The sequence below is a fragment of the Rhodovulum sp. BSW8 genome (genome assembly GCF_003314725.1).
Classification (GTDB): domain Bacteria; phylum Pseudomonadota; class Alphaproteobacteria; order Rhodobacterales; family Rhodobacteraceae; genus Rhodovulum; species Rhodovulum visakhapatnamense.
Genome location: NZ_QNVX01000014.1, coordinates 1 through 195,260, shown reverse-complemented (window position 1 = coordinate 195,260; position 195,260 = coordinate 1). Strand labels below are relative to the sequence as shown.

General features: G+C 67.7%; 183 protein-coding genes, 1 tRNA gene and 5 pseudogenes. 107 read left to right on the top strand and 82 right to left on the bottom strand.

The genetic code is table 11. From position 1 onward, the window contains the following. A partial coding sequence (locus DSD19_RS10500; RefSeq protein ID WP_133260397.1) for a type I polyketide synthase occupies window positions 1–2,243 on the top strand: 2,243 nt, incomplete at its 5' end. 1 nt (window position 2,244) lies between these two features. Further along, window positions 2,245–3,555, top strand: a complete 1,311-nt coding sequence (locus DSD19_RS10495) for an aminotransferase class I/II-fold pyridoxal phosphate-dependent enzyme (RefSeq protein ID WP_113669542.1) — start codon at window positions 2,245–2,247, stop codon at window positions 3,553–3,555. A 7-nt stretch (window positions 3,556–3,562) separates the two neighbouring features. Here DSD19_RS10495 and DSD19_RS10490 read toward each other — a convergent pair whose 3' ends face one another. Both DSD19_RS10490 and DSD19_RS10485 read right to left on the bottom strand, forming a co-directional pair. Next, on the bottom strand, window positions 3,563–4,357 hold the full coding sequence (locus DSD19_RS10490; RefSeq protein ID WP_113669541.1) for an SDR family oxidoreductase: 795 nt from the start codon (window positions 4,355–4,357) through the stop codon (window positions 3,563–3,565). Further along, window positions 4,354–5,475 (bottom strand): capsular biosynthesis protein, encoded by a 1,122-nt coding sequence (locus tag DSD19_RS10485; protein WP_165828104.1) that lies wholly within the window; start codon window positions 5,473–5,475, stop codon window positions 4,354–4,356. Before DSD19_RS10485 ends, DSD19_RS10490 begins: the two co-directional genes overlap by 4 nt. Window positions 5,476–5,651: 176 nt before the next feature. On the opposite strand from DSD19_RS10485, the gene DSD19_RS10480 reads away from it, so the two are divergent. Beyond that, a complete protein-coding gene (locus DSD19_RS10480; RefSeq protein ID WP_133260396.1) occupies window positions 5,652–6,869 on the top strand; it encodes a capsule biosynthesis protein in 1,218 nt (405 codons plus the stop codon). Window positions 6,870–6,926: 57 nt separating this feature from the next. Here DSD19_RS10480 and DSD19_RS10475 read toward each other — a convergent pair whose 3' ends face one another. After that, window positions 6,927–11,708, bottom strand: coding sequence for a PAS domain-containing protein (locus DSD19_RS10475; protein WP_165828103.1), 4,782 nt, complete (start codon window positions 11,706–11,708; stop codon window positions 6,927–6,929). 771 nt (window positions 11,709–12,479) lie between these two features. Between DSD19_RS10475 and DSD19_RS10470 the strand changes: the two genes are divergently transcribed. Continuing rightward, the gene (locus DSD19_RS10470; protein WP_113669537.1) at window positions 12,480–13,097 is read left to right on the top strand and encodes an exopolysaccharide biosynthesis protein; all 618 of its coding nucleotides are present in this window, start codon (window positions 12,480–12,482) and stop codon (window positions 13,095–13,097) included. Window positions 13,098–13,162: 65 nt separating this feature from the next. Here DSD19_RS10470 and DSD19_RS10465 read toward each other — a convergent pair whose 3' ends face one another. From DSD19_RS10465 to DSD19_RS10450, 4 genes are all read right to left on the bottom strand, one after another. Next, window positions 13,163–13,303: an entericidin A/B family lipoprotein gene (locus tag DSD19_RS10465; RefSeq protein ID WP_075784054.1), complete on the bottom strand. Its 141-nt coding sequence runs from the start codon at window positions 13,301–13,303 to the stop codon at window positions 13,163–13,165. Window positions 13,304–13,369: 66 nt separating this feature from the next. Next, window positions 13,370–15,199, bottom strand: a complete 1,830-nt coding sequence (locus tag DSD19_RS10460) for a histidine kinase dimerization/phosphoacceptor domain -containing protein (RefSeq protein ID WP_113669536.1) — start codon at window positions 15,197–15,199, stop codon at window positions 13,370–13,372. Further along, entirely contained in the window at window positions 15,196–15,699 is a 504-nt protein-coding gene (locus DSD19_RS10455; RefSeq protein WP_237399920.1) for an RNA polymerase sigma factor, read from the bottom strand. The genes DSD19_RS10460 and DSD19_RS10455 overlap by 4 nt, the downstream gene beginning before the upstream one ends. Before the next feature lie 47 nt (window positions 15,700–15,746). After that, entirely contained in the window at window positions 15,747–15,893 is a 147-nt protein-coding gene (locus tag DSD19_RS10450) for a NepR family anti-sigma factor (protein ID WP_337248276.1), read from the bottom strand. Between the two features lie 120 nt (window positions 15,894–16,013). Here DSD19_RS10450 and DSD19_RS10445 point away from each other — a divergent pair, with 120 nt between their 5' ends. Then, window positions 16,014–16,832, top strand: a complete 819-nt coding sequence (locus DSD19_RS10445) for a response regulator (RefSeq protein ID WP_075784057.1) — start codon at window positions 16,014–16,016, stop codon at window positions 16,830–16,832. Between the two features lie 142 nt (window positions 16,833–16,974). Here DSD19_RS10445 and DSD19_RS10440 read toward each other — a convergent pair whose 3' ends face one another. Continuing rightward, complete coding sequence (locus tag DSD19_RS10440) at window positions 16,975–17,145, bottom strand: DUF1328 domain-containing protein (protein ID WP_075784058.1); 171 nt, start codon at window positions 17,143–17,145, stop codon at window positions 16,975–16,977. Between the two features lie 177 nt (window positions 17,146–17,322). Between DSD19_RS10440 and DSD19_RS10435 the strand changes: the two genes are divergently transcribed. Further along, window positions 17,323–17,649, top strand: a complete 327-nt coding sequence (locus DSD19_RS10435; protein ID WP_075784059.1) for a YqjD family protein — start codon at window positions 17,323–17,325, stop codon at window positions 17,647–17,649. Next, window positions 17,649–18,005 (top strand): hypothetical protein, encoded by a 357-nt coding sequence (locus DSD19_RS10430; RefSeq protein ID WP_075784060.1) that lies wholly within the window; start codon window positions 17,649–17,651, stop codon window positions 18,003–18,005. The genes DSD19_RS10435 and DSD19_RS10430 overlap by 1 nt, the downstream gene beginning before the upstream one ends. Before the next feature lie 12 nt (window positions 18,006–18,017). Here the strand turns inward: DSD19_RS10430 and DSD19_RS10425 are convergent, their stop codons facing one another. The 3 genes from DSD19_RS10425 to DSD19_RS10415 all read right to left on the bottom strand — a co-directional run bounded on the left by DSD19_RS10425 (window position 18,018) and on the right by DSD19_RS10415 (window position 19,873). Then, window positions 18,018–19,109 carry a 5-(carboxyamino)imidazole ribonucleotide synthase gene (locus DSD19_RS10425; RefSeq protein ID WP_113669535.1) on the bottom strand — a complete coding sequence of 364 codons (1,092 nt, stop codon included), beginning with the start codon at window positions 19,107–19,109 and terminating at the stop codon, window positions 18,018–18,020. Continuing rightward, entirely contained in the window at window positions 19,102–19,590 is a 489-nt protein-coding gene (gene purE / locus DSD19_RS10420; protein WP_113669534.1) for a 5-(carboxyamino)imidazole ribonucleotide mutase, read from the bottom strand. The genes DSD19_RS10425 and purE overlap by 8 nt, the downstream gene beginning before the upstream one ends. 64 nt (window positions 19,591–19,654) lie before the next feature. Continuing rightward, window positions 19,655–19,873, bottom strand: coding sequence for a YdcH family protein (locus DSD19_RS10415; RefSeq protein WP_075784063.1), 219 nt, complete (start codon window positions 19,871–19,873; stop codon window positions 19,655–19,657). Window positions 19,874–20,029: 156 nt separating this feature from the next. Between DSD19_RS10415 and DSD19_RS10410 the strand changes: the two genes are divergently transcribed. Continuing rightward, the gene (locus tag DSD19_RS10410; RefSeq protein WP_075784064.1) at window positions 20,030–20,443 is read left to right on the top strand and encodes an Hsp20 family protein; all 414 of its coding nucleotides are present in this window, start codon (window positions 20,030–20,032) and stop codon (window positions 20,441–20,443) included. A gap of 11 nt (window positions 20,444–20,454) precedes the next feature. Further along, the gene (locus DSD19_RS10405) at window positions 20,455–20,682 is read left to right on the top strand and encodes a DUF1150 family protein (protein ID WP_113669533.1); all 228 of its coding nucleotides are present in this window, start codon (window positions 20,455–20,457) and stop codon (window positions 20,680–20,682) included. 30 nt (window positions 20,683–20,712) lie between these two features. On the opposite strand, the gene DSD19_RS10400 is transcribed toward DSD19_RS10405, so the two are convergent. Together DSD19_RS10400 and DSD19_RS10395 are read right to left on the bottom strand one after the other, a co-directional pair. Further along, window positions 20,713–21,651, bottom strand: coding sequence for an alpha/beta fold hydrolase (locus DSD19_RS10400; protein WP_113669532.1), 939 nt, complete (start codon window positions 21,649–21,651; stop codon window positions 20,713–20,715). Between the two features lie 5 nt (window positions 21,652–21,656). After that, window positions 21,657–21,944 carry an SCP2 sterol-binding domain-containing protein gene (locus DSD19_RS10395; protein WP_075784067.1) on the bottom strand — a complete coding sequence of 96 codons (288 nt, stop codon included), beginning with the start codon at window positions 21,942–21,944 and terminating at the stop codon, window positions 21,657–21,659. 126 nt (window positions 21,945–22,070) lie between these two features. On the opposite strand from DSD19_RS10395, the gene DSD19_RS10390 reads away from it, so the two are divergent. From DSD19_RS10390 to DSD19_RS10360, 7 genes are all read left to right on the top strand, one after another. Next, window positions 22,071–22,577 (top strand): tetratricopeptide repeat protein, encoded by a 507-nt coding sequence (locus DSD19_RS10390; protein WP_243627881.1) that lies wholly within the window; start codon window positions 22,071–22,073, stop codon window positions 22,575–22,577. Between the two features lie 23 nt (window positions 22,578–22,600). Next, on the top strand, window positions 22,601–25,543 hold the full coding sequence (locus tag DSD19_RS10385; RefSeq protein ID WP_113669531.1) for a helicase-related protein: 2,943 nt from the start codon (window positions 22,601–22,603) through the stop codon (window positions 25,541–25,543). 6 nt (window positions 25,544–25,549) lie between these two features. Next, window positions 25,550–25,927, top strand: coding sequence for an RNA-binding S4 domain-containing protein (locus DSD19_RS10380; protein ID WP_075784069.1), 378 nt, complete (start codon window positions 25,550–25,552; stop codon window positions 25,925–25,927). A 51-nt stretch (window positions 25,928–25,978) separates the two neighbouring features. Continuing rightward, window positions 25,979–26,317: a ferredoxin FdxA gene (gene fdxA / locus DSD19_RS10375; protein WP_075784070.1), complete on the top strand. Its 339-nt coding sequence runs from the start codon at window positions 25,979–25,981 to the stop codon at window positions 26,315–26,317. 274 nt (window positions 26,318–26,591) lie between these two features. Further along, complete coding sequence (locus tag DSD19_RS10370) at window positions 26,592–27,101, top strand: CarD family transcriptional regulator (protein WP_075784071.1); 510 nt, start codon at window positions 26,592–26,594, stop codon at window positions 27,099–27,101. A gap of 381 nt (window positions 27,102–27,482) precedes the next feature. Beyond that, window positions 27,483–30,506, top strand: a complete 3,024-nt coding sequence (locus DSD19_RS10365) for a CheR family methyltransferase (RefSeq protein ID WP_113669530.1) — start codon at window positions 27,483–27,485, stop codon at window positions 30,504–30,506. Between the two features lie 309 nt (window positions 30,507–30,815). Further along, window positions 30,816–32,963: a bifunctional diguanylate cyclase/phosphodiesterase gene (locus tag DSD19_RS10360; protein ID WP_165828102.1), complete on the top strand. Its 2,148-nt coding sequence runs from the start codon at window positions 30,816–30,818 to the stop codon at window positions 32,961–32,963. A gap of 121 nt (window positions 32,964–33,084) precedes the next feature. On the opposite strand, the gene DSD19_RS10355 is transcribed toward DSD19_RS10360, so the two are convergent. The 9 genes from DSD19_RS10355 to DSD19_RS10315 form a co-directional block, all read right to left on the bottom strand. Continuing rightward, entirely contained in the window at window positions 33,085–34,182 is a 1,098-nt protein-coding gene (locus DSD19_RS10355) for a transglutaminase-like domain-containing protein (protein ID WP_113669528.1), read from the bottom strand. A 116-nt stretch (window positions 34,183–34,298) separates the two neighbouring features. Continuing rightward, window positions 34,299–35,471 carry a M20 aminoacylase family protein gene (locus DSD19_RS10350; RefSeq protein ID WP_113669527.1) on the bottom strand — a complete coding sequence of 391 codons (1,173 nt, stop codon included), beginning with the start codon at window positions 35,469–35,471 and terminating at the stop codon, window positions 34,299–34,301. A 3-nt stretch (window positions 35,472–35,474) separates the two neighbouring features. Then, window positions 35,475–35,945 (bottom strand): L-2-amino-thiazoline-4-carboxylic acid hydrolase, encoded by a 471-nt coding sequence (locus DSD19_RS10345; protein ID WP_113669526.1) that lies wholly within the window; start codon window positions 35,943–35,945, stop codon window positions 35,475–35,477. A 16-nt stretch (window positions 35,946–35,961) separates the two neighbouring features. Further along, window positions 35,962–37,266: an FAD-binding oxidoreductase gene (locus tag DSD19_RS10340; RefSeq protein WP_113669525.1), complete on the bottom strand. Its 1,305-nt coding sequence runs from the start codon at window positions 37,264–37,266 to the stop codon at window positions 35,962–35,964. Further along, window positions 37,263–38,909, bottom strand: a complete 1,647-nt coding sequence (locus tag DSD19_RS10335) for an aminotransferase class V-fold PLP-dependent enzyme (RefSeq protein WP_113669524.1) — start codon at window positions 38,907–38,909, stop codon at window positions 37,263–37,265. The genes DSD19_RS10340 and DSD19_RS10335 overlap by 4 nt, the downstream gene beginning before the upstream one ends. 11 nt (window positions 38,910–38,920) lie before the next feature. After that, window positions 38,921–40,558, bottom strand: coding sequence for an ABC transporter ATP-binding protein (locus DSD19_RS10330; RefSeq protein ID WP_113669523.1), 1,638 nt, complete (start codon window positions 40,556–40,558; stop codon window positions 38,921–38,923). Further along, window positions 40,555–41,433 (bottom strand): ABC transporter permease, encoded by an 879-nt coding sequence (locus DSD19_RS10325; RefSeq protein ID WP_075784079.1) that lies wholly within the window; start codon window positions 41,431–41,433, stop codon window positions 40,555–40,557. Before DSD19_RS10325 ends, DSD19_RS10330 begins: the two co-directional genes overlap by 4 nt. Next, on the bottom strand, window positions 41,430–42,413 hold the full coding sequence (locus tag DSD19_RS10320) for an ABC transporter permease (RefSeq protein WP_113669522.1): 984 nt from the start codon (window positions 42,411–42,413) through the stop codon (window positions 41,430–41,432). Before DSD19_RS10320 ends, DSD19_RS10325 begins: the two co-directional genes overlap by 4 nt. 66 nt (window positions 42,414–42,479) lie before the next feature. Beyond that, window positions 42,480–44,087, bottom strand: a complete 1,608-nt coding sequence (locus tag DSD19_RS10315; RefSeq protein WP_113669549.1) for an ABC transporter substrate-binding protein — start codon at window positions 44,085–44,087, stop codon at window positions 42,480–42,482. A gap of 196 nt (window positions 44,088–44,283) precedes the next feature. Between DSD19_RS10315 and DSD19_RS10310 the strand changes: the two genes are divergently transcribed. Genes DSD19_RS10310 through DSD19_RS10300 form a run of 3 tightly spaced genes read left to right on the top strand, consistent with a single transcriptional unit; the run spans window position 44,284 to window position 46,407 of the window. Continuing rightward, window positions 44,284–45,006: an SDR family oxidoreductase gene (locus tag DSD19_RS10310; RefSeq protein WP_113669521.1), complete on the top strand. Its 723-nt coding sequence runs from the start codon at window positions 44,284–44,286 to the stop codon at window positions 45,004–45,006. Between the two features lie 28 nt (window positions 45,007–45,034). Next, window positions 45,035–45,895, top strand: a complete 861-nt coding sequence (locus tag DSD19_RS10305) for a VOC family protein (protein ID WP_113669520.1) — start codon at window positions 45,035–45,037, stop codon at window positions 45,893–45,895. Continuing rightward, entirely contained in the window at window positions 45,892–46,407 is a 516-nt protein-coding gene (locus DSD19_RS10300; RefSeq protein WP_113669519.1) for an Lrp/AsnC family transcriptional regulator, read from the top strand. Before DSD19_RS10305 ends, DSD19_RS10300 begins: the two co-directional genes overlap by 4 nt. Before the next feature lie 3 nt (window positions 46,408–46,410). On the opposite strand, the gene selD is transcribed toward DSD19_RS10300, so the two are convergent. Then, complete coding sequence (gene selD / locus DSD19_RS10295) at window positions 46,411–47,463, bottom strand: selenide, water dikinase SelD (RefSeq protein WP_113669518.1); 1,053 nt, start codon at window positions 47,461–47,463, stop codon at window positions 46,411–46,413. Window positions 47,464–47,660: 197 nt separating this feature from the next. On the opposite strand from selD, the gene DSD19_RS10290 reads away from it, so the two are divergent. Genes DSD19_RS10290 through DSD19_RS10280 form a run of 3 tightly spaced genes read left to right on the top strand, consistent with a single transcriptional unit; the run spans window position 47,661 to window position 51,936 of the window. Then, on the top strand, window positions 47,661–48,947 hold the full coding sequence (locus DSD19_RS10290; RefSeq protein ID WP_113669517.1) for an FAD-binding oxidoreductase: 1,287 nt from the start codon (window positions 47,661–47,663) through the stop codon (window positions 48,945–48,947). A gap of 12 nt (window positions 48,948–48,959) precedes the next feature. Then, window positions 48,960–50,381 carry a hypothetical protein gene (locus DSD19_RS10285; protein WP_113669516.1) on the top strand — a complete coding sequence of 474 codons (1,422 nt, stop codon included), beginning with the start codon at window positions 48,960–48,962 and terminating at the stop codon, window positions 50,379–50,381. 46 nt (window positions 50,382–50,427) lie between these two features. Then, window positions 50,428–51,936, top strand: coding sequence for an aldehyde dehydrogenase family protein (locus DSD19_RS10280; protein WP_113669515.1), 1,509 nt, complete (start codon window positions 50,428–50,430; stop codon window positions 51,934–51,936). Between the two features lie 6 nt (window positions 51,937–51,942). Here the strand turns inward: DSD19_RS10280 and DSD19_RS10275 are convergent, their stop codons facing one another. Next, window positions 51,943–52,842 (bottom strand): MurR/RpiR family transcriptional regulator, encoded by a 900-nt coding sequence (locus DSD19_RS10275; protein ID WP_113669514.1) that lies wholly within the window; start codon window positions 52,840–52,842, stop codon window positions 51,943–51,945. A 255-nt stretch (window positions 52,843–53,097) separates the two neighbouring features. Here DSD19_RS10275 and DSD19_RS10270 point away from each other — a divergent pair, with 255 nt between their 5' ends. The 7 genes from DSD19_RS10270 to DSD19_RS10240 are packed head-to-tail and all read left to right on the top strand — an operon-like array spanning window position 53,098 to window position 60,361. Continuing rightward, on the top strand, window positions 53,098–54,165 hold the full coding sequence (locus DSD19_RS10270) for a substrate-binding domain-containing protein (RefSeq protein ID WP_113669513.1): 1,068 nt from the start codon (window positions 53,098–53,100) through the stop codon (window positions 54,163–54,165). 2 nt (window positions 54,166–54,167) lie between these two features. Next, the gene (locus tag DSD19_RS10265; RefSeq protein ID WP_113669512.1) at window positions 54,168–55,250 is read left to right on the top strand and encodes an ABC transporter ATP-binding protein; all 1,083 of its coding nucleotides are present in this window, start codon (window positions 54,168–54,170) and stop codon (window positions 55,248–55,250) included. Continuing rightward, window positions 55,250–56,107 (top strand): ABC transporter permease, encoded by an 858-nt coding sequence (locus tag DSD19_RS10260; RefSeq protein WP_113669511.1) that lies wholly within the window; start codon window positions 55,250–55,252, stop codon window positions 56,105–56,107. Before DSD19_RS10265 ends, DSD19_RS10260 begins: the two co-directional genes overlap by 1 nt. Further along, window positions 56,108–56,881 carry an ABC transporter permease gene (locus tag DSD19_RS10255; RefSeq protein ID WP_113669510.1) on the top strand — a complete coding sequence of 258 codons (774 nt, stop codon included), beginning with the start codon at window positions 56,108–56,110 and terminating at the stop codon, window positions 56,879–56,881. It abuts the gene before it with no gap. 14 nt (window positions 56,882–56,895) lie between these two features. Next, window positions 56,896–58,137: a diaminopropionate ammonia-lyase gene (locus DSD19_RS10250; protein WP_113669548.1), complete on the top strand. Its 1,242-nt coding sequence runs from the start codon at window positions 56,896–56,898 to the stop codon at window positions 58,135–58,137. Next, complete coding sequence (locus tag DSD19_RS10245) at window positions 58,134–59,390, top strand: Zn-dependent hydrolase (protein WP_113669509.1); 1,257 nt, start codon at window positions 58,134–58,136, stop codon at window positions 59,388–59,390. Before DSD19_RS10250 ends, DSD19_RS10245 begins: the two co-directional genes overlap by 4 nt. Beyond that, entirely contained in the window at window positions 59,387–60,361 is a 975-nt protein-coding gene (locus DSD19_RS10240; RefSeq protein WP_113669508.1) for an N-carbamoyl-D-amino-acid hydrolase, read from the top strand. The genes DSD19_RS10245 and DSD19_RS10240 overlap by 4 nt, the downstream gene beginning before the upstream one ends. A 27-nt stretch (window positions 60,362–60,388) precedes the next feature. On the opposite strand, the gene DSD19_RS10235 is transcribed toward DSD19_RS10240, so the two are convergent. The 8 genes and pseudogenes from DSD19_RS10235 to DSD19_RS10200 form a co-directional block, all read right to left on the bottom strand. Continuing rightward, a complete protein-coding gene (locus DSD19_RS10235) occupies window positions 60,389–61,429 on the bottom strand; it encodes an HlyD family secretion protein (RefSeq protein ID WP_113669507.1) in 1,041 nt (346 codons plus the stop codon). Between the two features lie 10 nt (window positions 61,430–61,439). Next, entirely contained in the window at window positions 61,440–63,011 is a 1,572-nt protein-coding gene (locus DSD19_RS10230; RefSeq protein WP_243627880.1) for an MFS transporter, read from the bottom strand. A gap of 47 nt (window positions 63,012–63,058) precedes the next feature. After that, on the bottom strand, window positions 63,059–63,496 hold the full coding sequence (locus tag DSD19_RS10225; protein WP_113669505.1) for a MarR family winged helix-turn-helix transcriptional regulator: 438 nt from the start codon (window positions 63,494–63,496) through the stop codon (window positions 63,059–63,061). 104 nt (window positions 63,497–63,600) lie between these two features. Next, the gene (locus tag DSD19_RS10220) at window positions 63,601–63,849 is read right to left on the bottom strand and encodes a DUF6525 family protein (protein WP_256359752.1); all 249 of its coding nucleotides are present in this window, start codon (window positions 63,847–63,849) and stop codon (window positions 63,601–63,603) included. A 113-nt stretch (window positions 63,850–63,962) separates the two neighbouring features. Then, a pseudogene (locus DSD19_RS10215) lies at window positions 63,963–64,070 on the bottom strand (GTP-binding protein); the annotation flags it as partial. A gap of 156 nt (window positions 64,071–64,226) precedes the next feature. Next, a complete protein-coding gene (locus DSD19_RS10210; RefSeq protein ID WP_113669504.1) occupies window positions 64,227–64,880 on the bottom strand; it encodes a YggS family pyridoxal phosphate-dependent enzyme in 654 nt (217 codons plus the stop codon). Then, the gene (locus DSD19_RS10205; protein ID WP_113669503.1) at window positions 64,870–67,044 is read right to left on the bottom strand and encodes a tetratricopeptide repeat-containing sulfotransferase family protein; all 2,175 of its coding nucleotides are present in this window, start codon (window positions 67,042–67,044) and stop codon (window positions 64,870–64,872) included. The genes DSD19_RS10210 and DSD19_RS10205 overlap by 11 nt, the downstream gene beginning before the upstream one ends. Before the next feature lie 147 nt (window positions 67,045–67,191). Further along, the gene (locus DSD19_RS10200; protein ID WP_113669502.1) at window positions 67,192–68,298 is read right to left on the bottom strand and encodes a porin; all 1,107 of its coding nucleotides are present in this window, start codon (window positions 68,296–68,298) and stop codon (window positions 67,192–67,194) included. Window positions 68,299–68,603: 305 nt separating this feature from the next. Here DSD19_RS10200 and DSD19_RS10195 point away from each other — a divergent pair, with 305 nt between their 5' ends. The 5 genes from DSD19_RS10195 to DSD19_RS10175 all read left to right on the top strand — a co-directional run bounded on the left by DSD19_RS10195 (window position 68,604) and on the right by DSD19_RS10175 (window position 74,042). Then, entirely contained in the window at window positions 68,604–69,119 is a 516-nt protein-coding gene (locus DSD19_RS10195; protein ID WP_075784099.1) for a DUF3576 domain-containing protein, read from the top strand. A 145-nt stretch (window positions 69,120–69,264) separates the two neighbouring features. Beyond that, window positions 69,265–71,886 (top strand): leucine--tRNA ligase, encoded by a 2,622-nt coding sequence (leuS, locus tag DSD19_RS10190; protein WP_113669501.1) that lies wholly within the window; start codon window positions 69,265–69,267, stop codon window positions 71,884–71,886. Then, entirely contained in the window at window positions 71,873–72,376 is a 504-nt protein-coding gene (gene lptE / locus DSD19_RS10185; protein WP_075784101.1) for an LPS assembly lipoprotein LptE, read from the top strand. Before leuS ends, lptE begins: the two co-directional genes overlap by 14 nt. Continuing rightward, on the top strand, window positions 72,373–73,401 hold the full coding sequence (gene holA, locus DSD19_RS10180; protein ID WP_113669500.1) for a DNA polymerase III subunit delta: 1,029 nt from the start codon (window positions 72,373–72,375) through the stop codon (window positions 73,399–73,401). The genes lptE and holA overlap by 4 nt, the downstream gene beginning before the upstream one ends. A 53-nt stretch (window positions 73,402–73,454) precedes the next feature. Continuing rightward, window positions 73,455–74,042 (top strand): glutathione S-transferase family protein, encoded by a 588-nt coding sequence (locus tag DSD19_RS10175; RefSeq protein WP_113669499.1) that lies wholly within the window; start codon window positions 73,455–73,457, stop codon window positions 74,040–74,042. A 3-nt stretch (window positions 74,043–74,045) separates the two neighbouring features. Here DSD19_RS10175 and DSD19_RS10170 read toward each other — a convergent pair whose 3' ends face one another. The 5 genes from DSD19_RS10170 to DSD19_RS10150 all read right to left on the bottom strand — a co-directional run bounded on the left by DSD19_RS10170 (window position 74,046) and on the right by DSD19_RS10150 (window position 79,011). After that, window positions 74,046–75,275: a TIGR03862 family flavoprotein gene (locus tag DSD19_RS10170; protein ID WP_113669498.1), complete on the bottom strand. Its 1,230-nt coding sequence runs from the start codon at window positions 75,273–75,275 to the stop codon at window positions 74,046–74,048. A 182-nt stretch (window positions 75,276–75,457) separates the two neighbouring features. Next, a tRNA-Thr gene (locus DSD19_RS10165) sits at window positions 75,458–75,533 on the bottom strand. Between the two features lie 54 nt (window positions 75,534–75,587). After that, on the bottom strand, window positions 75,588–76,985 hold the full coding sequence (locus DSD19_RS10160) for a heme biosynthesis protein HemY (RefSeq protein ID WP_113669497.1): 1,398 nt from the start codon (window positions 76,983–76,985) through the stop codon (window positions 75,588–75,590). 13 nt (window positions 76,986–76,998) lie between these two features. Then, window positions 76,999–78,234 (bottom strand): COG4223 family protein, encoded by a 1,236-nt coding sequence (locus DSD19_RS10155; RefSeq protein ID WP_113669496.1) that lies wholly within the window; start codon window positions 78,232–78,234, stop codon window positions 76,999–77,001. 81 nt (window positions 78,235–78,315) lie between these two features. Then, window positions 78,316–79,011, bottom strand: coding sequence for a uroporphyrinogen-III synthase (locus DSD19_RS10150; RefSeq protein WP_133260395.1), 696 nt, complete (start codon window positions 79,009–79,011; stop codon window positions 78,316–78,318). A 105-nt stretch (window positions 79,012–79,116) separates the two neighbouring features. On the opposite strand from DSD19_RS10150, the gene tsaD reads away from it, so the two are divergent. From tsaD to DSD19_RS10130, 4 genes are read left to right on the top strand one after another with little or no spacing between them, the layout of a single operon-like run. Continuing rightward, window positions 79,117–80,202, top strand: a complete 1,086-nt coding sequence (gene tsaD, locus DSD19_RS10145; protein WP_113669494.1) for a tRNA (adenosine(37)-N6)-threonylcarbamoyltransferase complex transferase subunit TsaD — start codon at window positions 79,117–79,119, stop codon at window positions 80,200–80,202. Beyond that, on the top strand, window positions 80,199–81,164 hold the full coding sequence (locus DSD19_RS10140) for an NAD(P)H-dependent glycerol-3-phosphate dehydrogenase (protein WP_075784108.1): 966 nt from the start codon (window positions 80,199–80,201) through the stop codon (window positions 81,162–81,164). Before tsaD ends, DSD19_RS10140 begins: the two co-directional genes overlap by 4 nt. A gap of 2 nt (window positions 81,165–81,166) precedes the next feature. Continuing rightward, window positions 81,167–81,439 (top strand): YciI family protein, encoded by a 273-nt coding sequence (locus tag DSD19_RS10135; protein ID WP_113669493.1) that lies wholly within the window; start codon window positions 81,167–81,169, stop codon window positions 81,437–81,439. Next, entirely contained in the window at window positions 81,439–81,852 is a 414-nt protein-coding gene (locus DSD19_RS10130; protein WP_113669492.1) for an EVE domain-containing protein, read from the top strand. The genes DSD19_RS10135 and DSD19_RS10130 overlap by 1 nt, the downstream gene beginning before the upstream one ends. A gap of 15 nt (window positions 81,853–81,867) precedes the next feature. Here the strand turns inward: DSD19_RS10130 and DSD19_RS10125 are convergent, their stop codons facing one another. Together DSD19_RS10125 and DSD19_RS10120 are read right to left on the bottom strand one after the other, a co-directional pair. After that, entirely contained in the window at window positions 81,868–82,728 is an 861-nt protein-coding gene (locus tag DSD19_RS10125; RefSeq protein WP_113669491.1) for an MBL fold metallo-hydrolase, read from the bottom strand. 336 nt (window positions 82,729–83,064) lie between these two features. After that, window positions 83,065–83,406, bottom strand: coding sequence for a DUF2853 family protein (locus DSD19_RS10120; protein WP_075784112.1), 342 nt, complete (start codon window positions 83,404–83,406; stop codon window positions 83,065–83,067). A 175-nt stretch (window positions 83,407–83,581) separates the two neighbouring features. Between DSD19_RS10120 and trpB the strand changes: the two genes are divergently transcribed. Continuing rightward, window positions 83,582–84,784 carry a tryptophan synthase subunit beta gene (trpB, locus tag DSD19_RS10115; RefSeq protein ID WP_075787422.1) on the top strand — a complete coding sequence of 401 codons (1,203 nt, stop codon included), beginning with the start codon at window positions 83,582–83,584 and terminating at the stop codon, window positions 84,782–84,784. An 80-nt stretch (window positions 84,785–84,864) separates the two neighbouring features. On the opposite strand, the gene ahcY is transcribed toward trpB, so the two are convergent. Further along, window positions 84,865–86,259, bottom strand: coding sequence for an adenosylhomocysteinase (gene ahcY / locus DSD19_RS10110; RefSeq protein ID WP_075784113.1), 1,395 nt, complete (start codon window positions 86,257–86,259; stop codon window positions 84,865–84,867). 138 nt (window positions 86,260–86,397) lie between these two features. Here ahcY and DSD19_RS10105 point away from each other — a divergent pair, with 138 nt between their 5' ends. Together DSD19_RS10105 and DSD19_RS22750 are read left to right on the top strand one after the other, a co-directional pair. Next, window positions 86,398–86,961, top strand: a complete 564-nt coding sequence (locus DSD19_RS10105) for an HD domain-containing protein (protein WP_371412572.1) — start codon at window positions 86,398–86,400, stop codon at window positions 86,959–86,961. Further along, a pseudogene (locus tag DSD19_RS22750) lies at window positions 86,958–87,152 on the top strand (hypothetical protein); the annotation flags it as partial. The gene DSD19_RS10105 and the pseudogene DSD19_RS22750, both read left to right, overlap by 4 nt. A gap of 52 nt (window positions 87,153–87,204) precedes the next feature. Here DSD19_RS22750 and DSD19_RS10095 read toward each other — a convergent pair. Next, the gene (locus tag DSD19_RS10095) at window positions 87,205–87,756 is read right to left on the bottom strand and encodes an ActR/PrrA/RegA family redox response regulator transcription factor (RefSeq protein ID WP_075784115.1); all 552 of its coding nucleotides are present in this window, start codon (window positions 87,754–87,756) and stop codon (window positions 87,205–87,207) included. Between the two features lie 79 nt (window positions 87,757–87,835). Next, window positions 87,836–88,471, bottom strand: a complete 636-nt coding sequence (locus DSD19_RS10090; RefSeq protein WP_113669489.1) for an SCO family protein — start codon at window positions 88,469–88,471, stop codon at window positions 87,836–87,838. A gap of 97 nt (window positions 88,472–88,568) precedes the next feature. On the opposite strand from DSD19_RS10090, the gene regB reads away from it, so the two are divergent. The 10 genes from regB (at window position 88,569) to hslU (ending at window position 102,504) form a co-directional block, all read left to right on the top strand. Beyond that, on the top strand, window positions 88,569–89,963 hold the full coding sequence (regB, locus tag DSD19_RS10085; protein WP_075784117.1) for a sensor histidine kinase RegB: 1,395 nt from the start codon (window positions 88,569–88,571) through the stop codon (window positions 89,961–89,963). Window positions 89,964–90,195: 232 nt separating this feature from the next. Beyond that, window positions 90,196–91,629 carry a PAS-domain containing protein gene (locus DSD19_RS10080; protein ID WP_165828100.1) on the top strand — a complete coding sequence of 478 codons (1,434 nt, stop codon included), beginning with the start codon at window positions 90,196–90,198 and terminating at the stop codon, window positions 91,627–91,629. 41 nt (window positions 91,630–91,670) lie between these two features. Further along, the gene (gene tsaE / locus DSD19_RS10075; RefSeq protein ID WP_075784119.1) at window positions 91,671–92,174 is read left to right on the top strand and encodes a tRNA (adenosine(37)-N6)-threonylcarbamoyltransferase complex ATPase subunit type 1 TsaE; all 504 of its coding nucleotides are present in this window, start codon (window positions 91,671–91,673) and stop codon (window positions 92,172–92,174) included. Next, the gene (locus tag DSD19_RS10070) at window positions 92,167–93,174 is read left to right on the top strand and encodes an aminoglycoside phosphotransferase family protein (RefSeq protein WP_113669487.1); all 1,008 of its coding nucleotides are present in this window, start codon (window positions 92,167–92,169) and stop codon (window positions 93,172–93,174) included. Before tsaE ends, DSD19_RS10070 begins: the two co-directional genes overlap by 8 nt. Further along, window positions 93,156–93,848, top strand: a complete 693-nt coding sequence (locus DSD19_RS10065) for a nucleotidyltransferase family protein (RefSeq protein WP_113669486.1) — start codon at window positions 93,156–93,158, stop codon at window positions 93,846–93,848. The genes DSD19_RS10070 and DSD19_RS10065 overlap by 19 nt, the downstream gene beginning before the upstream one ends. Then, on the top strand, window positions 93,841–96,777 hold the full coding sequence (gene addB, locus DSD19_RS10060) for a double-strand break repair protein AddB (RefSeq protein WP_113669485.1): 2,937 nt from the start codon (window positions 93,841–93,843) through the stop codon (window positions 96,775–96,777). The genes DSD19_RS10065 and addB overlap by 8 nt, the downstream gene beginning before the upstream one ends. Beyond that, entirely contained in the window at window positions 96,774–100,142 is a 3,369-nt protein-coding gene (gene addA / locus DSD19_RS10055; RefSeq protein ID WP_113669484.1) for a double-strand break repair helicase AddA, read from the top strand. Before addB ends, addA begins: the two co-directional genes overlap by 4 nt. A 60-nt stretch (window positions 100,143–100,202) precedes the next feature. Continuing rightward, the gene (gene trxA, locus DSD19_RS10050) at window positions 100,203–100,523 is read left to right on the top strand and encodes a thioredoxin (protein WP_075784124.1); all 321 of its coding nucleotides are present in this window, start codon (window positions 100,203–100,205) and stop codon (window positions 100,521–100,523) included. A gap of 110 nt (window positions 100,524–100,633) precedes the next feature. Continuing rightward, window positions 100,634–101,194, top strand: coding sequence for an ATP-dependent protease subunit HslV (gene hslV, locus DSD19_RS10045; RefSeq protein WP_075784125.1), 561 nt, complete (start codon window positions 100,634–100,636; stop codon window positions 101,192–101,194). Then, window positions 101,191–102,504 carry an ATP-dependent protease ATPase subunit HslU gene (hslU, locus tag DSD19_RS10040; protein WP_113669483.1) on the top strand — a complete coding sequence of 438 codons (1,314 nt, stop codon included), beginning with the start codon at window positions 101,191–101,193 and terminating at the stop codon, window positions 102,502–102,504. The genes hslV and hslU overlap by 4 nt, the downstream gene beginning before the upstream one ends. A gap of 6 nt (window positions 102,505–102,510) precedes the next feature. Here hslU and DSD19_RS10035 read toward each other — a convergent pair whose 3' ends face one another. The 4 genes from DSD19_RS10035 to epmA all read right to left on the bottom strand — a co-directional run bounded on the left by DSD19_RS10035 (window position 102,511) and on the right by epmA (window position 105,895). Further along, the gene (locus DSD19_RS10035; RefSeq protein WP_113669482.1) at window positions 102,511–103,083 is read right to left on the bottom strand and encodes a Smr/MutS family protein; all 573 of its coding nucleotides are present in this window, start codon (window positions 103,081–103,083) and stop codon (window positions 102,511–102,513) included. 3 nt (window positions 103,084–103,086) lie between these two features. Then, window positions 103,087–104,085, bottom strand: coding sequence for a murein transglycosylase A (locus tag DSD19_RS10030; protein ID WP_113669547.1), 999 nt, complete (start codon window positions 104,083–104,085; stop codon window positions 103,087–103,089). 309 nt (window positions 104,086–104,394) lie between these two features. Further along, window positions 104,395–104,730, bottom strand: coding sequence for a hypothetical protein (locus DSD19_RS10025; RefSeq protein WP_075784128.1), 336 nt, complete (start codon window positions 104,728–104,730; stop codon window positions 104,395–104,397). 127 nt (window positions 104,731–104,857) lie between these two features. Further along, the gene (gene epmA, locus DSD19_RS10020) at window positions 104,858–105,895 is read right to left on the bottom strand and encodes an EF-P lysine aminoacylase EpmA (protein ID WP_113669481.1); all 1,038 of its coding nucleotides are present in this window, start codon (window positions 105,893–105,895) and stop codon (window positions 104,858–104,860) included. A gap of 103 nt (window positions 105,896–105,998) precedes the next feature. On the opposite strand from epmA, the gene efp reads away from it, so the two are divergent. After that, window positions 105,999–106,565, top strand: coding sequence for an elongation factor P (efp, locus tag DSD19_RS10015; RefSeq protein WP_075784130.1), 567 nt, complete (start codon window positions 105,999–106,001; stop codon window positions 106,563–106,565). A gap of 49 nt (window positions 106,566–106,614) precedes the next feature. Here the strand turns inward: efp and bla are convergent, their stop codons facing one another. Next, window positions 106,615–107,511: a class A beta-lactamase gene (bla, locus tag DSD19_RS10010; protein WP_113669480.1), complete on the bottom strand. Its 897-nt coding sequence runs from the start codon at window positions 107,509–107,511 to the stop codon at window positions 106,615–106,617. Between the two features lie 157 nt (window positions 107,512–107,668). Between bla and DSD19_RS22325 the strand changes: the two are divergent. After that, window positions 107,669–107,812, top strand: a pseudogene (locus DSD19_RS22325) (LysR family transcriptional regulator); the annotation flags it as partial. Window positions 107,813–108,040: 228 nt separating this feature from the next. On the opposite strand, the gene DSD19_RS10000 reads toward DSD19_RS22325, so the two are convergent. Next, window positions 108,041–108,709: a Tim44/TimA family putative adaptor protein gene (locus DSD19_RS10000; protein ID WP_075784131.1), complete on the bottom strand. Its 669-nt coding sequence runs from the start codon at window positions 108,707–108,709 to the stop codon at window positions 108,041–108,043. A 111-nt stretch (window positions 108,710–108,820) separates the two neighbouring features. On the opposite strand from DSD19_RS10000, the gene DSD19_RS09995 reads away from it, so the two are divergent. Together DSD19_RS09995 and secB are read left to right on the top strand one after the other, a co-directional pair. Beyond that, window positions 108,821–109,330: an FxsA family protein gene (locus DSD19_RS09995; RefSeq protein WP_113669479.1), complete on the top strand. Its 510-nt coding sequence runs from the start codon at window positions 108,821–108,823 to the stop codon at window positions 109,328–109,330. A 58-nt stretch (window positions 109,331–109,388) separates the two neighbouring features. Then, window positions 109,389–109,895 (top strand): protein-export chaperone SecB, encoded by a 507-nt coding sequence (secB, locus tag DSD19_RS09990; RefSeq protein WP_075784133.1) that lies wholly within the window; start codon window positions 109,389–109,391, stop codon window positions 109,893–109,895. A 6-nt stretch (window positions 109,896–109,901) separates the two neighbouring features. Here secB and dnaQ read toward each other — a convergent pair whose 3' ends face one another. From dnaQ to DSD19_RS09970, 4 genes are read right to left on the bottom strand one after another with little or no spacing between them, the layout of a single operon-like run. Beyond that, entirely contained in the window at window positions 109,902–110,639 is a 738-nt protein-coding gene (gene dnaQ, locus DSD19_RS09985; RefSeq protein ID WP_113669478.1) for a DNA polymerase III subunit epsilon, read from the bottom strand. After that, on the bottom strand, window positions 110,632–111,228 hold the full coding sequence (gene coaE, locus DSD19_RS09980) for a dephospho-CoA kinase (RefSeq protein ID WP_113669477.1): 597 nt from the start codon (window positions 111,226–111,228) through the stop codon (window positions 110,632–110,634). The genes dnaQ and coaE overlap by 8 nt, the downstream gene beginning before the upstream one ends. After that, on the bottom strand, window positions 111,225–112,058 hold the full coding sequence (locus DSD19_RS09975; RefSeq protein ID WP_075784136.1) for a shikimate dehydrogenase: 834 nt from the start codon (window positions 112,056–112,058) through the stop codon (window positions 111,225–111,227). Before DSD19_RS09975 ends, coaE begins: the two co-directional genes overlap by 4 nt. Beyond that, window positions 112,055–112,654 (bottom strand): nucleoside triphosphate pyrophosphatase, encoded by a 600-nt coding sequence (locus DSD19_RS09970; protein WP_075787424.1) that lies wholly within the window; start codon window positions 112,652–112,654, stop codon window positions 112,055–112,057. The genes DSD19_RS09975 and DSD19_RS09970 overlap by 4 nt, the downstream gene beginning before the upstream one ends. 440 nt (window positions 112,655–113,094) lie before the next feature. Here DSD19_RS09970 and DSD19_RS09965 point away from each other — a divergent pair, with 440 nt between their 5' ends. The 7 genes from DSD19_RS09965 to DSD19_RS09935 all read left to right on the top strand — a co-directional run bounded on the left by DSD19_RS09965 (window position 113,095) and on the right by DSD19_RS09935 (window position 120,471). Continuing rightward, window positions 113,095–113,544, top strand: a complete 450-nt coding sequence (locus DSD19_RS09965; protein ID WP_075784137.1) for a CopD family protein — start codon at window positions 113,095–113,097, stop codon at window positions 113,542–113,544. A 132-nt stretch (window positions 113,545–113,676) separates the two neighbouring features. Beyond that, window positions 113,677–114,948, top strand: coding sequence for a transcription termination factor Rho (gene rho, locus DSD19_RS09960; protein WP_075784138.1), 1,272 nt, complete (start codon window positions 113,677–113,679; stop codon window positions 114,946–114,948). Between the two features lie 24 nt (window positions 114,949–114,972). Continuing rightward, entirely contained in the window at window positions 114,973–116,259 is a 1,287-nt protein-coding gene (gene mnmE, locus DSD19_RS09955; RefSeq protein ID WP_113669476.1) for a tRNA uridine-5-carboxymethylaminomethyl(34) synthesis GTPase MnmE, read from the top strand. A 12-nt stretch (window positions 116,260–116,271) separates the two neighbouring features. Further along, on the top strand, window positions 116,272–118,137 hold the full coding sequence (gene mnmG, locus DSD19_RS09950; RefSeq protein ID WP_113669475.1) for a tRNA uridine-5-carboxymethylaminomethyl(34) synthesis enzyme MnmG: 1,866 nt from the start codon (window positions 116,272–116,274) through the stop codon (window positions 118,135–118,137). Continuing rightward, window positions 118,134–118,754, top strand: coding sequence for a 16S rRNA (guanine(527)-N(7))-methyltransferase RsmG (gene rsmG, locus DSD19_RS09945; RefSeq protein WP_113669474.1), 621 nt, complete (start codon window positions 118,134–118,136; stop codon window positions 118,752–118,754). Before mnmG ends, rsmG begins: the two co-directional genes overlap by 4 nt. Then, window positions 118,747–119,556: a ParA family protein gene (locus DSD19_RS09940; RefSeq protein ID WP_113669473.1), complete on the top strand. Its 810-nt coding sequence runs from the start codon at window positions 118,747–118,749 to the stop codon at window positions 119,554–119,556. The genes rsmG and DSD19_RS09940 overlap by 8 nt, the downstream gene beginning before the upstream one ends. Window positions 119,557–119,571: 15 nt before the next feature. Further along, a complete protein-coding gene (locus DSD19_RS09935; RefSeq protein WP_113669472.1) occupies window positions 119,572–120,471 on the top strand; it encodes a ParB/RepB/Spo0J family partition protein in 900 nt (299 codons plus the stop codon). Between the two features lie 3 nt (window positions 120,472–120,474). On the opposite strand, the gene hemW is transcribed toward DSD19_RS09935, so the two are convergent. From hemW to rph, 3 genes are read right to left on the bottom strand one after another with little or no spacing between them, the layout of a single operon-like run. Further along, window positions 120,475–121,638: a radical SAM family heme chaperone HemW gene (gene hemW / locus DSD19_RS09930; RefSeq protein ID WP_113669471.1), complete on the bottom strand. Its 1,164-nt coding sequence runs from the start codon at window positions 121,636–121,638 to the stop codon at window positions 120,475–120,477. Beyond that, complete coding sequence (rdgB, locus tag DSD19_RS09925) at window positions 121,628–122,236, bottom strand: RdgB/HAM1 family non-canonical purine NTP pyrophosphatase (protein WP_113669470.1); 609 nt, start codon at window positions 122,234–122,236, stop codon at window positions 121,628–121,630. The genes hemW and rdgB overlap by 11 nt, the downstream gene beginning before the upstream one ends. A 4-nt stretch (window positions 122,237–122,240) precedes the next feature. Next, a complete protein-coding gene (gene rph, locus DSD19_RS09920; RefSeq protein WP_113669469.1) occupies window positions 122,241–122,957 on the bottom strand; it encodes a ribonuclease PH in 717 nt (238 codons plus the stop codon). 158 nt (window positions 122,958–123,115) lie between these two features. On the opposite strand from rph, the gene hrcA reads away from it, so the two are divergent. Both hrcA and DSD19_RS09910 read left to right on the top strand, forming a co-directional pair. Further along, complete coding sequence (gene hrcA, locus DSD19_RS09915) at window positions 123,116–124,156, top strand: heat-inducible transcriptional repressor HrcA (protein WP_243627885.1); 1,041 nt, start codon at window positions 123,116–123,118, stop codon at window positions 124,154–124,156. Window positions 124,157–124,159: 3 nt separating this feature from the next. Then, window positions 124,160–124,708 carry a nucleotide exchange factor GrpE gene (locus DSD19_RS09910; RefSeq protein ID WP_075784148.1) on the top strand — a complete coding sequence of 183 codons (549 nt, stop codon included), beginning with the start codon at window positions 124,160–124,162 and terminating at the stop codon, window positions 124,706–124,708. 58 nt (window positions 124,709–124,766) lie between these two features. On the opposite strand, the gene mutS is transcribed toward DSD19_RS09910, so the two are convergent. Then, window positions 124,767–127,397 carry a DNA mismatch repair protein MutS gene (mutS, locus tag DSD19_RS09905; protein ID WP_113669467.1) on the bottom strand — a complete coding sequence of 877 codons (2,631 nt, stop codon included), beginning with the start codon at window positions 127,395–127,397 and terminating at the stop codon, window positions 124,767–124,769. A gap of 173 nt (window positions 127,398–127,570) precedes the next feature. On the opposite strand from mutS, the gene DSD19_RS09900 reads away from it, so the two are divergent. Continuing rightward, complete coding sequence (locus DSD19_RS09900; protein ID WP_075784150.1) at window positions 127,571–129,829, top strand: NADP-dependent malic enzyme; 2,259 nt, start codon at window positions 127,571–127,573, stop codon at window positions 129,827–129,829. Window positions 129,830–129,836: 7 nt separating this feature from the next. On the opposite strand, the gene msrA is transcribed toward DSD19_RS09900, so the two are convergent. Together msrA and DSD19_RS09890 are read right to left on the bottom strand one after the other, a co-directional pair. Continuing rightward, on the bottom strand, window positions 129,837–130,505 hold the full coding sequence (msrA, locus tag DSD19_RS09895; protein WP_113669466.1) for a peptide-methionine (S)-S-oxide reductase MsrA: 669 nt from the start codon (window positions 130,503–130,505) through the stop codon (window positions 129,837–129,839). Window positions 130,506–130,631: 126 nt separating this feature from the next. Then, window positions 130,632–131,864, bottom strand: coding sequence for an argininosuccinate synthase (locus tag DSD19_RS09890; RefSeq protein ID WP_113669465.1), 1,233 nt, complete (start codon window positions 131,862–131,864; stop codon window positions 130,632–130,634). A gap of 121 nt (window positions 131,865–131,985) precedes the next feature. Here DSD19_RS09890 and ilvA point away from each other — a divergent pair, with 121 nt between their 5' ends. Further along, window positions 131,986–133,233 carry a threonine ammonia-lyase IlvA gene (ilvA, locus tag DSD19_RS09885; RefSeq protein ID WP_113669464.1) on the top strand — a complete coding sequence of 416 codons (1,248 nt, stop codon included), beginning with the start codon at window positions 131,986–131,988 and terminating at the stop codon, window positions 133,231–133,233. Between the two features lie 14 nt (window positions 133,234–133,247). Here ilvA and DSD19_RS09880 read toward each other — a convergent pair whose 3' ends face one another. Continuing rightward, window positions 133,248–133,577, bottom strand: coding sequence for an Hpt domain-containing protein (locus tag DSD19_RS09880; RefSeq protein WP_113669463.1), 330 nt, complete (start codon window positions 133,575–133,577; stop codon window positions 133,248–133,250). 163 nt (window positions 133,578–133,740) lie between these two features. Here DSD19_RS09880 and DSD19_RS09875 point away from each other — a divergent pair, with 163 nt between their 5' ends. After that, on the top strand, window positions 133,741–135,003 hold the full coding sequence (locus tag DSD19_RS09875) for a PP2C family protein-serine/threonine phosphatase (protein ID WP_243627877.1): 1,263 nt from the start codon (window positions 133,741–133,743) through the stop codon (window positions 135,001–135,003). Here DSD19_RS09875 and DSD19_RS09870 read toward each other — a convergent pair. After that, on the bottom strand, window positions 135,000–135,446 hold the full coding sequence (locus DSD19_RS09870) for an NUDIX hydrolase (RefSeq protein ID WP_075784155.1): 447 nt from the start codon (window positions 135,444–135,446) through the stop codon (window positions 135,000–135,002). The two genes, DSD19_RS09875 and DSD19_RS09870, sit on opposite strands and share 4 nt — an antisense overlap. A gap of 75 nt (window positions 135,447–135,521) precedes the next feature. Here DSD19_RS09870 and DSD19_RS09865 point away from each other — a divergent pair, with 75 nt between their 5' ends. The 6 genes from DSD19_RS09865 to DSD19_RS09840 all read left to right on the top strand — a co-directional run bounded on the left by DSD19_RS09865 (window position 135,522) and on the right by DSD19_RS09840 (window position 141,975). Continuing rightward, entirely contained in the window at window positions 135,522–136,526 is a 1,005-nt protein-coding gene (locus DSD19_RS09865; protein WP_113669462.1) for an Hsp33 family molecular chaperone HslO, read from the top strand. Next, window positions 136,516–137,112 carry a CoA pyrophosphatase gene (locus DSD19_RS09860; RefSeq protein WP_113669461.1) on the top strand — a complete coding sequence of 199 codons (597 nt, stop codon included), beginning with the start codon at window positions 136,516–136,518 and terminating at the stop codon, window positions 137,110–137,112. The genes DSD19_RS09865 and DSD19_RS09860 overlap by 11 nt, the downstream gene beginning before the upstream one ends. Next, window positions 137,109–138,275 (top strand): CCA tRNA nucleotidyltransferase, encoded by a 1,167-nt coding sequence (locus tag DSD19_RS09855; protein ID WP_113669460.1) that lies wholly within the window; start codon window positions 137,109–137,111, stop codon window positions 138,273–138,275. Before DSD19_RS09860 ends, DSD19_RS09855 begins: the two co-directional genes overlap by 4 nt. A gap of 87 nt (window positions 138,276–138,362) precedes the next feature. Beyond that, on the top strand, window positions 138,363–140,204 hold the full coding sequence (locus DSD19_RS09850; protein ID WP_113669459.1) for an ABC transporter ATP-binding protein: 1,842 nt from the start codon (window positions 138,363–138,365) through the stop codon (window positions 140,202–140,204). Next, window positions 140,201–141,412 carry a class I SAM-dependent RNA methyltransferase gene (locus DSD19_RS09845; protein ID WP_113669458.1) on the top strand — a complete coding sequence of 404 codons (1,212 nt, stop codon included), beginning with the start codon at window positions 140,201–140,203 and terminating at the stop codon, window positions 141,410–141,412. The genes DSD19_RS09850 and DSD19_RS09845 overlap by 4 nt, the downstream gene beginning before the upstream one ends. A gap of 68 nt (window positions 141,413–141,480) precedes the next feature. Further along, the gene (locus DSD19_RS09840) at window positions 141,481–141,975 is read left to right on the top strand and encodes a murein L,D-transpeptidase family protein (RefSeq protein WP_113669457.1); all 495 of its coding nucleotides are present in this window, start codon (window positions 141,481–141,483) and stop codon (window positions 141,973–141,975) included. Between the two features lie 46 nt (window positions 141,976–142,021). Here DSD19_RS09840 and DSD19_RS09835 read toward each other — a convergent pair whose 3' ends face one another. After that, window positions 142,022–142,558, bottom strand: a complete 537-nt coding sequence (locus DSD19_RS09835) for a CAP domain-containing protein (RefSeq protein WP_113669456.1) — start codon at window positions 142,556–142,558, stop codon at window positions 142,022–142,024. A 171-nt stretch (window positions 142,559–142,729) separates the two neighbouring features. Between DSD19_RS09835 and DSD19_RS09830 the strand changes: the two genes are divergently transcribed. Together DSD19_RS09830 and DSD19_RS09825 are read left to right on the top strand one after the other, a co-directional pair. After that, window positions 142,730–143,317 carry a L,D-transpeptidase gene (locus DSD19_RS09830; RefSeq protein ID WP_075784162.1) on the top strand — a complete coding sequence of 196 codons (588 nt, stop codon included), beginning with the start codon at window positions 142,730–142,732 and terminating at the stop codon, window positions 143,315–143,317. A gap of 134 nt (window positions 143,318–143,451) precedes the next feature. Further along, a complete protein-coding gene (locus DSD19_RS09825; RefSeq protein ID WP_075784163.1) occupies window positions 143,452–143,631 on the top strand; it encodes a hypothetical protein in 180 nt (59 codons plus the stop codon). 103 nt (window positions 143,632–143,734) lie between these two features. Here DSD19_RS09825 and hemH read toward each other — a convergent pair whose 3' ends face one another. Together hemH and DSD19_RS09815 are read right to left on the bottom strand one after the other, a co-directional pair. Beyond that, window positions 143,735–144,826: a ferrochelatase gene (gene hemH, locus DSD19_RS09820; RefSeq protein WP_207802443.1), complete on the bottom strand. Its 1,092-nt coding sequence runs from the start codon at window positions 144,824–144,826 to the stop codon at window positions 143,735–143,737. A 76-nt stretch (window positions 144,827–144,902) separates the two neighbouring features. Next, on the bottom strand, window positions 144,903–145,748 hold the full coding sequence (locus DSD19_RS09815; RefSeq protein WP_113669455.1) for a methyltransferase domain-containing protein: 846 nt from the start codon (window positions 145,746–145,748) through the stop codon (window positions 144,903–144,905). Window positions 145,749–145,793: 45 nt separating this feature from the next. Here DSD19_RS09815 and DSD19_RS09810 point away from each other — a divergent pair, with 45 nt between their 5' ends. Genes DSD19_RS09810 through DSD19_RS09795 form a run of 4 tightly spaced genes read left to right on the top strand, consistent with a single transcriptional unit; the run spans window position 145,794 to window position 148,075 of the window. Then, a complete protein-coding gene (locus DSD19_RS09810) occupies window positions 145,794–146,513 on the top strand; it encodes a double zinc ribbon domain-containing protein (protein WP_075784165.1) in 720 nt (239 codons plus the stop codon). A gap of 35 nt (window positions 146,514–146,548) precedes the next feature. Next, window positions 146,549–146,806 (top strand): glutaredoxin 3, encoded by a 258-nt coding sequence (gene grxC, locus DSD19_RS09805; RefSeq protein WP_113669454.1) that lies wholly within the window; start codon window positions 146,549–146,551, stop codon window positions 146,804–146,806. A gap of 4 nt (window positions 146,807–146,810) precedes the next feature. Further along, window positions 146,811–147,641, top strand: coding sequence for a carbon-nitrogen hydrolase family protein (locus DSD19_RS09800; RefSeq protein WP_113669453.1), 831 nt, complete (start codon window positions 146,811–146,813; stop codon window positions 147,639–147,641). A 47-nt stretch (window positions 147,642–147,688) separates the two neighbouring features. Next, the gene (locus tag DSD19_RS09795; protein ID WP_237399701.1) at window positions 147,689–148,075 is read left to right on the top strand and encodes a MarR family winged helix-turn-helix transcriptional regulator; all 387 of its coding nucleotides are present in this window, start codon (window positions 147,689–147,691) and stop codon (window positions 148,073–148,075) included. A 27-nt stretch (window positions 148,076–148,102) separates the two neighbouring features. Here the strand turns inward: DSD19_RS09795 and ubiG are convergent, their stop codons facing one another. Continuing rightward, entirely contained in the window at window positions 148,103–148,849 is a 747-nt protein-coding gene (ubiG, locus tag DSD19_RS09790; RefSeq protein ID WP_075784169.1) for a bifunctional 2-polyprenyl-6-hydroxyphenol methylase/3-demethylubiquinol 3-O-methyltransferase UbiG, read from the bottom strand. Between the two features lie 71 nt (window positions 148,850–148,920). Here ubiG and pip point away from each other — a divergent pair, with 71 nt between their 5' ends. The 6 genes from pip to infB all read left to right on the top strand — a co-directional run bounded on the left by pip (window position 148,921) and on the right by infB (window position 156,115). After that, entirely contained in the window at window positions 148,921–149,910 is a 990-nt protein-coding gene (gene pip, locus DSD19_RS09785) for a prolyl aminopeptidase (RefSeq protein WP_113669452.1), read from the top strand. Between the two features lie 3 nt (window positions 149,911–149,913). Beyond that, window positions 149,914–150,543 (top strand): class I SAM-dependent methyltransferase, encoded by a 630-nt coding sequence (locus tag DSD19_RS09780; protein ID WP_113669451.1) that lies wholly within the window; start codon window positions 149,914–149,916, stop codon window positions 150,541–150,543. A gap of 161 nt (window positions 150,544–150,704) precedes the next feature. Then, entirely contained in the window at window positions 150,705–151,298 is a 594-nt protein-coding gene (gene rimP, locus DSD19_RS09775; protein WP_113669450.1) for a ribosome maturation factor RimP, read from the top strand. Between the two features lie 3 nt (window positions 151,299–151,301). Then, window positions 151,302–152,918: a transcription termination factor NusA gene (gene nusA, locus DSD19_RS09770; RefSeq protein WP_075784173.1), complete on the top strand. Its 1,617-nt coding sequence runs from the start codon at window positions 151,302–151,304 to the stop codon at window positions 152,916–152,918. A 22-nt stretch (window positions 152,919–152,940) separates the two neighbouring features. Further along, window positions 152,941–153,561 carry an RNA-binding protein gene (locus DSD19_RS09765; protein WP_113669449.1) on the top strand — a complete coding sequence of 207 codons (621 nt, stop codon included), beginning with the start codon at window positions 152,941–152,943 and terminating at the stop codon, window positions 153,559–153,561. 7 nt (window positions 153,562–153,568) lie between these two features. Next, window positions 153,569–156,115 carry a translation initiation factor IF-2 gene (gene infB, locus DSD19_RS09760; RefSeq protein ID WP_113669448.1) on the top strand — a complete coding sequence of 849 codons (2,547 nt, stop codon included), beginning with the start codon at window positions 153,569–153,571 and terminating at the stop codon, window positions 156,113–156,115. 90 nt (window positions 156,116–156,205) lie between these two features. Here the strand turns inward: infB and DSD19_RS22580 are convergent, their stop codons facing one another. Continuing rightward, a complete protein-coding gene (locus tag DSD19_RS22580; protein WP_256359749.1) occupies window positions 156,206–156,340 on the bottom strand; it encodes a hypothetical protein in 135 nt (44 codons plus the stop codon). A gap of 267 nt (window positions 156,341–156,607) precedes the next feature. Beyond that, entirely contained in the window at window positions 156,608–157,414 is an 807-nt protein-coding gene (locus tag DSD19_RS09755) for an ABC transporter permease (RefSeq protein WP_075784176.1), read from the bottom strand. A gap of 84 nt (window positions 157,415–157,498) precedes the next feature. Here DSD19_RS09755 and DSD19_RS09750 point away from each other — a divergent pair, with 84 nt between their 5' ends. From DSD19_RS09750 to DSD19_RS09740, 3 genes are read left to right on the top strand one after another with little or no spacing between them, the layout of a single operon-like run. Then, a complete protein-coding gene (locus tag DSD19_RS09750) occupies window positions 157,499–158,677 on the top strand; it encodes a sugar transporter (RefSeq protein ID WP_113669447.1) in 1,179 nt (392 codons plus the stop codon). A 3-nt stretch (window positions 158,678–158,680) separates the two neighbouring features. Then, window positions 158,681–159,340, top strand: coding sequence for an ABC transporter ATP-binding protein (locus DSD19_RS09745; protein ID WP_075784177.1), 660 nt, complete (start codon window positions 158,681–158,683; stop codon window positions 159,338–159,340). Then, a complete protein-coding gene (locus tag DSD19_RS09740) occupies window positions 159,337–160,341 on the top strand; it encodes a hypothetical protein (RefSeq protein WP_113669446.1) in 1,005 nt (334 codons plus the stop codon). Before DSD19_RS09745 ends, DSD19_RS09740 begins: the two co-directional genes overlap by 4 nt. On the opposite strand, the gene DSD19_RS09735 is transcribed toward DSD19_RS09740, so the two are convergent. Beyond that, the gene (locus DSD19_RS09735) at window positions 160,296–161,837 is read right to left on the bottom strand and encodes a glycosyltransferase (protein ID WP_113669445.1); all 1,542 of its coding nucleotides are present in this window, start codon (window positions 161,835–161,837) and stop codon (window positions 160,296–160,298) included. The genes DSD19_RS09740 and DSD19_RS09735 overlap by 46 nt on opposite strands. A 331-nt stretch (window positions 161,838–162,168) precedes the next feature. Here DSD19_RS09735 and DSD19_RS09730 point away from each other — a divergent pair, with 331 nt between their 5' ends. The 6 genes from DSD19_RS09730 to DSD19_RS09710 all read left to right on the top strand — a co-directional run bounded on the left by DSD19_RS09730 (window position 162,169) and on the right by DSD19_RS09710 (window position 170,405). After that, window positions 162,169–164,919 carry a glycosyltransferase gene (locus tag DSD19_RS09730; RefSeq protein ID WP_113669444.1) on the top strand — a complete coding sequence of 917 codons (2,751 nt, stop codon included), beginning with the start codon at window positions 162,169–162,171 and terminating at the stop codon, window positions 164,917–164,919. A 59-nt stretch (window positions 164,920–164,978) separates the two neighbouring features. Next, a complete protein-coding gene (locus tag DSD19_RS09725) occupies window positions 164,979–165,833 on the top strand; it encodes a Stf0 family sulfotransferase (RefSeq protein WP_165828098.1) in 855 nt (284 codons plus the stop codon). 32 nt (window positions 165,834–165,865) lie between these two features. Continuing rightward, window positions 165,866–166,033: a hypothetical protein gene (locus DSD19_RS22060; RefSeq protein ID WP_166673650.1), complete on the top strand. Its 168-nt coding sequence runs from the start codon at window positions 165,866–165,868 to the stop codon at window positions 166,031–166,033. A gap of 742 nt (window positions 166,034–166,775) precedes the next feature. Next, a complete protein-coding gene (locus DSD19_RS09720) occupies window positions 166,776–167,780 on the top strand; it encodes a TAXI family TRAP transporter solute-binding subunit (RefSeq protein ID WP_113669442.1) in 1,005 nt (334 codons plus the stop codon). Between the two features lie 98 nt (window positions 167,781–167,878). Further along, entirely contained in the window at window positions 167,879–169,957 is a 2,079-nt protein-coding gene (locus DSD19_RS09715; RefSeq protein WP_075784183.1) for a TRAP transporter permease, read from the top strand. A gap of 22 nt (window positions 169,958–169,979) precedes the next feature. Further along, complete coding sequence (locus DSD19_RS09710; protein WP_113669441.1) at window positions 169,980–170,405, top strand: ArsC/Spx/MgsR family protein; 426 nt, start codon at window positions 169,980–169,982, stop codon at window positions 170,403–170,405. 19 nt (window positions 170,406–170,424) lie between these two features. On the opposite strand, the gene DSD19_RS09705 is transcribed toward DSD19_RS09710, so the two are convergent. From DSD19_RS09705 to DSD19_RS09690, 5 genes are all read right to left on the bottom strand, one after another. Beyond that, complete coding sequence (locus DSD19_RS09705) at window positions 170,425–170,820, bottom strand: cupin domain-containing protein (protein WP_113669440.1); 396 nt, start codon at window positions 170,818–170,820, stop codon at window positions 170,425–170,427. A gap of 29 nt (window positions 170,821–170,849) precedes the next feature. After that, window positions 170,850–171,080 carry a hypothetical protein gene (locus tag DSD19_RS09700; protein ID WP_113669439.1) on the bottom strand — a complete coding sequence of 77 codons (231 nt, stop codon included), beginning with the start codon at window positions 171,078–171,080 and terminating at the stop codon, window positions 170,850–170,852. 135 nt (window positions 171,081–171,215) lie between these two features. Beyond that, complete coding sequence (locus tag DSD19_RS22320) at window positions 171,216–171,443, bottom strand: carboxymuconolactone decarboxylase family protein (protein ID WP_243627874.1); 228 nt, start codon at window positions 171,441–171,443, stop codon at window positions 171,216–171,218. Next, on the bottom strand, window positions 171,367–171,975 hold the full coding sequence (locus DSD19_RS09695; protein ID WP_243627873.1) for a carboxymuconolactone decarboxylase family protein: 609 nt from the start codon (window positions 171,973–171,975) through the stop codon (window positions 171,367–171,369). The genes DSD19_RS22320 and DSD19_RS09695 overlap by 77 nt, the downstream gene beginning before the upstream one ends. A 170-nt stretch (window positions 171,976–172,145) precedes the next feature. Next, window positions 172,146–173,075, bottom strand: coding sequence for a LysR family transcriptional regulator (locus tag DSD19_RS09690; protein ID WP_243627871.1), 930 nt, complete (start codon window positions 173,073–173,075; stop codon window positions 172,146–172,148). Window positions 173,076–173,249: 174 nt separating this feature from the next. Between DSD19_RS09690 and DSD19_RS09685 the strand changes: the two genes are divergently transcribed. From DSD19_RS09685 to DSD19_RS09650, 8 genes are all read left to right on the top strand, one after another. Beyond that, complete coding sequence (locus tag DSD19_RS09685; RefSeq protein ID WP_165828097.1) at window positions 173,250–173,774, top strand: zinc-binding dehydrogenase; 525 nt, start codon at window positions 173,250–173,252, stop codon at window positions 173,772–173,774. Window positions 173,775–173,786: 12 nt separating this feature from the next. Next, the gene (locus DSD19_RS09680; RefSeq protein ID WP_113669437.1) at window positions 173,787–173,993 is read left to right on the top strand and encodes a hypothetical protein; all 207 of its coding nucleotides are present in this window, start codon (window positions 173,787–173,789) and stop codon (window positions 173,991–173,993) included. A gap of 166 nt (window positions 173,994–174,159) precedes the next feature. Further along, complete coding sequence (locus DSD19_RS09675; RefSeq protein ID WP_113669436.1) at window positions 174,160–174,501, top strand: cyclophilin-like fold protein; 342 nt, start codon at window positions 174,160–174,162, stop codon at window positions 174,499–174,501. A gap of 256 nt (window positions 174,502–174,757) precedes the next feature. Beyond that, a complete protein-coding gene (locus DSD19_RS09670) occupies window positions 174,758–175,630 on the top strand; it encodes a flagellar motor protein MotB (RefSeq protein ID WP_075784190.1) in 873 nt (290 codons plus the stop codon). Between the two features lie 85 nt (window positions 175,631–175,715). Beyond that, window positions 175,716–177,029, top strand: coding sequence for a flagellar hook protein FlgE (locus DSD19_RS09665; RefSeq protein ID WP_075784191.1), 1,314 nt, complete (start codon window positions 175,716–175,718; stop codon window positions 177,027–177,029). A 32-nt stretch (window positions 177,030–177,061) separates the two neighbouring features. Continuing rightward, the gene (gene flgK / locus DSD19_RS09660) at window positions 177,062–178,531 is read left to right on the top strand and encodes a flagellar hook-associated protein FlgK (RefSeq protein WP_075784192.1); all 1,470 of its coding nucleotides are present in this window, start codon (window positions 177,062–177,064) and stop codon (window positions 178,529–178,531) included. A gap of 18 nt (window positions 178,532–178,549) precedes the next feature. Beyond that, window positions 178,550–179,545, top strand: coding sequence for a flagellin (locus DSD19_RS09655; protein ID WP_165828096.1), 996 nt, complete (start codon window positions 178,550–178,552; stop codon window positions 179,543–179,545). After that, window positions 179,542–180,645: a flagellar basal body P-ring protein FlgI gene (locus DSD19_RS09650; RefSeq protein WP_075784194.1), complete on the top strand. Its 1,104-nt coding sequence runs from the start codon at window positions 179,542–179,544 to the stop codon at window positions 180,643–180,645. The genes DSD19_RS09655 and DSD19_RS09650 overlap by 4 nt, the downstream gene beginning before the upstream one ends. Window positions 180,646–180,792: 147 nt before the next feature. Here DSD19_RS09650 and DSD19_RS22575 read toward each other — a convergent pair whose 3' ends face one another. From DSD19_RS22575 to DSD19_RS22570, 3 genes are read right to left on the bottom strand one after another with little or no spacing between them, the layout of a single operon-like run. Beyond that, a complete protein-coding gene (locus tag DSD19_RS22575) occupies window positions 180,793–181,035 on the bottom strand; it encodes a transposase (RefSeq protein WP_117434410.1) in 243 nt (80 codons plus the stop codon). After that, on the bottom strand, window positions 180,921–181,292 hold the full coding sequence (locus DSD19_RS22745) for a transposase (RefSeq protein WP_165828095.1): 372 nt from the start codon (window positions 181,290–181,292) through the stop codon (window positions 180,921–180,923). The genes DSD19_RS22575 and DSD19_RS22745 overlap by 115 nt, the downstream gene beginning before the upstream one ends. Then, complete coding sequence (locus tag DSD19_RS22570) at window positions 181,256–181,663, bottom strand: transposase (protein WP_371412575.1); 408 nt, start codon at window positions 181,661–181,663, stop codon at window positions 181,256–181,258. Before DSD19_RS22570 ends, DSD19_RS22745 begins: the two co-directional genes overlap by 37 nt. A gap of 120 nt (window positions 181,664–181,783) precedes the next feature. On the opposite strand from DSD19_RS22570, the gene DSD19_RS21785 reads away from it, so the two are divergent. Together DSD19_RS21785 and DSD19_RS21780 are read left to right on the top strand one after the other, a co-directional pair. Next, a complete protein-coding gene (locus DSD19_RS21785) occupies window positions 181,784–182,158 on the top strand; it encodes a transposase (RefSeq protein ID WP_207802442.1) in 375 nt (124 codons plus the stop codon). 62 nt (window positions 182,159–182,220) lie between these two features. Continuing rightward, complete coding sequence (locus tag DSD19_RS21780; protein ID WP_165828093.1) at window positions 182,221–182,772, top strand: transposase; 552 nt, start codon at window positions 182,221–182,223, stop codon at window positions 182,770–182,772. A gap of 105 nt (window positions 182,773–182,877) precedes the next feature. On the opposite strand, the pseudogene DSD19_RS22740 reads toward DSD19_RS21780, so the two are convergent. The 6 genes and pseudogenes from DSD19_RS22740 to secA form a co-directional block, all read right to left on the bottom strand. Further along, window positions 182,878–183,514, bottom strand: a pseudogene (locus DSD19_RS22740) (transposase); the annotation flags it as partial. Between the two features lie 632 nt (window positions 183,515–184,146). Then, window positions 184,147–184,800, bottom strand: a complete 654-nt coding sequence (locus DSD19_RS09620; RefSeq protein WP_075784198.1) for a class I SAM-dependent methyltransferase — start codon at window positions 184,798–184,800, stop codon at window positions 184,147–184,149. 4 nt (window positions 184,801–184,804) lie between these two features. Next, complete coding sequence (locus DSD19_RS09615; protein ID WP_113669431.1) at window positions 184,805–186,043, bottom strand: DUF3419 family protein; 1,239 nt, start codon at window positions 186,041–186,043, stop codon at window positions 184,805–184,807. Then, complete coding sequence (locus tag DSD19_RS09610) at window positions 186,040–186,849, bottom strand: UDP-2,3-diacylglucosamine diphosphatase (RefSeq protein ID WP_113669430.1); 810 nt, start codon at window positions 186,847–186,849, stop codon at window positions 186,040–186,042. The genes DSD19_RS09615 and DSD19_RS09610 overlap by 4 nt, the downstream gene beginning before the upstream one ends. A gap of 119 nt (window positions 186,850–186,968) precedes the next feature. Continuing rightward, a complete protein-coding gene (locus tag DSD19_RS09605) occupies window positions 186,969–188,549 on the bottom strand; it encodes a substrate-binding domain-containing protein (protein ID WP_113669429.1) in 1,581 nt (526 codons plus the stop codon). A gap of 103 nt (window positions 188,550–188,652) precedes the next feature. Next, on the bottom strand, window positions 188,653–191,388 hold the full coding sequence (secA, locus tag DSD19_RS09600) for a preprotein translocase subunit SecA (protein ID WP_113669428.1): 2,736 nt from the start codon (window positions 191,386–191,388) through the stop codon (window positions 188,653–188,655). 179 nt (window positions 191,389–191,567) lie between these two features. Between secA and DSD19_RS09595 the strand changes: the two genes are divergently transcribed. From DSD19_RS09595 to mutT, 3 genes are read left to right on the top strand one after another with little or no spacing between them, the layout of a single operon-like run. Next, entirely contained in the window at window positions 191,568–192,413 is an 846-nt protein-coding gene (locus DSD19_RS09595) for a peptidylprolyl isomerase (RefSeq protein WP_113669427.1), read from the top strand. Window positions 192,414–192,434: 21 nt separating this feature from the next. Beyond that, the gene (gene argJ, locus DSD19_RS09590; protein WP_113669426.1) at window positions 192,435–193,814 is read left to right on the top strand and encodes a bifunctional glutamate N-acetyltransferase/amino-acid acetyltransferase ArgJ; all 1,380 of its coding nucleotides are present in this window, start codon (window positions 192,435–192,437) and stop codon (window positions 193,812–193,814) included. Further along, window positions 193,811–194,209: an 8-oxo-dGTP diphosphatase MutT gene (gene mutT, locus DSD19_RS09585; RefSeq protein WP_075784204.1), complete on the top strand. Its 399-nt coding sequence runs from the start codon at window positions 193,811–193,813 to the stop codon at window positions 194,207–194,209. The genes argJ and mutT overlap by 4 nt, the downstream gene beginning before the upstream one ends. A 610-nt stretch (window positions 194,210–194,819) precedes the next feature. Here the strand turns inward: mutT and DSD19_RS09575 are convergent. Continuing rightward, window positions 194,820–195,188: pseudogene (locus tag DSD19_RS09575) on the bottom strand (IS5 family transposase); the annotation flags it as partial. Window positions 195,189–195,260 lie beyond the last annotated feature (72 nt).

The following is a 195,260-nucleotide window of genomic DNA, read 5'->3' as shown; positions in this document are numbered from 1 at the left end:
CCGCCGCGCCGCGCGTCGTGCCGGTGCGGCCGCTCGCCCCCGGGGCCGGCCCGCGCCGCCTGGTGGCCGAGCGCCGGGGCGTGGCGCTCGACGGTCTGGTCTGGGCCGGACTGCCCGACCGCCCGCTGCAGCCGACCGAGGTCGAGATCGAGGCGGTGGCCTCGGGGCTCAACTTCCGCGATGTGATGTGGGCCCAGGGCGTGCTGCCCCCCGAGGCGCTGGAGGCCGGGTTCTCGGGCCCCTGCCTTGGCATGGAATGCGCGGGCGTGGTGACCCGCGCGGGTGCCCGGGCCGGGCTGGCCCCCGGCGACCGGGTCATCGCGATGGCGCCCCATGCGATGGCCAACCGCGTGATCACCCGGGCCGAGGCGGTGATGCCGCTGCCCGAAACCGTCGATCTGGAAACCGCCGCCGGGCTGCCGGTGGTCTTCGTCACCGCCGATTACGCCCTGACCGAGGTGGCCCGGCTTGCCCCCGGCGAAACGGTTCTGGTGCATGGCGGCGCGGGCGGCGTCGGCCTTGCCGCGTTGCAGGTCGCCCGTAGGCTGGGCGCGCGGGTCTTCGCCACGGCAGGCAGCCCCGCCAAGCGGCGGCTGGTGACGGCGATGGGCGCCGAGGCCGTGTTCGACAGCCGCAGCCCCGGTTTCGAGGACGCGGTGATGGCCGCGACCGGCGGGCGCGGGGTCGATGTGGTGCTGAATTCGCTGGCGGGCGAGGCGATGGAACGTTCGCTGGCCTGCCTCGTGCCCTTCGGCCGCTTCGTCGAACTGGGCAAGCGCGATCTTTACGAAAACAACGTCATCGCGCTGCATGCCATGCGCAACAATATCGCCTTTCACGCCGTCGATGCCGACCAGCTGCTGCTGCACCGGCCCGATGCGGCGCGACGCACGCTTGAACGCCTGCGCGAGGCCTTCGCCGAGGGGGTCTATCAGCCGCTTCCGGTCACCGCCTTCCCGGCCGAGGATGTGGCAGAGGCGATCCGCACGATGCAGCGCGCGGCCCATGTCGGCAAGATCGTCCTGACCGCGCCGAAAGAGCGCGGAACCGCCCGGCCCGCGGCGGCCCCGATCCGGGGCGGCTGGCTGGTGGTGGGCGGCACCCGGGGCTTCGGGCTTGCCACCGCGCGCTGGCTGGCGGCGCAGGGGGCCGAACATCTCTGGCTGATGAGCCGGAGCGGCACGGTCGCGCCCGGCACGCTCGACGGGCTCGGCACAGCGGCCGAGGCGCTGACCTGTGACGTGGCCGATGCCGCCGCGCTCGACGCCGCGCTGACGCAGATCCGTGCCTCGGAGGTGCCGCTGCGCGGGGTGGTCCATGCCGCCGCGATCTTCGACGACGCGCTGGTGGCCGATCTCGACGAGACGCGGCTTTCGGCGGTTCTGAGGCCGAAGCTCGTCGGCGGGCAGACGCTCGACCGGCTGACGCGGACCGATGCGCTCGATCATTTCTGGGTCTTCAGTTCCATTGCGGCGCGCTTCGGCAACCCCGCTCAGGCGCCCTATGTGGCCGCCAACCGGGGGCTCGAAGGCCTGGCCCGGGCGCGGCGCGAGGCCGGTCTGCCGGGGCTTGCCATCGCCTGGGGGCCGATTGCCGATGCGGGCTATCTGGCCCGCGAAACCGGTCTGCGCGAGGCGCTGGCCAAGCGGCTTCCGCCGATGACGACAGAGGCCGCACTGGACCGGCTGGGTCGGGCTCTGGCCGCCGGGGCCTGCGGTCCGACCCTGACCGTCGCGCCGATGGACTGGTCGCGGATGGCCGGCACGCTGCCGGTGCTGGGCACGCCGCTGTTCGACCTGATCGACATCCGCGCCAGCGCCACCGGGCCCGGCACGTTCGACCTGGCCGCGCTGTTGCAGACCAAGGGACCGCAGGAGGCGCGCAAGCTCCTGACCCGGCTTCTTGTCGAGGAGGCGGCGCAGCTGATGCGCGCGGCGCCCGGCGATATCGACCCGCGCCAGCCGCTGGAGCTGATGGGCTTCGACAGCCTGATGGCGATCAATCTGAGGATGGCCGTCGAGGAACGGCTGGGCGTGACCGTGCCGGTCATGTCGATCGACGAGGGGCTGACGCTTGCCGGGCTCGTCAACCGGATCATCGAGGCCAGCGGCACCTCCGAGGCCGACGCCGGGGACGCCATGGTCGAGGAAATGGCCCGCCGCCATCTGGCCGACGGGACGCTCGACAGGGGCCAGCTCGACGAGATCCGCCAACGCGCCCAGGGCAGTTCGGGAGGCCGCTGAGATGACAGGCACACGCGACACGCTGAACCGTCTGCGCGCGCTTCATGCGGGAACGCCGCGCGCGGTCGCCGCGCCAACGGCGGCCAAGGCCGGGCCGGGCCGGGCCGATTTCACCACCCATCCGGGCTATCGTCAGGTCGCGGTGGCCCGCAGCGCGGCCGCCGCGCTCGATGTCGAAAACCCGTTCTTCCGCGAGACCGAAGCCGTCGACGGCACCCAAGTCCGCATCGGCGAGCGCTGGGTCGAGAATTTCTCGGGCTACGATTATCTTTCGATCAACGGCGATCCCAGACTCGCGGCAGCAGTCGGCGCGGCGGTGGCCGAATTCGGGGTCTCGGCCCGGGCCTCGCGGCTGGTCGGCGGCGATCTCAGCCTGCACCGGCGGCTGGAAACCGGGCTGGCCCGGTTTCTAGGCTCCGAGGCGGCGCTGGCGACGGTCTCGGGCCATGCCACCAACCTGGCTGCGATCCGCACCCTGACCGGCCCGGGCGATGTGGTCCTGGTCGACAGCTTTGCCCATAACTCGGTCTTCGAGGGGCTGCGCGCCTCGGGCGCCGATCATGTTTCCCTGCCCCATAACGACTGTGCCTGGCTGGAGGACTGGCTGTCGCGCAACCGCGAGCGCTATGACCGCGTGCTGATCGTGGTCGAGGGGCTCTACTCGATGGATGGCGACATTCCCGACCTGGCCGCGCTGGTCCGGATCAAGGACCGGTTCGAGGCCTGGCTGATGGTCGACGAGGCGCATTCGGTGGGCGTTCTGGGCGCCACGGGACGCGGCCTCTGCGAAGAGGCCGGGATCGCGCCCGGGCGGGTCGATCTGCTGATGGGCACGCTGTCGAAGACCTTCTGTTCCTGCGGCGGGTTCCTCGCCGGGTCGGAAGCCGCGATCGAGATCCTGCGCCATTCCGCGCCGGGCTTCGTCTATTCGGTGGGGTTGTCGGTGCCCAACACCGCCGCGGCGCTGACCGCGCTCGAGATCCTCGAGGCCGAACCCGAACGGGTGGCTCGGCTGAAGGCCCGCTCGGCACGGTTTCTGGCGGCATCCGAAGCGGAGGGGCTCGATTGCGGGCTCGGCCGGGGCTTTGCGGTGGCGCCGCTGATCGTCGGCGACAGCCTGAAGGCGACGCTGGCCTCGAACCGGGTCTTCGAGGACGGGTTCCAGGCCTTTCCGATCATCGCGCCCGCAGTGCCCAACCAGAAGGCGCGGCTTCGCTTCTTCATCAATGCCGACCATTCCGAGGCCGCCATCGACGCCGCCGTGGCCTCGGCCGCGGCCCGCATCCGGGAGGTCGGCGGTGCCCGCTTCTGAGCCCGGCCTAACCGCCCGCCGCCTCGTCGGAATCGGGCAGGATCTCGGCCCGGTAGCGGGCCATGATCCGGTCGGCCAGCGGCGCAGGCAGCCGTTCGCCCAGCCAGGCGCCGATAATCAGCGGCAGCGGAAAGGCGATGGTAGCCCGCCCGCGGTCAAGCCCGCGCGCCACGATCCGCGCCGCGCGCTCGGGCGGCATCAGCATCGGCGCGGGCCCTTTCTGGCGGTCGGTCATCGGCGTGTCCATGAAACCCGGAATGACGGTGGTGACCCGGACCCCGCTGCCCGCAAGGCTGCGTCTCAGCGCGGTGGCATAGGCCTGCAGCCCGGCCTTGGTGGCACTGTAGGACAAGAGATCGCCATGCGGCGCGATCGCGGCCAGCGAGCCCACGATGGCAATCCGGCCCCGGCGCCGCGCGCCCATGGCGGGCAGCAGCGCCTGCACCGCATGGATCGTCGCGGTCAGGTTGACGGCGATCACCCGTTCGGCCTGGGCCGCGGGCTCGATACCGCCGCGATTGCCGGTCTTCACCCCGGCATTGGCAATCAGCAGATCGACCGGATGGGCCGCGTCGAACGCCTGCAGGCAGCGGGTCAGCGCGGCGGTCTCGGTCAGGGCCACGGCGGCGGTCTGAACCTCGGCGCCAAGCGCGCGGGCGGCCTCGGCGGCCTCGGCCAGCCGCCCGGCGCCGCGCCCCATCAGCAGCATGTGGCGCCCCGGCGCGGCCAGTTCGGCGGCCAGCGCCCGGCCAAGCCCGCCGCTGGCCCCGGTCAGAACCACGGAACGGATCGGATCGGTCATTGCGGTCTCTCCCCGGCGATGAAGCGGGCCAGCGCCTCGGCGCCCCGCTGCGCGTCGGGCCCGTCGAAGGCGCCCGGCACATGGTAATCATGGCGCAGAAACCGGCGGAACCGGTCGGCCTCGGCCGGATCGGGCCTTTCGGGCGCGGTCCAGAAGGCGTCGAGCCCGGCGCGGGCGGTCAGCCCCGGCAGGTCGTAGACGGCGCGGCCCAGCACCTTGACCGGCACGCCCTCCAGCAGCGCCGACAGCCCGACCGTGCTGTTGATGGTGACGATGCCCGCAAGCGCGGGGAAAAGCGCCTCGACCCGCCCGCCGGGGAAGACCGCGACGCGGTCGTCGATTCCGGCCTCCCGGGCCAGCCGCTCCGCGCGCCGGTCCCAGCGCCTGAGCCCGTTATCGAGCGGGTGTTCCTTGACCGCCAGCAGCGCATCGGAGGGCGCATGGACCGCGAAAGAGGCCATGACCGCCGCCAGATCCTGCTCCTGCGTCCGTCCGGTGCCGTGGTCGCGGATCTGGAAATCGGTATCGAGCTGCAAGGGCACCAGGAAGACCGGCCCGGCATGGGCCGCGATCCGCGCCAGCGCCGCCTCGGTCTGGCGGGCACGGGCGGGCGCGCGCAGCGCCTTGAGGATCCAGCCGCGCCATTCGGCCCAGGGGCTGTCCAGCGCGTAATGCCGGTAGCGCGGATAGAAGACCGGCCCGAAAAGCACATTGGCCAGATGATAGGCCACATCGAAGGCGGCATAGCGCAGGAAGGACCCCGGCGCGGGCTCCGGCACCGGCAGATCGGGGCGTGTGTCTGTCGTGGCTGCGAACCGGGCCGGGATCGCCGAGCGGCCGCCGGTGCCCCAGGGCTCGACCGAGATCAGCCCGGGACGCAGATAGCCCTGCTCGATCACCCATGGCGTGATTCCGCCGGCAACCTTTGCCGCCGAAACAGCGTTGGCGTGATATTCACGTCCGTCGCCAAGCATCACGAGGTCCGTCAGGTTTTCGCCCCGGATGAGGTCGGCAAGGACCGCGCCGAAGCGCTCTGCCGACCCGCGATAGGCGATGTAGCGACCGCAGCCGGACGCCCAGTACAGGCGGTCGCCCGGTGCAAAGCCAACCCGCAGCACCTCTGCCCCCAAGCGGGCGCAGGCCGTTGCGACGTCACGAAAGAACGGCGACGAGGGTCCCTGCAGGAAAACGATCCTCCGGCCAGCCAGCGGAAAACGGGACAGAGACATTGACGGAGTTCCAAAGCCAGTTTGTCGCACGCAGAGGCCTTCTGCCGCACAAGCACGCGCAGGTTGTGGCACTCGATCCCGAGGCATGCAAGGGTCGCGTGTTCCTGATGCTGCAAGGCCACCCGTCCGGGTTCTGGCGCGATCTGGCCGCCGGGCTCGAGGCGGACGGCCACCGGGTGGTCAAGGTCAATTTCTGCCTCGCCGACCGGATCTTCTGGGGCCGCCGCCCGGCCATCGAGTTTCAGGGCGGGCTGAAGCGCTGGCGCCGCTTCGTCTTTCGCCTGATCGAACGCGAGGGCGTGACCGACATCCTTTATTACGCCGACCGCCTGCCCTATCACGCCATCGCGCTGGAACAGGGCCGCAGGCTGCGCCGCCGCTGCTGGGCGATCGAGTTCGGCTATCTGCGCCCCGACTGGCTGACGCTGGAGCGCGAGGGGATGGGCGCGCTCTCGACCTTTCCGAAGACCCGCAGCGAGATCGAGGCGCTGGCCGAGGGCGTCGAAACCCCCGACATGCGCAACCTCTATCCCTTCGGCTTCGGGGTCGAGGCCTTCAACGAGGTCAGTTTTGCGCTGCTGCAAAGCTTCGGGCGACCGTTCTACCCGCTGCACGTGTCCGACCGGCCGCACTGGCCGGTGATCGAATATCTCAGCTGGCTGCCCGGGCTGGTGCGCGGCCGCCACCGCGAACGTGCGGCCGTGGCCCTGACCGAACGGCTTGCCGCCTGGGGCACACCGTTCAACCTGGTCGCGATGCAGCTGGAGGTCGACTACCAGATCCGCGCCTCGTCAGATTATCCCGACCTGATCTCGTTCCTCGACGAGACCCTGCAATCCTTCGCCGCGACCGCGCCCGCGGACCGGCATCTGGTGGTCAAGCTGCATCCGCTGGACAGCGAGCTTGGGCGCTGGTTCTCGCGCATTCCGCGGCTGGCCCGGCGGCACGGCATCGCCGAGCGGGTGCATGTGATCCGCGGCGGCGATCTGGGAGCGCTGATCGGCGGCTCGCGCGGGGTGGTTCTGGTCAATTCGACGGTCGGCATCCATGCGCTGCGGATGGGCGTGCCGGTCTGCGCCATGGGCCGTGCGGTCTATGACCTGCCGGGCCTGACCCATCGCCGCGGACTCGACCGGTTCTGGACCGCGCCCGACCCGGTCGACACCGACTATTTCCAGAGCTTCCAGCGGGCGCTGTCGACGATTCAGGTCAAGGGCTCGTTCTACAACCTTGAAGGCCGTGCCGCCGCCATCGCCGAGATGCGCCGCCGCCTCGCGGTCTAGCGGGCCGCGCCGCACGCCCGAGACAATGGCCCGGGCGCGTGCGGACCTGGCCGATCGTCAGGCCCGCTTTTCCGGATGCGCCAGAGCGTAGGCAAGAAAATCGTCCTCGGACAGAGGCTTGGCGAAAAGATATCCCTGGAAGATGTTGCAGCCGATGCCGCGCAGGACTGTGGCCTGTTCGGCCGTTTCGACGCCTTCGACCACGGTGGCGATGCCCAGCGTCTCGGCGATTTCGATGATGGCGCGCACCAGATTGCGCGCGCGCATGTCGGTGGCCACCGGACGCACGATCCGCCGATCCACCTTCAGCGCCTGAGGCGCGATCTCCATCAATCCGATGATCGAGGCATGACCCGACCCGAAATCGTCGATCTCGATGTCGATCCCGGCCTCGCGGATCTGGGCGAGGTGGAAGCGGAACGCGTCGCTTTCCTCCTCGACAAGGATCGATTCCAAAAGCTCGAAGGTCACCTTGGTGCCGCTGCCGACCATCGAGCGCGCCAGCGACACCACATCCGGGTCGTGCATCCGGCCCGAACTGACATTGAAGCTGATCTTGGGCAACACCAGCCCCTGCGCCCGCCAGCGTTCCAGCGCGCCGCGCGCCTTCTGCATCATGATCCGGTCGATCTCGGCCACGATCCGCAGCTGTTCGGCCACATGCATGAAGGCATCGGGTGCCAGCAAGCCCTTTTCGGGATGGCGCCAGCGCAACAACGTCTCGGCCCCCACCAGATGCCCGTCCTCGGCCGAGACTTGCGGCTGGAAGAAGGGCACGAATTCGTCGCGCTCCAGCGCCTCGTGCAATTCGGCGCCGATCTCGCGGTCGTTGAGGATGTTCCGGTGCAGGTCGGCGGTGAAGAACTCCATCCGGTTCCGCCCGCCCTCCTTGGCGCGGTAAAGTGCGGCATCGGCGAACAGCTGCAGCTCGGCCCCCATCGCGTCGATGTCTTCGGTATGGGCAATGCCGAAGCTGGCGCCGAACCGGCAAAGCCGCCCCTCATAGGTCAACGGGCGGGCCAGCGCGACCTGCACCCGTTCGACCACCTCGCGGGCGTTTTCGGCGCTCATGCCCGGCCCGAGCAGGATCGAGAATTCGTCGCCGCCGATGCGCGCCGCGAAATCGGCGGCGCGCAGGGCCCCGCGCAGCTCTTCGGCGACCCGGATCAGCACCCGGTCGCCCGCCTCGTGGCCCAGCGTGTCATTGACGTATTTGAAATGATCCAGATCGACCCGGATCAGCACCGCATCGCGGGGCCCGTCCCCGGTGCGCGCCGCCTCGATGCGGTCGGCGAGGACCTGGTCGTAGTAGCGGCGGTTCGGCAACCCGGTCAGCCCGTCATGCAGCGCCTGGCGTTCGTTTTCGGCCCGCATCGTCTCGGCCAGCTGATGCGCCTGGCGCAGTTCCGCCTCGCGCCGCACATCGGCGGTGACGTCATGCAGCGCCCCGGCCCAGACAATGGTGCCGTCGTCCTGGCGGCGGGGGGCCGCGGCCCCCGACAGCCAGACCTGCCCGCGTTCGGGGTGACGGATCCGGAACCGCTCGCTCCAGAGGCTGAGATCGCGGGCGCTTGCATCGGTGCTGTCGGCCACCCGCTGCAGATCCACCGGATCGACCCGCTTCATGACGTTGCGGTCCCGCGCCTCGATCTCGGCCCGGGTCAGGCCCATGATGTCTTCGAATTGCGGGCTGGTATAGGGAAAGTCGCTGCTGCCATCGGGCTTGCGACGGAATTCATAGAGTCCGACCGGGGCGATCAGGGCCACCGAGCGAAGCCGTTCGTGGGCCCGGCGCACCTCTTCCGCAGCCTCGGCGGCGCGGCGCTCGACGGCCAGTTTTTCGGTGATGTCGAAGACGTTGCCGAACCAGACAACGACCCCGCCCTCGCGACGGAACGGCAGCGACGCGACCAGTACCCACCGGAAGTCGCCCTCGGGCATCCTGACCCGCAACCGCATCTCGAACGGGGTCAGCCCGCGCCGCGACTTCGAGATCGCCAGGCGCAGGTCCTGGATATGATCGGGATCGACCCGTCTGAGAAGCGCCTCTGAATCGGCCTCGATCTCGGCCCGGGTGAGGCCCATCAGCGCGGGCAGCTTGGCGCTGAAATAGGGCAGGTCGAATTGCCCGGCAGGCGTCACGCGAAAGACGAAAAGCGCGCCCGGCGCGTTGTCGGCAAGAGTGTTCAGCCGTTCCCCCGCCAGACGCGCGGCTTCGGCGGCCTCGGCGAGGCGACGTTCGTTCTCCTTGACGTGGTCGATGCTGACGAGCGCTCCGGCGATCAGGTCGGGCTGGTCGGTCGCGCTGCGGTCGACCCGGCGTGCCACCGTCCGGTACCAGTGATAACTGCCATCGGCATGTTGCAGCCGGTGTTCGTGGGTATAGCCATCCGCGCGGTAGTCCAGCAGGTCGCGCATCCCCGCGACGGCCGAGTCGCTGTCTTCGGGATGGATCAGACCGCGCCAGCAGCGGTTTTCGGGCGGGAAGGCGTCGGGCGCGTAGCCCAGAAGCCCATAGGTGCCTTCCGGTATCCAGCCTTCGCCGGTGTCGGGGCAGACGACCCAATGGGCGATGCCGCTGCACAGCGCCGAGGTGCGCAGCATCTCTTCGCGGGTCTGCGATTCGGCCCGCGCGGCCTCGGCCTCTGCCAGCGCCTCGGAAAGCCGGGCCTCGTTCTGTTTCTGGCGGTCGGTGCAGGTATGGGCCCCCGCCAGCAGCGGCGGCAGCCCCTCGGCCCGGCGGTCGATCAGCCGCGCGACCGTCCGGTACCAGTGATAGGACCCGTCCTTGTGGCGGATGCGGTGATCGTAATCGTAAACCTCGGCCTCGCCCCGGATCACCGCGTCCATCGCGGTGGCGGTCGCCGGAAGGTCGTCGGGATGGATCAGGTCGCGCCAGCCCGCGTCGTCGGGCACGAAATCGCCCGGCTCGTAGCCCAGTTGCCGGAAGCCCTCGGCGGTCATCCAGGCCTCGCCGCGCTCGGCGCAGATCGACCAGGCGCCCATGTTGCCGCAGATCGCGGCGGTGCGCAGCATCTGTTCGCTGGCCCGGGCCTCCTTCCGGGCGATCTCGGCGGCAGCAAGCGCCTCGGCCAGCCGCGCCTCGTTGGCCTTGCTTGCCGTGATCTCGGTCAGGGTGCCGCAGACCATGTCGGGCAGGCCGGACCCCGCGCCGTCCAGCCAGCGCGCCTTGGACGCGACCCAGCACCAGCCGTCATCGCCGCGGCGCACCCGGAACTCGGCCGAGATCGCCTCGGTCTCGCGGCGGTAAAGCGCGTCGACGAGGCCCAGCGCCTCGCGCGCGTCGTCGGGATGGATCATGTCGCGAAATTCGGCCGACCCGATCCGGTGTCCCGGCGGATAGCCCAGCATCGCCGCCAGATGCGCATCGGCCCGCACCAGGCCCAGCGCGGGGATCGCATGCCAGGGGACGACATTGCTGTATTCGGTGGAAACCCTGAGGATCGTGGCCTGAAGATGAAGCTTGCCGCGCGCCGCCTCGGCCTCGTCGCGGGCCCGCCGCGCGGCCTCGAGTGCGCGGGCCAGATCCTGTTCATGGGTCTTGCGGGCGGTGATGTCCCGGCTGATGCCGCAGACCAGCGGCGGCAGGCCGACCTCGGCCAGCGGCACCAGCCGGGCGGTCGTTTCGTGCCAGCGCCAGCTGCCATCGGCGGTGCGCAACCGTGAATCGATGTGCAGAAGCTCGCTTTCCCCCGCCAGAAGTGCCTCGAGCGCGGCGCGCGCGGCCCCCGCATCGTCGGGGTGGATCACCTCGCGGAACCCGATCCGGCTGGTGTCGATGCTGCCCGGCCGATACCCCAGCGACCGGAAACAGGCATCGCTGAGCCAGTAGGTCCCGGTGGCCGGATCGAATGTCCAGTGCCCGAACCCCGCCCCCTCGGTCGCGATCCGCATCAGGCCTTCGGTCTTGGCGGCCTCGGTGCGGGCGCGGCGCGCGTCGAAGAGGGCCTGCTGAAGCCTGGCCTCGTGGTCCTTGAAATGGGTCACATCCGACAGGCTGCCGCACAGGATCGTCCGCCGTCCCGGCGTGGCGACGATCCGGCGGGCGGTCGCCTCGACCCAGAGATAGCTGCCATCGCGATGGCGCAGGCGGCAGTCGATGCGCATGCTTTCGCTGCCGCCCCGGATCAGTTGCGCCGCCACCGCGCGCATTGCCGGGCGGTCCTCGGGATGCAGCCGCGCCCGCAGCCACGACGAGTCGAGGGCAACCTCGCCCGGCGCAAAGCCCAACAGCGCCGGGACCCCGTCCGCGACCCAGATCCGGCGCCGGGCGGGATCGAGATACCATTGCGCAAAGCCCGCCGCCTCGGCCGCGCGCTGCAAAACCTCATGGTGACGCGACATGCCTGGCGGAAGCCAGGCGGCAGCCTCGACGCCGGACCCGATCTCGCCCTGGCACGTCTCGGCGGCCCGCGGATCGGCACTGGCGCCGCAAAGCCCGACCGGTTCGGCCTGAACCAGTACGGCACCGGCGATCCCCGCAAGCCGGGTCAGCGAACAGTCGAGCAGCCGGTGGCGCCCGGTCCCGGTCAGGAACCCGCCCCGATAGCGGACCCGGGCGCGCGCCCCGTGCAAAAGCGTGGCGCGCGCGCCCTGCAGGCGCCGGGCGCAGCGCTCAGGCAGCAGCGCGCCGTCGCCCAGCCCGGCCCAGTCCGCCGATGCACGCTCAAGCAGCGTCGCGGCGGCAGCATTCGCCGCCAGAACCTTTCCATCGGACCCGGTGGCCCAGGCGGGTACGGCCAGCGCCGCCAGCAAATCGGCCAGCCGGGCACGGAGCGCCGCCGGCCCCACCGGGGCACCGGCGCGGCGCAAGGTCATGCGGGGATCGCGCTCCTTGCTCATGCGGCCTGCCACCGGCGCGGCCGGACGGGGCCGGGCCGGGCGAAGTCACCCGCTTGCGCACCGCGCGCGGTCCCGTCGGCGGTGAAATCGAGACCCGCGGCCCGAGGCCCGAGACCGACGGGATCGGCCAGCATGACGGGCTTCCCGGGGCCCCGGTCCGCCGCTTCGGCGGAGAGGCCCGCGCAGGGGAGGTTGTGCCCCCCGCAGGCCGCGCGCCGATCGCGCGGACCAACCCGGCCCCGGGGGACGAGGCTGGAAGCGGCGGGCCGATGCCCCGGCAAAGCGGCTGCAAAGGTCGAGGCGATCCTTGGACAAGCCGGACCGGGCGTTCGCCCCGCGTCGCCCCCTTTCGGCGCGGTCCGAGGCACCAGGCCGGACCGGGCCGGCGCGCAGGGGTCCGGTGCCGCGCAGCGCGGCGATCGGCCAACCGGAACGGAGCTTGGCATGGCACTCTCCAACGGCGTGACTCCGGTGCTTTCCCTTGCGTAATCCAGTCGTGCGACTCTGGCGTCGACGCCTAAATGTGCCGTTAAGCGGAACGGTGTCGTGCCGGTGTCGATCTCTGTTCAATATCAAGACTTTCGCTCAAAGACCGGTGATCTATGGTCTGGAACAGAAAAAGAACATCATGCCGCCCTCTTGGCGCCAGATCCGCTGCGGCGAACGAAACCGGCGCCACGGCGTTGTGAGACCGGGCCCGGTGCGACTCGCGGCCCGTCAAGCGCAACGACAAGCCGGGAGGTGCCCATGGCCCGAACCGAAGACTACACCCATGACGGGCTCAAAGCGCTGCGCGAGGCGCCGGTCTCGACGATCCTCGATGCGGTCGAGCAGACCGCGCAGGGCGACCGGGTGACGGTCCGCGGGCTGTTCGAGGCGCTGGGGTCGGTGTCGTTCCTGCCGCTGATGATGGCGCCCGCGCTGGCAGTGGTGTCGCCGCTGAGCGGGATCCCGGGGTTTTCCAGCCTCTGCGGTCTGGCAATCGCGCTGGTCGCCGGGCAGATGCTGATCGGCAAACGCCATCTCTGGGCGCCGGGCTGGCTGATGCGGCGCGAGATCCGGGCCGAACGGACCCGCAACGCCGTCGACTGGCTGCGCCGCCCGGCGCGCTGGCTGGAATGGGCGGCGCGGCCGCGGCTGCGGTTTCTGGTGACGCCGCCGCTGGTCAAGATGCTGCAGGCGCTGTGCCTTCTGGCGGGACTGTCGATGCCGTTTCTGGAACTGGTGCCGTTCAGCTCGTCGCTGCTGGGGGCGGCGGTGGTGACCCTGTCGGTGGCCATGCTGGCGCGCGACGGCCTGCTGGCGCTGATCGGCCTCGCACCCTTCGTCGCGGCAGGGGCCGTGATCGCGGGTGTTCTGGGCTGAAACGCCGATCCGTTTCGAGACCGGGCGGAAAACGAAAAGGCGGGCCGAAGCCCGCCTTTCGCCAATCAGTTCTGAGCCTCGCGCGCCTCTTGCGAAATCGCGCCGCCGGCCTTCTCGATATCCTGGCCTGCGCCCTCGACGGTTTCGCAGGCAGCAACCCCGAGAAGCGCAGCCGCGGACAGGCAGAAAACAACGATACGGGTCATGGAACCTCCTGTTTCAATTACGGAATGCTAACGCCTCTCATCCCGTTCGGGTTCCCTGCGATCGGCTTATTCTGCCGCTTCTTCGGTCTCGGGCTCCTCCTCTTCCTCGGCCGAGGCCGGCAGCGGCCGGAAAGTCAGATGCAACTCATAGCGGTCGGGGTCGGAATGAGCCTCGAATTCGGCATCGAGCTGCGTCGCGAAGGACGATATCAGCTGCCGCCCCATGCCCGAGCTTTCCGGATCGCCGGGCTCGGCCTTCGGTTCGGGGTCCTCGTTGCGGGAATTGACCACGCTCAGGCACACCCTGCCATCGTCAAGCGTCTGCAATGCCATGGTGATCCAGGCGGGCCCGCCCGAGGGCGGCGGCCGACAATACTTGACGGCGTTGATCGCGGCCTCGGTCGCCAGCAGCGACAGCGGCACCGACTGGTCGGGATTGACCTCGACCGGGCTGAACTGGGTGGCGATCTTGACGCTTTTGTCGGTGCCGTCGATATCGCCCACCACGACCAGCTGGCGGATGATGTCGTCAAGCAGACGGTCGGCGCGGACCATCGACAGCTTGCGCGCCATGTAGAGATAGCGGTGGATCGCGGCCAGCGCCATCACCCGGTCCTGCACCCGTTTCAGCAACCGCCGCGCCTCGGCGCTGTGGGCATTGCGGATCTGCATGTTCATGATCGAGGTGATGAGCTGGAGGTTGTTCTTGACCCGGTGATGGACCTCCTTCAGCAGGATCGTCTTCTCGGCCAGGTCCTCTTCCAGCGCCCGGTCCTGTTCCGCAAGACGCCGTGTCATGCTGCGGAAGGCTTCGGCCACCACCTCAAGCTCGTGCGGGGCATGATCGAGCCGGGCATGGGCGAAGTCCGTATGGCCGCTGGCGTAAAGCCGCATCCAGCCTTGCAGCCGCTTGATATGCCGGATCACCAGCCGGTGGACCGCGAAATAGGCCACCACGATTCCCGCCCCCCACATCAGGATCGGGAAATACAGGGCCATGGTCCGGCCCGCCGTCGGCGCCAGGCTGTTGCGCCCGGGCGCCCAGCTGCCCATCACGAAGATACGGTCGTCGATCACCGGAACCACGGCGAAATCGCGGATCTCTCCCAGCCGGTTCGTGCCGCGGAACGACTGCCGCCCCTCGGCCGCAAGCCGGTCGAGCGTGCTGTCGCGCGGCAGAACCTCTTCGAAGGACTCGGGCGTCGCGCTGTCCTCCAGCCGCCCGACGTCAGTGCCGTCCTCCCGCTTGGCCGCTTCGGCGGTCAGAAACTCGCCCTCGCGGTCGAAGACCAGCAGATCGACCTCGGCCCCGCCATCGTCCAGCGTGTAATAGGCCGCCGCATAGGGGATCGAGATCACCACAAAGCCACGCAGTTCGGAGGCCTCGTAGACCGGCACGCTGACACGGACCACCCGCGCGCCCCGCAGCGCCACGCTCAGCCGGGTGTCGACGCGCGGCTGCGGATCGCGCAGCAGGTTCAGGAAATAGGATTCGTCGAGAATCCGCCGCCGCTCGCCGGTCGAGGAACAGGTGATCTGGCCCTCGGTATCGACGAAGCCCGCGAACAGGTAGGTCGGGCTGTCCTTGACCAGACGCGCCAGCACCGAGTCGCAGGAGACCCCCCCTCCCTCGAACAGCACATTCGCCGCCGCCACGGTGCGGGCGGCGCCGAACGCTTCCTGGATCAGCGCCTGGGTCCGCGAGGCGGCGCGCTGGGTCCGGTCCATCAGTGCCACCCCGGACAGCCGCTCGGTCTCGTGCAGAACATTCGAGGTCTGAGAGACAGAGATCAGCCCCAGCGGCAGCATGGCGACCGTCAGGGCGCCGATCAGCCAGAGCGCCAAGCTCTTGGTCAGGCGACGCGCAGAGATCCGCGCCTTGAGATTTTCGGTCATGCGAGCCGCTTGGACGACAGACCCGCCAGGGTCACCGGATCGGTCATCGACAGATCGTCGGTATCGTTCAGATGCATCAGCTCGGCCAGCCGCACCCGCGCCCGGTTCACCCGGCTCTTGATGGTGCCGACGGCGCAGCCGCAGGTGGCCGCCGCCTCCTCGTAGGAAAAGCCCTCGGCCCCCACCAGGATCAGCGCCTCGCGCTGTTCGTCGGTCAGCTTGGCGAAGGCGACCTTGAAGTCCTCCATCGCCAGACGGCCGTCATGATGCGGCTTTTCCGACAGATGCGCGGCCAGCGCGCCATCCGGGTCCTCGACCTCGCGGCGTCGCTTTCGGTGCATCGAATAATAGGTGTTGCGCAGGATGGTGAACAGCCAGGCCCGCAGGTTGGTACCGACCTCGAACTTGTCGAAATTGGCCCAGGCCTTGACGATGGCGTCCTGCACCAGGTCATCGGCCGTGGCGGCGTTGCGGGTCAGGCTGAGCGCGAAGGCCCGCATCGCCGGGAGGTGGGTCACCAGTTCTTCCCTGGGATCCGACACCGCACTCACTTAGTGTCACCGTTATTTGCCTTGGCCACGTCTTCGCCATCGCCGCGCAGCTGTTCCAGCAGCTTGAGAAACCGGTCGGGGACCTGTTCCTCGACGGCTTGCGCATAGACGCGCCGCAAGTTTTCGTCGATCTGCTCTTGCATATGACCCCTACGGTCCTTCTTTGCCATTCCGGTCGGCCCGCCCTAACTTTCAGACTGCGGAACCAAACGCGCCGTCGCGACGTTCGGTTCCCATGAACAACAGTTTTTTCGAGGTCGCGCATGACGCATCCAAATCCCTCTGAAGATCTTTCCCGGGTGATCGGGGCGGAACTTCCCTATCTCAGACGCTACGCGCGGGCGCTGACCGGCAGCCAGACCAGCGGCGACGCCTATGCGATCGCGACGCTCGAGGCGATCCTTGCAGATCGCGGGATCTTCGAACAGGGCCTGCCGCCGAAGGTCGCCCTGTTCAAGGCGTTCTACGGCATCTGGTCGTCGTCTGGCGGACGGATCGGCGAGCCCGAACCTGTCTCGGGCATCGAGGCGCGGGCGCAATCGCGGCTGGCGTCCCTGACGCGCAATACTCGCGAGGCGTTGTTGCTGCATTCCATCGAGGGCTTCACCTATGACGAGGTGGGCGCCGTGATGGGTCTTCCGGGCGACGAGGCTGCCAGCCTGATCGCCATCGCGCGGGACGAGATGGCCCGCAGCATCGCCGGACGCGTGCTGGTCATCGAGGACGAGGCAATCATCGCCATCGACATCTCGGCCATCGTCAAAGGCCTGGGCCACGAGGTGACCGGCATCGGACGCACCCGGCGCGGCGCGGTCGATCTGGCGAAACAGACGCCGCCGGACCTGATCCTCGCCGACATCCAGCTGGCCGACAAATCCTCGGGTATCGACGCGGTGAACGACATCCTCGCCGAGCTGGGCGACCGGCCGGTGGTGTTCATCACCGCCTTCCCCGAACGGCTGCTGACCGGCGAGAGGCCGGAACCCGCCTTCCTGATCTCGAAACCCTATACCGAGGATCAGGTGCGGTCGGCCGTCAGCCAGGCGATGTTCTTCTCGAGCACCGAAACGCTCGGCGCCTGACCGACCTCGCGGCGGAGCACCGGGTGCATCCGCTGCGACGGTCCTGAAACAATCGACCCCGCCGGGATCTCCGACGGGGTCTTTGTCTGACGTGCCGCCCGCGCGGGCCTGCGGACGGCGTGCAGTCTTCTTCGTCTTCATCTTAGGGCATGCGGCCCCGCAGCGCCCGCGCGACCAGCGCGATGACGAAGAGAACGAGGAAGACGAAGAACAGGATCTGTGCGATCCCGGCCGAGGCCGATGCGATGCCCCCGAACCCGAAGGCGGCGGCGATCAGGGCGACGACAAGAAAAACGAGTGCCCAATACAGCATTTCAAGGCTCCTTTCATGTCCGGTTGTGCTGACCCAACGTCGCCGGGGCCGAGTGGTTCCCGGCCTGTACAGGGGGTCTCTCGCAAGCGTGATCGCGCCGCGAGCGGGCGGAACCCTGTCCGGCACGGCGGCGTTTCCTCCGCGTATGCGATACCAAGCAACCGAAAGGAGGCCGTCATGGCACAATCGGCTCAGGCACGGAACGGCAGCGCCAGCGTTCAGGATCTCGAGGTCCAGATCGAGGCGCTGAAGGGCGACATCGCCCAGATCGCCCGCACGCTGGGGGATCTGAGCGAGGCGAAGAAGAACGACATGCGCGATTCGGTCCAGCGCCGCGCCGCCGAGATCCGCGAACGCGGCGAGGCAACGGTTGCGGGCATGCAGTCCCGCGGCGCCGAGCTTGGCGAACAGGCGGCCGATGCGGTCCGCCGCCAGCCCGCCGCCGCGATGGGCATTGCGGTGGGCCTGGGCTTTCTCGTCGGGCTGATGACGGGCCGCCGCTGATGTTCTCGCTGCCTCTCGACGAGGCCGAACGCCGGGCGCGCGCCTTTTCGCACCGGCTGGCGCTCGGCACCGCGGGCAGCCTCTGCGCGGGCGTCGGCGCCGCTTTCCTGACAGGGGCGGCCTGGCTTGTGCTTAGCGCCGGTCACGGAGCGGTCTTCGCCGCCACCGTGATCGGCGCGGCCTATCTGGGGGTGGGGCTGATCTTCTGGGGCCTGAGCCTGCGCCGGAGCCCGCCTGCGCGACCCGCGGCCCCGGCCGATCCTTACACGCCCTTCGTGCACATGGCGGAAGGCTTTGCCGCCGGGCTGGAAGCCGGCCGCGCCGCGCGTGCGCCCAACGGCGATGCGCGGCACTAAGCCCGGCTGCGTTCAGGACGCGGCCGGGCCGACCCAGCGATTGGCATGGCCCATCTTGCGGCCCGCGCGGGTTTCGGTCTTGCCGTAAAGATGCAGCGCGACCTTGGGATCGGCGGCCAGATCGGGCAGGCGGTCCATGTCGTCGCCGATCAGGTTCTCCATCACGATGTCGGAATGGCGCGCCCCGTCGCCCAGCGGCCAGCCCGCAACGGCGCGGATATGCTGTTCAAACTGGTCGATGACACAGCCGTTCTGGGTCCAGTGGCCGGAATTATGCACCCGGGGCGCGATCTCGTTGACGATCAGACCGGCTTTCGTCACGAAAAGCTCGACCCCCATTACCCCCACATAATCGAGCGCGTTCAGGATGCGCCCCGCCAGCAGCACCGCATCGGTCCGCTGCGCCACGGTCAGCGGCGCGGGTACGGTCGTCGTGCGCAGGATGCCGTCGCGATGCACGTTGGCGCCCGGGTCGAAACAGGCGACCTCGCCCGAGGCGCCCCGCGCCGCGATCACCGAGATCTCGGACGAAAACTCCACGAACCCCTCGAAGATCGCGGGGGCGCCCGCCAGTTCGGCCAGCGCCGCCGGTCCGTCCTCGGGCGCCATGATGCGGGCCTGCCCCTTGCCGTCATAGCCGAAGCGGCGGGTCTTCAGGATGCCGGGCACGCCGATCTCGTCCAGCGCCTCGGCCAGATCGACCTCGTCATCGACCGCGGCGAAGGGCGCGGTCGCCAGCCCCAGCCCGTTCAGGAAGGATTTCTCGACCAGCCGGTCCTGGCTGACCGCCAGCGCTTTCCGGCCCGGGCGGATCGGCACCACGGCCTCGATCGCGTCCAGCGCGGCGGTCGGGATGTTCTCGAATTCGTAGGTGACGACATCGACCGAGGCGGCGAACCGCGCCAGCGCCCCGGTATCCTCGTAGGGCGCGGTCGTCACATGGGCCGCGACATGACCGGCGGGCGGCTCGGGCGCGGGTTCGAAGACATGACAGCGAAACCCCAGCCGAGAGGCCGCGACCGACAGCATCCGGCCAAGCTGGCCGCCGCCGAGAATGCCGATGGTGGCGCCGGGGGCAAGGGCGTCGGCGCGGGGCTCACTCATCGGCCGGAACCTCGGGGATCGAGGCCGACAGATCGGCGCGCCAGCGGTCGAGCCGCTCGGCCAGCGCCGGATCGTTCAGTGCGAGGATACCCGCGGCCATCAGCCCGGCATTGGCGGCCCCCGCCGCGCCGATGGCCATGGTCGCGACCGGAAAGCCCTTGGGCATCTGCAGGATGGAATAAAGACTGTCGACGCCCGACAGCGCCCGGGTCTGGACCGGCACGCCGATCACCGGCACCCGCGTCTTCGAGGCCATCATGCCCGGCAGATGCGCCGCCCCGCCCGCGCCCGCGACGATGACCCGCAAGCCCCGCTCGACCGCCGTCTTGCCATAGGTCCAGAGCCGGTCGGGCGTCCGGTGGGCCGAGACGATGCGGGCCTCGTAGGGCACCTCCAGCGCGTCCAGGATGTCGGCTGCCTCTTTCATCGTGGACCAGTCCGACTGGCTGCCCATGATGATGCCCACTTTCACGTCGCCCATGCGGTTCGGCCCCCTCGTCTTGCGAGCGGGCACTATAGCCGCGCCGGACGGCGACGCAATGCGGCTAGGCGATGATGTCGGGCGTCAGCTGATCCTCGATCAGCGCGATGCGGTCCTTCAGGGCCAGCTTCTGCTTTTTCAGCCGCTTTAGGGTCAGGCTGTCGCCGGTCCCCTTCTCCTGAAGCGCGTGAATCGCGTCGTCGAGATCCCGGTGCTCGCGCCGCAGGACCTCCAGTTTGACGCGCAAGACCTCGTCCGAATTCATCTCGCTGGCGATGTTCATCTGGTTCCCGGGGCTGAGTCGATGCGGTTCCTTGAAGTGTTAACATAGCGATTTAATGCCCTTGCGGGAAGCCGCCCCGGTTCCCATATCCTGGGTCGGACCGCCGCGGACGCGGGGTCCCGGAACTTCCAGGTCGCTTGTTCAAGGACTTGACCAATGACGAAACTCACCCTCGGCTCGTATCCTTTCCTTCTGGGGTTCGAGCAGCTCGAACGCCTTGTCGAGCGGACCGCCAAATCCGGAAACGAAGGCTACCCGCCCTTCAACATCGAACAGACCTCCGAAACGGGTTACCGGATCACGCTTGCCGTGGCCGGTTTTCGCGACGAGGATATCGCGATCACCGTCGAAGACCGGCAACTGGTGATCCGCGGCCGTCAGGTCGAGGACTGCGCCGAACGCGTCTTCCTGCATCGCGGCATCGCGTCCCGGCAGTTTCAGCGCAGCTTCGTGCTGGCCGACGGGGTCGAGGTGACGGGGGCGACCATGGAAAACGGTCTTCTGCATGTCGATCTGAACCGGGCGGTGCCGGACAGCGTTGTCCAGACGATCCGGATTTCCAGAGCGTGAGGTAAACGGTCATGAACGAGAAATACGATCTTCTGCCCGAAGGCGGCGAGCGCATCGTCTATGTGCGGCCGGTCAAGGTCGCCGACCTGCCCGAAGAGGTGCAGCGTCAGGCCCTGGGGCTGGACGAGCTTTACGCCGTCCACGACGTCAATGGCGGCCGCCTCGCGCTGGTGCGGGACCGCAAGCTCGCCTTTCAGCTTGCACGCCAGAACGACCTGGCGCCGGTCAACGTGCACTGACGCCGCCGCGGCCCCCGGGGGCCGCCGCGCTCAGCCGGACTGGGCGCGGAAATGCGCCGCTGCCAGATCGAACAGCCGGTCGCGGATCGCGGGAGGTTCCATCATCATCTCGTGGCGCCCGTCCTCGATGACCTCGAGCCGTCCGCCCGGCCAGTCGGCCATGCGCCGCCGAATCGCCAGCGGATCGACGATCCGCTCGCGCCCGCCAAGGAAGGTCAGGGCCGGCACCGCCGGAGAGCGCTGCCGCGCCAGCCAGGCCGCCTCGGACAGCGCCTCGCCCAGCCAGCTCAGCGTCGGCCCCGCGATGGAAAGATCGGGATGCGCGGTCAGCTGTCGGCGCAGGATCTCGTACATCTCGCGGTCGCCGGTCAGATCGTTCGTCTCGAAGGGCGTGGCCAGCACATAGGTCGTGCCCCCGGTGCCGGGCACCCGGACCGGCCCGAACCCCAGCCGGGGCGCAAGCCCGGTCAGCGCCCAGGCCAGGGGCGCGATCGCGGCGCTGATGCGGATGCCCCACATCGGCGCGGAAAAGACCGCGGTCGCCACGTCGAGCCCCTCGATCAGCGCGCGCAATCCGATGGCGCCGCCCATCGAATGGGCCAGCATGTGATAGGGCCGGGGCAGACCCAGCGCCTCGGCGGCCTTGCGCACCGCCCGCACATCGGCCTGGAAATCGGCGAACCGCGCGACATGGCCCAGCGAGCGGTTTGCAAGCGTCCGGTCGGCCAGCCCCTGCCCGCGCCAGTCGATGGCCAGCGTGGCAAAGCCGCGGGCCTGAAGCGCGGCCGCCGCGGCGCCGTATTTCTCGGCATATTCGGTGCGCCCGGAAAACAGCAGAACGGTGCCCGCGGGCGCCTCGCGCCCCCAGACACCGATCCGTATCCGCACCCCGTCCTCGGTCCGCAGCCAATAGGCTCGGCCGCCTTCGGGGCCGTGGGCCACGTCCGCGTAAAGCGGCGCCTCGTCCATTGCGATCAGGTGAAGATCTGGGCCAGCTGCATCGCCTTGCCCATGTCGCCCTCGATCTTGAGCTTGCCGGTCATGAAGGCCGTGGTCGGGTTCAGATCGCCCTCCATCATCGCCCGGAACGTCTCGAGACTGGCAGACAGCGTGACGTCGGCCTCGGCATCGCCCGCATGGGCGCCGTCGGAATCGACGATGATGTCGCCGGTATCCTCGATGGCGAACTTGGCAACGCCATTGAAGCCGCCCGACAATTTGGCGTTCAGGGCCTCGACGGCCTTGTCCAGCGTGTCGCTCATTCGGGATCCTCCGATTTGTGAATGCGGGGCATGTCGCCTTTGTCCGCCTGTTGCGCTATTCTAAAGGACGTTATGGCCAAAACGCTGCGCATTCTCAATCTTGCCTTGGCGGTATTTTCCGCGTCCGTGTTCTTGGCTGAGCGGGGGCTTGCCGATTCCGCCCGGGCCGACGATCTTCTGGAAGAGTTGCAGCGGCCCGATCTGCCGAACTGGCAGCGGGTCGAGGACGCGCTTTGGACCGAATGGTCGAAATCGGGCTCGGCCTCGATGGACCTTCTGCTGAAGCGCGGGCGCGACGCCATCGAGGCCGAGGCCTTCGGCACCGCGATCGAGCATCTGACCGCGCTCGTCGATCATGCGCCCGATTTCGCCGAAGCCTACAATTCCCGGGCGCTGGCCTACTACCGGTCGGGGCTTTACGGACCCGCTCTGTCCGACCTGGCCCAGACGCTGGAGCTGAACCCCCGCCATTTCGGCGCACTGACCGGGCTTGGCACCATCCTCGAAGAGACCGGGCACGACACTGCGGCGCTAGGCGCCTATCGCGCCGCCCATGCTATACATCCCCACGATCCTGACCTAGAAGAGGCCGTGCACCGGCTCGAGGTCGTCACCTCCGGCCGGACCCTCTGAACGACGGGCGAAGGGGCTGAAGGATGACAGCGCAGTCGAGGATCACCGCGGTCCTCGGGCCCACCAATACCGGCAAGACCCATTACGCGATCGAGCGGATGCTGGCCCACCGTACCGGTGTGATCGGCCTGCCGCTGCGCCTGCTGGCGCGCGAGGTCTATGACCGGATCGTCGCGCTGCGGGGACCGTCGGTGGTGGCGCTTGTCACCGGCGAGGAACGGATCGTTCCCGACCGCACCCAGTACTGGGTGGCGACGGTCGAGGCGATGCCCGAGGCGACCGGCGCCGATTTCCTGGCCATCGACGAGATCCAGCTTTGTGCCGATCCCGAACGCGGCCATGTCTTCACCGACCGGCTGCTGCATGCCCGCGGCCAGCACGAGACGCTGTTTCTGGGCGCCGACACCATGCGCAACGCCATCGCCGCGATGGTGCCGAAGGTCCAGTTCATGCGGCGCGAGCGGTTCTCCGAACTGGTCTATGCCGGGTCCAGGAAGATCAGCCGGATGCCGCCCCGCTCGGCCATCGTCGGCTTTTCGGTCGAGAACGTCTATGCCATCGCCGAGCTGATACGGCGCCAGAAGGGGGGCTGCGCGGTGGTGATGGGCGCGCTTTCGCCCCGGACCCGCAACGCGCAGGTCGAGCTTTATCAGAACGGCGATGTCGATTATCTGGTCGCGACCGATGCCATCGGCATGGGGCTCAACCTCGACATCAAGCATGTGGCCTTCTCGGCGCTCGACAAGTTCGACGGCCGCCGGATGCGGCCGCTCTGGCCGAACGAGCTGGCACAAATCGCGGGCCGCGCCGGGCGACATACCCAGGCCGGCAGCTTCGGCGTCACCGGCGAGGCGCGGCCGCTGCCCGACGAGGTGGCCGAGGCCATCGTCGAGAACCGCTTCGACCCCGTCGCCCGGCTGCAGTGGCGCAATTCCAGGCTGGACTTCGGAACACCGGAGCGGCTGATTGCCGCGCTGGAGACACACGCACAGGGCGACTGGCTGACGCGGGTACGCGAATCCGACGACCTGCAGGCCCTGAAATCGCTCTCGGGGCTGCCCGATCTTCGCGCCCGGATCCGCGATTCGCGGGACGTGAAACTTCTTTGGGATGTCTGCCGGATACCGGATTTCCGGGGGATTTCGGCCGCCGAACATGCCGGTCTGCTGGAACGGATCTTCGGCTTCCTGCATGGGGCGGGCCGGGTCCCGGACGACTGGATGGCGCGACAGGTCAAGCGCATCGACCGGACAGATGGCGACATTGACACGTTGTCGAAACGTCTGGCCTATATCCGCACCTGGACGTATGTCGCCCAGCGCACGGGGTGGGTCGCCGACGAACCGCATTGGCGCGAACAGACGCGCGCGGTAGAGGACCGCCTGTCGGACGCGCTGCACGGCGCATTGACGCAAAGATTCGTAGACCGGCGGACCTCCGTTCTGCTCCGCCGGTTGAAACAGAAGGAGAGCCTTGTGGCCGAGGTGAACGACAAGGGTGAGGTGACGGTCGAGGGGCAATTCGTCGGCCGTCTGGAGGGCTTCCGCTTCCGCCAGGATGCGTCCGCCAGCCCCGATGAAGCCAAGACCCTGCGCCAGGCGGCGCTGGTGGCGCTGGCTCCCGAATTCCACCTGCGCGCCGACCGTTTCTACAACGCGCCCGATACCGAGCTCGATTTCACCGAGCAGGGCGGGCTGATGTGGGGCGCGCATGCGGTGGGCAAGCTGGTGGCGGGTGCCGATCCGCTGAAGCCGGGCATCGACGCCTTCGTCGACGAGGAGGCCGGGCCCGACGTGATCGAAAAGGTCCGCCGGCGGCTGCAGCATTTCATCGACCGCCGGGTCGCGACCCTGTTCGAGCCGCTGCTGAACCTGCAGCGCGACGAGACGCTGACCGGGCTGACGCGCGGCTTTGCCTTCCGCGTGGTCGAGGCGATGGGCCTGCTGTCGCGCGACGGCGTCGCCCAGGAGGTCAAGGATCTGGACCAGGAGGCCCGCGCGGCCCTGCGCAAGCACGGGATCCGCTTCGGCCAGTTCACGATCTTCATGCCGCTCTTGCTGAAGCCCGCGCCCACCCGTCTGCGGCTGGTGCTGTGGTCGCTGGCGCGCAATCTGGACGAATTCCCCGAAAGCCCGCCGCCCGGGCTGGTGACGATCCCGGTCGTGCCCGGCGTGACCGAAGAGGTCTACCGGCTGGCGGGCTATCGCCCGGCCGGAACCCGCGCGATCCGGATCGACATGCTGGAACGGCTGGCCGATCAGCTTCGGTCGGAAGACACCCGGGGCGGCTTCGAGGCCAAGGCAGACATGCTGTCGATCACCGGCACCACGCTGGAACAGTTCGCCGATCTGATGCAGGGCCTCGGCTACCGCGCCGAAAGGGGCGAGCGGCCCAAGGTCAAGGCGGCCCTCGCAGCAGAGGCGCCCGAAGCCGAGGCCCCGGCCCCGGATGCAACCGCCGAGCAGGCGGCGGATCAAGCCGTCGACGCGACGCCCGAGGCGCCCGCTGCCGAGGTCGCGCCCGAAACTGCACCCGAGACTGCGGAAGAGACTGCGGAAGAGACTGCGCCCGAAACCGGCGCTGAACCGGCTGCCGAATCCGAGGCCGCGCCCGCAGAGCCCCCGGAAGACGCCGAGATGGAGGTGTTCTACACCTTCACCTGGGCGCCGCCCCGGCGGCGGCAAGGCGGCGGCCGTCCGCGCGGCGATGGCGCGCAGGGCGGTCAGGACCGGGGACAAGACCGCGGGCAGGGCGACGGCCCGCGCGGCCGTGGCGGCAAGGGCGGCGGCAAGCATGGCGGCAAGGGCGGCAAGCATGGCGGCGGCGGTGGCAAGCCGGGCGGCAAGGGCGGCCCGCGCCATGACGGGCCCAAGACCTTCGAGGCCCGCCCGCCCCGCAAGGAAAAGCCCATCGACCCCGACAACCCCTTCGCCGCCGCGCTGATGGGGCTGAAGACCAAGAAGTAGCCCCGCGTGACCGAGGCCCCGCGTCCGACCCTCCGTCTGGACAAGTGGCTCTGGCAGGCCCGCTTCTTCAAGACGCGCACGCTGGCCACCAAACTGGTGGCCGGCGCCCATGTGCGCGTGAACGGCACCAAGACCGACAAGCCCGCGGCGCAGATCGGCCCCGGCGACACGCTGACCTTTCCCCAGGGCCACGAGATCCGCGTGGTCCGGGTTCTGGCGCTGGGCGACCGCCGCGGCCCCGCGACCGAGGCGCGCACCCTCTACGAGGACTTGACCCCGATCAAGGAAACGCCGCCTGCAAGCCCTAAATACGAAGGTGGAGGCCGTCCGACGAAGAAACAGCGCCGCGACCTTGACCGAACCCGCAAACCGCCGCTTGAATGATCGGCAGTCGTGGTTTAGGTCCACCCAGATCGGAAAATCGAGAGTTCGCCCATGACTTACGTCGTCACCGACAACTGCATTGCCTGCAAGTATACCGACTGTGTCGAGGTCTGCCCCGTGGATTGCTTCTACGAGGGCGAGAACATGCTGGTGATCCATCCCGACGAGTGCATCGACTGCGGCGTGTGCGAACCCGAATGCCCGGCCGACGCGATCCGGCCCGACACCGAGCCCGATATGGACGAATGGGTCGAATTCAACCGGAAATATGCCGAGGTCTGGCCCTGCATCATCACGCGCAAGGATCCGCTGCCCGAAGCGGAAGAGCGCGACGGCGAAGAAGGCAAGCGGGCCAAGTACTTCTCGGAAACGCCCGGGGTCGGCGGTTGACGGAGCGCCGTTAACCTCTGCCGCTCACGGCTTGGGCAGGAAATTGCCCGCACATTCATGCGCTTGCCCCAACGGAACCAGCATGCCGCTTTCCGTGGGGCATTTTTTGTGTTATGCTTCCTTTACAAATGGCTGACCGAATCTTCAAACCACACGCAGAATCCGCCTTCTGCGGGGTGGTTTTTCAGCGCCAAGGGAAATGGATAAGCCGGGCATCGCTTGATCCGGACGTTTTCTTGTCGCTGCCCCTGCGGTCCATGCGAGGAAGTGCTGTATGACCAAGACCAAGAAATCCGAGTTCCGCCCCAACGATTACGTGGTCTATCCCGCCCATGGCGTGGGCAAGATCGTGTCGATCGAGGAGCAGGAAATCGCCGGCATCCCGCTCGAACTTTTCGTCATCTCTTTCGAGAAGGACAAGATGACCCTGCGCGTGCCGACCAACAAGGCGACCGAGGTGGGCATGCGCTCGCTCTCGACGCCCGATGTCGTGTCGAAGGCAATGGCAACGCTGAAAGGCAAGGCCAAGGTCAAGCGGGCCATGTGGTCGCGCCGCGCCCAGGAATACGAACAGAAGATCAATTCGGGCGACCTGATCTCGATCGCCGAGGTCGTGCGCGACCTGCACCGCGCCGACGACCAGCGCGAGCAGAGCTATTCCGAACGCCAGCTGTACGAAGCCGCGCTGGAGCGGCTGACCCGCGAAGTCGCGGCCGTGTCCGGGATGGACGAGGTCGGCGCGCAGAAGCAGGTCGACGAGGTTCTGGTGTCGCGCGCGGCCTGACGCCGCCGCGCCCCTCAGGACAACACCCTATCCGAAGGCATCGGCCGCATCCCGGCCGGTGCCTTCCGGTTTTGGGGGCATCCTTTTCTCTTCCACGGCCGTCTTTTCCGTGGCTTGCGCACATTCGAACGGCGCGCGACCCGGGCGATCCGCGGGGCCTGACCCCACGTCACGCCCGTTTCCCGGAACCGGGCTTTCCGTTTCAAATCGGGACCATGACAGGTCCGTTCCGGATCGGCACTTCCGTGCCGCAAATCTCCGCGGCCAAAACCGGTTGATCAACTTCAAGTCGTATGCGAGAACGCGGGCGAGGATGAAGTTAACACTTCATTGAATGCGCAACCGCAAGCGCAGGCACGAAAAACGGGGCACACATTCCTGATGGGCACCGAAGCCGACCCCCGGCAGCTTCCCGACGAGATCCACTCCTGCACCGTACCTCCGATCGTCGGCATCGGTGCCTCGGCGGGTGGCCTGTCCGCCCTCGAGACCTTCTTCGAGAACTGTCCCTCGGATTCCGGTGCCGCCTTCGTCGTGATCCAGCATCTCTCGCCCAAGCACAAAAGCCTGATGGCAGGGCTTCTGGCGCGGCGCACGCCGATGCCCGTCAGCATGATCGAGACCGACACGCGGGTCGCGGCGAACCATGTCTACCTGATCCCGCCGGGTACGGTGATGCGCATCGATCGCGGCGTGCTGCGGCTGGCCCCCCGCAATGAGGGATTGTCGCTTCCCATCGACATCTTCTTTTCGTCCCTCGCGGAAGATTGCGGCGACCGGGCCAGCGGCATCGTGCTGTCGGGCACCGGCTCGGATGGCACGCGCGGCGCCATCGCGATCAATGCCGCGGGCGGTCTGGTCCTGATCCAGGACACCAAGGAGGCCAATTTCGACGGCATGCCGATGAGCGTGCGCCGCGCCGGGGTGGTCGATGCCGAACTGCCGGTCAGCGACCTGGCGCGGCGGGTGCTGGAACACCGCAGCCGCCCGCCTAAGATCCCGTTCGGCCCGGAACAGGATGCCGAGACCGGCCAGAGCGCCGCCGGATCCGACGGATCTTCGGGCGAGACCGACACGCTGGAGGTGATCTTCCAGGCGCTCGAGGATGCGACCGGCACCAATTACCGGCTCTACAAGGGCTCGACCATCCTGCGGCGGATCGGCCGCCGCATGCAGGTTCTGGGCCAGCCCGACCTGCAAAGCTATGTCGACCTGATGCTGTCCTCGCCGGGCGAGGTCACGGCGCTGAACCGTGAGCTGCTGATTTCGGTCACCCGCTTCTTCCGCGATGAAGACGCGTTCCGGGTGCTCGAGGAAACCGTCGTCCCGCGGATCGTCGAGTCTCTGGGGCCCGACCAGACCGCGCGCGCCTGGGTCGCGGGCTGCTCGACCGGCGAAGAGGCCTATTCGATCGCGATCCTGCTGCACGAGGCGTTCCACCGGGCCGGGCGCACGCCAATGGTCAAGGTGTTCGCCACCGATGTCAGCCAGGACAGCCTGCAATTCGCCTCGGCGGGCACCTATCCGGCCTCGGTCGGGGCCGAGATCAGCCCCGAACGGATGGAACGGTATTTCATCGCCAATGGCGACACGGTGCAGGTGTCGAGCGAGTTGCGGCAATCGCTGGTCTTTGCACGGCACGACCTGCTGTCGAACCCGCCCTTCACCCGGATGGACCTGGTCAGCTGCCGCAACACGCTGATCTATTTCCGCCAGGACGCCCAGAAGGACGCGCTGTTGCGGCTGCAATACGCGATCCGCAAGGCGGGGTTCCTGTTCCTCGGCAGCAGCGAGACGCTGTCCAGCCTGCAGAACGGGTTCCAGCCGGTCGACTCCAAGCACAAGGTCTTCGTCCGGGTCTCGGCGCGACCCTCGGCCCAGTTCGACCTGTCGGCGCTGAAATCCTCGACCCCGTTCGATCACGGCCTGAAGTCGCGTCAGTTCGCCGTCGACAGGGACAGCCGCCCGACGATGAGCGCCCGCGCCTTCGGCGCCCGCGGCCCGGTGCGGGAAAGCCTGACCGACATGGCAATCAATGCCCTGCTCGACGCCTGGGCTCCGCCGTCGATCCTGGTCAATGACAAGCTCGAGGCGATCCATTTCTTCGGCGACCTGCGGCCCTTTTTGCTGACCCGGTCGGGCGTGGCCAGTCTGGAACTGGTGCGGCTGCTGCCGAAGACGCTGGTGGCGATGGCCAGCGTCCTGATCCATCAGGCGATCGAGACCGCCCAAGCCCAGGCCTCGGAACAGATCGAGGTGCGGCTGGAAGAGAACGCCAGCGTGCTGCGGCTGCATGCCATTCCCTTCGCAGGCACCGAACTTGGCGCCTGCGTTCTGCTGAGCTTCGAGACAGTCGAGCGCGAGCCCCGGACGACGCCCGAGGGTGCGCAGCGGATCGACCTGACCGCCGTGGCGCAGGCGCGGATCGACATCCTCGAACGGCAGCTCGACTCGACCCGGGCCGATCTGCAGACCACGATTCAGGAACTCGAAACCTCGAACGAAGAGCTGCAATCGACCAACGAAGAGCTGATGGCCTCGAACGAAGAGCTGCAAAGCTCGAACGAGGAACTGCAATCGGTCAACGAAGAGATCAACACGGTCAACGCCGAATACCAGGAAAAGATGGCGATGCTGAACCGGCTGAACGCCGATCTGACCAGCATGATCCGCGCCGTCGGGGTGGCGACCGTGTTTCTCGACGAGGCGCTGCTGATCACCCGGTTCTCGCCCGATGCCTGTTCGGTCTTCAAGCTGCGCGAAAGCGATGTCGGCCGGCCGCTGGGCGACATCGCCCACAGGCTGAAATACCCAGCCCTGCTGGACGACATCCGCGACACCATCCGCACCGAGGTCAGCTTCGAGCGCGAGGCGACGGCCGAGGACGGCGCGCTTTACCGGGTGCGGATCATGCCCTATGCGGTGCAGTCGACGGGCCATCGCGGGGCGGTCGTCACCCTGACCAACGTGACCGTCTATCGCGATCTCGCCCGTCTGCAGGGGGTCATCGACGCCCTGCCCGAACATATAGCGGTGCTGGATTTCGACGGCACCATCGTCCTGACCAACAAGGCCTGGACCCGCTTTGCCCGCGCCAACGGCGATTCCGGGCTGGAACGCTGCGGCCCGGGCGCGAATTATCTCGAGGTCTGCCGGTCGCCCATGCCGGGCCAGCCGGTGCCGTGGGACCCCGAAGACCAGCGAATCGCCCTGCGCGCGCTTGAGGGGCTGAAGTCGATTCTCGAGGGCAGCCAGACTTATTTCGCGCTTGAATACCCCTGCCATTCGCCGAGCGAACAGCGCTGGTTCTACATGACCGCCGCGACCGTGGCCGGAAGCGAGTTCGGCGCCGTGGTCAGCCACATCGAAATCACCTCCTGGTTCCGGAATATGAAACAGGGTTGACGTCGCGTCCCCCCAAAGGACGCAACGTCACGACCGCTAACCCTCAAAAAACACTGCCGGATTTCCCTGTCGCGCTAAGGTTGTTTAATGGTTCGTTAGGTTTGTCGAACGACAGTCCGAACCGTTGGCGTGACTGCACCGAGGACTGTGCCAGAGATGGGACGACACGATGCGCCGGTTCCCCTGCCGGCTGCGGAAAGCGGTGGGACGAGTGACTTCGAGAGGGCTTCCCCCCAGCCCTCCGAGCCGTTGTCCGGCGTTCTGCGCCGGACGACGGCCGAAGGATGGAGCACTCTGGCACCGGGCAGCGTGCAAACCAGCACCGACCATCTGGAGCTGGTGCAGGCCGAACTTGAACTGCAAAATCAGGAGTTGCTCGAGGCGCATGCCGCCTCGGAGAGGGAGCGTCAGAAATACCTCGCTCTGTTCGAGCATCTGCCGCTGCCCGCGGTGGTGCTGGACCAGGCCGGGGTCGTGCGCGAAGCCAACGACTCGGCCGCCGCCGTCTTCGGCTTTCCCTCCGTCGATCACCTCTGCAACCGCTCGATCTACCGGATGCTGGACCAGGATTCCCGCAGCCGGGTCCATGCCTACCTGTCCGAGCTTCCGTCGCAGGACGAAACCGTCCCCCAGCCCGCGGCCATCGTGCCCGTGCATGTCGGGCGGCCCGGCGACGGGGTGCATCTGTCCTATCACGCCCATCTGGCGCGGCTCCCCTTCTGCGCCCATGACGGCGACCGGGTCCACATGCTGCTGGTCGACCGTCATGCCGATGACCGACAGGAACGCGACCAGCGCTGCCGGCAGATGCTGAGCGACGCGACCTCGACGCTCTTCCACGCCTTCGACCTGACCGGGAACCTGATCTTCAGCAACCGGGCGACGAGCGCATTGATCGGCAACGGCACGGGTCTGTCGGTTGAACAGCGGCGCGATTTCGACGGGCTTCTGGGCTCGCGCGCGCTCGATATCGAGGTGCTGATCTCGGGCAAACCGGCCAGCAACCACGGCAGTTTCGCCGCGACCCCGGAGGACCGGCGCAGCTTCCTGATCCAGAAATTCCCGCTGCGCGACGACAGCGGCAAGGTCTTCGCGGTCGGCGGCACCTCGACCGATGTCAGCGCGCTGATGGCCGACCATACCGAGCTTTTCGCGGCCTTCAGCATCGCCAACGACCTGGCCAATCGCGACCCGCTGACCGGGCTCAACAATCGCCAGTGCTTCCTCGAGCATCTGCGCTCGGCCATGGCGCGGCTTGACCCGACGAGCAAGGGGCTGGTGCTTGGCTTTCTTGATATCGACGCCTTCAAGGACATCAACGACGGCATGGGCCACGAGGTGGGCGATGCCATCCTGTCGGCCTTTGCCGGGCGCCTCGAAGAGGCGATGGGCGACCGGGCCTGCGTCGGCCGGTTCGGCGGCGACGAGTTCCTGCTGTTCATGTCCGACACCGCGCCGGAAGAGGCCGAACAGATCCTGCACCGGACGCTTGGCGAGATCCGCTCGCCCTATGAAGTCGCAGGCACCCGGGTGCTGCTGACCTGCAGCGTCGGGCTCAGCCACTACCCGCGCGACGCCGGCACCGCCGAGGATCTCTTGCGGGCCGCCGACATGGCGCTCTACTCGGCGAAATCGAACGGCCGCGACCGGGTCTTCCACTTCAAGGAAAGCCTGCGCTTCACCAGCGAACGCCGCCTGCGCGTGTTCAGCGCGCTCCGCAAGGCCCTGTGCGAGGACAGCTTCCGGCTGGTGTTCCAGCCCAAGTTCGACATTGCCGACCGCAGCCGGATCCTTGGCGCCGAGGCGCTGCTGCGCTGGCGCGATCCGCAGCTTGGCGACATCTCTCCGGGCGAATTCGTGCCTCTGGCCGAGGCCAACGGTCTTTACAATGCGCTCGACCTGCGGGTGCTCAAGCTGTTCGCCCGGCAACAGGGCGAGTGGATCAGGCGCGGGCTGCAGGTTCCGATTTCGGTCAACATCTCGGCGCGGTCGCTGCAGACCAGCGAACTTGTGCCGACGGTTCTGGCACTGCTCGACTACCACGACATTCCGCCCGAGCTGCTGCTGCTGGAGATCACCGAAACAGGGCTGATGAACTGCACCAGCGAGGCCTCCCAGAACCTCGCGGATCTGGCCGATGCCGGGGTGCGGATCTCGATCGACGATTTCGGCACCGGCTATTCGTCGCTGGCCTATCTGCAGAAGCTGCGCCCGAGCGAGCTGAAGATCGACCGCAGTTTCATCGCCCAGCTGAACGCCCGCGACGGCGCCTCGGACAGCATCGTGCGCGCCATGCTGGCGCTGGCCGAAAGCCTGCAGCTGACCACCGTCGCCGAAGGCATCGAGAACGAGGAACAACTGTCCTGGCTGGCCGAGAACGGCTGCGGCTGCGGCCAGGGGTTCCTGGTCAGCCCGGGGCTCGAGATCCCGGCCTTCGAATCCCTCGTCGCCGCGTAAGACGGCGCGAGGCGGGGAAGACCGCCCACCCGGACCCCGCGTCCGGGCCAAGACGGACAAGCCCACGGGGCGGTGCAACGCGCCGCCCCGTTTCGCATCGGCAATGCGGGTCCGTTGCGCCTCAGGCGCCAAGCTCCCGCACGGTGATGGTATAGGCAAAGCCCGACGGCTCCAGCTCGTCGCGCCGCCGCCCGTCGGATTCGGCCTGCGGGTACATCAGGAACGGCAGCGGCCCGTTCGCCGATCCGGGCAGCGTCACGTCATGGGCGGCGTTCAGGGCGATCCAGTTGCCCTCCCAGGCGCCGAACAGACCAGAACGCACCGCCTGCACCGCCGGATCGGCCAGGGTCAGGGTCTTCGGCGGTTCCTCAAGCACGACCTTGCGCACATCGGCCGGGTCGGCAGGCACCCAGCCGAAACCGTCCAGATAGACATCGGCCCGGCAATGCTGGGCCTTGGTCACATCGGACGAGCCCGCGCCGAGGCTTTTGTAGCCGAAGGCCGAGGGCGCGACGCGAAGGCCATAAAGATCGCGCGCGGGCAACCCGGCGGCCCGGGCGAGGCCCACGAAAAGCGCGTTGAGATCGGCGCATTTCCCGGTCAGGTCGCCGCTTTTCAGCATCGAGGCCACGTCGCCCAGCCCGCAGCCCCGGGTCCTGGGGTTGCGGTCGGTGCTGTCGACCACCCAGTCGTAGATCCGCCGCGCCTTTTCCAGATCGCTGCCCGCGTCGCCGACGATGTCCATCGCCGTCTCGTACACGATGCCGTCGGTCGGGATCAGCGCGGTCGGGGCGGTATGGCGGGCGCGCTCTGCCTCCGGCAAGGGCGGAAGATCCTGCGGGCGCGACAGATCGACGGCCCGGTCCTGCGCCGAGGCAACGGCCGTGACCACCAGGTCGGCGGGCGCATCGGCGGCGGGCCAGACCGCCTCGACGAACCGTGCCCCGGTGGCGCCGTCGGTCTTGAGGCCCGCACGCTGGGCATTGGTGGTCCAGCGCGCGGCGCCCGCCTGCATCCAGTTGCCCTCGGTCATCGCGGGCACCGGCACCCAGGCGCGGACCGGTTTTCCCACCCGCGGGATCGCCAGCCGCGTCGTTATCTCAAACCGGCGCCAGCCCGAGGGCTCGGGGGCGAACCGGGCCGCGGCCGGGCGCGGCAGCGCCATCCCAAGCGCCATCGCGGCCCCTGCGGCCAACACCGCCCGTCTCTTCATCGTCATGGCAAAGCTTCCTCCCTGCCGATCCGGGGCCCCGGCTCGGCCAGCGCGGGGGCCTATGCGGCGGGATTTAGCCCGGGCAGGGGAATTGCCCAGACGTCCCGCTGCCCGAAGGGAGATCAGCCCGCGACCGGCAGGCGCTGGCGGACCAGCGTGGTCCAGTAGGAACAGCCCCAGCCGATGGCCTCGTCGTTGAAATCGTAGCGCGGGTGGTGCAGGCCCTGGCTCGGCCCGTTGCCGATATTGATCAGCGCGCCCGGCACCTCGTTCAGCATGAACGAGAAATCCTCGCCCCCAAGGGTCGGCGGCATGTCGGTCGTGACCGCCTCGTCGCCCGCGACCGCACGCGCGGCGGCTGCGGCCAGATCGGTCTGGGCCGCGTGGTTCACGGTCACCGGATAATGGCGGATATACTCGACGCGGCCGGTCGCATCGCAGGCTGCGGCGATGCCCTCGACCATCTGCTTGAGCCGCGCCTCGATATGGTCGCGCACCTCCTCGCGCAGGGTGCGCACGGTGCCGGTGATCGAGATGTCCTGCGGGATCACGTTGAACGCATCGCCCCCGTGGATCGAACACAGCGACACCGCCGCGCTGTCGATCGGGTCGATGGTGCGCGAGGTCAGGGTCTGAACCGCCTGGATCACCGCCGCCGCGACCGGCATCGGGTCAATGGTGGTGTTCGGCCGCCCGGCATGGCCGCCCCGGCCGGAAATGGTGATCCGTACCTCGTCGACCGAGGCCATGATCGGTCCCGGCGCGATGGTGAACTGCCCGACCGGCAGGCCGGGCCGGTTGTGCATCCCGTAGACCTCGTCGCAGGGCCAGCGGGCGAACAGTCCGTCCTCGATCATCGCCTTCGCCCCGGCGCCGCCCTCTTCGGCGGGCTGGAAGATCACGATCACGGTGCCGTCGAAGGCCCGGCTGTCGGCCAGATGCCGCGCCGCGCCCAGGAGCATCGCGACATGCCCGTCATGGCCGCAGGCATGCATCTTGCCCGGCACGGTCGAGGCCCACTCGGCGTCGGTCTCCTCGCGGATCGGCAGCGCGTCCATGTCCGAACGCAGCCCGATCATGCGCCCCGAGGCATTGCTCTGGCCCCGGATCACGCCGACGACGCCGGTCCGGCCGATGCCCTCATGCACCTCGTCGACGCCCGCCGCGCGCAGCGCCTCGGCCACCTTCGCCGAGGTGCGCGGCAGATCGTACAGAAGCTCGGGATGGCGGTGCAGGTCGTGGCGGAATTCGACCAGTTCCGAGATATGCTTTGCGACCCAGTTCTCGACGGCCATCCTTCAGTCCTTCTTCTTCATGCGATACCGGAAATCGCAGTGGCTTGCGCCCTGCATGATGGTCTGGGTCCGGGTCATCTCGATCTCGGGATTGTAGCCGATGCAGAAATCGCCATCGCGGTTGCAGGACAGCAGATGCCCGATCTCGCCGATCCCCATCTCGCGATACATCTCGGCATAGCGGCAGCGGGTGACGTTGAAATCCATCTTTTCCGACGACATTTCCAGCGGCTCGATTTCCAGCGCGTCTTCCTTCGTCCAGTTCGGCAGGATCGCGGCGTAGTCCACCAGATCCGGGGCATGGTCGAGACCGGCGGCCAGCGCCCGGCCCTGCTCGATCGCCGAGCGCGAGCAGGTCTCGCCGATCACCGCCTCGGCCTCGGCCCGGCCCGCGCGTTCCGAGATCACGTCGAAGGCATGTTTCAGGATCATCGCCTCGATGCGGCGGCGTTCGAGGATCGGCAGGTCGTTCATTCTCTTGGCTCCTCGCTCAGAGATCGGGTTCGGTCAGGTCCTTGCGGCGCAGCCAGGCCAGATAGGCCGGGGCCATGCGGGTCAGCAGGGCGTGATAGGGGAAGGCCTGCGGCTCGGTCACCGGCAGCGCCAGCCCGCGCGGGTCCTCGCCCGCGACGGCGCGCGCCATCTCGCGGCCAAGCGCGGTGCCCAGCGCGACGCCACGCCCGTTGCACCCGGCCCAGGCCCAGCCGTCGGGGCCGAGCTTGTGAACACGGGGGAAGCGGTCCCAGTTCATCGACAGATAGCCGGACCAGACATGGGTCATCTTCGGCACGCCAAGCTCGGGGAAGGCCTCGGCCAGGTTCCGCGCGGCCTTGGCCTCGGCCCGCCCGGCATCCTTCCAGCCGGGAATGATCGCGGCGCCGGTGATCAGCCGGTTGCGCGCGTCATAGCGGAAGAAGCGCAGATCGCCCCGGGTGTCCGACACCGCCTGCCGGCCCGGCAGGATCCTGGCGCGAAGGTTCTCGCCCAGCGGTTCGGTCGCCATCTGCCAGGAATGGACGGGGATGAAGCTGCGCGCGATCTTCGGCGCAAGCCCTGCGGCCAGCTTGCCGGTATAGGCGTTGCTGGCCAGGATCAGGGCGCGCGCCCGGACCTTGCCCGCCGCGGTCGCCGCGACCCATTCGGCGCCCTGCCGCTCGAACCATTTCACCGGGCTTTGTTCGTGGATCACCGTGCCATGGCTTTCGGCCGCGCGGGCCAGTTCGCGCGCCAGCGCCAGCGGGTTGATATGCCCGCCGGTGGGCGCATACATCCCGCCGTGCCAGAAGTCGCTGCCCAGGATCTGGGCGGTTTCCCTGGCATCCTTCAGCGACACGTCGAAGCCGAAGCGGCGCCAGGCCGCGACCCGCTTTTCGCTCAGCTTTACGCGGCCCGGCGAATGGGCGGGCTGGAACCAGCCGGTCTGTTCGGCCTCGGCCTTCAGCCCCTCGCGGCGCACGATGTCGAAGAGAAGCCCGGCCGAACCGCCGATCAGCTCGGCAAAGCGCCGCCCGGTCTCGCCGAAGCGGGCGACCCAGGCGTCGGGCTCGGCGGCGGTCAGGGTCGGGATCACCTGGCCATTGTTGCGCCCCGAGGCGCCCCAGCCAACCGCCTGCCCTTCCAGAAGCACCACCCGCTTGCCCTCGCGCGCCAGATGCAGCGCCGCCGACAGCCCGGTAAACCCGCCGCCGATGACGACCGTGTCGGCCTCGACGGTACCCGCAAGCGGGGGCGCCGGGGTCCGGGGGGGCGCGGTATCGGCCCAGAGCGAGGGCGGAAAGGTCACGGGATCGGTCATGCCGGGGTCTCCTTGTCGGTCAGGGCGGCGGCGACCTCTTCGGGCAGCCAGAACCAGCGCAACGCCTCGTCATCGGCGTCAAGATCGGTCCCGGCGGCGGCCGAGGCCGCGGCCCGGCCGTTTTCGGCCAGACGGGCCGCCTCGGCAAGGCAGGTCTCGAAATCGGGGGCGGCCGCGTCGTCCTCGGGCATCGCCCAGAGATCCGAGAGGCGTTCGGGCGGCGGCGCTGGCTCGGCATCCAGTGCGCGCCAGACCCCATGCGCGACGTCCAGCCGGTACAGCGGCAGCAGCGCCAGCCCGTTTTGCGCGATGAAGACCAGCGCCCGGGCCAGCCGGTCGACATCCTCGTCCGAGAAGAAGTAGTTCACCCCCAGCCGCACCCAGCCGGGCCGGAAGGCGGTATGGCCCCGCGCGACCGCCTCGGAAAAGCGGTGGCTGCGGGCGTCGTCGATGTCCAGCAGATGGTGCCCATAGGGCCCGGCGCAGGAACAGCCGCCGCGCGCCTGGATACCGAACAGGTCGTTCAGAGCCGCCACGACGAAGCCGTGATGCAGATGCCGCGCGCCGATGCGGATGTTGAACGAGAAGATCCCCAGCCGGGGCGCGTTCCTCGGGCCCAGAAGCTCGATCCCCGGCTCGGCCGACAGCGCCGCCTCGAGCCGGGCGCGCAGCTCGCCCTCGCGCGCCTCGATGGCCTCGGCGCCAAGCTCGGTCTTCAGCGCCAGCACCATGCCCGCGCGGATATTGCCGACGATCGAGGGCGTGCCCGCCTCTTCCCGCGCCTCGACCGCCTCGACATAGCATTGTTCGGCCGCGCTGACGAAGCTGACCGTGCCGCCCCCGACCACCGTGGGCCGGGGCGTCGTCAGCAGTGCGCGATCGGCGATCAGCAGACCCGAAGCCTCCGGCCCGCCCGGAAACTTGTGCGGCGAGACCAGCGCCGCGTCGATCCGGTCGCCTGCGCCCGGCGCGCTTTCGGCCATCCGGACCGCGACATAGGGGGCGGCTGCGGCGAAATCGATCACGCACCAGCCGCCCGCCTCGTGCAGAAGCCGCGCGACCGCGCGGATATCGGTGCGGATGCCGGTCACGTTCGAGGCCGCCGAGAACGCCCCCACCATCAGGGCCGCATCCGCATGGGCCGCGATCTCGCGCCTCAGCGTCGGAAGGCAGATCGCGCCCGCCGCATCCAGCGGAATGCGCACCAGCCTCGCCCCGCTCTCGCGCCAGGGCAGGTCGTTCGAGTGATGCTCATAGGGGCCGACGAAGACCACCGCCTCGGGGCCAAGCTGCCCGGCGGGCCCGCCCATCTGCAGCGCCCGGACCAGCTTGTCGGCGGCGCCGGTACTGCCCGCGCCGCAGAAGATGACGGCATGGGCCTCGTCCGCGCCCATGCCCTCGCGCACCGCCGCCCGCGCCAGTTCGCGCAATTCGGTGGTCCGACGGCCGGTATAGGAGGTTTCGGTATGGGTGTTGCCATAGACCGGCAGCACATGGCGCCGGATCGCGTCCTCGACAAAGCCCAGCGCCCGGCCCGAGGCGACATAGTCGGCATAGATCAGGGCGCGCGGACCGAAGGGGCCGGGAATGGCGGCACCCTCCCCGATCAGGGCGCGGCGGATGTCTTCGAAATGCAGTGACATGGGAAGGTCCTTCAGGCGGCGTCCGTTGCCAGGTCGGGCGGCGTCCAGCCACGGCCCGGGATCGAGGCCAGAAGCTGTTGCGTATAGGGATGGCTCGGCGCGGCAAAAAGCTCGGCGGTGACGCCGGTCTCGACGATCCGGCCCTTCTGCATCACGATCACCCGGTCGCAAAGCTGGGCCGCGACCCTCAGGTCGTGGGTCACGAAAAGAACCGACAGGTCGAGCCGGTCGCGCAGGTCGGCCAGCAGCTTCAGCACCTGCGCCTGCACCGACACGTCAAGCGCCGAGACGGGTTCGTCGGCGACGATCACCTTCGGCTCCATTGCCAGCGCCCGGGCGATGCCGATCCGCTGGCGCTGCCCGCCCGAGAATTCGTGCGGATAGCGGGTGGCGGCGGCGGGCGACAGCTCGACCAGCTCCAGCAATTCGCGGGCACGCGCCCGGGCCACCTTCGGGTCGGCGCCATGGACGATGGGCCCCTGCGCGATCAGGTCCTCGACCCGCTTGCGCGGGTTCAGCGAGGCCATAGGATCCTGGAACACCATCTGGATATGGCGCCGCATCTCGCGCAGCTCGCGCGGCGAACAGGCCAGCAGGTCGGTGCCGTCGACCTCGACCGCGCCGCAATCGGATTCCAGCAGCCGGGTCACGATCCGCGACACCGTGGTCTTGCCCGAGCCGCTTTCGCCGACGACACCCAGCGTCTCGCCCCGGCGCAAGGTGAAGGACAGGTTGTCGACCGCCGTCACCGGCGCGCGCTTGCCCGAGATCAGGCTGCCGCGCGCGGCGAAGGTCTTGACCAGCCCCTCGGCCCTCAGAACCACCGGCGCATCCCGGAAATCGCGCGGGCGCGGCGGCACCAGTGCCGGGATCGCGCCGATCAGCGCGCGGGTATAGGGATGCCTGGGCCGGTTCAGCACCTCGGCGGCGGTGCCCTGTTCGACCATCTCGCCCTTGCTCAGCACCACCACCCGGTCGGCAATCTCGGCCACCACGCCGAAATCGTGGGTGATGAAGAGAATGCCCGCGCCTTCCTTTTCCTGCAGCTCGCGGATCAGCTTGAGGATCTGCAGCTGCGTGGTGACATCGAGCGCCGTGGTCGGCTCGTCGGCGATGATCAGTTTCGGCTCGCAGGCCAGCGCCATGGCGATCATCACCCGCTGCCGCTGCCCGCCCGAGACCTGATGCGGATAGGCATGATAGACCGACCGGGGGTCGGGGATATGCACCAGATCGAGCAGTTCCAGAACCCGCGCGCGCCGCGCCTTGCGGCCCAGCCCGGTGTGCAGCCGCAGCACCTCGTCGATCTGCCAGCCCACCGTCTTCTGCGGGTTCAGCGCGGTCATCGGCTCCTGGAAGATCTGGGCGATGCGGTCGCCGCGGATCTGCTTCATCTCGCGCTCGGACAGCGCCAGCAGATCCTGGCCCTCGAAGCGGATCGACCCTTCGGCGACGCGGACATGGGGTTCGGGCAGAAGCCGCATGATCGCGCCCGCGGTCAGCGACTTGCCGGACCCGCTTTCGCCGACCAGACAGACGATCTCGCCGGGGTTCACGCTCAGGTTCAGCCCGTCGAGCGCGAAGGGGCGGTCGGACCCCTTGGGCAAGGCGATCTTGAGGTCGCGGATGTCGAGAACAGGATCGGTCATTGTTTCTTCTGCCTCGGGTTGAGCGCGTCGTTCAGCCCCTCGCCCAGCAGCGAAAAGGACAGCACCGTCAGCACGATGGCGATGCCGGGAATGACGGCGCAGTACCAGTCGGTGCGCAGGACCGCGCGGCCCTGCCCGATCATGTTGCCCCAGCTGGCATGGTTGGGATCGCCCAGCCCCAGGAAGGCCAGCGCGCTTTCCAGAAGGATCGACAGCGCCATGATGACCGAGGCGTAGACGATTACCGGCGGCAGCGCGTTGGGCAGGATCTCGCGAAAGATCAGCGCCCCGTTCGAGACGCCCAGATTGCGCGCCGCATCGACGAATTCGCGGCTGCGCAGCGACAGGAACTCGGCCCGCACCATCCGCGCGGGCGCGGTCCAGGACACGATGGCGATGGCGAGTGTGATATATTCGATGGACGACCCCAGGATCGCCACCAGCGCCAGCAGCAGCACGAAATTGGGGATGGTCTGAAAGGCCTCGGTCACGCGCATCAGCACATCGTCAACCCAGCCGCCGAAGAAGCCCGCCAGGGCGCCCACGACGACCCCGATGGCAATCGACAGCAGCGTCGCCAGAACGCCGACCAGCAGCGAGATCCGCGCCCCGTGGAACAGCTGGGCCAGGATATCGCGGCCGAGCTGATCGGTGCCAAGCGGCACGGCCCAGTCGGTGAAGGGCTTCGTCAGCGGGTCGCCCGCCCGGCGCAGCGGATCTGTGGGCTCGATCAGCCCGGCCGTCGCGGCCATCACGAGCACGGCCCCGAACAGCACCAGCCCCAGCAGGGCGGCGCGGTTGCGGGCGAAGCGGCGCCAGAGCGCAACCGCGGGGGCGGCCTCGGCGCGCGGCAGGTCTGTGGTCGCGGCGGTCATTTCAGGGCGATCCTTGAATCGAGGCGGGCGTACAGCAGGTCGGTGAGGAAGTTCACGATGACGACGATGATCGCGCAGAGGAAGATGATCCCCATCAGCATGTTCATGTCGCGCTGGATCACCGACTGATAGGCCAGCTGGCCGAGCCCCGGCAGCGCGAAGATGGTCTCGACCACCACCGAGCCCCCCAGCACGGTCGAGAATTGCAGCCCCAGAAGCGTGACCACCGGCAACAGCGCGTTGCGCATGATGTGATGGATCATCAGCCGGGTCTCGCCCGCGCCCTTGGCCCGCGCGGTCCGCACGAAGTCGAGATCGGCGACCTCCAGCACGCTGGCCCGCATCAGCCGCAGATAGAAGGACAGGTAGATCAGCGACAGCGCCGCGGTCGGCATGATCAGGTGCAGCACGACGTCGATCACGTGATCCCAGCCGGTATAGAAGGCCGCGACATCGCTCAGCCCGCTGACCGGCAGCCAGCCCAGCTTGACCGAGAACAAGAGGATCATCATCAGCGACAGGAAGAAGCTGGGCGTCGCGTAGAAGATCAGCCCCAGCGTCGAGATCGCGTTGTCGGTCAGCGAATAGGCGCGCCGCGCGGCGATGGCGCCGAGGCCCACACCGATGGAAAAGGCAAGGCTCAGCGAGGTGCCCATCAGCATCAGCGTGGTGCCCAGCCGTTCCCACAGGATCGCCGCCACCGGCTGTTCGTAGACGAAGGACCAGCCGAAATCGAACTGGATCAGCTTGGCCATGTAGCGCCCGAGCTGGACCCAGACCGGCTGGTCGAGCCCGTATTCGGCGCGCAGCCGCGCGATATAGGCGGCATCGGCGCCGCCCATGTCGCCGACCAGCGCATCGACGGTATCGCCGGGCGCCAGCTTCAGCAGCAGGAAGGTGCCCACCATGATCAGGATCACCACCGGCACGGCCTGCAAGAGCCGCCGCAGCGCGTAGGTGAGGACTTGGGTCAGTTGCATGTCGGAGGTTCCGGAAGGGGGGGCCAGGCCCGGACGGTCGCGCCGCCCGGACCCGGGGTCATCGGATCACTTCTCGAGCCAGAGATCGTACCAGCTCGACGAGTTCCAGCGCGGGGTGTTGTGGTGGTTGTGGAGCTTCTGCGAGGTGACCGAGATGAAGGGGTGCTCGATCGCGAAGATCACCGGGATCTCTTCCATCGCGAGCTTCTGGATCGCGTGATAGTCCGCGGCCCGCTGGTCGGGATCAAGCTCGGCCTGGGCCTCGTCGATCATCCGGTCCATCTCGTCGGACTGCCAGCCGAACTGGTTCGACCAGGGGGTTCCCGCAGGCGAGCCCGAGCGCAGCCAGACCATGGTCGAGACCGCCGGGTCCGACCGGAACTGGTGCCAGCCGTTCGCGGTGTCGAAATCGTGGTCGCGATAAACCCCGTTCAGGAAACCCGGGGCATCGTTCGTGAGGATCTCGACCTCGATGCCGATCTCCTTCATCGCCTGGGCGAAATACTCGGCCCAGAGCTGGGTATACTCGCCCCAGGGCGCCGGCCGGTGGCGCAGCTTGAACCGGATGCCGTCGGGACCTTCGGGATAGCCGGCCTCGTCCAGCATCTTCTTGGCCAGCTCGGGATCGTAGGCATAGGTGGTCACGTCATCGGTGTAGTTCGTACCGCCCGCGGACGGGATCGGACCCCGGCCCGGCTTGGCATAGCCGCGCATGATGGTCTTGATCGCATAGTCGATATCGAGCCCGTGATAGATCGCCTGCCGCACCTTCAGATCGGCGAGGATCGGGTTGCGATGATTGAACTCGACGGTCGAGTGGGCGACGTTGTTCTCGTAGCCTTGGGTCCCGACATCGAAGCCGTCCATCTTCGAGAACCGCTCGATATCGGCCATCGAGACTCCGTTGAAGCCGGATTCGTGGATCTCGCCCGCCTCGATGGCCGCCGCCGCCGCCGACTTGTCGGGGATGAAGCGCCAGACGATGCGGTCGAGATAGGGGTATTCCTTGCCGCGCCAGTAATCGTCGTTGCGCCCCGCGATCACGTATTGCCCGCGCTTGTACTCGACGAACTTGAACGGCCCGGTGCCGACCGGCGCGGTATTGTGCTCGTTCCGCATGATGTCGGTGCCCTCGTAAAGATGCTTGGGCACCGGATGGCCGAGATCGGGCATCGCCGCGACGAACAGGTCCAGCGGCATCGGCTGCGAATAGTTGAACACGGCGGTATGGGGATCGGTGCAGTCGACCGACTCGAGGTATTGCTGCAGCGTCGAGGAATAGTTGAGCAGCGGCTTCCACAGCTCCATCGCCGAGAAGGCGACGTCGTCGCAGGTGAAGGGTTCGCCATCGTGCCAGTTGACGCCCTCGCGCAGCTTGACGGTGATGTGCAGCCCGTCATCGGTCGAGGACCAGTCCGTCGCCAGCACCCCCACGGGGCCGTCATAGGACTTGTCGATCAGCGGCTCCATGATCTTGCCGGTGATGTTGTAGACCCCGGTCGAGGCCCGCAGCGCGGGATTCAGGATGCGCTGTTCCGAGGGCATGTGGATGATGGCGGTGCCGCCGTGCCGGGGCTCCTGTGCCGCGGCGGGTCCCGCCAGGGCCGAGACGGCAGCCCCGGCCAGAAGCCAGCCCCATGCCGATCCGCAGGCCGATCTGCTGGTCGTGATCATGTCGAAATCCCTGTTGTTATGGTCTTGCCATCCGGGCATGCGCCCCGGAAGCGTCCGCCCGACCAAAAAGCGGCAACCCGACAGCAACGTCAATGCAAATTTTGCGCTTCGACGATGATTATCGGAAGGACATCCTACCCTTTTGGCTATACTGCGCGAAAACATTCCCTCATACTTGCGGAAAGGGTGAACAAATATGCAGAACTGTGTCTGGATCACGGGCGCCGGTTCCGGAATTGGCGCGGCCATGGCGCGGGCCTTCGCCGGGGCGGGCTACCGCATCGCGCTGACCGCGCGTTCGGAGGACCGCCTGACCGCGCTGGCCGAGGAGCTTGGCGGCCCCGGCGACCGGCTGCGGGTCTTTGCCGGCGATGTCACCGACCGGGCGCGCATTCTGGCAATTGCCGAAGAGATCGTCCAGTGGGCGGGGCGGATCGACGTGCTGTGCAACAATGCAGGGCTGAACGTGCCGCTCCGGCGCTGGGACGAGCTTGACTGGGACAGCTGGGACCGGGTGATCGCCACCAACCTGACCGGCGCGCTGAATGTCATCGCCGCGGCGCTGGGGCCGATGCGGCGGCAGAAATCCGGCGTGATGATCCATACCTCGTCCTGGGCCGGGCGGTTCCATGCGCCCGTGGCGGGCGTGCCCTATGGCGCCTCGAAACACGCGCTGACCGATCTCAGCGCCAGCCTCAACGCGCAGGAGGGCGAAAACGGCATCCGCTCGACCGCGCTTTGCCCGGGCGAGGTGGCGACGCCGCTGCTGAACGGACGGCCCGGTTTCGACCCGGCCCGCGCGGCCGAAGTGATCCAGCCCGAGGATGTGGCGGCACTGGCGTTGCAGGTCGCGGGCATGAACCCCAATGTCGCGATCCATGAAATCACCTTTGCGCCGGTGCTGCGCGCGCCCCGCTGACCCGCCCGTTGAACTGAAGGAGCTTCCGATGAGCCATCCCGTAAAAGGCGTCGACCACGTCTTCCTGCTGGTCGAGGATCTCGACCGGTCCGCCGAGGCCTACCGCCGCCTGGGCTTCACGCTGTCGCCCAAGGGCCTGCACAGCGCGGCCAAGGGCACGGCGAACTACACCCTCATGTTTCCCGCCGATTACATGGAGCTGCTGGGCATCGTGACGCCCACCGAGGGCAACGCGCCCCGGCGCGAGGCTCTGGCGCGCGAGGGCGAGGGGCTGCGCGCGGTCGCCTGCCGGATCGACGATGCCGACGCCGCGAAGACCGCGCTCGACGCGCTGGGGATCGCGACCGCCGAGGTCGGACATTTCGAGCGCCCGGTGCCGCTGCCGGGCGGCGGTACAGCGCCCGCGGCCTTCGCCACCCTGCCCTATGCCGAGGCCGAACTGCCCTTCGGGCTGGTCTTCATGTGTCAGCACAAGACCCGCGAGACGGTCTGGCTGCCCGAGCTTCTGACCCATCCGAACCGCGCCTGCGGCCTGGGCGCGATCTTTGCCCAAAGCGCCGATCCCGAGGCCGCGGCCGCCCGGCTGGCCCGGCTGTTCGCCGCCGGAACGGTCGTGCCCCTCGACGGCGGGGCCAGGGTCGAGACCGGCCCGGACTCGGCGCCGATCCTCTGCCTGACCGGGGCCGCGCTGGCCGCGCGCTTCCCCGGGCTCGACCTCTCGGCCCTGCCCGCCGAAGGGCTGGCGGGGCTCGCCATCCGGTCGGAGGACATGGCGGCGACGGCAGCCTGCCTGACCGGGGCCGGGGTCGCGCCGGTCGAGACCGCGGCGGGGCTGGCGCTGGCGCCCGCCGACTGCGCCGGGGCGGTGCTGGAGTTCGTTCCCGCATGAGCACCGGCCGCAAGACCCGCGGCGCGGACCGGAAATCGGGCGAAACGCCCGATTTCGACGAGATCGACCGCAAGATCCTCGAGATCCTGCAGCGCGACGCCGATCTGGCGGTGAACGCGCTGGCCGATATCGTGGGGCTCAGCCCCACCCCCTGCTGGCGGCGGATCAAGCGGCTGGAAGAGGCGGGCGTGATCAAGGGCCGGGTCGCGGTCGTCGATCATGCCCGCGCCAATGTCGGCATGACGGTCTTCATCGGCATCACCGCGCCCCGCCACGAGACGTCCTGGCTGAACAGCTTCCGCGCGCTGATCGACGACATCCCCGAGATTGTCGAGGCCTACCGGCTGACCGGGGCGACCGACTATATCCTGAAGGTCGTGGTGCCCGATATCTCGACCTATGACCGGGTCTACAAGACGATGATCGAGCGGCTCGACTTTTCGCAGATCAATTCCTCGATCTCGATGGAAGAGCTGAAATTCACCACCGCCGTGCCGACCAGCTATCTGTAACGCTCAGCCAAGCACGACCCCCGGCGCGGCGCCATCGGCCGCCTCGATCCGGCCGATCCGCGCGGCCGCCTCGAAGCCGTGCCGGGCAAAGACCTCCAGCACCGCCCCTGCCGTGTCGGGGGCCGCGCTGACCAGAAGCCCGCCGCTGGTCTGCGGATCGGTCAGAAGCGCGCGGTCGTCCTCGGCGAAGCCGTCGGGCAGCAAGACGCTCGCACCATAGCTTTCCCAGTTCCGGCCCGAGGCGCCGGTCGCGCAGCCCGCCGCCAGCAGCGCGCGCACGCCGTCCATCACCGGCACCGCGCCCCAGTCCAGCACCGCGCGGCATCCCGCACCCCGCGCCAGTTCCAGCGCATGGCCCGCCAGCCCGAAGCCGGTCACGTCGGTCAGCGCATGCACGCCGTCAAGCGCGGCCAGATCGGGGCCGGGCGTGTTCAGCCGGGTCGTGGTGTCGATCATCCGGGCATAACCGTCCGCATCCAGCAGCCCCTTCTTCAGCGCGGCCGACATTACGCCCGTGCCAAGCGGCTTGCCGAGGATCAGCAGATCGCCCGGCCGCGCGCCGGTATTGGCCCGCACCCGGTCGGGATGGACGAGGCCCAGCGCCACCAGCCCGTAGATCGGCTCGACCGAATCGATGCTGTGCCCGCCCGCGACCGGAATGCCCGCCGCCGCGCAGGCTGCGGCGCCGCCTTCAAGGATGCGGCCGATGGTGGCGGTCGAAAGCTTCGCGATGGGCATGCCCAACAGCGCCAACGCCAGGATCGGCCGCCCGCCCATGGCATAGACATCGCTTAAGGCATTGGTCGCGGCGATGCGGCCGAAATCATAGGGGTCGTTCACCACGGGCATGAAGAAATCCGTGGTCGCGACCAGCGCCTGGCTGTCGTTCAGCCGGTAGACCGCGGCATCGTCGGAACTGGCGGTGCCGATCAGCAGATCGGGCGGCACCGGCAGGCCGGGCATCTTCGCCAGCAGCTCGCTCAGCACCCCGGGCGCGATCTTGCAGCCGCAGCCGCCGCCATGGGCCAGGGACATCAACGCGGGCTCGTCGGTCATGCCGGGTCTCCTTTCGGGCAGTCCCCGCGATAGGACCGCCCGCAGGGCCCCACTGTCAACGGAAAGCCTGTGCGGCGCGTGCCATCCCCGATGGCAGAGGGCCGCCTTTGACGCATCCGGCACTGGCGGCGGGCGCGCGGCTGGGGCATGTCGGATGGGAGGCGGTTGCCCGCCGCGCCGGTCGACCGGAGCCCGAGATGCAGAACGACCCCCGATCCCATGGCCTGTGGGAAGAGACCGCGCCCGCGCTGGCCGTGGCGGACACGCCCCCGCTGACAAGTCCCGCCGAGGCCGATGCCGTCATCGTCGGCGCGGGCTATACCGGGCTGTCGGCCGCGCTGCATCTGGCCGTGGCCGGACGGCGGATCGTGGTGCTTGAGGCGGCCGAGGTCGGCTTTGGTGCCTCGGGCCGGAATGTCGGGCTGGTCAATGCCGGGATGTGGACCATGCCCGACGAGATGCCGAAGGCGCTGGGGCCCGGGCACGGACCCCGGCTGCTGGAGCTTCTGGGCTCGGCCCCGGCCGAGGTCTTTGCCCTGATCGCGCGGCACGGGATCGCCTGCGAGGCGGTGCGGAACGGCACGCTTCACTGCGGGGTCGGTGCTGCCGGGCTGGCCGAGCTGACCGAGCGCGCCCGGCAATGGCGCGCGCGCGGCGCCCCCGTCGAGCTGCTGGATGCCGCCGAGGCGCACCGCCGGATCGGCGGCGGGTCCTATGCCGGGGCGCTGTGGGACCGGCGCGCGGGCACCCTGCAGCCGCTGGCCTATGCGCGCGGGCTTGCCCGGGCCGCGATGGCCGCGGGCGCCACGATCCATGCCCGGAGCCCCGTGACCGGGATTGCCCGCGAGGGCGCCGACTGGGTGGCCCGGACCCCGGCCGGGCAGGTCCGCGCGAAATGGCTGGTACTGGCGACCGACGCCTATACCCGGCAGGTCGCGACCGGGTTGCGCCGCGAACAGATCCGCCTGCCCTATTTCAACATGGCGACGCCGCCCTTGCCGCCCGATATCCGCGCCACGATCCTGCCGGGCGGCGAGGGCTGCTGGGATACCAGACGGGTGCTGTCCTCGTTCCGGCTCGATGCCGACGGACGGCTGGTCTTCGGGTCGGTCGGGCAGCTGGCCGCGCCCGATTTCGCCGTCCATCGCGACTGGGCCCTGCGCGCCATGCACCGGATCTTTCCGCAGCTGAGGGGCATCGGCTTTGCAACGCACTGGTTCGGCTGGATCGGCATGACCGGCGATCACCTGCCGCGCCTGCACCTGCCGGGCGAAAACGCCCTCGCCATAGCGGGTTATAACGGCCGGGGCATCGCGCCCGGCACCGTCTTCGGCAAGGCCATCGCGGCCCATGTCGCGGGCGATCTGCCGCTTGAGGCGATGCCGCTGCCGGTCTCGAGGATCGCGCCCGCGCCGCTGCGCCGGGGGCGGGAGCTTTTCTTCCGCGCCGGGGCGGTGGCCACACATCTTGTCTTCGACCGCTGACGGAACCCGACCATGCCAAGCCTGCACCTGACCCGTCCGGTCCCGCCCCAACTCCTGTCCCGCGCCGCGGGCGGCCTGTCGATCCTCATGCTGTCGGCGCTGATCGCGGGGACGCTTGCCACCGGACGGCTGGCAGGGGCCGGGGCGGTTCTCGATATCGCGGCCGTCGCGGCGGTGGCGCTGGCGCTGTTGCGGCTCGACCGGGTGTCGCGGATCGCGCGGATATTCCTTGGCGCCGCCGCGCTGTCGGTCGCGCTGGTGGCCGCGACGCTGCCCGAGGCGATGCCCGCGATGCGGCAGGCGCTGATGCAGGGCACGGCCTTTTCGGCCTTCCTGACGGCGCTGGGGCTGATCCGGGCGCCGGTGCGCGGCTCGAAGGCCATCGCCCGGGCGGCCGAAGCGCTGTTCGCCCATACCGCCCGGGTGCGGATCGTCGCGGTCAGCCTCGGCGCGCAGGCGATTTCGGTTCTGTTCAACATCGGCACCATCGGCATGATCTCGGATATCGCCGCCGATCACGATGCCCGCCGCGCGACCGAGGGGCGGCGGCGGATCGACACCGGGGCGATGACGCTGGCCGCGCTGCGCGGCACGCTGATGATGACGGTCTGGTCACCGATCGGGCTCGGCTTTGCCATCGTCACCAGCGCGATCCCCACGCTCGACCCGGTGCTTTTCCTGGCGCTGGCCCTGGCCGCGGCCCTGACCATCGCGGTCGTCACGGCGCTTCTCGACGCGCGGAAGGCCCCCGCGCCGTCCGGGCAGGCGGCCGAGGCCGCGCCGCCGGGCTCGGCCGGGGCGCTGGTGGCGGTGCTGGCCGCCGTGGCCGGGCTTGTCGCGGTGACGATCCTTCTGCACCGGCTGCTGGACATCAGCTTCCTCATTGCCGCCTGCATCGTACTGCCGCTCCTGGCCGTGATCTGGCCCCGGATCGAGCGCGGCCTGCCCCGGTCCGGGGGCAGCGCGCTGGTCCGGGTCTCGGCCGCCTCCGAGGGCATGGCGACCGAAAGCACCATCTTCCTTGCCGCCGCCGTGATCGGGGCGGCCGTCGCCCAGGCGGCGCAGGCGATGGGCATCGACGCGCTGATCGAGCGCGGGTCCCTGCCGCCGCTTGCGGTGATCCTCGCCTGTCTGCTGGCGATCCCGGCCGCGGGCGCGCTGATGATCCCGCATTCCATCGTCATGGTGATGGCCGCGCAACTGTTCGGCGCCAGCCCGGTCGGCGCCCAGCATCCCTATGCGCTGGGGCTGGCGCTGTGCCTGGCCTGGGCGCTGGCGATCTCGGCCTCGCCGATCTCGGCCATGTCGATCATCACCGGTCGGCAATTGCACCGCCCGCCCCATCATGTGACCTTCAGGGTCAACCGGGGCTTCACGCTGATCGCCATGACACTGGCCGTGGCGATGACAGTCCTCGTCTATGTCGTCGAATAGGCTGCGCCCGGCACTCCCGGGCCGCGCCCAACAGGAAGGATCGCAGATGCCCCTCAGGACCGACACCGAAGCCCTTCTGGCAACTCTGGGCGTCGCGCGCGGCGCCTTTACCGGCGGCGGCATGGCCAGCTTCTCGCCCATCACCGGCGAAGAGATCGCCGATGTCGTGCCTGCCACCGCCGAAGAGGCCGCCGCCGCCATCGCCCGCGCCAGCGCGGCCTTCCGGGTCTGGCGCATGGTGCCCGCGCCGAAGCGGGGCGAGCTGATCCGGCTGTTCGGAGAAGAGCTGCGCGCGGCCAAGGCCGAACTTGGCCGGCTGGTGTCGATCGAGGCCGGCAAGAGCCCCTCGGAAGGCGCGGGCGAGGTGCAGGAGATGATCGACATCTGCGATTTCGCGGTGGGTCTGTCGCGCCAGCTTTACGGGCTGACCATCGCGACCGAGCGTCCCGGCCACCGGATGATGGAAACCTGGCACCCTCTGGGGGTCGTCGGCGTGATCTCGGCCTTCAACTTCCCCGTCGCGGTCTGGTCCTGGAACACGGCGCTGGCGCTGGTCTGCGGCGATCCGGTGATCTGGAAACCCTCGGAAAAGACGCCGCTGACGGCATTGGCCTCGATGGCGGTGCTGGCCCGCGCGCTCGAGCGGTTCGGCGAGGCGCCCGAGGGCCTGGCGCAGGTGCTGATCGGCGGCGCGGAGGTCGGCGCGGCGCTGGTCGACAGCCCCGATGTGGCGCTGGTCTCGGCCACCGGCTCGACCCGGATGGGGCGGATCGTCGGGCCGAAGGTGGCGGCGCGCTTCGGCCGTGCGATCCTGGAGCTTGGCGGCAACAACGCGGGCATCGTCTGCCCTTCGGCCGATCTCGACATGGCGCTGCGGGCCGTGGCCTTCGGGGCGATGGGCACGGCCGGGCAACGCTGCACCACCCTGCGCCGGCTTTTCGTGCATGAGGATGTCTATGACACGCTCGTACCCGGGCTGATCCGGGCCTATGGCTCGGTCACCGTCGGCAACCCGCTGGAAAGCTCGGCCCTGGTCGGGCCGCTGATCGACGGCGCCGCCTATCGGGCGATGCAGTCCGCGCTGGCCGCGGCCCGCGCGGCGGGCGGAACCGTTCATGGCGGCGAGCGCGTGGCCATCGGCCCCGACACCGCCTTCTACGCCCGCCCCGCGCTGGTCGAGATGCCCGAGCAGACCGGCCCGGTTCTGGAGGAAACCTTCGCGCCCATCCTCTACGTGATGAAATACAGCGACTTCGACGCGGCGATCGAGGCGCATAACGCGGTCGGCGCGGGGCTGTCGTCTTCGGTCTTCACCACCGACCTGCGCGAGATGGAGCTGTTCCTGTCGGCCCGCGGGTCCGATTGCGGCATCGCCAACGTGAATATCGGCACCTCGGGCGCCGAGATCGGCGGGGCCTTCGGTGGCGAGAAGGAAACCGGCGGCGGGCGCGAAAGCGGCTCGGATGCCTGGAAAGGCTACATGCGCCGCGCCACCAACACCATCAACTATTCGCGCGATCTGCCGCTGGCCCAAGGCGTCGTCTTCGACATCTGAGGCGGTTCAGGAGGCAGGGTCGGACAGTTCCAGTTCGTCGAGATCCTCGCGCAGGGTCTCGACCGCGTTCAGGTGCAGAAGGCCCGCCTCGCCCAGCGCGGCGGCGCACTCCGTCGCCAGAAGCCGCATCAGCGCCAGAGCCCCGGCATAGGAATCGCGCGGCGTGCGGGTTTCCACCGCGCAGGTGAAGGTCCAGGCGGCATGGGCCGGGGCGCCGCGCAGGCTGGCATCGCAGACCAGCAGCACCCGCGCGCCGCGCGCGGCCACCGCCTGCACCAGCCGCGAGAACCGCGCCGGGCGCCGCCTGAGCCCGACGATCACCGCCACATCCTCGGGGCCGAGCCCGGCGACGCCCTCGGCCGCGGTCTGTCCATCCAGCAGAAGCGGCGCGACATCGGGCCGGATCTGGGCCAGCTGGGCGGTCAGGTAATCGGCCAGGAACCGGCTGTTGCGAAATCCCAGGACCCGCACCCGCCGCGCCCGCCTCAGAGCCCCCGCCGCATCGCGCAGCACGCCCGGATCGACCCGCGCCAGCGTCGCCTCGATCAGGTCGGCCTCGGCCCGGATCAGCCGGGCGAAGGGCCGCCCCTCCTGCCCCGGTTCGGTCTCTTCGGTCATGAACAGGGGCGATCCGGTCTCGCGCAGCTTGCGGGCATCGAGCCGGGCGCTTTCGAAATTGCGATAGCCCAGCCGCTGCACGATCCGGCTGACCGTGGCGTTCGAGACGCCCGCCTGCGCCGCCAGTTCCGAGGCGCTCCAGACCGCCATTTCATGGGGCGCCGACAGGATCGCATCGGCCACCTTGCGCTCGCCGCCCGGCAGGCCGTCATAGGCGCGGTGGATCCGCTTGAGCAGCGATCCGGCCAGCTCGGCCCCGTCCTCGGTCTGTGCGCCCGGCTTGGTCATGGCCTATCGTTTTCACAGATCCGACTCTGGCGCAAATCGGTTTTCATGCCCCGCGCGCCGATCCTGTCCGGGCGGTCCGAGGGACATCCTGTGCCCGATTTCAAGGCATATCCGGGCGAGATGCGCCCATCCGCGCAGCAAATCCGATATGAAAATTTGCTTTCTCAGTTTTTGCTTTTACGAAAATTCATTTTCTCGTTCAGTCTCGCGTCAGGACGGCCTGCCCCTTCCCGTTCCGCTACGAAAGGACACCGCATGAACCGCAGAGACCTTCTGAAGACTGCCCTGGCCGGGACGGCGCTCGGCGCCTTCGGACCCGCTTTCCGGGCCGATGCCGCCACCGGCATCCTGTGGATGACCTGGGAGAACCTGGCCAAGGACGACTACCTTGCCCCGTTCCTCGCCGCCAACGACATCTCCCTGACCAAGACCTTCATCGGCACCGATGACGAACAGTTCGCCAAGCTGCGCGCCGGCGGCGCCGATTCCGTCGACCTGATCACGCCCGGGCTCGACAAGGTCGAATACTACACCGCCTCGGACCTGCTGCAGCCCATCGACTTTGGCAGGGTGCCGAACGCCGCGCTGTTGTACGACACCTTCAAGCAGACCCCGCTGGGCAAGGTCGACGGACAGACCTATGGCATCCCGTTCTACTGGGGCATCAACCCCATCGTCTACCGCGCCGACCTGATGGAGGCCGAACCCGACTGGTCGGTGTTCTTCGAGGGCGACGCGTATAACGGCAAGCTGGCCATGCGCGACTATGCGCTGGAGGGCATCATGATCGCCGCGATGTATCTGGGCATCCCCGAATCCGAGATGTTCACCATGGACGACCGGCAGCTGGCCGAGGTGAAGAAGGTTCTGAAGATCCAGAAATCGAAGCTGCGCACCTACTGGAACTCGATCGGCGACCTGACCAACCTCTTTGCCACCGGCGAGGTGGTCTGCGCCTTCTCCTGGGTGCCGCCCTATTACGAGCTTCGCGCCAAGGGCATCGACATGGGCATGGCCAAGCCCAAACAGGGCGTCATCGGCTGGTGCGATACCATCGCGGTGCCGAAGGGCGTCGAGGGCGCCCGGCTCGACGCGGCCTTCGCGCTGGTCGACTACCTGCTGGGCCCCGATTACGGCAAGATGCTGGCCGTTGGCGGGCCCTATGCGCAATCGACCTCGGCCGCGCGGGATCTTCTGACCGAGGAGCAGCAGGACAAGATCTTCATCAAGGACCTCTCGGTGATGGACAGCTTCGTCTGGAAGCAGAACCCGCCCCGCTATGGCGACTGGGTCGCGCTCTGGAACGAAGTGAAGGCCAGCTGAGAATGGCTGTTGCCGAGAATACCGCAGCCGGGCGCCGGACGCGCCCGCTGCTGGAGGCCATCGCGCTTTACAAGTCCTACGGGTCCGTTCAGGCGGTGCGGGGGATCGACCTTGCGCTGGCGCATGAAAGCTATGTGACCCTGCTGGGCCCCTCGGGCTGCGGCAAGACCACTCTCCTGCGCATGGTCGGCGGCTTCGAAGCCATCGGTTCGGGCACCCTGATGCTGGACGGAGCGCGGCTTGACGACCTGCCCGCGAACTTGCGGCCGATCAACACCGTCTTTCAAAGCTACGCGCTGTTCCCGCATCTGACGGTGCTGGAAAACGTGGCCTTCGGGCTCAGCTACCGGTCCCTGCCGAAAGACCGGATCAAGGCCCGCGCCCGCGAGGCGCTGGCGACCGTCCGGATGGAGGCCATGGCCGACCGTCGGCCGCGCCAGCTGTCGGGCGGCCAGCAACAGCGCGTGGCGCTGGCCCGCGCCATCGTCAACGAACCGCGCCTTCTGTTGCTGGACGAGCCGCTGTCCGCGCTCGACCGCCGGATGCGCAAGGACATGCAGATCGAGCTGAAGGACCTGCAACGGCGGCTGGGCATGACCTTCCTGCATGTGACCCACGACCAGGAAGAGGCCTTTGCGCTGTCGGACCGGATCGTCGTGATGCGCGATGGCCGGATCGAGCAGCAGGGCGCGCCGGGCGACATCTATGCCCGCCCCGCCACCGCCTATGTGGCCGATTTCATCGGTGGCGCCTCGTGCCTGCCGGGGCGCATCCTCGGTCAGGTCGGCAAGAGCTATGCCATCGAGACCGCACTGGGCCGCCATGTCGTGCCCGGGGTGAGCGGGCTGAGCGTGGGGGCGCGCGCGGTGCTGTGTCTTCGGTCCGAGAAGGTGGCGCTGGGGGAAACCGGCACGCCCGCCCATGTGACACACGCGGTCTATCGCGGCGCCGACTGGCTTCTCGAATGCGTGGCGGGCGGGCAGATCTTTCAGGTTACCCATGTCGGGCCGCCCCCCGCCCCGGGCGAGACGGTGCGGCTGTCCTTCGACCCCGACCGGGTCTGGATCGCGCGGGAGGCCGCCTGATGCGCCCGCAATCCGCCGGAACCTGGCTGGCCCTGCCCGTGGTCGCGGCGCTGGGCGCGCTTTGCCTCGCGCCGCTTGCGATCCTCTTTGCCTATTCCTTCTTCTCGGTCGATTTCGTCACCATCTCGCATGACCCGAGCCTGAAGAACTACGCCCGCATCCTTCAGTCCGAGACCTATCGCGGGCTGATCGCCCGGGCCTTCGGATCGGGGCTGCTGGTCGCCGCGATCACCGCCGTGATCGGCTATCCCGTCGCCTGGTTCCTGGCCAAGCGGGCGGGCGCGGCCAAGACCATGCTGCTGACGCTGCTGCTGGTGCCGCTTTATTCCGGAGACCTTCTGCGCATCTTCGCCTGGCGGGTGCTGCTGGGGGCCGAGGGCGCGATCAACCGCAGCCTGATCTGGCTTGGCGCCATCGACGCGCCGTTGCAGGGGCTGCTGTTCAGTCCGCTCGCCACCCATATCGCGCTGACCTACAATTACCTGCCCTTCATGGTGATCGGACTGTGGCTGGCCTTCGAAAGCCTCGACGACGCCTGGCTGGAGGCCGCGGCCGATCTGGGCGCCCCCGGACGGGACCGGTTCCGCCGGGTGACGCTGCCGCTGACCGCGCCCGGGCTGATCGCGGGCGGGCTGATGGTCTTCGTGATGGTGGTGGGCGACTATCTGACGCCGCAGCTTCTGGGCGGGGCCTCGGGGGTGACCGTCATCTCGGCCATCAACGACCTGTTCGGCACCGCCTTCGACTGGCCGCTGGGCTCGGCCATCGCCTGGACGATGCTGGCGATCCTGATGCTGTGCTTCGGCGCGGGCGCGGTCCTGATCCGGCGGTCGAGCCTCGTGGCGGAGGGCGCCTGAATGTCCCGTCTCGGTACGCTCTGGGTCTGCCTCGTCTTCGGCTTCATGTATCTGCCGATCGCCATGATCGCGCTGTTCTCGGTCAATGCCTCGGACGTCATGGCCTTTCCGCTGACCGGCGTCACCGGCCAATGGTTCGCCGAGATCCTCGGCGACGGCCGGCTTGGCGGCGGGTTTCTGACCACGCTGGCGGTGGCCTTTCCGGTGGCGCTTCTGACCACGCTCCTTGGGGCCGCCGCGGCGCTGGCGCTGAGCTTCTACGCCACCCGCTTCCGGGTGCTGTTCGCGGCGCTTCTGCTGCTGCCCTTCCTGGTGCCGCGGCTGATCCTTGCCGTGGCGCAACTGATCCTTTTCAAGGAACTGGGCGTGTCGCGGTCGCTGCTGACGGTGATCGCGGGGCAGTCGGTCATCATCCTGCCCTTCACCACGGTCATCGTCGCCTCGGTCCTGATCCGCATCGACCGCCGCCTGATCGAGGCCGCCGCCGATCTGGGCGCCTCGGGCTGGTCCAGCTTTTGCCGCGTGGTGCTGCCGCTGATGGGCAACGGGCTGATGGCCGCCTGGGTGATCGCCTTCGTGCTGTCCTCGTCGGAATACGTCCTGACCGCCTTCCTTTCGGGCCGCCAGCAAGCCCTGTCGGTGCTGGTCGCGTCGGATTTCCGCTTCGACCTTTCCCCCAGCCTCAACGCGCTCGCCGTGCTGATCGTGCTGGGCAACATCGCCCTCGTGGTGATCGCCGAGGCGATCCGCCACCGCTCGGGGCGGCTCAACTGACCATGCAGGGGACCATGACCCAGACGCTTTCCTTCACCAACACCCTGGGCCAGGGCGCCCGGACCGAGATCGTTTCGAACCCGCATTGCGCACCCGGCTACGGTCCCGCGCAAGAGGCCGTGCTGAACGACGCCGCCTTCGCCCGCGCCCGCGCCACCATCGCCGCCTGGCCCGGCTATGCGCCGACCCCGCTGCTGAGCCTGCCCGGGCTTGCGGCCGAGGCCGGGATTGCCGGGCTTCGCTACAAGGACGAGGCCGGGCGCTTCGGGCTGGGCAGCTTCAAGGCGCTGGGCGGGGCCTATGCGGTGCTGCGGCTTCTCGCGCGCGAGATCGCGGCCCGCGAGGGCATCGCCGAGCCCTCAGCACAGGCGATCCTCGCGGGCGATCATGCCGCAACCGTCGCCGCCATCACCGTCTGCTGCGCGACCGACGGCAATCACGGCCGGTCGGTCGCCTGGGGCGCGCGCACCTTCGGCTGCCGCTGTGCCATCTTCATCCACGCGACCGTGTCCGAGGGCCGCAAGGCCGCCATCGAGGCCTATGGCGCCGAGGTCCGCCGCTGTGCCGGAAATTACGACGACAGCGTCCGCGAGGCGCAACAGACCGCCACCCGCGAGGGCTGGTTCGTGGTCTCCGACACCTCCTATCCGGGCTATACCGAGGTCCCGAAGGACGTGATGCAGGGCTATGAACTGATGGCGGCCGAGGCCGCCGACCAGCTTGAGGCGCCCCCCACCCATATCTTCGTGCAAACCGGCGTCGGCGGCGTCGCGGCGGCAGCAGCGGCCCATTTCCGCCGCCGCCATGGCGCGGCCGCGCCGAAGGTGATCCTGGCCGATCCCGAGGCCTCCGCCTGCTGGGTCGAGACGATCCGCGCGGGAACGCCCACCGCCGTCACCGGCGATCTCGACACGCTGATGGCCGGGCTTGCCTGCGGCGAGGTCTCGCTTCTGGCCTGGGACGTGCTGAAACCGCTGGCCTTCGCCGCGGTCTCGGTCGCGGACGCGGATGCGGTGGCGATGATGCGGCGGCTGGCGCATCCGGTGCCGGGCGATCCGGCCATCGTCGCGGGCGAATCCGCCGTTGCGGGGTTGGTCGCGCTGATGGCGGCCGCCGCCAACCCCGAGGCCGCGGCGGCGCTGGGTCTTGGGCCGGACTCGCGGGTTCTGGTCTTCGGGACCGAGGGCGACACCGACCCCGCGCTTTACGAGAAACTGGCCGGTCGCCCGGCCGCCGAGGTAAGGGCCGAGGCATGACAGCGGACCTGACGATAAATCTCGACCGGCTGATGAACCGGATCGCCGAGCTGGGCCGGATCGGCGCCCTGCCCGGCGGCGGCTGCAAGCGGCTGGCGCTGAGCGTCGAGGATGCCGAGGGCCGCGCGCTGGTCACCGGCTGGTTCCGCGCGGCGGGGCTGGAGGTCCATACCGACGTGATCGGCAATTGCTGGGCGATCCGGCCGGGGCGGTCGGGCGGCGCGCCGGTGGTGATGGGATCGCATATCGACACGGTCGCGACCGGCGGGCTCTATGACGGGGTGCTGGGCGTGCTGGGCGGGCTCGAGGTCATCGAAAGCGCGATCGAGGCCGGAACAGAGACTGAAAAGCCCCTTGCCGTGGCCTTCTTCACCAATGAGGAAGGCGCCCGCTTCGCCCCCGACATGATGGGATCGGGCGTGGCGCAGGGCGGGCTCGATCTTGACGAGATGCTTGCCAAGGTCGGTATCGACGGGGTGAGCGTGGCCGAGGCGCTGGCCGCCATCGGCGCGGCCGGGCCCGACCCGGTGGGCGCGCTGGCACCCGATACCTATCTGGAGCTGCATATCGAGCAGGGCCCGGTGCTGGAGGCCGAAGGGCTCGACATCGGCGTCGTGACCGGGGTGCAGGGGATTTCCTGGACCGAGATCACGATCGAGGGGCAGGCCGCCCATGCGGGCACGACGCCGATGGCGCTGCGCCACGACGCGGGGCTTGTGGCGGCGCGGATCGCGACCGAGGCCCGCGCCATCGCCGACGCATTCGGCCCGCCGCAGGTCGCGACCGTCGGGCGGATCGCCCTGACGCCCGATCTGGTCAACGTGATCCCCGAACGCGCCGTGCTGACCGTCGATCTGCGCAACACCGACGAGGCCCGGCTGCAGGCGGCCGAGGCCCGGCTTTTCGAGCGCGCCGAGGCCTTCGCCGCCGCCGGGGGCTGCCGGCTATCGCGCCGGACGCTGGCCCGGTTCGAACCGGTGGCCTTCGACGCAACGCTGGTCGACGCGGTCGAGGCGGAGGCCCAGGCGCTGGGGCTGACGCACCGGCGCATGCCCTCGGGGGCGGGCCATGACGCGCAGATGTTCGCGCCGCGCTGCCCCTCGGCGATGATCTTCGTGCCCTCGCAGGACGGCATCAGCCACAACATCCGCGAATTCACCGCGCCCGGACAGATCGCGCCGGGCGTGCGCCTGCTGGCGCAGGTGGCGCTGGCCCGCGCGGGCCGGATCGACCAGAAAGGACAGACCGAATGAGCCGCAAGATCGTCGCCGCCGCCGCCCAGTTGGGCCCCATCGCCCGGACCGAGCCGCGCAGCTCGGCCGTCGCGCGCATGCTGGCGCTGATGGAAGAGGCCCACCGGCGCGGCGCCCGCCTTGTCGTCTTTCCCGAACTGGCGCTGACCAGCTTCTTTCCGCGCTGGCTGATCGAGGACGAGGCCGAGCTTGACGCCTTCTACGAAACCGGGATGCCGAACGCCGACACCCGGCCGCTGTTCGACGCGGCGGCGCGGCTGGGCATGGGCTTTTATCTGGGCTTCGCCGAACTGCTGACCGAGGGCGGTCTCAAGCGGCGCTTCAACGCCTCGATCCTCGTCGATCCCGAGGGCCGGATCGCGGGCCGCTACCGCAAGGTTCACCTGCCGGGGCATTACCATCCCGAGGACTGGCGCCGCTTCCAGCATCTGGAAAAGCGCTATTTCGAACATGGCGATCTGGGCTTTCCGGTCTACGACTTCATGGGCGGCAAGGCCGGCATGTGCCTGTGCAACGACCGCCGCTGGCCCGAGACCTTCCGGGTGCTGGCGCTGCGGGGCGCCGAGCTGGTCATGCTGGGCTACAACACCCCGCAACACTATCCGCAGGCGCCCGAACACGACCATCTGCAGGATTTCCACAACCATCTCAGCCTGCAGTCGGGGGCCTATGCCAATGGCTGCTGGGTGATCGGCACCGCCAAGGCCGGGTTCGAGGAGGGCTGCGAGCTGATCGGTGGCAGCTGCATCGTGGCCCCCACTGGCGAGATCGTGGCAATGACGCAGACCCGGGGCGACGAGGTTGTCACCGCCGAGATCGACCTCGACCGCTGCAGCGAGCTGCGCAAGAACATCTTCAACTTCGCGCTGCACCGCGAGCCCGGCGATTACGGCCCGATCTGCGAGGGCGCCGAGGCCCGGGCGGCCGAACGCGACGCGATCACGACAGCCAGCCGGTTCGCGCGCGACTGATGCGCCCGGCGCCCGCCCCGGCCGGGTTCAGGTGCCGTCCCGCCGGGCGTGAACGACGACCGACATGCCCGGCGCCAGACGGTCCTCGCCGGTCTGGCCGGGGTCGATCTCGATCCGGACCGGAAGCCGCTGGGCGATCTTGGTGAAATTGCCGGTCGCGGTCGAATTGCCGAGCACGCTGAATTCCGAGGCGGTGGCGGGCGACAGCAGGGACACGGTGCCCGTGAACCGCCTGTGGCCCAGCGCGTCGACCTCGAAGCGCACCGGCTGCCCCGGATGCAGGCCCGACAGGTCGGTTTCCTTGACGTTGGCGATCACCCAGATCCGGGCGGGAACCAGCGACATCATCGCGCTGCCCGCGGTCACGTATTGCCCGACCCGCACGTTGATCTGGCCAAGCCGGCCGTTTTCGGGCGCGCGGATCACGGTATGCTCGAGGTCGATCTTGGCCAGCTCGACCGCCGCCAGTTCGGCGGTCACGCGGGCGCTGAGGGTATCGGTGCGGACCTTGGCGGTGCCGACATCCTCGCGGGCAACATCCACGTCGCTCAGCGCCTCGGTCAGCGCCGCCTCGGCCTGGCGCAACCTCAGGTCGCTGTCTTCCGCATCGGCGGCCGAGATCACGCCCTTTGCGCGCAGCCGGTCCTGCCGGTTCCATTCGGCCCGGGCGGTATCGACCGCAGCGCGGGCGGCCTCGGCCGCGGCCTTGCGCGAGTCGAGCGTGGCGCGGGCAGAGTTGATGTCCTGGTCGTTGGCCTTCAGCGCGGCGCGGGCGCTGGCCAGTTCGGCCTCGGCCCGCGCCAGGGTCTGCCGGGCGGTCCGGTCGTCGAGCCGCACCAGCACGTCGCCGGTCGCCACCGTCTGAAAGTCCGACACAGGCACCTCGGTCACATAGCCCGCGATCTGGGGCGACAGTGTCGCCACATTGCCCCGCACATAGGCGTTCTCGGTCCGGATTTCGTCCCCGGCGAAGGGCGGCAGATGCCACGCGTAAAGAACGACGACGACGCCGAGAAGGCCGATCAGCACGATCAGAAAGGTGGGGATGTGGTGTTTCAGGATATGCACGTAAGAAACCTCATTTGGCGGCAGGGCCGGGTCCGGCCATCCGCGCCCGCAGCCAGTCGCGCGCTATTTGCCCCAGAAGCGCGGCAAGCGCGCAGAAAGCCAGCGTCGAGATCAAGGCAGAGACATCGTTATAGGCGGACACCGTCGCCTCGCGGGTAACATCCGAGGCCAGCCGGGCGACCGCCTGGATCTGCAACTGGCCCGGGTCGCTGACGCTGGGGGAAAGCTGCGCCCGGATCTCGGCCAGCCGCCCGGCCACAAGTGGGTCGCCGACCTGCAGCTGGGCGTCGATCCACTGCGCATGGGCGGTGGTCCGGGCAGCCACGAAGGTCCGGTAAAGCCCCGCACCGATCGTGCCGCCAAGAATCTGGCTCGACAGAAAGACGATGACGAAGCTCAGCAGATATTGCGGGCCCTTGCTGAACGCCTTGACCAGCCCGGCCGCCATCGCCGACGGCAGGAACAGCGCGGCGGCGAAGCCGACCATGCCCTGGCTCAGCATCCGCTGGGCCGAGCTGACATCGGAATTGGCATGGGCCTCCAGCGCCGAGCCGACCGCGATCAGCAGAAGCGCCACGACATGAATCGCGGGCACGCGCTCGATCTTCATCACCAGCGCGCAGGCGGCGCCGCCCGCCACGGTGGCCAGCGAGATCACCCAGAACAGCGGCGCGATCTGTTCGGGCGCGTAGCCCAGCGCCTGAAACAGGCCGGGCGCCCCGGCGGTCTGTTCGGACAGGATGATCCGGAAGACCAGCAGCGCCGCGCTGAGATGCAGGATCTCGGGCGTCGTCAGCCAGCGCACGTCCAGAAGCGGCGCCTTGCGATGCAGCTCGATCACCAGCGCCGCCACCACCCCGGCGATCGACAGCGCCAGCACCGGTCCGATCCAGGGCGCAGCGGTCCACCAATAGATGTAGCCGGTGGTAAAGCAGGAGACGAGCCCGCCGAACGCGGCGGCGATCAGTCCGAAGGAGATCAGGTCGAGCCCCCGGATCACCCGGACCCTGTCGCCATGCGGCAGCGGCAGGCGGAAGACGAGGAACAGGCAGACCATCGACATGCCGAGCTTGAGCAGCAGGATGCTGGTCCAGCTGCCATCGGTGAGGATCCCGGGGCTCAGCGCCCGCGCCAGCGGCATGCCGAGCGACATGAAGGTCAGCGCGCATGGCAGGCCCAGCCTCATCTTCAGCCGCTGCGGCAGCGGTTCCAGCGCATAGAGGATGGCCAGCGTCGACAAGGGCGCCGCCGAGATCCCCGACAGCAGCTCGACCGCCAGCGCCGAGCGCAGATCGACGGTCAGCAGGCTCAGAAGCGCCACCGCCGCATAAAGCGCGATGGACACTTCGGCAAAGCGGCGCAGCCCGTATTGCGCCCGGATCTTGATCAGCATCAGCGGCAACGAAGCGCGCGGGGCCATGAAGGCCACGATCAGCCAGGAAGTCTGGCTTTGGGTGGCGCCAAGCTCGCCGGCCAACGTCGGGATATTGGCCGCCAGAAAGCCCTGCCCCAGCGACTGCGAGACGCCGATGAAAAGCGAGGCGCCGATATAGGCCAGGGCCAGCGGCAGCGGTTTCGGCACGAAAGGCGTCGGTTCTGGCACGGGAGGGGCGGATGGCGGCGTCTTGCTCAACGGGCGCCCATCGCATCGAGGTTCCGCTGGATCTTGCGGATCGTCGCCAGCGCCTGGTCAAGCTCGTCGGGATCGATGCCGCGATAGACCTCGCGCCGCAGATCGTCGGTGAACTCCGTGACATCTCGCGCCTGCCGACGGGCGTCCGCCGTCAGATAGAGGCAGCGCACCCGCTTGTCCTCGGCCGAGAAGCGACGTTCGACCAGACCCGCCGCCTCGAGCGCATCGAGGGTGCGGTTCATCGAGGGCGTGCGGATATCCAGCCGCTCGGCCAGTTCGACCTGGGTCAGCCCCTCGCAACCGGCGATGGTGACCAACGCCTGTGCCCGCGCATAGGTCATGTCAAGCGCGGTGGCGCGCGCATTGAACCGCTTGCGGATCCCCCGCACCAGCCGGAACACCTCGGGCAGAAACGTCTTCTGAACGGCCTGCATCGCCGGATCGCCTTTAATTACCCTGCTAATGATTAGGAAGATAAGGTTTCGCCCGGCAGAGGCAAGCAGGTACGGTTCACGACGTCTCGACAGAGCGGGAAAGGTCAGCGCCTCAGGGCGCCCGCCTCGCGGTCGAGCGTCGCCCGCTCGGCCGCGTCGAGGCGGGCCAGCGCTTCGGCTTCCGACCCGGTCTCGGCCAGGGCGCGTGCCCAGATCCGCGCGACCGAGGCGGCGCTCCAAGGCAAAACCGCCCGGGCCACCCAGGCCCGGGCCGGGGCAGGCAGGCGATCATGCGCCGCCATCGGGCAAGGCCGCCGCCTACGCCGCAACGGACTGCTCGCGTTGCCGGTCACGCCCGACGGCCCCAGTGCGAGAACGGGTCGGGTGGCCGCGCCCAGGCTTCCGGGTAGAACCGCGTCTCGGGCACCATCCACAGGTCGAGCAGGGCCCTGATCCGGGCGCGGTTCACCGCCATCCGGCGGCCCTCACAGGTTTTTAGCACATGGTTGAGGAGCGTGGTCTTTCCGGCCCCGAGAAAACCGGAAAGGACGGTTACGGGAAGGCGGTCGGCCATTTGGTACTCGGATGTTACACTATATTATACGATATAGTATAACATACATGGTGGGGCAAGTGACCGTTCCATCGCCAGCGCCGAAGTCGGGATATGGTCGGCAGCGGCTCGGATCCGCGCCGGACGCGATTTTTCGCAGAAAAATCGGCCGCCCGTTCAGCTGTAGCTGCGGGCGCCGAAGATCGCGCTGCCCACGCGCACATGCGTCGCCCCCAGCGCGACAGCCTGTTCGAAATCGTCGCTCATGCCCATGGAAAGGCCCAAAAGCCCGTTCCGCGCCGCGATCTTCGCCAGAAGCGCGAAATGCAGGGATGGCGTCTCCTCGACCGGCGGAATGCACATCAGCCCCCGCACCGGCAGATCCATCCCCCGGCATTCGGCGACAAAGGCATCCGCCTCGGTGGGCAGCACCCCAGCCTTCTGCGCCTCCTCCCCGGTATTCACCTGGACGAAGAGATCCGGGCAGCCGCCCCGCTCCTGCGCGTGATCGGCCAGCCGCCGGGCCAGCCTGAGCCGGTCGAGCGAGTGGATCGCATCGAAAAGCTCAACCGCCTGCCGGGACTTGTTGCTTTGCAGCGGGCCGATCAGGTGCAATTCGACCCCTGCGAACCGCTCGCGAAAGGTCGGCCACTTGCCCGCGGCCTCCTGCACCTTGTTCTCGCCGAAGATGCGCTGGCCCTCCTCCAGCACCGCCTCGACCCGCTCCAGCGGCTGCACCTTCGAGACGGCGATCAACGTCACCGACCCGGGCGCGCGCCCGGCCGCCCGTTCCGCTTTTGCCAGCCGCGCGCGAATATCCTCAAGCCCCATTGTCGTCTCCGATTGCATCGCCCAGCGCCTCGGTCAGCTCGGCCAGCTCGTCGGCATGCCGCTGCCAGGCCTTCATCGAGGTGGCATAGATCGGCTGCCGCACCTGGGCGAGGCTCAGCGTCGCCACCCGGCGCTCGGTCTTGTGGAAATTCAGGCAATTTTCCTGCCAGTCCAGACCGCAGGCCGCGACCAGCGCCCGGGCCTGGGTTTCGGGATCGGCGATCAGGTCCTCATAGCGGATCTCGTAAAGTCCGCCGGGCAGCTTCCTGCGCCAGAATTCGATCATCTCGAGGAACATCCGGTAGTAAAGCCCCAGATCGCGCAGCTTGGTCGCGTAGCGGTGCGTGCCCTCGGCAAACATGTTCTTGTAGATCGACAGGCAGATGTCGCGCGGATCGCGATGCACGACCACGATCCGGGCGCGGGGCAGCGCCAGCCGGACCAGCCCGGCCACCATATAGGTCTGGATCGACTTGTCGCTGACCAGATCAGAGCCCGGGAACCGGCTCCGGAACTCCGTCTCGATGCGATGGCCCAGCGCCGCGATCTCGGCATCGCCGATCCGGTCGAGCGGCCGCAATCCGTCGGCCCCGTCCTGCAGCAGTTTCATCGCCTCGGCCGCCACATAGGCGATTTCGCCGCCGCCCGTGACCCGCGAATGGCTGGCCACGATCTGCTCGACCAGCGTGGTGCCCGAGCGGGGCATGCCGGTGACGAAGATCGGCGCGTATTCCGCGGCGCCCTCGATTTTTCGCCCAGAAAAATCGGTGCCCTCGAAGGCGGCCATCGCCGCGTCGATCTCGGCCCGGCGTTCGGCGATGTCATAAGGATGGCGCGCCCGCATCAGGTCGTTGGCGGGCCGAAGATAGGTGAAGACCCGGTCATGCGCCTTGATCTGCTCCATCGCCCGCGACAGCGCGAATCCCAGATGCATCCGGCTTTCGTCACCCAGCGCCGGATCCGCGAAAAGCGTCTCCATCCGGGCCAGCAGAGGATCCTCGGGCGTCACCTTGTAGGTGGCCAGCATGGTCCGGTAATGCTCGCCATTCCGGGGCTCCAGCGCGATGGCCTGCCGGAAATCGGCCTCTGCGGCGGCAAATTCGCCCAAGGTCTGCAGCAGCATGCCGCGCAGGCTGTAGGCAAGCGCCAGGCCCGGCTCGGCGGCGATCGCTCCGTCGAAACTAGCCCGCGCGGTCTCGGTGCGGCCCTGCTTGGCCTGCGCCTCGGCAAGGCGGACACGGACAATGGCGCGGTCATGCCCGGCCGCCATCGCGGCCTCGAGGACTTTCTCGGCCGCCTCCGGGTCTCCGGCCTCCATCAGCAGATGCGCCAGTGCCAGATGCCCGTCGAGATAACGGGGCTCGGCCGCCACCGCCCGGCGAAGCGCCGCCTCGGCCTCGGCCTTCCTCCCGAGCCGGGCGAGCCCCTCGCCCAGCGCGGCCAGCGTCAGCGGGTTCTTCGGCGCGCGCGCCAGTGCGGCCTCCAGGTGCCGCACGCCCGCCGCCACGTCGCCGGTCCGCACCAGAAGCCGACCGAGCCCACTGCGCAATTCGGGGTAGTCGGGCGCCAGCGCCAGCCCCGCCTCAAAGCTCGCGCGGGCCGCGGCGGTCTTGCCCTGATCGACCCGGGCAGCGGCCAGCAGGGCAAAGGCCACCGCCGAATCGGGATGCTCCCGGGTCAGGGCCTCGGCGCGCCGTTCGGCCTCGCCGGGGCGGCCCGCGCGCAACGCGGCCAGCACCGCCTCGGCTGCCTGCGGCGGCGCCGACCCAAGCGGGGCGCGGGGGCGGCCGCCTTTCGCGGGGGCAAGCCGGGCCTCGAGCGTCGAAAGCAGCGCCGTGGGCAGCCCTGCCTTGCGCGCGGCCTTCAGAAAGCGCGTGGTCCGGGCGGGATCGCCAAGCCGGGCCAGCGCCTCGGCCTCCATCTGCCAGATCGCGGCCTCGGCGGGCCGGGCCTTGCGCGCCGTTTCGAACCGGGCGGCGGCCTCGTCCGCGGCACCGCGTGCCAAAGCGATCCGGCCAAGCTGGACCGCGGCCTCGGCCAGTCCGGGCTGACCGTCGAGAAGCGCGCGATAGGCCGCTTCGGCCGCCTCGATCCGGCCCGTGCGCTGCAGCCGCTGCGCCTCGTCGAAGCGGCGCTTCGTCTCGGTCTGGCTCAGCGGCAGCATGGTCGAACTCCTTCCGGGGCGGTGTCGGGGCCGGGGTAGCACGCCGCCGCCGCCTTGTCGATTTCGCGCCGGGCGCCGAACGCCGCCCCGCAAATGAAAAGAGCGGACCCGAAGGCCCGCTCTTCCCAATTCGAAGTCCGGTTGGACTTAGAAGGACATCGCAACGCCGAGCGAGTAGGTCTCGTAGTCGCCGTCGTTGTTGTCGACGTCCGAGTCGCTGTAGCCGGCGACGATCGCGGCACCGCCGCCCAGATCGTAGGCCGCGGTCAGAGCCCAACCGTCAGCATCGTCGCCCGAGGTGTCGAACTTGCCATAGCTGGCGCCCACGGACAGCGCGTCCATGGTGTAGCCCAGGCCGATCGCGTAGTGATCGACGTCCGAGTTGCCAGCGCCGCTCGGATCGTAGTTCGAGTATTCGAACCCGGCTTTGAAGCCGTTGTTGAAGTCGGCCGACACGGTCGCGGCAATGATGTCGACTTCGGTACCAGCAGTCCACGGAGTGAAGCCGTAGTCGCGAAGGTTGCCCGGGGCCCAGCCGCTGAGGCCGGCTTCCAGGTATTGGTAGCCGAGGCCGAAGCCGAGGCCGACGCCGCCCATGTCAGCTTTGTAGCTGATCGCCAGAGCGTAGCCGTTGTCGGCGTCGTTGGCCGCACGGGTGGTCGTCGAGGTGAGCGGACCGCCACCGGCGGGAGCAGTCAACGTCGTCGTCGTAGCATTATCGTCGTTCAGTTCCATCGACGCCGAGAAGCCGAAGTCGCCGAAGCTGTAGTCGTAACGCAGGATCTGGTTGTCGTAGGCGGCGTCGCCATACGAGCCCTGGTAGCCGGCGTGGACGGTTTCGTCGTCGCCGATGCTGTACTGGCCGACCGCGTTGTGGGCTTCGGTCAGGCGCTTGTCGACGGCGCCGTCGATTTCACCCAGGGTCAGGGTGCCGAAGTCGCCCGAGATGAACACGGCTTCGTTGTCGAGCGACACGTTGCCGTTTTCGTTCGGCTCGGCGTCGGTCGAGAAGTCGACCGAGATCCCGAAGGACAGGCCGCTGTCGGTCTGGCCCGAGCCGACGACCGTCAGGGTGAAGTCGTTGTTGAATTCGGTGGTGGAGTCGGCGCCGTTACCGGCAAAGGAGCTGACGCCCGGGGCGTCTTTGCCGCCGCCGACGATACCCATTTCCGCCGAGCCCGAGAAGGTGATGTCAGCCGCAGCGAAGCCGGCCGAGGCAACCAGCGCGGTGGTCGCGAAGAGAACCTTTTTCATGGTTTTCCCTCATTCGTTTCTAGATGCACCTCAGGCCGGAGCCCCGAACTGAGTATGTTGGTGGTGTCGCTCCTCCCCCCCTGAATTGCAAGGAACACGGTCCGGGGCCGCGAACGCTCCGCCCGATTGATGCAGCGATGCCACACAGCGGGTCCTGTCCCGGCGGGCCTCGGGACAGCCTGCCGCACCCGCTGTCGGCCGTGCCGCGGGACGCGCGCGCAAACGAGCCTTTGAAAAGGGAAAAACCTTGTCGGCTTTCCGTGCCTCCGGTAAAGACCCGAAAAGGATCGAAGGGGATAGTGAGAATGACCGTTTCCAGCTTCTCGCGCGTGGCGCTGATCGCCGTGGCAACGGCCGGTCTTTCGGGCTGCGGCGGCGGATGGTTCGGCGGCAGTTCCAGCCCCGAGGCGCGGCAGGCCAATCTGGATGCGCAGTACGAGAACACGCCGATGGCCGAAGTCGAACGCGAGCGCAAGACGTCGTCGTCGGTCTGGGATCTGTTCAACAGTGACGACCCCAATGTGACCGTCGAGGTCAACAAATACCTCTGGCAGGCCTCGCTGGAAGTGTTGAACTTCCTGCCGATTCGGTCGGTCGATCCCTTTACCGGCGTGATCGCGACCGATTACGGCACGCCGCCCGGCGGCGGTCGGGCCTACCGCGCCACGGTCTATGTGCAGGACCCCGCGCTCGATGCGCGGTCGCTGAAGGTGTCGCTGCAATCGAAGGGCGGCGCCGTCAGCCAGGAAACCGTGCGCGCCGTCGAGGACGCGATCCTGACCCGCGCCCGCCAGCTTCGCGTCCGCGACAGCCGGCTCTAGCCTTCTTCCGAAGCCCGCCCGGACGTGCGGGCTTGATACGGCCACGTGGCGCAGGCGGCTCTGGACGCCTAGCGCCCGCGCGACTATTGACATCGCCGTACCCCGCACCGACCGCCCGCAAACGAAGCACCGAGGACCGCAAGACATGGCGCGCTACACCCCAGCCGAGATCGAGCCGAAATGGCAATCCGCATGGGAGGCGGGCGGCACCTTCGCCGCCACCCGCGACGAAGCCCGGCCGAAATACTACGTGCTCGAGATGTTCCCCTACCCCTCGGGGCGCATCCACATGGGCCATGTGCGCAACTACACGATGGGCGACGTGGTCGCGCGCTACAAGATGTCCTGCGGGTTCAGCGTGTTGCACCCGATGGGCTGGGACGCCTTCGGGATGCCCGCCGAGAACGCCGCGATGGAGCGGGGCGGCCATCCCAAGGACTGGACCTATGGCAACATCGCCGACATGCGCGCGCAGATGAAGCCGCTGGGCCTTAGCATCGACTGGTCGCGCGAATTCGCCACCTGCGATCCCGAATATTACGGCCAGCAGCAGGCGATGTTCATCGACATGCTGGGCGCGGGGCTGGTCTACCGCAAGAACGCGACCGTGAACTGGGACCCGGTCGACATGACCGTTCTGGCCAACGAGCAGGTGATCGAGGGCAAGGGCTGGCGGTCGGGCGCGCCGGTGGAACGGCGCGAGCTGACGCAATGGTTCTTCAAGATCTCGGATTTCGCCGAGGAGCTGCTGGAGGCGCTGGACGGGCTCGACAACTGGCCCGAGAAGGTCAAGCTGATGCAGCGCAACTGGATCGGCCGCAGCCGCGGGTTGCAGATGGGCTTCGATCTGGTCGACGCGCCTTCGGGCTTCGACCGGGTCGAGGTCTATACCACCCGGCCCGACACGCTGATGGGGGCGAGCTTTCTGGGCATCTCGCCCGATCACCCGCTGGCGAAGGCGCTGGAGGCCGAGAACCCCGAGGTCGCTGCCTTCTGCGCCGAGTGCCGCCGCATGGGCACCTCGGAAGAAGAGCTGGAAAAGGCCGAGAAGAAGGGCTTCGACACCGGGCTGACCGTGCGCCATCCCTTTGACGAGACGTGGGAACTGCCGGTCTATATCGCCAACTTCATCCTGATGGATTACGGCACCGGCGCCATCTTCGGCTGCCCGGCCCATGACCAGCGCGACCTCGATTTCGCGCGGAAATACGGGCTTCCGGTGATCGACACCTTCGTGGCGCTGGACGGTGGCACGCCGGTCGGCACCGAGGCTTTCGTACCGGCGAAGCCCGAAAAGGTCCGCTGGCTGAAAGCCTTCGCCTGGGACGAGATCGCCAGCGGCGAAGAGGCCATCGAGGCCGCGCTTCGCCATTGCGAAGGGAAAGGCATCGGCCAGGGCGTGACCAAGTTCCGCCTGCGCGACTGGGGCCTGTCGCGGCAACGCTACTGGGGCTGCCCGATTCCGGTGGTGCATTGCCCCGAGTGCGGCGTGGTGCCCGAGAAGAAGGAAAACCTGCCGGTCCGCCTGCCCGACGACGTGACCTTCGATCAGCCCGGCAACCCGCTGGACCGGCACCCGACCTGGCGCGACTGTGCCTGCCCGAGCTGCGGCAAGCCCGCGAAGCGCGAAACCGACACGATGGACACTTTCGTCGATTCGTCCTGGTATTTCGCGCGCTTCACGGCACCCCACGCGGCCACCCCGACCGAGATGGCCGAGGCCGACTACTGGATGAATGTCGACCAGTATATCGGCGGGATCGAACATGCGATCCTGCACCTGCTTTATTCGCGCTTCTTCGCCCGGGCGATGCAGATCACCGGCCATCTGCCGAAAAAGGCAATCGAGCCCTTCGATGCGCTGTTCACCCAGGGCATGGTGACGCACGAAATCTACATGACCCGCGACAACAAGGGCCGTCCAGTCTATCACCTGCCCGAAGAGGTCGAGAACGGCGCGCTGAAGGCGACCGGCGAAACGGTCGAGATCGTGCCCTCGGCCAAGATGTCGAAATCGAAGAAGAATGTCGTCGACCCGGTCAATATCATCCAGGCCTTCGGGGCCGATACCGCGCGCTGGTTCGTGCTGTCCGACAGCCCGCCCGAACGCGATGTCGAATGGACGGCGGCGGGCGCGGAAGCGGCGTTCCGGCATCTGGGCCGGGTCTGGCGCATCGCCGAAGGTCTTGTCGAGGAACTGAACGGCGGCGGGATCGCGGCCTATGAGGAAGAGGCGCCGGCGACCGCTTCGGCAGATGCGAGCGGTCCGGGCGCGGCCGAAAGGGGGGGAGACGACCTGGCCCTCCGCCGCGCCCTGCACAAAACCATCCACGATGTGACAATGGGTATCGAAAGTTTCGGCTTCAATACCTCGGTGGCAAAACTTTACGCCTTTACCAATACCCTGGCCAAATCCACGGCCTCCCTTGCCGCGCGACGAGAGGCCGCGACGGTCATGGCGCAGCTGATGGCGCCCATGACCCCGCACCTGGCCGAAGAGGTCTGGGAGGCGCTGGGCAATCCCGGGCTGGCGGCCGAGGCGCCCTGGCCCAAGGCCGATCCGGCGATGCTGGTCGAGGATACGGTGACGCTGCCGATCCAGATCAACGGCAAGCGCCGGTCCGAGATCCAGGTGGCCAGGGACATGCCCAAGGAAGAGGTTGAAAAGCTGGTGCTCGCCGACGATGCTGTGATCAAGGCGCTGAATGGCGGCGCCCCGAAAAAGCTGATCGTCGTCCCGGGCCGCATCGTCAATGTCGTCGTCTGACCGCCGCGCCTTTCTTGTATCAGGGCTGACCGCCGCGGGGCTCGCTCTGGCGGGCTGCGGCTTTCGCCCGGTCTACGGAACCGGCGGCCCGGCCGACGGGCTGCGCGGCAGGATCGCGGTCGATGCGCCCGACTCGGTGGTGGGCTTCCTGCTGGTCGAAGAGCTCGAGACCCGGCTTGGCCGGGCCGAGGCGCCCCGCTGGCGGCTGGCCTACAGCATCGACACCGAAAGCGAAGGCCTCGGCGTCACCGCCGAGCAGGACACCACCCGCTACAACATCACCGGGCGGGTCGGCTTCCAGCTGCGCGATCTCGACAGCGGGCAGGTGGTGCAATCGGGCGAGGTCGCGTCCTTCACCGCCTATTCCGCGACCGGCAGCACGGTCGCGACCCGCGCCGCCGAGCGGGACGCCTACCGGCGGCTGATGGTCATTCTCGCCGATGAAGTGGTGACGCGGCTTCTCGCTACCTCCGGCACCTGGGCGCAATGAAGCTTTCCCCGCGGGAGGCCACGGGGTATTTCGCCCGGCCCGAGCCGGATCGCGCGGGGCTTCTGATCTATGGCAATGACGCGATGCGCGTGGCGCTGAAGCGCCAGCAGGTGATCGCCGCCCTTCTGGGCCCGAATGCCGAGGAAGAGATGCGGCTGACCCGGTTGTCCGCCGCCGACCTGCGCGCCGACCCGGCGGCGCTGACCGATGCGGTCAAGGCGCGCGGCTTCTTTCCCGGGCCTCGCGTGGTCTTCCTGGACGAGGCGACCGATGCGCTGGCCGACCGGATCCTCGGGGCGCTGGCCGACTGGCAGAAGGGCGACGCGCAGATCGTGCTGACCGCGCGCCAACTGCCACCGAAATCGGCGCTTCGGAAAGCGTTCGAAGCCCATCCCGAGGCCTATGCCATCGGCATCTACGACGACCCGCCCGGCCGCCCCGAGATCGAGGCGATGCTGGCCGAAGCCGGGCTGGGGACGGTCGACCGCGCGGCGATGGGGACGCTTCTCGATCTGGCCACCGCGCTCGATCCCGGCGATTTCCGCCAGACCGTCGAGAAGGTCGCGCTTTACAAGCTGAACGATCCCGCGCCGCTGACGCCCGAGGACGTGGCCGCCTGTGCGCCGCGTTCGACCGAGGCCGAGGCCGATGCTCTGATCCATGCGGTGGCCGAGGCGAAGACCGCCGAGATCGGCCCGCTGCTGCGCCGGTTGCAGGCGCAGGGGATGGCGCCGGTCACGCTTTGCATCGCCGCGACCCGGCATTTCCGCCAGTTGCACGCCGCCGCCGCCGATCCCGACGGCGCAGCCTCGGGCATCAACCGGCTGCGCCCGCCGGTCCATTTCAAGGCGCGCGACCGGATGGTGCGGCAGGCGCAGGGCTGGGGCATGCACCGGCTGGAACAGGCGCTGGGGCTGCTGCTTGACACCGACCTGCAGCTCCGTTCGTCCCAGCGCGCCCCGCAGATGGCCCTGATCGAACGCAGCCTCGTCAAGCTGGCGGTTCTGGCGTCGCGGCGCGCTTGACCGCGCCGCGATTTGCTGGAACCCCTGAGGAACGTGCCAAGGGGGATGTGGCGATGTATCGGGTCATTGGCAGCGGCAACAGTCGCGCACGGCGGGTGCTGTGGCTGATGGAGGAACTGGGGCTCGACTACGAGCATGTGCCCGCGCTGCCCCGGTCCGAGGATGTGGTGGCGCTCAATCCCGCGGGCAAGGTGCCGGTGCTGATCGCCGACGGGGTGCCGATCCTCGATTCGACCGCGATTTTGACCTTTCTGGCCGACCGGCACGGGCAGATGACCCAGCAGGCGGGCACCATCGCGCGCGCCATTCAGGACAGCATGACCCAGTTCCTGCTGGACGAATTCGACTCGGCGCTGTGGATGGCGGCGCGGCACAGTTTCGTGCTGCCCGAAGAGCTGCGGCAATCGGCGATCAAGGACAGCCTGAAATGGGAATTCACCCGCAGCCAGGAAGTGCTGGTCGGGCGCATGGGCCCCGGGCCGTTCCTGCTGGGCCCCGATATGACCGTGCCCGACATCATCCTGACCCATTGCGGCGACTGGGCCGAGGCCGCGCATTTCCCGATCACCCAGCCCCGGCTGGCCGAGTATCTGGCCCGGATGCGCACCCGCCCCGCCTACCGGCGCGCCCAGGCCGCCTGAGGGCTAGCGCGCCAGCCGACGGGCCGCGGCCTGCCCGGCCCAGCGGCCTGTCGCCAGACAAGCGGTCAGAAGATAGCCGCCGGTCGGCGCCTCCCAGTCCAGCATCTCTCCGGCCGCGAAGGTCCCAGGCCGCTCGGTCAGCATCAGGTCGGGATCGAGCGCCTGCCACATCAGCCCGCCTGCGGTCGAGATCGCCTCGTCGATCGGGCGCGGCCCGGCATGGGCAATGGGCAGCGCCTTGATCCGCGCCGCCAGTGCGGGCCCTTCGGGCAGCGGGCGGCCGAATTCCATCAGCAGCGCCAGCCGCGCCGGGTCGAGCCCCAGCGCCTTGCGCAGATGGTTCGAGAGGCTCACCTTGCCGCGTGGCCGCGACAGCCGGTCCGCCACCCAGTCGGGCGTCCGATCAGGCAGCAGGTCGGCGACCAGCGGCGCCCCGTCGCGCAACGGCCGGGACAGCGCATAGATGCCCCCGCCCTCGAGCCCGCGCGCCGAGATCACGAACTCGCCCCGGTGCCAGGGCCCGGCGCCGGCCCGCAGCGCCACGCCCTTGACCGGCAGGCCGAAATGGCGGGCCATCGGCACCGACCAGTCGACCTTGAGCCCGACATTGGCGGGCGCGAAGGGCGCCAGCGGCAACCCTGCCTGTGCAAGCGGCCCGGCCCATGCGCCGGTCGACCCCAACCTGGCCCAACTCGCCCCGCCGAAGGCCAGGATCGTGACCCCGGCCGCCATCCGACGCGGCCCCTCGGGCGTCTCGAAGACCGAGGCGTCGCCGTCCCAGCCGCCCCAGTGCCAGCGCCGCCGGAGCTGCGCCCCCTGTCCCGCGAGCCGCCCGAGCCAGGCCCGCAGGAGCGGGGAGGCCTTCATCGCGGTCGGAAAGACCCGACCGGTGCTGCCCGCAAAGACCGGCTGGCCCAGTCCCTCGGCCCAGCGACAGACCTCGCCCGGGCCGAACGCCTCAAGCATAGGCCGAAGCCGCGGCGCGGCCTCGGCATAGGCCGCCAGAAAGGGCTCGAACGGTTCAGCTCTGGTCAGGTTCAATCCCGATTTTCCCGCCATCAGGAACTTGCGGGCGGGCGCGGCCAGTGCCTCGGCGATGACGACCGGCACGCCCGCCGCGCCCAGCGCCTCGGCGGCCATCAGGCCCGCCGGACCCGCGCCCACCACCAGCGCGGGAAGCCTTTCGGCCGCCTGCTCCGGCGCAGCCTCCTGCATTCCTGCCCTGTCGCTCATGGCCGCGCCTCCGTTCCGCTTGGCCGCGCGGCACAATGCCCGGCGGCCTCTGCATCCTCTGCCTCGGGAACCTCGAAGCAGCAAGGCCGAGCGGTTCCCCTGGACGGGGCAATTCACGGCGCGAGCGCGAAAACGAAAAGAGGGTCGGCGGGACCAAACCTGCCGACCCTCTTTGCGATCAGTGGTGCCGGTGAAGGGACTCGAACCCCCGACCCCATCATTACGAATGACGTGCTCTACCAGCTGAGCTACACCGGCACTGTGGCGGGGTCTTTAGCACCCTCGCGGGAGGGTGTGTAGACCCTTTTTGTCCTACTCCACCGACTTTTCCAGACCGCCGCCGACCAGCAGCGGCAGCATGTCCGACGCCCCGGCCAGCGCCGCCTGGTTCGCGGGCGCGGGCTTCCAGGCCAGCGTGTCGAACCCACCGCAATGGCCGCAGACCGGCGCCCAGGCCGGCTGGACCGTGGCGCAGCTGTCGCAAACCCATTGCGGGCCGCGCGGAGCGCCCAGCGCCTTGGCCAGGAAGCCGCGCACGACCTCGTCGTCAGAGCCCAGACCGCGCTCGACCGCCGCCATCAGGGTCAGGGCGCGCACCGTCGGCGCGGTGTCGACCAGATCGCCCAGCGCCTTGCGGGCGGCCGGGAAATCCTCGGCGGCGATGGCCAGTTCGGCCGTCAGCATCCGGGTTTCGGGATCGTCGGGCCGAACATCGGTCAGCTGGCCGAAACGCAAAATCCGGTCCTGCGGGGTCTCGTCGGGCACCAGTTCGGCGAAGGCCGCGGCGATGTCGGGATGGGGCTGAGCCTCCCAGGCGCGGCGCAGCACCCGCACCGCCTGCTTTTCGCGGCCCTGCGCGTGATAGGCCCGGGCCGCCATCACCGCGGCGGGCACCAGGTCGGGCGACAGCTTGTTGGCCTCGATCGACAGGTCGCGGGCGCGCGGCTCGTCGCCATCGACCATCAGATCGCGCGCCTCGCAAACCGCCAGCACCGCATCGCGGCGCCGGTGCAGGTCGCGCGGGATATTGCCGTGCCGGAGTTTCGCGTTCAGCGTCTTGCGCGCGCCCTTCCAGTCTTCGGCATTGGCCTGCAATTGCAACAGCGTGGTCTGGGTCTCGGCATGGCGCGGCTTCAGCACGAAGGCCTTTTCCGCCAGCTTGATCGCGGTTTCCGTGTCGCCCTCGGCAAGCTTCTGTTTCATCAGCCCGCGCACGCCCACGAAACGGGTGCGGTCGTCGCCCAGAAGCTTCTTGTAGATGTCGCGGGCCCGGCCCTTGTCGCCCAGCATCTCGGCCGCCTGGGCCGACAGCAGGTTGGTCAGGTCCGGCCGGCGCAGGAAGCGTTCGGCCTTGGCGGCGTTCGACATCGCCAGCCGCGCCTCGCCCGAAGCGAGTGCCAGCATGCCGTCGGCCAGCGCCTGAAACCCGCGACGCTCGCGCGAGCGGCTGAAATAGCGGCTGATCGCGGTTTCGTCGCCGTTCAGGAAGCGCACCAGCGCCACCAGGAACCCGGCGACGCGCAGCAGCAGCCAGACGCCGACCACGGTCAGCAGCGCCAGGATCACCGCCTGCAGCGGGCCCAGCACGAATTCCATGTCCGCGACCGCGACCCTGAGGCCCGGTCCCGTCTCCATCAGGATGCCGGCCCCATAGGCAAGCGCGGCGACGAGGATCACGAAGAAGAGGATCTTGAGAAGGGACCAGAGCATGTTTCGCGCGTCCTCAGTTGCTGTTCAGCGTTTGCTCGAGGCTCTGCGCGGCCTCCACGGCATTGGCGCGGGCACGGGCGGCACCGATCCAGTCCGACATCTCGGCCTTGGCCTCGGCATCAAGCCCGTCGAGTTCGGACAGCGCCGTTCCCAGATCGTCCTTGCGCAGTGCGGCCTCGGCCCGCGACAGGATCGCGTCGGCATCGTCGCCCTCCTTGGGCGTCAGCGAGCGCACGCCCAGCTGGCTGCGCACGAAGGCCTTGAACCTGTCCCCGACACCGCCCGCGGCCTGCTCCTTGAGCGAGGTTTCAAGCGCGGCACGGGCCGCCGCCGGAAATTCTGATTGCAGCTCGGGCAGGGTGGCGACGCCGCTGTCGGCCACCGCCGTCAGTGCCTCGGGCACCTCGATCGACCCGAACTGGCCCAGCGCGGGCGCAAAGGGCGAGCCGTCGGCCAGCGCCGCGTCGATCCGCATCAGGGCACCGCGCGCCTCGACCTGGGCGGCCCGGTCCATCGCCGCGCCGATATCGGCCTCGGCCTTCTCGGCCACCTGCTGCACAGAGGCGCTGAGCTCGGCATTCTGCTCGCGCATCTGCGCAATCTGATCCTCATAGGCCTTGAGCGCGGCCGCCGCCTCGCCGCTGGCCGCTGCGGCCGGAGAATTGGCAAGCTCGGTCACGCGCGCGTCGATCCCGGCGACCTGCTCGGCGATCTTGCCGATCTCGGTCTGAAGCGCGTCGATCTGCCCGGCCAGCGCCTCGCTGCCGCCGCCCGCAGACAGGCCGTTCAGCGCGGTCTCGATCCGGTCGAGCCGGTCGCCATTGGCGGTCAGGGCCGCCATGCCCGTCTCGCCCAGCCCGGCGCTGGTGCCCGGGAAGGACCAGCCCTCGGGCTGGATGTATTGCGCGGTGACGAAGCCGATGCCCGCGGCCAGAATGCCGCCCAGAACCGGGGAAACCGCTCCGATCAGGCCCGGCTTGGACGGAGCAGGGGCCGGTCCAGCGGCCGGGGCCTCGGGTTCCGGTGTCGTTTCGATTGGCTTTTCTTCCGGCGCCTCGTCCTGAACGGGCGCGGCCTCGGAGGGCGCGTCGGCGCGCTCGGGGCTGTCGGCGACCGGCTCGTCCGCCTCATCGCGGTCGCGCGCCGTGCGGATGGCCGCTTCCAGCCGGCCTTCGCCGGGCTCCTGTCCGCCTTCGGGATGCGACGGCTTGGTATCCAGGGAATCGGTTTCGTCTTCGGTTTTAGCCACGGGAACCCGCCTTTCGATTCGCTTCGTCTCAGACCGCGCGTCGCGCACCGCCTCACACATTAAAGACTCGCCGTTACGGCCTCAAGGCACCCCCACGGCGCCCATTACCGCAGCCAGACCGTCCATCATCGCCGGGCCGTCGGGCCGGTCGGCCTCGATCAGGGCCACCGGGTCCGGCCCGTCCCAGGAGGCCGTGACCGCGGCACTCATGCTCACCAGAGCCAGACGCCCCCCCGATCCGCGCAGCCGCTCGGCCACCAACCGGGCCGAGCGGGGCGAGAAAAGCGGCAGCAGGACCAGCGGCGCGGCCTCGATTTCGGCCAGGATCCCGGGCGGGAAGGGCAGGGCCTCCTGCGCGTAGACGATGCGTTCCTCGGTGGGGATGCCGATGGCACTGAGCGCCTCGGCCAGTTCGACCCGGGCATGTTCGCCGCGCAGGTGCAAAAGCCGCCCCTTCGGCGGCCGCGCGGTGAAATGCGCGATCATCGAGGCCGCGGTGCCCTCGGCCGCGGTGGCGCGGAACCCGGCGGCGCGGGCGGCATCGGCGGTGCGCTCGCCCACGCAATAGGCGGGCAGGCTCCGGTCGCCATTGACGGCCGCAAGCGCGGCGACCCCGTTCTCGGACGTGAACAGCACCCCCGCGAAACCGTCGAGCAAGACCGGATCGGTGCGCGGCACGATGTCAAGCACCGGCGCCGTGCGGATCGCGATGCCTGTGCCGAACCTCTGAACGAACGCGTCGGCAAAGCGGTCCGACTGGGCCCGGGGCCGGGTCATGAGAAGCAGCGGCGGATGCTGGGGCAAGGCGTACCTCCTCGCGGGATTGTGCCTGTGGTCCCCGTGGTGTTACCTGCCGACCGACGGGTACGCAACGGCAGAGCCATGGCCGACACACTGACGATCCTGGGGCTGGAGAGCAGCTGCGACGATACGGCCGCCGCCCTGGTGCGCCTGCGCGCGGGCGAAAGGCCGGAAATTCTGGCCTCGGTGGTCGAGGGCCAGACCGCGCTGCACGCGGCCTATGGCGGCGTGGTGCCCGAGATTGCCGCCCGCGCCCATGCCGAACGGCTGGATCTTTGCGTCGAACGCGCAATGGCCGAGGCCGGTCTGGGGTTCGGCGATCTCGACGCGGTGGCGGTCACCGCGGGGCCGGGGCTGATCGGCGGGGTCCTCTCGGGGGTGATGGTCGCCAAGGGGATCGCCGCCGCGACCGGGCTGCCGCTGGTCGGCGTCAACCATCTGGCCGGGCACGCGCTGACGCCCAGGCTGACCGACGGGCTGGACTTTCCCTATCTGATGCTGCTGGCTTCGGGCGGGCATTGCCAGTTCCTGGCGGTGTCGGGTCCCGAGGAGTTTGCCCGGATCGGCGGCACCATCGACGACGCGCCGGGCGAGGCCTTCGACAAGACCGCCAAGCTGCTGGCGCTGCCCCAGCCCGGCGGCCCTGCAGTCGAGCGCACCGCCGAAACCGGCGATCCGGCGCGTTTTGCCTTCCCGCGCCCGCTGATGGACCGGCCAGGCTGCGACATGTCGTTTTCCGGGCTGAAGACCGCGCTGCTGCGCGCCCGCGACCGCATCATCGCCGAAAAGGGCGGGATCACGGTACAGGACCGCGCCGATCTCTGCGCCGGGTTTCAGGCGGCGGTGCGCGACGTGCTGGCGGGCAAGGCCGCCCGGGCGCTGGCCGCCTGTCCCGAGGCGACCGCGCTGGCCGTCGCGGGCGGGGTCGCGGCGAACCGCGCGATCCGGGCCGCGCTGGAGGATCTGGCCGACAGGGCCGGGCTGCCCTTCGTGGCGCCGCCGCTGTCGCTTTGCACCGACAATGCCGCGATGATCGCCTGGGCCGGGCTTGAACGCTTTCGCCTCGGTGCCCGCGACGACATGGCGCTGGCCGCCCGGCCGCGCTGGCCGCTTGACAAAAGAAGCCCCGCGCTGATCGGGGCCGGCAAGAAAGGAGCCAAGGCATGACAAGGATCGGAATCGCGGGGGCAGGGGCCTTCGGCACGGCGCTGGGCGTCGTGCTGGCGCAATCCGGGCGCAAGGCGACCATCTGGGCGCATGAGGCCGCCTTTGCCGAAGAGATCCGCAGCCGCAACGAAAACCCGCGCCTGCCGGGGGTTCAGCTGCCTGAAAACGTTTCTGTCTCGGCCCGGATCGCGGATATCGCCGAGTGCGACCTGATCCTGCTGACGACGCCGATGCAGGTGCTGTCAAGCGTTCTCGACACTTACGGGCCGGTGCTGAAGGCGCGCCACATGGTCGCCTGCTGCAAGGGCGTCGATCTGGCCACCGGGCGGGGACCGAGCGCGATCATCGCCGAAACCTGCCCCGAGGTGGTCCCGGCCGTGCTGACGGGCCCCAGCTTCGCCGCCGACATCGCCCGCGGGCTGCCGACCGCGCTGACGCTGGCCTGCGCCGATCCCGAGGCGGGCCTCGCGTTGCAGGAACGGCTGTCGACGCCGACGCTCAGGCTGTACCGCAGCACCGATACCGTGGGCGCAGAGCTGGGCGGCGCGCTGAAGAACGTGATGGCCATCGCCGCGGGCATCGTCATCGGCACCGGGCTTGGCGAAAGCGCGCGGGCCGCGCTGATCACCCGGGGCTTCGCCGAAATGCAGCGCTTTGCCCAAAGCTATGGCGCCGAGCCCGAGACGCTGGCGGGCCTGTCTGGCTTCGGCGATCTGGTGCTGACCTGCACCTCGCAGCAATCGCGCAATTTCGGCTATGGCGTGGCGCTGGGGCAGAACGCCTGGTTCGACCCCGATGTGACCGTCGAGGGCGCGGCCACCGCCCGCGCCGTCGCCGCCATCGCCAAGGCGCGCGGCATCGACATGCCGGTGACCCAAAGCGTCGCCCAGGTCATCGACGGCCGCCGCAGCATCGAAGAGGCGGTCAAGATCCTGCTGAGCCGCCCCCTGAAGGAGGAATGACCATGTATTTCGCGCTGATCTGCCGGGACAAGCCCGGCCATCTGGAGATCCGCAAGGCCAATCGCGAGGCGCATCTGGCCTATGTCGCCGAGACCGGCGTCGTGGCGCAGGCCGGGCCCTTCCTCGACGACGCGGGCGACATGTGCGGGTCGCTGGTGATCCTCGATGTCGCGGACAAGGCGGCGGCCGAGGCCTGGGCCACGAACGATCCCTATGCCGGGGCGGGCCTGTTCGAAAGCGTCTCTGTGCAGGCCTGGAAGAAGGTCGTCGGCTGATGGCCTTCTGGCTGTTCAAATCCGAGCCCAACACCTGGAGTTGGGACGATCAAGTCGCGAAAGGCGCGACCGGCGAGGAATGGGACGGCGTGCGCAACTATCAGGCCCGCAACACCATGCGGGCCATGAAGATCGGCGATCGGGGCTTCTTCTACCATTCGCTCAGCGAAAAGGCCGTGGTCGGCATCGTCGAGGTGATCGCCGAGGCCCATCCCGACAGCAAGGCCGACGATCCGCGCTGGGAGTGCGTCGACATCAAGGCGGTCGCGCCCTTGCCCCGGCCGGTCACGCTGGACATGTGCAAGGCCGAGCCGCGGCTGGCGAACATGGTGCTGGTCAACAATTCGCGCCTCTCGGTGCAGCCGGTGACCGAGGAAGAATGGCGGATCGTCTGCGAGATGGGCGGTCTTTGACCGCCCGCCCGCTGCTCAGAACCGGTTCAACGGGATCTTGAGATAGGACCGCCCGTCATCCTCGGGGTCGGGCAGGCGGCCGCCGCGCAGGTTGACCTGCAACGCGGCCAGCATGCGGTCTGGCAAGGAAAGGGTCGCATCGCGCGCCTGCCGGGTCTTCAGAAAGTCCTCGCGCGTCGCGCCGTCGAGATGCACGTTCCGGCGCTGCTCGGCCACCGTCGCCATCGGCTGAACCGCCGCGCCCTCGTCGGGATAATCATGGCCGATGAACAGCCGCGTCTCGTCCGGAAGCGACAAGAGCCGCCCGAGCGAGTCGTAGAGGACCGAGGCGCTGCCGCCCGGAAAATCCGCCCGCGCGGTCCCGGCACCCGGCCGCAGGAAGGTATCGGCCACGAAGGCAGCATCGCCCACGAGATAGCTGACCGAGGCCAGCGTATGGCCCGGCGTCGTCAGCACCCGCAGCGTCATCTGCCCAAGCGCGATCTCGTCGCCCTCGCGAAACAGCCGGTCCCAGTCGCGGCCATCGGCGGGGAAAGCCTCGGGCAGGTTGTAAAGATCGCGCCAGAGCGCCTGCACCTCGGTCACCCGCGCGCCGATGCCCCGCCGCGCGCCCAGCGCGTAGCCGAGGTAATGCGCCGCCGAGAAATGGTCGGCATGGGGATGGGTATCGAGCACCCAGCCGATCCTCAGCCCCTCGGACCGGACATGGTCGAGAATCCTGTCGGCATTGGCGGTCGTGACGCGAGCCTCGGCCGGATCGAAATCGAGAACCGGGTCGATCACGACGCCCTCGCGGGTGGCGGGGTCGTGGACCACGTATTGCAGGCTGCCTGTGGCCTCATCGTGGAACGATGTCACTACGGGCGAAGCTTTCATGGGAAATTCTCCGGTCGTTTAAGCGTCCGGGGGATCGATATCCCCCAGGACGAGAACAACCGGCATGGCGGACAGTTCCGCCAGAGGCGATGCGGCAGAGCCGGAGCGGGAGGTTATGAATGGAGGGTTCCGCAAGTGCAGAACCCTCCATCACCCCACGTGCACCCTAGCGCACCACACGTGAATTCTATGAGGGCCCTGCCATCCTGGCGGGCATGAATTGACCATACGCCGACCACGTCCTTTGCACAAACCCAATGTCCCTGGCATTTTATACGACTTGCTGGAAACAGTTCCGGGACAGGGCGGACTCTGTTGCGGTTCGTCCGGCGGGAACTAGCCGTAAATGTGTTCCTTCCCGAATTGCAGGACCAGCATGTAGTACAGCACGGCACGGTACTTGTGCGGGTTCGAGACGCCATAGGTCTCGATCGCGGCCTGGATCGCCTCGTCCAGATCGGGGCCGTCGGGCAGGCCCAGCTTGCGGATCAGGAAATTGCGGCGCACGGTCTCGATCTCGCCCGGCTGGGTGGCCGCAACGACCTCGGCATCGGCATCGTAGATCGCCGGGCCGCAGCCGATGGTGACCTTGGTCAGCAGATCCATGTCGGGCTCCATCCCGTATCTGGTCCTGAGATCCTGCGCGTATTTCTCGATCAGCTGATCGCGCTTTCCCATCTTTCCTCCTCCTTTGTCCTGAGGCCTCCTCTCCGGGATCGAGCCTAGGCGCCCCGGACCGTCGAGCAAGGAAAATCCGGGCCCCGCGGCGCCCGATGTGTCGCTTTCGCGTCTTGAGACCGGCGGGCGCAGGGTGTCAGATCGCGCCCGGGCCTGGACAGAGGGAAAAAACGACGTGACCTACCTGAAGACCACACCGACGCGCGACGGCTTTTTCGGCAGCTATGGCGGCGCCACGCTGCCGCCGCCGCTGGAGCCGCATTTCGCCGAGATCCGCGAGGCCTATGACCGGATCTCGAAATCGGCCGATTTCATCCGCGAGCTGCGCTATATCCGCACCCATTTCCAGGGGCGGCCGACGCCGGTCTCGTACCTGAGGAACCTCAGCGATCTTTGCGGCGGTGCGCAGATCTATGCCAAGCGCGAGGATCTGAACCATACCGGCGCACACAAGCTGAACCATTGCATGGCCGAGGGCCTGCTGGCCAAGTTCATGGGCAAGACCAAGCTGATGGCCGAAACCGGCGCGGGCCAGCATGGCGTGGCGCTGGCCACCGCCGCGGCCTATTTCGGCATGGAGTGCGAAATCCACATGGGCGAGATCGACATCGCCAAGGAGGCGCCCAATGTCACCCGGATGAAGCTTCTGGGGGCCGAGGTGGTGCCGGTGGGTTTTGGCGGTCGCTCGCTGAAAGAGGCCGTGGACAGCTGTTTCCAAAGCTATATCGCCCAGGCCGATCATGCGCTTTTCGCCATCGGGTCGGTGGTGGGGCCGCATCCCTTCCCGATGATGGTGCGCAACTTCCAGCATGTGGTGGGGGTCGAGGCGCGCGAACAGTTCCTGGACATGACCGGCGAGCTGCCCGACATGGTCGCGGCCTGCGTCGGCGGCGGGTCGAACGCGATGGGGATCTTCTCGGGCTTCATCGAGGATGACGTGGCGCTTTACGGGGTCGAGCCCGCGGGCACCTCGTCCAACCTGGGCGATCACGCCGCCTCCATAGCCTTTGGTGAGGATGGCGACATCCACGGGTTCCGCACCATCGTGCTGAAGGACGAGAATGGCGAACCGGCACCGGTGCACACCGTGGCCTCGGGGCTGGACTATCCCGGCGTCGGGCCGGAGCACGCGCATCTGCACCGCAGCGGACGGGTCACCTACACCACCGCCAACGATGCCGAGGCGCTGAAAGCCTTCTTCGAGCTGTCGCGCCGCGAAGGCATCATTCCCGCGCTGGAAAGCGCCCATGCGGTGGCCTTCGCGATGCGCGAGGCCAAGGCGCATCCCGGCAAGTCGATCCTCGTCAACCTGTCGGGGCGCGGCGACAAGGATATCGACTATGTGACCGAAACCTTCGGCTTCGGCGAGGCTCTCTGAGCCGCTCGGCCGAACCTGCATAAAGCAAGGCGCCGCCCGGAAATCCGGACGGCGCCAGCCTCGCGCACGACGCGCGCAGATCAGTAGCGGTAATGCTCGGGCTTGAAGGGGCCTTCGGGCGTCACGCCGATATAGGCGGCCTGCTCGGGCGACAGGGTCGACAGCTTGACGCCGATCTTGGCAAGATGCAGCCGGGCGACCTTTTCATCCAGATGCTTGGGCAGGATGTAGACTCCGGGCGGATAGTCCCCCTCCTTGGTGAACAGCTCGATCTGCGCCAGCACCTGGTTGGTGAAGGAGGCAGACATCACGAAGGACGGGTGACCGGTGGCATTGCCGAGGTTCAGCAGGCGGCCTTCGGACAGCAGGATGATGCGGGCGCCCGAGGGCATCTCGATCATGTCCACCTGGTCCTTGATGTTGGTCCATTTGTGGTTCTTCAGCGCGGCCACCTGAATTTCATTGTCGAAGTGGCCGATATTGCCGACGATGGCCATGTCCTTCATCTCGCGCATATGCTCGATGCGGATCACGTCCTTGTTGCCGGTCGTGGTGATGAAGATGTCGGCCGAGGCGACCACGTCTTCCAGCACGACCACCTCGAAGCCGTCCATGGCGGCCTGCAGCGCGCAGATCGGGTCGACCTCGGTCACCTTCACCCGGGCGCCGGCACCGCGAAGCGACGCGGCCGAGCCCTTGCCGACATCGCCATAGCCGCAGACCACGGCGACCTTGCCCGCCATCATCACGTCGGTGGCGCGGCGGATGCCGTCGACCAGGCTTTCCTTGCAGCCATACTTGTTGTCGAATTTCGACTTGGTCACGCTGTCGTTCACGTTGAAGGCCGGGAAGGGCAGCAGGCCGTTCTTGTGCAGATCATAAAGCCGGTGCACGCCGGTCGTGGTCTCTTCCGAGACGCCCTTGATCGCGTCGCGCTGTTTCGTGAACCAGCCGGGGGTTTCGGCCAGCCGCTTGCGGATCTGGGCGAACAGCGCCTCTTCCTCTTCCGAGGTCGGGACGGCGATCAGGTCGTCTTCGCCATTCTCGACCCGCGCGCCCAGCAGCACGTAAAGCGTGGCGTCGCCGCCATCGTCGAGGATCATGTTGGCCGTGCCCTCGGCGAACTGGAAGATCTTGTCGGTATAGGCCCAGTAATCGGGCAGCGTCTCGCCCTTGATGGCGAAGACCGGCACCCCGGCCTCGGCGATCGCGGCGGCGGCATGGTCCTGGGTCGAGAAGATGTTGCACGACGCCCAGCGCACATCGGCGCCGAGCGCGACCAGCGTCTCGATCAGAACGGCGGTCTGCACCGTCATGTGCAGCGACCCGGCGATGCGCGCGCCCTTCAGCGGCTTGGCCTCACCGTATTCCTCGCGGAGCGCCATCAGGCCGGGCATTTCGGTTTCGGCGATGTCCAGTTCCTTGCGACCGAACCCGGCCAGCGCGATGTCCTTGACGATGTAGTCCGGCGCCATGGCGCAACTCTCCTCGTAATTGTCGGCTCGAACGGCACATACCATCACGCGCATGGCTCGACAATGCGGCTGCGCCGTGGCAATCGGGCGGCCCAAGGGAAACGGATCGCTATGAAACAAGCGCGCGCATGGCAGAGAATGCTGTCGGGACGCAGGCTCGACCTGCTGGACCCGACGCCGTTCGATATCGAGATCGAGGACATCGCCCATGGCCTTGCCTTCGTGGCGCGCTGGAACGGCCAGACCCGCGGCGACTATCCCTATTCGGTGGCCGAACATTCGCTGCTGGTCGAGGAAATCTTCGGCCGGATGCAGCCCGAGGCGCCGGTCCGCTGGCGGCTGGCTGCACTGCTGCACGATGCGCCCGAATACGTGATCGGCGACATGATCTCGCCGGTGAAAGCCGCCGTAGGCCCAAGCTATGGCGAGCTTGACAAGCGGCTGGCCTCGGCGATCCATATCCGCTTCGGTCTGCCCGCGGCGGTGCCCGAGCGGACCAAGAAGGCGATCAAGCGGGCCGACAGCCTGTCGGCCTGGCTTGAGGCGACCCAGATTGCCGGGTTCGACGCGATCGAGGCGAACCGGTTCTTCGGTCGCCCCCGACCCGAGTTGATCGAGGGGCTCGAGATCCGGTTGCGCCCGCCGGTCGAGGTACGCGCGGCCTATACCGCGCGTCATGCCGAGCTGATGGCGCGTCTATAACGCGACCGCCCGATGGGGCGGCGACGCGTGCCGGGTACGGGCTGTCGATCCAGCCGATCACCCCGGTCGAGGACGATCTGGCCGCAGGCAGGCAGTCCGCGCTGTTCGATCAGGACTGGCAGCGGATCGGCCATCACATCGTGACCCGGCCGGGGCAGCATTCCCCGCGGCTGCGCGCCTTCATCGACTGGTTGCGGCAGGCCTCACGTCAGGATCTGAGGCCTGCCCGGATCAGGTGCGGTCTTACCGCGGGCTGCGCTTGGCCAGGATCCGCTGCAACGTCCGGCGGTGCATGTTCAGCCGACGCGCGGTTTCCGAGACGTTTCGGTCGCATTGCTCGTAGACCCGCTGGATATGCTCCCAGCGCACGCGGTCGGCCGACATCGGGTTGTCGGGCGGCGGCGGCAGCGCCTCGCCATTCGACAGAAGTGCTGCGGTGACGTCATTGGCGTCGGCGGGCTTCGACAGATAGTCGGTCGCGCCGATCTTGACCGCGGCGACGGCGGTGGCGATGGCGCCATAGCCGGTCAGCACCACGATCTTGGCATCGGGACGCTTTTCACGCAGGGTTTCGACCACGTCGAGCCCGCTGCCATCCTCCAGCCTGAGGTCGACCACGGCATAGGCCGGGGGGCGCGCCGAGGCGATGGCCTTTCCGGCAGCGACCGTCTCGGCCATTTCGGGCTGGAACCCCCTCTTTTCCATTGCCCGCGCGAGACGCCGGAGAAACGGTTCGTCGTCGTCAACGATCAACAGCGACGGGTCGTCCCCGATTTCATACTCCTGCTCAGCCATGCGACACCCTCCTGGTGAGCGTAATATTCCGGACGTTCTAGAATGTTAACGGGGCAGGGTCAATTTAACTCGTTCCCGCTCAGGGCTTTCCCGCGCCGTTGTCGACAAGGCAGGCCACCCGCGCGGCCATGTCTTCGGGCGTGGTGTCGCGATCGAACACCTCGACCACGCCCGCGCCGGGAAAGGCGAGGTAGGTGAAGGTCGAATGGTCGATCAGGTAATAGGGGTCCTCGGGGTCGCGGATCCGAAAGAAGGTGCGGTAGGCGCGGCTGGCCGCCTGCACCTGGTCGGGCGTGCCGGTCAGCGCCAGCATCCGCGGATGCATCATCGAGGCGAAGGCCGCCAGGGCCTCGGGCGTGTCGCGGGCCGGATCGACCGAGATGAAGACCGGACGCACCTGATACCCCTGCCGTTCCAGAAGATCGACGGCATCGGCATTGCGGGCATTGTCGAACGGGCAGACATCGGGGCAGAAGGTGTAACCGAAATAGATCAGCGTCGGGCCGTCGATCACATCGGTTTCGGTCCGTACGGCGCCGGTCTGATCGGTCAGGGTAAAGGGCCCGCCCAGTTCGGACAGACCGGACCGGGAGCCGCCGCTGCGGCAGGCAGCAAACCTGTCCTCGGGCGCCCAGGGCCCCCAGATGAAAAGCGCGGGCACCGCGACCGCCGCCAGAAGCGCAAGGGCCGCGCCTGCCAGTATGTACCGTCTCATCCGCGCCTCCGCCGCCATCCGACACCCGATGTGCTTCCCACATTGATCGCCCCTCGTGCCGCGATTAACAAGGGGACAGCCTGAACCTGGGGGTCCGATGTCCGATATTGCAACCGGCCTGCTGCCGCCAACCGAGCGCAGCAACTGGATCCGCCTGCGGACCCTGATCCTTCTGCGATGGGCGGCCATCGCGGGACAGGTCGTCGCCATCGCGGTGGCCATCCTCTATTTCCAGATCCAGCTCGATCTGGGGCTGTGCCTGCTGGTGATCGGCGCCAGCGTCCTGGCCAATGTGATCGCGGTGGCGATCTATCCCGAAAACCGGCGCCTGTCGGAAAACGAGGCGATGCTGACGCTGCTGTTCGACGTGGTGCAGCTGTCGGCGCTTCTGTTCCTGACCGGCGGGCTCAACAACCCCTTCGCGCTGATGCTGCTGACGCCGGTCACCATCTCGGCGACGGCGCTGGGGCGGATGTCGACGCTGTTCATCGCCCATACCGCCTTCGCGCTGATCACGCTGATGACCTTCTATCATGTGCCTCTGGTCGATGCCGCTGGCGAGATCCAGGAATTGCCCCATCTGTTCCTGTTCGGCTTCTGGGCCGCGCTGGTGATCGGGATTTCCTTCCTGGGGCTTTACGCCGACCGCGTGACCTCGGAGATGAACAATATGTCCGACGCGCTGCTGGCGACCCAGATGGCGCTGGCCCGCGAACAGAAGCTGACCGATCTGGGCGGCGTGGTCGCCGCCGCAGCGCATGAGCTGGGCACACCGCTGGCGACGATCAAGCTGATCAGTTCGGAACTGCTGGACGAGGTAGAGGACAAGCCCGGCCTGCGCGAGGACATCGAGACGCTGCGCGAGCAGGCCGACCGCTGCCGCGATATCCTGCGCTCCATGGGCCGCGCCGGCAAGGACGACCTGCACATGCACACCGCGCCGCTGAAGGCGGTGATCGACGAGGCGGCCGAGCCGCATCTGGATCGCGGCAAGGAGATCGTCTTCAGCTTCGAGCCGATCCATGGCGGCAGCCCGCGGATGCCGGTGATCTACCGCCGCCCCGAGGTGATCCACGGGCTGAGAAACCTGATCCAGAACGCCGTCGATTTCGCCGAAAGCCGGGTCTGGGTCGTGGCGCAATGGACCCAGGACGAAATCAGCGTCCGGATCATGGATGACGGGCCGGGATATCCGTCGCACCTGCTGGGCCGCATCGGCGACCCGTTCGTGCGGATGCGCAAAAGCTCCGAACATCAGAAGAAGCGGCCGGAATACGAAGGCATGGGACTTGGGCTATTCATCGCCAAGACGCTGCTGGAACGCTCGGGCGCCACGCTGAGCTTTGCCAACGGGCGCGACCCGATGCTGACCTCGGAACGGTCCGATCAGCGCGGCGCGGTGGTCGAGGTCGAATGGTCCGCCTCCAAGATCGGCGTCAGTGCCGAGGCGCAACTGGCGGCACTGGGCGAGAACACCCCGATCGAGGCCTGAGACCGCCCCGGATCAATCACCACACGCATACGTTGAGTTAACTGGAATTTAACCAAGATGACGTTTTACTGAACAGACTGACCGAAGGAGCCTCGCCCGCACCATGGATATCGACTTGACCTCTGCGCTGGTTCTTGCGGGCGTATCCCTGATCAGCGCGTTGGTGGCGGTATTCCTTTTGCCCCTCATTCCCCGACGCTCCCCGTCCCCGGGCGCGGAATCCAGAAACAGCATGGTATTTCTCTTCGATGGAGAACATCTGGTGGATGCCACGCCGGACGGGCGCCGGTTTCTGGCAGGCGGCCCCAAGGGCCTGACCGACTGGCAGCGGTTCTGCGCCCTGATCGTGCCGCGTTTCCCCGGTTTTCCCGAACGAATGGAGCGGTTGCCCAAGGACGGCTCGGCCCTTCTGACCGAAGCCGGGGGCGAGGCGCAGCTGACCGCGACCTGGCTTGACGGGGTGATCCGCCTGACGCTGCAGATGCCGCGCTTCGACGAGGATGCGGGCCTGACCGACGCCCAGAGCCTGGCCGCGCTGACCGCGGAACTAGCCACGCTCCGCGATGTGGTCGAGGCGATGCCGACCCCGGCCTGGCAGCAGGACGACAAGGGGGGTGTGGCCTGGGCCAACAGCGCCTATCTCGACATCGTGCGCAGCCGCCATGACGAGGGCCAGATCGTCTGGCCGCTGCCGGTGCTGTTTTCACAACCCAAGGGGGAGCCGGGCTCGCCGCACCGTCAGGTCATCGACGCCGGCAGCGGCTCTGGGACTGGTACTGGCCGCGACCGCTGGTTCGACTGTGTGGCCGTCGAGGCCCATGGTGCCTCGCTGCATTTCGCGCTTCCGGCCGATGCCACCGTCCGGGCCGAGACCGCGCTTCGGAACTTCGTGCAGACCCTGACCAAGACCTTCGCCGAACTGCCCATCGGACTGGCCGTCTTCAACCGCAGGCGCGAACTGGTGCTGTTCAACCCCGCCATGTCCGAGCTTTTCAACCTCGAGCCCGAATTCCTGACCGGACGGCCCACGCTTCTGAACGTGCTAGACCGGCTGCGCGAAACCCGGATGATGCCCGAGCCGAAGAACTACCGGTCCTGGCGCGAACAGATCCTGCGGCTGGAACGCGATGCCAGCGACGGCGTCTATTCCGACACCTGGACCCTGCCCGGCGGACAGGTCTACCGGGTCACCGGGCGCCCGCATCCCGACGGCGCCGTGGCCTTCCTGTTCGAGGATATCAGCACCGAAATGTCGATGACCCGCCGGTTCCGCGGCGAGATCGAGACCGGGCAGGCCGTGATCGACTCGCTGCCCGAAGCCATCGTGGTGTTTTCCAGCGCCGGGGTCCTGACCCTGTCGAACAGCGCCTATGCCGAGCTTTGGGGCGAGGACCCGCGCCTGGTGATGGGTACCACCGATATCGCCGGGGCCACGGCGAAATGGCAGGCGCAATGCCTGCTGACCCAATCCGAGGCCGCCGCCGATCTGTCGCACCGCATCCGCCAGCGCGAAGCCTGGAGCTGCGAGTTGATCCGCCGCGACGGCAGACGGCTCGACTGCTTCCTCAAACCCGTCGCGGGCGGCTGCATGATGGTCGAGTTCCGCGACGCGACCCAGGCCGATGCGGCGGACGCCCACCCGGTGCCGCGCGCCTCGACGGGCTGATCCGACTTGCGGGGCCTCGGGCAGGCGTTAAACATGCGTCCATGTCCGGAACCCGTCTTTCCCTTTCGCTGGCCTCCGAGGCCCAGACCCGCGCCCTCGCCGACCGGCTGGCGGCGGTCCTCGGGGCTGGCGACACGCTGCTTCTCGACGGGCCGATCGGAGCGGGCAAGACTGCCTTCGCCCGCGCGCTGATTCAGGCCGCGCAGGCCCGCGCCGGGCTGCCGGTCGAAGACGTGCCCTCGCCGACCTTCACCCTGGTCCAGACCTACGAGGCGGGGCCGTTCGAGATCTGGCATGCCGATCTTTACCGGCTGGGCCATCCCCATGAGGTGCTCGAACTCGGGCTCGACGAGGCGTTCGAGCTGGCGCTTTGCCTGATCGAATGGCCCGACCGGCTGGGCGACCTGGCCCCGGCAGACGCCCTGCGCCTGACCTTCGGCCCCGGCCCATCCGACACCGCCCGGACGCTCGATCTCGTTTCGGCCGACCCGTCCTGGGCCGACCGCCTGTCCTTCCCTGCCGCAAAAGACGACCCCGATGCGTGACACTGCCTGCGCCGATATCCTCGCCCGCGCCGGATGGGCCGAGGCCCGCCGCGCGCCCCTGGCGGGCGATGCCTCGAACCGCCGTTACGAGCGTCTGGCCCGCGGGACCGAAACCGCCGTTTTGATGGATGCCGATCCGGCGCGGGGCGAGGATGTCGGCCCCTTCATCGCCATCGCCCGGCACCTGACCGGGCTTGGCCTCTCGGCCCCCGCGATCCTGGCCGAGGACGCGACGCAGGGCTTTTTGCTGCTTGAGGATCTGGGCGACGCCCTGTTCGCCCGGGTGCTTGCCGACGATCCCGGACCGGAAGACACGCTTTACGCCGCCGCCACTGACCTGCTGGCAGATCTGCACCGCACGGCCCCGCCCGCCGGGCTGGCCGCCTATGACGCCGAGACCATGGCCGATCTGGCCTGCCTGCCGTTCCAGTGGTACCTGACCGGGCTTGGCAGGCCCGCGCCCCAGGCAGAGATCGCGGCCTTTCGCGCCACGATCAGGACCCGACTGGAGTCCACCGCGCCGCCCTCGGTGCTGATCCTGCGCGATTATCACGCCGAAAACCTGATCTGGCTGCCCGACCGCAGCGGCGCCGCCCGGGTCGGGCTTCTCGATTTTCAGGACGCGCGCGTGGGCCATCCCGCCTACGATCTGGTGTCGCTTCTGGAAGACGCGCGCCGCAACGTGCCCCCGGCGCTGCAGGTCCGGATGCGCGCGCGCTATGTCGCCCGCACCGGCAGCGATCCCGACGCCTTCGCCCGCGCCTATGCCCTGACCGGCGCCCAGCGCAACCTGCGCATTCTGGGCGTTTTCGCCCGGCTGTGCCTGCGCGACGGCAAACCCGGCTATCTGCGGCTGATGCCCCGGGTCTGGGCGCATCTGATGACCGATCTCGACCACCCGGCGCTGGCCGACCTGCGCGATCAGGCGCTCCGCCTGCTGCCCCCGCCCGACCCCGACCGCCTTGCCAGGATCGAAAGCCGATGCGCCCGACGGCCCTGATGCTGTTCGCCGCCGGGTTCGGCACCCGGATGCGGCCGTTGACCGACGACCGGCCCAAGCCGCTGATCGAGGTGGCAGGGCGGCCGCTGATCGACCATGCGCTGGCGCTGGCCGAAGGCGCCGGGCTGAACCGCATCGTCGCGAACGCGCATTACCGCGCCGGGCAGATCGAGGCCCATCTGGCCGGACGCCACGGCATCGCGGTCTTGCGCGAGGACCCTCAGATCCTCGATACCGGCGGCGGGCTGCGCCATGCGCTGCCGCTGCTGGGCAGGGGCCCGGTCTTCACGCTGAACAGCGACGCGGTCTGGACCGGGCCGAACCCGCTGGCCACGCTGGCCGCCGCCTGGGACCCGGCCCGGATGGACGGGCTTTTGCTGCTGGTCCCGCGCGACCGCGCGACCGGTCACGCCGGGACGGGCGATTTCCGGTGCGATGCCGACGGACGCCTGACCCGTGGCCCGGGCGGGGTCTATTCGGGCGCCCAGATCCTCAGGACCGACGGGCTGGCCGAGATCCCCGAGCCGGTCTTTTCGCTCAACCGCCTCTGGGACCGGATGCTGACCGAGGGGCGGCTTTTCGGCGTTCTGCATCCCGGCGGATGGTGCGATGTGGGCCATCCGGGCGGGATCGCCGAGGCCGAGGCGTTGCTGGCGGAGCAGACTGATGTTTGAGGGAAGCACGCCCCGCCTCTATGGCCTGCCGCCCGGCGCCGATTTCCCGCGAGATCTGCTGATCGGGCTGGAACAGAGACTGTCCGGCGCCCCGCCCGAGGCCTGGGCCGAGGTCGAGATCTGGGTCAATACCGAACGCATGCGGCGGCGTCTGGTCGCCCTTTTCCAGGCCGGGCCGCCGCGCCTGCTGCCGCGCATCCGCCTGGTGGCAGAGCTGTCCCGCCATCCGATCCTCGCCGATCTGCCCGCGCCCGCCTCGCCGCTGCGGCGCCGGCTGGAACTGGCGCAACTGGTCCGCGCGCTGCTGGACCGCGCCCCTGATCTGGCCGCGCGCAGTTCGGCCTTCGATCTGGCCGACAGCCTCGCCGCGTTGCTGGACGAGATGCAGACCGAGGGCGTTCCGCCCCGCGTGCTACATCAGCTCGATGTCGGGAACCTCTCGGCGCATTGGGCGCGGGCGCGGCAATTCCTGACGCTGGTCGAGGACTGGCTTGGCGCCGACCTGTCCGACCGGCCCGGCACCGGCGCCCGCCAACGGCTGGCGGTCGAACGCCTGGCCGCGCGCTGGCGCGCCGATCCGCCCCGCCATCCCGTCATCGTCGCCGGCACGACCGGATCGCGTGGCGCGACCGCGCTGTTCCTGCGCACCGTCGCCGGTCTGCCCCGGGGGGCCGCCGTGCTGCCCGGCTTCGACTTCGACATGCCCACCGCGATCTGGGAAGGCCTTGACGACGCGCTGGCCGCCGAGGACCACCCCCAGTTCCGCTTTCGCCGAATTCTCGACGACATGGGGATGGCCCCCGAGGCAGTCGCGCCCTGGGTCGGCACGCCCGCCCCGTGCCCGCCGCGCAATCGTCTGGTCTCGCTCGCGCTCCGGCCCGCCCCCGTTACCGATCAGTGGATGGAGGACGGCCCCCGGCTGACCGGGCTCGACCGGGCCACAGAGGGGCTGACGCTGATCGAGGCGCCTTCGCCGCGCGCCGAGGCGCTGGCCATCGCGTTGCGGCTGCGCCGGGCCGCCGAGGACGGGCAAAGCGCCGCACTGGTCACACCCGACCGGACCCTGACCCGGCAGGTGACCGCTGCGCTCGACCGCTGGGGCATCCGGCCCGACGACAGTGCGGGCATGCCGCTGCCGCTGTCGCCGCCGGGGCGGTTCCTGCGCCAGGTCGCGGCGCTGTTCGGGCGGCCGCTGACGGTCGAGACGCTACTGGCGCTGCTCAAGCATCCGCTGACCGCCTCAAGCCCGGGCCTGCGCGCCGATCACCTGCGCTGGACCCGCGAGCTGGAACTGCATCTGCGCCGGAACGGTCCGGCCTTCCCCGATGGTCGCGCGCTGATCGGCTGGGCGAGCGATGCCGAAGATGGACGCAAGGCCTGGGCCGTGTGGCTTTCCGCAGCGCTGGATGGCGTCGATCGGGCGGGAACAGAGCCGCTTTCGGCCCATGTCGCGCGCCACCGTGCGGCCTGCGAGACCCTCGCCGCAGGTCCCGGCAGCACCGACCCCGGCGGGCTTTGGCTGGAGGAGGCGGGTGCGCAGTCCCGCGCGGCGCTGGACCTGCTGGCCGACGAAGCCGACGCGGGCGGCGAGATGACCCCCGGCGATTTTTCGGCGCTGCTCGACTCGGTCCTGCGCGACAGCACCGTGCGCAGCGCGGTCGAGCCGCATCCCGGGGTGATGATCTGGGGCACACTCGAGGCCCGCGTTCAGGGCGCCGATCTGGTAATCCTCGCCGGGTTGAACGAAGGCAGCTGGCCCGAAACCCCGGCGCCCGATCCCTGGCTGAACCGGCAGATGCGGGCCGAGGCGGGCCTGCTGCTGCCCGAACGCCAGATCGGGCTGGCCGCGCATGACTTCCAGCAGGCGATCTGCGCCCCCGAAGTGATGATCTCGCGCGCGATCCGCACGGCCGAGGCCCAGACCGTGCCCGCGCGCTGGCTAAACCGGCTGACCAACCTGATGGACGGGCTGGGCGGCACTGGCGGCCCCGAGGCGCTGGCCGCGATGCGGGCGCGGGGGCAAGGCTGGCTTGACATGGCGCAGGCGCTCGACCGGCCCGCCGAACCGCTGCCCGCCGCGCGTCGCCCCTCGCCCCGGCCGCCCGTCGACCGCCGCCCCGACCGGCTGTCGGTCACGGCTGTCGAGCGGCTGATCCGCGACCCCTATGCCGTCTATGCCCGCCATATCCTGCGGCTGAAGCGTCTCGATCCGCTGGTGCGCAGCGCCGATGCGCCGCTGCGGGGCACGGTCCTGCACAAGGTGATGGAGCGGTTCCTGTCACAGCCGCTCGACCCCGATCCGGACCGGGCCCAGGCCGATCTGATGGCCATCGCCGACGAGGTTCTGGCAACCGAGGCACCCTGGCCCGCGGCCCGCGCGCTTTGGCGGGCACGGCTCGGGCGCGCGGCCGAAAGCTTTCTGCGCGACGAGGCGGTGCGCCAGGCCGAGGCCGTCTGCATCGCCCGCGAACACCCGGGCGCGGCGCGGCTGGACAGCGGCTTCACCCTTACCGCGCAGGCCGACCGGATCGACCGCCGCCCCGACGGCCGCCTCATCCTCTACGATTACAAGACCGGCACGCCACCCAGCCTGAAGGCGATGGAGGCTTTCGACAAGCAGCTGCTGCTGGAGGCCTGCATCGCCGAACGCGGCGGCTTCGAGGACATCCCGGCCGCGCCCGTCGATCACGTCACCTATATCGGCCTCGGCCAGCCGCCGAAGACCGTGACCAATACGCTGGACGACGATCTGGTCGCGCGAACCTGGGCCGAGCTTGACCGGTTGATCGCCCGCTATGCCCGGCCGGAACAGGGCTATACCGCCCGCAACCGCATCCAGAAGCGCAGCGACATCACCGATTACGACCTGCTGTCGCGCTTTGGCGAATGGGATGAAACCGACCCGCCAGACCCGGAGGATGTGGGATGACCCGGAACGAGGCGACCGAACGGCAGATCCAGGCGGCCGACCCGTCGGGGTCTGTCTGGCTGTCGGCCAATGCGGGGTCGGGCAAGACCCGGGTTCTGACCGACCGGGTGGCACGGCTTCTGTTGGCAGGGGTGCCGCCGCAGCGCATCCTGTGCCTGACCTATACCAAGGCCGCCGCAGGCGAGATGCAGAACCGGCTGTTCGACCGGCTGGGTGGCTGGGCGATGCTGGCCGATGCCGATCTGCGCAAGGCGCTGCACGAGCTGGGCGTCGAGACCGCCATCGGCGAGGACACCCTGCGCGAGGCGCGGCGGCTCTTCGCGCGTGCCATCGAGGCGCCGGGCGGGTTGAAGATCCAGACCATCCATTCCTTCTGCGCGGGCATTCTCAGGCGGTTTCCGCTCGAGGCCGGGGTCTCGCCGCAATTCGTCGAGATGGACGACCGCAACGCCCGCCGCCTGCGGGCCGAGCTGGTCGATGCGCTGGCCGAAGGGCCTGAGGCCGATCGCTTTGCCGATCTGGCCCGGTTTCACACCGATGCCGAGCTGGATGCGCTGACCGCCGAGATCGCCAGCCATCGCGACCGGTTTCCGGCCACCGCCGACCCGGGCGCGATCTGGAAAAGCTTCGGCCTTTCCACCGATGAGGACAGCACGGTCCTGCTGCGCGGCGTCTTCACCGGGACCGAAGAGGCCCTGCTGACCCGTCTGAAATCCGCGCTGGCCGGAGGCGGCAAGACCGATCAGACCGCCGCCGCCAAGCTTGGCGCGCTGAATCTCGGCGGGGCCGACCGGGCCCTGTTGCTGGGGCTTGAAGACATCCTGTTGACCGGCTCAGCCGCCAAACAGCCGTTTTCGGCCAAGACAGGGTCTTTTCCCACCAAGGCGGTCCGGGCCGCGCTGGGGGCCGATCTGGTGCCGCTGGAAGACCTGATGATCCGGGTCGAAACCGCGCGGCCCCGGCGGCTGGCGCTGGATGCGGCCGAGCGGACGCTGGCCCTGCACCGCTTTGCCGAAGCCTTCCTGCCCGCCTATGCGGCGCGCAAACAGCTGCAGGGCTGGCTCGATTTCGACGACCTGATCCTGAAGGCGCGCGATCTGCTGACCGATCCGGGCGTCGCGCAATGGGTGCTGTTCCGGCTCGATGGCGGGCTCGACCATATCCTTGTCGACGAGGCGCAGGACACAAGCCCGGTGCAATGGCAGGTGATCGAGCTTCTGGCGCAGGAATTCACCGCGGGCGAGGGCGCGCGGAGCGGGGTCGAGCGCACGATCTTCGTCGTCGGCGACAAGAAGCAGTCGATCTATTCCTTCCAGGGCGCCGACCCCGAGGGCTTCGACCGGATGCGCGCGCTGTTCCGCGACCGGCTGGAAAATGTCGACCGCGGCCTGTTGAACCTGACGCTGGAGTATTCGTTCCGCTCCTCCGAGGCGATCCTCGGCGCCGTCGACCGGACCTTTCCGGAAGGCGCGCGGGCGGGGCTCGACCGCGAGATGCGGCACCGCGCCTTCCATTCCGATCTGCCCGGTCGGGTCGATATCTGGCCCGTGGTCGAGGATAGCGAGGCCGCCGATCCGGGGCATTGGGCCGATCCGGTCGACATGCTGGGCGCCTCGCATCACAGCGTGCGGCTGGCGCGTCAGGTGGCATCGGAAATCCGCGCCATGATCGACCGGGGCGAGACCGTTGCCGTCAAGGGCGGGGGGCGCCGCCCGATCCATGAGGGCGACATCCTGATCCTGGTGCAAAGCCGGACCGATCTGTTTCACGAGATCATCCGCGCCTGCAAGGCCGAGCGGCTGGAGGTGGCCGGCGCCGACCGGCTGAAGATCGGCGGCGAACTTGCGGTGCGCGACCTGACCGCGCTTCTGTCCTTCCTGGCGTTGCCCGAGGACGACCTGTCACTGGCCTCGGCCCTGCGCTCGCCGCTGTTCGGCTGGACCGAGGATGCCCTGTTCCGGCTGGCAGCACGCCGCAAGGGCTATCTCTGGCAGGCGCTCAGACACGCGGATCGGGCCGGAACAGAGACGGTTCCGGTGCTGCAGGCGCTGCTGGACGAGGCCGATTTCCTGCGCCCCTACGACCTGCTGGAACGCATCCTCACCCGCCATGACGGGCGCCGCAGGCTGGTGGCGCGGCTTGGTCAGGAGGCCGAGGACGGCATCGATGCGCTGCTGACCCAGGCGCTGTCCTATGAGACGACCGAGGTCCCTTCGCTGACAGGCTTCCTGGCCTGGCTGTCGAGTGGCGAGGTCGAGATCAAGCGCCAGCTCGATGCGGCGGGGCGGCGGATACGGGTGATGACGGTGCATGGCGCCAAGGGGCTTGAGGCGCCGGTGGTGATCCTGCCGCATACGGCGCAGCGCACTGTCACCATCCGCGACCAGATCTATACGCTGGAAAACGGCCTGCCCGCCTGGAAGACCGGATCGGACGAGCGCCCCGAGGCGCTGGCAGCCGCCCATGCGGCGCGTGTCCAGCGCGAGGAGGAGGAACGGTCGCGGCTGTTATACGTCGCCATGACCCGGGCCGAACAATGGCTGATCGTGGCGGCGGCCGGAAAGCTCGCGAAGGATGGCAGCGACTGGTACAGCCGCATCCGGCGGGGCATTGAGGCGCTTGGCCCCGTGCCACACGATTTCGGTTTCGGCGAGGGGCTGCGCTATGAACGCGGGCTCTGGCCGGAAGACCGCGTCCTGGCCGCGCCCGAGACGGCGCTGCCCGAAACCGCGCTTGCCGACTGGGCGCTGCGCGACGCGCCCCGCCCCGAACGGCCGCCGCAACCGCTGTCGCCGTCCGATCTGGGCGGCGCCAAGGCCCTGTCGGGCGACCCGCTTGGCACCGCCGAGACCGAGGATGTCCGGGCGGCGGGCACCTGGATGCACCTTCTGCTGGAACATCTGCCGGGCACCGATCCGGCCGACCGCCCGGCGCTGGCCCGCGCGCTTTTGGCCACGGCCGACCCGCCCGCGCCCGAGGCCGCGATCCCGGCCCTTGCCGCCGAGGCCGAGGCCCTGATGGCGCGGCCCGATCTGGCGCCGGTCTTCGCGCCCGGCACGCTGGCCGAGGTTCCGCTGACCGCGCCCCTGGGCCAGGGGCGGCTGAGCGGCACGGTCGACCGGCTGATCGTCTCGCCCGGCCGGATCACCGCCGTCGATTTCAAGACCAACGCGGTCGTGCCGTACCGGCCCGAAGACACACCCGAGGGCATCCTGCGCCAGCTGGGCGCCTATGCAGTGGCGCTGGCGCAGATCTATCCCGGCCGCGAGATCGAGACGGCCGTTCTGTGGACCCGGACGGCCAGGCTGATGACGATCCCGCGAGAGCTGGGCCAGGCGGCGCTGGCCCGGGCGGGGCTGGCTTGACGCTAAGGGTCGCGGTCCTTACTTTCCGGCCTCGATCCCAGGTTCCAAGGAGAGACCCAGATGCCCACCCATGCCGTCACGGACGACACCTTCGACGCCGAGGTGCGCCAGTCCGACATTCCCGTCGTCGTCGATTTCTGGGCCGAATGGTGCGGCCCCTGCAAGCAGATCGGCCCGGCCCTGGAAGAGCTGTCGGTCGAGCTGGAAGGCAAGGTGAAGATCGTCAAGGTCAATGTCGACGACAACCCGACCAGCCCGGCCCAGCTGGGCGTGCGCGGCATCCCGGCGCTCTTTCTGTTCAAGGATGGACAAGTCATTTCCAGCAAGATCGGCGCCGCGCCCAAGGCCGCGCTGCAGAACTGGATCCACGAATCCGTCTGACCCCAAGTTCAGGCTGAGACAAAGGGGCGCCCCGGCGCCCCTTTTTCGTGCCCGGCTTGTGGGGCAGCATCGCGCGCATATATCGGACCCGGAAATCGCAGGAGAACGGCATGTCGAAAACCGAGTTTCCCGGATGGCACGGGACCACCATCATCGGCGTCCGCCGCGGCGGGCAGGTAGTGATCGCGGGCGACGGACAGGTCAGCCTGGGCCAGACCGTCATCAAGGGCACCGCCCGCAAGGTGCGCAAGCTGTCGCCGGGCGGCTACGACGTCGTCGCGGGGTTCGCCGGATCGACGGCCGATGCCTTCACACTCCTCGAACGGCTGGAGGCCAAGCTGCAGGCAACCCCGGGCCAGCTGCAGCGCGCCGCGGTCGAGCTGGCCAAGGACTGGCGCACCGACAAGTATCTGCAAAAGCTCGAGGCCATGCTGATCGTCAGCGACGGGGCCGAGCTTTACGTGATCACCGGCGCGGGCGACGTGCTTGCCCCCGAATTCGACGTGGCCGCCATCGGATCGGGCGGCAACTACGCGCTGGCCGCGGCCCGGGGGCTGATGGAAAATACCGAGCTTTCGGCCGAAGACGTCGCCCGCAGGGCGATGGCGATCGCGGCCGATATCTGCGTCTACACGAACGGCAACCTGACGGTGGAGACCATTTCCCGATGACCGACCTGACCCCCCGCGAAATCGTCTCGGAACTCGACCGGTTCATCATCGGCCAGAGCGATGCCAAGCGCGCGGTCGCGGTCGCGCTGCGAAACCGCTGGCGGCGCAAGCAGCTGGCCGACGACCTCCGCGAAGAGGTCTATCCCAAGAACATCCTGATGATCGGCCCGACCGGCGTCGGCAAGACCGAGATTTCGCGCCGTCTGGCCAGGCTGGCCCGGGCGCCCTTCATCAAGGTCGAGGCGACCAAGTTCACCGAAGTGGGCTATGTCGGCCGCGACGTGGAACAGATCGTGCGCGATCTGGTCGATATCGCGCTGGTGCAGACCCGCGACTGGATGCGCGAGGACGTCAAGGCCGCCGCCTACAAGGCCGCCGAGGACCGGGTGATCGCCGCCATCGCCGGATCGGATGCGCGCGAGCAGACCCGCGAGATGTTCCGCACCAAGCTGAAGAAGGGCGAGCTTGACGACACGACGATCGAGCTCGAGATCACCGACACCTCGAACCCGCTGCAAGGGATGGAGCTTCCGGGCATGGCGCCGGGGCAGGGCCAGCAGGGGATGATGTCGCTGGGCGATCTCTTCGGCAAGGCCTTCGGCGGGCGCACCGTCAAGAAGCGGATGACCGTGGCCGAAAGCTACGAGATCCTGATTTCGGAAGAGGCCGACAAGCTTCTCGACGACGAGACGGTGAACCGGACCGCATTGGAGGCGGTGCAGGAAAACGGCATCGTCTTTCTCGACGAGATCGACAAGGTTTGCGCCCGGTCCGACATGCGCGGCGCCGATGTCAGCCGCGAGGGCGTACAGCGCGACCTGCTGCCGCTGATCGAGGGCACGACGGTCTCGACCAAGTACGGGCCGGTGAAGACCGACCATATCCTCTTCATCGCCTCGGGCGCGTTCCATATCGCCAAGCCCTCGGACCTGCTGCCCGAATTGCAGGGCCGGTTGCCGATCCGGGTGGAACTGCGCGCACTGACCGAGGGCGATTTCGTCCGCATCCTGACCGAGACCGACAACGCCCTGACCCGGCAATATACCGCGCTTATGGGCACCGAGGATGTCACCGTCGAATTCACCGAGGACGGTATCGCGGCGCTGGCCCGCGTCGCGGCCGAGGTCAATGAAAGCATCGAGAATATCGGCGCGCGGCGGCTTTACACGGTGATGGAACGGGTCTTCGAAGAGCTCAGCTTCACCGCGCCCGACCGGGGCGGCGACAGCGTCCGGGTCGATGCGGATTTCGTCGAGAAAAACCTGGGCGAGCTGACCAGATCGGCCGACATGACCCGCTATATCCTCTGATCCCGCCTAGCGGGGGCGCCGGAGATAGACGTAGAAGGCGCCCTCGCCGCCATGCTTGCGGTGGGCGGGGGTCACCTGCAGCACCGCGCCGGTCAGCGGCGCCTGTTGCAGCCAGTGCGGCACCTGCCGCCGCAGAACCCCGCGCCGGTCGGCGAAGGCCGGTTCCCATTCCGTGCCGCGCCCCTTGCCGGTGATCACCAGCACCAGCCGCCGCCCCTCGGCCTGACTGCGCAGGATGAACCCGATCAGCGCCGGATGCGCTTCGGCCAGGGTCATGCCGTGCAGGTCAATCCGTGCCTCGGGGTCGAGCTTGCCCCCCTTCATCCGCAGAAACGCCTTGCGGTCCATGCGGATCGAGGCCGGGGCCGGGTCGGGCGCGGCGGCCGGGGAGGGCGCCTTGGCGCCCAGCCGGAACGGTGCCAGCGGCGGCGCCGCTGCCTTGAGCGGCGGGGCGGGGACCGGCGCGGGCGGTGCCGTGTCGGGCACGGGGTCGGGGGCTGCCTCGCGCATCGGGCGAACCCGGCGCGCGACCTCGTCCCAAACTGCGCGGTCCTCGCGGCTGAGGCGGCGACGACGCAAGGCTCAGCCTCCGGGCAGAAGCGCAAGCGCCAGGTCGATCGGCAGCAGCACCACCATCCGGCCCGGATCGCGCACCTCGCCCGCCAGCCGCCCGGCCCCTGCGCCGGTGCCATAGAAAATGTCGGCCCGCTGCGCCCCCTTGATCGCCGAGCCGGTATCCTGCGCGACCATCAGCCGGTGCAAGGGATGCCGCCCGCCCTTCTCGATCCAGACCGGGGCGCCCAGCGGCACGTAGGCGGGATCGACCGCGAGACTGCGCATCGGCGTGACCGGGCGGTTCATCGCCCCGAGCGGCCCCTTGCCCGGCGGCAGCGCGTCGAGTTCGCGGAAGAAGACGAAGGACGGGTTGTGCAGCAAAAGCTCGGCCCCCGCTTCGGGATGGCGCCGGACCCAGGCGCGGATCACCCGGGCCGAGACCTGATGCGCCTCATAGACCCCGCGCCGGACCAGCTCTTTGCCGATCGACCGGTAGTCGTGGCCGTTCTTGCCGCCATAGCCGACGCGCAGCAGGGTGCCGTCGGGCAGGGTCAGTCGGCCCGATCCCTGCACCTGAAGAAAGAACACGTCGACCGGGTCTTCAAGCCAGGCGATTTCCAGCCCGCGCCCGTCAAGCACCCCGCCTTCGGTGATCTCGCGGCGCGAGAACCAGGGCCGGTCGGCGGGCAGGTCGGGCGGCAGGCGGTAGATCGGATAGCGAAAGCGGGCATCGGGGGCGCGGGCGGCCTTGAGCACGGGCTCGAAATAGCCGGTGAACAGCGCCGGGCTGTCGCCGCCGATCAGGACCGGCCGGAAGAACAGCTCGAAGAAGCTGCGGGCGCTCGACTGCCGTTCGGACAGGGCACAAAGCGAGGTCCAGGGCGGATCGGGCAGGTCGGGGCAGGTTTCGCGGAAGGTGGCCAGCGCCTGGGCATGATCGTCGGTGTCCCAGCCCTTGAGATCGGCAAAGGACAGCATCTCGACCGATGGCGCCGCCGTGCCCGGGCCGGCGCCGCCCAGGGCCATCGCCAGACAGACCGCCGCCCCGAAGCCGCGAAGCGCGCGCGAGGGCGCCTCGTCGCTGGTCGGGGAGGGTGCTGCGCTGCGCTTTTCCACGGGGCCCTGCTGTCGCGATCCGCTGCGCCGCGTTCCGCCCGACCCGGGTCCGGCCGGGCGCAGGCGCGCGCCCCGGGCGCAGGTCGGGGCCAAGCCCCGTGATAGCGCCAAACGCCGCCCGGTCCCAGACCGGATGTGCCGAAACCGGCCCGGATCGGCGGAATGATCGAAAGACAGGCTGACCCGGCAGGCCGCAGTCCCGCCGGGCCGGTCACCCGGTCAGCGGCAGTTTTCGAGCCGCGCTTCCAGCGCCAGTTTCCGGCCCTTGGCGGCCGCGAGATCGCCCGCCTTGTCGCCGCCCGAAAGGGTCGACATCGGCACCAGGATCAGGAAGACGCCGATCGCATCGGCGGTCGCGGCGCCCGATTGCTTGCGCGACAGCTCTTCGACCTCGGCATTGACCTTCATCAGCTCGTCACGGGCCTTTGTGCAGCTCATCTTGTCGTACATGCCGGCGGGCATCGGAGCGGGCGCGATGGCGTCGGGGCGTTTGGCACAGGCAGAAACCGACAGGACCAGGGCAACGGACAGCAGTCCGACGAAACGATATTTCACTGCAGCAACCTCAAAAAATGGAACTCATCACGAAAGGGTGAATACCTTCCCGGGATGAGAATGCCAGCCGTTTCGCGCCGGGAGAAATCTGACGCAGCGTTTGGAACCGCGGGGCCGGGTAGAGGGTTCAGGACACCGGAGCCCAGAGCACGTCTTCGATCCGCGGCGCGGCGGTGGCCAGCATCGCCAGCCGGTCGAAGCCGAGTGCGATGCCCGAGGCGGGCGGCATCAGCGCCAGCGCCGCAAGGAAATCCTCGTCCAGCGGATAGCGCTCGCCATAGACGCGCTCTTTCTCGTCCATCTCGGCCTCGAAGCGGCGGCGCTGTTCGGCGGGGTCGGTCAGCTCGCCGAAGCCGTTGGCCAGTTCGACCCCGCAGGCATAGACTTCGAACCGTTCGGCCTCGCGCGGGTCGTCGGGGCAGGCCCGCGCCAGTGCGGCTTCGGCGGCCGGATAGCGGTCGAGCACGGTGATCCGGCCGCGCCCCAGATGCGGCTCGATCCTCTCGACCAGAACCCGGCTGAAGATGTCCGACCAGCTGTCGCCCGCGCCGAAGGCGATCCCGGCGGCGCTGGCCTGGGCGGCAAGCCCGTCCCGGTCGGTGCCGCCCCCGGGCGCAAGCGTCGCCAGAAGGTCGATCCCGGCAAGATCGGCGAAGGCTTGCGCCACCGACAGCCGCTCGACCGGGGCGAAGGCATCGCACTCCTGCCCGCCATGGCAAAGCCGCCTTGTGCCCGCCGCCTCGCAGGCCAGTTGCAGCATGCGGGCGGTGTCCTCCATCAGCCGGGTGTAATCCTCGCCCGCGCGATACCATTCCAGCATGGTGAATTCGGCGCTGTGGCGCGGCCCGCTTTCGCGGTTGCGCCAGACATGGGCGAAGGCCGCGATCCGGGTCTCGCCCGCGGCCAGCAGCTTTTTCATCGCGAATTCGGGCGAGGTGTGCAGATACATCCGCCGCGTCCCCCCGTCCGTGCCGATGGCCTCGGTCGCGAAGGCATGCAGATGCGCCTCGTTGCCGGGGCTGATCGCCAGCGCGGACGGGTCGACCTCGACGAAATCCCGAGCCGCCAGCCAGCCCCGGATCGCGGCCTGAATCCGGTTGCGCGCCAATAGCGCCGGGCGGCGGTCGGCATGCCGGGTCGGGGTCCACCAGGGCGTGTCGGTCATGCGCTGCGCCTTTCTTTCTTCTGGAATTTCGCGCCAAGTTCGGCTACGGCCGTGTCCGATCAGCCGGATATACCGCAGCAAGACCGTCCACAAGGAAACCCCCGTGAAAGTCATCGCCTCCTCGCTCCGCAAGGGCAACGTCGTCGAAAAGGATGGCCAGCTCTACGTCGTTCTCAAGGCCGAGAACTTCCATCCCGGCAAGGGCACGCCCACCACCTCGGTCGACATGCGCCGGATTTCGGACGGCGTGAAGACCACCGAGCGCTGGAAGACCACCGAACAGGTGGAAAAGGCCAATGTCGACGAGCGCGAATACGACTTTCTCTATGACGACGCGGAAGGGTTCCACTTCATGAACCCGGAAAGCTTCGATCAGGTGGCGGCGCATCCCGACGTTGTCGGCGACTCGGCGGCCTATCTGCAGCCGGGGATGCGGGTCTTCCTGCAGACCTTCGAGGGCAACCCGATCTCGATCGAACTGCCGCAGAAGATGGTGGTCGAGGTGGCCGAGACCGAACCGGTGGTGAAGGGGCAGACCGCCTCGTCGAGCTACAAGCCCGCGATGACCGATATCGGCGTGCGGGTCATGGTGCCGCCGCATATCGACGTCGGCACCCGGATCGTGATCAACACCGCCGACAACACCTACGTCGAACGCTCAAAGGACTGATCCGGGCGGGATGTCCGGCCGCCTGCCGCGCGGCCGGACCCGAGGACGCCTAGCGCGTCTTCAGAAGCGCGATCACCGCCGCTCCGATCTCGGCCACGGCGGCGTTGCGCGTGGCCCAGTCGGCGGGACAATCGGACAGATAGATCGCCACGATGGCCGGCGCGCGGCCCGGGGACTGGATCATCGCCACCAGATTGCGGGTATAGTCCTTGCCGCCGCCCGACTTGTCCGAGACCGTCCAGTCCGGCGGCGCACTGGCACGGATCAGGGACGCAGTGACCGAGCCATGGCTCATCCAGTCCGCAAGGCGTGCCCGAGAGGCGGGCGACAGCACATCCCCCAGCAACAGCCTCTGCCAGGTCGCCGCCATCGCCGCGGGGCTGGTGGTGTCGCGCGGATCGGCCGGGTCCAACAGGTTCAGGTCGGGTTCGGTGCGGTCGAGCCGCGTCACCGGATCGCCGATCCGGCGCAGAAAGGCCGTCACCTCCTGCGGGCCGCCCAACCGCGCGATCAGCAGATTGGCGGCGGTGTTGTCGCTCATGTCGAGGGTGGCGAGGCAGAGATCGCCAAGCGTCATCGTCCCGCCGACATGGGTCTCGGCCACCGGGGCGTAGTCGAGGATCGCCTCGGGCGGGATCGCCACCGCATCGCCCAGCGACAGCAATTCCCGGTCGGCGCGATCGAGCACAGCGGCGCACAGCACCGACTTGAAGGTGCTCGCCATCAGGAACCGTTCTGAGTCGCGGTGGCCCCAACCCCAGTCGGACCCGCTGTCGCGGATTGCGACGCCGATCCGCGCGGGCAGGGCGCTTTCAAGCCGGGAGATGGTGTCGGTCAGGGCCTGGGCCGCGTCGTCCTCCGCGGTGCGGGCGAGGGCAGGGCCGCACAGCGCAAGGCCGAGGGCAAATCCCGCCAGAAGGCGAGGCAGTCGAAGGGCATGGGACATCGCGAAAGACACTCCTTGGCGGCGACCGGCCGACCGGGTCTGGGCCCGAAAGGGCCGGTCATGGGGATCGAGGGCGCGCGTGGTCCTGTAGATCTGATAGCGAGGCACCCCGTCCGGGACCAACGAGAAATCGTCACGCGCCGCATGAGCAGAGGTAATGGAGATGGACCGGCCCGACATTCCGCTGAACGGCCCGCGCGTCTTCGAGGTCGCGGCGCGGCAGGGCAGCTTTACCCTCGCGGCAGTCGAACTGCGGGTGGCACAGGCCTCAGTCAGCCATCAGATCTCGCGGCTGGAAGATCTGCCGGGCACCGCGCTTCGGCCGCGCACGCCCCGCGGACTGGTGCCGACCGACGAGGGCGGATGCTGTGTCCGGTGCTGGAACAGGGGCACGACGGAATGGCGGGGGCGCTCGACCGGATCGCGCGCCGACGCCGGAAATGGCCCGTCTTGCCGCCTGGCTGAAGGCCGAGGCACTGAAAGGGGACGAGGGGCCTTCAGGCGCGCCGCCGCATCGCGGCCTGGCGCGTCACTCGTCGGTCGCGACGAGCTGCCAGTTCGGATCGTCCGAGCCCATCACGCGGGCAAAGGTCCAGACATCGCGCTGACGCTTGATTTCGCTGGGGCTGCCCTCGACGATCTCGCCCGCCTCGTTGCGCACGACCGAGGTCAGTTCGCCCACGAACCGCACCATCAGTTCGGCCTCGCCCGTCTCGCGGTCATAGGTCGCATCCTTCAGCGACAGCTCGCGCACGCCGACGAAATTGGCATCGACCGACAGGCCCTGTTCCTCGCGAAGCCGGATCACTTCGGCAAAGCTGTCGCGGACATCGGGGGCCAGAAACGCCGCTACGTCCTCGATGGTGCCATGCTCGAAGGCCATCAGGATCATCTCGTAGGCGCCGCGCGCGCCATGCAGGAATTCGCCCACCGAAAAGCCCGGTTCGGCCAGTTTCATCGCTGCCAGCGCCTTCGCGGCCGGGCTGCCATCCTCGACATGGTCGGTGATGTCGGTATCGGGACCGCCCTCGATCACTTCGAAAGCCCGGCGGCTGTCGGCCCGGCGCGCCGCGGGATCGGGCATCTGCACGGGCGGTTTTTCAAACCCTTCGCGCGTGCCAAGGACGGATCGCAGCCGCAGGATCAGGAACACGGCGATCCCGGCGAGAACCAGAAGCTGGATGATGGCAGAGCTCATGAAAACCTCGCGGGTCGCGGGAAGCGTTTGTATCGAAGCGTTACCGCACATATGTAAGGTACGCCTTCGATCAAGTCCACCGGGCCGCACGAAGCAGAATGAGGTGATGCAATGTGGCTTTTCCTGCTGTTCCTGTCGATCCCGCTGATCGAGATCGCGCTTTTCATCCAGGTGGGCGGGCTGATCGGGCTGTGGCCGACGCTGGGCATCGTGCTGGCGACCGCCGTGGCGGGCACCTGGCTGATGCGCCAGCAGGGCGCGCTGGCGCTGTCGCAGGTGCGCAATTCGTTCAACGAGTTGCGCGACCCGACCGAGCCGCTGGCCCATGGCGCGATGATCCTCTTTGCCGGGGCGATGCTGCTGACGCCGGGCTTTTTCACCGACACGATGGGCCTTCTGCTGCTGATCCCGCCGGTCCGGTCGGCGGCCTATCGCTGGCTGTCCAAACGCGTGGTGGTGCAGTCGGTCGGCTTCGGCGCCCCGCCGCGCGGCGGCCCGGCCCATGCCCGGCCGCGCCCGGCCCGCGAGGACATCATCGACGGCGATTTCGAGGACCTGTCGTCGCAGGGCGCACCGGAAGACCGTGACTCGCTGCCGCCTTCGGGCTGGACGCGGCATTGAGCGGCGGGGACTGACCTGCTAAGCGAAAGCGCAACGCAACCCTTCGCAGGAGCACGCCATGAGCGAGACCGAAGGCAACGGCGCCGCCGCGCAACCGCCGCAAGTGAGACTGCAGATCCTGGGCCAGTACATCCGGGACATGTCCTTCGAAAACATTCTGGTCCAGAAGGGCGCCTCGGGCGAGGTGACGCCCGACGTGACGGTGCAGGTCGCACTCGACGCGCGCAAACGTCCGGCCGAGCACCAGTACGAGATCATCACCAAGTTCACCGTCTCGTCGAAGAACAAGGCCGACCAAAGCCAGCTTTTCCTGATGGAACTGGACTATGCCGGGCTCTTCCATATCGAGAACGTGCCCGAGGACCAGCTGCATCCCTTCCTGCTGATCGAATGTCCGCGCATGCTGTTCCCCTTCGTGCGGCGCATCGTGTCGGACGTGACGCGTGACGGCGGTTTCCCGTCGCTGAACCTCGAGCCCGTGGATTTCGTGGCACTGTACCGTCAGGAAATCGCGCGCCGCGCCGCCGCCGTTCAGAACGAACAGACGCCGAGCGGCACCGCCTGACCCCGCTCAGTCGTAGGTTTTCCAAAGCGCGCCGTCGCCCATCGCCTGAACAAAGGCCCGATGGGCGGCGGCTTCGTCATCCGTAAGTCGCGGGGGCAGGGGGGTCGGCCGCGGGCGCGGGCGCCAGGCAGCGGCGTCTCCCTCGGACCCGCCGCCCGTGGCCCGAGACCGGGTGGCCAGCATGAAATCGGGTTGTCGGCCGCCGATCAGTTCCAGATAGACCTCGGCCAGGATCTCGGAATCGAGCAAGGCGCCGTGCTTTTCGCGCATCGTGTTGTCGATGCCGAAGCGGCGGCAGAGCGCGTCCAGCGTCGCGGGCGAACCCGGAAACTTCTTGCGCGCCATGGCCAGCGTGTCGAGCGCCTGGCTCATCGGCAGCTTGGGCAGGCCGAGCCAGCCCAGTTCGGCGTTCAGGAACTTCATGTCGAAACTGGCATTGTGGATCACCAGTTTCGAATCCTGCACGAAATCGAGGAATTTCCGCCCGACCTCGGAAAAGGGCGGCTTGTCGCGCAGCGTGACCTCTCCGGGCTTCGCCGGTCGCGGATTGGCCAGAATATCCGGCCCGATCCCGTGCACGCCGAAAGCCTCGTCCGGCATGTCGCGGCCGGGGTTGATATAGACGTGAAACGTCTCGCCGGTCGGCAGATGGTTCCAGAGCACGACGGCGCCGATCTCGACGATCCGGTCGCCGGTCTCGGGCTCGAAACCCGTGGTCTCGGTGTCGAGAACGATCTCACGCATCGGCAGTCCCCAGCTTGTCGATCAGCGCCGCGACCCCGGCCCCGGCCTGGTCGAGCGTCAGCGTCTCGATCACATGATCGGCGCGGGCGCGTTTTTCGGCATCGGGCATCTGCCGGGCCAGGATCGCGTCCAGCTGCGCCTCGGTCATGCCCGGACGGTCCAGCACCCGGGCGCGCTGAACCTCGGGCGTCGCGGTCACCACCAGCACCGCGTCGAGCCATTTATCGGCCCCGGTCTCGAACAGAAGCGGGATGTCCAGCACCAGAAGCGGCGCCTCGCGGTGCCGGTCGATGAAGGCCTGCCGGTCGGCCGCGACCAGCGGGTGCACCACCGCCTCGATCCGCATCAGCGCCTCGGGCTCGCGCGCGATCCAGGCCTTCAGCGCGTCGCGGTCGACGGCCCCGTGACGGACCGCCTCGGGGCAGAGCGCGGCCAGCGGCCGGACCGCGCCGCCACCTTCGGCATAAAGCGCGTGCACGGCGGCATCGGCATCCCAGACAGGCACGCCCTTCTCGCGGAACAGCGCGGCTGTGGTCGATTTGCCCATGCCGATGGAGCCGGTCAGGCCCAGAAGAAACGGCCGGCTCATGCGTCCAGCAGCACTGCGCGCGCGGCCTCGTCGACCTCGGGGCGGCGACCGAACCAGCGCTCGAAGCCCGGCGCGGCCTGATGCAGCAACATCCCCAGCCCGTCGACCGCGACGCAGCCCCGCGCGCGCGCCTCGCGCAGGAAGGCGGTTTCCAGCGGCACATAGACCAGATCGCTGACCACCGCATCGGGCGAAAGCGCGTCGAGCGGCACCTTGAACTCGGCCTTGCCGACCATGCCCAGCGACGTGGTGTTCACCACCGTCGCGGCGCCGTCGATCATCGCGGCCGCCTGCACCCAGTCATGCACCACGATCTTGGGACCGAACTCGGCCCGCAGCGCCTCGGCGCGCGAGCGGGTGCGGTTGGAAACGCGGATCTCGCGCACGCCCTGTTCCGACAGCGCGGCGACGACGGCCCGCGCGGCGCCGCCCGCCCCCAGAACCGCGGCGGGCCCGGCGGTCGGATCCCAGCCCGGCGCGCCCTGGCGCAGGTTCTCGATGAACCCGATCCCGTCGGTATTGTCGGCATAGACCTTGCCGTCGGCGCGGAAGATCAGCGTGTTGGCCGACCCGATCAGGGCGGCGCGATCGGACACGGAATCGGCCAGGCTGAGGATGGTTTCCTTGTGCGGAATCGTGACGTTGATACCCACGAATCCCATGCGCGGCAGCGCCTCGAGCACCTGTTTCAGGTCGGCATGGGCCACGTCCATCGGAATGTAGAAGCCGCGAATGCCGTAGCGTTCCAGCCAGTGGCGGTGCAGCAGCGGCGATTTCGAATGCGCGATGGGAGAGCCGATGACACCGGCGAGGGGGATTCTGTCACTCATGCCATCAAGACTCCTCTGGTCGTCAGGAAGGTCAGCAGCGGTAGCAAGGGCAAACCCAGAACATCAAAATAGTCGCCCTCGATGGCGGAAAACAGACGCACGCCTTCTTCTTCCAGCTTGTAGCCGCCCACCGCATCGCGCACGGCGGGCCAGTTGCGGTCAAGATACTCGTCCAGGTAGCGGTCGGAAAACGGCCGCATCGTCAGCGAGACCTCGCCGACATGGCGCCAAAGCGGGCGCATGTCGTCATAGACCACCACCGCCGACAGAAGCTGATGCTTGCCGCCCCGCAGGCTGCGCAGCTGATCGCGCGCCGCCTCGCAGGTTTCGGCCTTGGCCAGCACCTTGCCACGATGGGCCAGCACCTGGTCGCAGCCGATCACCAGGGTACCGGGGTGCTTTTCGGCGACCCGCTTGGCCTTGAAGGCGGCCAGTTCCTCGGCGATGTCGCCCGGCCCCGCGGCCTCGGCCTCCATCGCGGCACGGATCGCGTCTTCGTCGACGCGCGCGGGCACGACGTCGAAGACAAGCCCCGCCCGGGTCAGAAGCTGGCGCCGGATGGCAGAGCCGGAGGCAAGGATCACAGGTTCGGGCATCGGTTCGGGCATTCTGGGCAACCCTGTGGAAAAACACAGGTGAGACGGTCGCACGGTTTCAGGATAAGAGGCCTCAGAGCCTTGGGGTGCCGTTCCGGGGTGGAAATGTCAAGAATCCGGGGACTCAAATCCACCGTGGATGGATGGGATCCCGACCTGTGAACGAATCGTCGCAGACCATTCATTCAAAAGTTATCCACAGATCGCAGACCGATCCATGAGGTGTATTTTCTTTTTACAATATAAGGTTACCGATTTTCCGCGCAGATCTCGACAAGTTATCTCCACTTTCTTCCACAAGGGCCCGAGCTGTGGATGAGAGCGTGGAGTGACCAGTAATCCACATCCTCCACAGGCCCTACAAAATCATCATCTTTTCTTTTCTTTTCCTATTGCTCTAGAAGAGGCGCGGTAGGCGACCAAGCGTAGCGAGGCAGACGATGTCCGAATTCCTGTCCAACCTGTATCCGTGGACCAAGTCGCTCCACATCATCGCAGTGCTGACCTGGATGGCCGGGTTGTTCTATCTGCCGAGGATCTTCGTCTATCACACCGAAAAGGTGACCCCGGGCCACGAGACGGACGCGCTGTTTCAGGTCATGGAGATGAAGCTGTACCGCTACATCATGAACCCTTCGATCATCGCGGTCTGGATCTTCGGGTTGGCCTTGGTGCTTACACCAAATGTGGTGTACTGGGACTCGATCTGGCCCTATACAAAGGGGGCCTGCGTGATCGCGATGACCTGGTTCCACATGTGGCTGGGGGCGCGGCGCAAGGATTTCGTGGCCGGGCGCAACACCCGGACCGGTCGGACCTTCCGCATGATGAACGAAGTGCCGACGCTTCTGATGCTGGTCATCGTGTTTTCGGTGGTCGTCAAGTTCTAGGCCGCGCTGCTCCGAGTTGACTCGGGGGCCGCACCGGGCTAAGCAGCTTTCTTAACTCGGATCGTCCGGTCCGGGGATTCCCGTATAACGTGTGCGCAGCCTGCCCGGCGCCGTCATCCGCAAAGCTTTCCCATGACCCAAGACTGTCTGAACCTTGCCGATCTCAAGGCCCAAAGCCCCAAGGATCTTCTTGCCATGGCGGAAGAACTTGAGATCGAGAACGCGTCGGCGATGCGCAAGGGCGAGATGATGTTCTCGATCCTGAAAGAGCGCGCCGAAGATGGCTGGGAAATCTCGGGCGATGGCGTCCTCGAGGTCCTGCAGGACGGCTTCGGCTTCCTGCGCTCGCCCGAAGCGAACTACCTGCCGGGTCCGGACGACATCTATGTCTCGCCCGACATGATCCGCATGCATTCCCTGCGCACCGGCGACACGGTCGAGGGCGTGATGCAGGCGCCGCGCGAGAATGAACGCTACTTCGCGATCACCAAGGTCACGAAGATCAACTTCCAGGATCCCGAGCAGGCCCGGCACAAGATCAACTTCGACAACCTGACGCCGCTTTACCCGGACGAGCGGCTGAAGATGGAAATCGAGGATCCGACGATCCGCGACCGGTCGGCCCGGATCATCGATCTGGTGGCGCCGATCGGGAAGGGCCAGCGCGCGCTAATCGTGGCGCCGCCGCGGACCGGCAAGACCGTCCTGCTGCAGAACATTGCCAATTCGATCGAGACCAACCACCCCGAGACCTATTTGATCGTCCTGCTGATCGACGAGCGGCCGGAAGAGGTCACCGACATGCAGCGGTCGGTGAAGGGCGAGGTCATTTCCTCGACCTTCGACGAACCGGCGACGCGCCACGTCGCCGTGGCCGAGATGGTCATCGAAAAGGCCAAGCGTCTGGTTGAACACAAACGAGATGTTGTGATCCTTCTCGATTCGATCACAAGACTTGGGCGGGCCTATAACACCGTCGTGCCGTCCTCGGGCAAGGTGCTGACCGGTGGTGTCGACGCCAATGCGTTGCAACGGCCGAAACGGTTCTTCGGGGCCGCGCGAAACATCGAAGAGGGCGGGTCGCTGACCATCATCGCGACCGCCCTGATCGACACCGGCTCGCGCATGGACGAGGTGATCTTCGAGGAATTCAAGGGCACCGGTAACTCCGAGATCGTGCTCGACCGGAAGGTCGCCGACAAGCGGGTCTTCCCGGCGATGGACATCCTCAAATCGGGCACGCGGAAAGAGGATCTTCTGGTCGACAAGTCCGATCTGCAGAAAACCTTCGTTCTGCGCCGGATCCTCAACCCGATGGGCACGACCGATGCCATCGAGTTCCTGATTTCCAAGCTCAAGCAAACCAAGACGAATTCGGAATTCTTCGATTCGATGAACACCTGAGGCGGCGTCGCCCGGAGGTGATCCCTGGACACGATCTTCGCCCAGGCGACGGCACGCGGAAAGGCGGGCGTCGCCGTGATCCGCGTTTCCGGCCCGCGGGCCATGACGGCTGCGCGCGCGCTGGCCGGATCGCTTCCCGCACCTCGACAGGCGGGCCTGCGTCGCTTGACTGATGCCGAGGGCGTGCTTCTGGACGAGGCTCTGGTGCTTTGCTTTGCGAAGGGGGCGAGCTTTACTGGCGAGGATGTTGTAGAATTTCAATGCCATGGCAGCCCTGCAACGGTCGCTGCAGTGTTGCGTGCCTTGGGCGAACAGGATGGGCTGCGGCTGGCCGAGCCCGGAGAGTTCACCCGGCGGGCGCTGGAAAATGGCGTGCTGGACTTGGCCCAGGTCGAGGGGCTGGCAGATCTGCTTGAGTCAGAGACAGAGGCTCAGCGGCGTCAGGCCATGCGCGTCCTGTCGGGAGCCCTTGGGGAAAAGGTCGCGTTGTGGCGCGAGTCTCTGGTCCGCGCTGCCGCGCTGCTGGAAGCCACCATCGATTTTGCTGACGAGGATGTACCGGTCGACGTGACCCCCGAGGTCGCCGGTCTTCTTTCCGGGGTCTCGACCGCGCTTGAGACAGAGATCGAGGGCGTCGCAATGGCCGAGCGCATCCGGGAAGGCTTTGAAATCGCCATCGTCGGACCGCCGAACGCCGGAAAATCCACGCTTTTGAACCACTTGGCGGGCCGAGAGGCGGCGATCACTTCAGAACACGCGGGCACGACGCGCGACGTGATCGAGGTTCGGTTGGATCTGCGCGGTCTTCCCGTGACATTTCTCGACACCGCCGGCCTGCGCGAGAGCACCGACGAGGTGGAAACCATCGGGATTGCGCGAGCCATCGACCGGGCAACCGCGGCGGATCTGCGCGTCTTCCTTCTTGACGAGACGGGCCGAACCGAGGGCATGGCGCCGGGGCCGGAGGACATCGTTTTGCGCGGCAAGGCCGATCTGGACAGCGGGGCGGCAGGTGTGTCGGGCAAAACGGGGCAGGGCGTGGCCGAGCTGGTCGAGCGAATTGCCGCGATCCTTGATGACCGCTCGACACGGGCGGTCACGGCGACGCGAGAACGGCATGCTGAAGCGATGAGGCGGGCGCGAGGCGCTATCGCCGAGGCGCAGAATCAGTTATCTCACGGCATGGAAACGGCGGAGCTGGCGGCTGAGGATATCCGCCGGGCAGCGCGGGCGCTCGAGTCGCTGCTTGGCAAGATCGATGTCGAAAACCTGCTCGATGAGATCTTTGCGCGCTTCTGTCTGGGAAAGTGAGGAGTGTTTCACGTGAAACATCGCAGCTTCGATGTCGTCGTGGTCGGCGGCGGCCATGCCGGGGCCGAAGCGGCGCATGCCGCTGCCCGGCTGGGCGCGCAGGTCGCCCTTGTGACACTGCGCCGCGACGGGATTGGCGTCATGTCCTGCAATCCGGCCATTGGCGGGCTTGGCAAGGGGCACCTGGTGCGGGAGGTCGATGCGCTTGACGGGCTGATGGGGCGGGCGGCCGACCGTGCCGGGATCCAGTTTCGGCTTCTGAATCGTCGTAAGGGGCCCGCCGTGCAAGGGCCACGCGCCCAAGCTGACCGAAAATTGTACCGCAACGCCGTGCAGACGATGCTGTCCGTCACGCCCGGCCTGGAGATCATAGAAGGTGAGGCCGCCGACCTGATCGAACGCGATGGTCGTGTGGCGGGGATTGTCCTCGCGGACGGGGGGGAGATCACGGCGGGCGCCGTGGTTCTGACGACCGGGACATTCTTGCGCGGCGTCATCCATATCGGCGACCAGCGTCGGCCCGGCGGCCGGATCGGGGACCGGCCCTCCGTGCGTCTGGCGGAGAGGATCGACGGCTTCGGTCTCCCGCTCGGTCGGCTCAAGACCGGCACACCGCCTCGCCTTGACGGAAGGACCATCGATTGGGATCGGCTTGACAGCCAGCCCGGCGATGAGGACCCGGTCTTGTTTTCATTTCTGTCGAAAGGGATCGAGGTTCGTCAAGTGGCCTGCGGAATTACGCACACGAACCCGCAGACGCATGAAATAATTCGGGAAAATCTGCCTCGCTCGGCGATGTACGGCGGTCATATCGAAGGGGTCGGCCCGCGCTACTGCCCCTCGATCGAGGACAAGGTCGTGCGCTTTGCCGACAAGGAATCGCATCAGGTCTTCCTTGAACCCGAGGGCCTCGACGACCCGACCGTCTATCCGAACGGCATTTCGACATCTCTGCCCGAGGACGTGCAGGAGGCTTACGTCCATTCCATAGTGGGGCTCGAGTCGGCACAGATCCTGCAACCCGGTTATGCCATCGAGTATGACTATGTCGATCCGCGCGCGTTGTGCTCGTCGCTGGAATTGCGCGACGTGCCGGGGTTGTTCCTTGCCGGGCAGATCAACGGCACGACGGGCTACGAGGAGGCGGCCGCCCAGGGGTTGGTCGCCGGGCTCAACGCCGCGCTGCAAGTGAAGGGCCAGGGGCCCGCGACCTTCACGCGGACGACAAGCTATATTGGCGTGATGATTGACGATCTGGTGACGCGCGGTGTCAGCGAGCCCTATCGCATGTTCACTTCGCGCGCTGAATTCCGTCTTTCGTTGCGCGCAGACAACGCGGATCAGCGCCTCACGCCCGCGGGGATCGAGGTTGGCTGCGTGGGTGAGACGCGCAAGCGCGCCTTTGGCGACAAGATGGAGCGGCTTACTGCGGCGCGTGGTCGGCTGGAATCCCTGTCTCTGACGCCAAAGCAGATAGCGGCTGCGGGGATCAAGGTCAACGCGGACGGGACCCGTCGAAACGGCGCCGATCTTCTTGCCTTCCCGGATGTCGTGTTCGACGACCTGATTCCGCTCGATCCCGCGCTTGAGAATGTCGATATCGAGATCCGAACCCAGTTGGCGCGCGACGCACTATATGCGCATTACATCGATAGACAGGCCCAAGATGTAGAAGCCATGCGCCGTGACGAGGCGCAAAGCCTCCCGGCGGACTTCCCTTACGATCAGTTGGAAGGTCTGTCGACCGAATTGAAGTGCAAGCTGTCACAAGCACGGCCAGAAACTCTGGCGCAGGCCGCGCGCATCGACGGCATGACCCCGGCGGCCGCGACGCTGATTCTGGCGCGGCTTCGGCAGATGGGGCGACGATCGGCATGAGCGGCTCCCTCCAGGTGCTCGGCGATGTTTCACGTGAAACATCCGAGCGACTGTCCGCCTATGCTGCGCTTCTGCGCAAGTGGAACCCGGCGATCAATCTTGTGGCGCGCTCGACGCTGGACGATCTGGAGACCCGACATTTCAAGGATTCCGCACAGCTTTTCGGGCTATGCCCGACAGACGCCCGCCATTTGGTCGATTTGGGAAGCGGCGGAGGCTTTCCGGGACTCGTGATTGCCATCCTGGCGCGCGAATTGGCCCCGGATCTGCATGTGACGCTGATTGAGAGCGATCAGCGGAAGGCCGCGTTTCTGCGGACGGTGTGCCGGGATCTCGGCCTTGCGGCGACAAACGTGATCGACTCCCGAATCGAGTCAGCGAAACCGCAGGGCGCGGATGTCCTGTCGGCCCGCGCCCTGGCCCCGTTGCCCCGGCTTTTGGACTACGCAGACAGGCATCTGGCGCCCGGAGGCGTCGCACTCTTCCCGAAGGGCGCGCGTTTCGCTGAAGAGCTCGACGCGGCACTTGCATCCTGGCGGTTCGACGTTCAAAACCATCCCAGTAAGACCGATCCGCAGGCCGTCGTTCTGAAACTCGGAGGCATCGCCCGTGTCTGATCCCACGCGCCCCAAAGGGCCGAAAATCATCGCGGTTGCAAACCAGAAGGGCGGGGTGGGCAAGACCACCACCGCCATCAATGTGGCCGCGGCGTTGGTCGAGCTTGGCAAGACCGTGCTGATTGTCGACATCGATCCACAGGGCAATGCCTCGACCGGACTGGGGGTCGACCCCGACGCGCGGACCCGGACCACCTACGATCTGATCCTCGGCGACGCCCCCTTGTCCGAAATTCTGATGAAAACGAAATCGGACCGGCTTTATATTGCGCCATCAACCACGGATCTGAGCTCGGCCGATATCGAAATGGTGGCAAACGAGCGGCGCAGCTTTCTGCTGCATGACGCCTTGCGCCAACCGGCGATTGACGCCTACGCGTTCGATTTCGTCTTGATCGACTGCCCACCGGCGCTGAGTCTTCTGACGGTCAACGCGATGGTGGCGGCTCATTCGGTGCTGGTGCCGCTGCAAAGCGAGTTTTTCGCGCTGGAAGGGCTGTCGCAGTTGATGCTCACGATCCGCGAATTGCGCCAGACCGCGAACCCGACGCTTCGGATCGAGGGCGTGGTGCTGACCATGGCCGACCGCCGGAACAACCTGTCTCAACAGGTCGAAAACGATGCGCGGGCCTATCTGGGCGATCTGGTGTTCCAGACCGTGATCCCGCGCAATGTACGGGTCAGCGAGGCGCCGTCCTATGCGATGCCAGTGCTCGACTACGATCCGAATTCACGCGGGGCCGAGGCTTATCGGGCTCTGGCGCAGGAAATGCTGGAGCCGAAGGTGCCGGTTGGCGCCTGAGGCGGGGAGATTGACATGAGACAACCGGAAAAACGCGGCCTCGGGCGCGGCCTGTCGGCGCTGATGGCGGACGTCAAGATCGAGCCCGCGGCCGAGCGGGGCGAGGCGACGCGCGGCAAGGCCGATCTGATGGTGGCCTTGGATCTGCTGGAGCCCAATCCGGATCAGCCGCGGCGGATGTTTGCCCAAGAGGCGCTTAAGGAGCTTTCCGACTCGATTCGTGAGAAGGGGGTCATCCAACCCCTGATCGTGCGGCCCAGCAAACGCAGCGAAGGGCGATTCGAGATCGTCGCGGGCGAACGCCGCTGGCGCGCCTCGCAACTGGCCCAGCAGCACGAGGTGCCGGTCATCGTCCGCGAGCTGGACGATATCGAGGTGCTGGAGATCGCCATCATCGAAAACATCCAGCGGGCCGATCTGAATCCGCTGGAAGAGGCGATGGGCTACCGCCAGTTGATGGATCGCTTTGGGCACACACAAGATAAGGTAGCCGAGGCGCTTGGGAAAAGCCGCAGCCACATCGCCAATCTGTTGCGTCTGCTGCAATTGCCGGAAGAGGTGCAGGGCCATCTGCGCGAAGGGCGGTTGAGCGCGGGCCACGCCCGCGCGCTGATTACGACTGAAGATCCGGCCAAACTGGCGCGGCAGGTGATCAAGGGTCAGCTCTCGGTGCGTGCGACAGAGAAACTGGCCAAAGCGGGCTCTGGGCCGAAGCCGCGCCGGGTTCCGCCACCACTTGCGAAAGATGCCGATACCCGCGCGCTCGAGCAGGATCTGGCGGCCAATCTTGGCGTTGGCGTCTCGATCGAGCATCGCACCGACGGATCTGGCGATCTTGTCCTGTCCTATGCCTCGCTTGAAGAGCTGGACCGGCTTTGTGCGGCGCTGAGCTCGCCCGGGGGCGGCTTCGACTGAGGGTTAATCGGGCAGCAGCGCGCGGATTACCGCATTCAGCACAGCGCGGCCCGCGGCCGTGGCGCGTAGGAAACCCGCCTCGGCCCGGACCAGGCCAAGTTCGGACAGCTCATTGATTTCTTTAGAATCCAACGGCACGCCCGCCAGCCTCTCGTAGCGCGTCAGCGACAGTCCACGGGCGAGGCGGAGCCCCATCATAAGATATTCGACACCCTGATCGGCAGGGGAAACCGGGCTTCGCGACAGCTCGCCCGTGCCGGTGCGGGCGACCCGGTCGAGCCAGGCGGCCGGGGCAAGCGGCGTGTCGGTTGCCAGCCGTGCGCCGTCCAAGGTCAACCGGCCATGGGCGCCGGGGCCGATTCCGGCATAGTCGCCCGCCTGCCAGTAAATCAGGTTGTGCCGCGACTCGGCACCGGGCCGGGCGTGGTTCGAGACCTCATAGGCGGGCATTCCGGCGGCGCCGCAGATTTCTTGCGTCAGGGCGTAAAGATCGGCGCCGAGATCTTCGTCGGGCAGGCCCTTCAGACCGCCGCGCGCCAGCCGGTCTCCAAAGGCGGTGCCGGGTTCGACGGTCAGCTGGTACATCGACAGGTGATCGGCGGCCATGGCCAGCGCTTCGGTCAATTCCTCGCGCCAGGCGGCGAGGGACTGGGCCTGCCGGGCATAGATCAGGTCGAAACTGACGCGGGGAAAGCGGGCGCGGGCGATCTCGAAGGCGGCGCGGGCCTCGGCTACGCTGTGCATCCGGCCGAGCCGCCTCAGGTCTGCATCGTTCAAGGCCTGGACGCCCAGCGAGACGCGGTTGACGCCGGCCTCGGCAAATCCCGTGAAACGTCCGGCCTCGACCGAGGTCGGATTGGCCTCGAGCGTGATTTCCATGTCATTCGCGGGGGTCCAGACAGACCGGGCGGTCTCGAGGATGGCGCCGACCAGGTCGGGGGCCATCAGGCTGGGGGTGCCGCCGCCGAAAAAGACGGTGTTCAGCACACGGGGGCCGGTTTCGGCGGCAAGGCGGCGGATTTCGGAAAGATAGGCGTCTTGCCAGCGTTTCGTGTCGATCTCGGCCGACACATGGCTGTTGAAGTCGCAATAGGGGCATTTCGACAGGCAGAACGGCCAGTGGACGTAAAGCCCGAACCCGCCTTCCTGCCAGTCTTCAGCGGTCAAACAGGCTCACCAGTTTCTCGAAGGCGCGGGCGCGGTGGCTGATCTTGTTCTTTTCCCAGCGGTCCATCTCGCCGAAGGTGATGTCGTAGCCTTCGGGCTGAAAGATCGGGTCGAAACCATGGCCCTGATCGCCGCGCATCGGCCAGACGATGCGGCCGGGCATGCGGCCCTCGAACACCTCGTCATGGCCGTCGGGCCAGGCCAGCACGAAGGTGCAGCAGAATTGCGCGGTCCGGGGCTCGGGGGCGTTGGCCTCCTCGAGCTTGGTCCAGACCTTTTCCATGGCCATCGGGAAGTCGCGACCAGAGCCTGTTTCGGCCCAATCGGCGGTATAGACGCCCGGCGCGCCCCCCAGCGCGTCGACCGCAAGGCCGCTATCGTCGGCCAAAGCGGGCAGGCCGGTCGCCTTCGCCGCCGCATGGGCCTTGATCCGCGCATTGCCGACGAATGTGTCCTCGGTTTCTTCGGGTTCGGGCAGGGCGTGGTCGGCGGCGCCGGTGACGGAAATGCCGAAAGGCTTCAGCAGATCGGCGATTTCTTCGAGCTTGCCGCTGTTATGGGTCGCCACCAGCAGCGTCTTTCCGTCAAACCGGCGCATGGGCTCAGGCCCCCACCGCAGCCTTCTGGGCGGCGACCAGTTCGGCCACGCCCTTTTCGGCCAGATCAAGCAGCGCATTCATCTGCGCGCGGGTATAGGTCGAGCCTTCGGCCGACATCTGCACCTCGATCAGCTTGCCTGACCCGGTCATCACGAAATTGCCGTCGACGCCCGCTTCGCTGTCTTCGGGATAGTCCAGATCCAGCACCGGCTGACCGGCATAGATGCCGCAAGAGACGGCGGCGACCGGATCGACCAGCGGGTCCGAAATGACCTCGCCGGTCTTCATCAGCTTGTTCACGGCCAGCCGCAGCGCGACCCAGCCGCCGGTGATCGAGGCGCAGCGGGTGCCGCCATCGGCCTGGATCACGTCGCAGTCGACGGTGATCTGGCGTTCGCCAAGCGCCACGCGATCGACGCCGGCGCGCAGGCTGCGGCCGATCAGGCGCTGGATCTCGACCGTGCGGCCGCCCTGCTTGCCCTGGGCGGCTTCGCGGCGCATCCGGGTGGTCGTGGCGCGCGGCAGCATGCCGTATTCGGCGGTGACCCATCCCAGACCGCTGTTCTTGAGGAAGGGCGGAACGCGCTCTTCCAGCGTCGCGGTACACAGGACATGGGTATCGCCCATACGGATGAGGCAGGAGCCTTCGGCATGCTTGGTCACGCCGGTCTCGATTGAAACCGGGCGGAGTTCGCTTACATCACGACCTGATGGGCGCATCGGACTGTCCTTTCTTGGCGTTGGCGCTTTGCTCCCATGAGCCGGACGCCGATGCAACCCCGATTGATCGGGCCGATTGACGTGATCGGGATCTTCCCTTTAATGGCACCGCTTCGATGGAGGCGCGGCAGGTGAGCACCCAAGGCATTCTCGAAGAAATGAACGACCGCTCGCGCGAAGTGTTTCGCCGCGTGGTCGAGGGCTATCTCGAGTCCGGCGACCCGGTCGGGTCGCGCACGCTGACCCGGACGATGAGCGAGAAGGTCAGCGCCGCCACGATCCGCAATGTGATGCAGGATCTGGAATTCCTGGGTCTTCTGAACAGCCCCCATGTGTCGGCCGGGCGGGTGCCGACGCAGCTGGGGCTGAGGATGTTCGTTGACGGGCTTCTGGAGGTGCGCGATCTCAAGGAGGAAGACCGCGAGAAGATCGATGCGACGCTGGGGTCGAATACGTCCGATGTGGGGACGCTGCTCGACCGGGTGGGCGCGGCACTGTCGGGCGTGACCCATGGCGCAAGCCTCGTCCTGGCGCCGAAGCACGAGGCGCCGATCAAGCATATCGAATTCGTCAGCCTCGGGGCCGACCGGGCGCTGACGGTTCTTGTCTTTGCCGACGGCCATGTCGAGAACCGTCTGTTCCAGCCCGCGCCGGGGCAGACACCGTCCTCGATGCGGGAGGCCGCCAATTTCCTCAATGCGCTGGCCGAGGGGCGCACGCTCAGCGAGTTGCGCGAGGCGATGAAGGTCGAGATCGCGCGGCGCAGGCAGGAACTGGACGAGCTTGCGCGCACCATGGTCGAGGCGGGGCTTGCGGTCTGGGAGAGCGAGGGTCAGGATCAGGCGCGGCTGATCGTGCGCGGCCGGGCGAACCTGCTGTCCGATCCGGCAGAAGCCGCCGATCTGGACCGGATCCGCAGCCTCTTCGACGATCTGGAACGCAAGCGCGACATTGCCGAATTCCTCGAACTGGCCGAAGAGGGCGAAGGTGTGCGCATCTTCATCGGCTCCGAGAACAAGCTTTTTTCACTTTCGGGTTCCTCTTTGGTGGTCTCTCCATATATGAACGCGGACCGTAAGATCATTGGCGCCGTGGGGGTGATCGGACCGACCCGGCTGAACTACGGGCGGATCGTGCCGATCGTGGACTATACCGCCCAGTTGGTGGGCAAGCTGATCGCCGACCGCGGCAAGGGATGAAAGATGGCAGAACCTGAAAAGACCGAACCCGAAGACCTTGCGACCGAGACCGCAGGCGAAACCGAAGCCCCCGAGATCACCCCGGCGGAGGTCGAGGCGCTGAGGGCCGAGCGGGACGAGCTTCGCGACCGGTTCATGCGGGCGCTGGCCGATGCCGAGAACGCCCGCAAGCGGGCCGACCGCGACCGCCGTGAGGCGGAGAATTACGGCGGCTCGAAACTCGCGCGCGACATGCTGCCGGTCTACGACAACCTCTCGCGGGCGCTGGAGGTCGTGACCGACGAACAGCGTGCGGCCAATGCGGCGCTGCTGGAAGGGGTCGAGCTGACCCTGCGCGAGCTTCTGAACGTCTTCTCCAAGCACGGGATCGTGCGGCTGGCGCCCGAAGTTGGCGACAAGTTCGATCCGCAGCATCATCAGGCGATGTTCGAGGCCCCGGTGCCCGGCACGAAGGCGGGCGACATCATCCAGGTGATGGCCTCGGGCTTCATGCTGCATGACCGGCTTTTGCGTCCGGCGCAGGTGGGCGTCTCGTCGACACCGGCCTCCTGAGACCTAACTGTTTCCTGTGAAACGCCCGGCCCATAGGCCGGGCGTTTTTCTTTCGGCGCTAGTCCGGCCGCGCCAGGGCCTTCAGCTCGTAAAGCAGCTCCAGCGCTTCGCGCGGGGTCAGTTCGTCGGGATGGATGGCCGACATCCGGTCTTCCAGCGGCGAGGGGCCGGCCGGCACCGGGGCAGGGCGCTGCGGGATCGCGGCGGCCGAGAACAGCGGCAGATCGTCGATCAGCGTGGCATGGGACCGCCCGCCCTCGCGCTCGCCGCGCTCCAGCGCGTCCAGCACCACCCGGGCCCGGTCCACGACGCTGTCGGGCAGGCCCGCCAGCCGCGCCACCTGCACCCCGTAGGACCGGTCGGCCGCGCCCTTGCGGACCTCGTGCAGGAAGATCACGTCGCCTTCCCATTCCTTGACCGCCACGGTCGCGTTCTCGACCCCCGCCAGCTTTTGCGCCAGCGCGGTCATCTCGTGGTAATGGGTGGCGAAGAGCGCGCGGCAGCGGTTCGTGTCGTGCAGGTGTTCCAGCGTCGCCCAGGCGATCGACAGCCCGTCATAGGTGGCGGTGCCGCGCCCGATCTCGTCAAGGATCACCAGCGCGCGGTCATCGGCCTGATTGAGGATCGCGGCGGTCTCGACCATCTCGACCATGAAGGTGGACCGGCCCCGCGCCAGATCGTCCGAGGCGCCGACCCGGCTGAACAGCTGCGACACCAGCCCGATATGGGCCGAGGCGGCGGGCACGAAGCTGCCCGCCTGCGCCAGCAGCGCGATCAGCGCGTTCTGCCGCAGGAAGGTTGACTTACCGGCCATGTTGGGCCCGGTCAGCAGCCAGATCGCGGCACCTTGCCCGCCTTGGGCCAGGTCGCAATCGTTGGCGATGAAGGGCGCGCCGCCCTGACGCCGCAGCGCCCGTTCGACCACCGGATGCCGTCCTGCGGTCACGGCAAAGGCGCGGCTGTCATCGACCAGAGGCTCGCACCAGTCCTCGCCCCGGGCCAGATCGGCAAGACCTGTCGCAAGGTCGATTTCGGCCAGCGCGGCGGCGGCCTGACCGACCGGCCCGGCCTCGTCGAGGATCGCGGCCCGGAGGGTCTCGAACAGACGCTTCTCGATTTCCAGCGCCCGGTTGCCCGCGTTCAGGATGCGGGTTTCAAGTTCCGACAGCTCGACCGTGGTAAAGCGCAGCGCATTGGCCGTGGTCTGGCGGTGGATGAAGGTTTCCGACAGCGGCGGCGACAGCATCCGGTCGGCATGGGTGGCCGTCACCTCGATGAAATAGCCCAGCACGTTGTTGTGCTTGATCTTCAGCGACGAGATGCCGGTCTCGTCGACAAAGCCCGCCTGCATCCGCGCGATCACGCCCCGGCCCTCGTCGCGGAGCGTCCGTGCCTCGTCGAGACCCTCGTCATAACCGGTGGCGATAAAGCCGCCATCCCGGGCCAGCAGCGGCGGTTCGGCCACCAGCGCCCGGTCGAGCAGATCGACCAGCGCGTCATGCCCGGTCAGCGCGCGCCGCGCCTCGGCGATCAGGGCTGGCAGATCGCAGCCCAGCCGGTCGGCCAGCACGCCCGCCTGGGTCAGCCCCGTGCGGATCGCGGCCAGATCGCGCGGCCCGCCCCGGTCGAGCCCAAGCCGCGACAGCGCCCGGTCCATGTCCGGGCATTTTCGCAACTCGTCGCGCAGCGCATTGCGCAGCCCGGAATCCTCGACCAGTGCGCGGACCGCATCGAGCCGCGCGCGGATCGTCGGCAGATCGCGCGAGGGGCTGGAAAGCCGCCGTTCCAGCAGCCGCGCGCCTGAGGCGGTGACGGTGCGGTCGATGGCGGCCAGCAGGCTGCCCTCGCGCCCGCCGGAAAGGCTGGCCGTCAGTTCCAGATTGCGCCGGGTCGCGGCGTCGATCTGCATGGTGCCGCCCATCGCCTCGCGCACCGGCGGGCGCAGGAGCGGCAGCTTGCCCTTCTGGGTGATCTCCAGATAGTCGACCAGCGCGCCCATCGCCGACAGCTCGGCCCGGCCGAAGCTGCCGAAGCCTTCGAGCGTGCCCACCGAGAACAGCGCGGTCAGCCGCTTTTCGGCCGAGGCGCTGTCGAAGCTCATGCGCGACAGCGGGGTCACGGCGGCGCCCGCATCAGAGACTGCCTCGGCCCAATCGCGTTCGGTGGCCTCGTTCAGCAGCACCTCGCGCGGGGCAAGCCGGGCCAGTTCGGCGCCCAGCCGCACGCCCGGGCAACCGATCACCCGGAACGCGCCGGTCGAGATGTCGACCCAGGCCAGGGCGGCTTCGCCCCGGACCTCGGCGAAGGCGGCCAGGAAGTTGTGGCGCCGGGCCTCCAGAAGGCTTTCCTCGGTCAGGGTGCCGGGCGTGACCAGCCGGACCACGTCGCGTTTCACGACCGATTTCGACCCGCGCTTCTTCGCCTCGGCCGGGTCTTCCATCTGTTCGCAGACCGCGACCCGGAACCCCTTGCGGATCAGCGTCAGCAGATAGCTTTCGGCGGCATGGACCGGCACGCCGCACATCGGGATGTCCTCGCCCAGATGCTTGCCGCGTTTGGTCAGCGCGATGTCCAGCGCCTCGGCCGCGGCCACGGCGTCGTCGAAGAACATCTCGTAGAAATCGCCCATTCGGTAGAACAGCAGCGCGCCGGGATGGGCGGCCTTGATGTCCAGATATTGCGCCATCATCGGTGTGACGGATGCGCCGGCTTCGGTCACGGAACCCCCCTGTCGCTGGTCCGCGGACCTTACAAATCCGACCCTGCGGCGAAAAGCGGGAAATCCATGTCGATTTTCAAGTCTATTGAGGCGCGGGCGCCGGAGGGTTAAGACGCTTTTCACCTAGGAGGAGACCCCCGACAATGGCCGAGAAGTCCAAGATCACACCGGAAGAAGCGCTGAGCTATCATATCGAGCCCGTGCCGGGGAAATACGAGATCGTGGCGACCAAGCCCATGACCACCCAGCGCGATCTCAGCCTGGCCTACAGCCCGGGGGTCGCGGTGCCGGTGCAGGCCATCGCCGACGCGCCCGAGACCGCCTATGACTACACCACCAAGGGCAACATGGTCGCCGTCATCTCGAACGGCACCGCGATCCTCGGCATGGGCAATCTGGGCGCGCTGGCCTCGAAGCCGGTGATGGAGGGCAAGTCGGTCCTGTTCAAGCGCTTTGCCGATGTGAACGCGGTCGATATCGAGCTGGACACCGAGGACCCGGAAGAGATCATCCGGGCGGTGCGGCTGATGGGGCCGACCTTCGGCGGGATCAATCTCGAGGACATCAAGGCGCCCGAGTGTTTCATCATCGAGCAGCGGCTCAAGGAAGAGATGGACATTCCGGTCTTCCATGACGACCAGCACGGCACGGCGGTGATCTGCGCGGCGGGGCTGATCAACGCGCTGCATCTGTCGGGCAAGAAGATCGAGGATTGCAAGATCGTCCTGAACGGTGCGGGTGCGGCCGGGATCGCCTGCCTGGAACTGATCAAGGCGATGGGGGCGAAGCATGACAACTGCATCGCCTGCGACACCAAGGGCGTGATCTACCAGGGCCGCACCGAGGGCATGAACCAGTGGAAATCGGCCCACGCCGCCAAGACCGACGCGCGCACGCTGGAAGACGCGATGGTGGGGGCGGATGTCTTCCTGGGCGTCAGCGCCAAGGGCGCGGTGACGCCCGAGATGGTGGCCTCGATGGCCGAGAACCCGGTGATCTTCGCGATGGCGAACCCCGATCCCGAGATCACGCCCGAAGAGGCGCAGGAGGTGCGGCCCGACGCCATCGTCGCGACCGGGCGGTCGGACTATCCGAACCAGGTCAACAACGTCCTGGGCTTTCCCTATCTCTTCCGCGGGGCGCTGGATATCCATGCCCGGGCGATCAATGACGAGATGAAGATCGCCTGCGCCGACGCGCTGGCCGCACTCGCCCGCGAGGACGTGCCCGACGAGGTCGCGATGGCCTATGGCACCAAGCTGACCTTCGGGCGCGACTATATCATCCCGACGCCCTTCGATCCTCGGCTGATCTACACCATTCCGCCGGCGGTGGCGCGTGCCGGGATGGATACCGGCGTGGCGCGGCGGCCAATCGTCGACATGGACGAATACGAACAGCGGCTGAAGGCGCGGATGGACCCGACGGCTTCGGTTCTGTCGGGGATCGCGGCGCGGGCCAAGGCGGCGCAGGCCCGGATGATCTTTGCCGAGGGCGATGACGAACGCGTGCTGCGCGCCGCCGTCAGCTATCACCGCGCGGGCTATGGCCAGGCCATCGTCGTCGGCCGCGAGGCCGAGGTGAGGGAAAAGCTGCAGCAGGCGGGGCTTGCCGATGCCTATCGCGAACTCGAGGTGGTGAACGCGGCCAATACCGGCCATCTCGAGGCCTATCGGTCGTTCCTGTACCAGCGCCTGCAGCGCAAGGGCTACGATACCCATGACATCAACCGGCTGGCCGCGCGCGACCGGCACGTCTTTTCGGCGCTGATGCTGGCCAATGGCCATGGCGATGCGCTGGTGACCGGGGCGACCCGGAAATCGGCCCATGTGCTGGAACTGATCAATCACGTCTTCGATGCCCGCGCCCAGGACGGCGCGGTCGGTGTCACCGCGTTGCTGCACAAGGGCAAGATCGTCTTCATCGCCGATACGCTGGTGCATGAATGGCCCGAGGAAGAGGATCTGGCCAATATCGCCGTGCACGCGGCCAATGTCGCACGCGGTTTGGGGATCGAGCCGCGCGTGGCCTTCCTCAGCTTCTCGACCTTCGGCTATCCGGTCAGCGAGCGCGCGACCAAGATGCATCGCGCCTCGGAGGTGCTGGCCAGACGCGGGGTCGATTTCGAATTCGACGGCGAGATGACCGTCGATGTGGCGCTGAACCCGGTGGCGATGGCGCGCTATCCGTTCTGCCGCCTGTCGGGGCCTGCAAACGTGCTGGTGGTTCCGGCCCGGCATTCGGCCTCGATCTCGGTCAAGCTGATGCAGGAGATGGCCGGGGCCACGGTGATCGGCCCGATCCTTGCCGGTGTCGACAAGCCGATCCAGATCTGTTCCACGGTCTCGACCGTCAACGACATCCTGAACATGGCGCTGCTTGCCGCCTGCGAGGTCGGGTAAGCGCGCGTCACGAGGCTCCGGCAAAGGGCGCGGCGTCGCCCCAAAGCGCCCGCACCCTTTCGTCGCGCCCGCAGCCCGCGCGATAAAGCTTGTAGGCCTCGGCCTTGGTCTTGGGCCCGAACCGGGTCAGGATCAGGTCGCGGCTCTTGTAATAGTCCTGGTGATAGGCCTCGGCTTTCCAGAAGGTCGCGGCGGGCAATATCTCGGTCGCGATCCCGGACCCGAGCGCCCGCCCGGCCTTGCCCTTTTCGGCCTCTGCCACGCGCCGTTCGGCCGGATCAGAGACGAAAATCGCGGTCCGGTAGGTTTCGCCCCGGTCGCAGAACTGACCGCCCGCATCGGTCGGATCGACCGAGCGGAAGAACAGCTCGACCAGCCTTTCATAGCTGACCACGTCCGGATCGTAGGTGATCTTTACCGCCTCGACATGGCCGGTGCCGCCGCGCGCCACCTGCCGGTAGGCGGGATGGTCGACATGACCGCCGGTATAGCCCGAGACGACGTCGCTCACGCCCCGGACCTTCTCGAAATCGGCCTCGACGCACCAGAAGCAGCCGCCTGCGAAGATCGCTGTCTGCGGCTCGGCGGCCTGGGCGCGATGGCCCTGTGCGATATGGCCCAGGGCGATGGCCGCGATCAGCAAGGCCGTTCTGATGGTTCCGAAGGACGTGCCCATGAAGGCCTCCCTTTCCCGATATCGTCGAGGAAAAGGATAGAGCCCCCGGGAAATCGCGTGAAACGCAAAAGCGCGTGAACTCGCGAAAGCGGGGCCGGCCCGCGCAGGGCCGGTCCCTGAAGCGGATCAGCCCTTCAACTTGCGGTTCCGCGTCGCCAGCAGGCGCAGGCGCAGGGCGTTCAGCTTGATGAAGCCCGCCGCATCCTTCTGGTCGTAGGCGCCGGCGTCGTCCTCGAAGGTGACGTGGCTTTCGGAATAAAGCGAGGCCTCGGACCAGCGGCCGACAGTGCGGACCGAGCCCTTGTAGAGCTTCAGCCGGACGGTGCCCGAGACGTGCTCCTGGCTCTTGTCGATCAGCGCCTGCAGCATCTCGCGTTCGGGGCTGAACCAGAAGCCGTTATAGATCAGCTCGGCATATTTCGGCATCAGCTCGTCTTTCAGATGCGCCGCCCCACGGTCGAGCGTGATCTGCTCGATCCCGCGATGGGCCTCCAGCAGGACGGTGCCGCCGGGGGTTTCGTAGATGCCGCGCGACTTCATGCCGACGAAGCGCCCCTCGACCAGATCGAGCCGACCGATGCCGTGCTTGCCGCCCAGCTCGTTCAGCTTGGTCAGGACCGTGGCGGGCGACATCGCCTCACCGTTGATCGCGACCGCGTCGCCCTTCTCGAAGGTGACCTCGATATATTCAGGCTCGTTCGGCGCCTTTTCGGGGTCGACGGTGCGCTGATAGACGTAATCGGGCGCCTCTTCGGCGGGGTTTTCCAGAACCTTGCCCTCGGACGAGGTGTGCAGAAGGTTCGCATCGACCGAGAAGGGGGCCTCGCCGCGCTTGTCCTTGGCGATCGGGATCTGGTTTTCCTCGGCGAAGGCCAGGAGCTTGGTCCGGCTGGTCAGCGACCATTCCCGCCAGGGGGCGATCACCTTGATTTCCGGGCTCAGCGCATAGGCCGACAGCTCGAACCGGACCTGGTCGTTGCCCTTGCCGGTGGCGCCATGGGCCACGGCATCGGCGCCGGTCGCCTCGGCGATCTCGATCAGGCGCTTGGAAATCAGCGGCCGGGCGATCGAGGTGCCCAGCAGGTACAGCCCCTCATAAACCGCATTGGCACGGAACATCGGGAAGACGAAGTCGCGCACGAATTCCTCGCGCAGATCCTCGATGAAGATCTCCTTGGCGCCCATCATCTCGGCCTTCTTGCGGGCGGGCTCGAGTTCCTCGCCCTGGCCCAGATCGGCGGTAAAGGTCACCACCTCGCAGCCGTATTCGGTTTGCAGCCATTTCAGGATGATCGAGGTGTCGAGACCCCCGGAATAGGCCAGGACGACTTTCTTGGGCGCGGACTTGGGCGCAGACATGGGGCGACCTTTCGTCATTCGGATATCGGGCGGCGGATAGCTCTTTTCCGGGGCCAGAGCAAGGGAACCCGCGCGCAACGGGACGCTTGCGCGCGCAGGGCGAACGCGCCATTGCTGCGGCATGACCGAGTTTGCCGAAAAGGCCCGCGCCGCCGAAAAGGCGATGCGCGCGCTGTTCCCGCCCACACCGCTGCAACGCAACGTGCACCTGTCCGAACGCTACAAGGCCGATATCTGGCTCAAGCGCGAGGATCTCAGCCCGGTGCGGTCCTACAAGCTGCGCGGCGCCTTCAACGCGATGCGCAAAGCGCTGGAAGGTGCCACCGAGGCACCGGTCTTTGTTTGCGCCAGCGCCGGGAACCACGCCCAAGGCGTGGCCTTCGCCTGTCGGCATTTCGGGGGCCGGGGCGTGATCTTCATGCCGGTGACGACGCCCGACCAGAAGATCGGCAAGACCCGGATCTTCGGCGGCGAGAATATCGAGATCCGCCTGACCGGCGACTATTTCGACAACACGCTGGCCTCGGCCCAGGCCTATTGCCGCGAAGTGGGCGGGCATTTTCTTGCGCCCTTCGACGACGAGGACGTGATCGAGGGGCAGGCCTCGGTCGCGGTCGAGATGATGTCTGTGCTGTATCACACCCCCGATCTGGTGATTCTGCCGGTGGGCGGCGGCGGTCTGGCCGCCGGGGTCGTGTCCTTCCTGCGCGAGACCGCGCCCGGGATCGGCTTCCGGTTCGTCGAGCCCGCGGGCGGCGCCTCGCTGACCGCGGCGCTGGCCGAAGGCGGGCCGGCGACCCTGCCCAAGGTCGATACCTTCGTCGACGGGGCGGCGGTGGCCCGGATCGGCGCGCGCACCTTCGAGCGGCTGCGCGGGATCGACCCGGCGCATGTGCTGCTGGCGCCCGAGGACCGGATCTGCACCACCATCCTCGATCTGTTGAATGTCGAGGGGATCGTTCTGGAACCCGCGGGCGCGATGTCGGTCGATGTGCTGCCGGGGCTGGCCGAGGAGATCGAGGGCAAGTCGGTGATCTGCGTCACCTCGGGCGGCAATTTCGATTTCGAGCGGCTGCCCGAAGTGAAGGAACGCGCCCAGCGGTTTTCGGGCGTGAAGAAGTATTTCATCCTGCGGATGCCGCAGCGGCCCGGTGCATTGCGCGATTTTCTCGATCTTCTGGGGCCCGAGGACGATATCGCGCGTTTCGAATATCTGAAGAAATCGGCGCGCAATTTCGGCACCGTCCTGATCGGGATCGAAACGACGGAGGCGCGCAATTTTGCAGCGCTTTTCGCCCGGATGGAGGCGCAGGGCCTGACCTATCGCGATATTACCGAGGACCCGACGCTCGCCGATTTCCTGATCTGACGGGCGCCTGCTCGTCAGGCGACGTCGCGGCGCGTGCGGACCCTGCCCAGAAGCTCGACCTTCGAACTGGCATAGGCCGCGGTCAAGGGCACCAGATCGACGTTCTGGCCCTGGGCCAGCTGGCGTTCGATGCCCTGACAGAGCACGCAGAAATCCTTGAACCCGAGATTGAGCGCAGAGCCGCGCACGAAATGCAGATCGGCGGCCAGATCGGCCGGGTCGCGCCCCGGCGCCACACGCTCGATCACCTCGTCGACCTCTTCGAGAAACAGATCGAGCACCTCGTCGAACGCGTCTTCGCCGACTTCGTCCCGCAACTCGTCAACGCGAGTCCAGTCGATCATCGCACATACTCCATCGCCTTGCCTCTCCGTCGGCCCGGAGGCTAGCCGAGACCGCTTAACGGGGTCTTAGCCCATATCTGGACAGATGGGTCTAATTCGCGCGTTCATGGGGCGTTAAGTCGGCGGCTTTATGAACTAAAGCCAGATCAGGACCGGGACTCCCGTGAACGCCCAGCCAGACCCGACGCATCTCGACCCTGCCAAGGCCAGTCTCGTGCGACTGGTTCTTCTGGTCGATGACAGCCGCCTGCAACGGCGGATCCTGCGCGCATCGCTGGAACGCTGGGGATATGAGGTCGCCGAATGCGGCTCGGCCGAAGAGGCTTTGGATATTTGCCGCGACCGGCCGGTCGACCTGATCATCAGCGACTGGATGATGCCGGGCATGAACGGCCCCGAGTTCTGCCAGGCCTTTCGCGATTTGCCGCGCGAAAGCTACGGCTATTTCATCCTGCTGACCTCGAAATCCGAAATGGTCGAGATGATCCACGGGCTCGATGTCGGGGCCGACGAATTCCTGACCAAGCCGGTCAATGCCAGCGAGTTGCGTGCCCGGATCGCCTCGGGCGAACGCATCCTCCGGATGGAACATCAGCTGCGCGACAAGAACCGCCTGCTGACCGATGCGCTGGCCGAATTGCGCACGCTTTACGACGCGCTCGACCGCGATCTGGTCGAGGCGCGCAAGCTTCAGCAATCGCTGGTGCCCGAACGCCACCGCCGGTTCGGCGGGTGCGAGGTGTCGCTTCTGCTGCGCCCTTGCGGCCATGTCGGCGGCGATCTGGTCGGGTTCTTTCCCGCCGGGCCGGGCGAGGTCGGGGTGTTCTCGGCCGATGTGTCGGGCCACGGGATCAGTTCGGCCATGCTGACCGCGCGTCTGGCGGGGCTTCTGGGCTCGCGCTCGCCCGATCAGAACATCGCGCTGGAACCCGCGCCCGGGGGCAGCTATCGCGCCCGCCCGCCCGCCGAGGTCGCCGCGCATCTCAACCGGCTGTTTCTCGAGGATATCGAGACCGAACATTATTTCACGCTGCTGCTGGCCTTCGTCACGCTGGACACCGGGCAGATGCGGTTCGTTCAGGCCGGGCATCCGCATCCGGTGGTGCAGCGCGCGGATGGGGCGCTTGACTATCTGGGCGAAGGCGGGCTGCCGCTGGGCCTGATCCCGGGCGCCAACTTCGAAAGCTGCGAAGTCCGGCTTGCGCCGGGCGACCGGGTTCTTCTGGTGTCGGACGGCATCACCGAATGCCCGGCGCCGGACGGCGCCCAACTGGGCGACGAAGGCCTGCGTCGGCTGATCGAGGCCAATGCCGGGGTGCGCGGCCCGGCCTTCCTCGATGCGATCCAGACCGGGCTGACCGCCTTTGCGGGCGGCCGCGGCGAATTCCCCGATGACGTTTCGGCCGTGCTGTTCGAGGTCGGCTAGCGCGCCAGCCCCAGCCACCGCCGCACCGCATGGCGGTCGCCGGCATTGCCAAGCTGTCGCGCGGCCACGTCGGCCGGCATCCACAGCGCGGTATGCCCGGGCTCGCTGGGCGGACCATAGGGGCGGACCGGACGGCCAAGATAGATGGTGCAGAGCTTCTCCGCCCAGATGTCGTATTCGGGCATGTAGGTGAAGCGCCGGAATGCGCCCAGCCGCCGACGCAGCTCGATCTTCCAGCCGGTTTCCTCGAACACCTCGCGATGCAGCGCCTGCAGGGGCGACTCGCCCGGGTCGATGCCGCCGCCGGGCAGCTGGTATTCGGGCACCGGCCTTTGCTGATGAGTGACCAGCAAGAGCCCGTCGCGTTCCAGAAGGGCGTAGGCGCCCTGTCTCAGCTTGTAGCTCTGGTCCGCCCTGACCGCCTCGCCGAATCGCCGGATCATTGCCGCCTCTTTGTGCTTTCGTTGCCGGGTCTATATAAGGCGGGTATGCCAAGGCCCAGAGCCCAAGGGAACCTCATGTCCATCGGATCGAAGATCGCCTGGGACGATACCGTCCTTCCTTTCCAGCTTGACCGCAGCGACGTTCGCGGGCGGGTCGCCCGACTGGACGGCGTGCTCGACCATGTGCTGGCGCAGCACGACTACCCGCCTTTGATCGAGGCACTGGTGGCCGAGATGGCGCTGCTGACCGCGCTGATCGGGCAGACCATCAAACTGCGCTGGAAGCTGAGCCTTCAGGTCCGCGGCGACGGCCCCGCGCGGCTGATCGCGACCGATTACTATGCGCCGTCCGAGGATGGCGCCCCGGCCCGCATCCGCGCCTATGCCAGCTTCGACAAGGACCGGCTGGACCCTTCGGCCGACCCGTTCTCGCAGATCGGGCAGGGTTATTTCGCCGTGCTGCTCGACCAGGGGCCGGGCACGGTGCCCTATCAGGGCATCACGCCCATTGCCGGGGGCTCGCTTTCGGCCTGTGCAGAGACGTATTTCGCCCAGTCCGAGCAGTTGCCGACCCGCTTCGCGCTCAGCTTCGGGCGGGCGATGCTGCCCGGGTCGGGCAAGGGCGAGCATTGGCGCGCGGGCGGGGTGATGCTGCAGCTGATGCCCAGGGCCTCGATCCCGCAAAGCCCCGAGGGCGGCAGCGGCGAGGAGGGTCTGCTGCAGGCCGAGGACATGCTGGAGGGCGCCCAGGCCGAACACTGGACCCGCGCCAACATCCTGCTCGACACCGTCGAGGAAATCGAACTGGTCGGGCCGCGCGTGCAGCCGACCGACCTGCTGGTGCGGCTCTTTCACGAGGAGCGCCCGCGGGTCTTCGACCCGCAGCCGGTGCAGTTCGGCTGCACCTGTTCCGAGGCGCGGGTCCGGCAGAGCCTGTCGATCTACTCGGCCAAGGATATCGGCCACATGACGACGCCCGAGGGTGTGGTGACCGCCGATTGCCAGTTCTGCGGGGCGCATTACGTGCTGGACCCGGCGACGCTGGGCTTCGAGGCGGAGAAGGACCCCGATGCCGAGTGACCCGTTCGAGGCGCTGGCTGCGGCGCTGGCCCGGCCGGGGCGCGAAACCTCGGACCACGACCTGAACCCGGGATTTGCATTGCCCGAGGGGCGGGTGCTGCGCCCGGCGGCGGTGCTGGTCGGCCTCGTGCCGGGGCCGGACGGGGTGCAGCTGGTCCTGACCAAACGGTCGTCGCGGCTGACCCACCATCCCGGCCAGATCGCCTTTCCCGGCGGCAAGCTGGAACCGGGCGAACAGCCGGTCGCGGCGGCGCTGCGCGAGGCGCGCGAGGAAATCGGCTTGCCCGAAAGCCATGTCGAGGTGCTGGGCACCATGCCGCCGCACGAGACGGTGACCGCCTTTACCGTGACGCCCGTGCTGGCCCGGCTGCGGCCGGATTTCCTGCGGGTGCCCGAGGCCGGAGAGGTCGACGAGGTCTTCGACGTGCCCTTCGACCATGTCCGCGACCCCGCCCGGTTTTCGATCCAGTACCGGATCTGGCGAGGCCAGCGGCGCTATTATTACACCGTGCCCTACGGCCCCTATTACATCTGGGGCGCGACCGCCCGCATCCTGCGCGCGCTGGCCGACCGAGTGGCGTCATGACGCGCGTCTTCGGCGACTGGTTCTTCGCCGACCACACCCAGACGGTCTGCGCAGTGCTGACCCGCGCCGGATACCGGGCGCTTTTCGTCGGCGGCTGCGTGCGCAACGCGCTTCTGGGCGTGCCGGTGACCGATATCGACATCGCCACCGATGCCCGGCCCGAAACCGTCATGGCGCTGGCCGAGGCCGCCGGGCTGAAGGCGGTGCCGACCGGGTTCGACCATGGCACGGTCACGGTCGTGGCGGGGCATCTGCCGCATGAGGTGACCACCTTCCGGCGCGATGTCGAAACCTTCGGCCGCCGCGCCGTCGTGGCCTTCGCCGACAGTCCCGAGGAAGACGCCCGCCGCCGCGACTTCACCATGAACGCGATCTATGCCACGCCCGAGGGCGCGGTGATCGATCCCCTTGGCGGTCTTGCGGATCTTGCGGCGCGACGGGTCCGGTTCATCGACGATGCCGATGCGCGGATCCGCGAGGACTTTCTGCGCATCCTGCGCTTTTTCCGGTTTCATGCCTGGTATGGCGATGCCGAGGCGGGGCTCGACCCTGACGGTCTGGCGGCCGCGGCCGCGAATTCGGCCGGAATAGAGACGCTTTCGAAGGAACGGATCGGCGCCGAGATCCGCAAGCTGCTGGCGGCGCCCGACCCCGCACCCAGCGTCGCGGCGATGGCGGCGGCGGGGGTTCTGGCGCGGACCCTGCCCGGGGCCGATCCGCGCGCCCTGCCGGTTCTGGTGGCTCTCGAACAGGCGCAAGGGCTGCCCCCCGATCCTGTCCGGCGGCTGGCGACGCTGGGCGGCGAGGCCCCGGCCAAACGGCTGCGCCTGAGCAAGGCCGAGGCCCGGCGCCTGGAGCGGTTGACGGGTGCTGCGGGGCAGATGGCGGGTGCCGCCGAGCTGGCCTACCGGCTGGGCCCGGACATGGCGCGCGATGCGGTGCTGTTGCGCTCTGCCGCGCTGGGCCAACCGCTGTCCGGCGATCTGGCATCCGAGCTTGCCCGGGGCACTGAGGCCCGGTTTCCGCTCAGCGCGGCCGATCTGATGCCCGGGTTCGACGGTCCGGCGCTGGGCGCGGCGCTCAAGCGGCTTGAGGCGGACTGGGTCGCCTCGGGCTTCCGGCTGAGCGCGGCCGAACTGATCGCCCGCGCCCGGCAGGGATAGGCGCGGGTCGCGCCCCCCCTGTTCGCGGGGTGTTCCTCTTGCCCGGCCGCCCCTGTAAGCTTTGCCCGTCCCGAACGAGATCCCGCCATGTTCCGCTATTTCGAAAACCTGATCGACCCCTATGCGCCCTATGCGCAGAGCGATACGCCGCCGAACCGGCTCTGGCCGTTTCTCGCGGCCTATATGTGGCCGTTCCGCAAGGTTTTTGCGGTGGCGGCGGTGCTGGCGCTGCTGGTGGCCATTGTCGAGATCTGGCTGATCGACGTCATGGGTCGGCTGGTCGACATGCTGTCCTCGGGCACGCCCGAGCAGGTCTGGCAGGAGCACGGCCTGTCGCTGATCGGGCTGGCACTGTTCATCCTGGTCCTCAGGCCCGCGCTGCAGGCGCTGGACGTGGCAGTGCTGAACAACGCGATCATGCCCAATTTCGGCACGCTGATCCGCTGGCGCGCCCATGCCCATGTGCTGCGCCAGTCCGTTGGCTGGTTCGAGAACGACTTTGCCGGGCGGATCGCCAACCGCCAGATGCAGACGCCCCCCGCTGCGGGCGAGGCGGTGTTCCAGATCTTCGATGCCATCGCCTTTGCCTTGGCCTATGTCGGCGGCGCGCTGGTGCTGCTGGGGCAGGCCGACCCGCGGCTGATGCTGCCGCTTCTGGCCTGGCTTGCGCTTTATGCGGTGCTGGTGCGCTGGACGATGAAGAACATCGCCGTGGCCTCGAAGGCCTCGTCCGATGCGCGCAGCACCGTCACCGGCCGGGTGGTCGATGCCTATACCAACATCCATTCGGTCAAGCTTTTCGCCCATCACGACAGCGAGCTTGGTTATGCCAAGGAGGCGATCGAGGATCTGCGCAAGGCCTTCGGCACCGAGATGCGGATCATCACCAAGATGGATGTGGCGCTGACCGCGCTGAACGGGTTCCTGATCGTCGGCGTCGTCGGCTGGGCCATCGCGCTGTGGATGCAGGGTCAGGCCAGTGTCGGCGTGGTGGCGGCGGCGACCGCGCTGACGCTGAGGCTGAACGCGATGACCGGCTGGATCATGTGGGCGCTGTCGAGCTTCTTCCGCTCGCTCGGGGTGATCTCGGAAGGGATGGAGACCATCGCCCAGCCGATCGAGCTGGTCGATGCGCCGGACGCGGCCGCGCTTGCGTTCCGCGAGGGCCGGATCGAGATGCGCGCGCTGACCCACCATTACGGGCGCGGCTCGGGCGGGCTCGACCGGATCGATCTGGTGCTGAAACCGGGCGAAAAGGTCGGGCTCGTGGGCCGTTCGGGCGCCGGGAAATCGACCCTCGTCAAGCTGCTTTTGCGGTTCTACGACCCCGAGGGCGGGCAGATCCTGATCGACGGGCAGGACATCACCCGTGTCACCCAGGAAAGCCTGCGCCGCCAGATCGGAATGGTCAGCCAGGATGCAAGCCTGATGCATCGGTCGGTGCGCGACAACATCCTTTACGGCCGCCCCGAAGCCAGCGAGGACGAGATGATCGCGGCCGCGAAGCACGCCGAGGCACATGACTTCATCCTCGATCTTCAGGACCCCGACGGGCGGCGCGGCTATGACGCCCACGTCGGCGAGCGCGGCGTCAAGCTGTCGGGCGGTCAGCGGCAGCGGGTGGCGCTGGCCCGGGTGATCCTCAAGGACGCGCCGATCCTGGTGCTGGACGAGGCGACCTCGGCGCTCGATTCCGAGGTCGAGGCGGTGATCCAGAAGACGCTTTACGGCGTGATGGAGGGCAAGACCGTGATCGCCATCGCGCACCGGCTGTCGACCATCGCCCATATGGACCGGATCGTGGTTCTGGACGGCGGCCACATCGCCGAGGACGGGACCCATGCCGCCTTGCTGGCGAAGGACGGGCTTTACGCCCGGTTCTGGGCGCGGCAGTCGGGCGGCTTCATCGGAACGGAGGCGGCCGAGTGAGCCATCGGATCGAGAGGCTGTCGCTGAAGGGCGAGGGGCTGACCGGCGACGGTCTGACCGTGGCCTTGGCGCTGCCCGGAGAAGAGGTCGAGGGCGAGGCCGAGAACGGCCGCATCGCCCGGCCGCGGATCGTGACGCCGGTCGCCGACCGGGTGCGGCCGCCCTGCCGCCATTTCGCGTCTTGCGGCGGTTGCGCGCTGCAGCACGGGTCCGACGCCTTCGTGGCGGGCTGGAAGACGCAGGTGGTCGAACGGGCGCTGGCGGGGCAGGGGCTCGAGGCGCCGGTGCGGCCGATCCTGACCTCGCCGCCTGCCAGCCGCCGCCGCGCGGTGCTGGCCGGGCGGCGCACGAAGAAGGGCGTGCTGGTGGGCTTTCACGCCCGTGCCTCGGACGTGGTGACCGAGATCCCGGATTGCAGGTTGCTGCATCCCGATCTGATGGCGGCGCTGCCCGCCGCTGCCGCCGCGACCCTTCTGGGCGCTTCGCGCAAGGGGGCGCTGGCGATCACGGTGACACGGTCGGAAGACGGGGTCGACATGGCGGTGGCCGAGGCGAAACCGCTGGACACCGCGCTGCGGACCGACCTGGCGGCCCTGGCCGAAACCCACGATCTGGCGCGGCTGAGCTGGAACGGCGAGCAGCTGGCCGAACGCCGTCCGCCCCGTCAGGCGATGGGCCGGGCCCATGTCGTGCCGCCTGCGGGTGCCTTCCTGCAGGCGACAGAGGCGGGACAGGCGGCGCTGACCCAGGCGGTGCGCGAGGCGCTGGACGGGGCGCGCAAGGTCGCCGACCTGTTCGCCGGGGCGGGCACCTTCGCGCTGCCGCTGGCCGAGACCGCCGAGGTGCAGGCGGTCGAGGGCTCGGCCGCGATGCTGGCCGCGCTCGACCGGGGCTGGCGCGGCGCGCCGGGGCTGAAACGGGTCACGACCGAGGCGCGCGATCTTTTCCGCCGCCCGCTTCTGCCCGTCGAACTGGCCCGGGTCGAGGCCGTGGTCATCGACCCGCCGCGCGCCGGGGCCGAGGCGCAATGCGCCGAGATCGCCCGGTCGGATCTGGCCCGGGTGGCGATGGTCTCGTGCAATCCGGTGACCTTCGCGCGCGATGCGAAGCGGCTCTGTTCCGGCGGATTCCGGCTGGACTGGGTGCAGCCGGTCGACCAGTTCCGCTGGTCGGGCCATGTCGAGCTGGCGGCGCAGTTCTCGCGCTGATCGCGCTTTTGGCCGTCCAACGCTTGCGCTAGACTGGTTCGAAACATCAAGGGCGCGAGCAGACCCCAATGATCGACCGACGCGCGTTTCTGACGCTGACCGCCATGGCGGCCCTTGCGGGCTGCAGTTCGAAGTTCAAGACCTATGACGGCCCCGAGGTCACCCGGGTCGTGGTGATGAAGGGGCAGCGGGCGCTGTACCTGCTGCACCACGATCAGGTGCTGAAGGCCTACCGTATTTCGCTGGGCTATGCCCCGGTCGGCGACAAGCAGATCGAGGGCGACGGCAAGACGCCGGAGGGGCGCTATCACATCGACCGCCGCAACCCCGACAGCGAATTCCACCTGTCGATCGGGATTTCCTATCCGAACGAGGCCGATATCGAAGAGGCCAAGGCGCTGGGCAGGAAACCCGGCGGCGACATCTTCATTCACGGGCGCGCCCGCAAGAACCGGCGCCGCAAGGGCGACTGGACGGCCGGGTGCATCTCGGTCACCGATGCCGAGATGGAGGACATCTATGCGATGGTGCGCGACGGCACGGTGATCGACATCTTCCCCTGATCGCCGCGCCGCGAGGCGGGACCTTGCGGCCCCGCCGACGCCGGGGTCAGGCGCCGGACCCGGCGGTGGTGCGCTGTCCGGTGACCAGCGTCCACCAGATCTTGCCGTTCATTTCCTGATAGAAGGCGAAGCCCAGATCGGTCGCCTGCGGATCGAGGATGATGTTCCGGGTATCGGATTCCTCCATCCAGGCGGCCAGCGTCTCGAGTTCGGTCTCGTAGGTCTCCGAGATGTCCTCGCCGCGCAACTGACCCTGGTAGCCCGCGCGGGCCACCCGGTCGAGCGGTGACGACCCGTCCGAGCCGAAATGCCAGGGCCGGTTTTGCACAGACATGTCGCGCGAATGGGTGGCGGCCGCCGCGTTCAGCCGCGAATCGAGCTCGAGCGGCGTGAGGCCCCGCGCCTGGCGCAGCGCATTGATCGAGTCGAGCATCCGGTACTGGATCTTGCCCTGGTCGGACCGCGAGATCCGGTAGACCGTCGGCAGAGGCTTGCCGTCGGGACCGATGCGAACCTCTCCCCCTGTCGAGCAGGCGGAGAGCGCGAAAAGTACGGCCACGAGGCCCAAAGCCGGTCGTATCATAAGAAAAACCCCAAGAGTCGGTCTTTTGGTCTTTAGCCGCTTGCGCAGGCGTGTTCAAACCCTTCGCGCGGCGATCTGCCAGGAGTGACGCCGGTTTGAATTGCTCCGCCCGATGGGTAACCTTATGGTCAGGCCGAACTTCCAGAAAAGACGCGACATTCGGAGCGCAAGATGACGACCCGTTCGACCCGCGGCCTTACCCGCCGCCATTTCCTCGCCGGCACGGCCCTTGCCGTGACCGCGGGACCTGCCCTCGCCAACACCACCGAGATAGAGCCCGATCTGACCGACATGGTGCGCCGCAACATCTCGAGCTTCCGGGCGCTCGACTGGCATCCCTATTTCTCGAACCTGAAGAACGGCGCGATCCTGGTGGACACCACATCGCGCGCGCTGCATTTCTGGTCGGAGGACGGCTCGATCTACAAGCTGTACCCGACCTCTGTGCCGCTGTCCGAAGACCTGACCCGGCGCGGCCGCACCAGCGTCGTGCGCAAGGTCGAGGGGCCGGACTGGCGGCCGACCCCTGCGATGAAGCAGCGCAACCCCGAATGGCCGGACTATGTGCCGCCGGGTCCGGACAACCCGCTGGGAACCCACGCGCTTTATCTGGGGTGGACCTATTACCGGATCCATGGCACCCATGACACGCGCAAAATCGGGCGCCGGTCCTCGAACGGCTGCATCGGTCTTTACAACGAGCACATCGCCGAGCTTTTCGGCCTCGCCAAGGTGGGGGCTCAGGTGTTGCTAATTTGACGACATCGCGGACGTCTTTGGGGCAGGCCGCTGCGGTCGATTGCAAGCATCCGGGCCCATCCCTTACAGAGAAAATACATGTGTAGGATGCCGCGAAGGGGAGAGTCCCTGCGCTGCTGTTACAGGAGAGACAGATGAAGAAAATCGCCCTTGCCGCCGCCTTCGCGGTTGCCGCCACCTCCGCCTTCGCCGGCGGCTACTCCGAGCCGATGATCGAGCCGGAAGTGATCGCTCAGGACACCTCGTCCTCGGCCCAAGGCATCCTGGTGCCGGTTCTGGCCCTGATCCTCATCGCCGCCGTCGCGTCGAACTGAGATCAGTCCGCAAGGACACGAAAAAGGCGGTGGCCGGGAGCCACCGCCTTTTTTGTTGTCCGCTGTCCGGGCGACAGCGGCGTGGCCGCGGAGGCGGGCCGACTCAGTCGACCCAGCCGCGCAGATTGGCCTTCACGATCTCGCCCAGCGCCCGGATATGGGCGTCGTCGTCGTTGAGGCAGGGAATGTAGGTGAACTTCTCGCCGCCCGCCTCCTCGAAGCTCTCGCAGATCTCCTCGTTGATCTCCTCAAGCGTCTCGATGCAATCGGCCGAGAAGGCGGGCGCGATCACCGCGATGCGCTTCTTGCCGGCCTGTGCCAGCCGGGCCACCTCTTCGACGGTATAGGGCTGCAGCCATTCCTCGGGGCCGAAGCGCGACTGGAAGGTCGTGGTGATGCGGCTGTCATCCCAGCCGAGCCGTTCCTTCAGCAGCCGCGTCGTCTTGAGGCAATGGCAGTGATAGGGGTCGCCCTCGGTCAGATAGCGCTGCGGCACCCCGTGATAGGAGCAGACCAGGATGTCGGGTTCGTGCTCGGCCGCGGCATAGGCCCGCTCGACCGAGGCGGCCAGCGCCGAGATGTAAAGCGGGTCGTCGAAATAGGTGCTGACGGTGCGCACGTCGGGCTGCCATTTCTCGTCCATCAACGCCTTGAAGAAGCTGTCGCAGGCGGTGGCCGAGGTGGTGCCGGAATATTGCGGGTACAGCGGGAAGAACAGGATCTTCTGACAGCCCTTTTCCAGCAGCGACCGGACCCGGGCCCGGGTCGAGGGGTTGCCGTAGCGCATGCAGAAATCGACCACGACGCGGTCGCCATAGGTCGCCTTCAGCTCGGCGGCCAGCTTGGCGGTCTGCGACTTGGTGATCGTCATCAGCGGGCTTTCGTCGGCCTCGTGATTCCAGATCGACCGGTAGTTCTCGCCGGACGCGAAGGGCCGCTTGGTCAGCACCACCAGCTGCAGAAGCGGCTGCCAGACCCAGGGCGAATAGTCGATCACCCGCTTGTCGGACAGGAATTCGTTCAGATACCGGCGCATCGACCAGTAGTCATAGCCGTCCGGTGTGCCCAGATTGGCCAGCAGCACACCCACGCGCGCCGGCGGCACCAGCGGGTGATCGTCGGGCCCGTGCAGGGGCCGTGTCTCGGTCAGACCGGAAGCCGCGGGTTTCCGCCCGTCTTGGTTGGAATCAAACATCGCCTTGGTCCCGGTATCGCGTCTGTCGAGCCTCAAACTCTCAATCCTCCCGGAAATATACAGATTGGAACGCAGGTCAATCGGAACTGCCGCTGTCGCCGGACCCCGGGCGCGGCGTGTACGCGCCCAGTGCGTCGGCCAGGCGCATGCGCGCCGAGCCGGGTTTCAATGCCTGCGGTTGGGTTTCCGCAGGCGCCCACCCGGCAAGGTAGATCATTTCGACCGTCGCGGGGATGCGGCCATCCGGCATGGTATGGATTTCCGCATAGCGCCGCGCGGCCTCGTCGAACAGTCGGCGCGGCGCGGGGCGGCGGTGGCGCGCGGCCAGAGAATTGGTCTCGCCCATCGCGCGCAGGTCGTGCATCAGGCGGCGGAGATCCTTGTAAGATACCGATATTTCGGCACAATCTGCGACGGGAAGGGCCAGCCCGGCGCGTTGCAGCAGCCCGCCCGCGTCGCGGATTTCGGCCATCGGCAGCACCCGGGGCGAAAGCCCGCCCAGAATGGCGGCCTCGGCTTCGGCCATCGCGCCGCGCAGCTCGTGCAGGCTGCGGCCGCCGAACAGGACCCCCAGGAACAGCCCGTCGGGTTTCAGGGCGCGGCGGCACTGGATCAGCTGGCCGACCGGGTCGTTCGACCAGTGCAGCGCCAGAGCGTGAATCACAAGATCGTGCGCGCCGGGGTCAAGCGTCAGGGTCTCGTCGGCGGCCACCAGCCGCGCCGATGGCAGGATTTCGGCCCAGGGCTTTTCGAACGGGGTCACGACGGCCGGGGCCGTAAAGGTTCTGTTAACCTCGTTCAGCCTCTCCTTGATCTCGGCGGCCGCTGCCTCGTGCAGGAACAGCGCGGGCCCCGCCCTGAGGGCCCGCGCGCGGTGCAGCGCCAGGGCATGGCGGTCGGTCAGGTCGGGCGGTCGGGTCATCTTGGCTCCGGCAGGTTGCCCGGCGCTATGTAGGGGACGAGGCCGATGTTGCAAAGCGCCCTGCGACTCATCTACCCGCCGCGCTGCATTGCCTGCGGCGAGCCGGTCGAAAGCGACCATGCGCTGTGCGCCCGCTGCTGGGGCGAGCTCGACTTCGTGACGGGTCTGGTCTGCGATGCCTGCGGGGTGCCCTTGCCCGGCGAGGATACCGGCGATCCGGTCTGGTGCGACGACTGTCTGGCCGGGCCCCGTCCCTGGAGCCGGGGGCGGGCGGCGCTGCTGTACCGCGGGCGGGCGCGCGGGCTGGTGCTGGCCTTCAAGCATGGCGACCGGACCGACCTGGCCCGGGCCGCGGCGGGCTGGATGCTGCGCGCCGGGCGGCCGATCCTCGGTCCGGGGCTGCTGGTCGCGCCGGTGCCGCTGCATCGCTGGCGGCTTCTGCGGCGGCGCTACAACCAGTCGGCGCTGCTGTCGCGGGTCGTGGCCGAGGGCACGGGGGCCGAGCATTGCCCCGATCTGCTGGTCCGCATTCGCGCCACCCGCCCGCAGGAAGGCATGACCGCCGAGGCCCGGGCCGCGAACCAGGCCGGGGCGATGGCGGTCGCGCCGCGCCATCGCGACCGGCTTCCGGGCCGGACGGTGTTGCTGATCGACGACGTGATGACCTCGGGCGCGACACTCGGCGCTGCGGCCGGAGCCTGTCTGGCGGCGGGGGCGGCCGAGGTCCGGGTGCTGGTCCTGGCCCGCGTTGCGAAAGCCGAGTAAAGACCTATAGTCTCGGCAAAACCTCAGGAGCCGCGATGCAACCGGTTGAAATCTACACGACGTCCAGCTGCGGGTACTGCCACGCCGCCAAGCGGCTGCTGGACAGCAAGGGCGTGTCCTACGCCGAGCTCGACGTGACCGCCGATCCGGGTCTCCGCCAGGAGATGATGGAACGCGCCAATGGCGGCTATACCGTGCCGCAGATCTTCGTCGGCGAGACCCATGTCGGCGGTTGCGACGATCTTTACGAGCTTGACCGCGCGGGCAAGCTCGACCCGCTGCTGGCAGGATAGGCCGATGCGCGCGGCACTGATCCAGCTGACCTCCTCGGACCTGCCGGACGAGAATATCGGTCTGGTGCGCGAGTCGATGCGCGAGGCGGTGGCGGGCGGCGCCGATCTGATCCTGACACCCGAAGTGACCAACTGCCTGTCGCCCAGCCGGGTCCGGCAGAACGAGGTGCTGAAAGAAGAGGCAGACGACCCGACGCTGGCGGCGCTGCGGCAAGAGGCCGCGTCGCTTGGGATCTGGCTGCTGATCGGGTCGCTCGGGCTGAAGACTTCGGACGCCGACGGACGCTTTGCCAACCGGTCCTTCCTGATCGGGCCGGGCGGCGCGATCGCGGCGCGCTATGACAAGATCCACATGTTCGATGTCGAGATCAGCGAGACCGAGACCTTCCGCGAATCCGACGGCTACCGGCCCGGGACGCGCGCGGTGGTGGCGCCGACGCCCTTCGGCACGATGGGGCTGGCGATCTGCTACGACCTGCGCTTTCCGCATCTGTTCCGCGCGCTGGCCCATGCCGGGGCCGAGATCCTGACCGTGCCCGCCGCCTTTTCGCCGGTGACCGGCGCCGCCCATTGGGAGCCGCTGTTGCGCGCCCGGGCCATCGAGAATGGCTGCTACGTGCTGGCACCCGCGCAATGCGGGCTGCACCCGGCGGCCGAAGGGCGGCCGCGGCGCACCCACGGGCACAGCCTGGCGGTGTCGCCCTGGGGCGAGGTGCTGGCCGATGGCGGCGAGGCGCCCGGCATCGTCTATGTCGATCTCGACCGCGAGGAGGTCGTCCGGGCCCGGGCCCGGGTGCCCTCGATCTTCCACGACCGGGACTTCGAGGGGCCGTGAGCGAGATCAGCGAGAGCCTGGTCGTGACGCTGTTCAGCGAGATTTTCATGGCCGATCAGCTGGCGCGGAACCGGATCTCGAAGGCCTTGCCCAAGGGCATGGAAATCAGCCATTTTTCGGTGCTGAACCATCTGGCACGGCTGAATGAGGAACGCAGCCCGGCACAGCTGGCCGCGGCGTTTCACGTCACCCGGGGGGCGATGACCAACACGCTGACCCGGCTGGAATGGGCCGGGCATGTGCATATCCGGCCCGACTGGGACGATGCGCGGCGCAAGATGGTGTCTATCAGCCCGTCCGGCCGGTCCGCGCGCGAGGCCGCGATCCAGGCGGTGGCGCCGGTTCTGGCCGAGGCTGTCGCCGATATCGGCGAGGACCGGCTGAAAGCGGCGCTGCCGGTCCTGAGGATGCTTCGGCAGAAGCTGGAAGGCTAGGGGCGGCCGGGCCGCCCCCGCAAGGCGTCAGGCCGGCTTGCGCGCGGCGGTGACGTAGTTCACCGACAGGTCGCGGCTTGAAATCGACCAGTCCCAGGTCAGCGGGTTGAAGACAAATCCGCTGCGGTCCAGCACCTTCAGTCCGGCCCGCTCCAGCAGCCCGCAAAGCTCGTCTGGGGTGATGAACTTCTGGTATTCATGGGTGCCTTTCGGCAGCCAGCGCATCACGTATTCGGCGCCCAGAATGGTCATCACGAAGGCCTTGGGGTTGCGGTTGATGGTCGAGCACAGATGCAGCCCGCCCGGTTTCAGAAGCTCGCGGCAGGCGGTCAGATAGGCCAGCGGATCGGCCACATGCTCGACCACTTCCATGTTCAGCACCACGTCGAAGCGTTCGCCCGCGGCGGCCAGCGCCTCGGCGGTGGTGTGGCGGTAATCGATGGTCAGCCCCGACTGTTCGGCATGAATCCGCGCGACCGGGATGTTGCGTTCGGCGGCATCCGCGCCCACGACCTCGGCGCCGAGGCGTGCCATCGGTTCGGACAGAAGCCCGCCGCCGCAGCCGATATCGAGCAGCCGGAGCCCCTTGAAGGGCGCCTCAGCGGCCAGATCGCGGTCGAATTCCGCGGCGATCTGGCGCGTGATGTAGTCCAGCCGGCAGGGGTTCAGCATGTGCAGCGGCTTGAATTTTCCGGCCGGGTCCCACCATTCGGCGGCCATGGCCTCGAATTTCGCGACTTCGGAAGGGTCGACGGTTGTCTCTGCAGCTTGCATCGCGGGCTCCGTTCCTGTCTTCTGTCTGCACCCCCTTGGGGGGTCGGTTCCCGGGGATATATAGACGGGTCATGGACAAATCCGCAGGCCAAAAGCGCGCATCGCAGCATCTTTTCCCGCCGATCGACCCGTTCGATCAGCGGATGCTGGAGGTTGGCGACGGCCACCGGATCTATGTGGAACAATGCGGGCACCCGAAGGGCATTCCCGTGATCGTGCTGCATGGCGGGCCCGGCGGCGGCTGCAGCCCGGCGATGCGGCGCTATTTCGATCCCGCCGAATTCCGGATCGTCCTGTTCGATCAGCGCGGCTGCGGCCGGTCGCGGCCCCATGCCAGCGTGACCTCGAACACCACCTGGCATCTGATCGCGGATATCGAGAAGATCCGCGCCGAGCTGGGGATCGAGCGCTGGGTGCTGTTCGGCGGCAGCTGGGGCGCGACACTGGCGCTGGCCTATGCCCAGACCCATCCCGAGCGGGTCGCCTACATGGCGCTGCGCGGCGTCTTCCTGATGACGCAGGCCGAGCTTGACTGGTTTTACGGCGGCGGCGCGGGTCAATTCTGGCCCGATCTCTGGGCGCGGTTTTCCGACCCGATCCCGGCCGATGAGCGGTCCGACATGATCGCCGCCTATCACCGGCGGCTGTTTTCCGGCGACATGATGATTGAAACCCGGCATTCGCGGGCCTGGGCCGCCTGGGAAAACGCGCTGGCCTCGATCGAGCATGAGGGCCCCGCCGGAGAGGCGCCCGCCGATTACGCCCGCGCCTTCGCCCGGCTCGAGAACCACTATTTCAGCAATCGCGGCTTTCTCGACCGCGACGGGCAGTTGCTGGACGACGTGCCGCTGATTTCGCATATCCCGGCGACCATCGTGCAGGGCCGCTATGACATGGTCTGCCCGCCTGCCTCGGCCTTCCGCCTGGCCGAACGCTGGAGCCGGGCCGATCTGAAGATGGTGCCGATGGCCGGACATGCCCTGTCCGAGCCGGGAATCAGTGCCGAGCTGGTGCGCACGATGCGCAACGTCCAGCGGCAGGCCGGACTTCTGGGACTGTAGCTCATGCATGTGAATGCCCGTTTCTGGGACCGTCTGGCGCCCCGCTATGCCCGGATGCAGGTCCGCGACCCCGATGCCTATGAGAAGAAGCTGGCGATGACGCGGGCCTATCTTGGCCCCGGGGGGCTGGTCTTCGAATTCGGCTGCGGCACCGGCACGACGGCCTTGAAGCACGCCCCTCATGCGGGCCATGTCACCGCCATCGACTGCGCCCCCGCGATGATCGGGATCGCACGGCAGAAGGCGGCCGAAGCCGGCATCGGCAATGTCGAGTTCCGGGTCGGCGATCTGGCGGACATGCCCGACAACCCCGGCGCCTACGACATGGTGATGGCGCATAACGTGTTGCATCTGCTGCCGGATCGGGCGGGCGCGCTGGTCCGCGTACACCGGATGCTGAAACCCGGCGGGGTGTTCGTGTCCTCGACCGCCTGCGCGGCCGGGGCACCGCGGCTGTTCCGCTGGATCGCGAAGGCGGGCCATGCTGTGGGGCTCTTGCCGCTCTTCAACCTGCTGACCGCCGACGCGCTGCGGGCCGAGATCGCCGCGGCGGGGTTCGAGATCGCCGAGGACTGGCGCCCGGAGGGCGGCCGCGCGCCGGTGCTGTTCCTGATCGCGCGGAAGCCCGCCTGACACGGCCGGACCAAGGGGCCGCGCGACAGTCTCTTGCCTTTCGGGCGCCGGAGGCGTATATCGCCACTCGACAACGGTGGTTCGGCGTCCAAACCCGAACCTCCTCCGGATGAGTTTGTGCGGGCCGTTGGCCCGCTTTTTTGTTTCTGGAACGCTGCCCCATGTCCGAACTCATTGCCAAGACTGCCATCGACCGGCGCCTGGCCGAGATCCTGACCCCGGTCATCGAGGGGATGGGCTTCGAGCTGGTGCGCGTCCGCCTGATGGGCGGCAAGACCAAGACCCTGCAGGTGATGGCCGAACGGCCCGATGGCGGGATCGAGGTCGACGACTGCGCCAAGATCTCGACCGCGATTTCGGCCGTGCTCGATGTCGAGGACCCGATCGAGGAAGCCTATACGCTGGAGGTGTCCTCGCCCGGCATCGACCGGCCCTTGACCCGGCTCAAGGACTTCGAGACCTGGGAGGGTTACGAAGCCAAGCTGGAGACCGCCGAGATGATCGACGGCCGCCGCCGCTTCAAGGGCATGCTGCAGGGCGTCGAGGACGGCGAGGTTCTGATCGAGATCGAAGGCCCCGAGGGAGAGCCGGTGATCATCGGCCTGCAATACGGCTGGCTGTCGGACGCCAAGCTGGTGCTGACCGACGAGCTGATCCGCGAGATGCTGAAGGCGCGCAAGGATGCGGGCCTCATCGACGAGAGCGACTTTGACGAGATCGAGACGGACGACGGGTCCGTCCCGCAGGAGGACTGAGACATGGCGATTACCTCTGCCAACCAGCTCGAACTGTTGCAGACCGCCGAGGCGGTGGCGCGCGAGAAGATGATCGACCCCGATCTGGTCGTGCAGGCGATGGAAGAGTCGCTCGCCCGGGCCGCCAAGTCGCGCTACGGCTCGGAAATGGACATTCGCGTGTCGATCGACCGCAAGACCGGCCGTGCCACCTTCACCCGCGTCCGCACCGTGGTCGAGGACGAGGCGCTGGAAAACTATCAGGCCGAGCTGACCGTCAAGCAGGCCAAGCAGTATCTGGCCGATCCGCAGATCGGCGACACGGTGGTCGACGAGGTGCCGCCGGTCGAGCTGGGGCGGATCGCCGCGCAGTCGGCCAAGCAGGTCATCCTGCAGAAGGTCCGCGAGGCCGAGCGCGACCGCCAGTACGAGGAATTCAAGGACCGCGCGGGCACCATCATCAACGGTCAGGTCAAGCGCGAGGAATACGGCAACGTCATCGTCGATATCGGCCGCGGCGAGGGCATCCTGCGCCGCAACGAGAAGATCGGCCGCGAAAGCTATCGCCCGAACGACCGCATCCGTTGCTATATCAAGGACGTGCGCCGCGAGACCCGCGGCCCGCAGGTCTTCCTCAGCCGGACCGCGCCGGAATTCATGGCCGAGCTGTTCAAGATGGAAGTGCCGGAAATCTACGACGGCATCATCGAGATCAAGGCCGTGGCCCGCGACCCGGGCTCGCGCGCGAAGATCGCGGTCATTTCCTATGACAACTCGATCGACCCGGTCGGCGCCTGCGTCGGGATGCGCGGCAGCCGCGTTCAGGCGGTGGTGAACGAACTGCAGGGTGAGAAGATCGACATCATTCCGTGGAATGAGGATCAGGCGACCTTCCTCGTGAACGCGCTGCAGCCGGCCGAGGTCTCGAAGGTCGTGATCGACGAAGAGGCCGGCAAGATCGAGGTGGTGGTGCCCGACGAACAGCTGAGCCTCGCCATCGGCCGCCGTGGCCAGAACGTGCGTCTGGCCTCGCAACTGACCGGGCTCGACATCGACATCATGACCGAGGCCGAGGAAAGCCAGCGCCGCCAGGCCGAGTTCGAGGAACGCACCCGGCTCTTCATGGACACGCTGGATCTGGACGAGTTCTTTGCCCAGTTGCTGGTGTCCGAGGGCTTCACCAATCTCGAAGAGGTCGCCTATGTCGATCTCGACGAGCTTCTGGTGATCGACGGGGTCGACGAGGATACCGCTGGCGAACTGCAGGCCCGGGCCCGCGACCATCTGGAAGAGATGAACCGCAAGGCGCTGGAACATGCCCGCGAGCTGGGTGTCGAGGACAGCCTTGTTGACTTCGAGGGCCTGACACCCCAGATGATCGAGGCCTTGGCTCTCGACGGCGTCAAGACGCTTGAGGATTTCGCGACCTGCGCCGACTGGGAACTTGCCGGTGGCTGGACCTCGGTCAATGGCGAGCGGGTCAAGGACGAGGGGATCCTCGAAAAGTTCGACATGTCTCTGGAAGAAGCCCAGACCCTGGTGATGACGGCGCGCGTCCAGCTTGGCTGGGTCGATCCGTCAGAGCTGGAGCCGGACGCCGACGCCGAAGAGGACGTCGGCGAGGAGGAGGCCGAGGCCTGAGGCCCGGCCCCGGAGACCGGACATGGCCCGAGGCGGTGCAGGCAGATCGGCCGACGAGCCGGAGCGGCGGTGCATCGCCACGGGCGAGGTGGCGCCGAAGGCCGGGCTGATCCGGTTCGTGGTCGGCCCCGAAGACGAGGCGGTGCCCGATTTGCTGGGCAAGCTTCCGGGCCGCGGCATGTGGGTCGCGGCCGACCGTGACGCATTGGAAAAGGCGGCGAAGAAGCGCCTGTTCTCGCGTGCGGCGAAACGGCAGGTGGCGGTGCCCGGGGATCTGCTGGAGCAGGTCGAGGCGGGATTGCTGCGCCGGGTGGTCGACAGCCTGTCGCTGGCCCGCAAGGCCGGGCTTGCGGTGGCAGGGTTCGAAAAGGCGAAAGGCTGGCTGGACAGCGGGCAGGCAGTTGTCCTGATCCAGGCCAGCGACGGGTCGGAACGGGGCAAGACCAAGCTTCGCCCGCCCCGCGAAGAAGGTGGATTCATTGGCTGTCTGACGGCCCGGGAATTGGGTTTGGCTTTCGGTCGGGAACATGTGATACATGGCGCGCTTGCGGCTGGCGGACTCACGGAACGTGTAGTAGAGGATGCCGCCAAGCTTTCGGGCGTACGCAAGAAAGACGGGGGAGGGACCCCCGGAAAGGGTTGAAGACCTTATGGACGATACTGACGGCAAGAAGACATTGGGTTTGCGCGGGAGTTCGCGGTCCGGCCAGGTGAAGCAGAGCTTCTCGCATGGCCGCACCAAGAACGTGGTCGTCGAGACCAAGCGCAAGCGCGTCGTCGTGCCCAAGCCGGGAGCCGCCAAGTCTGGCGGCGGGGCCGGGGGCGGACATGCCGGAGGCGATCCGTCCAGGCGCCCGGCCGGGATTTCCGACGCCGAGATGGAACGCCGGCTGAAGGCGCTTCAGGCCGCCAAGGCGCGCGAGGCCGACGAGGCCCGCCAGCGCGCGGAAGACGAGCGTCAGCGCGAGGAAGAGCGCCAGCGCCGCCGCGAGGAAGCCGAGGCGAAGGAGCGCGAACAGCGCGAGATCGAAGAGGCCGCGCGCCGCAAGGTCGAAGAGGAAGAGCGCCGGAAGCGCGAGGAAGAGGAAGCCGCCAAGGTCAAGGCGGCGGCCGCCGAACGCGCGGCCGCACCTGCGTCGGCCAAGCCCGCTGCAGCCGGTGCTGCGGCGCCCGCCGCCGATGGCGATGCACAGCGCACCGCGGCCAAGACCGCGTCGCCGCGCAAGGTCGACCGCGAGCGCGAAGGCGCCGACGACCGTCCGGGTCGCGGCAAGACCACGGCCGCCAAGGGCGACCGCCGCTCGGGCAAGCTGACTGTCAGCCAGGCGTTGACCGGCGGCGAAGGCGGGCGTCAACGCTCGCTTGCCGCGATGAAACGCAAGCAGGAGCGCATGCGCCAGAAGGCGATGGGCGGTGCCGACAAGCACGAGAAGGTCGTGCGCGACGTGCAGGTGCCGGAAACCATCGTGGTGCAGGAACTGGCCAACCGGATGGCGGAACGTGCCGCCGACGTGGTCAAGTCGCTCATGCAGATGGGCATGATGGTCACCCAGAATCAGTCGATCGACGCGGATACCGCCGAGTTGATCGTCGAGGAATTCGGCCACAAGGTCGTCCGTGTGTCGGATGCCGACGTGGAACAGGTGATCGACACGGTCGAGGACAAGGAAGAGGATCTTCAGCCGCGTCCGCCGGTCATCACCATCATGGGCCATGTCGACCACGGCAAGACCTCGCTTCTGGATGCGATCCGTGACGCCAAGGTGGTCGCGGGCGAGGCTGGCGGCATCACCCAGCATATCGGCGCCTATCAGGTGATGACCGATAGCGGGGCGCTCCTGACCTTCCTCGACACGCCCGGCCACGCCGCCTTCACCTCGATGCGGGCGCGCGGCGCCCAGGTGACGGATATCGTGGTTCTGGTGGTCGCGGCAGACGACGCGGTGATGCCGCAGACGGTCGAGGCGATCAACCACGCCAAGGCCGCGGGCGTTCCGATGATCGTCGCGATCAACAAATGCGACAAGCCCAGTGCCAACCCGCAAAAGGTGCGGACCGATCTTCTGCAGCACGAGGTCGTCGTCGAGGCGATGTCGGGCGAGGTGCAGGATGTCGAGGTTTCGGCGCTGACCGGCAAGGGGCTCGACGAGCTGCTTGAGGCCATCGCGCTGCAGGCCGAGATCCTCGAACTTCAGGCCAACCCCGAACGCCAGGCCATGGGCGCGGTGATCGAGGCGCAGCTTGACGTGGGCCGCGGTCCTGTCGCCACTGTTCTGGTGCAGAACGGCACGCTGAAGCAGGGCGACATCTTCGTCGCGGGCGAACAGTGGGGCAAGGTCCGCGCGCTGGTCAACGACAAGGGCGAGCGTGTGAAATCCGCCGGTCCGTCGGTTCCGGTCGAGGTGCTGGGCCTGAACGGCACGCCCGAAGCGGGCGACGTGCTGAACGTGGTCGAGACCGAGGCCCAGGCCCGCGAGATCGCCGAATACCGTCAGCAGGCCGCCAAGGACAAGCGCGCCGCTGCGGGGGCCGCGACCACGCTGGATCAGCTTCTGGCCAAGGCCAAGGAAGACGCCAACGTGGCCGAACTGCCGATCCTGGTGAAGGCCGACGTGCAGGGCTCTGCCGAGGCCATCGTCCAGGCGATGGAAAAGATCGGCAACGACGAGGTGCGCGTGCGCGTGCTGCATGCCGGTGTCGGTGCCATCACCGAAACCGATGTGGGTCTGGCCGAAGCCTCGGGCGCGCCGATCATCGGCTTCAACGTCCGGGCCAACGCTCCGGCGCGGAACGCGGCGAACCAGAAGGGCGTGGAACTGCGCTATTACAGCGTGATCTACGATCTGGTGGACGACGTGAAGGCGGCGGCCTCGGGCCTCTTGTCGAACGAGATCCGCGAGAACTTCATCGGCTACGCGCAGATCAAGGAAGTCTTCAAGGTCTCGGGCGTCGGCAAGGTCGCGGGCTGTCTGGTCACCGAGGGCGTTGCCCGACGGTCGGCCGGAGTGCGCCTGCTGCGCGACGACGTGGTGATCCACGAAGGTACGCTGAAGACCCTGAAACGCTTCAAGGACGAAGTCGCCGAGGTCCAGTCGGGCCAGGAATGCGGCATGGCCTTCGAGAATTACGACGACGTCCGCGCAGGCGATGTCATCGAGATCTTCGAACGTCATGAAGTCGTGCGCACGCTGTCCTGATCCGGGCGGACGTCACATCGCGAGAAAACGGAAGGGGCGCCGCGAGCGCCCCTTTTCGTTCTCGTGAGTGGGGTGGGGGAATGGGGCCGACTAGGCCGCCGCCTCGATCGGCATGCCCTCGAACAGGCGGGTTCCGACGCGGACCACGATCCGCCCATTCGCCCGGCAGAGCACGAAAGCGCCCTGCACCGAAACGCAACTTCCCAAGCGGATGGTTCGTATCATTGTGCTTTCCTCGATCAGCGGCAATTCCAAGCTTTGCGCGAATTCATTAACCAATAAACAGAAACTTGATGACCAGGCTCCGGTTTCCGCTTGGACGTGGGGTCATGCCGCCCGAGGGTTGCCGTGATCGGGCGGATCATGTCGACCGGAGTGCAGGGCCGGAGCCAGCAACGCCGACGGTCACGACGGGCAAGCCGGCCACCCGAATCGATTCGGGCCGTTAAGTCGATGGCCTCGATTGGTGCGCGCCTCGGGCGGAATACGCCGTCAGACCTCGATGATCGCACTACGGTTGCGCAACAAGAGAAACCCGCCGACCAGAAGGCAGAACCCGGCGATCCCCAGCGGATAGGCCAGCATTATATAGTCGCCGCGATAGATCGGATAGAAGGCGCGGCGGGCCTCTCCGACCAGATGGATGATCGGGTTCCACCACAGGACGTCACGGGCCTGGCGCGGCAGGCTCTCGAAGGTGAAGAACACCGCCGACAGGATGAAGAGCGGCCGGTTGATAATGCTCCAGACCCGTTGCCAGAGCGGGAAGAAGGTAAAGACCACCGCGTTCAAAGTGCCGATGCCCAGCCCCAGAAACGCCGCCGTCCCGAGCGCCAGGAAAAGCGGCCCCAGCGATAGCCGCACCGGGTCGTCGGTCACGACCAGAAGAGTCGTGAACACGAGGAAGCTGACCGCGATCACGGTCAGGAACGACAGAAAGAACCGCGCCAGAACCGAGTCGAGCGGCGTGACCATCGGGAAATGCATCAGTTGGCGGTTCACGAAGATCGACGAACTGACCACGCTCGCGATTTCGGAATAGGCATAGAAGGGGATGTACCCGGTTGCATAGAACAGGATGAAGCTCTCGCCCAGCGGTGGTGTGTGAATGAACTGCGAGAAGGCCAGCGCCAGGATCGCGATCATCCCGGCCGGGTCCAGCACCGCCCAGACATATCCGCCCGGGGACCGGCCGTAGCGGGTGATCATTTCGCGGATCACCAGCGCCCCGAAGACGCGCAACGCCCCCTGCAACGGATTGGTCCGGGACGGTTTTGCGGCGGGACTCTGAGATCTCATGTGATGTCCTGAGTTGCGGCGACTCAACCTCCGGCATTGCGCACGGGGCAGATATGCTTACCATTGCTTGCATATCTCCGACAGATGGAAGCCATCGTGCAAGTCGTGCCGAAAATTCAGGGTGGCCAATCCGTCACCCATGAGATCTCTGAAACCGACAAGGATCGCGCGCGCCTGCGCCACCGGCTGATGCGCCTGGGTCTTGCCGTGGTCGTGGTGCTGCCGACAGTGGTGGCGGCGCTTTATCTCTGGCTGATCGCCGCCGACCAATACCATTCCGACTCTGCCTTCTCGGTCCGGTCGGAGGACTATTCGAACCCGCTCGAGGCGCTCAGCGTCTTCACCCAGGTCGGGTCGTCCTCCGGGTCCGACTCGCAGATCCTTTACGATTTCATCCGCTCGCAGCCGCTGATGCAGCAGGTCGACGCCGATCTCGACCTTCGCGCGCTGTTCGGCAAGCAACCGTCGGATCTTGTCTTCTCGCTGGAGCGCGATGCCTCGCGCGAAGACATGCTGGACTACTGGCAGCGCATGGTGAAGGTCGCGGTCGATCCGCTGACGGGAGTTCTGTCGCTGCAGGTCCGGGCCTTCGCGCCCGAAGATGCAGAAGCGATTGCGCAGTCGATCCTGGCCCAGAGCGGGCGCATGGTCGACGATCTCAGCCGAATCGCGCGTCAGGATGCCATTCGCTTCGCGCTGGAAGACCTTGAGGAAGCCGAGGTCCGGCTGCGCGACGTGCGCCGCAAGGTCCGGGTGTTCCGGCTGGAAAACGACATCATCGACCCGACCGAGGCCGCGCAATCGCAGATGGGCGTGATCGCGGCGCTGGAGGGGGAACTGGCCAGCGCCCTGGTGGAACGCGAGACGATCACCAGTTTCGCGGGCGAAGAGGACCAGAGGGTCAAGCGGGTCGACCGGCGGATCGAGGCCGTGCGCAGTCAGATCGATCAGGAACGCCGCCGGATCGGCAGGCCGACTTCGGGGCCCTCCTCGCTGGTGGATGCCATTGGCTCCTACGAGGAATTGCTGGTCGATCTGGAATTCGCCCAGCGTGCCTATACGGCCGCGCTGGCCGCCTCGGAACAGGCCCGTGCCGAAGCCCGGCGGACCAACCGCTATCTGGCCGTGCATATCCCGCCGACCCTGGCCGAGGACAGTCTTTACCCGCAGCGGGGCCTGCTGATCCTGCTGGTTCTGATCTGCTCGCTGGCGGTCTATTTCACGGGTCTTTTGATCTATTACAACGTCCGCGACCGGGGCTGAGCGATGCTGGAATTTCGCGGTGTCGAAAAGTCCTTCCGCCTGCCGGGCGGCGGGCGGCGCCATATCCTGCGAGGCCTGACGCTGGACTTGCCGCGCAAGCACCGCGTCGCGATCATCGGGCGCAACGGGGCGGGCAAGTCGACCTTCCTGCGGATGATCGCGGGCACCCACCGGCCTGATCGGGGCGAAATCCGGCGGATCGGCCGGGTCAGCTGGCCGATGGGGTTTTCCGGCGGCTTCCATCCCGCGCTGACCGGCCGTCAGAACGCCCGCTTCGTGGCCCGGATCTATGGCGCCGATACCGATGCGCTGGTCGAGGAAGTGGCCGAGTTCTGCGAGCTCGGCCCCTATTTCGACGCACCGTTCGAAACCTATTCCTCGGGGATGAAGGCCCGGCTGGCGCTGGGGGTCAGCCTCGCCACGAATTTCGACTGTTATCTGGTCGATGAAATCACCGCCGTCGGCGACGCCGCCTTCCGCCGCAAGGCCGAAGCCGCCTTTGCCGAACGGCTCGACCGCGTGCAGATCATCATGGTCTCGCACTCCGACGACACGCTGCGCAAATACTGCAATGCCGCGCTGTTACTTCAGGACGGCCACGCCTGGTTCTTCGACGATCTCGAAGACGGGCTGGCGGCCTATCGCGCGACGCTGAGCGCATGACTCTCAGGCCGCCCGGTGCTGCGCCGCCCGCGTTTCTGGCCGGACGGTTCTCGCCGACGGCCGATCTTTATCTTGGCTTTTCCTGCCGGGACCGCATCGCCTGCGGCGCGCTTCGCCAGATTTCGCCGACCGTCTTCGCGACAGGCGAAACGCTGATCGTGATCCGCCATGCGGCCGGGCTCCGGGCGCTGCCGCCCCATCGTCGGCTGATCTACCTGATCGACGACGACATCCGCGCCGGGATCGGCGATCGGGCGCTGCCGCCGATCTATCGCGCCAAGCTCGCGCTGCTGGAATGGCCCGAAGCGCGCCGGTTCGAGCCCCTGGCCACCGCGATCCTGACCACAAGCCCCAAGCTGGCCGCGACGCTGCGTGTGCGCCGCCCGGGCGCCCGGGTGGAAGAGATCGCGCCCGCCTGGCCGGTCGCCGAGATGCCGGTGCTGGACCCCTCGGCGCCGATCCGGCGGATCGGGCTGCTGATGGGGCGAAGCCATGCGCGCGACGCGGCACCGCTTTGGGCACCGCTCCTGCGGTTGCTGGATCGCAGGCCGGGGCTCGCGCTGACGGTTTCGGGCAATCTCGCCCTGCCGCGCGCCGTCGTCCGGCACAGGGCGGTCGAGGTGCTGCCCGCGCTCGATTGGGCGGCTTATCTGGCCTGGCTGCGGCAGGCGCGGCTGGATCTGGGATTGGTACCGCATCTGGCCTCGCGGCGGTTCAACGCCGCGCGCTCGGCCAGCAAGCTTGGCGAATACGCGATGGCGGGCGCGGCGGTGATCGGGTCCGACAGCTGGCACGAAGCGGCGCGCGGTGCGATGTGCGGCCGCTGTCTGGCGCCGGGCGCCGATCCGGCGGCGTGGATCGCGGCCATCGACCGGCTGATCGACGACCCCGCCTCGGCCCGCGCGATGGCCGCCACGAACCGCCGGGCGCTGATCGCCGCCGATGCCGAGGGGCATCAGCGGAGGCTCTGGGCCTCATTGCTGGACGCGGCCGAAGACTGAGCGGTCCCGGCCAGGGCGGCGGCCAGCCGGTCGGCCAGATCCCGGGGGCTGGCGTCCAGCGGCAGCACCTGTCCGTTCGGGTGCGCGGCGGCGGTTTCGCCCTGGGCGCCGATGTCGAAGGTCAGCACCGGCAGCCCGGTCGCCAGACATTCATGCACCGTATAGGAAAAGGTCTCGGGCCAGATGGCGGGCACGAACCAGGCGCCGATGGTGTGGGACGCGGCCAGGGTCGCGATTTCGTCCCGGCGGTAGCGTCCGTGAACGGTCATCCCGGGATGGGCGAAGGCGGGGTCGAGCTCGCCCAGAACCACGATCTCAAATCCCCTGTCCGGCAGTGCGGCCAGCGCCTTAAGCACAGCGGCCCCCTTGGCATGCCCGATCCGCCCCAGAACCCCCAGCCGCGCAGGGCCCGAGGGCGGTGCCAGCCGCGGCGGCAGATGGCCGACATGGTGAGGGCGCAGCACCAGATGCGGGGCGAGATCGGGCCAGACCCGCGCCACGCGCCGCGCGCTGTCGGCGGAAAAGACGACGATCTCGTCGGCGCGGGTTGCCGCGCGGTGCCAGGCCTGTCGCCAGGTCTCGATCCGGGGCGGCCGTGCGCCCGAGGTCACCGCCAGTTTCCGGTAGCAGGCCTGACAGGGAACGGGGTCGGGCAGGCCGCAGAACCGGCCCGCCGACCCGATCAGCGTGTGGGACGGGCAGAGCGGCAGAAAGTCGTGGAAGATCAGCTCGAAACGGTCCTGCGGCCGCAGCCGGTCAAGCATGTCGTTCAGCAACCCAAGCGGGTCGGCCGCGCCCACCAGATTGGAATAGATCAGCCGGATGCGGGCGGGCCGTGACAGCAGGGCCGCGGCCCCGGTCCGCGACAGGCGCTGATGCAGGGGCGGGCCGCTGTCGTGAAGCTCGGCCAGCACCCCGGCAGGGTCGTCGCGCAGCACCAGAGCCACGTTGCCTTGCGCCCGCCCGGTCGCGATGCGGTCCGCCAGCCAGAATTCGGCCCCGCCGCCCAACCGGTGCCCCAGGAAGACCTGCACCGGCTTGGCGCTTCCCAGCCCGGCAAGGCGCGCCGCCAGCGAAGTTTCGGACCCGGCGGCGGGGGGGGCCTGTGACGCGGCCTCGGTTCCGGGGATCAGCGCGCGTTCCAGCCGCGTCCCGGCGCCGCTGTCGCCACGCAGGAAATAGGCCGCAATGTCGCCTGTATGCCGCAGGGGCAGAAACGCCAGCGCCGCCACCGCCGAGAGCGCTCCGCGGACACGTTGGTCGGGACGATAAAGCGAAATCGCGACCGCGGGCGCGCCCTCGATCTGCCAGACCAGATGCCGCCGTCCGGGCAGGGTGAGCCGCACCGGGCCGTCCCCGGGCTCGACGTGCCGCGTCGCGGCCTCGGTGCCGATGCGGGCCGGGCGCGTGGCCTGCGCCTCGAGGCTGACGACCCCGTCGCGGGCCAGCGTTGCGATCCGGATCGTTTCGGAAGGCGCGACCCGAATGCGGCGCATGCCTCGCCGGCCCTGCAGTCTGGACCAGAGAAGATGCAGCAATACCCGCCGCGCGGCGGCCATTCGCGAGGTAGCCATGCGGCCAATCTAGCTTATGCGATATGGACTTGGCCAGCGTGCCGCCAGAAACCGCAGGCCAGACCCATGCGTTCGGGGGGAACGCGTGACCGGCCCGCGCCACGCCGGACCCGTGGTTGACAGGGCCGATTTCGCAACAATAGAAATGTGCACCGGTCGCTAATCTTATGCGGGAAGGCGCGTGCATGGACTTGCGGGCTCGATCTGATCTGGAGTGCGTGGCCGTACTGCGTTTTCCTCGGCAGGATCTCCGGTGATCTCCTTGCGATGGCGTGTCGGTGGGACCGCCGATCAGATTGATTTCGCGATCGAGGCGGTGACGGTCAAACGGATCGCAGGTCGGGCGTGGCGGATGGCAGGCGGCGGCGAACCGCTGGACCTGGAGCTTGTGTCTGGCGGCCGGGTGCTGATGACCGCAACGGCGGACCGTCCGGCGCCATCGGGTCTTTCTGGCGCGTTCGAGTTCCGTCTGGATGGCGGAACCGCTGCAGCCATCGGCCACCGGGCGGTACATCTGCGCGTCGCGGGCGAAAAGCGGCCTTTCGCGAAGCTGCATCTGCCTGGTGGCAAGACGGTGCGGGCGGGGCGGCGGGTGACGCTTGTGTCGCGGACCATCCGCGCGGCCTATCTTTGCCGGTTGCGCACGGAATTTACGGTGAACCGTCCACTTGGGGGCGGCGAGGGCTTGATCGAGACGGTGGCGTTGCGCGACGGCGTGCTGCATGTGCGCGGCCGTTCCAGGGTGCCGGTCACGATCCGAAGCGAGACCGCCCGTGTCGACCTGGCCAAAAGCGGTACGGAAGATCAGGCGTTCGATCTGCGGCTGACAGGACACAGGCTGCTCTGGGTGGAGGGCGCGGGGCTGCCGCTTCTGACGGTCCGGCTGCCGCCGCCCCGGTTCTCGCCATTGGCAACGGTGCGCACCGTCGTCGACTTTTGCCGTGTCCCGTTTCTCTTTGGGGGTAACCTTGCCGGGTTTCTCTTCCGGGGCGATACCAAGGCGGGCGACCCGATCGAGGCGTTTTTGCTGCGTCTGCGCCCGGCCTCAGAGGCTGGGCCAGAGGTCGTGCCCGGGCTTTTCGCAGCGGCCGAGCCGCCCAGGCCTGCGCCGCCTGCCGACATCGTTCTGCCGGTCTTCAACGCCGCGGACGATCTGCGCGTCTGTCTGGAGCGTCTGGCGCGGAACACGCCGCCTGAGCATCGGGTGATCGCGATCGACGACGCCTCGACAGACCCGTCCATCGCGCCGATGCTGGACGCTTTCGCGCGCGCCCGGCCCGGCACCCTTTTGTTGCGCAACGCCGAGAATGGCGGTTTCATCGCCAGCGTGAACCGGGGCCTCGCGGAAAGCCGTGGCCATGTGGTGCTGCTGAACAGCGATGCCTTCGTCCCGCCGGGCTGGATCGACCGGCTGATGCGGCCGATCCTCGACGATGCGCTGATCGCCTCGGTCACGCCGATGAGCAACGAGGCCGAGATCGCGACCGCTCCGGTGATCTGCCGCCACGAGCCCTTGGCCGAGGGCCAGGCAGAGGCCATGGATGCCATCGCCCAGCGGCTGAACCCAGCGGCCGCCCGGGCCGAAAGCCCGACCGGGGTCGGGTTCTGCATGGCGATGTCCCGGCGCTGGCTGGACGAGGTGCCCCGGTTCGATACGGCCTTCGGGCGCGGCTATGGCGAAGAGGTCGACTGGTGCCGTCGGGTGGGCGAACGGGGGGCCCGCCACCTTCTGATCGGCGATCTTTTTGTCGAACATCGCGGTGGCGGCAGTTTCGGACCCGAGAAGGCGGTACGCATCGCGGCGGCATCGCGACTGATCAATGACCGGTATCCGGCCTATGATGCGTCCGTGGCGGATTTCATACGCAAGGACCCTTTGATCGGTCCGCGGCTTGCGCTGGGCCTTGCCCGTGCGGGGACCGAGGCGCCGCTGCCGGTCTATCTGGGTCATCGCCTGGGCGGGGGGGGCGAACACTGGCTGCAGGACCGGATCGCCCGCGATCTGGACGAGGGCGGTTCGGCGCTGGTGCTGCGGGACGGTCCCGAACCTGAAACCGTGGCGGTCGAGCTTTATCGTGCGGCGGGTCAGACCCGGGCCGTCCTTCCGCTGGCCGAACTGGGCGGCTATCTTGGCGCTGCGGGCCGCAAGACCCTGGTCTATTCCTGCCTTGTCGGCGCGCGCGCGCCGCTGGATCTGGCCGAGGCGGCTGCGATTTCTCTGGGCGCAGAGGACCGCTTCCGGATGGTGTTTCACGACTATTTTCCGCTGTGCCCATCCCGTAACCTCCTGGGCCATGACGGCCGGTTCTGCGACCTGCCCGGGGCCGATCGGTGCCAGGCCTGCTATGACCGGCTTGCCGCCATAGACGAGACGTGGCCTGCCCGCATTTCCGACTGGCGGGGCCGCTGGCACGCGCTGGCCGCGCGGGCCGAGACCATCGAGGTGTTCTCGCCGTCTTCCCGAACGCTGGTCGCCCGCGCCTGGCCTGACCTCGCCCCGAGACTTGCGCTTCGGTCGCACCCGCTCGCGTTCCTGCCCCGCCCGGTGCAGCCTGCGCCCCGCGCGCGCCCGGTTTTGGGCGTGCTTGGCAGCATCGGGTTCGAGAAGGGGGCCGCTGTCTTGCGCGACCTCGCGGCGGCACCGGGCGTGCGGATGGACATCGTTGTGATCGGAAAGCTGGACGAGGCCTACGCCCATCGCGGCATACGGGTCATTGGTCGCTACCGGCGCGAAGAGATTTCGGATCTGGCAGAAGCCTATGGGGTCGGGCGCTGGCTGATCCCGTCGGTTTGTCCCGAGACCTTTTCCTATGCGACCCACGAATGCCTTGCCACCGGGCTGCCGGTTTTTGCTTTTGACTTCGGCGGGCAGGCCGATGCGCTGCGCGGCGCCCCGAACGGACATCTTCTGCCGCGCGACATCGCCCCCACAGAGCTTGCCGCCCGACTTCTGGCGCCGCCGCCGAGCGACAGGCCCGCAGAGAGGAAAGAACTGACTGCATGACGATCGGCCGGACCGGAACGACGACCCACCCCGCCCCCGCGGGTCCCATGCCCATAACTGTGAAACCGGCCCTGTCGGACATCTTTGCGCCGGATGACGAGGAAAGTGCCAAACGCCGGATTGCGGGCGCCCGCCGGGAGAAGGCGGAACGCACGTTGCTGATCCATTTCACACCGCGGTCGGGGTCGAGCTGGCTGGCCTCGCTGCTCGAAGCGACCGGGTGCCTGGGGATTGGGCACGAGCTTTTCAATCCGAGCTTCATGCCGCAGAACGCGCGGTATTTCGGAGCCCGGACTCTGACCGAATATGTAGAGATGGCGCGGCGGTTTCCCGTACGGCAAGGCAGCCTCAGCTTCAAGATTACCTCGCACCAGCTGCATGCGGTCTTTGACGATCCCGATCAGTTCTTTGCAGCCTTCGCCGACGCCGCGAGCGTCTGGCTGATCCGAGAGGATATCGTGGCTCAGGCGGTGTCGCTGGCCAAGATGGTGCAGACGCAGGTGGGTCACACGGCGGATTCCGATGGCGAGACGCGGCGCAGGGCCGAGGCTGGCTTTGCCTATGACCGGAGTACGATAAAATACTGGTTGAGACACATTCTGGCTGCCGAACAGTGCACTGAGAACTGTCTCAGGACCTACCGGATCGCCCCCCTCAGGCTGTCCTACGAGCGGATCACCGCAATCCCGCCGCGCCAGCTGGTCGAGCTGATGGCCAACTGGTGCGGGTATCCGGGCCTGCCCGACGATGCACCGCCATCGTCCCGGCATGAAAAGATCGGGACCGCGCAGAACCTCGACTATGCGGAACGGTTCCGCAGGGAAAACCGCGGCTTCCTTGCCAAGGTCGAGGCAGAGCGGCGGTCATGGCTGGACCGGCTGGACGACCCGGGCCCGGGCTTGCCCAAAGGCTGAACGGCCATCGACCCGGGAAACAGACCCAAAGGATGGAAAGCCTTGGGGCCTGTCGGAACCGGACGGAAACCGCCGCGGAGGCCCTTGTCTTCCTGCGTCCGGTTCATCGTCAGGCGGCGAAGACGCCGAACCTGTTCATTGCCAACGAGCTGGCCAAAGCGATCCGGGAAGACTGGGCGAGGCGAGGCTTTTGGATCTGACCGCAGCCGTGGTGCCGACCCAAGCCGGATCCGGCACGGTCGCATCCCTTCTGCGTGCGCTGGGCACGGTCGAGGTGTTTGACGACGAGGCCGCGCTGACCGCCCCCTTGCCGACAGCGCCGTTGCCACCAGGGTGTGCGCCCACAGGGTCCTCTGGTAAAGGCCCTGTCCACAGCATGTCCGCGTGACGGCTCAAGTCTGCGCCAGCTTTTCCTGCAGCGACCTCAGGCTTTCTGCCGGTTCCGGGTCTTCCGGGTCCGGCTGGATTGTCAGATCGAGGCTCGGATCGGTTCGCCGGAGTTTTGGTTCCTGTCCGGAAGGCTCATTCGCGCGGTGCGCGGGTCCGCCCGGGCACCGCGTTGGTCCCGATCTGACGGTGCCTGTCGACGTCACTCGACAGAGAACCCGCGCACTGGCTGACCCGGTTTCGGGGCGGACGGCGCAGTCCGGCTATTTTGGGGCAAGCTGCGGGGATTTGCGCAAAATTCGGGCAAATTGGGCGAGTATCCTGCAAGAATTGCCATGGGTCTTGCCTGCCCGGGGCCATGAGTCGAAAAATGTGACTCCGAGGACGAGGCGGGCTTTCCGGCATCGGGTCAAGGCGGGCGAGCGCTGATTACGCTGACCGCATCGAGTCCCTGGCTGCCGGTTTTCGCGCGGATCGGCGGTTGCCAAAGACCCCGCGGCAGATAGAGTGCACTATGGCCAACGGAATGCCATCAGGGAAAGAAAGGGCCACATCATGAAATTCAGTACACTCCTTGCAGGTGCCTCGGTCGCGCTGACGGTGACGGCGGCGGCTGCCTCGGCGCAGGATATGTCGTTCTTCCGGATCGGCACCGGCGGCACGGCGGGCACCTACTATCCGATCGGCGGGCTGCTGGCGAATGCCATCTCGAACCCGCCCGGGTCGCGGTCGTGCGAAGAGGGCGGCTCGTGCGGCGTGCCGGGCCTGGTGGCCTCGGCGCTCTCCTCGAACGGCTCGGTCGCGAACATCAACGGCATCGCCGGGGGCACGCTGGAATCGGGCTTCGCCCAGTCCGACGTCGCCTCCTGGGCCCATTCCGGCACCGGGATCTGGGAGGGCAAGCCCGCGGTCGAAAGCCTGCGCGCCATCGCCAACCTCTATCCCGAAAGCATCCACCTGGTGGCCGACGCCGACTCGGGGATCAAGAGCGTCGCCGATCTGAAGGGCAAGCGGGTGTCGCTGGACGAGCCGGGCTCGGGTACGCTGGTCGATGCGCGGATCATCCTCGAAGGCTACGGCCTCTCGGAAAGCGACGTCACCGCCGAGTTCCTGAAGCCCGATCAGGCCGCGGACCGGATGCGCGACGGCGCGATGGACGCCTTCTTCTTCGTCGGCGGCTATCCGGCGGGCGCCATCGCCGAGCTGGCCAGCCAGCATGCGGTGACCCTGGTGCCGATCTCCTGCGAGGACGTGCCGACGATCTGCGAAACCTACAGCTTCTTCGCGTCCAATACGGTGCCGGGCGGCACCTATGAGGGCGTGGACGAAGACACGCAGACCCTGTCGGTGGGCGCGCAATGGGTGACCAGCGCCAGCCAGCCCGACGACCTGATCTACGGCATCACCAAGGCGCTGTGGAACGAGAATACCCGCAAGCTTCTGGATGCGGGTCATTCCAAGGGCAAGCTGATCACCGCGGAGACCGCTCTTGACGGTGTCGGCATCCCGCTGCATCCGGGTGCGGAACGCTTCTATCGCGAAGCGGGTCTGATCCAGTGATCGCGAACCGCGCGGCGCGATTTGCGCGGCGCATCTGATCGGGGTGGGGCCGCGGCACGCTCGCGGCCCTTTCCGTTTAAAAGACAGGGTGGGCAAGCATGACCGAGAACCGGACTGAAACGGCGCAAGGCACGGCAACCGAGACGCTCAGCGCCGAGGATCTGAAGGCGCTGGAAGAGAAGTTCGATCCCGAGATGCGGTTCCGGACAGTGGCGCGGCCGCTGGCGATGCTGGCCGCGGCGATCATGTTCCTGCTGTCCTGCTATCACTATTACACGGCCGGTTTCGGCATTCCCCCGGCGACGACCCATCGCGGGTTGCATATGGGGGTGACGTTGCTGCTGGTCTTTCTCAGCTTCTCGGCCTTCGGCCGACGAGAGGTGCGCCCCGGACCTCTGGCCCCCTGGGGCATGCCGCTGATCGACTGGATCCTGGCCGGTGCCGGTCTGGTCGCGGCGCTGTACGTGCCCTGGATCTATGCCGATCTGGCGTTCCGGGTGGGCAACCCTTTGCCCGTCGATATCGCGATGGGCACCATCCTGATCGTCGTGCTGCTGGAGGCCGTGCGCCGCTCGATGGGCTGGCCCTTGCCGGTGATCGCGATCCTGTTCATCGCCTATGCCTATTTCGGCCGCTCGATGCCCGGTATCCTGGTTCATCCCGGCGCAAGCTGGTCGAACATCGTCAACCACCTCTATCTGACCTCGCAGGGGATCTACGGCACCGCGCTGGGCGTAATCGCGACCTATGTGTTCCACTTCGTTCTGTTCGGGGTGATGGCTTCGCGGATCGGGCTGGGGCAGCTTTTCATCGATATCGCCTCGGCGCTGGCCGGGCGCTATGCTGGCGGTCCGGCCAAGGTCTCGGTTGTGTCTTCGGCCTTGTTGGGGTCGATCTCGGGCTCGTCCATCGCCAATACGGTGACCACCGGCGCGCTGACCATCCCGGCGATGATCCGGATCGGCTATCCCCGTCACTTCGCCGCCGCGGTCGAGGCGGCCTCGTCCACCGGCGGGCAGATCACGCCGCCGGTGATGGGCGCGGTCGCCTTCCTGATGATCGAATATCTGGGCGTGCCGCTGACCACGATCCTGACCGCGGCGCTGGTGCCTGCCTTCATGCATTTCTTCGGCGTGCTGGTGCAGGTTCATCTCGAGGCGCGCCGCCTCGGCCTGCGGGGCCTGCACCCGTCCGAGCTGCCCAACGCGTGGCGGGTGTTCCGCAAGGGCTGGCTGTCGGTGCTGCCGCTGATCCTGCTGATCGCGATCCTGCTGTCCGGGCGCACGCCCTTTGCCGCCGCCTTCTGGTCGATCACCGCCTGCATCGGCGTGCTTTTGATCCAGAAGGTTCTGGCATCCGGGCTGGTCGACGGGGTCCGGGCCGCCGCCTACGAGGTCTGGGAAGGCTTTGTGCTGGGCGCGCGCCAGTCGCTGGCGGTCACCGCCGCTGCGGCGCTGGTGGGCGTGGTGATCGGGGTCGTGACCCTGACAGGCGTCGGCTTCAAGATCGCCTATATGGTGACCGGCGTCGCCAGCGGCTGGGCCAATGACGTCCATGGCTGGCTGGCGGTGCTGCCGGTCGAGCTGATGACGGTGCCGACGCTGACGCTCTTGTTCACGCTGATGCTGACGGCGGTGGTCTGCATCCTGATGGGCTGCGGCATTCCCACGACGGCCAATTACATCATCATGGTGGCGGTGGCCGCGCCGATCCTCGGCCTGCTGGGAGTGCAGCCGCTGGTGGCGCATTTCTTTGTCTTCTATTACGGCGTTCTGGCCGACATCACGCCACCTGTGGCGATGGCCGCCTATGCCGCGTCCGGGATCGCCGGGGCAAACGCCTTCAAGGCCGGGAATACCGCGTTCCGGTTGGGGATGGGCAAGGTGCTGGTACCCTTCGTCTTTGCCTTCCAGCCCGCGCTGCTGCTGGTGACCGACGGCTTCACCTGGTCGGCCTTCTTCCTGGCCGCCTTCGGGGCGGTGATGGGGATCTGGGCGCTGGCGGCTGCGGTGTCGAACTGGCTGTTCGCGCCGCTGCACTGGGCCGAGAGGATCCTGCTGGTGATCGCGGCGCTGCTGCTGGTCGCACCCGATACCGGGGCGACCGTGGTCGGGCTGGCGCTGTTCCTGCCGCCGGCGCTGCGGCAGCTGGCCTTCCGGCGGCGGAGCATGGCGTGAGGCGAAGGGATCGGTGACGGCGATGGCCCAAGTGATCTTCTATGAGAAGCCTGGCTGTGTCGGCAACGCGCGGCAGCGGGCAGTTCTGACGGCCTCGGGCCACGCGCTTGACCGTCGCGACATCCTGAGCGCCGGATGGACGGCAGAAACCTTGCGCCCCTTCTTCGGCGACCGGCCGGTCGCCGAGTGGGTCAACGCCAGCGCGCCGCGCGTCAAGTCGGGCGAGATCCGGCCCGAGGCGCTGAGCGAGGCCGAGGCGATGGACCTGATGCTGGCCGATCCGCTGCTGATCCGTCGGCCGCTGATGCAGGTGGGCGAGGCGCGGATGGCGGGGTTCGATCAGGCGGCCGTGGCCGACTGGATCGGCCTTGCGCCCACTCGGACGCCGTTCACCGATGCGTGCCCGCGCCAGCCCGACGCGCCGTCCTGCCCGCCGCCTGAGGTCTAGACGCCCGGCCGCGGTCGGGTCAGCCGTTGTAGTCGGCGTCGGCGACTTTCTCCAACCAGGTGACGGGCGATCCGTCGATGCTTTGCTGGATGGCGATATGGCTCATCGCGGTTTCCGCCGCGGCCCCGTGCCAGTGCTTGTCGCCCGCCGGGAACCAGACGACATCGCCCTGGCTGACCTCTTCCACCGGGCCGCCCTCGCGCTGCACACGACCGCGGCCGAAGGTGATGATGAGGGTCTGCCCGGCGGGATGAGTGTGCCAGGCGGTCCGCGCGCCGGGTTCGAAGGTCACATGGCTGCCGCCGGTGCGGTCGGGCTCTTCGGCCTGGAACAGCATGTCGACGCGGACGGTGCCGGTGAACCAGTCCTCGGGGCCTTTCATCGAGGCATTGCTGCCCGAGCGGATGATTTTCATGGTCTTTCTCTTTTGATTGGGCGCGGGAATCAGCCGCGCAGACTGTCGAAACGGCAGATCAGGGCCGCGCCGCCGGGCTGAATGCAGGCGCGTGCTGCGGTCCCCAAGGCGAAGGGGGCCGCGAACCGGCCGGTCCGCAATCCGCCCGCATCGAGGGGCTTGAGGCCGATGGCGCGGATCAGGTCGGCGGCGATGTCCGTGGCCCCTGTATCGTCGCCCTGGACCGTCGGATGCGGGGCCGCATCCGGGCCAAACAGCATCGCGTTTTCGTCCCGGGCGAGAGGGGCCGAGCAGGTCCGGGTCGCGGGACCGTGCGAAAACGACCTCGTGACCGCAGGCGGCCCAGAGCCGCCCGCGCCCGCCGCTCATATGCCCCGGTTCGGGAATGCCGATCCTCATGGTCCGCTCCTGCAGTCGCGCAGGCGCTCCCGGTTGCGGCTTTCGAAGACGGCCTTCGCCACCGGCAGTGCCGACAAGACCCTGGGCCAGCCGGCATGGAAGGCAGGATGCGACAGGATCGCGCCGGCCTCGGCCTGGGTCAGGCCGTTATCCATCGCGCGGTCGAGATGGAAGGTTATCTGCTCGGGCCGGCCCGCCGCGATCAGCGCCGCGACGGTCACCATGCTGCGGTCCCGGGGCGCGAGGTCGGGGCGCGAGGTCGGGGCGCAGCCAGAGGTCGCGAAACAGAAGCTTGCGCGTGGTGTCGGCGCCGCCCGTGCTGACATTGCCGAAGGTGCCGCGCACCGGGGTCTCGCGCGCGGCTTCGGCCTCTTCGTCCAGCGGCAGCAGGTCGGGATCGACCGCGGGCAGGTCTGCGGGGGCGATACCGTGCGCGGCAAAGACCGGCGCGGCGGCCTCGGTTGCGGCGATGGCGTTGCCCCGGCCGGTATAGAGGGCCAGATGGGTGATCGTCTCGGACAGCTCGGCCGGGGTCACGCCCACGTCGAGTGCCAGCGTGACATGGCGTTGCAGGGTGTCGGTCTCGTGCCGGGTCATCAGCGCCGCGAAGGTGACAAGCGCGCGGTCGCGCAGCGAAAGCTCTGCGCCGGTCCAGACCGGCCCGAAGAGATCGGTCTTCGAATAGGCCTCGAGCGCGGGGGGAACGGAGCGCGGGGGGAACGCGGCCGACCGCCTCGGGCAGCCGGAGGCCTGCACCGTCGGTGGCCGCAGCGGACGAGATCACGGCAAGGGCCGCGGCGGCGATATGGAGGGGCATGAGGCGCTCCTGTCGGGAAAGTCCAGTTCACCCGGCAGATGTGGCGCCATCCGGGCCGGGCTTAATGCCCGGACTCGTCACGGTACTTATGCGGCATATTCATAGGCCCCTATCCGCGGTCCCTGAGGGCCTCCAGAACCGCATCGAACGCGGAGGACGGCCGTTGCCGGCTGGGGTAGTAGAGGTGGAAGCCGGGAAAACAAGGCGAGTAGTCTTCGAGACAGGTGACCAGCCGACCCGCCGCCAGATGATCGGCCGCCAGCCGTTCGGGGACGAGCGCCAGACCGTGCCCGTCCACCGCGGCGCGCAGCACCGGGTTGACGGTGTTGAAGCAGACCTGACCCTGGACCTTGACCCGGATCTCGGTGCCGTCGGCCTCTTCGAATTCCCAGGCATAAAGCGCGCCATGGGTCGAGAGGCGCAGGTTCACGCAACGATGCCCGGTCAGGTCCTGCGGAGTTTCCGGCACCCCGGCCCCGGCGAAGTAATCGGGCGCGCCGATGCAGACCATCCGTTCGTCGGGGCCGATCCGCATCGAGATCATGCCCTCGCTGACCTGCTCGCCATAGCGCACGCCCGCATCGCATTGCGAACTGGCGAGATCGGTATAGCCGTAATCCATCACCAGCTCGATATTGACCGAGGGGTATTTCTTCAGCATGGGCGACAGCTTGGGCCAAAGCAGCGACTCGATGGCATATTCGACCGCGACGATGCGCACGGTCCCGGTCGGCGTGTCGCGGGACTCGTTCAGCGCCATCAGCCGTGCCTCGATCTTCTCGAAGCACGGGGTCAGCGTCGCCAGCAGGTCTTCGCCCTCGAGCGTCGGCGCGACCGACCGGGTTGTGCGGGTCAGCAGCCGCAGGCCAAGCCGCGCCTCGAGCCCCTTGATGGTGTGGCTCAGCGCCGATTGCGACACGTTCAGCCGCGCAGCGGCCTTGGTGAAGCTGCGTTCTTCCGCGACGGCGGCAAGCGCGACGAGGTCGGTGATGTTTTCGCGAAGCATGTGAGAGGACCGGATCTGCGGATCGTCGATCATGACGGATGCGTTCGCGATATATGATCTGTGCTCATGAGGCCAATCATTATCCTGCCATCGGGGCCGCCAGAACGAGCGCCAACAGCCAGGGGCCGTTTCACTGCGGGGGCCTCCTTGCTCGGATCGGTGCAATCGGAGTCTCCGGCATGGGTCGGGCGGGGCGCGGGAAAACGCATGGCGGGCCGCAGGCATAACTGCCTGAACGGCACCACCTTTACCTACGGGTCCGAAGACAAGCTCCTGGGCGGGGTCACCTATGGCGGCTTTTCGAAGAGGATCGTCGTGAAGGAAGACTTGGCCCGACGCATTCCGCCGGGGGGCGACCTGCCGGGCGCCGCGCGGCTTCTGTGCGCCGGTATCACCACCTTCTCGCCGATCAACCTGTGGGATCTGAAACCCGGCGAGAGAATCGGCGTGATCGGCATGGGCGGGCTCGGCCATATGGCGGTGAAGCTTGCCGCCGCCAAGGGGTCCGAGGTCGTGGTCTTTTCCACTTCGGAAGACAAGATCGCCGATGAAAGGGGCTTTGGCGCGGTCGAGGCCTATCTGTGGTCGGACGAGGCCGCGATGGCGCGGAATACGGGCAGCTTCGATCTGATGGTGGCGACCGTGCCGGTCGCCTATCCGATGCAGCAGTTCCTCAACCTGCTGAATCTGGGCAAGACGCGGGTCAATATCGGTGCGCTGTTTCTGGTCTAGGGCGCGCCGGGCATGCCGATGGGCTTTGGCCGCCAGAGCCTTGCCGGCTCGATGATCGGCGGCATCGCCGAAACCCAGGCGGTGATCAACGTCGCCGCCCGTCCCGGCATCGCGGCCATCTGCGAGATGATCACGCCAGCCCAGATCGCCGATTCCTATGAGAAGCTGGTCAACCGGCAGGCGCGCTATCGCCATGTCATCGACATGACCGCCGCCTGACCGGCACGGTCCCCCGGCCGCATCCATGAGAGCCCGCCATGTGCGCAAGCAGCACGCAGGGGCTCATCCTCTGCGTATCTGCCCGCAGGTCCTTTCCCCAGGACCGCGACGCGCAAGATGCGGCCGGTCCTGGGTCCACATCCCGCAGGAAGGCAAGCCCCGAGACATGACCAGGATCACTTTAATTGCCGGAGACGCGGTGCTGCCCGCCACGCTGGACGACACGCCCTTCGCTGCGCCGCGGCCCAAGGAGGTGACACTGAGCGATTATCGCGGCCGCGAGAAGGTGTCGGATCTGCCGCGAAAGCTTCGGCCCCACGGGGCGCCTGCCCGCCTTGCCGCGCGCCCGGGCGATATCACGACCTATGCCCCGTGGGGCAATCTTGCGATTTTCGTCAAACCCTTCGGCGCCCCCTCGCGGCTTGTCCGGCTTGGCGCCTTCGACGGGGAGTTCGGCGCTCTTCTCAAGAGCGGACGCGTTCCGGTCCGCATCGAGATCGCCCGTTAGCCGGCACGGCCCTCCGTTCTGCGGCAGCGCGCGGCCAGCGGTGCGCAAGCAGGCCGGAAATTGGCCCGTAGTGTCCGAAGCGTGCCCCGGCACCCGCCATCCGGCCCTTTGGAGCCCGGACAGGAAATGCTGCTGCGGTTGTTTCGCAATTCCCGACGTCTCGGTTTTTCTCTCCCGATTTATGCCATTTTTGCGGGTTAAGTCCCTGTTCATGTCCGCGTTCTAAAGCTGGGGGCGGGTGAATCGAGGTGGTGCTATGGCCGTTGGAACCAACGCGCCGGTCATCATCAAACGAAAGAAGGTTGTCGGTGGCGGCGGGCATCATGGCGGTGCCTGGAAGGTCGCGTATGCGGATTTCGTCACGGCGATGATGGCTTTCTTTCTGCTGATGTGGCTGTTGAACGCGACGACAGAGAAACAGCGAAAGGGCATTGCGGATTACTTCAATCCGACAATTCCGGTGAACCGTGTGTCCGGGGGCGGCGAAGGCGCTTTCGGCGGCGAATCGATCTTTTCCGAGGAAACGCTGATCCAGCGGGGCACCGGGGCGACCCAGCCCAGCCCCTCGCCCGACCGTCAGGCGAAGGGCGAGATCGGCAGCGGCCCGGTCGAGCAGAAAGACGACAAGGGAACCAATTCCGCCGATGCCGAGGCCGAGACCCAGGCTCTCAAGAAGCTTGAGGACATGATCAACGGCAAAAGCGGCGAGACGATCCTGAGCGAGCAGATGATGCGGCACATCGTGACGCGACTCACCGATGAGGGGCTGATCATCGAGCTGTTCGATATCGAGGGGGTCCCGCTTTTCGATGCGAACGATCGTCCGACCGAGATCCTCGAACAGCTGACCGAGGTGATCGGCGGCGCCTTCGGCGTGGTGCGCAACAAGGTGTCGGTCGCCGGTCATGTCAGCGCCCGCCCCGTCGTTCTGCTGAACAATCCGGTCTGGGACATCTCGACTCTCCGTGCGCAGACGGTGCGCAAGATGCTGGAGGACCAAGGCGTGGCCCCGGCCCGGATCGAGCGTGTCACCGGCTTTGCCGACCGGAAACCCGCGGTTTCGCGGCCAATGGCGGTGCGCAACAACCGGATCGAACTGACGCTGCTGAGGTCGGATCTGAGAAACTAAAGAAAATTTTGAATGTTAGGGCCGCGTTAAAGACAAGGATCGTACCTCTGGCCTGACGGGAACAGCAGCAAAGAGGCGCCCCCAAATGACGATTTCTTCCTCGCTCAACGCAAGCGTCGCCGGTCTCGCGGCGAACGCCACTCGCTTGGCGACGATTTCCGACAACATCGCGAACTCCTCGACCTATGGCTACAAGACGGCAGAGGCCGATTTTCATTCTATGGTGATCAACGGGTCGCGCGGAAGCTACTCCGCGGGCGGCGTCCGGACCACGACCACCCGGATGATCGACCAGTCCGGGGCGCTTCTGACCACGGCCAACGCGACCGACCTCGCGGTGCGCGGCCGGGGCTTCCTGCCGGTGATGACCGAGTCCGAGCTGATCTCGAACGTCGGCAACTACACCATGTACATGACCACGACCGGGTCGTTCCGCACGGACGAGGATGGGTATCTGAAAACCTCGACCGGGCTCGTCCTGATGGGCTGGCCCGCCGATGCCAGCGGCACGATCCCGTCCTATTCCCGCGACACGACCGACGACCTGGTGCCGATCCAGATCCAGACCAACCAGTTCGCGACCGAACCGACGACGGAAATGACCCTCGGCGTCAACCTGCCCGCGACCGAGACGGCCTTCAACTCGGCCTCTGCGACGGGCGATCCGCTGACCCTGTCGGTCGAGTATTTCGACAACCTCGGCACCTCGCAAAGCATCGACATCGTCTATACGCCCGATACGTCGGTCGCGGGCCTGTCCAACACCTGGAACATGCAGCTGACCGACTCGGCCACCGGCGCGGTGGTGGGCGATTACGATCTCGTCTTCGACGACAGCCAGACCTATGGCGGCACGTTGTTGAGCGTGACCGACAATACTGGCGGCGCCTGGGATCCGGCGACCGGTATCCTGACGGTGCAGGTCGGCCCCAACGCGGACACGATGTCGATCAATATCGGCGCCTTCCAGAGCCGGTCGATCACGACCCAGCTGTCGGACAGCTTCGCGCCCACCAGCATCACCAAGAACGGTTTCCCGGTCGGCAACATGACCTCGATCGAGATCGACTCGAACGGGTTCGTCCGCGCCAACTTCGACACCGGGATTACCCGCACGCTGTATCAGGTTCCGATCGTCGACGTGTCGAACCCGAACGGCCTCTATACCCATGACAACCAATGCTACAGCCAGTCCGACACCAGCGGCTCGTTCTTCATGTGGGATGCCGGCGACGGCCCGACCGGCGATGTGGTGAGCTATGCGCTTGAGGAATCGGCGACCGATGTCGCCGGCGAACTGACCGAACTGATCCAGACCCAAAGGGCCTATTCGTCGAACGCGAAGGTGATCCAGACCGTCGACGAGATGCTCCAGGAAACGACCAACATCAAACGGTAATCTGTCCCGGCGGCGGGAAGAGGAGGTGACACATGAGCCTGAGCGCGAGCCTGGCCAACGCCCTATCCGGCCTCAATGCCGCTTCCCGCGGTGCCCAGGTCGTTTCGTCGAACGTATCGAACGCGCTGACCGAAGGCTATGGCCGGCGCGTTCTGGAAACCACGCCGAACACCGTCTCGACGTCGGGCAGCGGTGTGAAGGTCGTGGGGGTGCGCCGCGACGTGAACCAGCAGCTGATCGGCGACCGGCGCTTCGCAGATGCGGCCTCGGCCGAGGCCGAAACCCGCGCCGACGGTCTCTCGAAGCTTGAGGCCGCCTTTGGAACGGCAGACAGCGCCGATTCGATTTCCGGCAGCATTGCCGCCTTCGAATCCGCGCTTACCGCCGCGGCCAGCCGACCTGACAGCGATGCCCGGCTTGCAACCGTGCTTTCGGCAGCCCAAAGCCTCACCGGCAGGATCAACGATGCGGCCGATGCCATCCAGCAATCGCGGATGGATGCGGAATCCGGCATCGCTTCGACCGTGCAGACCCTGAACGATACGCTTCAGCAGATCGCCGAGCTCAACACCGAGATCTGCAAGCAATATTCCTACAACAACAACGCCAACGCGCTTGTCGATCAACGCCAGATCCTGATCGACAAGTTGGCCGAGATCGTCCCGATCCGGGAGATCCCGCGCGACAATGGCATGGTGGCTCTTTACACCGAGAACGGCGCTGCCCTGATTGACGGCCCTCCGGCCGAATTCTCCTTCTCAAGCGCTGGCGTGATCGTTCCCCAAATGACGGTCGAAGGCGGGGCCCTCAATGGCCTCTACATGAACGGCAAACCCGTCAAGGTGTCGGGCACCTACGCGGCGATGGGCGGCGGCAGTCTAGAAGCCCTGTTCGAACAGCGTGACGTCACCGCGGTCCAGGCGCAGACCGATCTCGACGCGCTCACGCGCGACCTGATCGAACGTTTTCAGGATCCGGCGGTCGACGCCTCGCTTGGGGCGACCGATGCGGGTCTCTTCACCAATTTCGGGGCCGCCTTCGACCTTGTTTCCGATCCCAATGCGGAGACCGGACTGTCCACGCGGATCGGCGTGAACGCCCTTGTCGACCCGGATCAGGGCGGTGCGCTCTGGCGGCTCCGCAGCGGGCTGATGGCCGGGTCGGCGGGCTCGGTTGGCGATGCGAGCCTGCTCAATTCGATGTCCGATGCCCTGACAGCCAGCCGCACCCCAAGCTCCGGTTCTTACACGACTCAGGCCTTCACCATGGCCGATCTCGCGTCCGAAGTGGTGTCCGGCATCTCGGTTCGCGCGCAATCGGCCATCGACCAGTCCACTTTCAGCACGGCCCGTGCCGCGACGCTTCGGGAAGCTGAACTCGCCGACGGTGTCGACACGGACCACGAACTGCAGATGCTGATGCTCTTCGAAGAGGCGTACGCCGCCAACGCGAAGGTCATGAAGACGATTGACGAACTGATCAACCTGTTGATGGAGCTTTGAGTCATGTCCTTAATCTCTATGGGAGATCTGGCGCAGAGCCTCGGGCTTCGCACGCGCAATGCCGAGGTCAAGGCGCAATTCACACGCCTGACAGAGGAAATGGTCAGCGGGGTAACCTCTGATCCGGCCGCTCGTGTGCGGGGCGATTTCCGCCCTCTCGGCGCGATCGAGCGCAGCTTGACGATGCTCGACGCCTATGACCTTGCGACATCCGAAACCAAATCGACGGCGGAGGTCATGCAAGCGGCGCTGGGCGTTCTCAGCGATACGGCGAAGGAGATAGGCTCGACCTTGGTCAGCAGTTCGTCGGGTCAGCACGAGAACATGATCGCCGCGGCAGGCCAGGAGGCAGACGAACAGTTCCGTCAGGTCATTGCCGCCCTGAACACGCGGTTTGCCGGACGATCTTTGTTTGCCGGCGATGCGACCGACGCGCCGGCGTTGGCCAGCGCCGATACGATCCTGTCTTCGATCGGGAGTGCGATCAGCGGCCTGATCAGTGTCACCGACATCGAAACCGCGATTGACAACTGGTTCAACTCCCCCGGCGGTTTCGACACAGTTGCTTATCAGGGGTCGACAACCGCCGTCGGGACCGTCCGCCTCAACGAGACAGAGACCGTCCGCCTTGACGTCACCGCCATGGACCCGGCCATCCGCGATGTGCTGAAGTCCTTGGCGACAGGTGCGCTTCTGGCAGACCCGGCGCTTCTTTCAGGGAGCCCGGTGCAGAGGTCGCTTCTGGCCGAATCTGCGGGCGAAGGTCTTCTGACCGCCGACAGCGCGCTGACCGACGTTCGGGCGCTGCTTGGGGTCCGCCAGGAAAAGATTGAGTCGATCGAAACCGAAAACAGTGCCAACCGGAAGACGCTTTTGCTTGCCCGCGATGGTGTGATTGGCCTCGATCCGTACGAAACCGCCACCCAGATGGAAGCCGTCGAATCCCAGATCGATACGCTCTACACGGTCACGGCACGCCTGGCGCGCCTCAGCTTCACGAACTACATGTCATGATCAGCCGCCTGACCCTTCTTCTCGCCATCCTTCTTCTTGCCTTTCCGGCCTTTTCGGCGCCGATCCGTATCAAGGATCTGGTGGAGTTCGATGGGGTTCGGGGCAACGATCTGGTCGGATACGGCCTCGTCGTCGGTCTCAACGGGACCGGCGACGGGATCCGAAATGCGCCTTTCACCGAAGAGATCATGTCCAACATTCTCGAACGGCTTGGCGTTAACGTTACCGGAGAGCAGTTCCGGCCCAAGAACGTCGCAGCGGTTCTGGTCACCGCCAGCCTGCCGCCCTTTGCCCGCGCCGGGTCTCAGATCGACGTGACCGTTTCGGCCATCGGCGATGCCAAAAGCCTTTTGGGCGGCACTTTGGTGATGACGCCGCTGAACGCGGCCGACGGTCAGATCTATGCGGTGTCGCAAGGGGCCGTGATCGCTGGCGGCGCTTCTGCGGAGGGCGACGGCGCGAAGGTCGTCGAAGGCGTTCCGACATCGGGCGTTATCCCTTCGGGTGCGCGGGTCGAGCGTGAAATCGATTTCGATTTCGGGTCGCTCAATCGCCTGCGCTTGGCGCTGCGCAACCCAGACTTTACCACGGCGGGGCGGATCGAAGCCGCGATCAACAATGATTACGGCCGCGGTGTTGCACGCATGGTCGATTCGGGCACCGTCGTGCTTGACATTGGTGCAACCCGCGCGGCGTCGCCTGCCCATGCTCTGCAACGCATCGAGGGGATCATGGTCGAGCCTCAGCAGAAGGCGACGGTCGTGGTCGACCAACGATCGGGGACCATCGTGATGGGGGAAGACGTACGCATTTCTCGCGTGGCGGTGTCTCAAGGGAATCTTACGTTGCGCGTGCAGGAAGAGCCACTGGTCATTCAGCCGAACCCCTTCGCGCAAGGGCAGACCGTGGTCGTCCCGCGGACCAGGGCGGAAATTGAAGAAGATCCGGGAACGGGTCTGGCCGAGATCAACGAAGGAACATCTTTGTCAGAAGTGGTCGCGGGGCTGAACGCCTTGGGGGTTTCTCCGCGCGACATGATCGACATTCTCAAGAGCATCAAGGCAGCTGGGGCTTTGCATGCGGATTTTGTCGTCCGGTGATCCCAGTATCGTGATCCTCTGTCCCGAGGCATTCTGTATTTCGCGCCGGTCCTGGCCGTGATGCTCGGTGCGGGCCTGCGTGATCGGGATGTCACGGCAGGCAGGCCGATGACGGAATGATCGCCTAAGGTGCGATCATTGCTGGCGTTACGGATCGGGTACGCTGGATGGCGCGTTATCATTCTGCCCCGGGGGCAGGGCGCCGACCAGGCGGACCACGGCTTGATAGTCGGAGAAGATACCGACAACCTGGGTGCGACGCTTGATCTCGGCGTTCAGTCTCTCGATCGGGTTTGTCGAGTCCAGCCGTGCCCGATGGGCCTTGGAGAAAGACATGCGGGCCAGGACGTCATGCTCGGCCTCGTCCATGATGGCGGCGAACTTGGGCACTTTGGGCTGGAGCTGATCGGCGACTGCGCGCCGCTGCGGGCTGACCGCGTCGTCAGTGTCCGGGCGAAGGCGGTGGCGATGAAAGCCGAGACGCCCGCTTTTTCCGGCAAGGGCAGAAAGGCTTTGCGCTGGAAATGGATGCGGCAGCGCCGCCAGGTGGCGCTGAGAACCTTGGAGATGGCGGTCTTGATGCCCGCATGGGCATCCAAGATCGCCAGCGTTACGCCGCGCAGACCACGCCTTGTGAGCTTGCGCAAGAATTCGGTCCAGATCGGTCGACCTCGGATATACCTGTTGGCAAGCCCGGAACCTCGATCTGTCGGTCGGTGCTCACCCCGATGACAATGATGCCGGCAACTGACACGATCCGCTCGCCCCGATGCGCCGTGAGGGAGGTGGCGTTGATCCAGGGACAAGGCCAGTCACCTTCGAGGGGGCGGTTCAGGCACGCCGTCATCTTGCCGTCGATCTTTTCGCAGAGCCGCGAGACCTGGTTTCTGCTTATCCTCGACATGCCCTTTGCCTTGCCGAGGCGATCGACGGACCGTGTCGCGATGCCCTGAGCATACGCCTCGTGAAGAGATCCATGCCCGCCATTGACCAAGAGGATGGCGCCCGCTCCCGGCATCGCAATGTGCCACATTGGGTGCTGTGAAAAGTCACCAATGAGGGGAGCTATCCACGAGCGGGCGTGGCACGATCGGGGTCGATCTGGCGAAGAGTGTTTTTCAGTTGCACGGTGTCGACGATGAAGGGAAGCGCGGTCCCGCGCCGTCAGCTTCGGCGCGGTCGGATGCTGGAGGTCTTTCACAACCTGCCGGACAGTTTGGTCGGCATGGAAGACTGTGCCGGCGCGCGGTGCTGGGCGCGGGAATTGACGAAGCTCGGGCACGGAGATCGGCTGATGCAGCCGTCCTGCGTCAAGGGCTATGTGAAGAGAGGAAAGACCGACAAGGCGGATGCGGAGTCGATCTGCGGGGCGGTGTCTTGGCTGTCGATGCACTTCGATCCGGTGAAAGCCGAGGAGAGGCGGGACCTTCTGATGAGCCACAAGGCGCGGGAGTTCCTCGTCCGCCAGCGGACCCTGACCGTGAACGCGATCCAAGCGGATCCGGGATTGTAGTGGCGAAGGGTATCTACAATGCCGACCGGCTGATTGCGGCCTGCGACCGGGCCGACCTTCCGGTGTCGGCGCGCGAGGCGCTGACACTGCCGGCCGACGGGTCGGTCGGAACACAGGAGAAGATCGCGCGGCTGATCGCAGATATCCACGCTGACGCCAAGGCGAACGACGCCGCGCAGCGCCCTCGGACGATCCCCGGCATCGACAGGATCACGGCCAGCGCGCTGGTGGCGGCGCTGCGGGAGGCGTCGGGCTTCAGGTCGGGTCGGGACCTGGCTGCCCGGATCGGCCTCACACCGAAACCGCATTCCACCGGTGGCAAGGGGCGGCTGGGCCGGATCTTGAAGACGGGCAACCGGGATTCGCGGCGCCTGCTTTTTCTCGGCACCATTGCCCCGGTCGGTGCGCGCCTCCGAGGAGAACCGGGCGAGGACTGGCTGTGGATGATCACAGAGCGCAAAAAGCCCGAACAGGCCGCCATCGCGCTGGCCAACCGCATCGGCCGACCGGACTGTGCGCTTCTGAAGAACGGACCCGAAAATCAGGCGACCCGTCCCGCGCGCCTGAAACCGGGGCATCTGCCTGAGAAGAAAGGCAAGTGCATCGTGAGATGATGGCAATTGGCGGAGATATCGCGAAGGGCACCCGCGCGGGTCGACCGGGTGCAAGTGGCGGGTCTCGATCAGCGACGCGATGGCCGCCCAGATCTGGGCCTCTGCGTCATGGCCGACAAAGAGGGCTGTCCTCGGGTTCAGACCGATGGGGCGTTCGACGGTGGTGTTGTCAAGCTCGATCCGGCCAACGGTCAGGAACAGGCGGAGGCCGTTGCAGTATCTCGCGATGCGGGTCGGCCTTGCGCCGAGGGGCGACTGCCTCGGGACAGGGGCGCGATGCTTGGAGGGTCCTTCCTCGAAGTCGCCGATGGACGGCACCGAACGCACGTGTCTTGCGGCGAGACGCGCAGTGGGATCGAGGCCGGGGATGCGATGCGATGCGATAGAGCCCACCAATGCGCTGTGTGCATTCTCGGCGATTGGTGCGGAGCCGGTCCCGGCGATCTTCACCAGCCTGCGCCTGGCACACACCCAAGGATAGCCAGCCTGATCTCGGGATCCAGGTGTAACCGGGATAGCTGTCCTCCTGCGGGGCGCCACCAGAACCTTGCAGGATGCGCTCGGCCTGTTGGCCACCGCGTCCCGCTGCAGAGCAGGAGGCTACACCGGGCGGTGCCCCGCCGCCTGATGGACGCTCGTCCCGTTCCAGGGTCCAGGAAGCACCGGTTTTCGCTCTCCGCCGCCCCGGGCCGAGCACCGGGGCGCGGGTCGCGTCCCTAAAGAGCTTGGACGAGCGCTTCAATCCGCCATCAGCGCATCAAAGACCGGCCGCAGCTCGAAAACCCGTTCTTCACCGGCACCGCCAGCCCGTCGTGCCCTTTGCGATAGTCCACAGGCTTGGTCGCGACCCATATTGCCGCGAACTCGACTTCGTCTTCCGGGGCTGCCAGCACGAGCTTGCCCGGCCGGGCCAGGGGCCGCCAAGTCGATCACCGGGCGCCTCGACGCCGTGCTGACGCGCCACAGCGGCCACGGTCACACCGGGCGCAGGGTTTTGGCCACGGATCCGCGCCTTCACGGCATCAGGCCATTTGCGGCCGCGCCGAGCGCTCCTCGGTCCACGAGACCCTTCAATAGGGCATCCATCGAGACACTCGCTCCGGATCCACTCCGAGCATCAGAAAGCCGCGCGGCAGCTGGGGCCAGACCACCGGGTACGGCGCGCTGCGGGAGGTCGACGAGAAACCGCGCGGTCGCCTTATGGGGCGGTATCGGTTCGAGCGGCAACTGGCGACGGCGCCCGGGATCGAGGCATCCGGAATCCGGCAAGGACGGATTCGGTTGTGGTCCGCCACACGGTTCCTTGCCTGCTGGCTTCCTGCGCCTTGACGCTGGCGTCGAGGGCACAGCGCGAAGAAGGCGCGGCGCCGATCCTCAGCGAAGGCCCCGGGACGTTTGCCGGATGACGGCGATCTGGGCATAGCCGCGGAAGAGCACGCGATGGGTTGCCTCGCCGCCGGTCTCGGCCGCGATGCGACCCACGACCCCGGCGAGGTCGGTGCGGGGCTCCACATGGAACCGCGCAAGCCAGGCCCGAAGCCCCTTTCCGAAAGCCTCTGGCAGTCCCGCCTGATCGTGAAAATCGACGATGTGCAGCGTACCGCCCGGGGCCAGATGGCGCACGGCTTCGCGGATCGCCTCGGGCCAGTCGGGTATCATCGAAAGCGCGTAGGAAATTGCGATCCGGTCGAATGCGCCGGTGCCGAACAGCGATTCGGGATCGAAGCGGCGCGCGTCGCCCTCGGCCAGCAGCGCCCGACCGTTCAGCCGGGCCGAGGCGGTGCGCAGCATCTCGCGCGAGATGTCGAGCCCGAACAGCCGCCGGCCGGGATAGCGCGCGCCGATCCGGGCGAGGTTCCGGCCGGTGCCGCAGGCAATCTCCAGCACCCGGCCCTTTGGGGGTGGGGCGAGATCGGCGATCAGCCGGTCGCGGCCCAGCAGGAACCAGGCCCGGGTCGCATCGTAGATCAGCCGCTGATGCCGGTAGGTCGCATCCATCAATGCCGCGTGCTCGGGCGTATCGGTCATCGGGTCAGCCCCGGAGCCGGTAAAGATGGACCGCCCCGTAGATCGCCGACCTGTCTTCAGCCGAGCCGCGGCGCGACGCCCCGGTGTCATAGGTCCAGCGCCCCAGGATCGCGTCGGGCACCCGGCCGGGCAGGATGTCGGGTTCGCCGCCGGTCCGGAACAGCACCCGCGCGCCCGGCGCCGCGGCCCGGGTCAGTTCGGTCCAGAGCGCGGTCAGCTGGGCATCGGTCATCCAGTCCTGCGCATCGAGCAGCACCGCGCAGTCGACCGACCCCGCGGGGCGTTCGGCCAGATAGTCGGTGACCGAGCGGTTCCTGACCGAGACGCGTCCGGCCATCGCGCGCACCGTTTCGAAGGCGGCGGGGTCGAGGTAAGGCGGTACCGCGCCTCCTGCGACCCCGCCATAGCGCCGTTTGCAGGCCTGCCAGATGAAGTAGTTTTCGGCCACGGGAAAGTCGCAGAAAAGCTTGCGCACGCGTTCGCGCAGCACCGGGATCACGTCGCCACCGCCATCGGCGGCCAGCTTGTCGTGCTGGGCGGGCGGAATGCCCAGCCCGAACAGCGCCGCCCGCCGCCGCGCCAGCGCGCGGACCAGCGGCCGGTCGAAAAGCGGGCCGACCTCGGTTTCGAAGAAGCGGCGCTGATCCTCCAGGCTTTGGGCCGCAAGAAGCCGGTCGAAATCGGCCCCGCCCAGCCGCGCCACCAGCCCGGCCGCGCCGAGGAACCGGCCCAGCAGGCCATGGCGATAGGCGCCGCGCGCGAAGATTTCGATCCGGCGGCGGCCGAACACCCGACCCTCCCACCAGGCCCGGGATGCCGCGTCCAGATGCGGTGCCAGATACCTGTCATAGGCCCGGACGTTCGACTGGCGGTCGGCCGCGCCGAAGAAGGTGAAGAACGCCGCCTGATCCGGCAGGTGCAGCGCCGCCGCGCGCTTGAGGCTCAAAAGCGCGACATGGGCGGGCGACAGATCGACCGCGGCCACTTCGGCCGGGCGCCGGGTGAGATAGGACATGACGTTGCAGCCGCCCGAGGCGATGCAGACCACCCGGTCGCCCTCTGCCAGATCCAGCGCCGCCATGTCGGCGACCGGGTCCTCCCAGATCTGAACATAGACCAGCCCCTGAAAAAGCCGCGAGAAGGCCCGTTCCAGCAGGCCCGTGGCGGAGAGGGCACGGTTCTGGTGGACGGCCGCGCCGAGCTGGGCTTCGACCGATGCGGGGGGAACAGAGATATCGCTCATGCCGCCTCGCGGTCCTGGCCGCGGCGACGCCCGCCCAGCAGGCGCAGACGGTCGCGGTGCAATGCCCGGGCCCGCATCTCGGCGGCCCAGTCGATCAGCTCGAACCGGCCGTCCGGATGCTCGATCACGGCGGTACAGCTTTCGACCCAGTCGCCGCAATTGACATAGGCGAGCCCGTCGACGGTCGACAGCTCGGCCTTGTGGATATGGCCGCAGACGATGCCGTCATACCCGCCCCGGCGGGCCTCGGCGGCCAGCACGTTTTCGTATTCGCTGATGTAGTTGACGGCCTGCTTGACCTGCTGCTTGGCCCAGTTCGACAGCGACCAGTAGGGCCCGCCCCAGATCCGCCGCGCCCGGTTCAGAAGGGTGTTCAGCCCCAGCGCCGCCCCGTAGGCCCGGTCGCCCAGATGCGCCAGCCACTTGGCGTGCATGACGATCGAATCGAACTGGTCGCCATGGGTGATCAGATAGCGCCGCCCGTCGGCCGCCACATGGACGGCCTGGCGCTTGACCTCGATGCCGCCGAAATGGGTGCCCAGATAGGCACGCAGCATCTCGTCATGGTTGCCCGGGATGTAGACGATCTCGACCCCGCTCCGGGCGCGGGCCAGGATTTCCTGCACCAGGTCGTTATGGGTCTGGGGCCAGTGCCAGGTGCGTTCGAGCCGCCAGCCATCGACAATGTCGCCCACCAGAAAGATCCGCTCGGCGCTGTGATGCGACAGGAAATCGAGAAGCATCCCGGCCTGACATCCGCGCGTTCCCAGATGGATGTCAGAAATAAATATGGTGCGACATTCCATAGCGGGACCCATGATGTAGACTCCATTCGGAACCGGATACCCGGTTCGTGCAACATCCATGTGACGCGGGCCCGCATCGGCCTGCGGCGGAATCGTCGCAATTCGGCCCGGGGGGAGCCCTAGCGCAGCCAGATCTCGACCCGGCGATTGAGCCGGTGTGCCATCGCTTCGGGCAGCCGGTCTTCGGGCAGCCCGCCCGTGCAGGCCAGCGGCAGCAGGGCGCCGAATGCCACAACTTCCAGCCGGACCCGGCCGAAATCGGCGGCCGTCGCCGCGGCACGCAGGGCGTCCCGCACGGCCTCGGCGTCCTTTCGGGCCAGCGCGCGGTCGGCATCGGGACCGTCCCCGCCATCGGCAAAGCCCGCAAGGATCAGGGTGTGGCCGTCGAAGGTTCCGGCTTCCAGCGCCCGCGCCAGAGCCTCGATCCCAGACTGCGACAGGGCTTCGTCCGTTTCGGGGCCGGGGCGGACGGTTTCGGTCAGGCGCACCGCGCCGCGCAGAACCGACATCATCCGCTGCAACTCTGCCAGACCGGACCCGGGCGCGGCCTCGGCGATGGCCAGGGCCAGCCGGTCGCCTTGCCGGGCAAGCGGGATTTCCTCGCGCATGAGATCGGCAAAGCCCGCCCGTCGCATCGCGATCTGGGCCGCGGGCGTGGCAAGATAGTCGAGGAAGGCCCCGGCAAGCGACGGCAGCTGCGGTGCGCCGAGGTAAAGGAAAAGCGGCACCACGAAAGGGTAGTCGCCGGTCTTGATGCCTTGGCGCGAGGCCAGAAGCCGGGTGCCGCATCCGGCGGCCAGCGGCACCTGAACCGCGCCGCCGAGCGCCGAGAGCCGGGTCAGTCCGACCCCCATCGGGTCGGCCGCCACCGCCCCCGAGACCGCCGCCGCATCGGCGTGCTGGCGCGCCGAAGAACCCGGCGCCTGTCCCTCCAGAAGCCGCGCCTCGGGGGTCCGGCCGAGCCCTGCGCCGGGCCGCGGCAGATGGGGCGTCACCGGGGCTTCCGCCCCGCCGATCCGGGACCAGTCGACGATCTCGCCGGTCAGCAGCCCGCGGAGGGTTTCAAGCGTAAGGCCGCGCCCGGGGTCCCCCATCCGGGTGTCTGGGGCCACCACCGGCACGATGGCGTCGAGCGCGATCAGCCGGCGGCGGTGGCTTGCGGAAAGGTCTCCAAGCCCGGCTTCGCGTCCATGGGCGACCTCTTCGGGCAGGATGGCGCGGTCGGCCATCGCGATATCGGCGCCGCCGGTCAGAAGATCGGCAAAGCCCTCGCCGGTGCTGCCGGTGGTCAGGGCGATTTCGGCACGCAGCGTCCCGTCGTCCGGGTCGCGCAGCCGGAACAGACCCCGCCGCCCGTCGGCAGCCCGCTCGACCGTCATCCCGCGTGCGGCAGCGAAGCCCTCGATCAGGGCGGGCATCGCGACAGCGCCAAGCACAGGCGTCCCCGAAAGCGAGAACCGGGCGACACGCGCCTCGGCGCCGGGACAGGCGGCGCCCTTGCAGGTCACGGCATCGGCGTTGACCGCGAGCGGGCCATAGATCGTGTCGAGCCGATAGGTCCCGCCGTCGAAGTCCAGCAGGTGGCCGCCGATCTCGACCGCGCCGTCGCGCGACATCAGCGTCACGTCCCCGGCCAGGGCGGGCCGGGCGGCCGGAAGGCACAGCGCCGCGCAAAGCAGGATGCCGGGCAGACAGCGCATGTTCAACCGGACCGCATTGCCTTTGTCGGGCCCGAGTGTCGGGTCTGGCGGCGCCGATTTCAACCGGTCGGGTTTCAATCGGCCGGGCGGACGGCCGCCGGTCCTAGACCAGCTGACCGTGGCAATGCTTGAACTTCTTGCCCGACCCGCAGGGGCAGGGATCGTTGCGGTTCGGGTTGCCCCAGGTCTCGGGGCGGCTCTCGTCGAAACCGGGGGCCGCAGAGGTCAGCGCCGCCGGGGCGGGTTCGGTCCCGTCCGCGGGCGCGTCGGCATGCGAGGGCTGGGCCTGTGCCGTCGCCTCGGCCAGCCGGGCCTGCTGTTCGGCCAGTTGGCGGATCATCTCGTTCCGCTCGTCTTCGGTCAGCGGCCGGATCTGTCCGAGTTTCTTGGTCACATCCTCGCGCAGGCTGTTCAGCATCGATTCGAACAGCGCGAAGCTTTCGGTCTTGTATTCGTTCAGCGGGTCGCGCTGGGCGTAGCCGCGGAAGCCGATGACCGAGCGCAGGTGTTCGAGCTTCAGCAGATGTTCGCGCCACTTGGTGTCGATGGTCTGCAGCAACATCTGTTTTTCGATGTTGCGCATCGCCTCGGGGCCGAACTGCGCCGCCTTCGAGGCCATCGCCTTGTCCGAGGCATCGGCGATCCGTTCGGCGATGGTCTCGTCGTCGACGCCCTCTTCGTCGGCCCAGTCCAGGATCGGCAGATCGAGGTTCAGCGACTCGGCCACCGCGCGCTGCAGGCCCTCGGCATCCCATTGATCGGCATAGGACCGCGGCGGGATATGGGTCTCGACCAGATCGTCGATCACCTCGTGGCGCATGTCCTGCACGATATCCGACAGGTCGTCCGCTTCCATGATCTCGCGGCGCTGGCCGAAGATGACCTTGCGCTGGTCGTTCATCACGTCGTCGAATTTCAGCAACTGCTTGCGGATATCGAAGTTGCGGCCCTCGACCTTGGCCTGGGCCTTCTCGAGCGACTTGTTCACCCAGGGGTGGATGATCGCCTCGCCATCCTTCATCCCCAGCGTCGACAGCACCTTGTCCAGCCGTTCCGACCCGAAGATCCGCATCAGGTCGTCTTCCAGCGACAGGAAGAAATAGGACCGGCCCGGATCGCCCTGACGGCCCGAGCGGCCGCGCAGCTGGTTGTCGATCCGGCGGGATTCGTGGCGTTCGGTGCCCAGCACGTAAAGACCGCCGGCCTCGAGCACCTTCTGTTTTTCTTCGGCATGCTCGGCCTCGATGCGCGCGCGCACCGCGTCGGGATGGGCGGTCGGGTCGGCGTCGAGCGCCTCCATGACCTTCATCTCGGCATTGCCGCCCAGCTGGATGTCGGTGCCGCGCCCGGCCATGTTGGTGGCGATGGTGACCGCGCCGAAGCGGCCCGCATCGGCCACGATCTGGGCTTCCTGTTCGTGGTGACGCGCGTTCAGCACGTTATGCGGGATGCCCTGTGTCTTGAGCATGTCCGACAGCATCTCGGATTTCTCGATCGAGGTGGTGCCGACCAGAACCGGCTGGCCGCGCCCGTGGGCGTCCTTGATCGACTCGACGATGGCCGCGTATTTCTCGGTTGCGGTGCGGTAGACGGCGTCATGCTCGTCGATCCGGGCGATGGGGCGGTTGGTCGGGATCTCGACCACGCCAAGCCCGTAGATCTGCATGAATTCCTCGGCCTCGGTCGCGGCCGTCCCGGTCATGCCCGCAAGCTTGTCGTACAGCCGGAAATAGTTCTGGAAGGTGACCGAGGCCAGGGTCACGTTCTCGGGCTGGATCTGGACGCCTTCCTTGGCCTCGATGGCCTGGTGCAGCCCGTCGGACAGCCGCCGCCCGCGCATCATCCTCCCGGTGAATTCGTCGATCAGCATCACCTCGCCGTCGCGCACGATGTATTCCTTGTCCTTCAGGAACATCTTGTGCGCCTTCAGCGCCTGCTGGGCGTGGTGGACGATGGTCGTGCTTTCGGGGTCGTACATCGACTGCCCCTCGGGCAGGATGCCCATTTCATGGAGCCGCTTCTCCATGAACTCGTTGCCTTCTTCGGTGAAGGTCACGTTGCGCATCTTTTCGTCGAGCTTGTAATGCTCGTCGGTCAGGTCGGGCACGACCTTGTCGAGGGTCATGTACAGCTCGGACCGGTCCTGGCTCGGCCCCGAGATGATCAGCGGCGTGCGCGCCTCGTCGATCAGGATCGAGTCGACCTCGTCGACGATGGCGTAATAATGCCCGCGCTGGGCCATGTCCTTCAGCTCGGACTTCATGTTGTCGCGCAGGTAGTCGAAGCCCAGCTCGTTGTTCGTGCCGTAGGTGATGTCGGCGCGGTAGGCCGCGCGCTTTTCGGGTTCGGGCTGCCACGGATAGACGACGCCCGTGGTCATGCCGAGCATGGCATAGACCTTGCCCATCCACTCGGCGTCGCGCTTGGCCAGATAGTCGTTGACGGTGACGATATGCACGCCCTCGCCGGTCAGCGCGTTCAGATAGGCCGGGAAGGTCGCGACCAGCGTCTTGCCCTCGCCGGTCTTCATCTCGGCGATATTGCCCCGGTGCAGGAAGATCCCGCCCACCAGCTGCACGTCGAAGGCCCGCAGCCCCAGCGCCCGGCGCGCGCCCTCGCGGCAGTTGGCGAAGGCCTCGGGCAGGATGTCGTCCAGCGCCTCGCCCTCGGCGACACGGCGGCGGAATTCCGCGGTCTTGGCCTTCAGCCCGTCGTCGTCCAGCGCCTGAAACTCGGGCTCCAGCGCGTTGATCCGGGCGACCAGCGGGCGCACCTTCTTGACCAGCCGGTCGTTCCGGGTCCCGAAGACCTTACGGGTGAGTGTTCCGATGCCCAGCATGTTCTCTCCGCGCGGATGCGTATCTGACAGGATCTTGTACGACGGACCGCTTGCCCGCCTGAGAATGCGGCAATAGAAGTGGCCAAGGAAATAAGGCCGACCCCGAGAACCAGTTGCGATGTAAGGGGAGGCCGGAATGGTGTCAACGCCGCCAAGTGCCCGGCGAGAAGGAGAGCCCCATGACATTTGCCCTCAAACCGCTTGCCGCGCTGACCCTCGCGGCGGGGATGGCGCTGCCCGCGCTGGCCGCGGATATCGGCCCCGACACGGTCGTCGCGCGGGTGGGCAATCAGGAGATCACCATCGGGCACATGATCGTGCTGCGCGCCCAGCTTCCGCCCGACTATCAGCAGCTTCCCGACGACGTGCTGTATCAGGCGGTGCTCGACCAGCTGATCCGCCAGACCGCGGTGGGCGAGGCCATCGGGACGGACCTCTCGAAGGGCGCGAGCCTCGCGCTTGAAAACGAACGCCGGTCCTTCGTGGCGGGCGAGGCGCTGTCGCGCGTCGCGGAAGAGGCCGTGACCGACGAGGCGGTGCAGGCCGCCTATGACGCGGCCTATGGAGCCGCGCATCCGATCAACGAATACCATGCCGCGCATATCCTGGTGGAAACCGAGGACGAGGCGAAGGCGATCGAGACCGAGCTGGCGAACGGTGCCGATTTCGCCGAACTCGCCAAGGAGAAATCCACCGGTCCCTCTGGTCCGAATGGCGGCGATCTGGGCTGGTTCTCGGAAGGGATGATGGTCCAGCCCTTCGAGGAGGCCGTGGTTGCGATGAATCCGGGCGAGGTTTCGGCCCCGGTGCAGACCCAGTTCGGGTGGCACGTCATCAAGCTTTACGAAAGCCGGTTGAAAGACGCCCCGGCGCTGGACGATGTCCGCGGCGATCTGGTGCAGAGGATCCAGCGCGAGGCGATGGAGCAGGCGCTTGAAAAATACACCGAAGAGGCAGACGTCACCCGGAACGAGATCGAGGTCGACCCGGCGATCCTGAAAGACCAGTCGCTGCTCGACCAATAGGTGCCAATCCAAGAGGGACAGATGGCCAAGGACAAGAAGAACAAGGTCGATACGGGCGAGACCAAGAAGAAAAAGGCCAAGATCAAGCCGCTGAAGCGCGAGATCGAACGCCTGCGGGCGCAGCTGGTGGCGGTTGCCGAAAAGGTTCCCGCCAAGACGCCGGTGATCTCGCCGCTCGCCCCCGAGGCCGGGTTCCCGGCGCTGCCGGTGATCGAGGGTGCCGAATTCGCGGCGGCCGAGGCCGGGGTGCGCTACAAGGGGCGGCTTGACGTGATGCTGGCCCGGCTGGCCCCCGGCACGGCCGTGGCCGGCGTCTTTACCCGGTCGGCGACGCGCTCGGCGCCGGTTCTGGACTGCGAGGCCAAGATCGCGGCCAAGCCCGGACAGAAACAGTGCGCGGCGATTCTGGTGAATTCGGGCAATTCCAACGCCTTCACCGGCGCCGCCGGGGCCGAGGCCGTCTCGGCGCTTTGTGCCGCCGCGGCCGAGGCCGCCGGTGTGCCAGAGGCGCGGGTCTTCACCGCCTCGACCGGCGTGATCGGCGAGCCGCTGCCGCATGAGCGGATCTCGGCGGTTCTGGGCGATCTGGCGGCGCGGCTGTCGCCCGAGGCGCTGCCGCTGGCCGCGCGGGCGATCATGACCACCGACACCTTCCCGAAGGGCGCGACCGCCACGGTCGAGATCGACGGACAGCAGATCCGCATCGCGGGCATCGCCAAGGGCTCCGGCATGATCGCGCCCGACATGGCGACGATGCTGGTCTACATCTTCACCGATGCGAAGATCGGCCAGCCGCTTCTGCAGAAGATGCTGGGCAAGCTGACCGACGAGACCTTCAACTGCATCACCGTCGATGGCGACACCTCGACCTCGGACACGCTGATCGTCGCGGCCACCGGCAAGTCGAAGGTGCCCGAGATCACCGATCTGCGCAGCTCGGCAGGGCGCGCCTTCCAGGAGGCGCTGAAGGGCGTGATGCTGGATCTGGCCCATCAGGTGGTGAAGGATGGCGAGGGCGCGACCAAGTTCGTCGAGGTCGCGGTGACCGGCGCGGCCAGCCCGGCCGATGCCCGCAAGGTGGCGATGTCGATCGCCAATTCGCCGCTGGTCAAGACCGCCATCGCGGGCGAGGACCCGAACTGGGGCCGGATCGTGATGGCCGTTGGCAAGTCGGGCGCCAGGGCCGACCGCGATCTTCTGTCGATCCGCTTTGGCGAGATCCTCGTCGCCGAAAAGGGCTGGGTCGCCGAAAGCTATGCAGAAGAGGTGGGTGCCGCCTACATGACCCGTGAGGAGCTGGTCATCGGGGTGGATCTGGGCCTTGGCAAGGGCGCCTCGACGGTCTGGACCTGCGACTTCACCAAGCGCTACATCGAGATCAACGCGGATTACCGGTCGTGAAGATTGTCCTCGTGGCCGCCGTGGCCCTGATCGATGCGGATGGGCGGGTTCTTCTCGCCCAACGCCCCGCGGGCAAGGCCATGGCGGGCCTTTGGGAATTTCCCGGCGGCAAGATCGAGCCGGGCGAGACCCCCGAGGCCGCGCTGAAGCGTGAGCTGAAGGAAGAGCTTGGCATCGACACCTGGGAAAGTTGCCTCGCGCCGCTGAGCTTCGCGAGCCATTCCTATGAAGATTTCCATCTGCTGATGCCGCTGTTCGCCTGCCGCAAATGGCAGGGCCAGCCCCAGCCCCGCGAGGGTCAGGTACTGAAATGGGCGCATGCGCGGGATCTGCGCGATTTCCCGATGCCGCCGGCCGATCTGCCGCTGATTCCGGTGCTGCAGGATTTGCTGTAGCAACGCACGGGGCCGCGCATCGGCCCGGCCGTTCTGGCCCTGTTGCCATGGCTCTTCGGAAAGAATGGCTTCAGGCGCTCCATTTGCGTCTCGGACAGCCAGTAGAGGTTGCTCATCGGTCAGGTCTCCTTGCGAGGCCTGAATCACGCGAACCGCCCGAAATCAATGGGTCTGGACCCTAAGCCGACGGATCGGCGTCGTAAGAACTGCGCTTCGCGGATGCCGGGCGCGGTGAAGGCTGCGGATTCGGCGATCGGAAGAGAAGTTCGCTCAGAAGACCTTCACACCTCGGAAATGCCGCACAATGCTTGAATGGCCGGTCTCGAGACGCCGCGGTGCGGCATCGGCGCCAGGAACGAATGTCGGCTTCGGGCCGGACTCGACGGGAGTTGCCAGGACGCCGCGGCCGTCCCGAAGCCGCGAACGGCATGGTCAAGGCGGTGGGACAACTGTTCAAATTTGCGGTTCGCTACGAATTCTGCGACCGGAATCCGGCGGCGGAGGTCGAATATCTTCACCCGAAGAACGCGGACGGTCTCCATTCTTGGAGCCTGGAGGAGATCGCGGCTTACGAAGCAAGGCATCCGGTCGGGACGATGGCCAGGCTAGGTCATGTTGACAAATGGCGGACCCAGAGACGGATCGACGTGATGTCAATGAAGCCGAGGAAGCTCTCAGCGGTCTTGTCGTAGCGGGTCGCGACACGCCTGGCGTTCTTGAGCTTGTTGAAGCAGCGTTCGACCAGATTACGCAGGCGATACAGCGAGCGATCGACACCAATGCGCTTCTTGCGGGACTTGCGCATCGGTATCACGGGCAGGACGTTGCGCGCCTCCATGCCGTTTCTGATCTTGTCTGCATCGTAGCCGCGATCTGCGATGAGCACGCTCGGGCGGGGCAGATTATCCGCCATCACCAGATCGAAGCCGAGACAGTCTGACGTTTGGCCAGGCGTGATCTCTGTCCTCATGGGAAATCCGGTACAGCTTCTTCTCGTTCATGATCATCCCCTTGCGCTCCAGCATGATGCCCACGCGCCGATAGCCGAAGC

What these genes read in the sequence shown, in the direction of transcription:
- DSD19_RS10495 (WP_113669542.1), top strand. Translation starts at nt 2,245, where the DNA reads ATGACAGGCACACGCGACACGCTGAACCGTCTGCGCGCGCTTCATGCG.
- DSD19_RS10490 (WP_113669541.1), bottom strand. Translation starts at nt 4,357, where the DNA reads ATGACCGATCCGATCCGTTCCGTGGTTCTGACCGGGGCCAGCGGCGGG.
- DSD19_RS10475 (WP_165828103.1), bottom strand. Translation starts at nt 11,708, where the DNA reads ATGACCTTGCGCCGCGCCGGTGCCCCGGTGGGGCCGGCGGCGCTCCGT.
- DSD19_RS10470 (WP_113669537.1), top strand. Translation starts at nt 12,480, where the DNA reads ATGGCCCGAACCGAAGACTACACCCATGACGGGCTCAAAGCGCTGCGC.
- DSD19_RS10465 (WP_075784054.1), bottom strand. Translation starts at nt 13,303, where the DNA reads ATGACCCGTATCGTTGTTTTCTGCCTGTCCGCGGCTGCGCTTCTCGGG.
- DSD19_RS10460 (WP_113669536.1), bottom strand. Translation starts at nt 15,199, where the DNA reads ATGACCGAAAATCTCAAGGCGCGGATCTCTGCGCGTCGCCTGACCAAG.
- DSD19_RS10455 (WP_237399920.1), bottom strand. Translation starts at nt 15,699, where the DNA reads ATGCGGGCCTTCGCGCTCAGCCTGACCCGCAACGCCGCCACGGCCGAT.
- DSD19_RS10450 (WP_337248276.1), bottom strand. Translation starts at nt 15,893, where the DNA reads ATGCAAGAGCAGATCGACGAAAACTTGCGGCGCGTCTATGCGCAAGCC.
- DSD19_RS10445 (WP_075784057.1), top strand. Translation starts at nt 16,014, where the DNA reads ATGACGCATCCAAATCCCTCTGAAGATCTTTCCCGGGTGATCGGGGCG.
- DSD19_RS10440 (WP_075784058.1), bottom strand. Translation starts at nt 17,145, where the DNA reads ATGCTGTATTGGGCACTCGTTTTTCTTGTCGTCGCCCTGATCGCCGCC.
- DSD19_RS10435 (WP_075784059.1), top strand. Translation starts at nt 17,323, where the DNA reads ATGGCACAATCGGCTCAGGCACGGAACGGCAGCGCCAGCGTTCAGGAT.
- DSD19_RS10430 (WP_075784060.1), top strand. Translation starts at nt 17,649, where the DNA reads ATGTTCTCGCTGCCTCTCGACGAGGCCGAACGCCGGGCGCGCGCCTTT.
- DSD19_RS10425 (WP_113669535.1), bottom strand. Translation starts at nt 19,109, where the DNA reads ATGAGTGAGCCCCGCGCCGACGCCCTTGCCCCCGGCGCCACCATCGGC.
- purE (WP_113669534.1), bottom strand. Translation starts at nt 19,590, where the DNA reads ATGGGCGACGTGAAAGTGGGCATCATCATGGGCAGCCAGTCGGACTGG.
- DSD19_RS10415 (WP_075784063.1), bottom strand. Translation starts at nt 19,873, where the DNA reads ATGAACATCGCCAGCGAGATGAATTCGGACGAGGTCTTGCGCGTCAAA.
- DSD19_RS10410 (WP_075784064.1), top strand. Translation starts at nt 20,030, where the DNA reads ATGACGAAACTCACCCTCGGCTCGTATCCTTTCCTTCTGGGGTTCGAG.
- DSD19_RS10405 (WP_113669533.1), top strand. Translation starts at nt 20,455, where the DNA reads ATGAACGAGAAATACGATCTTCTGCCCGAAGGCGGCGAGCGCATCGTC.
- DSD19_RS10400 (WP_113669532.1), bottom strand. Translation starts at nt 21,651, where the DNA reads ATGGACGAGGCGCCGCTTTACGCGGACGTGGCCCACGGCCCCGAAGGC.
- DSD19_RS10395 (WP_075784067.1), bottom strand. Translation starts at nt 21,944, where the DNA reads ATGAGCGACACGCTGGACAAGGCCGTCGAGGCCCTGAACGCCAAATTG.
- DSD19_RS10385 (WP_113669531.1), top strand. Translation starts at nt 22,601, where the DNA reads ATGACAGCGCAGTCGAGGATCACCGCGGTCCTCGGGCCCACCAATACC.
- fdxA (WP_075784070.1), top strand. Translation starts at nt 25,979, where the DNA reads ATGACTTACGTCGTCACCGACAACTGCATTGCCTGCAAGTATACCGAC.
- DSD19_RS10370 (WP_075784071.1), top strand. Translation starts at nt 26,592, where the DNA reads ATGACCAAGACCAAGAAATCCGAGTTCCGCCCCAACGATTACGTGGTC.
- DSD19_RS10365 (WP_113669530.1), top strand. Translation starts at nt 27,483, where the DNA reads ATGGGCACCGAAGCCGACCCCCGGCAGCTTCCCGACGAGATCCACTCC.
- DSD19_RS10355 (WP_113669528.1), bottom strand. Translation starts at nt 34,182, where the DNA reads ATGACGATGAAGAGACGGGCGGTGTTGGCCGCAGGGGCCGCGATGGCG.
- DSD19_RS10350 (WP_113669527.1), bottom strand. Translation starts at nt 35,471, where the DNA reads ATGGCCGTCGAGAACTGGGTCGCAAAGCATATCTCGGAACTGGTCGAA.
- DSD19_RS10345 (WP_113669526.1), bottom strand. Translation starts at nt 35,945, where the DNA reads ATGAACGACCTGCCGATCCTCGAACGCCGCCGCATCGAGGCGATGATC.
- DSD19_RS10340 (WP_113669525.1), bottom strand. Translation starts at nt 37,266, where the DNA reads ATGACCGATCCCGTGACCTTTCCGCCCTCGCTCTGGGCCGATACCGCG.
- DSD19_RS10335 (WP_113669524.1), bottom strand. Translation starts at nt 38,909, where the DNA reads ATGTCACTGCATTTCGAAGACATCCGCCGCGCCCTGATCGGGGAGGGT.
- DSD19_RS10330 (WP_113669523.1), bottom strand. Translation starts at nt 40,558, where the DNA reads ATGACCGATCCTGTTCTCGACATCCGCGACCTCAAGATCGCCTTGCCC.
- DSD19_RS10325 (WP_075784079.1), bottom strand. Translation starts at nt 41,433, where the DNA reads ATGACCGCCGCGACCACAGACCTGCCGCGCGCCGAGGCCGCCCCCGCG.
- DSD19_RS10320 (WP_113669522.1), bottom strand. Translation starts at nt 42,413, where the DNA reads ATGCAACTGACCCAAGTCCTCACCTACGCGCTGCGGCGGCTCTTGCAG.
- DSD19_RS10315 (WP_113669549.1), bottom strand. Translation starts at nt 44,087, where the DNA reads ATGATCACGACCAGCAGATCGGCCTGCGGATCGGCATGGGGCTGGCTT.
- DSD19_RS10310 (WP_113669521.1), top strand. Translation starts at nt 44,284, where the DNA reads ATGCAGAACTGTGTCTGGATCACGGGCGCCGGTTCCGGAATTGGCGCG.
- DSD19_RS10305 (WP_113669520.1), top strand. Translation starts at nt 45,035, where the DNA reads ATGAGCCATCCCGTAAAAGGCGTCGACCACGTCTTCCTGCTGGTCGAG.
- DSD19_RS10300 (WP_113669519.1), top strand. Translation starts at nt 45,892, where the DNA reads ATGAGCACCGGCCGCAAGACCCGCGGCGCGGACCGGAAATCGGGCGAA.
- selD (WP_113669518.1), bottom strand. Translation starts at nt 47,463, where the DNA reads ATGACCGACGAGCCCGCGTTGATGTCCCTGGCCCATGGCGGCGGCTGC.
- DSD19_RS10290 (WP_113669517.1), top strand. Translation starts at nt 47,661, where the DNA reads ATGCAGAACGACCCCCGATCCCATGGCCTGTGGGAAGAGACCGCGCCC.
- DSD19_RS10285 (WP_113669516.1), top strand. Translation starts at nt 48,960, where the DNA reads ATGCCAAGCCTGCACCTGACCCGTCCGGTCCCGCCCCAACTCCTGTCC.
- DSD19_RS10280 (WP_113669515.1), top strand. Translation starts at nt 50,428, where the DNA reads ATGCCCCTCAGGACCGACACCGAAGCCCTTCTGGCAACTCTGGGCGTC.
- DSD19_RS10275 (WP_113669514.1), bottom strand. Translation starts at nt 52,842, where the DNA reads ATGACCAAGCCGGGCGCACAGACCGAGGACGGGGCCGAGCTGGCCGGA.
- DSD19_RS10270 (WP_113669513.1), top strand. Translation starts at nt 53,098, where the DNA reads ATGAACCGCAGAGACCTTCTGAAGACTGCCCTGGCCGGGACGGCGCTC.
- DSD19_RS10265 (WP_113669512.1), top strand. Translation starts at nt 54,168, where the DNA reads ATGGCTGTTGCCGAGAATACCGCAGCCGGGCGCCGGACGCGCCCGCTG.
- DSD19_RS10260 (WP_113669511.1), top strand. Translation starts at nt 55,250, where the DNA reads ATGCGCCCGCAATCCGCCGGAACCTGGCTGGCCCTGCCCGTGGTCGCG.
- DSD19_RS10255 (WP_113669510.1), top strand. Translation starts at nt 56,108, where the DNA reads ATGTCCCGTCTCGGTACGCTCTGGGTCTGCCTCGTCTTCGGCTTCATG.
- DSD19_RS10250 (WP_113669548.1), top strand. Translation starts at nt 56,896, where the DNA reads ATGACCCAGACGCTTTCCTTCACCAACACCCTGGGCCAGGGCGCCCGG.
- DSD19_RS10245 (WP_113669509.1), top strand. Translation starts at nt 58,134, where the DNA reads ATGACAGCGGACCTGACGATAAATCTCGACCGGCTGATGAACCGGATC.
- DSD19_RS10240 (WP_113669508.1), top strand. Translation starts at nt 59,387, where the DNA reads ATGAGCCGCAAGATCGTCGCCGCCGCCGCCCAGTTGGGCCCCATCGCC.
- DSD19_RS10225 (WP_113669505.1), bottom strand. Translation starts at nt 63,496, where the DNA reads ATGCAGGCCGTTCAGAAGACGTTTCTGCCCGAGGTGTTCCGGCTGGTG.
- DSD19_RS10210 (WP_113669504.1), bottom strand. Translation starts at nt 64,880, where the DNA reads ATGGGGCTTGAGGATATTCGCGCGCGGCTGGCAAAAGCGGAACGGGCG.
- DSD19_RS10205 (WP_113669503.1), bottom strand. Translation starts at nt 67,044, where the DNA reads ATGCTGCCGCTGAGCCAGACCGAGACGAAGCGCCGCTTCGACGAGGCG.
- DSD19_RS10200 (WP_113669502.1), bottom strand. Translation starts at nt 68,298, where the DNA reads ATGAAAAAGGTTCTCTTCGCGACCACCGCGCTGGTTGCCTCGGCCGGC.
- DSD19_RS10195 (WP_075784099.1), top strand. Translation starts at nt 68,604, where the DNA reads ATGACCGTTTCCAGCTTCTCGCGCGTGGCGCTGATCGCCGTGGCAACG.
- leuS (WP_113669501.1), top strand. Translation starts at nt 69,265, where the DNA reads ATGGCGCGCTACACCCCAGCCGAGATCGAGCCGAAATGGCAATCCGCA.
- lptE (WP_075784101.1), top strand. Translation starts at nt 71,873, where the DNA reads ATGTCGTCGTCTGACCGCCGCGCCTTTCTTGTATCAGGGCTGACCGCC.
- holA (WP_113669500.1), top strand. Translation starts at nt 72,373, where the DNA reads ATGAAGCTTTCCCCGCGGGAGGCCACGGGGTATTTCGCCCGGCCCGAG.
- DSD19_RS10175 (WP_113669499.1), top strand. Translation starts at nt 73,455, where the DNA reads ATGTATCGGGTCATTGGCAGCGGCAACAGTCGCGCACGGCGGGTGCTG.
- DSD19_RS10170 (WP_113669498.1), bottom strand. Translation starts at nt 75,275, where the DNA reads ATGAGCGACAGGGCAGGAATGCAGGAGGCTGCGCCGGAGCAGGCGGCC.
- DSD19_RS10160 (WP_113669497.1), bottom strand. Translation starts at nt 76,985, where the DNA reads ATGCTCTGGTCCCTTCTCAAGATCCTCTTCTTCGTGATCCTCGTCGCC.
- DSD19_RS10150 (WP_133260395.1), bottom strand. Translation starts at nt 79,011, where the DNA reads ATGACCCGGCCCCGGGCCCAGTCGGACCGCTTTGCCGACGCGTTCGTT.
- tsaD (WP_113669494.1), top strand. Translation starts at nt 79,117, where the DNA reads ATGGCCGACACACTGACGATCCTGGGGCTGGAGAGCAGCTGCGACGAT.
- DSD19_RS10140 (WP_075784108.1), top strand. Translation starts at nt 80,199, where the DNA reads ATGACAAGGATCGGAATCGCGGGGGCAGGGGCCTTCGGCACGGCGCTG.
- DSD19_RS10135 (WP_113669493.1), top strand. Translation starts at nt 81,167, where the DNA reads ATGTATTTCGCGCTGATCTGCCGGGACAAGCCCGGCCATCTGGAGATC.
- DSD19_RS10130 (WP_113669492.1), top strand. Translation starts at nt 81,439, where the DNA reads ATGGCCTTCTGGCTGTTCAAATCCGAGCCCAACACCTGGAGTTGGGAC.
- DSD19_RS10125 (WP_113669491.1), bottom strand. Translation starts at nt 82,728, where the DNA reads ATGAAAGCTTCGCCCGTAGTGACATCGTTCCACGATGAGGCCACAGGC.
- DSD19_RS10120 (WP_075784112.1), bottom strand. Translation starts at nt 83,406, where the DNA reads ATGGGAAAGCGCGATCAGCTGATCGAGAAATACGCGCAGGATCTCAGG.
- ahcY (WP_075784113.1), bottom strand. Translation starts at nt 86,259, where the DNA reads ATGGCGCCGGACTACATCGTCAAGGACATCGCGCTGGCCGGGTTCGGT.
- DSD19_RS10105 (WP_371412572.1), top strand. Translation starts at nt 86,398, where the DNA reads ATGCTGTCGGGACGCAGGCTCGACCTGCTGGACCCGACGCCGTTCGAT.
- DSD19_RS10095 (WP_075784115.1), bottom strand. Translation starts at nt 87,756, where the DNA reads ATGGCTGAGCAGGAGTATGAAATCGGGGACGACCCGTCGCTGTTGATC.
- DSD19_RS10090 (WP_113669489.1), bottom strand. Translation starts at nt 88,471, where the DNA reads ATGAGACGGTACATACTGGCAGGCGCGGCCCTTGCGCTTCTGGCGGCG.
- regB (WP_075784117.1), top strand. Translation starts at nt 88,569, where the DNA reads ATGTCCGATATTGCAACCGGCCTGCTGCCGCCAACCGAGCGCAGCAAC.
- DSD19_RS10080 (WP_165828100.1), top strand. Translation starts at nt 90,196, where the DNA reads ATGGTATTTCTCTTCGATGGAGAACATCTGGTGGATGCCACGCCGGAC.
- tsaE (WP_075784119.1), top strand. Translation starts at nt 91,671, where the DNA reads ATGTCCGGAACCCGTCTTTCCCTTTCGCTGGCCTCCGAGGCCCAGACC.
- DSD19_RS10070 (WP_113669487.1), top strand. Translation starts at nt 92,167, where the DNA reads ATGCGTGACACTGCCTGCGCCGATATCCTCGCCCGCGCCGGATGGGCC.
- DSD19_RS10065 (WP_113669486.1), top strand. Translation starts at nt 93,156, where the DNA reads ATGCGCCCGACGGCCCTGATGCTGTTCGCCGCCGGGTTCGGCACCCGG.
- addB (WP_113669485.1), top strand. Translation starts at nt 93,841, where the DNA reads ATGTTTGAGGGAAGCACGCCCCGCCTCTATGGCCTGCCGCCCGGCGCC.
- addA (WP_113669484.1), top strand. Translation starts at nt 96,774, where the DNA reads ATGACCCGGAACGAGGCGACCGAACGGCAGATCCAGGCGGCCGACCCG.
- trxA (WP_075784124.1), top strand. Translation starts at nt 100,203, where the DNA reads ATGCCCACCCATGCCGTCACGGACGACACCTTCGACGCCGAGGTGCGC.
- hslV (WP_075784125.1), top strand. Translation starts at nt 100,634, where the DNA reads ATGTCGAAAACCGAGTTTCCCGGATGGCACGGGACCACCATCATCGGC.
- hslU (WP_113669483.1), top strand. Translation starts at nt 101,191, where the DNA reads ATGACCGACCTGACCCCCCGCGAAATCGTCTCGGAACTCGACCGGTTC.
- DSD19_RS10030 (WP_113669547.1), bottom strand. Translation starts at nt 104,085, where the DNA reads ATGGCCCTGGGCGGCGCCGGCCCGGGCACGGCGGCGCCATCGGTCGAG.
- epmA (WP_113669481.1), bottom strand. Translation starts at nt 105,895, where the DNA reads ATGACCGACACGCCCTGGTGGACCCCGACCCGGCATGCCGACCGCCGC.
- bla (WP_113669480.1), bottom strand. Translation starts at nt 107,511, where the DNA reads ATGTCCCATGCCCTTCGACTGCCTCGCCTTCTGGCGGGATTTGCCCTC.
- DSD19_RS10000 (WP_075784131.1), bottom strand. Translation starts at nt 108,709, where the DNA reads ATGAGCTCTGCCATCATCCAGCTTCTGGTTCTCGCCGGGATCGCCGTG.
- DSD19_RS09995 (WP_113669479.1), top strand. Translation starts at nt 108,821, where the DNA reads ATGTGGCTTTTCCTGCTGTTCCTGTCGATCCCGCTGATCGAGATCGCG.
- secB (WP_075784133.1), top strand. Translation starts at nt 109,389, where the DNA reads ATGAGCGAGACCGAAGGCAACGGCGCCGCCGCGCAACCGCCGCAAGTG.
- dnaQ (WP_113669478.1), bottom strand. Translation starts at nt 110,639, where the DNA reads ATGCGTGAGATCGTTCTCGACACCGAGACCACGGGTTTCGAGCCCGAG.
- coaE (WP_113669477.1), bottom strand. Translation starts at nt 111,228, where the DNA reads ATGAGCCGGCCGTTTCTTCTGGGCCTGACCGGCTCCATCGGCATGGGC.
- DSD19_RS09975 (WP_075784136.1), bottom strand. Translation starts at nt 112,058, where the DNA reads ATGAGTGACAGAATCCCCCTCGCCGGTGTCATCGGCTCTCCCATCGCG.
- DSD19_RS09970 (WP_075787424.1), bottom strand. Translation starts at nt 112,654, where the DNA reads ATGCCCGAACCTGTGATCCTTGCCTCCGGCTCTGCCATCCGGCGCCAG.
- DSD19_RS09965 (WP_075784137.1), top strand. Translation starts at nt 113,095, where the DNA reads ATGTCCGAATTCCTGTCCAACCTGTATCCGTGGACCAAGTCGCTCCAC.
- rho (WP_075784138.1), top strand. Translation starts at nt 113,677, where the DNA reads ATGACCCAAGACTGTCTGAACCTTGCCGATCTCAAGGCCCAAAGCCCC.
- rsmG (WP_113669474.1), top strand. Translation starts at nt 118,134, where the DNA reads ATGAGCGGCTCCCTCCAGGTGCTCGGCGATGTTTCACGTGAAACATCC.
- DSD19_RS09935 (WP_113669472.1), top strand. Translation starts at nt 119,572, where the DNA reads ATGAGACAACCGGAAAAACGCGGCCTCGGGCGCGGCCTGTCGGCGCTG.
- rdgB (WP_113669470.1), bottom strand. Translation starts at nt 122,236, where the DNA reads ATGCGCCGGTTTGACGGAAAGACGCTGCTGGTGGCGACCCATAACAGC.
- rph (WP_113669469.1), bottom strand. Translation starts at nt 122,957, where the DNA reads ATGCGCCCATCAGGTCGTGATGTAAGCGAACTCCGCCCGGTTTCAATC.
- hrcA (WP_243627885.1), top strand. Translation starts at nt 123,116, where the DNA reads ATGAACGACCGCTCGCGCGAAGTGTTTCGCCGCGTGGTCGAGGGCTAT.
- DSD19_RS09910 (WP_075784148.1), top strand. Translation starts at nt 124,160, where the DNA reads ATGGCAGAACCTGAAAAGACCGAACCCGAAGACCTTGCGACCGAGACC.
- mutS (WP_113669467.1), bottom strand. Translation starts at nt 127,397, where the DNA reads ATGATGGCGCAATATCTGGACATCAAGGCCGCCCATCCCGGCGCGCTG.
- DSD19_RS09900 (WP_075784150.1), top strand. Translation starts at nt 127,571, where the DNA reads ATGGCCGAGAAGTCCAAGATCACACCGGAAGAAGCGCTGAGCTATCAT.
- msrA (WP_113669466.1), bottom strand. Translation starts at nt 130,505, where the DNA reads ATGGGCACGTCCTTCGGAACCATCAGAACGGCCTTGCTGATCGCGGCC.
- DSD19_RS09890 (WP_113669465.1), bottom strand. Translation starts at nt 131,864, where the DNA reads ATGTCTGCGCCCAAGTCCGCGCCCAAGAAAGTCGTCCTGGCCTATTCC.
- ilvA (WP_113669464.1), top strand. Translation starts at nt 131,986, where the DNA reads ATGACCGAGTTTGCCGAAAAGGCCCGCGCCGCCGAAAAGGCGATGCGC.
- DSD19_RS09880 (WP_113669463.1), bottom strand. Translation starts at nt 133,577, where the DNA reads ATGATCGACTGGACTCGCGTTGACGAGTTGCGGGACGAAGTCGGCGAA.
- DSD19_RS09870 (WP_075784155.1), bottom strand. Translation starts at nt 135,446, where the DNA reads ATGATCCGGCGATTCGGCGAGGCGGTCAGGGCGGACCAGAGCTACAAG.
- DSD19_RS09865 (WP_113669462.1), top strand. Translation starts at nt 135,522, where the DNA reads ATGTCCATCGGATCGAAGATCGCCTGGGACGATACCGTCCTTCCTTTC.
- DSD19_RS09860 (WP_113669461.1), top strand. Translation starts at nt 136,516, where the DNA reads ATGCCGAGTGACCCGTTCGAGGCGCTGGCTGCGGCGCTGGCCCGGCCG.
- DSD19_RS09855 (WP_113669460.1), top strand. Translation starts at nt 137,109, where the DNA reads ATGACGCGCGTCTTCGGCGACTGGTTCTTCGCCGACCACACCCAGACG.
- DSD19_RS09850 (WP_113669459.1), top strand. Translation starts at nt 138,363, where the DNA reads ATGTTCCGCTATTTCGAAAACCTGATCGACCCCTATGCGCCCTATGCG.
- DSD19_RS09840 (WP_113669457.1), top strand. Translation starts at nt 141,481, where the DNA reads ATGATCGACCGACGCGCGTTTCTGACGCTGACCGCCATGGCGGCCCTT.
- DSD19_RS09835 (WP_113669456.1), bottom strand. Translation starts at nt 142,558, where the DNA reads ATGATACGACCGGCTTTGGGCCTCGTGGCCGTACTTTTCGCGCTCTCC.
- DSD19_RS09830 (WP_075784162.1), top strand. Translation starts at nt 142,730, where the DNA reads ATGACGACCCGTTCGACCCGCGGCCTTACCCGCCGCCATTTCCTCGCC.
- DSD19_RS09825 (WP_075784163.1), top strand. Translation starts at nt 143,452, where the DNA reads ATGAAGAAAATCGCCCTTGCCGCCGCCTTCGCGGTTGCCGCCACCTCC.
- hemH (WP_207802443.1), bottom strand. Translation starts at nt 144,826, where the DNA reads ATGTTTGATTCCAACCAAGACGGGCGGAAACCCGCGGCTTCCGGTCTG.
- DSD19_RS09815 (WP_113669455.1), bottom strand. Translation starts at nt 145,748, where the DNA reads ATGACCCGACCGCCCGACCTGACCGACCGCCATGCCCTGGCGCTGCAC.
- DSD19_RS09810 (WP_075784165.1), top strand. Translation starts at nt 145,794, where the DNA reads ATGTTGCAAAGCGCCCTGCGACTCATCTACCCGCCGCGCTGCATTGCC.
- grxC (WP_113669454.1), top strand. Translation starts at nt 146,549, where the DNA reads ATGCAACCGGTTGAAATCTACACGACGTCCAGCTGCGGGTACTGCCAC.
- DSD19_RS09800 (WP_113669453.1), top strand. Translation starts at nt 146,811, where the DNA reads ATGCGCGCGGCACTGATCCAGCTGACCTCCTCGGACCTGCCGGACGAG.
- DSD19_RS09795 (WP_237399701.1), top strand. Translation starts at nt 147,689, where the DNA reads ATGGCCGATCAGCTGGCGCGGAACCGGATCTCGAAGGCCTTGCCCAAG.
- ubiG (WP_075784169.1), bottom strand. Translation starts at nt 148,849, where the DNA reads ATGCAAGCTGCAGAGACAACCGTCGACCCTTCCGAAGTCGCGAAATTC.
- pip (WP_113669452.1), top strand. Translation starts at nt 148,921, where the DNA reads ATGGACAAATCCGCAGGCCAAAAGCGCGCATCGCAGCATCTTTTCCCG.
- DSD19_RS09780 (WP_113669451.1), top strand. Translation starts at nt 149,914, where the DNA reads ATGCATGTGAATGCCCGTTTCTGGGACCGTCTGGCGCCCCGCTATGCC.
- rimP (WP_113669450.1), top strand. Translation starts at nt 150,705, where the DNA reads ATGTCCGAACTCATTGCCAAGACTGCCATCGACCGGCGCCTGGCCGAG.
- nusA (WP_075784173.1), top strand. Translation starts at nt 151,302, where the DNA reads ATGGCGATTACCTCTGCCAACCAGCTCGAACTGTTGCAGACCGCCGAG.
- DSD19_RS09765 (WP_113669449.1), top strand. Translation starts at nt 152,941, where the DNA reads ATGGCCCGAGGCGGTGCAGGCAGATCGGCCGACGAGCCGGAGCGGCGG.
- infB (WP_113669448.1), top strand. Translation starts at nt 153,569, where the DNA reads ATGGACGATACTGACGGCAAGAAGACATTGGGTTTGCGCGGGAGTTCG.
- DSD19_RS22580 (WP_256359749.1), bottom strand. Translation starts at nt 156,340, where the DNA reads ATGATACGAACCATCCGCTTGGGAAGTTGCGTTTCGGTGCAGGGCGCT.
- DSD19_RS09755 (WP_075784176.1), bottom strand. Translation starts at nt 157,414, where the DNA reads ATGAGATCTCAGAGTCCCGCCGCAAAACCGTCCCGGACCAATCCGTTG.
- DSD19_RS09750 (WP_113669447.1), top strand. Translation starts at nt 157,499, where the DNA reads ATGGAAGCCATCGTGCAAGTCGTGCCGAAAATTCAGGGTGGCCAATCC.
- DSD19_RS09745 (WP_075784177.1), top strand. Translation starts at nt 158,681, where the DNA reads ATGCTGGAATTTCGCGGTGTCGAAAAGTCCTTCCGCCTGCCGGGCGGC.
- DSD19_RS09740 (WP_113669446.1), top strand. Translation starts at nt 159,337, where the DNA reads ATGACTCTCAGGCCGCCCGGTGCTGCGCCGCCCGCGTTTCTGGCCGGA.
- DSD19_RS09735 (WP_113669445.1), bottom strand. Translation starts at nt 161,837, where the DNA reads ATGCGCCGCATTCGGGTCGCGCCTTCCGAAACGATCCGGATCGCAACG.
- DSD19_RS22060 (WP_166673650.1), top strand. Translation starts at nt 165,866, where the DNA reads ATGGAAAGCCTTGGGGCCTGTCGGAACCGGACGGAAACCGCCGCGGAG.
- DSD19_RS09720 (WP_113669442.1), top strand. Translation starts at nt 166,776, where the DNA reads ATGAAATTCAGTACACTCCTTGCAGGTGCCTCGGTCGCGCTGACGGTG.
- DSD19_RS09715 (WP_075784183.1), top strand. Translation starts at nt 167,879, where the DNA reads ATGACCGAGAACCGGACTGAAACGGCGCAAGGCACGGCAACCGAGACG.
- DSD19_RS09710 (WP_113669441.1), top strand. Translation starts at nt 169,980, where the DNA reads ATGGCCCAAGTGATCTTCTATGAGAAGCCTGGCTGTGTCGGCAACGCG.
- DSD19_RS09705 (WP_113669440.1), bottom strand. Translation starts at nt 170,820, where the DNA reads ATGAAAATCATCCGCTCGGGCAGCAATGCCTCGATGAAAGGCCCCGAG.
- DSD19_RS09700 (WP_113669439.1), bottom strand. Translation starts at nt 171,080, where the DNA reads ATGCTGTTTGGCCCGGATGCGGCCCCGCATCCGACGGTCCAGGGCGAC.
- DSD19_RS22320 (WP_243627874.1), bottom strand. Translation starts at nt 171,443, where the DNA reads ATGGTGACCGTCGCGGCGCTGATCGCGGCGGGCCGGCCCGAGCAGATA.
- DSD19_RS09690 (WP_243627871.1), bottom strand. Translation starts at nt 173,075, where the DNA reads ATGATCGACGATCCGCAGATCCGGTCCTCTCACATGCTTCGCGAAAAC.
- DSD19_RS09685 (WP_165828097.1), top strand. Translation starts at nt 173,250, where the DNA reads ATGGCGGGCCGCAGGCATAACTGCCTGAACGGCACCACCTTTACCTAC.
- DSD19_RS09680 (WP_113669437.1), top strand. Translation starts at nt 173,787, where the DNA reads ATGCCGATGGGCTTTGGCCGCCAGAGCCTTGCCGGCTCGATGATCGGC.
- DSD19_RS09675 (WP_113669436.1), top strand. Translation starts at nt 174,160, where the DNA reads ATGACCAGGATCACTTTAATTGCCGGAGACGCGGTGCTGCCCGCCACG.
- DSD19_RS09670 (WP_075784190.1), top strand. Translation starts at nt 174,758, where the DNA reads ATGGCCGTTGGAACCAACGCGCCGGTCATCATCAAACGAAAGAAGGTT.
- DSD19_RS09665 (WP_075784191.1), top strand. Translation starts at nt 175,716, where the DNA reads ATGACGATTTCTTCCTCGCTCAACGCAAGCGTCGCCGGTCTCGCGGCG.
- flgK (WP_075784192.1), top strand. Translation starts at nt 177,062, where the DNA reads ATGAGCCTGAGCGCGAGCCTGGCCAACGCCCTATCCGGCCTCAATGCC.
- DSD19_RS09655 (WP_165828096.1), top strand. Translation starts at nt 178,550, where the DNA reads ATGGGAGATCTGGCGCAGAGCCTCGGGCTTCGCACGCGCAATGCCGAG.
- DSD19_RS09650 (WP_075784194.1), top strand. Translation starts at nt 179,542, where the DNA reads ATGATCAGCCGCCTGACCCTTCTTCTCGCCATCCTTCTTCTTGCCTTT.
- DSD19_RS22570 (WP_371412575.1), bottom strand. Translation starts at nt 181,663, where the DNA reads ATGCCGGGAGCGGGCGCCATCCTCTTGGTCAATGGCGGGCATGGATCT.
- DSD19_RS21785 (WP_207802442.1), top strand. Translation starts at nt 181,784, where the DNA reads ATGAAGGGAAGCGCGGTCCCGCGCCGTCAGCTTCGGCGCGGTCGGATG.
- DSD19_RS09620 (WP_075784198.1), bottom strand. Translation starts at nt 184,800, where the DNA reads ATGACCGATACGCCCGAGCACGCGGCATTGATGGATGCGACCTACCGG.
- DSD19_RS09615 (WP_113669431.1), bottom strand. Translation starts at nt 186,043, where the DNA reads ATGAGCGATATCTCTGTTCCCCCCGCATCGGTCGAAGCCCAGCTCGGC.
- DSD19_RS09610 (WP_113669430.1), bottom strand. Translation starts at nt 186,849, where the DNA reads ATGGAATGTCGCACCATATTTATTTCTGACATCCATCTGGGAACGCGC.
- DSD19_RS09605 (WP_113669429.1), bottom strand. Translation starts at nt 188,549, where the DNA reads ATGCGCTGTCTGCCCGGCATCCTGCTTTGCGCGGCGCTGTGCCTTCCG.
- secA (WP_113669428.1), bottom strand. Translation starts at nt 191,388, where the DNA reads ATGCTGGGCATCGGAACACTCACCCGTAAGGTCTTCGGGACCCGGAAC.
- DSD19_RS09595 (WP_113669427.1), top strand. Translation starts at nt 191,568, where the DNA reads ATGACATTTGCCCTCAAACCGCTTGCCGCGCTGACCCTCGCGGCGGGG.
- argJ (WP_113669426.1), top strand. Translation starts at nt 192,435, where the DNA reads ATGGCCAAGGACAAGAAGAACAAGGTCGATACGGGCGAGACCAAGAAG.